Source organism: Paenarthrobacter aromaticivorans (assembly GCF_019038615.1).
In the GTDB taxonomy this organism is placed as follows: domain Bacteria; phylum Actinomycetota; class Actinomycetes; order Actinomycetales; family Micrococcaceae; genus Arthrobacter; species Arthrobacter aromaticivorans.
The window spans coordinates 1-196,774 of the sequence record NZ_JAHOPC010000010.1 but is presented as its reverse complement, the minus strand read 5'-3'; the positions used below and the strand labels follow the sequence as shown (position 1 = coordinate 196,774).

Below are 196,774 nucleotides of genomic sequence, written 5' to 3'. Positions count from 1 at the left end.
CGCTTCCTCGCTGGCAGAGGACAACATCACAGAATTCGAAACGGTGGTTCGCAAAGTTCTCTAGCCAATCAATACTCTGCATCTCGCCGTTGCCGGATGAACTACACCCCAACCTGACGTCAGGTTGGGGTGCGTAACCCTGTCAATCTAGGGTGGATGAACCCGTTTATTGGCAGGCCATGGTCGGACTCTTGGATTTCAATCTGACATCGTGAATCCTCTGTTAGAGGATCTCGTCCCGGTACTCGGTCTCGGATGGCACGGGCCTTCGGCACCGTACCTTGATAATCTCCGAAATTATTCGGACCTTCCACACGATTCCGATATCAGACTCGTCTCTACCCCTGGATATACGTCCCGAATAGACTCCAAGAAGATACGACCTGCCGGGGTAGGATCTCGTGCTGCCGTCTGTGAATGTCAAAGGTGGATGGTTCGCGGTGGTGTGGACAATGACTGGGGAGCCAGATTGCCCGTCTCGAGTCCGGGCATCTACCAAAAAGCGGCGGTAACCGCCGTAGCCGACCGATGGCTCGGAAGCTATAGAGCCGGTCGTCCAAATCGCAAGGGACTTGTATGATGTCTGGCCAAATGGGAAACCCACGATTTGCACAGTGTCGGACGGCCTAAGCTCTGGCATGGGTTCGCCAGGTTTCCGGCGTTCATAGGGGAAGAACGTCGCATTTTTGTGATGGCCAGCGTCAAATTCTGTGATGGGCAACGCAGCAACGTCAACCACGATCCCATCTTCGTGTTCGAACCAGAGGGGAAGCCCTGACGCGTCGTGAAGGGGTTGGGAAATCTCCACGAAGTCTCCAAGCTGCCACATCGGACCTTGCATATTGTGCGTGATGCGGATTTCAGTAGGAGTCGCCGCATATTTGGCGATGTGGCCGCCAGCAGCTGTCCTGCCGGAGAGAATGTGGCGATTAGTGATCAAGTAGTAGGGCGAGTCCGGACTTCCCTGTCCCCTGACCAAGAAACCAGTTCCCGTGTACAGCTCAAAGTCCTCTCCATTATCTTTTTTGGCAAACAGCCGCAATAGGAGGGACTGATACGAGGGGCGTGAGAATGCAACCATTCCATTAATTCAACCCCCTCCTTGCGAATTCGCGATCCCACCCTCAAATTCGCGCGTTTGGTCCGGGGAGGGATGCGCAGACTACAGCACGACATATGGGCGCTTATCGGCGTTGGGGCGGTCGCTCCCGCCTTATCAATAGCATGACGAAGACGCAACGAATCCACCTTGCGGCACACTCATGCCTCCCGGCTCATCCAAGACGGCGTATTTTCCAATGTGGCGCGGACGCCACCGAACGGTGCATCAAAGACTTCATCTCATAACTTTGGGTATTCCGTTTCAGTCATCGCCACTGGAGTCCGACACTGTTCCCTGCTCAAGAGCTGCAGTAATTGCCTCCGGGGACGGCAGTGCCGCCCGTTCCTCCGGAGGAAGGGAGTCGTAGGTATAGGAACTAACAGCGACGGGCTGGGACGACCCGTCCAATGCGTACCTTACTGTCGGCTCATGCTTGGAACCACACACGAGGATCCCGACCGTAGGGGCCATCCCCGGGAACTTCACCAGGTCGTTGACTGCCGCTACGTAAAAATTCAGCTGTCCAAGATGCTCAGGCCTGAACTTGCCGGACTTCAGCTCCACGACCACGAAACGATTGGTCGGCACGTGTACGAGGAGAAGGTCAATGTAGAAGTCCTCACCCTGGACATCGAGGTGGAACTGCCGGCCATAGAAGGCGAACCCTCGACCGAACTCAGCCAATGTCTGGGACATCCGCTGGGTCATGGCCTCCTCCATGGCCAATTCTTCGACTTCCTTGGTCAGGCCGAGGAAGTCGAAGACCAAAGGATCCTTGGCGACACTCCGGGCCAGTGCCGCCCCATCCTCGGACAGGCGTTCTTCGAGATTATTCGGAGCAGCCCCGACTCTACGGTGCAGCCCGGTCGTGATTTGGTGCTCAAGTACTTCCAGCCGCCATTTATGCTCGACGGCCCGTTCTGCGTACCAGTCACGGATCATCGGGTCCTTCAGCTTGAGCAGCTCGATGATGTGACCCCAGGGCAGCCCGTTAACGCGGTTCCGCACTGATGGATCCGACAAGTCCCAAACTGCCGCGAATGCCCTCATGTAAAACAGGTTTGAGCGGGAGAACCCGCGCATGTGCGGAAAGGCGGATTTCAGGTCGGCTGCAAGGCGCTGCAGAATCTTGGTCCCCCAAGGCTGGGCCGCCTGGCGCTGCAGGATCGTGGAGCCGATCTCCCAGTACATTTCAACCATGGCGTTGCTCGCGGCCTCCTGTGCGCGCAGCTGCGCCGAAGTGACCAACTCCTTGAGGGAGACGAGCATTCCGGCATAGCCGCTGGGCAGTTCAGGTTCGATCGTGGGCACGCACCTACCTTAGCCGCTGCCTCCGACAGCCCCCAGCCCAGCCGGTGCTCTCAAATTGTCCAAAGTGCTTTGGACAATTGAGAGCAGCCGATCCAGCCGGCCCCGGCACCAGCGGAATCAAATTGTCCAAAGCACTTTGGACAATTGGTCCAAGGCCGGAATCCAGGCAGACTTCCGCAAGATTGCGCAGCAACCTGCTGCGCAAAGTTCGACGGGGCCTTCCTGTGCGTTCCAAGGTCGTGTTCATTATCATGTTCAGGAGCACGTTGCGGGACCATCCGTATTCCACGGCCGCCGCAGTGTAGGCCTTCTTGGCTTGCGGCCCGAGTTTCTTATCGAGCAGGAACCATGATGTGCCCTGTCGGGCCACATCGCGGCGGAAGTTGTCCCGGCTGGATGTTTCGGGCGAGAGGCCCTTCATGTCAGGGAACTCTTGGCGGAGGTCCTCGGAGAGTCGTTTGATAACTCCGCTCCCCCCGCCCTCCTGTTCCTGCTGCCGCCGAACCCCTTGACCGATCGCCCAGTAAAGCTCGATGAGCTGGGTGTTAACTGTCCGGAGCGCCGTGGTCCAAGCCTTGACTGTTGCCTTCCAATCCTCGAGAAGATCTAGAAAAGCCGAGGGCAGGCCCAATTCACGCGAGTCCATCATGCACCCCCTCGCGGGAACCAAAGGACGCTCAAGATCAATTGTCCAGAGACTGTCTGGACAATTGAGATTCGCATGGCTTCGACGGGCGCGCCCTGACTCTTGACATCGATACGTCAGTGTTCGAAGCGATCGCTGGGATGGGCGGTCAATAGTGCAACAGCCTGTTGCACTATGAGCCGTTCGTATCATTTGCCTGGTTCGGGGCACTGATAGGAGCGAGGTTCCCGCCGCTGCGCCTGGATCCGAGGAGCGTTCAATGCAGGCAGCTGCAGTCCCGGCTCATGATCGAATAGCCCTTACATCGGGGAACCAGCCCTCGGGTGCTTTGCGGGGTTCGAGGTGTTCGGGGTCGCGGTGTTTTTGCATGTCGCATTTGTAGAACGGGCCTCGGGGGTCCATGAGGACGTTCATGTGGTGGTCGGCGTGGTCCCTGAACCAGACGCTGATGCCTGTGGCGCCGTCGAGCCTTAGGTGTTCCCAGGCCCGCCAGAGCGCCTCGATGCGGGAGACGGCTTCTGGGTGGAAGTACCATTCGGTGCACCATTTCGCGGCGCGGCCATCGACGTCCCTGACATAGGTGGGCAGGAGTTGTTCGTGGAGGAACTCTTCGGCTGAGCCGTAAACGAGCTCCGGTGGCTTCTGCCCTTCGCTGACCATCCCGGGCTGTTCTTCGGGGGTGGGTTCTGTGGTGTCGCTGAAGCGTCCGATGTTGATACTCATGAGTTGGGTTCTCTTACCCGGTCACCCAGGGATTAGCCGATGCCGCGGTAACCGGTGTTGGGGGTTGTTCCGGGCGTGGGCTGTATTTCGTGATGGAGGCTTCGACGGCGTCTTTGTGGGGGCCGGTGTACCAGGGCATGGTCCGGACGAGCGTGGCTGGCGCGCCGGAGGCGAGGATGACGGCGCGGCCGCGGTCCAGTTCGGCGAGGTTGGAGACGTCGAAGATGCGTTCCTTGCCCTCTTGCCTGGAACGGCTGGACCCGGTTTTCCCGGTGGATGCGGAGACGTTGATGTAGCTGTAGTCGCCGATGAGGTCTGAGAGTGCGCGGAGGAAGCCTTCTTCTGCCACGCCGCCGCCGTAGACTTTGACGTTCGCAGCTGACCAAATTTTGCGCATGTTGGCCTCTCCCCAGAGTTCGACGCCTTGGGACCAGGACTGCAGGATCCCCATGACGATCAGGCCTTTGGAGCCGTAGTGGCTGAACTGGTCCGGCAGCCCGGCCCAGCGGACGACGTTGGCCAGCTCATCGAGAGCGAACAGCGCGGGCGTGGGAAGGCGTCCGCCGCTGCGCTCGGCACGTTCCTCCATCGCCTCGGCAATGGCCACCGTCAGCGCGGTGGTCAGTGGCGCGGCTGAGCCGGCGCCTTCCTTGGAAAGGATGTAGATCGTCTCCTGCGAGGCGGCGAAGGCATGCGGGTTGAACTGGCGGCGGGCATCCGTGGCCACCGTGGCCCCGCCGGCCGGAGCGACCCACCGCAGCGTGTTCCGGCTCTTGAGGCACTGGATCATCTTCTCGGCCGTGCCGAAGATCCCGTCGCGCTGCTTATCGGCCAGCTTCAGCGTGGATTCAAGGCCCTTGTACTGCAGCTCGTACTCATGCTCCCGAAGGATCTCAATGGGTTCCTGGCTAACCTGTTCCGTCACCCAGACGTACACCTGGGTGATGGGCAGGTCTCCGAGCGCGGCGGCGAGGAAGTACGAGGACAGGATGTCCTCGGCCTTGGGATCAAAGTACGCATCGGGCTTGGACCCTGGTACACGGGAGCCGACCGCGAAGTGCTGGGTGAGTTTGTAGGCTTTCTCTTCGTCGGTGACGTAGGAGAGCGGGTTCCACCACCAGTCCGGTTCTTCCTGGGCGATCTTCTGCGGATCGAACACCCACACCGGGGCGGTGTTCTCGCGGACACCGCGTGTGCCGTCCACGACGTCGCGCTTGTTCGAGGTCGAGACCACAGCACCTGGCGCGTCAAGAATGGCCGGCATGACCCGTGAGGTGGACTTACCCGTCCGGGGTCCCCAGATATCCAGGCTCAGGTCTTCCCAGGACTGGATGAACTTCTGCCCCGTGGCAACGACCTTCCCCACAACGATGCCCGGAGTATCCGTAACACCCAGGCGCTCGGCCGTAGCCTTGGCCCCCTTCTCGGAGAAGGCAGCCAGCGACTTACCCCGGCCAAGGTAGCGGGCGGCCTTGTCAACGCGGGCGCGCTTTGACGCACCCTTCCTCCAAGCCACGAAAACCACGATGGCCAGCGCCAGCACCACACCGGCCATCAGGCAGACTGCGACCGTCGCCTCGGTGGGCCACGGCACCTTTCCTTTGACCAGCCCGGCGACCAGATCAATGGGGTGGGCTGGTGGGGCGTCGATGCCGGCCGTCCACGACCCGAGGTGCACCGCGGCGTAGGTGCCGCCACCGAAAACGACGATGAAGCCAATGGCCAACCAGACCAGCAGGGCATCGCCCACGCCGATTCCTTTACGGTTTGGTGCGCTCACAGTGCGCCTCCATCCAGTGGCAGGACCGGTGCTGCCGGTTCCAGCAGGGTCTCCGGAGCGGAATGCCACTTGCCATCGGTGTCATTGACGCCTTCCGGGCCTGTCTCCAAGGAAGTGAGTCCGACCTGGACGGGGATCCCGGGGCGGCCGCCGACCTTGATCAGGAACTTTCCCCGGCCCGGGGGTTCGACGTCGACACCGCGTGAGTCCCAGGCGGGCGGGTCCTGCCAGCCGATGAGTTTCTGCTGCTCCTGCCGCGACAGCGGAAAAGCGGAGGTCAACAGCGGCATCTCCGAAGCCGGCAGACCGCCGCAGATGACCATGCCGGAGCGTTCGACGAAGCCACGCGCTTTCATCCGGTCCTCTTCTGCCGGCAAGGCCAGCAGGTCGGACATAGTGTGGGAAATCATGATCTGCCCGACGCCCACGGAGCGGTTCAACCGGGTCAGGGCGTCCACCCGGTCCACCATGCCTTTACCGGCACGCAGCGCCCGCCACAACTCGTCAAGGACCACGAAGTAATTCCGCCGAGGTTCAAGACCGGCATCGGCGAGGACGTTGGCGACGTTAACGGTGCCGAAACCGTAAGACCAGCACGCGAGCAGAATAGCGGCCTGCAGGTCCGTTTCGGTCTCATCAATGCTAGAAACATCGAAGACCACGGCCCGGTCACGGACCATGGGCTCGCTGGTCTGGCGGGAGAAGATTTCTCCCAGCTTCCCACCCCCGGTCAGACCCAACAGCGTGGCTTCCAAAGCTCTTGTTTCCTGCAGGTAGATGTTCATGTCACCCCGGTCCAGCGCGACTTGCCGCAGCTCCTCGGGCGCGGACACGATTACCTCCAGAAGGTCCTTCAGCACCGGGACGCCATCGAAACGGTCATCAAGGACCCGCAACGCGCGGTCCAGGATCGTCTGTTCCTGATCGGTGGGCGGGTTATTCCGGCTGATCGTGATCAGCGAAACCACCATCGTCAGACGGCGCCCATGCGCGTCGGCCCGGACCCGTGCTGCGTCCTCGTGGTGACCGCTGTCCTCCAGCAGCTGGGCGGCTTCGACAGCCTGGCCCGGGTCAAGGATGTTCAAATACCCGACACCGCGGCCGAGACGGATGACCTGCCCGCCGAGTGCCCTGACGGCTTTGACGTGCTCGCCCTTGAGATCACCGAGGATCAGGGGGTGAACACCTTGTGCGGAGAGTCCGATGAACATCCGCCGCACGACCGTGGACTTCCCCAGTCCGGGCTTGCCCAGGATGAACGCCGAGGGGTTCGAAATCAGGCGGGCCCGCTGGAACCAGCTGATCGGATCGCAGCAGACCGTGGCCTGTGTTTCCTCATGCCGTCCGACCGGGACACCGATCATGGGCGAGGACGCACCGGAAGAGAACGGCCACAGCCCGCAGACCTGAACCGTCGTTCCCCGGTATTCCTTCACGGACGGGACGAGCCGGGCCATGCCACCGCCGCGACCGGGCCAGCCCCGGGCACCCGGCCCGGCCTCGCGAGGCTGCTTCTCAGCCTTCCTCGGGACGGACCTCGCCGGGCTGGTGGCGTGCTTGGAGAGACGGGCGAAGAGTGTGATCCGGGCCATTAGAGAGCGTCCTTAATCTCGGACGGGACCATGCTGTGCTTCGGCAGCACCAGACCCAGGGGCAGGGACGCCGCGAACGCGGTGTCCTGTGATCCGTACGCACGGCGCAGCAACACCCGGGCGGTGCCGGAAGTCTGCTCCACCGCAGCTACAGCGTCCGGGAGGCGTTCGACGTCGGTCACGGTGGCCGTGACCACCATGCCGAAGTTCACCAACCCGGCACCCTGGGCTTCTTCCTGCGCAGTCTGCGCCGCTGACCGGGCATCAACCAGGGCGCGGGCGGACGGGCGCGTGCCGGAGGTGATACGGACATTGGCGTTGTTCTGATCCCGCTCGACCACGGCAGCAGCACGGGCCGAATCCATCGGCCGGTACAACAGGGAAACCCGCTTGCGGTCAATGTCACCGTGCGGGGCCAGCAACCGGGACAAGACCGAGGAGTTCACCGAGCCACGCGGGGCGCCGGTCATGGTCCAGGAGACCGAGAACGCGCTGTCGTGCCGGTAGTCGTCCCAGCTGGCCTGCGTCGCGGTGGGGCCCACCTCGGCCCAGTTCAGGCACACCGGGGAACCGGCCGCGTGGGCCTCATCAATGATCAGCGCCGCCGGCGGATCGTAGGCGATCCGCACGACCTCGCACAGCTCCTGGGCGGACATGGGCCGGGCGATACCGGCCCCAGTGGACTGCAACCGTGCGGACAGGCCGGGGATACGGGAGGCCAGGTCGCGGGCAACATCTTCCGGGGACCGCTTCTTGGCCCCGGCCCGGATCGCGGAGTTGAACGTCAGGGACACCCAGGCCCGGACCGTGGCCGATCCTTCCGGGTAGGTCCCCACGACCTCGTTCAGCATCTTCCTCGCGAACGCGGGCGCGTCGGGATCGATATTCATCAGCACTTCATTCCGGAGCCGGTACCCCGAATCCGGGGCGGTCTCGACCGTAACGGCTGCGGCGTCCAGCCCGGCCTCATCGGCCAGCCCGGCGAGCCAACCGCCCCAATTCGCGACCCACGCATCGACCTGCTCCGGGTCCACCAACGATGCCCCGTCAGGTTCGGTGGAGAAGATCACCGTGAAGTGACTGGTGGTGGGAACGTGCAGCAGGGCGAACGGGCGCCTGTAGGAATCCGTGAACTCGTACAAGGCCGACTTCGCAGCCAACCCCGGGAGCTGGAACATTCCCCATTCGGTCACTCCGAGCGGGCCAGACCGGTAAAGGTTGGTCCCGGAGGACCTGGAGAGGTTGAAGGCCATCCGGGTACCGAAGCGGTCAACGATGGACTGGCCATGCTTGTCCTTGACTGTCAGCAACAGTGCGCTGACCCCGGCAAAGGCAAGGACGCCCAGGCCAACGAACAGGCCCCAAATAGCGAAACTCACAATGCCCAGCAACAGCCCAATAAAGACAATCGCGGTGCCGATCGCGCCGAGGTTAGCAAGCCCTGCCGAGCGCGGCACGCGCCAGTTGCCGTACGACGGTTCTTTATATTCGGTGCTAATTGCTGCCACTAGGGCCCTCCCCCGTTGAATCCTGCGCGGTCTTTTCGATTGCCTGCGACGTCCCGGACGCCAGCTTTGCCCCTGTAGCTACAGCCACACCGGCAGGGCCAGCTGCCGCAGCTCCCCCACCGGCTGCCGCGGCACCGCCGCCGGCACCAGTTGCCGCTCCTGCGGTTCCAGCGGTTGTTCCTGCACCTGCCGTGCCTGCCTTGGCTGCTGCTGCAGTGCCGGCGGCTCCGTCAGGGCCGGTGGTGCTTGGAGTGGGTTGGCCGCCTCCGCCACGGGGACCGGCTGGTCCCTCACTGCCCCTCGGAGAACCGCCAGGTTGCGTGCTTTGCGTGCTCGTTGAGGATGCAGGCGTCGGTGAGGCGTTGCCCCTGCCGCTGCCACCACGGCCAAGGGACACTGCACCTGTGGCAATGGCCCCGACAGCTGCGCCTGCCCCGGCACCCCCGCCGGAGGCAACCGCCCCGACCATCGGTGTCACAAACCGCATCAGCGCAGGCAGCGCAAACAGGGCCACAACCATCAACGTGAAACCTGTGATCGAACCGATCAAAGCGTTCTGACCTCCGCTGTTGCCCATGAGCAGGAACGCAACGGAGTACACGATGGCAGCGGCTGGTTTGTAGAGGATGAAAGCAATGGTCCAGCCCACAGCTTTCTGGAACCACTGCCTACCCATCTCCGTATTCGTGAACGCGGCCGTGGTAGGCAGGATGCCCGCCAGGATCACCAACATGCCACTTCGGACGACCATGAGCACGACTTGGACGAGGGAGGCAATCAGGCCGATCAAGCCCAGGACGATCAGGATGAAGACTCCGACGCCGGTCTGGTTTGTCATCACCAGGATCTTCAGGGATTCGGCGAATCCTTGCCCGTTGGTGGAACGCTCGATGATTTCGGCAGAAAAGGCATCGGCCGCGATCACCAGAATCGAGATGACGCCCAAGCCCAGCCCGGTGACCAAGGTCAGGGTGATGAGGGAACGTAGCAGGTCCTTAAGGGGAGCCCCGCGCTGCTCCCAAATCAAGCGAATGCCACCAAGAATGACGGCGAGGACTGCGAGGGCCAAGGTCCACGGCATCAATTCACTATTTACCGCAGAAACAATAGGACTAGCTGTTGAGCCGTCCGCGCTTGCGAGGTTCACAGCGGGCATCGACACCCAGAAGGTGGACAGAGTCGTCACCATCTGACTCATGCCCTCCATGATGGCCTTCGCTAGATTCCCGATGGCGTCGTCAGTCAGATCGGAGACGGCATTTCCGATGCCGCATCTGACGTCTCCAAAACTGCATTCAGCCATGTCAGACCCCGGACCAGAGGATAAACCCGCTCAAATCACGGATTTGGGTGGGGCCGCTGTAGGTCTTACCGTCGTCGACCGGCATCACTTTCCAGTCTCCGTCTTTCCAACGCATTGACAGAGTCAGGTGAGCCAAAGCCCCCGAATCGGTTTCAAATGCGAGGTCAACGTTTGATTCTGAAGACGTGTAGGACTTGATCAAGAAGCCGCGCACCTGGATTGAAGCTGCGTTAGGAGAAACAGGCGTTGCGGCGGCCTCACGCATGGCGTTGTCCCGCCCTGTCCCAGGTACCAGCAACTTTTCGGCTAACTTCGCAACAATCTCCGGAGAACCCGTAGACCCGAGGGCAGCAACGTTCATCGCAGCATAAAGAACCCCCGTAGGGGACTGCGCAAAGCAGGAGCGGAACCCACTGTCATCGGTTACACCTGGCCCGAAGGTTTTCGGATCGGTGGGCGTCGCCATGCGCCCTACCAGCTCCCACTTGGACTTGGGGGCGGTACCCAGCGCCGTGTCCTTACTGGCAGGAAGCCCGCAGACACTCTTGCCAGAACCCGCGGACGCACTGGGGCTAGCCCCGACCGAGCGGGTTGATTCTGCCGGTGCTGGTTGGGCGTTTTCCTGTCCTTTAGGGGCCAGGAAGATAACGACGGCTGCTGCGATCAGCGCGACCACCAGCCCGGCAGCAATGATGAAACCGGGTTTGGTGAACGGATTGCTTTCGGTGCTGCTCTCTGTTGACTGGCTCAAGATGAACCTCCCGTTATTGGTGCTGATTAGACGAAGGCGCGGACGATACCGCCAGCGCCGGCGATGATGATGCAGCCCAACATGACCCAACCGAGCTTGGCCAGGGACTGGCCGCCTTCGCCGCGATTGAGCTGAATGACCATGCCGATACCGACGATGATCACACCGAGAACACCCAGGACGAGGCCGATACCGGAAGCCCAATTCAGGCCTGTTAGCAGTCCGCCGGCCTGGTCTGGCACCACTGGGGTGGGGTCGGGAATGACACTGGTGGTGATCGCAGAGATCAGGTTCATGGTGGGAGACCTTTCAGTGGTTGGTGCTTGGGTTGGTTTCGGTAGCCAGGGAGGCTATGTCTGTGATGAAGCGTTCGTATTCGCGGGCCGTTGGTGGTGTGGTGGAGGCCCCGTGCCGCCATGCCTCGACCCAGGGAAGGGTCCAGAGACGGGGAGCTCCCCCGCCGACGATGGCCGTGAAGTCTCGGAGAGCTTTGGGTGTCTTTCCCGGTGCGTCCGCGAGGACGGCGAGGCCGATCAGCTCCACAGAAGGTGCGGCTCCTGATACCCATTGCGTCAAGGCGCTTTGAACGGTGGTGAGCCCGCGCATGTCTGCCCGGCAGACCAACAGGACACGCGGTGTGCTACCTCCCTGCAGGACAGGCCAGCAGTGCCCGGTAGGGCGTGCATCCTTGAGCATCTCAGCGGTGCGGCTCTCGCCGGCTCCACCGTGGCTGCCGACAACCCACAATGCCGCGGTGCCGGACATGGCGCGGGTGGCCAGACGGTCAGCGGTGTCGGGTTCGACCATGCCCTTCAGTGGTGCCCTGATCACGGCAGCCGGCGGAACGTAGACATCCAGTGATTGCTCTTCGATGCTTTCGGCGGGGCTGGTGACCCAGGGGTTTAGAGACAGTTGCATGGTTCCTCCTTTCTTCGGTCGGCCGGGTGGGGGTGGTTAGAAGCCCTTGGCGACGGCCGCGGCAGCGGCCAGCCACGCCCGCTGGGTGGCGGGCTGAAGGGCTTCGTAGCGGATGGGGCCGTTCACCAGGGCGGGGTCGTAGGGAATCCGGACGACAGTGCGGACGAACGGTTCAAAACCGTCTGCGATCCGCTGGGCCTCTGCCTTTGCCCGCTTGAGTGCGTCCCCGGTCATGCTGCGCTTGGCGTCGGTTGATTCCGAGACGATCACGACGGCGTTGCCTGCCAGCGCCCCGTCGTGGCCACCACGGGATTCGAGGGTTTGCAGGGTCAGCCGGGCGGCTTCGGCGCGGTCCTCGATCGCGGTGACGGGCACGACGAGCTGGTTGGTGTGATCGATCATCCTGCGCCAGTTCGCGGCCCGTGCGGTGTTACCGGAGTCCATGACCACCAGCCGGTAGTAGCGGGTCAGGACCTGATGGGCGATGTCGACTTCCTCGGCGGTGACTTCGTGGTCGCCTTCTTCGTTCCCATCCGAGCGCAGCACGTCGAACTTGTCGGCGGTCTGGTGGTGGACGAACTTGGCGATCTCGGCCGCGTTCGTTGAAGGTGACAGCAGTTCCGTAGAGGAATCAATCAGGTCCAGGACGCTGCGGTTATGGGCGCCCTTTTCCGTGCGCCATCCCAGGGTGCCTTGGGATTCGTTGTTGTCCCAGGCAACGGTCGCCGCCCCGCTGTACCGGGCAAGGATGGCTGCGAGCATCACGACCGTGGGGGTCTTGTTGGCCCCTCCCTTTCGGTTGACCACGGCAATGGTCCGGGGGCCGGGCCAGTGCTGGCTCACCGTGCGGATGTCCTCGCGTTCTGCCAGTTCCTCAGGGGAAGGATCCATCCGGAATCCAAGGCGGGTAAGACCTCCCCGCCAACCCTTCGTAGCCGGTTCCAGGACCGGAGCACCGACCAGGAAGGAGGTTTCCTTCAAGCTGCGACGAGTAAGCGGTGCCTCGGAGACGGCCGCGGCTGTCTCCGGTTCTTCGGTGGTCGACGGCGATTCGGTTTCTACAGGAGAGGGCGGCCATGGCTGGCGTTCCACTGCCGCTGCCGTCGCTTCGACGGCGGCGGGCCGCGCGTGAACGGGCATCGGCGCGGGCGCAGCCACGGGAACGGTTTCAATGACGACCGGGGCTACGGTCTGAGGCGTGGTTTCAGGGGCCTGCGCCCGACGTCGTGCTGGACGTGGTTCGTAACTGACCGATTCGATCTTGTTGTCCGGGTGGACGATCAGCTCGCCGTGACCTTCGGGATCCTCGATCTGAACGCGGACGGGGCGCTGCAGTGTCTGCGCTTCTGCGACTATGAGGGCGAGGGCTTTGTTCCGGAGGTCCTGAAGAGAGTCCCCGTCCGGGACGACTCGGGAGTTGCCGGCAACGACGACCTCAGCGGTTCCGTTATCGCGGACGATGGCTCTGATGCTTGGAAAGACCAGGACCTCGGTTGGTGTAGTACCCATGAACTTCTTCCTTACGTGTGAGAGGTGGGGAGGTGCGGCGCTCAGGACGTCGGTGGAGTGAATCGGCTGACCTTCCACGGTGCGTCCTTGTCCGAGCGGAGCAGCTGCAGCGTGTAGGTCCCGGCGTTGGTGGGGACAGCAGCTGTGACCCCGTAGCCGTTGGAATCATCGACGGTCAGTTGGGCCAGGCCAGTGACGCGGCTGGCTAGGATGTTGGCCGGGTCCACCCCTGAGTAATCGGCGGTGGCCTGCGGGGTGAGCCAGCGGCCCAAATCGTTGGCCCACTGCTGCTCCCCCACCGTGGAACGGGCGAAGTCGGCCATTGCCTTCTGCGCGACTTCCACGGCCTGATCCTTGCTGGCTTGATCCCAGGAGATGCCAATAGTGGGCGGGACGGTCCCACCCGGTGCCTGTGGGCCGCTGTCGACGCTCAGGGAGACCGGAGCAGAGGGAGTGGCCGTTGTCTCCATGGCGGCTGACGTGGTATTCGATGCCTGTGCGCATCCGGCGCACAGCAGGGCCACTGCGATGATAACCAGGGACTTTTTCACTTCTTCTCCTCTTGGTTGGGCAGGTACAGGAACGCGGACGGGGCACTGCTGCTGACGGTGCGGGTGTAGTAGTTGTGGTCATCAGGGGGCGGGTTTCCGTTGTAGCCCTCTTCGACGTAGGTCCCGTCGTCCTTGACTTCCTTGACGACCGCCACGTGGCCGAAGGTCGGGTCCGATCCCCCGATGCCCGGCGCGTACCAAACGACCGCTCCGATCCGGGGGGTTTTGCCGGTGGGCCAGCCCTTGGCGTCCCAGCCGGCCTTCCACGTCACCGCAGAACCAAGGCCCTGCCCATCCGGACGGAAGCTCCCGTTCAGGAACTTGAACGGAGCGCTGGTTGAGCCCATTTGCTGGTTGACCCGCCACAGGGCGAAGTCGACGCATTCGCGGTAAAACATGCCCAATGGTGAAGCGGCGGCCGCTGAACCCGCTCCGACTTGCTGCCAGGTCGGAGAGTCCTTCCACGGGTAGTCATCCCCGGCGCCGGACTTGCCCGGGATCGCGCAGTCGCTGCCTTCTAGGGAGAACTTCCCGTCCGAGAGCGCCTGGACGATCTTCACGGCCTCGGCCCAGTACTTCTGGTAGTGGTAGGGGTCGGCGTTGCGCTGTACCTTGTTCCCGGCAATGGTCGGTTCCAACTGTTCCCAGTCCGGTACGGCCTGCAGCGCCTTGATGAAGTACGTTGCACTGATGGTGGGGTCCATACGGTCCGCGTAGGAGCCCCACGCGCCGTTGTCGCGCTGCTGGAACAAACCCCGGGAATCAGGACCCGGGCCATCGCCATAGTCCAGCACGCGCAGCCCCGACTCCCCCAGGGCCACCATGATGGTGATGGTCTGGCCTTTTGCGGAGAGGTTCAGTGCCTTACCGGCGCCCATGACAGCGGCTGCGTTCTTCAGCTGCTCCTCGGCGTAGCCGTTCACTCTCGTGTTGCCGTCCACGACAACCGAGACTGGACCACAGTCGGCCTCAGCCGACTCCGCGGGACCCAACAGCAAGATCATTCCAAGAAGTGCCCCGAGCAACGTCGCAGGGAGCACGGCGATGATTAGAAGGCGTCGTGATCGACTCATGAAGTCGACATCGCTTTCAAGGGCCGAATCAGTATCGGAAAGGTAGTCACTCTATTGTTTAGTAGTAGAGTCTGACGGGCGGCTATGGGAAAAGTTGACTAAATGTTCCGGCAGGATAGAGGCATGCCACGACTGATACGACCCAATCTGCCCTCGACCGTGGAAACTGCAATAGGCTTCTTGGGCAGCCGGGCGCAGGCGGACGTTTTGCGTCAATTGGCCATACTGGGACCCTCTACGGTGGGCCAGCTGCAGGCCGTGTTGGAGATTGGTCGACCGAGCTTGAACCGGCACTTGGAGGCCTTGTCTCGTGCCGGGTTGATTGAGACAGACCCGCCCCGCGGCCTGCGTCAGGGGCGGGATGTCACGTACGAGGTACAGCCCAGGAGAATCCGCCACCTGCTGCGAGCATACGTTGACTATGTGGAGGGTCGCTGAATTTGGAGTGCTTACTGCAATGTCAATGCACATAGCATCACCCTAGCAGCTCTGAAACATGTTCCGAACATGTTTCAAAGCTCTGGAGTGTCGTTTTTCTCGAGCTCTTCTACTTCGTCCAAGAGAGCGTTGATGGCGTCCAACGTTTTGATGTCGATGTCGCCAAGAGTGCGGGCGGCTATGTTCTTCAACTTGTTTCGTCGCATTGTCCTTAGGAGTTGAAGCTCTTTCTCGATGCGCTCAGGAAGCTCGCCAGTCTCTTCGGTGAAGTAGACGGGGTCTATCTCAAAAAACTTGGCAAGTGCAACCAACGCTTCAACTGGGACAGCCTCAGGCGACTCGCCACTTCTGATGCGCCACCAGCGAGTTCTGGAGAGCTCGTAGCCGTGCTGACGCACGCCGGCCTGAATATCAGCGAATTCGTAAGGTCTGCCACCTTCCGCCACCACCACATCCAGCAACAGATTCACCTTGCGCGCGAGGGTCTCCGCCCGATCAAGCCGATTTCGGGCCGTATCACCGCCAGCCATTTCCAACCCCATCTAAAGTTCACCCGCCGTTGCTTCGGCTTTATCCCCAGCTCTCTCTGGCTGGAGGAATCCTCCGTACCAACGACGAACTGCCAGATCCCACCCTATAGGGTCCGAATTCCACTCTTGAGTGTGCCCTGAACAGTCGAATTCAACCAGTTCGACCCGCGGCCCTTGTCTTTGGGCAAATTCTCTTGAGATCTGGAAAGGAACTGACCAATCGTTCTTGTTGTGAAGAATTAGGACTGGCGTCCTAAGGGGCGTGCTCAGCCTAGCTGCGTCTGCTTTTCGAATTCTCAGGGGCTCGCTGAGCCCGGCTGCTCTGCTTATCCCCTTCAGTCCGAGTAGGGAGGTCACATAGGTCCCCAAAATCCGAGGCCAGCCTTGGTGGTTGGCATTCGCCCTCAATACTGCTTGCCAGCTCAACACCGGCGAGACCATGACTATACCCGTGACCAAGCTTGAGAGTCCGGAACGCTGAAGCACATTCAAGGCAATGGTCGCACCTAACGACCACCCAAAAATGATGCATCGGGTCGCGCCTCTCTCGGCAACGAAGTGTAGGGCACCTTCCAAATCATGCCATTCGGATTCTCCCAGGTGGGAAAGGCCGTCGGTCGATCTTGGCCCATCACCATCGTTGCGGTACGAAACGATTAGCGAGTTTAGACCGAGCGCCGTCGCACTAGTCACGCCGCGCAGCGTCTGACTCCGGTCGCTCCCCTGGCCGTGAACATGGATCGCCCAGCCGTTGCTGTCGTTTTCAACGAGCCACGCGGGGGCCGGCCCCAGGGAAGTCGATATCTTGACGTCTCTGAACGGAGAGTCAGGGGTGGAAGCCACGATGCCACTCCACCGGCATTTAGACTCCGTTGACAACCAAGCAGGCTTGCGGAGGAGACGGCGCCTGACGACGTGTTCTGTTTGGAAGATCACGGGACCAATGGTGGCCGGTTCATCTTCTCCGGACACATGAAGTCCAAAAATTCCCGGACTACTGGTTCTTTTCGTGGTCTGGAACTCAATCTCTTCGTCAGTAACCACCAACGGCGCGATCTCGTATCGGCGGTTATACCCAGGCATTAGAGAATGCCGGGCAGCCAAAACCACCGCAACCAGCGCTCCGCCGCTGCCAATTGCTGCGAGTGATGCTAGGACGGCACCTACCGTTAGCGCCATGCTTGCCCGTCCAAGTGGGCTCCGGCTTGCGCCAGCTTCTGCAGCCCTTCATCACCGATTCGTTCACGAGCACGGCAATCTCTTACAAGTGAATCTTGGATCTCAACGATCATTCGATGTAACTGACGGCGGGGTCTGTGATCACGATCTGCCACTACTCGCGTGTCGAGAGTTACACCCGAGTTTCCAACCACAGCTTTGCGCCACACGGGCATCAGTTCGGCCAGCACGGTCTTGGTTCTTGTAGCATCCAGGACCGTCAAGATTCTCCGTCTCGCTGGAGGCAACGCCAGCCCTGTGCACAGCAGGGCAAAGGTCGTCGAGTTTAGCCAGGCGTAGAGTCCGCTAAGAGACTTCATCGTTTCCTGCTCACCAAAGATATGCAGAGTGTCAAGCAGAAGAACATGAACGACCAGCAAAACGGCTGATGCGCATCCCAAGCCCACTAGAGCAAAGGCCGCCTTATAAACACCCGTGCTCCAAGACTTGCGGAATTTCAAACATGTCCAGCCTGCCGTGGCCATTACGGCCCCGATGTAGGCGTACTGGACGGCAGAATACAAAGCTGCCGCAGGCTGAGCCCCGTATTCTTGCATAAAAGCGGTGGATGTGGCCGGCCCGTCAATGAAAGCAAACAGGGCAGCTGCAACGGTCACCGTTACCACTACTGCAGCGCTCCCCAGCACCCTTGGCGACGCACCTGATTCCGAAGTCGGGCTCGCTGCCCTATGGATTGCCCGCGCAAGGAAGTAGACGCCAACTAACAGAAGAAGATTCGCAGTCAGGTCTGCGTAGTTACGCCCGCCGAGCAATCGATCGGCTGACACGTAGACGGGGTTCAAATTGAGAAGCAGAGAAATAGAGATCTGTATGGAGGCCCAGAGAATGCTGGTGTCTTTACCGTGTCTCCGCGTCGCCACGATGACCAGCGTCAACGCGACCATCAAGCCCGCAACAAAGATTTCCATCAGCCAAAGACCTCCTCAAACGCTCCTGGTTCACCTGGAGCTTCTCGAAGTGCTTCGGCCAAGAGATCGGCAAGGTACTCCGCTGTTGCCTCCTCGACTGTTCTGAACTCAGTTCTCATGAGGGCTCTGCGCACAAGTTCTGGAGATAGATTTTGCAGACCTTCGTTGAGAAGGGCTCCTGCTCCGGGGTGGGCATCATGGCCTAGAACCATGTGTGCCAGTTCGTGCAGCACAAACTGCTGTCGCTGCAATTCCCAAGGTGTGGGTGGGTGAAAAACCCATTCGTATCGTTTGCCTGGCAACCAAAGTCCACAGATAGAGGTCCCAACGAGCCTTTCGGTTGCACGGATGCGGATCCTTCGGCCACGAATCACTTCAACAGCACCAACGACCAATTCAAGGTTTAGCCGGGACGGCAACTCTAGCGTAGCGAAGGCGTCGACAGCATCCCGATACGCGCACTCAGATGTGGTGAGTGGAAGTGCGTGTAGCGCTTGTGCCACTGAAATCGACTCCTTACTCAATTTCGGTCGGTTAGGCTAAGCTGAAACATGTTTCAAACAAGTTTTAGCACCGAACAGGCCATGAATGCACTGTGGGGCAAATCGCGGCAACCATATCAAGAAGGCCCTGGGCCGCGCTTGTCATAGGAGGGAACGGGTGGCGCAAGGTGAATACCATTGCATGCAACCCCGGTCAGGCAGTTTCGGGGGCGTCGAGTGGCGACTCGACCCAGCCCTCCCCCCCAAGGTTTCGGAACGTGGAGGTATGTTGGGCCGCTGGCCTGGCCGGCGAGTCTCTTGAAAGATCGACTACAACAACTCACTGTGAGGCACGAGCGGCGACACGCGGATTCGTTTTCTGTAAACAAATCCCCGAGGGGGGCATTCGGTGGTGCTAGGTTCAAGTCAGTCGATAGCTGTAAACAAAACTCCGATCGACCGCATGTGGCACCAACGATGAACCAGCTACAACCCCTGGTTGTGCGAGATTCAAAGGACCTGACAATGAGCGCAGTAATCAATCGTGGAGGCGGCCGGCCCAGTAAGGGCCTCCGCAAATACATTGGCTTCCGCACGCCAGCCAAGACCGCGGAGGACGTACACATGATCGCCGCCGCAAAGGGCATGACTGTCACGGACTATGTTGCCTCTGCAGTCGACCGATCCCTGCGTGAAGACCTGGCCTTGCTTGATCAGTTCACCCAGCAGGATGAACTCCCGATCCGTATGGCCTCGTAGAAACAAGGAAGGCCCGCCATAAGCGGGCCTTCGAAGCTGAAGATTCACGATCCGGAAAGCTTGCCGGCAGACAGATCGTAAATCGTATGGAAGTCCTTGAACAGGCCTTCATTTGTGTTGCAAAACCGATCTGGCAGGATCGGCCCTTCCTCATTCCCTGAACAGGAACAAAATCATCGTACAACAGCATGCTCTCGTGCTGCCAGCAGCCAACGCTTCTGGCGTGTCTCCCGAGCCAACCCAGACTTCAAGCGCCGCCCAAGCGTGGGCCGCGCTTGCGCCTCTTCTCGCAGGTCAACCCCGTATCCGCCTGTCCCGAGACGGCGGTAAGACCTATCCCCAGAAGCACGAACGCGCTCTGACTGAGACGCTTCCCACTTTTCCTGCGGCAGTCCGAATCTTCGGAAAAGATGGCAGCTGCTCGGCCATTTTCCTTGACTTTGACTCGTCTATTGCGGGTATCGACTGGGTAGAAGCCGATGTGAAATCTCTTCAATCGTGGCTGCACAGCTGTGGCGCTCGGTGGATTGAAGATCATTCGCCTAATGGCGGCCGGCACGTTTATATACCACTCGAGAAAAGGGTTGCCTTTTCAGAGGCACGCGACGTTGTCGAGGCATTAGGCACTCGATACCGGACATTGGATAAATCGCCACATCAGAATCTTCTTCACGGTTGCATGCGCACACCAGGATCGCCCCACAAGCGCGGTGGCCACCAGGAACTCGCCATGAGCCTAAGCATGGCCTACGACGTTGCACGGCGCCCAAACAAGGTTCGGGTCTGGGAAGCAATACGTGAAGACTTGGGTCCCGAAATCGCTGGCGTACGAGCGCTAAGGCTCGAACGGCCACTTTCTGCAGAAAACGAGGGCTTGGAAGCACCGCAGGTCATCGGGCGAATGTCGCGGCCAATGCAGCAGATGGCGCTTTCGGGCCTGTATGACGCGAATCGGTACGCCTCGGATTCGGAAGCCCGTCAGGCTGTCCTTACGGCGGCCGCCGCTGCGGGAATGAGCTTGGTCGATGTGCAGCGACGAGTCCTCCAAGGTGTCTGGCCCGGGCTTGCGTCGTTCTATGCCCGCTACGCCTCGCGTCACAGGCTTCCCTCGTTGAAGCGGGACTGGAATAACGCGGTGAGCTACCTACGAAAAAACCAAGGTGCAAGATCGGGAAACAACAATGCACGTAAATCCCCCACAAGCCAGCCAAATACACAGCCCCCACTAGGAACTGCTTCCAGCCCAAGCTCGAGCAGCGAGCACCGCTACTTGCGGTCCTGGAGGAATGCACTGTCTCTGAGAGAGCCCACTTACGCCATTCAGCGGAATGGCCTGGCACGTCGGATGGTTCTAAGGGCTCTAGGAGCTGCGGCTCACATGACAGGATCCCGATTTGTTGAGTTTGGCGATCGATCAATCGCCGTGGCGACAGGGCTAGACCACACAACCGTGGGCTCTCACTTGCGCGCCCTGCGCTCTGAGAAAGACCCATTGGTGACGCTGGTAGAACGTGGCCGGGGAACCAAAGGAGACCTTTATATGTTGACGATACCCGAGGGACTTCGGGCAGTAGCTGAGGATCTAACCTGGAGAAAGGGCAAGATCCACGCGCTTAGACCCGTTTTTAGGGAGCTAGGTTTGCCCGCAGCGTTTGTTTACGAGGCGTTGGAGCGCACGCCCGGGCTTTCAACGACGGAATTAGTGAGTCAGACGAAGCTGTCCCGAACGGCTGTGAGCGAAAGTCTTGAGGTTCTGGCGGCTTGGAATATGGTCGTACGGAATGGCGGGCGATCTTGGATGATCGTCGCTACGACTTCACTACAGGAGCTTGCAGAATGCTTTGGTGTGCTGGAGTCTGTTGCCGGCCAACTCCAGAGGTACCGCGTTGAACGGATTGTGTGGCGGGAGTGGCTGTCAAGGAACGTGAACACGGTAGCGGAGCTCCTCTCTCCCACTGATGATTACCCATGGGAAGCCTTTGAAGGGCCACCTGATGAGTGGACCCTAGCTGATATGGCGTTCAGAAGGGGGCTTTGAAGCGGGTATCGGATCTTGGCTGCTGTTGGGAATACGAGACCTCAGCTGGCGCGTGCCGTCAAGGTTTCGTGCCATAAGTAGCGCCATAAGTTCTACTGGAATGCAAGCCATAATTCGACCCGGATACGATCCCAGGCCGGCCGGTGGAAATGTTAGCGTCTTCCCTTCCCGACCGGCCCGTGTAGCTAGTTGTTGAGATGGAGCCTGTAGACGGTGGAAACGAGAGCACTCCGTGACGGCGCATTGAACTCCGCCACCTTCTCATCGAGCCAAGCAGTTTGATGGCCGTCGAGTCGCACTTGAATCTGGATGCCGGCCTCCCCGCGCCGGCGCGGCACTCGACGGGGCATGCCTGAGAGCGAGGGAGCAGATTCAGCTCTGAATTCTTTAGCAATACTCTCCTGCGAGACAGAATCGAAGGCGTCCAAAAGAAGATCTGCGTACGTCGTCCGCTGTGAGTGCAGGGCCTCTTTTACAGTGGCTAGAAGATCCGGGGCCAAGTAAACGCCCACATTGCGTAGTGCGCCGAGTACGGTTTCAGAGGCCTTTGTACGTGAATCTGTGGAGACCCTCTTGCGCCGCCGAGTTTGAGCCGTGCTCACCTGGGCAGCCTTGGTTGTCGACTGTTTGGCCGCGTCCAGCACCTCAGCTGTAGTGAAAGGATCTGTAGGCGTCGGTTCCGCGTCGGGAGCGGTCGGTTGGGGCTCGTCCGCCAGTCCGGGAACGACGGATATGCGGGGCGGTTCCGAAGATCTATCGTCAATTTCTTGCGCTTCTGCTGTTTTGCGCCGCTTTGGGGCGAGCATTCCTTCGAGCTTCGCGCCACGGGGTGCAGAGGGTGCGAAAGCGTTTGCGAGGTTCGGGCGATTGCTGCTCATGCGAGTTCCTCGCTTTCGATCGCGTTCAAACGTGCCAGGATTTCACCGGTCAACTGCTCAAACTCTTCAGCCAGTCCCCCGGCATTGCGGGAAAAGAAGCCATCTGTCGGCTTCTCTCCTGCCCGGAGTGCCTTCAGGCGCTTCTTTTGCGCATCTGTAACTGCTCCCTCGAGTTCATGGAAGAGCAGGCCTTTACGCCGAGCATCTGCACTTGCACTCTCAAGACTGCGGATCCTAGTTTCAAACACGGGTGCTACTTCTCCAAGCATCTCCGTGAGGGTGTCTCGTACACTTCGCTCGAGTCTCATCGACCGTGGGCCGACCCCAAAGAGAACAATGCCGGCCAGCTGTAGCGAGGGGTTTTTGTCGCGCACAGCCATGAATCTGCGCGCGATCCGCTCAACCCCATCAATGCTGGCATCGTCTGACTTTGTTGGAATCACAACGGCGCTGGAGATGGCGAACGCGCCCTCGACCAGCACCCTCTCCCCCGGTGGCGTATCAATAAGGATAAGGTCGTAGTCGTCAGCCAATGGCGCCAGAACCGCGTAGAGCATGTCACCGAAGTCTGCGGCGTCCGAACGGCTTGAACGGGACACCATAAGACCCTGGATGTCTTCCAGTTCCTGACCGCCAGGGATGACGTCGAGGTTCTCTCGGACGTCGTGAAGGATTAGCGGAGTGGTGCCTGCGATCAAGGCTTGGAACAGCTCGCGTCCGCTCTGTCGCTCATATCCAAGGTCTCTGGCTAGATCGCCCTGGGGGTCTAAATCGACCATCAAGACTTTTGAGCCTGCAAGCGCCACGTAGCCACCGACGTTTGCAGCGGTGGTTGTCTTTCCCACTCCCCCCTTTCCGTTGGCGAAAGAGACCACACGTTCAATTGCACGTGCTTGAATTCGTGGCGGACTTGCCGGTGACTGCAGCGACGATCGGGCCATTAGTTCTAGTTCTCCTTCTAGTCTGACGCTCTGCTCTCTACTCTATGGGGGCGACCCTGCTGATTACTGCAGTGACACACGTGTCGGTCCCTGCTTGGCTTGTGGCGCTGTCTCACGCTGGACTCCAGGCACTATCTCTCGTGGCTAGATCTATTGCGCCTCTTGGGTTGAGCCAAGTTGGCTTGCAAATGGGTTGAATCGTTGGGGCAACAGCATTGTCTACAGTTGTGCGATTTATTGGAGGCACCGCCGCGCATCCAGTGGGTCTTGCCGTTGTGTTTCCTGCGTGTTGGGCAACCATAAAAACTGCCGCAATGCATGCTTGAAGTAAGGCGTCAGGCGACGCTGCATCTAAGGCTCGCAAGATGGCACCTATTCCCATAGAGGTTATGGCATGACTTATGGCGGTACGTAGCTCATCTGAGAGGGCTGGGCAACGGCCCACTAACATTTTTCCAAGCGGGCCCAACTTGATTCAGGATCACTGGTCCATCCGCTTCCACTTGGCGTGCGCGGACTGCCGAGTGATCCCCAGGGAAGAAGCAACCGTGGACCAAGGAAGTCCGATGGCGCGGCACTTGGCGACGGCGTTGTCTAATCGTGATTTGCTGGCGAGGAGGGCTTTCTGGGCTGCAAGTAACTCCTCGACAGCCGTGGACGTTTCAGCGTGACGCAGCCACTCAACTTTCATTGCATCCTCAGCCGAAAGCGGGGGAGTGGCAAATCCTAGAAAGGGAGCGAAAGCGGTGTAATTATCCAAGTTCTCTTCGGACTTGGTTGAAGCTCTCGTCCAGAACTTGCCCGCCCAGCCACACCGACATGAGGCACGCCATCCAATAACGTCGTCGTCGCTGACGACTTCGTGGTCTCTCTTCTCGGTGTCCCTTGGATACTGCCCGCTAATGCCCTGCACCAGAACGCCAAGACCTCCCAAATCGTAGGAGAGGCGTCCGTCGGGCACCACCGCACATGCCTTTCCTTCATGGCGGCCGCCGCCAATCTGCCATTGCATCTCGTTGTCCCTTGCTCTTGCTCCTCGTCAGCATATCCTGACGGCCCTCGACGGTTGGCCCTGAGGGCGGCTCCTCGAAGGGCGAGACCTTTTTGTGCCCCCGTATCGGTTGCGACTTCTAGGCGCTCTCACGGGGCTTGTTAGCTGGTGTCCGCCGTCTCAACTGGAGGTAACGGCCAGCGTTCTCGGCGAGGTGTCTCGAAACAGTAAAGGTTTCCAAGACACCCGAGGAGGGCGTCTTGGAAACCTGGGGGCGGAACGCGAAGCCTGGAATTCTGGGACTTTTCGTCACACCGGTTTGTCTCGATAAGTCATCTCACCATTAAGCGTCTTACTGGCTGGTTGTCTAGGGGTAAATGAGGCAGAATGGCTGAATGAGGATGCTCGGGTACACGAGAGTCAGCACGGCCGCTCAGGATGCCCAGCTGCAGCTGGTCTCGCTGCTGTCCGCGGGGGTGCAACGGCGGGACGTTTTCGCGGATGTTACCTCGGGCAGCAGGGCCGCCGTTGACCGGCCGGGGATGAAGAAGCTGCTCGACTACGCCGAGGCGGGGGACACCTTGGTGGTGTGGCGAGTGGACCGCCTGGGCAGATCCCTGATCGATGTGCTCAACACCGTGAACCTGTTGCAGGGCAGGGGAGTGGCGCTGCGTTCTCTCTCAGATGGGATTGACCCGGCTACCAGCACCGGCCGGCTCATGCTCAACATGCTGGCGACCCTGGCGGACTACGAACGCGAGCTCATCACCGAACGAGTGAACGCCGGCATCGCGGCCGCTAAAGCGAACGGGACCAGGTTCGGAAGGCCGGCGGTGGATCCCTCGGTGATCGCCGGCAAATTGGAGATCGTGCAGCAAGAGCGGGCCAAGGGGCGCACGGCCGAAGAGGCCGCGCAGCTCGTTGGGTGGAGCCGGGCGACGCTGTACCGGCATCAACAAGCAGCGACCGGCAAAGCCACCTTTCGAGGTGTTGGCCCGTCGCATCTCCGAGACCTTGGAGCGCAATGAGTGACGAAGTTTTTCCCGAACACAAAGCGGAAGCGGGCGTCTTTTGGATTCAGGACGGCAACGAGATTGTCGGGACAGTGGAATACACGGGAGAAGGCTACACTCTGAGGCTTTCTGGCTTCTGTTTCATACCGAAGCAGGTTGAGATCCTTGATGATGGTGCCATCAGGTACGGTGGCACTCCGGAACAAATCGCAGCAGACTTTTCGGCACGCGTGATTTTCGGTCGCCTCAGCGATGGATCGCTAGTTACCTTTCTGGACGCTCATATGCAGCCAGGCCCAGACTTCACCTTTCATAGTCTTCAGCTATTCGAAGGCCAACGACGCCTGCATGGGGCGCACATATCAGGTGAGGACGGAGAAGTTGAGGGGATTCGCTGGTCTTGGCCAGTTTCTGTTTCGGCGGTCAACTGGACGACAGAAACGCCGGTCGCTGGCCCCGTTCCGGGGCAGTTGGCACCGTGGGAACATGACCGGAATGCCGGCCTGACTTTCATGGCTGAAACCTCTTCGCCCTTGGAAGTGCTGATACAGGATGTCCAGTCGTCGGCTGCGCAGCTTCTTGGTCTATGGACCCAAAAGCTAGCGCCTATGCCACTGGTCACCGAGATCTTCCTTGCGGAGCATGGGTGGTGTTCGTACGTCCGCAAGGAGGAGGAACAAAAGTTCCTTCGGTCGAGCGCTTTACTGCCCCTACGAAAGCTGGGGCTGGAGGAAATGGCTTCATGGCTGCCGCTGGCGGCCAAACTTGAGCCGTTCCCCTACATTGCCAACCTCAAGCCAACTGTTGTGCAGGTCGAAGCGCAGGTATTACTGACGGCGCTAGAGGGTTTGCATCGCAGACTGCACAGCAACGAGAGGCCGTTCCACGAAGTGAGTGCGCGTGGGGTAGTGCGTGCCATGAAGGCCGCACGCGTAGCTGGCGTCCAGGCGCTGGCAAAAGAAGGCCTGACAGATCAGAGTGCCGCGGAGAAGGTTCTGCGTGACGCGCTGAGTTATGTGGACCAACCCAGCTATCACGAGAGAATCGTTCAGCTGGTATCTCCAGTGTTGGAGGTTGCCCCAGGTGTTTGTGGACCGGACCTGGAGACGTGGCTGGCGATCGTAAAGAAGATCCGCAACGATCAGAGCCACCAGCTGCTTGGGGCCTTCGGTGCTGCGGAACTCGGGCCCTACTTCGTTGCCACAACCTCATGCAAATGGATCCTGATCCTCCGCATCCTCCTTGAGATGGTTTCCCCTGAGGATCTCAGTGAAGCAGTGAGGAAATCCCAGAGCTTCATGTACGCCCTTGCCAACATGGACGAAGAGCACGTTTGGGGTGAGCCGGGTGCATTGGGAACATTTACGGCGGCTGGATCTGAGGGTGGCGACCATGAGAAAGGTGCCGACCAATAAGCGGTCGCGTGTTCTCGTGTCGTTAAACGAAAGAGGGAGAAGACATCCCTGCCTTCTCCCTCCGCCTGCCGTGTCGCCTTCACTGCCCCCTCCCCGCCCATTACGGGGCCGGCAGCGGACGCATACCAGAGTCGCTGATACATTTCTCCGGACTTGGCCAGCTGGGACACCGGTTTCCACATTGCCGCCGCCCACACCCATCAAGGGCTGCGACGGCTCCGCTTCCAGCAGCATCCGTTATATCTATTATCCCACATTCTCTTGACTATTGCAACTGAAAGGCGTATCATGCCCTCTACTACCTTTGCAAAGGACTAAGGCATACGTTCAAGAAATGTTGTGTAATACCTTCCTGAAGGACATCGGCTAACCTTTTTGAAGGACAGAAGTGAGGACATGTGATCGCTGTGACCCCAGTGGAGGAGAATTCGGCCCGGAGCGTGTCGCGGGGCGGTTTGAGGATGGGTGGGAGCTTCCCGTACATCACGCCGTCTGGGGTTTCTCTAACCTCACTTCAACGAGCCGACTCCATTCAGACCGGATCGGGGCGGCGGACGAGCGCCCCCGTCCGGAAATGGTTCGTCCGGTCCATCAACGGAGACGTTCCGATGCTTGCGTCGCTCTATTCCGGTCCCGGAAAAGGAGGGCGGTCCGGATACGTAAGCATCAAAGTTCTGCTCTGCCTGTTGTGGAAGACATCAAAGCCACCCTTCGAAACGGTCATGACCGCACCGTCCCTGGCTGAACTGTTGGATCTGCCTGACCCTGCCCGTAACGGGGCCAGAAGGGTACGAGATGCGCTCAAGACTTTAGCTGAAGCCGGATTGATCAGATTGGCACCGCGGCCGGGCACGTCCCCGCGGATCCAACTCATGAATGAAACTGGCAACAAGGAGGAATACACCCTTCCTTCGACCTCCTATGTGCTCTCCATGATGAAAAGACCAGCCCAGGAGTCTGTGACCGATCCCAACCTCTACTTCCAAATTCCAGAGGCTCTGTGGACTGAAGGCTTCTTTCAGAAGCTCAAAGGGCCAGGCCTGGTGATGCTGCTGATTCTGCTGGCCGAACAAGCAAACACGAAGCCGGTGTGGTTCTCCGGGGCGGAATTTTTCGACAGGTACCGCATCTCACCGTCCACACGGACAAAAGGAACCAAAGAGCTCGTCGATCTGGGCATGCTAATCACGACCAGCGTCCCGCTCCCTGCCACGTGGGGAGAGTCGCCGTTCGAGCAGAAGCGCCGCCGATTCGAGTACCGGCTCATTGGGGTTGTCGAAAACCCATCCAATGGAGAATCCGAACCTGTATCCGTCTTCTCGTCTGGTGCAGCCTCTGCGAAGAAGACTCCTGAAGCGCCCCCTTCGGCGGCCTCTGACAGCAAGAAGCGCAAGAAACGCAAGCGCCAGAAGAGGAAGCTCCTCTAGTACGCCTGACAGGCACGGAGGCTTTGGCACTCCGACAGGGAAGGGGGCCACCTGAGGGAAATGGGTGGCTTCAACCTGAAAGACGGGCCGCTAGCTGAGCCGCACTTGCGGTCCCGGACTACCGCGCCAAGCGCAAAGGACAACGGATCCTTCAAGCCGCCAATGAAGCCTTGGAACGGATTAAAGCACGCTGCGAGAACCCGCCTGCAGGGCTGAGTTGTCCAAGCACGATATGTTGAGCCGATGAACATCCACACGGTAGCAGCGGCCAGATGAGTGACTACCAACTTGAGCGCCTGGGCACACGAGAATTTGAGCATGTGACGAGAGCCCTGGCGCTTGCGGTCTTCGGGGCCGGCGTCCGCCCGTTCGGGGACGGGAAGGACGGCGGACGAGAAGCCACGTTCGAAGGCTCAACCTCCTACCCTCAACCAGCGCCACCTGAAGGTTGTTGGGACGGATACGGGGTCGTCCAGGCGAAATTCAGACAGCGTCCAAGTGATGTGGGGAACAATGCAACATGGTTCAAGTCACAAATAAAGGCTGAGCTTGATGACTGGAAAGACAAAACCAAGGGCCGCCGGACAAAAGGCAAGCTTCCCGAATATCTTCTCCTGTCGACTAACGTTTTCCTCTCGGCTGTTCCGAAGACGGGAGGCGTCGATACGATCAAAGACTATCTATCGGATGAGCTCGGTCCACTCGGTCTTAAAGGTTGGGACTTTTGGGATGGCGATAAGATCTGCAGTTTGCTGGATGACCACGCCAGTATCCGTTCTGCGTACAACGCCTTCATCACGCCGGGTGATGTCCTAGGAAAGATGGCGGAGCGTCTCGGCCTGACGCAGGACAGTGGCCTTGAAGGCGTCTATGAGACGTACACGATCAAGAGCATGAAGAGTGAACAGTGGGTCCGTCTCGGGGAATCGGGTGAGGATGCCACAACGAAACTGCCGCTTTCGCGTGTGGCGATTGATTTGCCGGTTCTCGACCCTGAACGACGCATTGATACGGAGACTCCGGCGGAACGACAGGCAAACGGTGCGCTGAGGCAGATTATCCTGCTGGGAGACAACATGCTGCAACCTAGCGAGCACAAACCAGCTATGTCCAATGTTGTGGTCATGGGAGGGCCAGGCCAGGGCAAATCGACTCTGAGTCAGCTTCTGAGCCAGGTTTATCGGCTTGCCCTGATTGAGGACTACCCCGAACATAAGCTGGACCCGAGGGAACAACACATTCGGGGGACCCTGACACATCATCTTTTTGAAGAACTCGGTGTTCCCCGGCCCATGAACAGGAGATGGCCCTTCACCATCAAGCTCAACGAACTGGGCGATGCCGTCTCTGGCGGTGAGGATGTCAGCATTCTGCGATTCATGGCAGACAAGATGGACAAGCACACTTCCGTGCCCGGCGACGTAACCCCCTTGAAGCTGAGGCAGTGGCTGGGAAGATGGCCTTGGCTGCTGATCCTCGATGGATTAGATGAGGTGCCATCGCAGACTGTGAGGGACAAGGTCTTCGAGACTATTGAAGACTTCCTCACTGACGCACGTCATATCGAAGCTGACCTCTTCGTTGTCGCGACGACGCGGCCACAGGGTTATGCCCAGGAGATGAGTCCGGAGGTCTACAAGCATATGCAGCTGGCCCCACTTTCTCGGGCAGAGGCTTTGAATTATGTAGAGCAATTGGCGGCCGTCCAATACGAAGATGACGACGATGAGCTGCGCGGCCGGGTCGTCGAACAAGCCCAGGAGGCTCTGTCCCGCGAAGCTACCTCTCGCTTGATGGTTACGCCGCTACAAGTGACGATCATGACCCTGCTGCTGGCTCGGCGAATCAGCCTGCCAGAAAGCAAACACGAGCTCTTCCACGCCTACTTTTCGACTATCTACGAACGCGAGATGAATAAGAGCCATTCCCATCTCTCCAAGCTTCTTCGCGAACAACGGAGGCATGTGGAGTTCGTCCATCAGAGGATCGGGCTCGCTCTTCAACAAAAAGCAGAGATAGTAGGCCACGCGGATGCCCTTCTGACCCAAGCTCAGTTTGAAGATGTCATTGAGCAGAGGTTGCGTGGCGATGAGGATTACCCAACGCAAGAGGCCGCACATATTCAGAAGAATCTTTCCGAAGCCGCACTGACTCGTCTTGTTCTGCTGGTGCCCCGGCACGCCGGGCATGTGGGCTTCGAACTTCGTAGCATCCAAGAGTTCTTGGCGGCGACTTTCTTCTTCAGCAAGGGCGAAAGGCATGCAATCGAGCCCTTTATTGCAACCGCGCACTCCACACATTGGCGTCACACATGGCTTCTGGGTGCGGGGCGACTGTTTGAGGAACACGAGACTCTTCGCGACAGCCTGATCGCATTGATAGACGATCTTGGAACACAGTCGCAAGTAGCTCGCGCCTGCCATTTAGGCCCGCTGCTGGCCCTGGACGTGTTGGACGACGACATCGCGGCCAACGCACCGAAATACCGACGCAGGCTGGCGCGCATCACCTTGGAGCTGCTTTCAGCGGCGCCGGGATCCCATACGGCCCAGCTCAACCGCATCCTTCGAGAAATAGCGCTGGCTGATGAGGAGTCCTGGCAACTGGTGACTGAGGCGATCCAACTCCACCTCCGGACTGGTGGAGTAGGTAAGGTCGCGAGCTTGGCCCTTCTGGCTAATTGGAAAATAAACAAGGACAAAGCCGGCGTATTCGGACGCATGCATCTGGACGGCGCCTTGCGGAACCTGGACATGGAGACCGGCGGGTCGCTTCTGTACTGCACGGTCGGACGTCCTGAACAGACTCAGCTGGAGGCATGGTCGAAACGCAGCCTTACAACTGGGAAGAAATCGGACCTGGCGACAGTTGTCGAGCCCCACCTTCCCACTAAAAGCTCCGTGAAAGCCTCCGTCAGGAAAAAGCTTCTTACGATCCTTAAGCGCATCCCCGTGGACCAGTTCAACATCGGAAATGCCATCATCCAAGTGGTCAACGTCGATGCTGGACACCACACTCTCGCTCTTGTAGATCATCTGATGACCGCCGACGGTGCTGCCACACTGATAGCCACTGCTCTCCAGGGCCTTGGTCCGGCTGATGCTGGAGTCAGCGATTTCCTGAGGACACACCTGCTTAGGTCTGTAGATCGGGTACGGCCCGACTGGCCCGAACTATGGATCGACCCGCTCTCAGAACAGTGAGCCATGGATCGAGCCGTCGGAAAAGACGCCAGGAAACGAAAAGGACTCATGAATGGGCGGAGTGCATGGCAGCCCGGACAGCCGGAGTGCAGCGGATGGGCCTCCTCAAGCGCACGACGCTGGGGAGTAAAGCCTGGCTGTACTGGCGGAACTTTTCGACGTGTCCCGGACAATGGTTTATCGAGATCTCCAACGAGGCAGTACCTAGTCGACCGCCGCGTAGGCGTCTTCTGGAATCTGCGTATGGTTTCTGGACGGGCCGGCAGCAGGATACCGAAAGTTGTCACCGTGAAGGCCGATTCGCGGATCGGTTTTGGAATAACAACCGGGACACTAGATGACGGGGAATGTTGCGGATCCGCTGGTGGGGGAGTGTCCCATCCCGGGTGTTCCACTTCCAAGGAAGTGGGACGGCTAAAGACAGAAGCGTTCAGGTCACGTCGACCGTAGCCTTGAACGGCGCGGATGCCGATGCGCGGTGGATGCCGCCGGTGGTGGACCGACTTGCGGACTCTTGACTAGTGCCTTACCGGTGGAAATGAAGCAGGTTTCGAAAAGTTTTTGGGGCGGTGTGTAATTACTCTTTCCTACCCGGAAACAACATGGGTGAGCAGGCTGATCTGCTCGGCTCGTCCAAGGGGGAAGGAAACCCAGTCATGAAGTCCCGCCGATCCGATTACGCGAAGTATGCCGTACTTACGTCGCTTGCACTCTCACTTGCACTCACTGCGTGCACGCCGGAGCCACCGGTGGCTGCCACATCACCCACAGCTGTAGCTTCTGAGGAAGTCCCGGCTTCGGCACTACCACCTGCTGCTTCTGTGGAGGAAGAAGGTCCTTCCTCTGGAGCCGGAGCTCAGACGCTGAACGATGAGCCAGTCGTCGCCATTGACCCGGCACCTGTGGCAGTTCCCACGATTAATGGGACTCCGTCAAAGCCGACACCGGTGCTGACGCCCGCAGCGCCGATCGTTCCTTACGAGTCCACTGTGGCCGCGCCTCGGGTGGCCACCCCAGCCGAGGCCGTCGTAGAAGCACCGGTTAGCCCCGTTGTCCCTTCAACTCCCCACGTATCGCCTGACTACGGGAGCGGCGCGTTTACCTTCCCGGACGGCCATATCTCTTTCGATGTTCCGGCTGGCTGGTCTGTACAGGTGGAGCAGGCGCCGTACAACGAAAATGCCAATCATCCCGGTGGGAAGGAGAACTCGCTGGCTGCAAATATCTTTGACGAAACCGGTGGCAAGGTTGCTCAAATCACCAGCGGAGGAACCGGCGGTCTGGTCGGAGGGCCGGTCAACCGCACCATCCTCGACTCCCAGGAACTCAGCGCATTCGACAGCCGTGATGGGGCATCGCACTTCGCCTTCGTAAGGGACGAGTATCCCTTCCCTGAATTTCCGGCCCGCTACTACATGGGGGTTGTCGCTGATTTCTTCATGACAGAAGGTCCAGACAGCACCTCCGTGAACAGCTTCATGATCATGCCGAACGGGCTGGCTACCGCGGTAGCCCAGATCGACGCGTCCATGACGCCTGCAACCGCTGAAGCGTGGATGAAAACTGACCAATACGTCAAGCTGCGGGCCTTGCTGACGAGTCTCCGCTACGCCGCCTAACCGAGAGCGCCAGATGCCCGGCAAGCCCACCAAGAGGCCTGCCGGGCATCTCATTTCCTAAATTTTCTCCGATTGTGTAAGAAACGCCGCTTCCGGGGACACTAAAGGGTTGACTCATCACATCGCACTAGCCCGGGGGAACAGAACAAGGATGTTGGCTACCAGAGAGCAGGAACTGATTGCTCTTCACGCTGAACACTTCAGCCGCATCTACCAGTACATCGCGTACCGGATCAATGACCGCGAACGGGCCGAGGAATTGGCCAATGACGTGTTCCGGATCGTGTGGGAAAACAACCACCGGAGCCGCCCGGTCTCGGATGGCTGATAGCTACAGCCAGGAATGTGCTTGGCAACGAGTACAAAGGCCGGTCCCGTCGCGACCAACTCATGCAGCGTCTGGCTGAAGAAGCCCGGGTCCAGGCCGTCACCACCGACGATGATGAGCAGCAGGCCAGCGTTGCGGAGATCCTCTCCAAGCTCAAGGACCGCGATCGGGAAATCCTGATGCTCTCGTACTGGGATGACCTGACCACCGCAGAACTGGCCGAAAGCCTTGGATGCACAGCCTCCGCTGCCGCGGTCAGGCTCCACCGGGCCCGTAAAGCCTTTGCGAAAGCCGCACCACAACACCTCATGACAGAACGGGAAGTCTAACCATGGACCGCATCGAACAACTCATGAAAAGCGCGAAACCCAACGTCCCCGAACCCGGCACCACGCCGGGTGTCCTGCCGGGCCGCTCGCACGTCTTCTCCGATGATCCCAACGTCGTTTCCCTTGCCGGACGCAAATCCCGCCGGACAGGCTGGGCGGCGACGGCGGGCATGGTCCTGGCCGCTGCCGCCGTCGTCGGCGCGGTCGTTGTAGCAGACAACCTGGTCCCGCAATCGGCACCGGCGCCCGCCACTACCGACACCCCCACTGTCACGGCCACCCCCGCGCCAACGCCCACCGCGTCGCCAACGGTTACCCCGTCCGCGTCGGCCAGCCCGACGCCGACAAGCACCCCAACGGATACCCCGGTGTGGAGTGCTGAACCAACCGCGACCACAGTTGTCACCCCGCCGCCCACGGCACCGCCAACCACCGCTCCCGCCGGCCCCGCCGCTGGCGCCTGCACCCCTGACAACATCGATATTCGGCGGGACGACACCGTCCGGGCCATCAAACCCATCCCGGCTGAGCAGCAGCAGTACTACACCGTTCTTGGTTGCGCCGAAGGCTGGCTGGCGTACGCCATCTCGGATGAGGGGATCCGGGCCATCGGCCTCGACGGAGGCAACGCCTGGTACAACTTCGCCAGGCTCCAGGGCAACGGCCGCTACCTGACCGACTTCACACAGTTGTGGACCAGTGTCCATACCTGGGAGTTCCTCGCTTTTGACGTCCAGAACGGGAAATACGCCACCGTGCAAGAGGGTATGGACGCCGAGTTTGCCAATTATGGCATTCCTGTCCGGCTCAGGACGCAGCTCGTCGGCCCCGGCCCTGCGGCTCCGACAGGAACCAGCACCCCTTGAATAGCCCTACTCACAGAACGAGAAGCGACCCATGGAGTCTATCGACGCCCACGCTTTAGTGATGCTTGCTGTACTGATCGTTCACCTTATCGGAGCCATAATCATCGCAGCGTCCGCCTTTGTCTTAACGCCTGCTTTACTCGCTGGCATCCTTGGCGTGCGGGCGCTCAGAAGGATAAGGCGGCGGCAACAGAGCGCATAGAGTCCATGACACGGTAGAGGATTTCTCAGCGGGCTATCCTATGCGCCAAATAGCGCTGTGAAAACACCGCCATTTCCCTCTGAAAGTCACAGTTTCGCGTGACCGCGCGGATTCGGATGGGTGGGGGAGGGTCCCATCGGCGGTGTCCCACTTCCAAGGAAGTGGGACACCGCCCATAGGATTAGCGCACGTGGGCATGGGCAATAAGGGGGATGTCGTGAAGTTCAGGATGATTGGTGGGGCTGCGGCCTGTATCGGATTGCTGCTGACTGGGTGCGGTACGCCAGCCCCTGGGCCGACAGCTTCGCCGACGCCAACCAAGACTGTGAAGCTCACGAAGGTCCCCGATGTAGCGGGCAAGCCCTTTGCCGAAGCCCGCGACCTTCTCGTCAAAGCCGTTATCAAATACGAGGCTGTAGGCAGTGACGGTGTGAAGTTCACCGAGAAGCCCGATGATCTCTCCCTGGTTGTTAGCTCCAACCCCTCCGCCGGCACAGAGGTGGAGGCAGGGGGAACAGTGGCCCTGAATCTGGAGGGCACCCGGGCGGAAGCCACCGCGGCGGCGGCCGTGAAGGAAGCCGCGAGGGTCCGGTCGCTGCGGTACAGCTTCAAATGCTCCGCGTCCGAGAGTGCCATCACGGCAAAGGACACAAAGTCATTTACCAAGCTCCAGGAGATCTGGGCATCCCCGGAGTTCGCTCGGTTCAAGTCGTGCGATCTCCGGGTCGGTGGCAAATGGTACATGGACCGGTATGAGTTGGAGCCCGACGAGGCTGCTGTAGTGAAGCAGATCGGCGCCGACGGCGGCGATGCGAGTGCACCTCACATGGCATACGGAAGTGTTTTGCTGCTCTGCGCCATCCCGCCCAAAGACGGGTGGGACAACAGATACGGTGAATACCCCACAGGCCCGAAAATCAAAGCGGAGGCCAAGGCAGCGGCCGCAATGTGCCCTGATGCTCCTTTCGCGGCAGAGCTGGTCAGGGTCGCCGGCGGTGTTCCGCCTGCACCCAAAACTGCGATGGGCGATGGCACATTCGTCGTCGGCAAAGACATCGCCGTGGGCGCCTACCAGGTGTCCGTGCCGGTGGGGGCCAACGGCGTTCACGACTGCTACTGGGAACGCACGACCCCCCAGGGCGCGACGATCGAGAATGACTTCATCTCGTTCGCACCCCAGGGGCCGGTAGTCACAGTCCTTGCAGGTCAAGGATTCGTCAGCCGAGGCTGTGGAAACTGGAGCATGATCGGCTGACCTCGCCTGTGGGAACGGCGTGTTGTAGGTCGGTTCTCCCCAGCCGGCTTCAAGGAGTCGACGAGCCGTACCACCGGGGCCCACATACGATTGGGCCCGTGGAAACTATCACCTGTGCTGGCGACCAGCTTCGCGACAGCGTCCCTAACATCCTGACCTGTTCTTTGCCCTCTAACGATCCGTCCTGGGCCGATGTGTTCTCTGCTTGGGGCACAGTAGGCGCAACCGCTGCCGCCGTTGTCTTTGGTCTGTTTTCTCTTGGATTTTCACTGCATGAACGCAAGCTCAGGAGGACCCAAGAGGCGGCGATAGCGGTGCAGGCAGCCGCCGACCGTCAAGCGGTCATCCGCAGTCAAGCGGAACGTGTGGCCTGTTGGCTTCAATGGGAGAAGGCTGAAGACCCCACATTTGTAGGCCTTCCAGGCAAAGCGTTTCAGTACCACGGGGCCAAATGGAAGATCGTGGTTCAAAACGCATCGGACCAACCGATTTGGGAAGTTGGTATCACTCACTGGTCGTTGGGCACTTCAGAGTTCAGCCAGATACCCGTAGTGGCTGCGGGAGCGATCAGAAGCTTCGAAGTGCAGCCAAAGCCCAAGGACCAGGGTTTGACAATGGAAGAGGCAGTGGACGTTCGTTTCCGGGACAACTCCGGCAGAAGCTGGTATCGGCCAGCGCACTTACCGGGAACCCTTCACCTTGAACAGGAAGACTCCTCCGCAGTTCTGCAAATGGCAGAGGGGTAGGGACCATCATGTGTGGTTTGTAGCGAAGGCATCAACATCTAACAGTCGCCCGGTCGTGTGAAAAGTGCGCTTCAGCCTCGAGCTGGTGCCCGCTAAACGAGGTCTGGCAAAATACGCCGCATAATGTTGACCAGCTGGATCACACTGTCGGCGGCGATGCCAGCATCTCTTCGGGAGCCGGTCCCGCGGTGCTTGACCGCCTGAGCAAACTCAATGGTGGCTCTAGCGAGTTTACGGAGCTCGGCGTTAGCCGCGCCCTCAAGCTCCACTTCGACGTATCGATCGAGTCGTTGCTTCGTGTTGCTGACCGGGGGCTCGACTCCACCCTCCTGGAGGTGCCGGCTTGGGTTGTAGACGGTCGCGCTCAAACATTCGAGCACAATGACGCAGTCATTACCGACGTTTCGGAAATCTTGCTCTGTTCGGGCCTGGCTAAAGTGTCGGCGCAGTTCCGCGAGTTCTTCATCAACTCGGGGCCACCCCGTTGTTCCTCGTGGAGAGATTGGACTGCTGAGCGTTGACTCGATGGTGGAGAGCTCCAGCTGGACCAGACTTTCGTGGATGTCATCAAACAAGCGGCTCAATATGTCTCGGCGCGCTTGATAGCTGTTTGAGGCACCATCCCTGATCCAAAACTGACGGAAGGTCCGGAAATCTCTGAACGGCGGATTGAACTCAATTCCGAGCCGCCTAAGAACCTGTCGGAGCGCGAGCAATGCCCTGGCGGAATCCTCGTCATCCATTCGGTCATCAGCGTAGGGATTGCCGCCAGTCCCGAACGTCTCGAACTCATCATGCACGAGACGAGCCAAGGCAACGGCTGCGTCAACATCCGGTATCCCGACAAGGGACCCTGTCAGGATTCCTTCGATCTTCTCTCGATTCAGGATTCGGTACCCCTCCAAGGGATTATCGATCCACAATTCATCAGCGCGCATTGAATCAGCCTATTTCGTCCGTAGACCTGCTCATGGCACGCAATTGTTCTTAGACCGCCAAACCGGGGAGCGCTCGGCAGGGTAAATTTTGGGGATGCCCCACCCTGGAATACCTGACCTCGCTGCGCGACTGGGAATCGATCTTGGTTCCGGCGTTGAGCCGACCAAAGAAAATCTCCTGAGCGCTATCAACGTCGAACTCAGAGACCTGCAAGTGCCCCAACCCACCGCAGCGCAACATGCACGACAAGTTGCGCTCATAGAGGCCCGGGGTGAACTTCTTGGGACTGGCCAAACAGGGGTGCCTCCATCTACAGATCTAGTACCCGTCACACTCGTGAGTCAGATCGTGGAGGCCATTCAAAAAAACGTGGCCAAAGAGCCAACAGGCGCTCCCTCCCGTCCAGATGCAACCCTGACCATGAGGACAAACGTCAAAGCCACAGCCACCCAGGCATCAGCAGATTTCACGAAAGCTCGCTCACTACCGTTCGCGGGTGCCGGAGCGCTCATACTCTCGGCCTACGGACTCAGAACCTACTTCAACGTTGGCGACGTGGAACTCCCATCGGAATGGTTCTATCCACTTTTTTGGACAGCAGTCCTCGTCATCGGGGTCGGCTATCTCGCATCCATGATTGCCCAGAGGCAAGCTAGCCGAATCCTGCGGGCACTCTACAATCCCGACGTACAGGAAGAAGCTCTCAGCCGGCTTGGAGATGAATCCTCAGACTATTTCGGCAGCCACAGCCAGAGAATGATTGAGATGGAAGGCGAACCCGGAAGACCACATCGGGCTATTGACAGCGGTGATGGGATCATCGTCAATCGAAGCCTGTATCGATATGGTCTACGCGATATCGCTTACGGGAGGGTGGGGCGCTTGGGGCCCATTGTGGACCTTCTGTCCACAGTGGACCTCGCGGCGGCGACTGACGACGCTACGGGGTTGGCATTGGACCGTCTCTGCGATCTGAAAATCATCGAGCCCGTCGTTTACCACCGCCGCCAAGCGTTCAGACTCATATGGGACCGCCCAGAGGTCGAGATTCACTAAGAGCGGTCCGCCCCGACGTCCGTAGTGCCTGTCCTTCTCAGGGGCGGACGAAGCTCTCCAGGGCATTCAGCAGCAGGGGAGTGGCGCTGTACATATCTACCGGGCGCCGTTCTTCCAGGTCCTGGCACGGGATGGCCATCCAGGCGCTGAAATGGATGCTTCTATGTCTTTTCAAGCGGTGGGAATCAGGCAGTTGCAGTTGACCCCCGCTCAGCGTTCATGCTTACCGTGCAGGGTAAACGTGCCTTCCACATATTGATCAGGATGGGTTGCCGCGGTTCGAATGTACGGAACGGTGAAGGACCGGCTTACGGGCGCGACGATCCGCGGCAACGGCGGAAACGCGAAGTGGGCGGGGCCTTGCTCCGTCCTGCCAGTGCCTCCCGGGCCTGGTCAGACTGGGCGTAGCCCTCCGCTACGATCCAAATCTTAGTTAGTGGTTCCGGAGCCTACTCGTTGCTCTGCGAAAGTAATCATGTCCCGGACACCGGATATCAGTTCAGCTAGTTCATCCGGCTTCAGGGACGACGAGCCTTCCGCATACCGGGCCACGGTACGTTCCTGTGCAGTCTCTTCAAGATTCCTGGATGGTGGGACGGCACGTTCTGGAGCTTGGCCGAGTTGTTGTGCCAATCCGCGCGGACCCAGTGTTTCTTAGTGGTGGGGTTGGGTTCAATAAGCATTAGTGCGTGGACCGAAAGCTCGGCGGCTGAGTAAAGATTGTCCATGGCAGGCCGGGGTAGTTCTGCCAAGCCTGCTTGAGCGGCAGTGAGGTATTCGCGCGCCAGGGCGAGCGAGCGTCCAGCCTCTTCCTTGTTATAGCGGTAGTCAAACTGGATGATCACTTCGCCATTGGGAAGGACGTACGCAGCAATCCATCCGCTATTCGGATCCACACCGACGGGCTCAATTCCCTCGATCTCATCGACGCTGCTTACGGCTACCTCCTCACCTGGTTGGAGGTCCCTGTTTAGGCGGACGTTTGCCTTAAGCTTGACTTCCTCATTAATCGAGATGACCGGGGACTGCTCCGGGGACGAACTGAAGGTAACTAAGACCTTGTTGATCGTTGAGCGATCGACAGGCAACCCCCGGCGTTCTAATTCAAGATCAACCCACAGGGTGAAGATCTGTTCAGCAAGGTTCTCGCCGAACCCGTTTCCTAGTTCTGATTCATGTTCACTCATTTTGGAAGTCCTCAGCTAGTCATTCGGCCGTCAAACGGGTGTTTCTCAATGGTCTACGCAGTCGGCGACTTAAGCTACGGCGGCAGAGTGAGATCATCCAACGCATTCCAGGGAAGCCAGAGTTCCTATGGGGCTTCGAAAAAACCCTATCTAGTCCGACAGTCGCGACAGAAAGCCTGCCGGGTCGCGCTGCCATTTCTGGTTGCTCGCGTCCCGGAAGTGCAAAGACACCGTGAAGGACGGGCCATCATGGTCTTCTGGCAAGCTGTAGTAACGATCTCCATGGCTATCGGCATGCTCAATCCAACCCCAACCACGGGTGAGTATTGAGGGCGGCACGCTCAGGCAAGCTTCTTCTCCAGGCATGAGCGATGGCATGCGCAAGTTGTCACTGTTTCCCGTGTGCTGCTCCTCTATTGCAACAACGATGTCGTAAATAGGGACATGCGAGCCGTTGGAAACCCTCACGGAAGGTTCGTTGAGGTGAGCGGCATTCAAATTGTGGCTAACAGGTGAACTATAGACTCGTGCGGCTTGTGCAGCACGGTTTTGATCTCTTTGCTCGTTGAGACCTGCCCATGCCGCCTTGGCCGCGCTCCTCGCTTGCAAAGCTGCCCACATCGCCAACAAAACGAGAAACATTGTGAAGAAGGCCAAAAGCATCGTCCCGATAGCAGTCCAATTCGCTGACCAATTTTCCATAGTCCAAATCCAAGCATAAAGATCGCGACTCGACCGATGTTCGTACTTCTGGATTCATGCGGGCTTGCTAGCTGGTGCGCAGGACAATGGCCTTGGAGTCTTCCGGGATCAATGCTTCGGCGGCTGCTTTGGCTTCTTCATACGTCTCGCCTTCGGCCTCGACGTAGCTGACTTGGCCGTAGCCGGCCTCCGCGGTCAGGGTTACTTTCACTCCCATGTCTTAGGCCGCCACGTCCACGCGGAGCCGGTCCAGCGCCGCCCGCAACAGTGACGGGTCCCGGCTCTCTCGCAGGTCCACCGGGCGCCGCCCGTCCAGGGCGGGGGAGGGGACCATCATCCACAGTGCGAAGTAGTTGTGGGGGATCCGCAGCTCCAAGGCCCGTTCGAACACCCCGACCACCACAGGGTTGAGGGGCAGGTCAGGGCGGAACTGGAACCCAGGACAGAAGGTGCCTTCTTCAACGCGGACGAGCTGCCGCATCACCGGTTCGGGATCCTCGTGCACGGCTGCGAAGCGTTCCCGGAGCTGTTCCAGGGTGGGTAGCTTGAACTCGTCACGGATGCGGTCCCACAGTTGCTCCGGGACAGGGGAGCGGTAAAGGTTGGCGGGCACTAGCTGATGGATTCCAGCTGCCACCCGGTGGCCAGGGGTTCCCGGCGCAACGTGAACGTGCGCAGCTCAGCGTTGGTTGTCGCGAGTTTGGCCTGGACCTGCCAGTGTTCAACACTGACGATGTCCCCGCTGCCGACGGCGGCGCGGTTCCGGGTTTCCCACCACGCGTCTCGGGTGAACCAGTGCGCGGTATGGACGTCCGGGTCGACCATCCAGATCCGGCCATCGTGACGGATCGCCAACGGCGCACCGTCGGGGCTGAACCGGACAGCAACTTCACAGCCGGTCGTGGGTGATTCGGGGGCAAGAGTCATTTGAGGGTTCCTTTCTTGCCTGGCGCCGGTCAGGCGGCTTTGACGAGGGGGAGTTCGTCCCAGTGGGTGGTGTACCTGGGGGAGAGCATGTCGCGTTTCATGGACCAGTCCGGGCCGCCTTTGATCCCGGCATGACCCAGGCCGATCGAGCCCCGGCCGTACCGTTTGGCCACGTCCTCCAGAAGGATTCCGATGCTGCGTTCTTCGTGCGGGTTTTCGAAGATCTCCAGGGGTTTCTGGTTCCCGGAGGGGCGCAGGTCGGTGACCATGATCCCGGCCCGGACGTACTTGGTCCCTTCGTGGACCTGCGGGAGCAGGGCGTGGGCGGCCTTGGTCAGCAGCACCGGGTCGGCGGTCGGCATCGGCAGGGCGACGCACACCGAGGGGAAAGACTTTTCGTTGGGGTTGAAGTGCGACGTCGCTGCGAACGCCGTCAAGACCTTCGCCTGGAGGTCGTGTTTGGCCAGACGTGCGGAGGCCATTTGGGCGTAGACGCTCATGACCTGCCGCAACCCCGCGGCTGTGGTGATGGGTGTGGAGAAGGAGCGGGAGAAGATCAACTGGTCACGGCCGATGCGTTCTTCCTCCATCGGAATGCAGGGTGTGCCCTGCAGTTCTAGGACGGTGCGCATCATGACGATGGAGAACTTGTCCCTGATCGCCACCGGGTTGGCCCGGGTGAGGTCCAGGATGGAAAAGATCCCCATCGCATTCAGCCGCTTGGTCAGCCTTGTGGCCACGCCCCAGATCTCGATCACGGACAGCCTGGCCATGAGCGCTTCGCGCTGCTCGACCGGCACTGACTCCCAGCGGCAGACGCCATTGAACGCGGGGTTGTTCTTCGCCCACTTATTGCAGAGCTTGGCCAAGGTCTTTGTTGGCGCGATCCCCACACAGACGGGAACGCCAACGTGGCGCCGGCACGCGGCCTTCATGGCACGGCCCAATACCAGCAGCTCGTCCGGTTCGCCTTTGACGCCCAGGAAGGCTTCATCGATGGAGTACACCTCCAGCCAGGCTGAGTACCTGCCCAGCAGCTCCATGACCCTGGCGGAAATGTCCCCGTACAGTTCGTAGTTGCTCGACAGGGCCACCAGGCCCCATTCCTTCGCCCGTGGGCGGAGCTTGAACCACGGATCCCCGAGCCCGATGCCGAGGCGTTTGGCTTCGGGGGAACGGGTCACCGCGCACCCGTCGTTGTTGGAGAGCACAATGACCGGCCTGCCCTCCAGGGCGGGGTTGAAGACGCGCTCAGCGGAGGCGTAAAAGCAGTTCACGTCCACGTGCGCGATTTCCTGCATCCGACGCATCACCGCGGGCCTAGACATGATGCAAGCACCTGGTAGCAACGCCCCAGATCGTCAGCTCCGACAGCGCAGCAACCTCGATGTCGGGAAAGCTTGGATTGTCAGCCTGCAGGACCACGCCCGAGGACGTGATCCGGAGCCGTTTGATCGTCAACTCGCCATCCAGGACGGCAACGACCACGGACCCGTCTTTCGGTTCCAGTGCCCGGTTCACGATCAGCTCGTCACCGTCGCTGATACCGGCCTGCTCCATGGACTGCCCGGTCACCCGGACGATAAAGGTGCTGGTCACGTCTTTGATCAGGTGTTCGTTGAGGTCGATCCGGCCATCGAAGTAGTCCTGGGCGGGCGACGGGTAGCCGGCTGCCACCGCGACCGGTGCCAGCAACGCCCTCACGAGAGAGATTCCCGCATCTACCACACGGGGGCCAACTATCACGCCCACAACACACCTTTATTCGAATATATGTTCGATAATGAGTGTACAACGAAGCTCCGACAAAGAACGGTCTCCACCATGTTGCATCCGATGCAGGATTGCTCTTACCCCGCCCCTGCAGGAGCTCTTGAGCAGAAAAATATTGATCCAGGCCTGCGCCTGGCAGCATGCCTGGTCATTATCTACGGCTTCAGAAGCCACGAGATCAGGGGACTATCCCTGGCAGACATCACCTTCGAGGACGAGCGCGTCTGGATACGCTTCGGGCACGATCCGCTCCAACTGCCCGACGAGGTTAGCGAATACGCCCGTCAGGCTGCCGGAAGAAGACAAGTGCGACGATTCGGCGGAAGGGTCGAAGACGTGCAATGGCTCTTCCCCGGCCCGCTCCACGGACAACCCATCGGCGCACCAACGCTCCGCAAGCAGCTCCGGGACATCGGAATCAATCCCCGAGCGACCCGGTCCACAGCCCTCGGACAACTCGCCCAAGAACTCCCGCGACCCATAATGGCGCGGCTCACCGGGCTTGCCCCATCAACGACAGTACGCTGGAACGCGGCCGTCTCCGCCAGCTACGCAGGAAATCTTCCAAATCGAGACGCAGCGGACAAAGAGTAACTTCTACCGCCGAAGGGTGACCTCGTTTTTCGTACGGCGCCCAATCGCGAACCATGCCAACGACCCGATGACCGGCAGCGCAAGCACGATCAACGCCCAAGCGATCTGGCTTCCCGTGGTGTGATTCCGGGCCCTCGCGATACTGATGAGCGCGCCGACGAACAGCAGGACGTTCGCCATCAAAAGGAAACCCAAGATCCCAAAAGAGGGCACCAGAGGTTCTGCCATTTCCACCGCGGTTCCTGTCATCATCGTCCCCCCAAAGACCGAGCTGCGTTCCAGATACGGCAACGCTACCGCTGGCGGCCCCTTACCGGGCGCCGCACTCGGTCACCAGAAGTATTCTGGGGGCTGAAGCTACGGTTTCACCGTTCTTGCTGTTCAGGCTCAAGGAGATGCCGAGATGGTTGAAGGCCAGATGCTGACTGTTCCCGATCTTGTTGGGCAGCCTGTGCATATTGCACAGGAGATGGCGGCGAACGTTGGGTTCGGTCTCGCAGCCGGGGACCCCGATGGGCCGGGGCTCCGTTCGAGGACCTGGCCGGGGCTGTTCTGGGTGACCTCCCAGGATCCGTCCGCCGGGTCGCTCCTTGAGCAGGGGAGCCAAATTAGAATCACTTTCGTTCAGGACGGTCAAGCCCGAAGCGGCATGCCGAAGCAGGCGGACGGACCGACCCCCTCATTGCTGAGTCATGCGGAGGCTGAGGAGGACGAGTGAGAGATGTCCGGTCAGGTATCCCCTACGGAGTGCCCCGTCAACAATAGTGCTGTGACAACGCCGCCATTTATCGGTGCAAGTCATCAACCACTGACCTCATGCAAAAATGTCCGGTAGTGAGTTATCTGGGCCGTTGACCCGAGGGCTTCTTGGCCGCCGGCAGAGTCGTCGGGAGGGGCCGAACTTGGTGGATTGCTACTTGGAGGTCCACCAATAGCTTGCACCCAACGTGGACCGCTTTGAGATCATCCTCCGGTCTCCACCGGCCCACAGTGGGCACAACCCAGGACCATGTTCGCTGATCACGGCTGAGGGGCATTCCTTGAGGTGCGGTGTGCCCGGCCCGCCGCCGGCGGATCGGGCACACCGCCGCCTGCCAAGGCGGGGTGTGTTTACGCCTTGGCGGACGTTTCACGCAGAGCCGGTGGGTTTCAGCCCGGACAAACTGAGCCGGCAGTGCGCCGTGGCTGGGCTGCCGCACGGAAGGCGCGGGCTGTCGCGCATAACTGATCGATCCCGCGCCCCACGGTCGCCGCCACACCTATGTCGTGTGCGGAGGGAGGATCACGTGACGCCGTTTTAGGAATCGTCTCCGGCAGCGAGGTCATCGACCTCGCCCGAGGCGATGCGCTCAGCGGTTTTGCGGTATGCCTCGCCTATGTACGCCTGGACGTCTTCGATGCCGATCCGCCAGATATTGCGTCCACCGATTTGGAGGCCCCGCAGCTCACCGGACTTCAGGAGTGCCCTGATGAGGGGTTGGCCGACGTTCAGGTACTCGGCCGCTTGCTCCACTGTGAGGAAGCGTGTGGGTGGAATATTCTCTTCGGGCATATGCAACATGCTAAGACAGGGGGCCCGGCCCGGAATCATCCGGTGATGCGCCCCTCGCTAACGGTGCGCTTCAAAGTAGGCCGGCAGTTGCACGTCGCCCGGGTCCAGCTCGGGACGGGCACTGACGTAGCTGATCGGGCGCCGGTAGGCGTTGCCGGACCAGGCTACGTCGGTGGCAACTTCGACCACGATGGGGTCGACGAGATGCTACTGACCTGGATCAAGCTGAATTGCACCAGAGGGATACCCTACCCACTCACCCCGCCCGTTAGGAAAGATGCTCGTGGCCCGGTCGATGCAGTCGTATGCATCCCGTCGCGCACTTGGAGTCGGACCGAGCAGTTCAGTCATCAGCTCAAGCGTCGTGAACCGACGATCGTCCCCGAGCAGCTCATAGGTCGACTTGCGTCCTAGAGAGAAGAGTCCGGACCGCTTCTGCTCGACCACTCTGAACCATTTCTCTCGATACGCCATGCTGGCGACAATAGCGGTTGCCGCGGCCAACAGCGCGCTGCACTAAGAAAGACAGGTCGAATACGACCGATTTTGGACGCGGTCGGACAAGTCTCCCCGACGGAACTCCCGCCCGTCGTATCCCGGTGCGGTAACCGAGCGCAGCGTCGTGCGCTGCAAGAAGGTCCTCGCTTCGCTCGGGCTGTAGAAGCTTTTTCTTGTTTTGGCTGCTGTCCTGACGGATTGTACGTGCCCGCTCCGGCCCGTCTAGCCCCTCCGTAAACTCCGGGGCCTGCGGTGCAGGAAATGCCCTGCGGCGCTCCTTCGTCGCTGATTTCCTCCGGGAATTTCCTGTCCCTTGCCCAAAGGGTAGACGGGCCTGCGCCGTGCACAGCTCCGCAAGCTTCGCCAGCAGCCAAAACAACGGGGGAGAGGGGAAGCTGGCCACTCACCACGAGCGCCCCACCCACCGAATCCTCAGCAAAGGACACAAAACATGAACGACCGTATTGCACGCGCAGCCCTGACCCGCCTGTTCGACCCGCAGGACTCCACAGGCCGCGCCCTCGTCGGCACCTTGGGCGCCTACGCTGCGCTGCGCATCGTCACCGGGGACCAGCCTGTCCACTCGTTCCGGCATATCACCGACACCGACTTGGCTGAGGCGCTGCGGCGTTGGGCGCCCCGCCTTCCCGACGTCGACCCCGAAAGGGACCTGGCGACGATCGAACGCCTCGGCGGCGGGTTCCTCATCCCCGGGGACGAGCACTGGCCGACAGGGCTGGATGATCTGCCGGACGCCCCGTACGGGCTCTGGTACCGCGGCAACATCGACCGGGGCATCCCAGCCCCGGATCGGTGTGCTGCCTTGACCGGTTCCCGGGATTCCACCAGCTACGGCGCCGCCGTCACCCGGGACATCGCCCACCAACTGGCCCAACGCGGAATCTGCGTCGTCTCCGGGCTGGCGTACGGGATCGACGCCCATGCCCACCGGGCCGCCCTCGCAGGCTCCACCGGAGACGGGCCGGCGACGATCGCCGTCGCCGCTGGCGGCCTTGACCGCGACTACCCCTCCGGCAACGCCGACCTCGCCGCCGCGATCCGCGCGAACGGGTTGATCGTTTCCGAACAACCACCAACTACCGCCCCAACGCGCCAGCGTTTCCTGGCCAGGGGCAGGATTATTGCCGGACTGGCCGGGGTGACCTGTGTCGTGGAGGCACGGTGGCGCTCCGGTGCCCTGAACACCGCGCACCACGCCGAGACCATCGCCCGGCACGTCGCCGCCGTACCCGGCAGCGTCCACAGCGCCAACTCCGCGGGCTGCCACCGCCTCATCAAGGAGGGCGCCGCGGCACTGGTGAGCGACGGTCACGAACTGGCCGAACTGCTCGCCAGCTAATTCCACCCGGTGGCCGGGACCGACAGGTCCCGGCCACCCCCCAACCCTGTGAAGGAGACACGGGGTGGCGACCTTTTGGGACGACGACGGCGCTTCCGACTACGAGCCCACGTCGAGGGCATCCAGCGAGGGAAGGCCGCTGCCACCGCCGAATGGATCGGCTATTCCGGCATGACGGACGCCTTCTACCGTTTCGGCCTGTACGACGTATGGGACAGGACGTTCACACCGGAACTGTTGGCTGCCATGGACCGCTGGCAGGTCCTGCACGAAAACGATCGAAGCAAGCGCGGACGAACTGGACGCGAAGAACCTGCAGCGACAACACGAAACACTCGAACGCAGCATTCACGCGATGATCGGCGACGAAACCAGGGGTGGGCCGTTCGCCCTGGTGGGTGGGCGGTCCGCCGCAGGTGGTCCCGTGTCGTGGTGGGTTGCCGGCGGTGGACCGCTGTTCCCGCCACGGGATCGATGTGTTCCCGGCGTGGGTGGCGCGTCCCACCGGATCCGGAGCGAACCTTGTGCGCCGGTGGGGTGCTGGGGGGCGGCCCGCCGGGGCGACCCGGGAAACGGGCGTCCACTGCGCTTCGCTTCGTGGCCGGCTGTTGGGTGCTGCCGGTCCGTCGCAGGGCTCCTGCCCGTCATCACCTGGTGTGCCTAACGGCGTTTTGGCTGCTGTCCTGACGGATTGTACGTGCCCGCTCCGGCCCGTCTAGCCCCTCCGTAAACTCCGGGGCCTGCGGTGCAGGAAATGCCCTGCGGCGCTCCTGCGTCGCTGATTTCCTCCGGGAATTTCCTGTCCCTTGCCCAAAGGGTAGACGGGACTGCGCCGTGCACAGCTCCGCAAGCTTCGCCAGCAGCCAAAACAACGGGGGAGAAGGGGAAGCTGGCCACTCACCACAAGCGCCCCACCCACCGAATCCTCAGCAAAGGACAAAGGAAACGTGACCAACGAACTGCGCATCACCGGCCCCGCCGACATTCTCAGCTTCATCCCGCACACCCTCGGTTTCGTGCCCCGGGAGTCTTTCGTGTTCATCACCATGCGCGGCAACACGCTCGGCGCGACCTTGCGCGTTGACGCTCCCGCGAATGCCGACCCAAAAGGTTTCGCCCGCGCCATGGCTGACTACCTTGCTTTGGACCGCCCGGCGAACGCGGTCCTGCTGGCCGTCTACAGCGACCAACACCCCGTAGCCGGGGCGCCGCGGCCGTTCTACGACCACGTCGAGGCCATCGTCGAGACGCTCGACGCCGCCGGTGTCCCGCTCAAAGACGCATGGCTGGTCACCTCCGGACACTGGAAGAACCTGCTGTGCGATGACGTGCAGTGCTGCCCCGTCCAGTCACTGGACGCCATCAAGGATGGGCACTTGAACGCCGAAATGATCTACCGCGGCAGCAGCTACAGGAACGCCGCGGGAGTGGACTACGCCCAATTCAACGGCCCGGCGGACACCGCCGACCAGATCGACCACGCCGGGCACGTGCTGCAGTACAGCGAGGAGATCAACGCCCGTGAACTCTGGGCACACGCCATCGAACGCAAGGGCCGGATCAGCGCGGAAGCGGCCGTGCAGTTGCTGGCCTGCTTCCAGCTCCCCAGCCTGCGGGACACGTTGCTGTGCAACGTGATCGAACCCGATCGCCTTGACGCGCAGGGCAGTGGGGACCTCCTGATCGGGCACGGTATCGCCCCGGACTGGGCCCGGGTCGACCGGGCCGAGGAAGCCGCACGAGCCCTGATCGCCGCCGCACCGGAAGGCTACCGCGCCCCGCTGTTGACCCTGATCGGCTGGCTCGGCTACCTCAAAGGCCAGTCCACAGTCGCAGCCGTGCACTTCGCCGCCGCGTTGGAGGACGTCCCCGGGTACCGGCTGGCTGAACTGATGGACGAGCTCATCATCCACGGCAAGATCGCCCCCGTCGCCGCCGACGAATCCACAGGGTACAAGAAGCACTAAACCCACAGGGGCCGGACCGGCAACGGTCCGGCCCCACCGGCGCGTCGGCGGCCTCCCCCGCTGGCGCTCCTCCGGCCGCCGACCACAACGCTGACGCGGGCGAAGCCCCACACCAGGCACCTGCTCCATCGTCGGGCTACAGTGGAACAACCACCGGTTCCACCGACGCCAGGGAGCAGCACCATGAGCCACGACTTCGTCCTCACCGAAGACGACGCACCCTCCGGCAACACCCATACCGAAGACATCCTCGAACTGAGCATGCTCACCATGGACCCTGGATCCGCCATCGTGGACATCTCCTGGGAGAAAACCCCTCAAGACTTCTAAACCCGGCAGCGAAGACGCTGCCCCCACGAGTTTCCTTTTGCTGAGGGAAAACAGGAAGAGCCGGCACCCAACGGGTGCCGGCTCTTCCGCCCTATAGACGAGCCGTTCACCCCGGGTGGGTGGGGCGGTCCGCCGCAGGTGGTCGGCTGTCATGGTGGGTTGCCGGCGGCGGACCGCCGTTCCCGCCAAGGGATGCTGCGTTCCAGCCCTGGGTGGGGCGACCCGCCGGATCCGGAGCGAACCTTGTGCGCCGGTGGGGTGCTAGGGGCGGCTCGCCGGGGCGACCCGGGAAACGGGCGTCCACTGCGCTTCGCTTCGTGGCCGGCTGTTGGGTGCTGCCGGTCCGTCGCAGGGCTCCTGCCCGTCATCACCTGGTGTGCCTAACGGCGTTTTGGCTGCTGTCCTGACGGATTGTACGTGCCCGCTCCGGCCCGTCTAGCCCCTCCGTAAACTCCGGGGCCTGCGGTGCAGGAAATGCCCTGCGGCGCTCCTGCGTCGCTGATTTCCTCCGGGAATTTCCTGTCCCTTGCCCAAAGGGTAGACGGGACTGCGTCGGGCACAGCTCCGCAAGTTTCGCCAGCAGCCAAAACAACGGGGGAGAAGGGGAAGCTGGCCACTCACCACAAGCGCCCCACCCACCAACTTTCTCGGCAAAAGAAGGAGCAACACCATGAACGCAGCGCCCACGCTGGAAATGCTCGACCCCACCACCCTGACCGTTGACATCAACGTCCGCAAAGACGCCGCCCTGACCACTGACTTCATCACCAGCATCAAAGAACACGGCGTCATGGAGCCTGTCATCGCCCACCGCAAGGACGACGGCACAGTGCATGTGCTGATGGGACAACGCCGCACCTTGGGAGCCATCGAAGCCAAGCGCCCCGAAATCCCGGTGATGATCATCAACAGCCCCGAAGAAGCCGAACGCATCGTCACGCAGGTTGTGGAGAACATCCAGCGCGCCGAACTGACCGAAGCGGACGAAGCCGACGCCTACCACCAGCTGTCCCTGATCGGAGTGTCCGCCGCCGCGATCGCGAAGAAGACCGGCCGAACCAAGGCCACCGTTGAAGGCGCGTTGAAGGCCAAAGCATCCGAAGCCGGGACCGCCGCCCTAGGCAAGGGCCTCACGATCGAGGAGGCCCTGCTCATGGCCGAGTTTGAAGGGGACGAGCAAGCCACAGCCGAGCTGGAATCGGTCATCCAGGACGAACCCGACCAGCTGTTCCACGTCGCCCAGCAACTCCGCGACGACCGCGCAGCAGCCGCCGCCGTTGCCGCCCTGATCGCCACACTGGAAGCCCAAGGGAAGGCCATTGTTGAGTACGCCGGAAGCTATGCCGACGAAGAGAACCTTTTTGTCTCAGCAGCCAACCGGGCCGACGGGGAACCGGCCACGGATGAGGACGCGAACGCCGCCTTTGTTTCGACCAACTATCGGGGCGAGCACACTGCCAAGCCTGTCATTACCGGATGGAAGGAACTGGGATTCACGCCGAAGTATGAGCGGTATGACGGCGGCAGCAACGTCCAGAAAGGGCCGATGACCGAGGACCAGAAGGCCGAGCGGAGAACCCTGATCGCCAACAACAAGGCCATGGAATCGGCCACCACCGTACGGCGGGAGTTCGTCAAAACCCTGTTGGCGAAGAAGCAGGCACCCAAGGGCTGGCAGTACTTCACCGTTCACGCCATTACCCACCACACCGAAACCGCCCGGAGTTACGACGGCGAAGTAGCCGCCGAGATGGTCAGCGCGAAGATCGACGGACAGAAGTCATGGGCATGGAACCCGCTGAAGGATCACGTGGCGAAGTCCACGACCCGGCCCGAGTTCTCCCTGATCGCGCTCGTTTGCGCCGGATATGAGAGCACCATCGCCAAGGACTCATGGCGGTCCCCGTCCCAAACCCACCGGGACTACCTGAACCAGATCGTCACGTGGGGCTACACCGCCAGCGAGGTTGAGCAGATCATCATCGACAGCGGCAAACCAGCCGAAGAAGAAGCGGCATAAGAGACCTTGCCGGGCGGAACCCCCACCGCCAGGCAAGGCCCGGCCACTCATCACGGCAGGGCCGGGAACCTCCCGAATGTCGGGCGGTCCGCCGCCCAAGGGCGAACCACAGCAGCCACTCACCAGCGACGGACCGCCATTCAACGCCACCAGGCATAAGCCCGCGAAAAGCCGCGCCTCGCCGGCTACCCGGCTACTCCATCGACTCACCACCGAGAAATTTGTCAGAGACCACAGCTAGGCTCATCCCATGACACCACGAACAGGAGTCACCATGACCACGCAGACATTCGAGGGCTTCTCCCTCTCTGAAATCTTCCCTGGCCTGAATGACATCCTGGAGCGCTGGATGATCGGGGCAGCAATTTTCGGGATCGTCGCCACCATCTACCTCTTTATCCAATGGATAATCGCCCACTCCAGGATGGAGGACATCGATTCCGACACCCTTCCGTTCGACTTGGGCTTCGTCACCGCCATCTCCCTGCCCCTCATCCTGCTGAACAGCATGCGCAGCATTACCGGACTGATCCTCGGCGCAGTGATCGGAGCCATCCTCGCCCTGACCACCTACCTTCTCCTGCGCCGACGCCGCGCAACCCACACACGAACCACGCGCTGACGCGCACGTCTTCAGTCTTGTAGACCGACCCACAGTCTTCCTTTTTGCCGAGGAACAAAGCAGGACCGGCCCGCGCCGGCCCTGCTTTGTTTAACCCTCAAAAACCGGACACCTTTCCCATGGGTCAAGACAACCGCCGCCGACCATCCACCCGCTGAAGAACTGTTCTTTTCAGCCGGGACCACACACAGGGAACTGCTAAAGCACCCCACGCAGGCACAGGAACCCACCGCCCAGAGCCGCTCCTAACGAAGCCGGGGGAGGGCCGCCGGCCTACTACGCGCAACACCAAATCCACCATTCGAATGGGGGCGCAAATGCTGCACAAAATGAGGTTAAATATCCCTAGAAATAGCGCCAGTATCCTTTTTATTCGATTGGATAAACGGTAGGATAGAGGTAGCAAGTCAGCCAGACGAACCTCACCAAAACTGATACGAAACGCAGGACTGAAAATGACTTCCTCAACCACCGCATACATGATCTACACCAAGCCCGGTTGCCCGAACTGCGACCGCACCATGGAGTACTTCGACTCCAAAGGCATCAGCTACACGCCCGTGGACATCACCGAAGTGCCGGCAGCGCTGGAGTACATCACCGCCGAGCTCGGCTACACCCAGGCGCCCGTTGTCGTGAACAACTCCGATGACCAGGACCACTGGTCAGGGCTGCGCCGCGACAAACTCGTCCAGGCAGCCATGAACCACAAGGCAGCGTGACCACCATGAAGAGCGCGTGGGAAGAAGAGGAACGGTTCCGGCTCAGCGGCCGTCGACAAGACGACCTGGAAGAGTTTGGCCGGATCGCCAACCCCTCCGCCACCATCAACGTCCCGGCCCCGGACCCCCACGAGTTCGCTGCCATGAACTACCCGAACATCACCCCCGACCTGCCGCCATGGCCCATCGGGACCATCTGGGACCCCTACGCAGAAGACCCCGGCACCGCGAACCACTACCAAACCGACGCAACCGACGACATAACGCCTCAGAACGAAACCAGAACCCACACCGAGAACACCAGCAGCACACGAGGAAAAGGAACCATCATGGCCGGGGAAACCACCATTACCGTCATCGGAAACCTCACCAACGACCCCGAACTCCGGTTCACCCCATCAGGGTCCGCGGTCGCGAACTTCACGATCGCGTCAACGCCGAGGACCTTCGACCGGCAAGCCAACGAATTCAGGGACGGGGAGACGCTTTTCCTGCGCGCCAGTGCCTGGCGGGAGATGGCCGAGAACGTGGCCGGGTCTCTGACCAAAGGCACCCGCGTCATCGTCTCCGGTCGGCTGAAGTCCCGCTCCTACGAAACCAAAGAAGGCGAGAAGCGCACCGTGATCGAACTCGAGGTAGACGAGATCGGTCCCTCGCTCCGGTACGCGAACGCAAAGGTCAACCGCACCCAACGGGGCAACAACAAGGGCGCCGGGAACGCCGGCAGTTTCGGGAACCAGTCCGGCGCTGGGCAGCCTGTCCAGCAGGAGGAGGACCCGTGGGGGCTCCCTGCAACCAGCAACGCCGGCCCCTGGGGCAACGGCCCCGACGCTGAGCCTCCGTTCTAAGCCGCCCGTGGTGTCGGGACGGACCACTACGCTGCCCCCGGCACCAGCCCACCCCTCAAACAAAGGATACGAACGTGAAAAATCCAAGGGAGTTGTTCAACGCAGCGGGCGAGGCGTTGCACCGGCGCTTGCTCAATCACGATCAGCCGCCGTCCGGGCAAGGACGCAAACCACGGGAGAACCGAGGACTATTGTCCGGATGGGTTCGGCAGGTCCCCTGGAAACTGCTGCAGCAGAGGAGGCCGGGCTGCAGGGACCGCTCACCTGCAGCTGCACCCTTTCATGGACAGCAGAGCTCCGTGTTGACCGAAGACCTGCCACGCTGGCTCGCCCAGGCCCTTTCGGAGGCGACGGTTCAAGAGCTGCACTGTGGCGTCATCAACGCCCCGGTGAACTGGCAGGAGCTCGCCCGCAAGCAACCGGCCGAGGTCCAGTACTTTGTCGGCGAGGTGGCCGGCCAGTTTGATGAGCTGTGGGCATGGGCCAACAATGAGGAGCTGCAACCCAGTTTGGCCGTGAACCTGGTTCCCGAACCGGGTGGGCTCATTGGGGTGTGGAGGTTCGAGTTCGCGACCACCGCGTCTGCCGGACAGATCAAGGAAGCCACCGCCATCATGGCCAGGCGCACTCGCGAGCCGGGAGACCACGAGCCCTTCATCGAAGGAACCAGCAACAATTACGAGGACGATAAACGGGCCCGATGGACGTTCTATCTTTAGGCGGAACGAGCCCGACCAGGAGCGCCGATGTCCCAGCGCGCAGAAACCGGTCCGACGGCATGGTCGGGATCGCCGCGGGTGTGATCATCGTGGGCGTAGCGGTGGGTTTCTTCCTGAGGACCCGCTAGCGAGACGAACCCGGGAATGGCCCCGGACGCCGAGCCCTGTTCCTCACGGTGTGTCTACAGGAAGGCCTTGAACCCACCACACGTCTTAAGGGCAAGGAGCGCCGAAGGGAATATGAAGAAGTCGAGCGAGAAGAAGAGTCCCTACTTCACTGAAGAGGACCTGCAACAAATCAGGGCCGCGGTTCAAGCCGTGGGACCGCTGGAGGGTTACGCCTCGATCACAGACTTTGTTGAAGCAGCAGCACGGCGGGAGCTGCGTCGGCTGCAGCGCAAGTACAACGGCGGCCGGAAATGGCCGGGAGTTGAAGCCGGCGAACTACGCCCGGGCCGACGGACCCGGGAAGAGACCGCCCGCTACGAGGACCGCTGACATCGGGCGGGCAAGATCCCTCAGGGGCACCAGGGGGACCGGATTGCGAACGTCCGTTTCTAACCCGGTGCCTGACGGGGCAACAGCAGTAGCCCTTTCCCCGTCAGAGCATTATGTGGTGGACGCTTCTTGAGGAACAATCACCGGAGGCGTCACCAGTGCGCGGTTCAGATCACTGGCCATCAAAGGAGGCGAAGCACAATGAACCCAGACAATGAAATGATTGCGGTCGTGGTCGATATTGATGAGCAATACCCGGTGTTCAAGATCGTCGAAGACCCGGGGCCTTGCCCTGGGTCGGTTGCGCACCCTTCATCGGTGACGATCGAAGCCGATGAAACCACGGTTGAACATTGGAAGTCAGTCATTGATGCCTACGAGGACGTCCGTGCTCAAATCGCGGCGAAAGTAACGGCCGTTACGGGCGAGACCTACTCCGATTTCGGGTAATGCTCGAAGCAGGTAAGGACTGAGGATGACGCACGCTGCTGACCTACGCGCCTGGGCCCTGGGCGTCTTCACGCGCGAAGCAGGAACTGAGTTGCTGCTTCGGGCGTTCGATGGCCGGCTCGCCACCCCGGACCTCCCTTGGATCAGTACCCACGACACAGTCCACGGGGCGTGGATCGACTTCGACGGTATCCCCGCCTACGCAGACGCCTATCCCGGGGAGGAACAAGCGATCTTGCGCGTTGCAGCCTCCCTGGGAGGCAGTGCATCTGTCGTCCTGGGGGATTGGCTGGCGGGTCTGCACTGCAAGCATGTACAGCTCGTCCTCGCGGCTGTGTCCCACGCGGCGGGAATCCACGAGCATTGGAGCGGTATGTCGTTCAACCCGGACGGTACTCCCGACACCATGATCACCAACACCGCCCTGTACCCGTGGCCGGAGAACGATGCCCAAAGAGACTAAGAGGAAGGGATCCTTCTCCACCGAGGAGGACCTGAAACAGATCCGTGCAGCCGTCCAGGCTGTCGGTCTTCATGAGGGTTACGCCTCCATTTTGGACTTCGTTGAAGCAGCAGCACGCAGGGAACTCCGGCGCTTGCAGCGCAAGTACAACGGCGTCCGGAAATGGCCCGGCGTTGAAGTCGGTGAGCTTCGCCCGGGCCGCCGCACCCGCGAAGAAACGGCCCGCCACGAAGACCACTGACAGCAACCACCCGTCCCGCGTGCCGCGCCCGGCCTGCCCCCTTAAACGCTGGGATCACCCGGCTGGTTCTTTGCCGACCAGCCTCATTGGACGTCTGCCGGTGGGGCGTTGTTGTCGGTGGCTGTGATGAGGGCATGAGGATTCCGGTACGGACCGTGTCACCGGGCGGTGCGGTACCGCCGGGCCGGCTGGGCTATGACCTGAACGCTCCGGTGTTGTTGCTGCACACCATTCACAGCGCGGACGCCTTCGAGGAACTGCAGGTCACGGGACGGATTCTCCCCGATCCGGCCCGGGCGGAACCGGTTTTCGCGGAGGCCTATGCATGGATGCTGCGCCGGATGGGCGAGCGTCTTCCGACCAGGGGGAGTGGGGCGTTGTGGTTGTGGGCGAAGCTGCCCAGGGCGGAGTTGGTGGACTCCTGCAAGCGGCCGCGGAACGAGGTCTTGTTAACCTGCCGCATCCCGCGGGAGCGGGTGTTGCTCTCGGACTTCATCGCCTGGCACCAGGTGCTGAACCGGCAACCTTATGTGCTGCCGCTGCCGGGGGAATCCAGTGGGGATTTCTCTCCACGGATCGACGCGGTCCTGGATGATTTCTGGCACCGTGCCCAGGCTGCAGGGATTCGGGACGAACCGGTCAGTTCCTGGTCACCGGAGCTGCGCGCCGAGATCGAAGCGTCGTGGGAGCCCATCCTTGACCTGGCCAGCTACAAACGTGGATCCGTCTGGCAGGGAACCGTCCATGAACTGCGCGCCTCCGACGTCATCGACGCCGCCCGCATCACCCGCTGACCCACACCTCCCATGGCCAAACCCCTGGAAGCGGTCACCGTCAAAAACCAGCCGACCAAGGACCCCCGTCGTCCCGGCCGAAAAACCCCAACCCCATCCAGCAGGGAAGCCGGGCGCCCACGCCTTGGATGCTTCTATATTCGTCAAGTAGTGGAACTCGTGACGCATAGCCGCTGAGGTGGGCTTCTTGGTGGTAGGTTCGCCTCATGATTTCCGAGGACGCCGCGCTTCCGGCCGGTTGGCGCATGTCTGAGCAGCCTAGAAGCTCATTGCCGGCGGGTTGGTCCTTCAAGGGGTTTGAGGAGGAGTCTTCGTGGCTCGGGGATGACGTCCTCAATGCTGCGGAGACTGCTGTTCTTCCACCTGGTTGCGATGACAGTGTGTGGATTCTGCACAATCAGTATGTATGTCCTCCTGATGTTGATCCCGGCCCGCTCGGTGACGACGATAATGGCCCCGTCTACCCCGTGGCTCCGCCTCCTGAATTTGTGAGGTTTACGTGGAGGGAGGTAGCCAATATCAAGGGCGTTCCGCTGCGGGGAGACTTTCGGGGGCTTGAGGTTCCGCCGTGTTTTCGCTGGGGAGCAATGCTTGGGTGGGATGAGGCGGGGCTGGTTGTGCCCGGAGCCGAATTTGTCTATCAGCCTTTGGACGCAACCATCGGCCAGGTGGAGCTTGAAGCACTTCTACCTCTGTTGAGAACAGCGACCCAAACTAATGGGGTCGAAGGAATGTTCTCCTATATCGATCGAAACGCGGATGACATTTCGGGCCGGGTGGTCGGTCCCGATGGAACTATGCGTCGGCGTGTTTTCTCCTTCGAATTGGATGCTCTACTGCCGGCGCTTCTGCAACCAGGTCTTCCTAATCGGACTCCTGAATTTTGGTGGCCAGAGGACCGGGCATGGGTCGTTTGGACCGACTGGGACTTGCTGGGATCTAAGGTTTTCGGGAGCAAGAAACTGATCGAGACGCTTCGGAGTCACCCCGACCTTGAAACTTTGGACTGGTTCCCAGTCCAAGCACATCCTCAAACCACAGGGACCTCTTAGCGGATTATCGATTGCATAACCCCCGACGTACCTTGCCGCGTGCATAGAGCGGGCGTTCGAAAGGATTCGCAGTGCCATATGGTTCTGGCCGGACCGTGGTTCCCGCAAGCGGTCCATCGGAATGCTGAGGGTAGCTCGTGCTGCGCGGGTGGCGTCCATGGAATCGGATTTGCCTTGGTATCTGCCCAATCGCTGGTTCGGGACGGGAGCTTCAATGACTTGGAAGCCAGCGGCGGTCGCCTGTTGCCGGAGTTTCGCGCCATACGATCCTGTTCCTTCCATGGAGAGCAGAACTTGCTCAGGAGAGGCTTCGGTGCGACGCAGGATCCAAGACAGTGCGCGGGTGCCTCCCGTTGGAGTAGCGGGGAATGTTTCGTTCGCTCGCTCTCCGCCCGTGGCGGTGTTGATGATGGCTAGGGTGTGAGTCTTGGCGTGGGTGTCAATGCCGACGACGTAGCCGAAGTGTTCTGCCACAATCATCTTTTTCCTCCTAGGTGCCGGGAATCGAAGCGCGTCGGTGGGGTTACGGCGTGGCAGGTCTGTAATGGGCCACACCCGTAATCGAGTGGGCATGCTTCTAATCAGGCCAGCGCTGTAGACAGAACCGATGCCGGGCCAGGCCAGGGCGGACATATCCAAGAAAGCGCACTCCGGAAAGCTCAGTTCGGAGGCAAACCCATGGGTGAGTCACGCCCTGGCTCGGCCACAGCACCAGACTGCCAGCCGCTCACGGAGCAGCCGGGTAAAGACTTACAGACCATGGGAAACGGCCCCGTCTGACGTATGTCCTGATGACTGGGTCGGTGGCCGTCTGTGGTTGCGGTTACCAGAGCTTTCGGAAGACAGGGCGGATGAGTCCTGGTGAATTTGTTTGGAGATGTGCTTCGAGCGTGGTCTTCAATTCGGTAACTTGTTGTGCGGTCGCACGTGAGTCTTCCCTTGCTGCGACGGCGGCTAGATCCTGTCTTGCTGACGCGCGCCGTGCGAACTTCGTCAACATCCAGGCGCGGCGGGGCATTTTGTAGCGCTTTGGCTCGCAGTACCGCCGTGGACGAGTCGTCGAAGGAGGGCCTGAGGTGACGTTCGAGCTGTCCATGATTGGGGTCAATTCGGGTTATCCACCGCTGGATCCTTTTGGGAGCCTTTACGGTAGCTCCCTCGGCAGCCGCAGCGGTGGATAACCCATAAGAATTGTCCCCGGTGGTGGACAGCGGCAACGACGCTGCCACGGTTACGAAACGGAACCCGCACCTGACATATCGGACAGCTATGGGCGCGTCATGTGTGCGGGAAAAGCAGCGCAGCGGTTGGGCTTTTGCCGTGCCTATGTGAGCGGTGGGCTTAGTTGCTTTGGGTGTCCTCGTGCCCGGGTGCCGTCGCACCGGTGGGGTTGTTGTCTGTGGTGGTTTGGGTTTTGGCCTGGTTTTTGCGGCGGCGTGCGATGGCGGCTGGTTCGAGTCCGAGTTTTTTGAGTTCATCGGGGCTCCATCCGTCGCGGGTGGCTTTGACGTAGGCGCGTTTGTCGTCGCGTTCGGCGGTGGCGAGTTGTTCCTTGAGGTCGGTGACTTTTTGGCGTGCTTTGACGAGTTCTTCGACTGATGTGATGCGGGAGTCGAGGATGGCGCGTGCCTGGTTCTTGGTGCGTTCGATGTCGATGGGCATGGTGGTTATTCCTTTTCCGTGGTGGGAGCTTTAGCGGCTGTAGCTGGCGTCGGTGTGTGCGCTGGAGGTGTTTGTTGCCGGGGTGGCTGTGGCACCGCTGGGGGCAGTGCTCGGTGTCGTGGCCGGGGTCTGCGGGAACGACAGCTGGTAGGGCTTCAGGGCGGCCGGCAGAACCGGTACGACCGGTTCGGGGTCGTAGCGTTCCTGGTAGCTGTTGATGACGTCCTTGAGTGTGGGCTGGCGGTAGGCGTCGATGACCTCTTCGCGGCTGGGGATTTCTTTGGCCACCATGGTGGCCAGGGTGCTGGCGTGCTGGCGTTGATCGGCAGGCAGCACGGAGTCGATGGCGCGTTCAAGGGCTGGAACGGCTGCCGCCTGCGCGGGAGTCAGTGCTGTCGGGGTTTCCCGGGCTGTGCTGTGCCTGGAGGGCACGGTTGGGTCTTTGGAGCCGTCCGGAAGCTGGGCTTGGATGGCGATGGTGTAGCCGTCTTCGTGGATACGGGCGGAGGTGCCGGTCGAGGACCGGAGGCGGTCGGTGGCGAGTGATTCGATGATGCCGGCGACCTGGTCGGTTCCGCCGTGGAGCAGGGTGGCTGCTTTGTCGACCAGGTAATGGTCCGGGTCTGGTTGCCGGTCGATGGCGAACTCAACGGAGATCCGTTCTGGTCCGGTTCCGGACGCGTCCAGGTAGTGGGCGTCGGTGAGGCGCGGAGCGCCGGTGATGTCTTCGTTCAGCATGGTCCCCCCAAAGGATTGTGGCTGGTCTCGGCACGGCCACCCTACCGTGTCCTTGCTCCCTTATCGGGCACGTTGGTGCGGCGGTGAGTATGTCAACTGTTTTTGGCCCCGGTAGGGCGGTTATATCTGGCCCCGTTTGGGGTGGGCTGTTGTCCTGATTCTGATTAAGCGGAGGATGATTCCTGCAGCAAACATGAGGATTCCGAGCCCGACGGATAGCGGTGGAAGGGTTGCGACGAGGGCCACGCATGCGGCCGCGCCGAGGATCTGAAGGGCTTTGGGATAGCGGCGGTCCATGTCCGGTTGGGTGTAGGCGGCGATGTTGGCGATCAGGTAGTAGATAAGGACGCCGAAGGACGAGAATCCGATGGCCCCGCGTAGGTCGGCAACGGTGATGATCGCGCAGATCACCACGGCAAGGGTGACTTCTGCGCGGTGGGGAACTTTGTATCGGGGGTGGACGGCGGAGAGCCAGTGCGGCAGGTCGTGTTCACGGGCCATGGCCAGGCTCGTGCGCCCGAGTCCAGCGATAAGGGCGAGCAGGGCACCGAGGGCCGCGATTGCCGCGCCAACCCTGACAACGGGACCAGCCCAGGGCATGGTTCCTGACTCGACGGCAGCGGCCAGTGGTGTTGCGTTCGCAGCGACCCGCTCCGGGCCAATGCTTGCCAGCAAAGTCACGGCAATAACCGCGTAGACGATGATCGTGATGCCAAGGGCGATACTGATGGCGCGTGGGATCGTTCGTTTGGGATCGCGGACCTCCTCACCCATGGTCGCAATCCTCGCGTAGCCGGCAAACGCGAAGAACAACAGCCCCGCGGACTGCAGGATCCCATACCAACCGTGAGCGAGCAGGCCGTCCCCAAGGATCCTGGCTGGATCCGGGGCGGACCCGCCCCAGCAGGCGGCAACAGCTGTCGCGAGGGCCGCCAGCACCAGCACGACGAGGACGCGGGTTAGTCCGGCCGTGCGCGTCACGCCGTGGTAGTTCACTGCCGCGAGCACGATCACGGCCGTGATGGCCACCGGGCGTTCCCACCCTGGCGGGGCGGCATACGCAGCGAACGTCATCGCCATTGCTGCGGCGCTGGCGGTTTTGCCGATTACGAACCCCCACCCGGCCAGAAACCCGGACCAAGGTCCGAGCCGTTCACGTCCATAGACGTACGTGCCTCCGGAAGTCGGGTAGGTGGCGGCAAGCTGCGCGGAGGATGTCGCGTTGCAGAAAGCCACTACCGCGGCGACGACAAGCCCGACCAGCAGCCCTGAACCGGCTGCGGCCGCGGCAGGAGTGAAAGCCGCGAACACGCCGGCGCCGATCATCGAGCCAAGCCCGATCACAGACGCGTCAAAGGTGCCCAAACGGCGGGCCAGTGACTGGGGATTAGTCATGCAGTTGCTCCTTCGAGGATGCGGGGAGGACTTCGGCTGCAAGCTCCGCAATGGAACGACGCCCCTCGGCCAGCGCGTCCAGGCCGGCGTCCGTGGCCCGATAGACGCGCCGGGGCCGGCCGTCAACGGTCTCCTGACGGGAGACCAGCAAACCGTCCTGTTCCATCCGGTGCAGTGTCGGATACAAGGTGCCGGGCGAGACGGAGTAGCCGTGGTTGGACAGCTCTTCAGACATCCACGCGCCGTGGATGTCTTCCTCCGCTGCATGGTGGAGGATATGCAGCCGCACCGCCGCACGCATCAGTTCACGCATCTCACCCTCACGTATCGTAAACAAATATCGGATTCCGATATTTGTTTACGATACCTCAGCTGGGTAGTCAGGCGAACGTCCGGCCGCGCCCTATTAGTTCTGTGCGTTGGCGAGGCTGTGGGCGAGCCGGTAGGAGTCGGTACCCGTTTCGATGATGGTGCCGTTGAAGGTGAGGCGGTCCACAATCGCGGCGCAGAGCCGCGGGTCGGTGAAGGTCTTGGTCCATCCAGAGAACGATTCATTGCTCGCGATCGCGATGGAGTTCTTTTCCTCGCGTTCGGTGAGGACCTGAAAGAGGAGTTCGGCGCCGCGGCGGTCCAGTTCCATGTATCCGAGTTCGTCGATGCAGAGCAGGTCGACCCGGCCGTAGCGGGCGATGGTCTTGGCGAGCATCTTTTCGTCGGCCGCTTCGACGAGTTCGTTGACGAGCCGTGTCGCGAGGGTGTACTTGACCCGGTAGCCCTTCTCAGCGGCCGCGGTGCCCAAGCCGATGAGCAGGTGGGACTTGCCGGTGCCGGAGTCCCCGATCAGGCACAGTGGTGCGCCTTTGCGAATCCAATCTCCGGTTGCAAGGGTGTTGATCGTGGCGGGGTTGATGTTTGGGTTCGCGTCGAAATCAAAGTCCCCAAGCCATTTATCCCGTGGAAAGTTCGCCGCTTTCACGCGCCGGATCGATGATCGCCGATCCCGGTCATCGCACTCGGCAAGCAACAGCTCGGCCAGGAACCCCTGATACGAGAGCTGCTCTTTGCCCGCGACGATCAGGGCTTCGTCCAGGACTGCCCTGACTGTGGGCAAGCGAAGGCGTCGGCAGGCCTGGTCAACGGCCGCGACCGCTGCTTGTTCGGTCAGGCCGCGGCGCCGGCGCAAGGTCGGAGTGATGGTCATCGCGGGCGTGGTGGGACTCATGAGATGTTCTCCTTCGACACAGAAACGGCATTCGTGGTTGCACGTTTGGCGAGCAGCTCGTCATAGCCGGCAATTGATGGCAGAGGCCGTGTGTCCGGTGGAAGGCCTGCGATCACCGCGGCAGGATCCGTGAGCCGACGTTGGGTGAGACTGACAACCCGATGCACTGTCACCCCATCATGAGCACCGGAATGACGATCCGCGCTGGCCCCACCCACGAGAGGGATGGTGTTGGCGGCGTGACGACGCGCCTCGACTGCGACGACATCAGCACTTACCGCTCCGACCTTGAGAGCTGCGGTCATGCCGGCCACGACGTCGTCGGCGTCCATGGAACGGTGAAGCAGGAGCACATCGATCAGTTCCCGGGTCCCTTCGGCGTCGCCGTTGACCTTGCGGGTCTCGGCCCAGAACGCCTCATGCACTGCGGTGAACGTGCCGGCCTCACGCGCCCTGGCCAACGCCGTGGACCCGGGCAGCGCCCCTGGCTTGGTCTTGAGGACCTCCAGGTAATGATCCAGTTGAACCGACTGCCCGGCTTTCGCGGCGATCCGCTGATGCCTGGCAACCACGGTCCGGCCGTCAAAGACCAGCAGTTCTGAAGCCCGGAGGGAGACCCTGAGCCGACGGCCGATAAACCGGGCCGGAACGGAATACTTGATCATCCGCACCGTGATCATCGAGGACCGGTCCACCCGTGGCGTCAGCACCAGACCTGGATCGAATACCTCTGCCGGCAACGGTGCCAGAAGTGGCTGCTCGGCCTCGAAGTCCTGGCCGATGGTGCGGATCCGGTCATTGATCCGGCGCCGCGCATCGACCTCTTCCCAGGCCTTGATCTTCGTGTTCAGCTCGTCCAAAGACTTCACGACCGGCATTGGGGAGAGCCTGTTACGGCGGAACCAGCCAACCTCACCCTCGACACCGCCCTTTTCATGGGCCCCGCTGATCCCCGGCTGACAGTAGAAGGCATCAAAGCCGTAATGGGATTTGAACAGCACCCAGCGGTCATTCTCTTTACGTTGCCGGCCCTGGCCGAAAACAACGGCCGTCACCGCACTGGTGAGGTTGTCATAGCGGATGTGCTTAGTCGGGACGCCACCAAGGACGCTGAATGCCTCGATGTGGCCTTCCAGGAACGCTTCCTGGGCCTGCGTCGGATAAATCCGGTGGATAGCTTTGCCCGAGTGGGAGAGCCGGAGGATGAACATGTGGCACTTCGTTTTCACCCCGTCCAGAACCACCCAGACCTCGCCGAAGTCCACCTCGGCTTCAGCACCCGGGGCATGATCCTGCGGAATGAAAACCTCATGCCGGCGGCCCGCCTCAACATCGATCTCGGCCCGGCGCACACGAACATAGTCCCGGACCGTCGAATACGACAACACATGGGCATCGTGTTCCTCAAGGAGCCGTGCCAAGATCCGTCGCGCGGTATGGCGCTGTTTGCGCGGCGCCGTCGTGTCCTCGATCAGCATCTGATCGATCGCGGCCTTGAACGGCTCCAATCGATGGGACACGCCCCGGCGCGGTTTGCGCTCCGGCGGTTCAGCGGATTCAAGGGCTTGCCGAACGGTTCGCCGATGGACACCATGGCGACGTGCGAGTTCACGGATCGATAAGCCCTCGATCCTGGAATCCCTGCGGATCCTCGCGAACAACTCCACCCGTGCACCCATCCGGACCTCCAACAAGGCTCGTTCCAGCAATTGGAAACAAGCCTCAAGTGGGGCCACTTATAACCGTCACAACCACACCGGCGAGTCAGAAAGTGGGGCCAGAAATAACCGTCCTACCGGGGCCAAATAAACCTGTCACAGTCACGGCGGGTCGCCAATCCGCCCGCGCGGAGCAAGCTATACATTTACACGGGTGTAAATGGCGTGTCGCTCACGGACCCTAGCGGGTTCGTGAGCCACACTGGCTTGTGTGGTCCCCGGTTTGGGGTCGCTGCGCTGGGCGTTTTGGAGGGAGGTTTTGGAATGCCGGAGGAGGAGAGTGCTGGCCGTCCCGAGGTCTCCCGTCGTCGCCGGGCGAATGCCCCGGCGGGGTCCAAGAAGCGGCGTGACGTGTGGGTCACGGTGGAGGAGGAAGCGGCACTGATCGCTAGGGCCGAGCGGGAGAAGGTGACGGTCCCGAACCTGTTGGTGTCGGCTGCGTTGTCGGAGGGCACGGATTCGCCGACGGAGCGCCGGGGGATCATGGCCGAGTTGATGCAGCTGCACAATCTGTTGGCTCGTTCGTCGAACAACATCAACCAGCTCGCCCGGCACGCGAACGCCACGGGTGAGGTCCCGGTTGAGGCGGGGGAGGCGTTGAAGCATCTGCGCTCGGTGGCGAGGCGGATAGATGCGGCCATTGAGGGGTTGATGTAAGGATGATTCCGAACATCACCCGCGGTTCGCGGATGGCCGGCCTAATGGTTTATCTGGTCTCGACCGATGCGGACAAGACGAAGAACTCGCACACGGAACCGCGCCTGGTGGCCGGGGACGCGGCGATCATGGCGTGGTACGACGACGGCGTCCTGGACCATGAGGATGCGGTTGCGATCGCGAAGCACCTGGACCAGCCACGCAAGGCCTACGGGGTCGAGGTGAAGATCAAGGACTTCGCCTGGGACGCAACGAATAAGGAACGCGTGCACGTCGGATACAAGGACGCCAGCGTGTGGCACTGCTCGCTGAGTCTGCGGGCCGAGGAGGGCGCCCTGACCGATCAGCAGTGGGGCGACATCGCGAACGATTTCGTGGACGCCATGGGCTTCACCGCAACGAGTGGGAAAGCCCAGTGCCGATGGGCTGCGATCAATCACGGCACGTCCGAGAACGGCAACCACCACATCCACATCGCCGTCTCTTTGGTCCGGGAAGACGGGACCAAAGCCTCCACCCACGCGGACTACAAAAAGGCGCAGCAGACCTGCCGCCAGCTGGAGGTCAAGTATGGCCTTGAGCAGCTGTCGGCCGTGTACGCCACGCGCGGTTACGACCGGGCGGAGAAGGCCACCGCGGTCCGGGATGAACGCGAAATGCACCGGGTTTCGTTGGCCCGGAAAGTCCGCGCCAGCGCCAGCGCCTCCGCAACGGAGGCCGAGTTCGTCCGCCGCGCCCGCGACACCGGAATGCTGGTCCGGCCCAGGTATGCGAAGAACACCACGGACGTCATTGTTGGCTACTCCGTCGCCGAACGACCCAGACCGGGGGAGCGGCCCATCTGGTTCGGTGGCGGCACCCTTGCCACGGACCTCAGACTCGGTGCCCTGCGCGAAAACTGGATGGACACACCACAGCACGCGAGCCAGGCTGCGGCCGAATGGAACGCAGCCGCACGCAACAAACGCACCGTCTCCAGGACCGGCCGGGAGAAGGCCACACCGCCACCGGAGATGTGGGTAGAGTACACCCGCAACGCCACCGCCCTCGCCGAACAGCTCCGGGCTATTTCGCGCGATGATCACGCGACCTGGGCCAAAGCAGCCCGTGACGTTTCCGGAGCCTTCGCTGCCTGGTCTTACCGCCTCGAAGCAACCCCCGGACCCCTCGCAGCGACCGCTGCTGAACTGTCCCGCACGGCGCAATTGCGCGAGCCTCGCGAGCACAGCAAACCCATTTCGCTGCCCTCCATTGCAGGCACCGCGATGTTGTTCATGGCAGCCTCGTCCAGGAATCAAACCGCCGCCCAGACCGCGCTCATGGTCCAGCTGATCAACACCGCGTTCGCGGTGTACGAAATGCACGCCCAAGCCGGACGCGCACGTGAAGCCGGGCGCATCCGCTCCGTCGTCGAACACCAGCTGGCACCGTTCACCGCCAGCATGCCCAAGGCTGTGTCAGCGGGTGCTGAGCAACAGCCGGCCTCGGAGGCGGCAGTACCGCCACGAGCGATTGATATCGCACGGCGCGGCATCGCCCCGATCCGTCCCGGATCAGCCGTGCCCACCACGCCGACGGCCTCAACAGTAAAGACCTATCAGCCCAGCCGAAACGATTCCGGCCCGGGCCTCGACCGATAAGAATCACACCACTAGTGCAAGGGGAACACGATGAGTGAATCAGACGGAATGGACGACGTTCTGGACGCCGGGTTGCGCCAGTCATTGATGATCGCCTCACGCATTGCCGAGACTCTGGCCCGCCGCCGGCAGGAACACCAGCGGCAGCAACAACACTTGGACTCACAGGCAGCGCACGAAGCCCAAGCACGACTCTCCGCCGAGCGCGCCACCGCCCACGCAGCCCTCGCCCCAGTCGAAAACCAGTGGTGGGACAAAGCCCAACCCGCCGACATCGCCACCGCGTACGCGGTCGCCGAAGCCTGGAAAGACCACGACCCCACCGCCCTTGAAGCATCCGGAAAAATCCGTCAGGAAGTCCTGACCCGGTACGGCATCGACACCCGCGACATCGGCGCTGACGCCGCCTACCTCGAATCCATCGTCCACGCCATGAACGACGGAAAAACCCAAGCCGAGGCCTTGGCCGCAAGCGGCGAACAAGCACGCAAAGCCGCCGCCGAACACGATAAAGCCATGCAACTCCTCGCAGCCGCCCGCGCCGAAGAGCTCCGCGCCCAAGCGGCGAAACTCGCACCCGAAATGGAACGCCACCACGTACCCGTCGAGTACCTGGCCAACCCCGAACTAACCCAGGCCCTCCAACGTGCACACAACGCCAAAACCCCCAAAGCCCTCGACATCGCCGACGCAGACATCAAAGAACGCCTGTTTCTCATCGGCAAAGACGGCATCAACGGACCCGACCTGGATCAACTCCGCACAGAAACCGCAGCGAACATCAATGGCACCACCGAAGCCCACTTCAAAGACCCGGCGTTCGTGACCGCAGCGAAGAACCTGCACGAAGCGAAACTCCTCGCAGAAAGCGGCTTCACCGGGGACCAATGGTCAACCCAGGAACAACGCTACGAACGGGCCGAAAAGGAACTCTTTGCCCGCATCGAAGACCTCGGCCGGGACATCGAGAGCCGCGTCACCGGAAAGGACGACAGCAGCCGGATCAAAGACCAGGCACTCAAAGCGGAGACAGTGTCAGCGGATGGGTACGGCTCAGCCGAACACCACCAGAAATTCGCCGAATCCCTCACCACTACGGGCGCCACAGAACCTCAAATCCGTGGCCGGCTCGCAGCGGCCCGCAGCGAGGGAACACACCCCAACGCCGCCGTCACCTTGGCAAAGGCAGCGAAAGCACGTAGGAGCAGCCGCGGAACGGCAGCAGGTGCAGAACGAAGCAAGAACGGCCCCAGCCGCTGACACGAAATCCCGCAACCAAGGCGAACTGAAAGTTAGGGTGGATTATGGGTGATCAGGACACGCGGACGTTGCCGGCTGCGGCGAGATCTGGTGGGAAAATAAGGCCGAAGCGAAAGAGTTTCGCCCGCCGGCAGGAAGATGCCCGGAAGTGGCTTGAGCGGCTCGTGCCGCCGGAGAAGATCACCGAGGAGCGCATCAAGGAACTGGCCGCCTACGTCGACCGGTACAGGCCAGGCTCCCGGTACCAGCAAATCGCCGACGCCATGGTTAGAAACAACGAGCAACCGAGCTACGCGAAGGTCGCAGCCCGGTACCAAGCCCGTAAGGAAGCGTGGCAACGACGCAACACCACAGGCAAACCGGTAGAGCTAACGGAGGACGTCCTGGTCAGGCTTACATCCTCCATTGCCCAGTCATGGGCCGCCCACAATCGAGGGCCTTCCTGGACGGAGGTCGGTGAGATCATGGGCTGGGACCGACCTCAAACCCGGGACGCCCTTAACCGACTTTATACAGAGGGGGTTGTCTCCTTCAGTGCTGAAAGCGGTTCCCTCGCCCTGTCCGGAAGACCCTCACGCCGCGCCTACAGGGTAAGTACCTAGCCTCGCGCACCGTTCGCCCTTCCAGGTCGCTGAAGATGCCGTACCGAAGCGGCGCTGTGGGTCAGTCTCGGCTCGGCCACGAACTGACGGACTGGAAGTATTCGGTTGCATCAGCGTCTTCTGTGAACTCAAGCAGGTTGCCGATCTTCTGCTCCAGCACATATGAGCGGCTGTACAGGCTCAACTTAGCGAAGGGCGGAAAAACTTGAGTAGTCTTAGCTCAATTCCGGGTCGACCCTAAACAGGCACGCTTGCCGATATGCTCCTCAAGATCGCGAAGATAGTCGGGGAGGTGCCTGACGGATACTAGCGTCTTGGGTAACCCTGAGTGCTCGGGACTCCACATCGTGGCGGGCGGTGATTCGCTTTGGATGCTGAGTGCAGCTTTCACTAGCTCAAGTGCATCGGAGTGCCGTTGCAATAGATGCAGTGCAAAGGCCTGATTCGCCAAGCGAATCTGATCGTCACCAATGCTGAACATCGCAGCCTTTGAGAGGGATGCAAGGGCCGCTGACGGGTTGAACGCCAGCTGACAGAAACCCAAATTGTTCCACACGGTGGCATCTGCTGGCCTCAACTGGCTGACGCCGACGAATATGTCTGCGGCCTTGGTTGCGTCGCCCTGGCGCAGATGATCGAGAGCTTCCGACACGAACTCGTCGGCATCGAATCCGGCCGTGTGAGTAAACGACCGTGACTCATTTAGCGCGTCGAGGCATGCTGAGGTTAAGCGGTCCTGATGGACCGTACGGAGAGATAGGACGTTGCGGGGAATGCCGTGGTCCTCTTCACGGGCCACCCATTGCCATTCGGACAGGAGACTGGAAAGACTCCATGCGTCAAGTCTGGTCGCCGTGAGCCGGGTCCATAACCATAGCCCTGCTTCGTCTACGTAGTCGTGGGCAGGGAGGCTCATGAAGACGTGTTCGTCCGGTACTTGATTTTCGATCCTGCTGAGATGGCCTTCCTGAAGCACTCGGCCGAACCACTGGCTGAGACGCGGAACAAAGGTTGGGCCAAAGATGAACGACAGCAACGGGTCTTTCATGAAACTGTCAATTACGTTGACGCTGTCATCCAGATCCCGTAGCCAACTGGGCAGATTTATTCTGGTGCCCCGGATGCGCTCGGCCCGCGTTCCCAGTGTGCCGACACTCCCTCGCCGGCTCACGCCGTCGTGCTGGGACGCCACTCGCCTCGCAAAGCTTTCCCATTCGTCTTCGACAGGTGTCGAACGTGACCTGGTTGGAGCCAGGAGACCGAGGTCACGAAGCCTTCCCGATGCGGACCTTGATGCCGCAGCCAAGGCCAGGGTCAAGTTTAGGCCTCCAGAAGCAGCCCGGGCGACAGGAAACCCTCGACTGTAGAGTTCATGCCAGATCGCAGAAGCGTCGCCTTCGCCTGGTACCTGGGAACCTTCAAGCACGGCATTAGTGCAGGCTGTACGCAGACGCAGGAGAAGCGTGCTTGCCGTCTGCGTGCTCGTAGGTCTGTGTCTGTCTGAGAGGAAATGCCGTCGTACATCGAAATCTTCAACCCCAGCAACCACTTCGCGAGGAAGGGCACGGCCAGTCATGCGCAGTCCGCCAATGTTCTCGGTGACGACCGGTCGCTGGGTAAGACCCAATTCTTCGGCAACCTGGCGACATTGCTCCCCGCACGTCGGGCCTTCCTCGGTCACCGTGTAAAACGGACAACCGGGTGTTAGGCCGGGGCGAGTGCACGAGTCGCCATAGGCAACTAATGCATTAAGCAGCAATCGTTCGCGCGAATCTGAGTCGACCATTGCCCCCCGCTCTACATGTTTGGCTCACTCAGCCTACGCGAAACTGCGGGGGACTTCGGCTTTATGGGTGGGGCGTGATTGCAAGAACAGTGATAACGCTATCGTCGGGGCCGTAGTGCCAGAAGATCCTCCACGCCGATGGAGTGTTGTTCTCTACGTACGAGTCCCAAACGGCCTCGCCATTCACGCCAGACAAGGATGTGTATTTGTGTGAATTCAGGCCAGGGTGCTTCGGATCCTGCTGGAGTCGCCCCAAAGTGCGCCGGACTTTCTTGAGCTTCTTCTCTTGGTGACCGTCGCCCTCAAGGGCCTCCAATGCACTTATGGCCTCAGGAGTAAACATGAGGCTGAACGCCATTAGTCCTCGTCCTCTTCCTCGTCAACGAACTGGGTGAAGTCGCCGAGGGACTTGGCCTGGCCGGCAGCCGATTCGAGCAAACCGCGGCTGAGGGCCTCCCGAATTTGGACGTCCTCCCAGACTAAGAGTTCGCGTTTCGGGATTGAAACTAGGGGGGTCAGCAGTATGGCGCCTTCGTCATTTACTGCGATCGCGTAGCGGTCGTCGCGTCGCACGCCAGCCTTTCCTACGGAGATGCGCGCTCGTTCATCGGCGCTGACTTCTCCAACGGGCGTGAACTTTGTGCTGTCCATTGAGTTCTCCTTGGTAACTTTCGTACAGAGTATAACGTCGGAGGGGTATCGCCCATATTCCCCGCCGGGGTAATCAATGTAACTCGCCGCCCTTCAACTGTCGAGCACTCTCGCAAAAGAGCTCCCCAGGCACGAAGCGTCGGAAGAGCCGCATCGAAAAGTGAGGTGGCGCCCTAACTGTTGTGATGACGACCGTCTTGGCAGCGACCGCCACCGCTTGCGTTGCCTCAGTCGTCTGCGCCATTGGCGTTGGCATCGCTATCAGAGCCGCCAGCGCGGCCATCGGATACACTCCGGGGGCGCCGCCGGCGCCTCGGCGGGGCGCTGGCGCTGCATCAGCGAACCCTGCAAAGCAGTCCTTGCAGACAGCGCAACAGCAAACCAAAACTCTAGGAAACCAGGCAACAGCCCGGGCTGCGGCCGCCCCCACATCAAATGCAGGTGCAGGCGCGAGCACGGCTGCAAAGGCGTGCTCGTTTGTTGGCTCTACCGCAGTTCTTATGGCCGACGGAACGAAGAAAGCCATTGAGGAGATCCAAATTGGTGACCGCGTTGTCGCCACCGACTCAGAGACGGGGGGAACAAGAAGGCAAAGCCGTCGAGCAGGTCTTCGTCCACGACGACACCGTCGAAGATCTTGTGGTTGGCACGGAAACCATCAGGACCTCTGAGGACCATCCCTCCTGGTCGGCAACCGATCACCCCTTCGAACGCGCCGACAAACTTGCTTCCGGCGAGCAGGTCCTAGATGCTGCGGGGTGCCTGGTTTTCTCTCGGAGTCCATTTCGTTGCCGGGCCGGCTGGGATGCAGGTCGGAATGGGAAGGCGTAACCTGACGCAGTATGGGGCATTGTCGTGCTTCTGGATACGGGACAAGAGTTCCCTAACTGCCATGGGCTTTGGGTGTTTTGGCTTTTCTGAGGTTGGGGCGGCTTGCCAGGTGCTGTCGAATCCGATCCGCGACGGGTATGGGGACGGGCCGGGTCCCTGGCCAACGACCCGGACTACGCCGACACATCAGCCGCCGAGAAAGACCGCGCGGACCGGGACCTCGTCCAGCAATGGAAGGTCCCGGGGATCCGGACAAGGCACGCGAAGCCGGCGTCGTCCTCACGGATGCGAAAAAAGCGCGAGGCGGCGGGGGAGTAAGCCGCCATGGCCGCGGGCGCGGCGTACGAGAAGGCCAGCCGTCTGGAAGCCGAGGCGGCACGGATGCGCGCCGCAGGAGCACCTGAACGAGGCATCGCCGCCAAACAATTCGGAGAATCCCAACAGAAATACCCGGCTGCCCAGGCAGCCGCCGGAGCCGGCAGAACCACCGGGAAGGTCAAAGCCAAGCCCCCAAGCGGGTCAGACATAGGCACAGCACCTCGGCCGCTAAGGTGCCTACACACACGGCGGTATTGAACGCCTCTTCGTTATGCGGACTTCTGGCCCGGAAGACAGCACGCATCAGCCCCAGCGTTGGTCCGCTGGGGCTGATTTTCGTAGGGTGGTTTTGCTATAGGGATCGTGTTGACTCCAAGCCGTTCATTGCGCAGTCAAACGCTGCAGCCACCATCCCGGCGTCGCCGCAGATATTGATGATCTCCGCCTTAACCTTCTTTACGGGGCTGTAGATCATCGGCGACCAAACACTTTCGCCGTCCTTGATGGGTTTGTTAGTCAGGTCGATTGACTGCGTGTAACCGGTGTCCTGGACTGCGCGCAGGCCAACGATTCCGCAGTTCATGCACCAGCCTGTCGGGTAGGCGGTCCAGCGCGCCCAGTTTGTCCCGCACTTGGGGGAGTAACGGAGTTCAACGATGCCTCCGCCGAGTCCCTGAACATGTGAGTCGAGGGTTTTAGCCCCCTCTGCGCATCCCGACGCCACCGGGTCCATCCCGCTGCAGTAGTCTCCGTAACAGGTTGGGCTGGCTTCTGCGCGCACTGATGTCGCTGCCTTCGAGGGTGTTGTAACGCTGGGCCCGCTGGCATGGCTAGGGGCTGCAAACATCGCCGAAAGTGCGAGCATCAATGTCATCGCAACAACAGAGATTGTTTTACGGACGAAGGTGTCCATGATGACTCCTGTCTGTGACGATCCGAAATGGAGCCCGTCATTGGTTATGCTCCTGAATTCACTCTGTCGGTCCTTCTGGCCGCAGTACATCCTTGAGGCATTTGGACGTCCAAAAACGTTCCCGCCTGTTATATATAGCCAGGATGCATCACACGCTGGATGATAGAGGGCTATGACGACTACAGGTAGCCAGCGGTTACGGATTTCACGTGGGATGCCGTGTGTGGTTTGCGGCGCGCCGAGTGAGGTCCCGCAGACGCGTCCGCATCTCCAGGAGTCGATCGTTCGGAGAATGCGTGTTTGCAGCAACGGCCACATGTTCCGCACCGTCGAGGTGCCCACACAACCGGCCTTGGACTACTTCGCTGTTCGCAGATCGAGCGACCATAAGCTCGCGCCGGACCCGTTCAGTCGGGCGACACTCCGCAAAGACGTGTTCGACATACTGTTTAAGCGAAAAGGACCCCTTGACGACAGCCAGATCGACGCCGTCGTGGACAACGCGATTCGGCGCATCGAACGTCGTCTTCCCAAAACCAGAACACACTTGACGGAAGAGGAATACCGGAAGCACAAGCTCCTCCTCGGCGCACTTCCCGACACCGTGATTTCCGATGCAGTGGAAGCAGAGTTGGGCGACGGCGATGGCGGCAGCTTCCGCATGGCCGAGCTTCTCTACGCCATGGCAATTCACGGACGAAACGACAACCGGCCCGGCTGGTCGGACGCCTCAGCGGTCCTTGCCTGGGTGCATGAACGGTACCCGGACATCCACGCAGAGAATCAACGCGGGCATGTGAGGGCACACCAGTGGCCAAGGCTTGCGGCCCCTAGAAGACTGGACTGGCGACCCGAAACCGTCCTAAAGCGTGATGGCCGCCGGCCTGTCTTTGCCATCAAACAGCTCCGTAAAGGAGTTCACGCCGCGCTTTGGGGAAGAGAGGACGCTGACGCAAAGGCGCTGATCGTCGCGCACCTGGTGCTCAGCGATCTTCGAGGCCAGCGCATCGTCCAGTCCACCCAGATCTCACATTCGGTGCTCATGCACCTGCGACGGGTTGACGACATCGGGTACTTGCGATGGGCAACGATTGTAAAGAACATCAGCGGTGTCGGCGAATTCGCCAACGAAGCCACTGACCTGATCTACGCACCTTCGCCGCGCCTACAGGTCACGAAGGACTGGCGGCACTGGGCCCGAGCGAAATGATGATCGGGATGAAGCGCACCACAAGGAAGTCTGAACGGTACCGCTGGGACGGCAACGGGCTCTGTCCCCACCGTAGTCTCGGCACGAACCTGCGAGCATCCCTGGCGTCTCAGTAGATCCATTCACATTTCAAAGGGGTCATCACCGGGAAGCCGCTCGAGTCTTCCTATCTGTTCGTACAGCCTGCCAATAGTAGAAAGTGATGTGAATACTCCGCGCATAAAGTCCACTCGCCCCAGAAAATGGAACGCTGCTTGTTCGAATTCATCTCCCCGGCTGGGTAGATTTTTAAGCGGTTCTTTTAGCTGCAAAATTCGATCATGCAAGATTGTGAGCGTTTCTCGGAAGCCTTCCATGGCGCCCCATTCTGAGTCCGTCTTGCGCCAGATGTCCAGCTCTGCGATTTCCCATGCGTATTGATTTGCTCGCTCGAGAAATTGTAAAGCAGCTTTGCTGAAAATCTCTGGATTCGATTCGCCAGCATCGAGGTCAACTAACGCATAACCCAGTTCTATTGAGTAGTGATGAGTGAGGTTTGCCGCACTGTAGATCTTGCTCCTCCGCGCTGTCCTGGCGAAGTATCCCCAATGGGAAGTGGGATCAAATTCCTTGTCAGATACCTTGATCTGGTTTCGAACAGGGATGTAAAGAGTCACCATCCTTTGGTCGCGCCACGCAGGGTTGCAGGGTGTCAGAATCTTTGAGATATAGTCATTGAGGCAGATATAAAAAACCTGCAAGTTGGCCCGATCAACCACAAAGAGGATAACTGGGACGCTGGCACCCATAGCCTCAACTAGTCGAAGCTCAGTTGTTTCAATGAGGAACTTTAGAACTTCAGTTTCTTTATCAGATCCCTTGTACTTGCCGAAACTAACGTTATCGGTTGTCTTCACTTGAAGATAAGAATGTTCGCCCCATGTTTGGTACTTCTGTCGCCTATCGCTCGAAGGTATGGCATGAAATACCTCGACTTCTAGATCCAGCCCGTAGTCATATTGAATAGGTCGAACCACCCATTCAGGCGGAAACGCAAAGGCTGCAAGGAGTTCACCGAAGCGGCCCTTAAGCTGATTCTCATCTTGAAATTTAGTCAATCTTCTCTACTTTGATTATTGGCAGATGCTATTGCTGCTGCTAGTTCCTGCCATCTGGGCGGATCCCACGAATGGGCTTGGGCTCGCGACATCCTCTTGACTGAGTGTCCGGGCAGGAGATTCAGTCGGTGCTATCTGTGGCCTGCTTGTCCCAGCGTTTGCGTGCTCCTTGACGGGTAATCCCGAAGGCTCTCCCGATCTTGTCCCAAGATAGGCCGTCCGCGCGGGCTGCGGCCACGGCGTCGTCGAGCTGGGTCTCGATTTTCTTGAGTTGATCGCCCAAGGTGCTGATGGTGTGAAGGTGGAGGTCGGGGGCGATATGAAGGTGCCATTGGTCGATGAATAGGGGTTCCAGGTCTTCGCGGTCGCTGACGTAGGTGGCGTCATCGCTGGAAGTGCCGCCGGCGTAGATGCGACGGCGGGTGAGGTCTTCCTCGGCTGGATCCCATACACGGGTCCACAGCTCGTCCAAGATGACGTGCTTCCGATGTGGTTCGCAACTGCACGCGACTTTCCAGCCGACCACCTGCGACGGCGGCCGCCAGGCCGCGCTGTCCGGTTCATTGTCGTTTTCCCAGATCGTGTTGCCATCGGGTGTCATCAGGCTGATCTGCATGTGCTTTCCGCCGGCCCCGTACATGCCGTCGGCGAAGACGCAGACAACGTAGCCCTCGTGGTCGCTGCCCTCGGTGAACCAGCTCATTGCGCTTCCCTTCATCGGCCCCGAATTGGTAGTGTGAACAGTATGCCCGAGCGCAACTATAGTTGACAAAACTAGACTGGTAGGCAACCGCAGTTTACATAGCGTCGGCTATCAGCCCAGCGAATCCGCGCGCTATTAACCTCTGGGCGGAACTTGAGAGCGGGGGATCACTTTCGGTTGCATGCAGGATAAAGCCTTGCGCGGGATGCGTCCCTGCGAAAGACTCGGCCAACGCATGCTGAATTTGATGGAAATTTGGATGGCGGGAAACCGCGGAAACGAAGGCAACGTTGCCTCTTCTCCGGTGGCGGCAAGGACGCAGCCTCAGGGATCCATCAGACCGAAAGGACCGCAATGGCAGGAATGTTCGAACTCTTTATGGACTCGCAGGCAGCATTCAGGTTCCGGCTCACGGCACCCGACGGGACCGTTATGGCAGTTTCCAAGCCCTTCGACACCAAGACCGACGCCATTGCCGGCATCGCCGCTGTCCGCGAGTACGCCGGCATGGGGCTGATTACCGACTGCTGCACAACATCGACAAATGCCGCAGTGCCGTCAGCCTGGAGCGATACGGGTGGCAAAGCTGAGGATTCTCCGCGTATGCCAAAGATCGACTTCCACGGACGCGCCAGGGCGGTCCGCCGGGCCGTCTCCGGGCCCCGCTGGGCCGGGGCAATCCACAACCTTTCCTGAGTCCGGGGAGGGGTCTCTGTGCCCCCTCCTAGCGCCCGCATACATAAGGCCAGCTAGCGGACGCCGAGCTCCTCGCCATGGCTTGAGATGTCGGTTTAGGGTCTGAGACGTTACTTGCGGAACGTCATGAATTTGGCTTTTGGATCCTAACCTGACGCGTACCATGATTCCCTCTGACGTCAGGTTGGGGTGTGCCACAACTGGTCGAGGCTCACTCTTGGTGCGTGTTGACCTACATGCGTTGTGCATTGAGCGCCCAGAGCTTGGAAGCTCTGGGCGCTCAGCAAGAGATCAGCGTCATCCTGCAGTGTCGGCCGGACACTCGGCTCCTGTTTCCGGAAGCCCGGGCGGTAGGTTTGGCGACGCTGCGATGCAATCAGTCCAATTGCTCACTTCGCCACTATCCACCCGACTGTTAAATGGCTTGTGTGGCGTCTCATAGCGACCGGTCGCGGACCACCACACCCGCTTACTGGTTCTAATTGTGCGGTTGCTGAGTACAGGGAATGAGTCAGTTGTGCTTTGTACTGCTTCTTACGGGAGGGTGGGTGGTGCCGTTTTTTCAACGAAGTTCCGCAGAGCGTTGCGGACGGCGAAGTACGCCGGCTTGGGATTGTAAGTTTTCGTTGAAGATGCAGGGCTTTGCTCCCGGGAGCCACGTGTAGAGGTGCTTGTCCGTGAAGCCCCAGACACTGATTTCGGCTTTGGCATCCATTCGTGCGTCGGCCAGCATATTGCCCGTTTCGAGGGAGCAACCATTCTGGGTGCCCTGGTAAAGAGGATCACCTCCATTGAAATCATGGGGCCGACGAAGGGGCCGACGAAAAGGCACCTTAACGACACGCTGCGGGCGTGGGAATCTCTACCCATCCGGGTCAAGCTCGCTTAGTAATGCGCCCAAGTGTGATGTATGCCTGGTGCACTGTAAAGTCGGCTTTCCCTGACTGGCTGTTTGAACGTGCTTCCCCGGGTCACTGACCTACTCCTCGGCAGCTGACTTGCGCTCCGCGGTCTCAACGACGTTAACCAGGAGCATTGCCCGCGTCATAGGCCCCACACCTCCGGGGTTGGGTGAAATCCAACTAGCTACAGTCGCCGCTTCAGGGGCGACGTCCCCCCTAAGAGTAGCCTTGCCGGTTACTTCGTCAACGGTGCGTGAGACTCCTACGTCTAAGACGATGGCCTGTGGTTTCAGCTGGCTCGCCTGAACTATCCCTGGCACACCAACAGCGGCCACTACAACGTCAGCCCTTCCTATCAGCTTTGGAAGGTCGGTTGAACCGGTGTGGGCCAGGGTAACGGTTGCATTGATGGCCCGTCGCGTAAGGAGGAGGCCCAGCGGACGACCAACAGTTACGCCGCGTCCTATAACAAGGACTTCAAGGCCGTCGAGGTCGATACCGTGCCGAGTCAGAAGTTCCACAATGCCGTTGGGCGTACAAGGCAGGGGAGAGGTGAGAGCGCCCCCTACGTTCAAGACCAAGCGCCCCAGGTTTGTCGGATGGAGCCCGTCTGCGTCCTTGTCGGGAGAAATTTTTTCGAGAATGGCGTTCTGGTCTATGTGGGCGGGCAGCGGAAGCTGGACTATGTAGCCTGTTGTTTTCGGGTCCCCATTGAGCTCTTCCAATACAGCCTCTAATTCGGCCTGTGTAACCGTTGATGGAAGATCCCGGCGGATTGACTCAATTCCAACCTCCGCGCAGTCCCTGTGTTTTCCGGCAACATAGGAATGGCTTGCAGGGTCCTCGCCAACGAGGACAGTCCCCAACCCGACAGTTTTTCCTTTGGCCTTAAGGGCGGCAACGCGACGGGCCAGTTCTTCTTTGATGGCCCCGGCGGTGGCTTTTCCATCAAGGATCCGGTTGGGGCCAATGGGAGGGGTCGTTGTCTCAAGTATGTTTTCTGTCACGGGAAAGCCTTTCAATCTGGTGGTCAGGCGACCGCTCAAGCAGGACAGGTTTCCCGCCTGAGCGACCATTCAAATCGAACCCTCGGTCCGGACGAGGCTGTTAATCACGGAGTTCCTCGCCCTTCGGGTTGGTGAGATTGGCCTCGGTCTAAGTGGCGATAAAACGGGGGATGGGGGAGCGGTCGTAACTGCTATTGTCATCCGCCCCTACGGCTCCACCTTGCGATAGAGGTTTCATCGGGGGACGAATTAGCTGCTTCGGGTTTGTCCGATGCGATCTAGACAGTTCGTGTTCCAGCTCGGCGGGGGTCGCCCCCCATAAAACCCAGTAAGCCGAGCTACACAAGGTCAGGAGACGTCGCCGTCGTCCAGCTCACATGGATTCCGCAGATCGCGGGAATCATTTCGCATTTTCGATAATACGAGGCTCAGTGCCGGGTAATACTGGACGCCACTAAGGCGTCTCCGGGCAATAGTGCCCAGTCTTTGGGGTATCCCACTCAGTTACTGCGCGTCTTGCGAGAACATCTAGCCGCTTCATTTCTCCTCCATTAATTACTTGCTGTGAATATCCTGTGTGAGGCACATCAGCTTGTCGATGACGCTGGGGAGGGTGCCCAGTTTGAGTGCTGCTTTAGGGGGTGCCCAGTACCGTGTCTTCGTCACTCCAATGCTTTTTTGGAGCTTTTTCAAGATGCCGGCCGAACCACTCCGCAGCGGCCTTACTGGTCTCTTCAAAATGCTCGGTGTACACCGAGTAGTGTCCCCCTGGGACCAGGAGAAGGCGTTTCGGGTGGTAGGCGCGCTGATACGCGTTCTGCTGCAAGCCTGTGGGCGTTGTAGTGTCCGCATCGGCAATGATCATGAGCAGGGGAGTGGGAGCAATCCGCTCAATATACGCTCCGGGCTCATATGTCCTCGCAAGCTCGAGAGAACGGACTGAAACTTCGTTTCGCCAGTTCGGGCAGATCTTGCCCTGGGCTGACATGTAATCGTATGACTCCTCGCCAGGGTAAGCGACCTTTTCAGACGGATCGGCACTGATCATGGTGATTGTCTGCCCTTTGGCCCCAGCGAAACGGGCCTCCCTGTCCCGGGTGAACCATTCTCGCTGCGCTGCAAGATCTCCGACGGACACTCTCTGCTGTGCGGCCTGCCAGCCACTGATGGTTGGAACCTGGGCCACAACACATCGGACTCGTCGGTCAATGGCAGCAGTGACCAGAGCATGCCCTCCGCTGTAGCTGCTGCCCCAAACACCTATGCGTTCACCTTCAACTTCCGGGCGTGTCCGTACGTAGCTGATAGCCGCCCTGTAGTCCTCAATCTGGCGGTAAGGGTCGATATCCTGCCTTGGCTCGCCCTCGCTGGCCCCCAAATGCCTGAAATCGAAGGTGAGCGCGGCCAAGCCTGCCCCCACTATGGCTCCGGCATAGTCCTCAAGGTCACCCCCCGAGACCATCCCCCACCCGTGTGCCATTACCACCACCGGGAAGGGATCACTGCCAGTGGGGGGAGTATAAAACGTTCCCCGCACCAGGGATCCGTCGACATTAAATTCGACTTGTTCACTGTTGACCGCCATCAGCTGCCTCTCTTATTGAATAAACGATTGTTTATACAATACAGCGTTGGCCCATTGGTGACTAGGGGTTTCAGGGTCGGATGATGCTCGATACGAGTCGCATGTATTGATCCAGGACGGCCTTGCGGTCCATGCCCTCAGTCTCGGGTCGAGGCTCGGCGCTCAATGAATCGCACACAACAAGAACGGCCCTTGTCTTAACCTTTAGCCGCAGTCCGCCTGGGCCGGCGTCCAGACGAATAACTTCCTGATAGATACGATCAAAGTAGGCGGCCTTGGCGCGTCGGATAACCTGCACCGTCGCCGGGTCGGCAGCTTGCAGGACCATCTCGTTCAGCAGCAGCATGTCGCTGGCAGACGCGATCTCTGAATTTTCCATCTGGAACAGCATGTGCCTACGGCAAAGACCATCAAACCGCACCCCAGCACCTTCCCCGTCTTGGGGAATCACAACATCGATAAGGAATTTCCGGTAGGTTCTGGCCAACGCCGCCGAGAGGATTGCCTCTTTGGAATCGAAGTGGGCATAGACGGCACCGGGGGTAATTCCAACCGCGGAGGCAAGACTTCTAATGGTTGTTGCACGAAAGCCCTCGGTAGCAAAAGCGGGCATCGCGGCCGCGAGGAGACGCTCCCTGGTGTCCCCTCGTTCACCGCTTGAGCCGGCGCTGGCGCGGTCCAGTGCCGCTATTATCTCGCTGAGCTCTGGGTCATTAGAGGCCTCTTGTTGTGACGTGAGGGGGAGGGTCAACGGTCCGTCCTTTGGTTGAAAGATCTGAGTGAGCGTTTCTAGGCATCGTATCTGAGATGCGTACTGCCTCGGTTGGCGCTGTGACTTGGACCCCTGCTTGGGTGTGCATCACACCAATTGACGAGATAACTAAACTAATGTTCAATTAGCTAGAGATGGCAGCCCGCGTGCATCGGGCAGGCAGAACAACCTGAGCCGCTTGCCTCCCTTCCATCCTCAGAGCACGTCTTGGTGCCGCCTGAGCGTTCATTTTCGTTGACATCACTTACCAGGAGAACCCTATGACTACGGCCCTGTTGGAGGATCGCTACACCCTTACCGGCTCTGCCTTGGCTTTCGAGCGGGCTCAAAGAGTCATACCGGCCGGCCTCGTGTCGCTCATACGCCGACGGGACAACCAAGTGGTGTTCTCGCGTGGAAACGGCGCCTACCTGTGGGACGTGGACGGCAACAGGTACATAGACTGCGTCATGGCGCATGGTCCGGTGCTGCTGGGGCACGCCCATTCCGCGGTTAACGCTGCTGCAGCAGCGTCCCTGGACAATGGTGTTCAGTTTGGTGGTTCATACCATCGAGAAACTGTTCTCGCCGAAGAAGTACTCCGCCAGCTGCCGTACGCGGACAAGGTGACCTTCATGAGCACTGGAACGGAGGCTGTCCAACTCGCCGTTCGAGTTGCACGGACGACGACAGGACGAAACCTTGTTGTCAAGTTCGAAGGCCACTACCACGGATGGATTGATCCGCTCTATGTCAATATTCCCGGTTACGATCCTCAGCCGCCGGCATCTGGAGCGGACACCGATGGTGAGAGCACCGCTGTAAGACCAGCAGTCGAAGGGGCCGCAGTGCCGGACGGTGTCGTCATTACGCGCTGGAACGACCTTGAAACGTTCACTCGGCTTATGGACCGCATCGGCGACCAGGTAGCTTGCGTCATTATGGAGCCTTTGCTGACAGGCTTTGGCACCTTCGCCCCTGGTGAAGGCTACCTGCAGGGTCTCAAAGAGGTATGCCACCGCCACGGCGCCTTGGTGATCTTTGATGAGATCGTTAGTGGTTTTCGTGTCTCCCCGTCCGGGGCCAGCGGTTTGCTGGGCGTAACCCCGGACTTAGGAACGTATGCCAAAGCCATGGCTAATGGTTTCCCGATCAGTATGGTGGCGGGCACAAGCGAAGCCATGCGCAGTATTGAAGACGGGAGGGTTCCTGCGGCCGGGACATACAGCGGCACTCCTTCATCCTTGGAGGCGTCCATTGCCTCTCTGAAGGTCATCGGCAGTGAGGGCGCCGACTTCTACAAGTACCTAGACCGTCTTGGCTCTCAGCTCAAGGCCGGTCTTGAGCGAGAGGGCGAGAATCTCTCGGTACCCATTTTGGTCAACCAAGTTGGGTCACTCGTGCAGATTTTCTGCGGGAAGGACTTGGACACACAATCGGTGGACGGTGCCTACTCCTCAGACAGGAACTTTGTGACGCAGGTTTGCGAAGCGATGATTCCGCGGGGTGTCTACATGACTCGTAAGGGCCTCATATTCCTGAGCCGGGCTCACACTGCTGATGACGTTGACAGAATCGTCGAGGTATTCGCGGCAGCCTTGGCCGATGTCTTATCCAACCAAGGCTCTCGCGTCTGACCCCTTTCCGTGAAGCGGCCTTCGGTGTTGGCGGTTCCAGGTTCGCTACAAGACATGGTGGCTAGGTAGGTAGTGGTAAACACGTAAGCGCTCGGCTGGGATTTCCAGCCGAGCATTTGCGTGGGCGACCGTGGTTCAGGGTTAGGCGTGCGAGGTTTTCGGCCCGTAACCGGGGACGCCCAATGCCGCCATGACAGTTACCCGCCCGCTTTCGAATGCGGAGACAATCGCCCTTGCGATGTAAGGTTGCTAGCAGCCGCCGCCGGCCCGAGGTCTCCGGCAGCCTCTCCCTCGGCGCCTTCCGCGAGGTGCGGCTCAAACCGGACGAACATCGCCTTGAATCCGGGGGTATTGGACACGCGGGCCACATTCTCCTTGTGGACCAGGGCGTTGGCCTCGGGGAAGTACGCGGCGGCGCAGCCCTTCGCGGTGGGGTAGGCCACCAGCCGAAACTTGTCCGCGCGGCGGTCAACACCTTGGAACGTGCTCACCACGTCCACGAGCTCCCGGTCCTGGAAACCGGATTCAGCCAAGTCCTCCGGGTGGATCAGGATGACGCGGCGGCCGTCGGAGATGCCTCGGTACCGGTCGTCCAGTCCGTAGAACGTGGTGTTGTACTGGTCGTGGCTGCGGATGGTCTGCAGCACCAGGTGGCCAGGCGGCGGCGTCAGGTACTCCAGCGGGCTGACAGTGAAGCGGCCGCGGCCGATGTCCGTAGCGAAGGACCGGGTGTCGCGCGGTGGGTTGGGCAGCACGAAGCCGTTCCTGGTCCGAACCCTGTCGTTGAAGTCCTCGAAGCCGGGCAGGACGCGCGCAATGTGGTCGCGGATCACGTCGTAGTCCTCCGCCATTCTCCGCCAGTCCACAGGGTGGTCCGGGCCGAATGTCGCCTCCGCCATCCGGGCCACGATGACGGGCTCAGCGAGGAGGTGCTCGGAGACCGGTGTGAGGCGTCCCTGGGTGGAGTGGACCACCGACATGGAATCTTCCACGGATAGGAACTGCGCGCCCTTGGGGTGCTTGTCGTCCTTGTCCGTGCGGCCCAGCGTGGGCAGGATCAGCGACGTGCGGCCGTGCACGATGTGCGAGCGGTTGGGCTTGGTGGAGATGTGCACGGTCAGCCCGATCCGCTGCATGCCGGCTTCCAGCGCTTCGGTGTCCGAGCAGGCGAGCGAGAAGTTTCCGCCCATCGAAACGAACACGTCCACCTCGCCGCGGTCGAAGGCTTCCATGGATTCGACCGCGTCGAAACCATGGTGCCGCGGTGATGTGATGCCGAATTCACTATCCAGCGCTGTCAGGAGCCATTCCTTGGGCTTTTCCCAGATCCCCATGGTCCGGTCGCCCTGGACGTTGGAGTGCCCGCGGACTGGGCAGGCCCCGGCGCCGGATTTGCCAAAGTTTCCCTGCAGCAGTAGGACGTTGACCATTTCCTTGATGGTGTCCACGGAGTGCGGCTGCTGGGTTACGCCCAGGGCCCAGCAGAAGATGGACGCCTTGGAGGCCACGAGCATCGCGGCCACCTTTTCGATCTGGGCCCGAGTCAAGCCGGTGCCCTTCTCGGTCTCGTCCCAGTTCAGCGAAGCACGCGCCTCCCGGTAGGCATCGAAGCCGTCCGTCTGCGCGGCAATGAAGGAATGGTCGACGACGGTCCCCGGGTTCTGCTTCTCGGCCTCCAGCAGCAGGTGGCCGAGGGCCTGGAAAAGGGCCAGGTCACCGCCCACCTTGATCTGGAGGTACTCGTCGGCCAAGGGGGTGCCGCCGCCCACGACGCCGGATAGCGTTTGCGGGTCCCGAAAGTTGAACAGCCCGGCCTCGGGCAGCGGGTTCACCGCCACCACCTTGCCGCCCTTGTCCTTACACTCCTTGAGCGCGGACAGCATGCGGGGGTGGTTGGTGCCCGGGTTCTGGCCGACGACGAAGATGAGTTCGGCGTCGTGGATGTCGTCCAAGGACACTGTGCCCTTGCCGATGCCGATGGTCGGATTCAGTGCCGAGCCGGAGGACTCGTGGCACATGTTGGAGCAGTCAGGAAGGTTGTTGGTCCCCAGGGCCCGGGCGAACAGCTGGTACATGAAAGCCGTTTCGTTGGCGGTTCGGCCCGAGGTGTAGAAGACGCAGCGGTCCGGGGTGCTCGCACGGATGTGCTCACCGATCAGCTCAAACGCACCATTCCAGGAGATAGGCGAATAGTGCGCCTCGCCTTCCCGGATCACCACGGGTTCGCTGAGCCGGCCCTGGTTCCCCAGCCAGTACTCGGTCTTCCCGGACAGCTCAGCGATGGAGTGCTTAGCCCAGAATTCTGCCCCCACGGTCCGGAGGGTGTTTTCCTCGGCCACGGCTTTGGCGCCGTTCTCGCAGAACTCGGCAGCTTTGCGCTTCTTGTCCGATTCCGGCCAGGCACAGCCCGGGCAGTCGAAGCCGCCGCGCTGGTTCAGCCGCAGCAGGGACTGCGCAGTCCGGGTCACACCGGCCTGGGCGACGGCACGCTCCAATGCCACCATGACGGCCTTGACGCCGGCCGCCTCGGTCTTGGGCTTGTGGACCTCGAGCTGGTCCTCATTGATGTCCGCCACCGGAGCGGGCTGCTTGCCGAACTTCATCGTTCCAACTTCCTTACTGGCCTGAGTGTTTCGGTCTGCAGTAAAGGGCGCGCCAGAGGTTCTTGGCGCGCCCTTAACTCAGACGCTGATGGGTGGGGCCGGCTACTGCGGGACCTTAGCCAACGTTTCCTGTTCGGCCCCGATGGTGGTGTTGTCCCCATGCCCGGTGCGCACCACCGTGTGGGCAGGCAGGGTCAGCAGCCGTTCCCGGATGGATGCCAGGATGGTGGGGTAATCGCTGTAGGACCGCCCGGTTGCTCCCGGACCACCGTTAAACAGGGTGTCTCCGGTGAAGACAGTGTCCTGTTCCTCCAGCAGGAAGCACGTGGACCCCGGCGAGTGGCCCGGTGTGTGGATGGCCCGCAATTCAGCTCCCGCCACGGTGAAAACGTCGCCGTCGCTGAGGTATTTGTCCGGCGTGGTGTCCGGATAGACCTGCTCCCACAACACCAGGTCCTCGGGATGCAGGTAGATGGGCGCTTGAACCGCGTCAGCAACCTCCCGCACGGCCCCAATATGGTCGTTGTGGGCGTGAGTCAGCAGGATGGCCAGGACTTTGCGGCCCTGCACCTGCTCGATGATGGCCTGGGCATCGTGCGGGGCATCGATGATGACGCATTCCTGCTCATCCCCAACAATCCAGACGTTGTTGTCCACGTCCCAGGTGCCGCCGTCGAGCGAAAACGTTCCGGAGGTAACCCGGTTCTCTACGGTGACGGCCATCAGAGCGCCACCGCCGGTTCGATTTCCACTACGGAGCGAAGGACTTTGCCCTCCTGCATCCGGGCGAAGGCTTCCTCCACCTGGTCGATCGTGATGCGTTCCGTCACGAAGGCGTCCAGGTTCAGGTTGCCTTGCTTGTAGTGCTCCACCAGCATCGGGAAGTCGCGCGAAGGCAGGCAATCGCCGTACCAGGAGGACTTCAACGAACCGCCGCGGCCGAAGACATCCAGCAGCGGCAACTCCAGCGTGGCGGTGGGCGAAGGAACACCAACCAGGACAACGCGGCCTGCGAGGTCGCGGGCATAGAAAGCCTGCTTGTACGTCTCGGGACGTCCGACGGCGTCAATCACCACGTCTGCGCCGTTGCCTCCCGTCAGGGCCCGGATAGCTTCTACCGGATCCTCGATGCTGGAGTTCACTCCGTGGGTGGCTCCCAGGGACTTGGCCATGTCCACCTTGTTGGCATCGATATCCACGGCAATGATCGTGGTCGCACCGGCCAACTTGGCACCGGCGATCGCGGCAATGCCTACGCCACCGCACCCGATGACGGCCACGGACTCGCCACGCTTGACCTCACCGGTATTGATGGCCGCACCGATGCCGGCCATCACACCGCATCCCAGCAGACCCACTGCGGCAGGATCAACCGAATCATCTACCTTGGTGCATTGACCCGCAGCCACGAGGGTCTTCTCGGCGAAGGCGCCAATTCCCAGTGCAGGCGAAAGCTCAGTGCCATCCTCCAGCGTCATCTTCTGCGTGGCGTTATGGGTGTTGAAGCAGTACTGCGGCTGGCCCTTGGCACAGGCACGACATTGACCGCACACCGCACGCCAGTTCAGGATGACCCTGTCGCCGGGGGCAACGTCCGTGACATCCGGGCCCACCGCGCTGACCACGCCTGTGGCCTCGTGGCCGAGAAGGAACGGGAAATCGTCCGAGATGCCGCCCTGCTGATAGTGCAGATCCGTGTGGCACACACCGCAGGTGAGGATATCCACCAACGCCTCACCCGGCCCTGGATCCGGCACAAGGATGGTCTCCAACGACACCGGAGCGTTCTTTTCCTTAACCACGACTGCTTGAACTTTATGAACCATGATTTCGACTGTTTCCTAAGTGGGGTGGCCTCTGCCAGAGCTTGATGGGGATGTCAGGTTGCCGATGGAATTTAGTGTTCCGCCCGAGCTTGTTTATCTGGCGCGGCAGGAATCGCTGGGGCTGAACGAGGCCACAAGACGCTCATGACGAATCGGCAGACTGGACACGTTGTCCTAGTTCAGGATGCATGATTTTCGCCGTAATCGACAAACTCCAATGGGGTAGCTTCAGCTACCCGTTGGGGTAGGCGTTGGCATGACTGCGCCTTGTCTCGGAATCCCACCATCTGCTGCTGTAACTACTGGTGCCTAATATTTTTCTGAAAGGGCGGGGGCGAGCCGGAGCAGCAAACGTCCGAGCTTAGCGCGGCGCTCGGAGGAGAAACGGGCTTCGATACCCGTGATGCTTAGGGCCCACGCGGGCTGCCCCGCGGCGTCGAAAACCGCTGCTCCCATGCCGCAGCTTCCTTGGACGAGGAGCCCGGGATTGGTCGCATGTCCTGCAGCCCGTGTTTCTTCAATCCGCTTTCTGACCTCCCCCAACGAGTGGGAGTAGCCGCAACCTCCAGATCGGCATGGGAAAGATAGCGCTCCATAACTGGCTGCGGCATGAAGGACAAGATGGCAAGACCGGCCGATGCCACCCCTAGGGGCAGGCGCTTGCCCTCGTCGAGGACGAAGGACCTGATGGGGAAACTGCCGTCTTGGCGCAGTACCAAGACTGTCTCGTCGCTGCGGCGTGCGGAAAGGAAGGAGCTCTCTTCTGTCTCAACACAAAAACTTTGAATGTGTTCGCGAGGCAGCTCGGTGATGTCGTAGCGGTCAGCGGGCTCGACATAAAACAGAAGCCTGCTCGGACCGGCCTTCAATTGAAGCCTGCCTGAAGATGTAGAGGCCATTCTCATTACTGGTATCTAAAGAACAACCCTTGACCTTCACGCTTAATAAACGTTAAATAAACACGTGGAGAGCACATCCAATGCTCCGGACACTACGCGGACGGAGCATTGTGGCACACCAACTGCCGGGGCATGGAAAGTCCGACCCCCACCGTCCGGCCTGCCCAGGCGCCCGTCCTGCCGCCGCTGCGCGAAGGGCTACCGAGGAAAACCCCGGAGGCCTTGGACGTGCTTGCATTCACCTGATATCCATCTCCGTTTTACAAAGGCAGGTCGAGAATTATGAACGAATCTGAAGAAGTTAGTCTTCGACCAGATCTCCAGCTCAAACTAAGTACCGTCGACGACCCCCGTGTCGTCGAACGGCAACTTCATGAGGAATACACCAACCACTTCGTACCGACGAGCGCGCGCCTTGGGAAGTGGGGCGTCTTCAGCGGTTGGTCTTCCATTGCCAGCGCTATGGCATTTCTCTATTACGGGGCACTATCCGCCAGTCTGGTAGGCGTTCAACAGGCCATCATCGGTATCGTGCTGGTTGTCATTGCGTATTCGATACTGGGATCCAAGAGCGCACGGGAAGCCATCAGATGGGGCCTTAACTCCACGCTACTCGCACGGGAGCTTTTTGGGTACAGGGCAGCAGCATTGGCACCTCTGTTGGTGGCTTCAGCGGGCGTCTATTATGCGGTTTTTGAAAGTAGCGTGCTCGCCGTGGCGTTGCAGTCCTTCTTCCGGGTCTGGGATGTCCGCGTCTGGTATGCGATAGTCATTGCCGGCATGCTTCCATTGATGCTCGGCGGCATGCAGACATGGCTCAACAAGCTCAACGGAATCTCATTGCCCGTATACTTCTTCGGCATCCTCGCCGCGGTTATTACGGCTGGCTTCCGGTTCGGTTGGGAAGGTAACTGGTCAGGCTTCGAACCGACGCCGCTTTCCGGGATCCCCGGCTGGCTCACGGTCTTCATCCTCTACATGGGAGTGTGGATCCTGTTCCCTGATACGCAGGATGCCGCGCGCTTTGGTCAACCGGTGGATGCAAAATTCCATGAAAAGGTCAGCTTCGGCTGGATCTTTTATCTCGTTGCATACTTGTTCAATGGCCTCGCCGGCATCTTCATCGTCGCATTGGCCGCGCCGCAGGACAGTGTTACCGAATCCGGGGTAGTCCGCGGGGTAATCGCCGCCCTTGGCGTAATTGGTCTCATAGTCATAATCGTGAGCCAGGTCCGGATCAATTCGGCCAACTTCTACTTCGCCAGCGTAAACATGGAACGGTTCGTCGCCCACTTCAGCCGACGTAACCTTTCCCGCCGCACATGGGTGATTGTACTTCTAGGCCTCGTATTCGTCCTGATGTTCACCAATGTCTTTAGCTACATCGCTCTAGCACTGGCCTGGCAAGCCGTACTTGTCGTGTCCTGGGTAGGGATCATGATCGTGCACTGGCTGCTGGACAGAAACAAGGAACCGGAATTCCGGCCCGCTCGGCTTAAGGCAGTTGCTCCGGGATTCGGCGTCTGGGTAGTTTCGTCGGTCCTGGGCATCATGCTGCTACAGTTCCCTATGCAACTGCCTACACTTTCTGCGCTGGCACCGCTGATTTCCCTTGCATTCTCGATGCTTCTGTACTTGGCCATCCGTAAAGCAGGACTCACCGCGAGGAGATCCGGCGCGGCGGACGCGGTACGCACACAAGTTTCGGACCTCTGGGGTACGCGCGTTGGATGCGACGGATGCGGTCTGAACTATGTGGCCTTCGAGATGGATACGACACGCTCGGGCGACCGCGCCCTGTGCCTCGATTGCCAGGGTCACACCCGTTCCTGAACCTTGAAAAGAAATCCGCCGGCGGCCTGTTGGACCAGGCTGCCGGCTGACTTTTCCTTGGCTGGCCCAGCTGGTTTCTCCGGCGGCCGGGCCACTACAGGTCTTGTGTCCGTCGGGCACGTACACATGGAAGTGCTTTCTGCTTCAGAAGACCAGACCTTCATCATTTATGCGACAGTTCGAGGCGGATCCTCTTGGGGCGTCTCTCTGTCCGGAGGTGCAGTTCGGCAGCTATAGCGAGCCTGTTCCCGAGAACCCTTCAAAGGCAATTCCCTCCTCCACCCCGACCGACCGGAGTGCAAGTCGCACCATCTGCCCCTTAGCCTGCTCTGCCGTCAGCAGGCCACCAGGGTTGAACCACACGTGCACGTACTCACACATGGTCACGATCGCATACGCGGCGACTCCTTCATCGGGGTACTGCAGTAGTCCGCTCCTCTTTCCTTCAGCTAGCGTCGCCTTCAACTCCCGCATATATTCCCTCTGGATTGATGAGAGCTTGGACTGATGTTCTTTTCCAAGCCCCGCTAAGAGAGGCTTCATCCCTACAGAGGCCGCGTATGCCGAAGCGATGTCCGCTTGCTCGAGCTGCCACGTCACGTGGGCCGCGACTGTTTGTGCAAGGCGGGAAACCGGGTCTTTCGCATCTACCGAACTCCGTACGTAGCCCACGAAGCTAATCAGTACCTGCTCCAAGGCAGCGTAGAACAGCTCCTCCTTGGACTTGAAATGCCAGTAAATCGCCGGCGTTGTTATCCCTATTTCGGCAGCAATGGAGCCAAGCGTGGTACCTGAGTACCCACTGCGGATAAATCGGTTCGAAGCAGCCTCAAGAATTCTTTCCCGGCTCACACTCTGCGGTTTTGATGCGTTCGGCATACCTGGCTCCCAACGACAGGAATAAGAAATTGGTCAGCGGACTGCTGGCTCCCGTCCTCTTGCGATGAAGATGGTCTTCAAGCTCCGAGGCCTGACAACCGAACGGTCGCTCGACGTGTCACACTCGCGCTGTCAGCGACTGTTCCCGGCCGCCATTGCTTGCGGCCACCCCGAAGGAGGCACGGCACCTTCACGAAAAAGCCAAGACTGCTGACCTCTTGACGACGCTCCTTAATGAATGTTAAATCAATGCTACAGGAAGACCCTTGCATGGAACAGAGTCCATTGCCGAGGGCCCCTTAGGCCAAATGCCCTAACAACCCTTAATGACGAGGAGAGTCATGACCAACATCGATTGGGAACGCGTAGCCAAAGGCGTCGCCCGCGAAAACAAGAAGATGATCTGGCGACCGTATGGCATCCCCACGGTCATGGATCTGGAGCACTCTTGCTACCACGATGCCCCCATTTCTGAGCCGTGGACCGACATCCCGGAACAGATGATCATTTCCGTGGCCATCACGGGCGCATTCTTCCGCCAGGATCAGAACCCCCACCAGCCCATTACCCCTGATGAGATTCGCGAGTCAGCGCGAGAAGTCGCTCTAGCCGGAGCCAGCGCAATCCACATTCACGTCCGGGACGAAGACGGCTATAACGTCCTGTCTCCGGAGCGGTTTGAAGCGGTGATCCAGCCCCTCCATGACGAGTTCCCCGATGTCCCCGTGGATGCCTGCCTTGTGCCTGCCCTGGACGGGGAATGGGACAAGATGAACGACGTCCTGGAGTCGGGGTTGCTTGACGCGGCGCCGATCAACACCACTGCGACATACATTGGTGATTCCTTGTTCGTGAAGCCCACCCCCATCCTTCTGGAGAAAACCCGAAGGATCCTCGAGGCCGGCTCTGTCCCCGAGATCGCGGTCTACACCGACGCCGACGTCTCCAACGCTGACCGCTACCTGTTCAAGTCAGGATTGCTGAAGTCAGGTGCCGTATGGCTGGTGCTGCCTGCCTTGCCCGGCTGCAGCCCGATGGAAAACCCCCGGCAGATGGTGGCAAGCCTGACCCGCACCGTTGAGGCGATCCGCGACGTCGATCCTGAAGCAGTCATCATGGTCTGCGCCGCCGGACGCGCGTCCACCTACCTGGCAACGCTCGCCGCCGTCATGGGCCTGCACATCCGCGTTGGCATGGAGGACACCTACTTCAAGTGGCCCCACCGGGAAGACAAGCTGACCAGCAATCTTGAGGCATTCCAGCTGGCCAAGCAGTTGGCAGAGGTCGTGGGCCGCCGCGTTGCCACTCCCTCAGAGACCCGCGCCATCATGGGTCTCAAGCCACGCGTGGAAGCCACAGCAACGCACTGATCGGAAAACTCACCCAGGCCCTGCTGCCCTGCCAGTCCAGAACGAGTACGACGGGCTGGCCTGGCAGCAGGGCCATCAGCTTTCGAGCGTATGCCGTGCCAAAACGGGGCAATTCAGGGCGCACCCGGACTGCTGCGCCTGGTCAAGGGAACGCCCCGGAAGGTCAGCGACCGGGCACCGGAGCGGTCAGCCAGGCTCACCAACAGCACAGTACGGCCCCCTTGCTAGCAGCGTAGACCTCAAGATGAAGATATCGGCGTTTGCGGGGCTCGAGAATACTTTGTCGCGCTACTGAGAGCCGCACGATTCGCACGGGCCGCGTGGAGGCGGTCACCGCGACTGCGGACGCCCTATGGATTTCAGCGCAGGGACTCGACTCCCGCGCCCTATATGAAAAGGCAGAGGGCTATACGGTTCTGCCACTGCAGACCATGCAAGGATGACAGTAAAAGCGGGCCGGTGAACCTTGGACCGTCGACTTAGCGGTCTGCGCAAGAGGGTTGCCCTCCTCACCCGTTCCCACGTACTGGATCCATTCGATGACTGCAGTTGGCGCCTCCGAATCCGCCTCTCCCAAGGCACGACGTCACAGTTGTTGGCGGCTGACACTCAAACAGTGCCCCCTCACTCAGCGGCACCCTCTGCGCTGATTAATCGGTGGCTCGATTCCATGACTACCCTTGTGCCTCGCGTCAGTCCAAACGCATCAGCGTAGCTTTGCGCTGCAGGAGAGCCAAGGCGCAAGGAGCCAATGCCCGCGACTTTGACACCTTGAAGCTCGTAGCCACCCACGCCCCAGGCCCCTGCCCTAAGCCGGGAGGAGGCGGTTCGTTCGTCCGCATTGAATACCCGTTCAGCAGAAGCAAGCTGGACGTGACGTATTTCATGAAATGCCTTGACCGAGGCCCTTTATTAACGTTCAATAAGGACTAGCAATAGGCTCATCTACTAGGAGGCTCACATGCCTAAGATTACTTATCACCACGCCAGTGGCGACGTGGACACTGTGGAGGTACCGGAAGGCACCTCAATCATGCGGGCGGCCCTGACCAATAGCATCAACGGGATTGTCGGTGAATGCGGCGGCCAGACCATGTGCGCCACATGCCATGTATATGTGCGCGGCGACGTCGAACTCCCGGAAATTTCCGATGATGAGGACGAGATGCTTGATTGCACCGCGGACGACAGGCTCGGCAATTCACGGTTGGGTTGCCAAGTGGTCGCTGGCCGCGACTTCGGGGATATCGAGGTATCCCTCCCTGCGAATCAAAGCTGATCGGAGATAGCCATGACCGTTGTTATTGTCGGCGCGGGCCACTCAGGAGTTCAGGCGGCCGAATCGCTGCGTTTGGAGGGCTATGAGGACGCGATTGTTCTGCTTGACAAGGCTGACGACTTGCCTTATCAGCGTCCCCCGCTGTCCAAGGACTACATGAAAGCCGGCGGCGACCCCAATCCCATGCCGCTGCGTGGAGCCGCGTTTTATTCTGAGCATCGCATTGACCTGCGCGGGGGAAGCGAGGTCGTAAGCATTGACAGCGACGCCAAGGTGGTCGTCGTAAAGGATCGGGAGCCCATCCCCTACACCGAACTCATCATCGCCGCAGGCGCCGAGGCTCGACGTGCCCAGTGCGAGGGTACCGAACTGGGCGGGATCCACTACCTACGCACAGTCGAAGATGCGGAAGCACTGCGGTCCCAGCTCGAGCTTGGGAGCGGTCGGGTGTTGGTGGTAGGTGCTGGGTTCATCGGCCTGGAATTTGCCGCAGTCGCTGCGCAGCGGGGACTGGATGTCACCGTCATCGACTTTGCCCAGCGGCCCATGCAGCGAGTTCTCTCGCCATCCATGTCGGATTTCTTCACCGAGATGCACACTGACCTCGGAGTGAAGCTGCATTTCGACGAGGGGCTTGACCACTTCATCGGTGAAGGTGGCCGCGTAACGGCGGTCGCGGGCACATCCGGCGCGATTTACCCATGTGACTTCGCCGTCGTTGGACTCGGGGTTGTCACAGACGATGACCTTGCTGCAGGCGCCGGCATCAAGTGTGATCGTGGGATTCTCGTCGACGAGTACCTGCGCACGAACGTTCCGCACGTCTACGCAATAGGCGATCTGGCGGTGTTCCCATCACGTCACTTCGGGGGAAATCTGCGGCTCGAATCGGTGCAAAATGCGGTCGACATGGCCAAGATCGTGGCTAAGACGGTGACGGGGAGCCCCTCGACGTACGACATCGCGCCATGGTTCTGGTCGAACCAGGGATCAGCGAAGCTGCAGATCGCTGGCTTGGCCGATCCTGCTGACGTGGTGATTGAGCGTGGTGACCGCGCACAAGGCAAATTCAGCCAGTTCCTCTTCCGTAACGGAGACCTCGTGGCCGTTGAGTCCGTCAATGCTCCCGCGGATCACGTCGCAGCGCGCAAGCTTCTCGAACACGACAGCGGTATCACGATGGAGCAGGCACGCAGCCATGCCTTCGACCTGAAGAGCTACGCGCGAACCCTTCCGGTCCGGTAACAACCGTCGCAGGGACCAGACCAAGGACGCGCCTTGGCAATAGGCCCGGACATAAAGTTGTCCGCTTTCCCTTTCCTAGATCATCTGACACCGCCGGTATCTCAGCGGCGGTGCCACACCACAACAAACAGAGGTAGTCATCTATGCCGATTCCAGTAGGGCTCGAACCCAACCCGACCACCGAACGCTTCTCGAATCTCGTCTCAGAGTGGGCAGACTCGTTCGGCAGACCATTTGCAGTCCACTACGGCGATCCGGTCAAAGAGTACAAGGCTCTCCGCGAAGCCGTCGTGGCACTCGAATACTCTACGATCCGCAAGTGGTACGTGGAAGGCCCGGATGCCGTCGCTGCCGTGGACCAGGTATTTTCCCGCAACGTCAAAGCGCTACGGGTTGGCGGCATCGCCTACGGCGTGTTCACCGACACCAACGGCTTCATGATCGAAGATACGACGCTCGTCAAACTCTCCCCGGAGTCTGTGCTTGTGCTCGGCGGGGAGCACGAGACCCAGCAGCAACTGGAACTGGCAGCGCCAGCGGGTACAACAGTCATCGATCGTCGCGCTGAGTTTGCTGCCGTATCGCTCCAAGGCCCTTCGAGCCGCACGCTCTTGCAGCGGCTCACGGACGCCGATATTTCCAATGCCGCACTGCCATACTATGGGTCGCTTCTCGATGTCCAGGTGGCCGACGTCCCCGCGACCATCCTTAGGCTCGGATTCACCGCAGAATTGGGCTTCGAAATCATCGTGCCAGTCGAACACACCGACACACTCTGGGATGCAATCTTGGCCCAGCGCGATCTGGGAATTGAGCTAATGGGACTCGAAGCTATCCTCGTAGCCCGCACAGAGGCCGGCATGGTGATGAATGAATATGAATATGATCGGTCAACCACACCGTATGAGTGCGGCCTGGGCTGGACCCTGGACTTCGACAAGGGGCCCTTCCAAGGACGAGACGCCCTGCTGGCGAAGAAAAACAACGTTCGCACCCGCCTGGTAAGCGTGGAAACCACAGCACCAGCCCCCGGACTCGATGGTCGGCCCCTGCTCCTGGATGGACGACCCATCGGTCGCATAACCATGGCCGTTGCCTCACCCGCGCTTGGCGGCAAAACTTTGGCCCTCGCGCGCATCGAGACAGCACATGCACGTATCGGCTCGGAGGTCGACGTTGACACCGACCAGGGACCTGTACCTGGATTGGTTCGGCGGACGCCCGCATACGATCCCGAGCGCACGCGAGTTAAGAGCTGACCATGGAACGTTACGTGCTTCGCGCCCGGGCTGTTGACCAGCCTGGCATCATCCACAAGCTCACCGGCGGGATCGCGTCCACTGGAGGAAACATCCTGGATAGCGCACAACACTGCGACGAAGACAGTGGGCAGCTAAGTGTAAGGGTGGAGTTTGAATCCGGGGCGGATTCAGAAGACATCCGAACCGAACTTGTTGACCGGCTTGCCCAATTCGATCCGATCATCGAGCTCAGAAAAGTCAAAGACAAACGACGCGCCCTGATCATGGTCTCGAAGCTCGACCACTGCCTAGACGACCTCCTGTACCGGTATCGCAGAGGCGAATTGCCCATTGAGATTGCACTGGTCGTTTCAAACCACGAGGATTTGCGCAACGTAGTCGAAGCAGCCGGGTTGCCTTTCCATCACATCCCCGTCACTGCGGAGACCAAGCCAGCTGCCGAGCAGAAGTTGGCAACGCTAGTCAACGAAAGCCGTACGGATTTCATTGTGCTGGCCCGCTACATGCAGATCCTTTCCGATGACTTCAGTGCAAAGTTCGCCGGGCGCATCATCAACATCCACCACTCATTCTTGCCAAGCTTCAAGGGCGCGAAACCGTACCACCAGGCGCGTCAACGGGGCGTAAAACTCATCGGCGCCACCGCCCACTACGTCACCGCGGACCTGGATGAAGGACCGATCATCGAGCAGGATGTCGTCCGGGTCAACCACCGGAGCAGCGCGGATAATCTCGTGGTGATCGGCCGTGACGTCGAACGTAAGGTACTCTCCGAGGCCGTGCGGCTTCACGCCGACGATCGGGTCTTCCTTTCAGGAAACCACACAGTCATTCTCGGCTGACCGGGTCCTGAGTCGGCCGACCTACTTCTAGGTACGTCGCTTCAGGGACCTTAAATAGGGCGAGCCGACACAGGAACCCAACCGATCTCACCGGAGAGCACCTCGTGAGGGCTTTCCACCAGTCTTCACGACACAAGGAAGAACGAAAGGATGTGCAGAACTATGGGAAGCACTGCACCGCTGACCGACACCACGGGTAATGACCGATCCTTCTATCGCTTTGGAGGAGTTGCCCTGAACAGCTGCAGCGCTCTCCCACCCGGGAATGGGCAACTTCCAGCCTACGAATATTACCCTTGGGACGATCCGGAATTTGAGCGTGACCCCCACCCCTGGTACACACGCGCACAGGCAGAAGTACCCGTTATGCTCGACGACACAGGGGCCTACGTTGTGTCACGCTACGACGACGTCATGGAATTCGGACTCATGCCCTGCATGTCCGTCGAACCGGGGTGGGATGCGGCCGGGCCATGGTCCATTGCCAGTTCGACGATCATCGGTCGTGACGCACCTGATCACACCCGTTTGCGCCGTCAGACGAACAAGTGGTTCGCGCCAAAAGCCGTTCGCGAATGGGTGAGCACGACAAAGGAAGTGACGAGCCAGATCCTGGATGCGACAGAAGGGGGCAGGCTCGACGGCTGGCGTGACCTGTCAGTTCTTCCTACGCACCGAACGATGTGCCGGGTGCTTCAGGTTGACGACAATGACGCAATGGAAGTAATGGCTGAAATGGCCGACACGATGCCCATGCTGTCCGCCCGCCCCCGGCCAGGGACATGGGAAAAAGCAGCGGAGGGATTTGACAAGCTGGCACAGCGCATTGATGCCATGCTGGATGGCCGCAGCGCTTCTTCGGCTGACGGGCTGACCGACGCTCTCCTCGATGCGGAGCGGGAGGGGACCATCTCGAGTGAGGAGATGCGGGCTACTGCCCTCCTGCTGTACAGTCTCGGTCACATGGATGTCGGGTATCTCATTGCCGCCGGCCTTCGCGTCTTCGCCGAACTCCCCGAGGTCTACGCGGCGTTCCGAAAGAACGAGGAATTCCGCGACGCCATCATTAACGAAATTGTGCGTATGGATCCGCCGGAGCTTTCCTTCTACAGGACCACTCTGGAAGATGTCATCATCCGCGGAGTGAACATTCCTGCGGGCTCACGCATCCGGTTCATGATCAGTGCCGCGAACCGGGATCCGGAGTTTTTTGATCAACCACATCACTTCGACTACCACCGCCCCCAAACCCACAGCAAGAACCTGTCGTTCGGTCTTGGTCCGCACACCTGTGCTGGGCAGGGGTATGCCCGCGCTCAAGCCCGCACAATTTTTGAAGAGGTCGCTGCACGGTTCAAGTCGATAGAACTCGAGGTCCCCTTCGAAATGGATAACACGGACTTCTCCCGTCACTACACGACATTGCCGCTCCGTTTAAGCAACTGAAGCTGGCGAGCAACGCTGCAGCACATGCAAAGGGCATCTGGAAGATTATCCGGGTGCCCTTTGATCGTTGAACTTCTCCGCACGATATGAGCGCAGGGCGGCCCAACGAAGGTCTAGGCGCCGACTAGGGAAGGCCTCGACGCAGACGCCCGGAGGGAGAAGTCCGTACCTGGTCTGGTGGGCAAACGCCGACCCAGAAGCACATGGGGCGCGTACGGTGCCCTGATGGTATCTTGACCCCCAACCTGCCCACCGCAGCAGTTAAGCAGCCGTCGATACTGACGATCAGTGAGATGGACGACCCGGCATGCCACAGGCGAGCGGCGGAGAGATTCGCGCCACACGCCTGCCCTTTTCTAACACTCCATTTGCCACCGTATTCGACGATATACAGGAGTGGCGGAATGCCTGGTTGTACTAACCCGGTTGGTTGGGGACGCGGCTGGCAAGTGGAGGCGCCTTTGAGCACAGTGTGTGGCTTGGTGCTCGATGAAGCTGGGAACAGGCTTGACGTTCGGTTTCCGAGGTGTAGGGGCTAGTGCGTTGGTGGCGAATGCCTCCTTCGGTCCAGACCTGGGCGAAGATGCGGGAGCGGTAGCAGCCTCCGTTGTCGGCTAGGACTCGCTGGGTTCTTACCCCGTGGGCGGTGATCGCGTTTCGCATGAACGCCGCGGCGTTTCCTTGGTCTCCGAGAGAATCTCGGAGTATACGTAGGGGAGCGGTCATCGACGGCATGGTGGACAAAGGCGTCGCCGTGTTGCTGGCCCCGGTTCTTGTTGGATCCGTCGGCGAGGTTCCGGGCCCGGGAGTTCGGTTCCCCGGTCATGCGGCCGGCTCTGCGGTGTCCACCGCAGCACCACACAACGCCCGGGGCTCCTCTTATTGCGTCAAATCCATAGCGTGTCACCAACCTCCCGGGTCAGTACACTAGTCGTCGATCTCCCAGTACTCCAGGTTCTGGGAGGCGGCCCCCTCCGGGTTTGGCCCGTAAAACCCTAGCATCCGGGCATACTTGGGAGCCCAGTAATAGCCCGTTTGCCCTGCCGGAACCCGGATCGTGTCACCTGGCCGACCCACTACTTCCGTGTCACCAACCCGAATGTGGAGCTCTCCTTCCAAAACGACACTCACTTCGTCATGGGGGTGGTGATCTGCGAATCCTGCTCGATCCAGTTCCCATTCGGACATCGCATAGGTGGCCCAGCCGTCAGGCCTAGTGTTGAAAATCCAGCGAGCCTTCATTCGGGGGGTCTTGGTGGAAACCTGCGTGAGAGGCGCGGAAACGACAAGTTCGGGCTCAGCGGCTTGGAGGCCGCTTACAATGGTGCTCATGGCATGTTCCTCTGTTTTAAGTAAAGGGGTCAGAAAAGACGCCGGTTGATCAAACTATTCGCTTGAGAACGCCAAGAGGCGCCCGTGGCCAAGAACGAGCGCCTCTTGAGCCCCGCTCAAGCACTTTGAATTACGAAAGCCGGACGGTAAGTCCTTCGCAGTTTCTGTGGCGGTCAGAAAAAACCCATTCGGGTTCACCGATGACCTCGATATTCTCCATCCGCTCGGCCAGCACATCGAGTACTGCCCTCATTTCGACGCGTGCCACGCCCTGGCCACAGCAACTGTGTGTTCCTGCACCAAAAGCTATCGCCATACTCGCTGCCGGTGGCCGCGTCCAGTCGAACCCGTCGGGGTCTCGGAAAACTTCCGGGTCACGCACAGCAGCACCAAGAATGAAACGCACTTGAGTATTGGCCGGGATCTGGACGCCACGGATTTCATAGGACTCTGTTGTGTAGCGGTCCACGAGCACTTCAGGAAGGGCCCTACGGAAAGCCTCGTTGATGATGGCTGTGCGGGCATCCGTATTCTCGCGGTATTCCTTCCACGCCTCGGGGTAGGCTGCCAGATCGGCCAATGCGGAGGCCATGCAGTACCCGGGGTTATGTGCAGCAGAGCCCCAGAGAATCTGAATCGATTCCTTGAGTTCCCGGTCGGTTAGCCCGCCCTCATCGGTGATGTCAATCATCGCGTCCAGGAGGCCGTCTCCGGGATTTTTCCGCTTCTCCTTGATGAGACGATCCGCGTTGAACATCATGAACCCAAACCCCTCCCAGGCCCTGGTTTTTTCGTCTTCCGTCGGCTCCCAACCCAACGAGTCCATAGTCTGGTTGGTCGCCAGAATGTATGGCAATCCATCTTCCCGGGGGATGCCCAAAGCCATCGCCATTGCGTCCTGGGCAGGCTGCACCCCAAGATCACGGTGGGCATTGATGATTCCGTCGGGCCCGATCCTGTCAAGGGCAGCACGGGCAGACTCAGCCGCCACTTCACCCATGCCTTTCGTGGCTTTGGGAGTCAACCACTTTCTGAACGACTTGTGGATCCGTGTATGGGTCTCCCCTTCAGTGAGCAAGACTGAGTTGAGGTTCGACGCCCACGGGCTGTCGCCGATGCCTTCGGGCGGCACTGCCACAAGTGAGGGATTCTTTAGGTGTTCCGTCACGTCGTCGTACCGGGAGACAATAATCGTCCCGTTTTCAAGTTTGAGGATGGGATATTCTTCACGAACCCGCGCGAACCACGGCCAGGGTGCCTTGACGAACTCCGGGTCCCTCCAGGGGAGGAGGTCCACACCTGGAGGTGCGGTTATCGATTGCTGTGTAGTTGTCACAGTATCTCCTTCATCCTGTTCCGGACATTGAACAGGAGCTTTCTTTGGCTGATGGTGCTGTTAGATGGGGTTTCTTGCGGCCGTCAACCAGCCACCGTCAATGACCATCGCGGCGCCGTGAATAAATGCCGCGTCCTCACTGGCCAAATAGACAGCCATCCGGGCTATTTCCCGTGGTTCACACCACCGGCCGGCCGGCGTGCGCGCGATCTCGGTTTCACTGTCTGGCAAAGTTTCCGAACCCCCTTCAGGCATGGTCAGGCCGGTAGCCGTTGCCCCTGGGCAGATTGCATTCACCCGAATTCCCTGGCGTCCGTAGTCAAACGTGAGCTGACGGGTCAGACCCAGCACTCCATGCTTGGAGGCCGTGTAAGCAGTGCCGCCGCCAGCCGCGCTAAATGCTGAAATTGAGGCAGTGTTGATGATCGCGCCCCCGGATTGCTCAAGCATCTGGGGAATAACGGCGCGCGACATCAGGAACGGCCCCGTCAGATTTACGGCGAGCGTGCGATGCCACTCAGCAAGTGAGATCTCATGTGCTGGTCGGAAACTGTCAATAATGCCCGCATTATTGCAAAGCACATCCACACGCCCTGCCCATTCACGCACCTGCCGTATGGACGCTTCCACCGATTCAACGTCAGAAACATCGACCTCAACTGCCAATGCACTTTCAGGATTGTCGAGGCCCTCGACCGTCCGCTTGGCACTTACAAAATTGATATCAAGTGCAGCCACCCGCGCGCCTTCAGCCACGAACTCCTGAACCATGGCTTGGCCCATGCCGGACCCCGCGCCCGTGACGACCACGACCTGGTCTTCAAACTTTGTCAAAAGACACCGACTTCCCGCCGCTTCAACCTTGAGCGGCACTACGATTCTTGGTTCCATTGCTGACCAACGCCGACCGGGGCAGCGCTTCTGTCTTCAGCAGCCGGACCCTGCCACGCCCGGGCTCAAAGTGCGAATACCATGAACGTTTGCGTGATCCAAGTTACTATTGTCGATGTCAGCTTAATGATCGTTAAGCACCGCGTCAAGGGTTAGTTACTAGCGCAGGGCGACGGCAGAGTGTCGCAAGGATGATGTGCTGCCTTTAGATAGGCCCTGCCAAGGTACGAGTCCGTACTCAACCCCTGAAACATGGGATCTACTTCACACGAGAGCCTTGACAAGTTGAACTTACTTAACATTCAATAAACACAATCTTTGGTGCCGCTTCTGAGCTCTATAGCTCCTTTCGGGTCGGACCATCCATTTCAGCAGGGAGAATCTCATGGGCTATCAGGTCTCCGCGGACACCGGTGGAACATTCATCGACGTTGTCGTGCAAGATCCAACAGCAAAGCAGGTGATCGGCAAGTCACTGACCACATATGACAGGGTCTTTCGCGGCATGTCGAAGGCGATTGACATCGCCGCTAACGAAATCGGGATGTCGGCTAAGGAGCTTTTGGCCGAGACCGACCTGTTTATATACGGCACGACCCATGCGACCAATGCCATCGTGACTCGCAAGGATCTCGCCAAGACCGCTCTGCTCACCACCGCGGGCTTTGAGGATGTACTCGTTCTCAAAGAGGGCGGCAAGCAGGACGGATACGACTTCAGCAAGCGGTACCCCGATCCTTATATTCCGCGGCGTCACACGTTCGGCGTCCGCGAACGAATCAACTCGGAGGGCGAGGTCGTCGCCGAACTCGACGAGAAGGATCTTCGCGAAACGCTGAAGACCCTGGAGGAGGACGGCTTCGAAGCTGTTGCCGTCTCGCTGCTTTGGTCCGTAATCAACCCTGCCCACGAGTTGCGCGTCGCTGAGCTCCTGGCCGAGCTGGCCCCAAACCTGCCGGTGACGCTGTCGCACAAGATCGCACCCATCATCCGGGAGTACCGCCGGACTTCAGCTGCAGCAATCGATGCCTCCCTGAAGCCCCTGATGCAGCAACACTTCAAGCAATTGGAGAAGGACCTTCGCGACTTCGGCTACAAGGGCGCCATTCTGGTCTCCACGAGCATGGGCGGGGTGATGAACATTGAGGAGGTCATTGAGTCTCCGATTCACACAGCCCGCAGTGGTCCGTCAATGGCCCCCCTCGCCGGCCTCAATTACTCGCTTCAGGAAGGGCTTGGCGGTGACATGATCGTCGCCGACACCGGCGGCACCACCTTTGACGTCGGGCTGTCCCGTGACGGTACGGTCGTGCACTCACGTGACACGTGGATCGGGCCCGAGTGGGAGGGCGACCTCCTCGGAATCTCCTCCGTGGACATCCGCTCCATCGGAGCCGGTGGCGGTTCGATCGCATGGGTGGACGAAGGAGGCCTGCTTCGTGTTGGTCCCCAGTCGGCCGGATCCGAACCCGGGCCCGCCTGTTACGGCAACGGCGGCACTGAACCGACGCTTTCTGACGCTGCCTGCGTCCTGGGCTACTTTGACCCCGACTACTTCTTGGGCGGTCGAATGCAGCTGGATGTCGACGCGGCAGAAGCAGCCATTGGAAACGTCGCCGCCCAGCTCGGGGTAAGCATACTCGAAGCTGCCTGGGGAATCCTGTCCCTGGCAAGCGAAGCGATGGTCAAGGCCGTGCACGAAATTACCACCGTCCAGGGGCTCAATCCCCAAGACAGCACGTTGGTGGCCGGCGGCGGCGCTGCGGGCATCAACATCATGCAGATTGCGAGCGAACTAGGATCACGCCGGGTCATCCTGCCAAAGGTAGCCTCCGCTCTGTCAGCTTCGGGTATGCATTTCGCTGACATCGTAAAAGAGGAGTCAGCTGCCCTCATCACTTCCTCTGAAGACTTCGCGGCGGCCAGCGTAGAGAAAGTCCTGCTGGGCCTCGAAGCACAGCTGGACAAGTTCGCTGGCAGGTTCAGCGAGAACTACCCTGACTACGCCTTGGAGTTCGGCGTCGAGGCCCGCTACAAGGGCCAGATCTGGGCGATTGATGTACCCCTCCAGTCGGCGCAACTGAGCTCGGAAAGCGACCAACAGCGCTTGTTCAGCACATTCCACGACCTGCACGAGCGCGTGATGGCTGTCCGTGACCCCGGTTCAGCCATAGAGTTTCTCAACTGGCGAGCCCGGGTCACGGTCAACATTCCCCGGGCACAACAGAAATTCGCGGGTACCGAAGAACGCGTTGGCAACTCCTCCTCCAAGCGGACGTGCTACTTCAGTGGCACAGGAAAAATTGAGACGCCCGTGTTCAAGCCAGCTGACCTCGTTCCCGGCACGAGGGTGAGTGGCCCGGCAGTGATTGAGGAACCCACGACAACCCTTGTTATCTACCCCGGGATGGCTGCCCAGGTAGCGGCCACCGGAAATTACTTGCTTCACATTGAGGAGGACGAGGCATGAGCAAGAACTTTGATGCTATCCGTACTGCAGTCATAGCCAACAAGATCGACGGCATCGTGCGGGAGATGACCAACACGCTTTTGCGCTCGGCCCGCTCTGCCGTCATCAACAGCGCACGGGACTTTTCCTGTGTGATCCTCACGGCTGAGGATGAGCTGCTGGCAGCAGCGGAGGGGATTCCCGTTCACGTTTTCGGAGCCCAACTCCAGGCCCAGGCTCTGCGGGCCGCTCACCCCCAGCTGCGCGAGGGGGACGCCTACCTCGACAACAACCCGTATGTCGGCAACTCCCACGCCGCTGACCACACCATCCTTGTTCCGGTTTTCGTCGATGGTGAGCACTTGTTTACGGCCGTGACGAAAGCCCACCAGGCCGATATCGGCAACTCGATCCCGACTACCTACCACGCTGCAGCCAAGGATGTTTATGAAGAAGGCGCACTGATCTTCCCCACGGTGAAGGTACAGTCCGACTACGAGAATGTCGATGATGTCATCCGTATGTGCCAAAACCGCATCAGGGTCCCCTCGCAATGGTACGGAGATTATCTAGCATCTGTGGGTGCTGCACGTATTGCCGAGCGCCGTCTGAAGGAACTCGTCGCCAAGTACGGCATCGAGACGGTCAAAAAGTTCATGCGCGACTGGCTGGACTACAGCGAAAAAATGATGACCAAAGCGATCGAAAACCTGCCGGCCGCCAAGCTGCACAACACCGGCCGGCACGACGCCTTCCTGCCGTATCTTCCCGACGGACTGGAAATCGATGCCAGGATTGAGATCAAACCCGGGGAAGGGCTGATCCACGTTGACCTGACCCACAACGGCCCTAACGTCGACTGTGGTCTCAACCTAACGGAGGCAACCACCCGCGCCGCAGTCTTCAGCGGAATCTTCAATGCGATCCCGCTACGGATCCCAAAGAACTCCGGTGCGTTCAGGCGGGTAGTTATCGACATGAACGAAGGCTCCGCTGTAGGAAAACCTCTTTTCCCGCACAGCTGCTCGGTCGCGACCACGAACGTCACCGACCGGCTGATCAACTGCGTTGGAGCCGCCTTCGCACAGTTGGGCGAGCCATACGGGGTCGCCGAAGGCGCCGTTGGCGTGGGCGTAGGTTACGCAGTGCTGTCAGGGACGGACAGGCGCAGCGGTGAAACCTTCGTGAACCAGGTCTGTGTCACCGCCAACGGCGGTCCGGGCAGCGCACACGCCGATGGGTGGGTCACCTACGGGGTTCCCTGTGTCAGCGGACTGATGTACCGGGACTCGGTGGAGGTCGACGAAGTCAAGATGCCCATCCTCTACAAGCATCTCCGACTCGTGGCCGACACCGGGGGAGCCGGCAAGTTCCGCGGAGGCCCCTCTTTCGAGCTCGCCTACACCCCCAAGGCCGACCCAATCACTGTCATCTATCCCTGCGACGGCCAGGACAACCCCTCCAAGGGCGTGGCCGGCGGCTTGCATGGCAGGACTGCCGAAGCTTGGCTGGAGAAGGCCGATGGCTCCCGTGAGAAGCTCGCAAACACCGCAACCGTCGTCCTGAACCCGGGCGAGACAATCCACGGATTTGATGCATCTGGCGGTGGATATGGCTCACCGCTGGAGCGGGACCCAAGCCTGGTCCTGACAGACGTCCTTGAGCTCTGGGAGACCGCAGAACACGCCAAGACCGTCTACGGCGTCGAGATCGTGACCACTGACAACGGTCTTGCTGTCGATGAAGCCGCCACGTCTCGTCGCCGCGCCGAAATGGCAGCTGCCAACTGATCGAAAACAGCGATCCGGTTGCCGGCCGGCGGCGCATCGCCCCCGAACCGGCAGCCGGACAGTGTCGTCCGAAACGACACGGCCGCCAGCACATATACGCGGGCAACCGACACGATAGGCACTCCGCTGCACAGACAGCACAGCAAAAACAGGACTATTCAACGAAGAATGAAAGAGGTACGGACAATGAGCAAGCCAACAGTGGTGGTGCTTGGGGCCGGTGGCGCGCAGGCGTCAGGATTGATCCGTGGTTTAGGCCGGTCCTCGACGGAACTACGGCTGATTTGCTGTGACCGCAAGTTCCGTGCGGAAGCGGTCATCGACGCTGGAAACCAAGAAGTGCATCAATTGGAGTTTGACCTGTTGGCAGACTCCGCCAAATTGCACGAGGTTCTGTCTGACGCTGACCTCGTTGTCAACTGCACAGGCCCCTACTACACCTTGGGCCCTGTGATCCTTGACGCAGCGATTGCAGCAGGAACCAACTACGTGGACATCTGCGATGATGCCGACGCTACCGAACTGCTGCTGCAGCGGGACGTGGCAGCCAAAGACGCAGGAGTGACTGCACTCATAGGAATGGGTTCGGCCCCCGGGACGACCAACGTTCTCGTCCGTCTCGCGCTTGACTCGCTGCCACCCGGTGAGGCCAGCGCATCCATCACGTGGTGCGTCGACGCAAGCGACATGGTCGGCGCAGTAGTACCCCACTTCGCTCACTCCTTCAGTACCGCCATCGCCGAGGCCGGAGGTACCCCCGCTTGGGAGGACCTCCACCCGTCCCGAGTGAAATTCCCTGAACCTATCGGGGAGCAGCTCGTGGTGACGCTGAGCCATCCTGAAGTCATCACCCTTCCCAGATTCACGCGTGTTACTGAGGCCACGAATCAGGGGGGGCTGATTCCCGAAGACTTCACTCACCTTGGCTGGGTCATTTCGCGGCTACCCGGGAACGAAAACAGGACGGCGGCCATGCACGCCATTTTCGAGACGGCCCGCGTCCAGCACGCGGACCGCGAACCGGTCGGAGCCGGACTGATCGTTGATGTGCGAGTTGGTTCCGAAGGCATCGCTTTCCTATCGGGCGGCAAAATGAGCCAGGAAGACGCGACCGGCACACCCGCAGCGGCCGGAGCGCTTGTAGCCCTCCAGGGGCGCGTGCCCGGGCCCGGGGTGGTGTCCCCAGAAGTTCTCCATCCAGCCGACTTTTTTGCGTCGCTCCGCCAAGTTTCAGCAGGAGGTGGCGGCATGACGGCCTATCGAACGCGCAACGGCGAGGTTCTTGAACACGTCCGGATACGTGACCTTCTGACCGCCCTTACTGCAGTCAGGTAAAGCCAGACAGCGCAGCCTAAGACCGCCCCATGGAGGTTCTGCGGTATGACGGCTCAACCGCTTGACTCCCGCAGATTCTAGCGTGAACGCAAGGATGACCTGTCGAAGCGGGAGGTGCCCAACCAAGCATCTGACGCTTCGTCGCGAACGCCTCCAGCGTCAGATGCAGCGCAAGTCTTGCTGCGAGCACCCTTGACGAAAGACTCGTGGGCAATCCCATAATTGAATGCATGTTAATTAAGTACCTTGGGTCGGAAGGCCTGATGACCAAAGGCGCGGCAATTCCTGCTCGCCGCCATTGGTGGTGTACTCATCGATCCCGCCAAACGCGGCGCTAGCTACAAAGGAGTACGCGCTCTATGAAACAGCACCCTGACGATAGGCCATTGCCTTTCCCAACGCTTTCGGCAGCGCTTGCCCATTGGGCTGCAAGCACCCCACACGCCCTTGCCCTGACTGCCGCGTCGGACGAGCTTACCTATGCCGACCTGTCGAGAAGAGTTTCTCGCTGTGCTGGATGGCTGGCAGAACAGGGCGTCGGGCCCGGTGATCGTGTCGTGATTGTTGGGCACAATACACTTGCCTGGGTTGTTCATTATCTGGCCGTTCTTTCGATGGGAGCGGTCATCGCTCCGGCGAACAACAGGTTGAACCCTGCGCAGTTCGCAGATCAGGTAGATCTGCTGGGAGCTGTACTGGTGTTGGCGGACGAGGAACATCGGGATATTGTGGCCCGCTTGCCTGCGCAAAGGGTCAGAGCTTTGAGCGAGAACAACGAGAGCACAGTCCATGCGACGGTCCCTTCTCTTGACGCAAAATCACCAGCACTTGTCAGTTTTACGTCCGGAACAACGGGGAAGCCAAAGGGAGCAACCCTAACCCAGAGGGCATTAGCTGAGGCCTCCTGGGCCTTCGTTCGCGTCCTGGACACTGATAACTCGGACTCGACTCTTGTCGTCGTGCCGATGTTCCATAACACCGGTTTTGTCGATCAGCTGGGACACATGCTGCTGCTGGGTGCCCGCACCGACCTGCTGCACAAGTTCAGCAGGGTAGCGGCGGTTGAGGCCCTATTGGCCCGGCCCGTGACCTACTTGGCGGCGGTACCGAGCGTCATCCGGCTCATTATGCTTGCTGATGGAGCTGATACCGCCTTGGCGCCCCTTCGCACCCTGCTATATGGGGGATCGCCGATGCCGGCGCCATGGATTCAGGAATTATTGGAGCGCTGGCCCCGGATTCGGCCCTTTCACGGCTATGGAATGACCGAGTACGGATCCGCCGTTTCCTTCCTCACCCCGGAATATGCCCGGGACTTCGGGGAGTCTGTGGGCTTCGCTGTGCCAGGGACGACCATTCGTATCGTCGGTGATGACAACGCTGATGTCGCACCAGGAGATGTGGGGGAGTTGTGGGTTAAGGGCCCCACAATCATGCAGGGTTACTGGCGTCAGCCCGAACTCACCGCTTCCAAAATTCACGATGGCTGGCTCCGTACCGGCGACCTTGCAAGACTGGATGACGGTTTGTATTACATTGAAGGCCGCGTCGATGACGTGATCAACCGCGGCGGCGAAAAGGTGCTTCCCGCCCATGTGGAAGGTCTCCTGGCAAGCATTCAAGCAGTAGGCCAGAGTTGCGTATTCGGTGTTCCTGATCCAATAATGCAAAATCGGGTTTGGGCGGCAGTCGAGGAGCGGCCCGGTGAGACTTTTGATCCAATCGCAGCCCGTGAAGCTCTACGGCCGTTTCTTCCGGACTACGCGGTCCCGGAACGGATTGAAATCCTCAACCCCATGCCGAGGACGGCCAGCGGCAAGATCGACCGGCGTGCCGTCGCTGCCCATTTCAAGGGCCTGGCGATGCGGACCCTCGCGCCCCGCGCGTGATCCTTCGGCCATAAACTAGGGGCGGCCGGGCTTCTGACGCTCGCGTTTGCTTGCGGGCGAGCGTCAGAAGCCCGGCCGCACGAGGTCTTGGTGGCCTCATCCGTCTGAGGTCTTAGAGCGCCCAAGCGCAGTAAGCTCCCCATAGGGACAAGGGTCCCTGGCCCCTGGCCCCTGGCCCCTGGCACGAGCTTCCCCTCCTGGGAATGGGACATCGTGCCGGCTGGAGTGAAGCTAAACAACTTCTAACGAGTTAGCATATGCAGAGGCCCCGACCATGTTCCTTACGAGACTTTCGTAGCGGTTGGCAACCGCCGCAACAGACATTTCTCCCTGGGGATCGAACCACGTAAAAACATAGTCGCACAGTGTGATGATGGCGAAGGAGGCTGTTCTGACATCATCCACCCGCATGACACCCCGGTCCTTTCCGCGCTGAAGGACCTCAGCCACTTCTTGCACATAAGCTCGTTGCATCTTGAAGACCGGTTCAAGGCGTTCGCTTGGAAGATCATGGGACTCGCCCTTGTACGTCATCGTTAGGTCAAAAGCGCGGGCAGCACCTAACTGCTGAAGCTGCCAGGTGACGTGAGCACGAACGATCTGACCCAGTTTCGTCACCGGTTCCTCGTCAGTAATCGAGTCGTGCACATGTGCAAGAAAATCCTTCATTGAAGCGTCCAGCACTGAGACGTAAAGATCGTCCTTTGAAGGGAAGTACCAGTAAATCGCGGGGGCAGAGACACCCAGCTCCTGGGCCAGGGCTTTCATGCTTGTTCCGGCGTACCCATGCTGCAAAAACTTGTGCAGCGCCACTTTCATGACCCGCTCACGGCTGATTGAGTCGCTGTTGACTGCGGGAGCCTTGCCTTTGCGGCCAGTCCTGGGTGCTGTTCGACTCGTAACCATGTAAGTTCTCTTCTTCTCGCGGCTGAAACACTAATTGGCAGCTCTAGAGCTGCTTTCCAACCAGCTTAACGTTAAATAAGGAGATCCGGGAACGTTCCTCCTGAATAGCAGGTGTGGGGCAACCGGGTGAGGCGCTGACTTGCCTTGTCCTCGTCGGCGGCGTGGGGTGCGGCCTCCGGTAGCTTCCCCTTCCAGAATGCTTGTTCTGGTTGCGGGAAAGCTTCACTCGGTCAATAGCGCGGAACATGCAAACTCGACAGCATCTGTGCCACTGCCTCTCCGCACTGGACAAGGAGGCCGGCCCCCGTTTGAAACAGAAGCTGCGGGCCCTGCATTGGGCGCTGCGTCCCCCATTTCTCTTCCTCGGTATGAACTTCGAGGTCGCGGTGGGCACGATGAACAGACTTACACCCGCAATATCAAGCAGGCCCATAAAGATGGCTGGCGTCCGATGCACCAGACGCTAAGGCGCGAACGCGCTTCGTGACGAATCGATAGGCGCCTGTTCACCCCGAGCCGAGAAACGAGGTCGCGGGCGGAAAATTGGCACCTGCGAGCCTCCTGCAAGCGGATAGTGCCAGAAACCGTCCGGTCGGCACCGCTGCATGGATGTCACCGCTGAAAATCGAAACGATGCAGACTGCTCACCCACATGGCGATGCGAGGCACCGTCGCTCGCAGACCAGTCGAGACGACAGTGACACATGGTGCCCCGTCCTGACCGGCACGCGCTAAGGTACGCCTGCATTGGTCTGATCTCGGCGGCATTCGAAGCTCGTCCAGGATGGGCGAGCGAGCCTGCTGCCGACGGAGGTAGCGGTGCCAACGCGCTGTGGATGCAGCCAGGTATGGCCGACCAGCCGCGCGCTAGAGTCATTCGTCGTCCCCGTCGTGACTTGACGTATTCGCGCGGGAATTTGAGTCGTATAGGCAGCAGCGGGTAGGGGCGTTCACTTTCCGTCTGAAAGTGACCGACCGCCAGTCCCGGCCTTCGAGACCAGGTCGGACATGCCCGCAAGCACCTGCGCATGGGCAACGTGAGCGCATGCGATCCGGGCGACGGCCTGCAAGTGGGCTCTCCTGTAGAAGGGCGGGCTTGCAGAATCTGAGCCCGCCGGCAACGGGCCCTGACGCTGCCCCGCTGGCCCAAAGGTGAGAGCGCTGCGGGCGGGACCTAGTCGAGGTTGCCGAAGAAGCTTTCAACTTCGTGCTGGTTCATGTCGCTGAACCAGCATTCGATAATCTGTCCACCCTCGAACTTGTACAGGCCAAGTCGGTCCGTGGCAACACTTTCGTCGCCCTTTGTCCAGACTTCGTGAACCATCAGCAGTACGCCATCATCACCGGCCAGCAGGACCTCGTTCTGCCCCCCGACATCCCAGGTGTCTGTGTAGGCGGCAACGCGGCCTATCCAATCGCGGGCGAAGGCTTCACGGCCGTGATAGTCACCGGACAGCGGGCCGTTTCCGCCCATGTGAACTACTACATTTTCGGCAAAAAAAGCGATTCCAGCTTCTTGGTCGCCGCGTTCCCAGGCTGCGTGATACTCGTGCAGGAGGTGGAGGGAAGATTCTGTGGACATGCTTTCTCCTTGTTAGGGGCTGCTCAGTAGCACCTTACGAAACGTTAATTAGGTGAGGCGCCGAGCGGTCACCGGGCTGTGTGGTTGATTATCGCCCCTACCCCTTCCGCATGGCAATATCGGGCGTAAAGCTACAGAAATGTCTTGACGGTTCTCCTTAATGGTGATTCAGTTCATACCAATACAAGTTGGTTGTTACCTGTGAGCTGTTCGGTCCAGCCCGGCCGCCTGAAGACGTCCACCCCCGCCCTCGGCCGTACAGCTAATCCCGGCTACACCACCGGGCAAGGATTAAGGAGACACGAAATGAAACAGCTCAATTACCGACGACTGGAAGGCCAGCACGCCATCGTAACCGGTGCCGGTCGAGGCATTGGCCAGTCGATCGCACAGAAGCTCGCGGCAGAGGGAGCTGAGGTACTTGTCGTTGGCCGCGCGCTTGGACCACTCAGTGAAACTGTCGAATTAATTGAGGAAGCCGGCGGACGTGCATGGGCCCTTTCCGCAGACATTTCGTCAGAGCAAGACGTTCAACGACTGACTACTGAAGCACTGGACCGGTGGAGCCGCATCGACATCCTGGTGAACAACGCAGCAGTGTTTGACGAACCGCCATTTTTGGAGGTGGACGCAGCCACCGTCCGCCGGAATTTTGACATCAACGTTGTGGGAACGTTCCTCATGTCACAGGCCGTCGCAAGGAGCATGGTATCTAATCGAAGTGGTTCGATAATTCACATTTCTTCAATCGACGCCCTTGGTGCTGATGGCCCTGTAACTGCTTATTCAGCCACCAAAGCTGCGGTAGTGAGCATGGCGCGAACGATGACGATCGAGCTTGCGCAATTCGGTGTCAGGGTTAACTGCGTGGCACCTGGGTTCGTCAACACCGACATGGTGCATAAAACGTCAACACCGAACGTGCTGGATCACATGCTTAACGATTTCACCCGGGTGCCTATCCGCCGGCTTATCGAACCCGAAGAGATAGCTGCAGCAGTAACATTCCTTGCCTCGGATGAAGCGTCGGCAATCACTGGACAGAACCTGGTTGTAGACGGGGGACTCACTTCAAATCTGTTTGTCATGGAGACACTCCCGGAGTCGATGATTCCTCTCGGTCAGTGATTAGATCCGCCGGCCCTAGCAACGGTGGAATGGGAGATGTTCCTCGGAGTTCTCGCTGCACAAGATGCTCCTCGGACCTCAGCCATGCCGTAAACCGTTGAGCGGCAGCCCCACCGGGCTGCCGCTCAATCCTGTGTGCTGTAGGCCGGCCTCCTAGCCATCGCGACAACAACAAACGGAAGACTCTGCCAGAAAGTGATTCCACGAAGCATGCACCAGATACCAGAAAAGCAATCGGCGGATCCTGTGTCAGCCACAACTGATAGCACCGGCCTGCGTACCCAGCCCGCCAAACTACTCGGAGAACGGAGCCGCCTAGCGGGCATGCCGGTTCTGGTGTCAGGTGGTGCACGTGGCATGGGTGCAGCGATCGCCCGTGAGGTGATCGAACAAGGCGGGCAGGTGGTTCTCGCGGATGTACTGGAAAAAGAAGGGCAAGACCTTGCCGATTCACTCGGCAGCGCTGCTTCGTTCATCCATCTTGATGTGACTCAAGAAACCAGTTGGGAACGGGCGGTCTCTCACGCGCAAGATCGTTTTGGTCAACTTGGCGGACTCGTTAACAACGCTGGTATCCTGCTCGAAGGGCGGGTTGAAACAACGACCCCTGAACAGTGGCAACGGACAATTGCCGTAAATCAACTAGGCGTTTTCCTCGGGATGAAGGCTGCCGTGAAGGCGATGCGTTCAGCAGGAGGCGGTTCAATCGTGAATATCTCCTCCACTGCTGGGATGACAGGCTTCACGGATTGTTTCGCCTACGTCGCCTCTAAATGGGCGGTGAGGGGGATGACCAAAGCCGCAGCCTTGGAACTGGCACAATATGGCATCAGGGTGAACTCGGTGCATCCTGGCGACACGATGACAGACATGATAGCGGGAGCGGTAGCTTCCAGCGGCGCTGTGACCACCCACGATCAGATACCGTTGGGCCGGTATGCGCTCCCGTCTGACATCTCAAAGCTGGTTCTGTTCTTGCTTTCGGCCGAGTCCAGTTATATCAGCGGCGCCGAGCATGTCATTGACGGCGCCGTGACCGCCGGAACACCAGCGCACTAAAACCGTCGGCCGGTCCACATTTTGGACCGGCCGAAAGCGCAGACTGCAGCGAGAGACCCTTGCCCGCACAGCAGTGGGCGCGCAACTTCAGAACTGCAGGGTCCTGCCCCCTAGCCCGACCCCACATCCCTACGAATACACGACGTAAAACTTTTTTAGCTCTTCTTGAACGTCCCACTCACCTTTCCACCCCACTGGAAACACAGCAACGTCTCCCGGGCCCAGCCGGACCGACTCACCACCTTCCTGAGTGACGACCAGGCGCCCGGCAAGGACGTAGATGACTTCGTTATAATCCTCAAAGGTCCAATGGGATCGTCCGACTTCGGCTTTCCAAAAACCGACTGAGGATCCTCGGTTTGCCTGGGCGAACAATTCATATGTCCACGTCTCAATTTTTCCACTGAGAGGTGTTGCAGCAGGCGGTTCCAACAGGCCCGATGAGGGAATGCTGTCAAAGGCAATATGCGCATTTTGATAAATAGTCAAATGTCTCATCTCTTCTTCTTACTTACCAACCATTAGCGAGTAATCACTTTATCCGAACTGCGGGCCTTGAGCCAAGAACTTACAAGAGCAAGCACAAGAAAGTACTCACCTTTTCCATTAGCTGAATTTTGCCGAAGAACTTGCTACCGGAACGGCTTTTGTGGATTTCTAGTACCGCCGATAGACGGTCACCACCAAGATTAATGGTCGGTAAGGTAGTAGTCAAGACAACTAAGACTTGCAGCGATGCAAAGAGGTTGAATGTTGATGAACCCCACCGTGTGCTCAGCACCATCGGTAGGAAGCCTCGCACTCGGCTCGATCAGGTTCGGGATGCAGCAAAGTTGTGGTCACTTTACGTCCGTTAAACTTCGGCGATTAAAATGAGAGGCATCTGCGCGGAGAGTGACCGAACCTCTTTTTGACCGGATGGCAGCAGCTTCCACCGCATAATGCTCTTCGAATTTTGCACCCAAAAGAGGTAAAAGCTCACTTGAGCGCAATGAGGGCGCGCTCTCCAATGTTGGACCTGCCGCAATTTTTGGCATTACACACTTTCATTCGGACGGAGCGGGGCACCATAGGAAGAGTGAATCTCTACTCATGGCAGTGGAAGCATGCTTTATAGCGAAGGAAACCGGCTCTTCACGGTTCGTGGGTAAATGGATTTCTCGGATGAGCGTCATGCCGCTGTCCGGACGGCACTTCTCAAGAGTGATAACCGATTTGTAGTTGGCGGCGATGCGGTACCCACTGGCGGTGCGTTTGATGTTTTTGATCGCGGTGTTGTTGGCCTCGATCTTGCCGGTAGTTGCGGCGGTGACGATGAGCACCTCGATCTCTTTCCACCATCTGCAGGCAGTGCGGTAGAGCCTGTTCGTCTCAGGTCGTGCCACTGCCTTAACGAGTTCTTCGAGAATGTCTTTGGCTGCGGCGGCATCCTCCAGGGAGCTGGTGCGAGAAGGTGCCTGAGCTGTTCCCTGACCTTCCAGACGGCCTGGAGGGTGCCTGTCGGATCGTCGACGGCGAAGACTTCCTCGAGTCGGAGCGCGGCCCGGCAGCAGAGCGTATCGCCGCCGCACAACAGGAGCATCCGGCGCGCCCAGGCCTGGTCGATTGCCCTGCCGCGGCGGCCCTTGACCTGCTGGTAGAGTTTCTGCCGGGTCTCGGTCATGGCCTGGTTGGCCAGTGAGATCAGGTGGAAGTGGTCAACGGCGGGCGCCGTGCGGGGAAGCCACATCCGCCACTCCAGGGGCCGGGCAAATGGCCAGTCCCCGATGCCCTTGTGGTCACGCCCGTCCACCATGCCGCCAAGGACCTGTCCGGTGTCCAAATACACGATCGTTGTCATCCATGGCTCGAAGCGTGTCCAGGTCTTCGTTCCCGGCTCTTGGAAGTAGCGAACTGACCGGAAACGGTGCTCATCAATGCCCAGCATCCGCGGGCTGAGCGCGTCCACGTCAGGCAGCTTCAGCAGGTACGCCTCGGCGGCGGCGGCACGGACCATCCACAGGACACAGCGAAGCAAAGGGGCTCTTCACGGTTCGTGGGGAAATGGGTCCCTGGAATGAGCGTCATGCCGCCGTCCGGACGGCACTTCTCAAGAGGATAACGGATCTGTAGTTTGCTGCATTGCGGTACCCGCGTGCGGTTCGCTTGATGTTCTTGATGGCGGTGTTGTTGGCCTCGACTTTGCCTGTCGTGGCGCCGGTGACGATGAGCACCTCGATCTCTTTCCACCATCGGCAGACCGTGCGGTAGAGCCTGTTTGTCTCAGGTCGCGCCGCTGTCTTGACGAGTTCTTCGAGGACCTCCCTGGCTGCGGCGGCATCCTCCAGGGAGCTGGTCCGCAGCAGAGCGCGGAGTTGTTCCTTGACCTTCCAGACTGCCTGGAGGGTGCCGGTCGGATCATCGGCGGCGAAGACTTCCTCGAGCCGAAGGACGGCCCGGCAGCGGAGATTGTTGCCACCGCGCAGCAGGAGCATCCGGTGCGCCCAAGCCTTATCGATGGCCCTGCCGCGACGGCCCTTGACCTGCTGGGAGAGGTTCTGCCGGGTCTCGGTCATCGCCTGGTTGGCCAGCGAGATCAGGTGGAAGTGATCGACCGCGACAGCGGTGCGGGACAGCCACATCCGCAGCGCCTTCCGGAACGCCGCGGAGGGATCGATCGCGACGACCTGCACTGCCAGTTGCCACTCCAACGGTCGGGCGAACAGCCAGTTCCCGACGCCCTTATGGTCCCGCCCGTCGACCACGCCAAGGACCTGCCCGGTGTCCAGATCCACGATCGTAGTCATCCACGGCTCGAAGCGCGTCCAGGACTTGGTTGACGGGGTCCTGGAAATAGCGCACGGACCGGAAGCGGTGCTCGTCAATGCCGAGGATCCGTGGGCTGAGGTTGTCCACGTCGGGCAGTTTCAGCAGGTACGCCTCGGTGACGGCTGCGCGGGACCATCCACCAGCTCACCGCGAACCCGGCAGCTGTCTCCAACACGGCCCTGCCGGAGCGGATGACCGCGTCCACGAGCTGGTCCCGCAGCCGGCTCGTCGAGCGGGCACGGCGCGGTACCTGTGGGGTGGATTCAAAGAACGAGAGCCGGTCGCAGGCCCGTTCGTCGCAGTACCAGCGGTACTTGGACCAGAGCACCTCCACCGGGCCGGCAACAGGAATATCGCGGAGCCGTTGGAAGCGCCGTTCCTTCCGCCGGGAAGCGATGACGCCGCAGCCCGGGCAGCCCGGCAGCTCGTCAGTTTCGACGATGACCTGCCGCCGGCCGGCGGTGACGGTGGGGGAGATGACGCGGTAGTCGGGCAGATTCTAAAGAGGATGGTGGCAGCGTCGGCTGCGACCCCGGTAGGCTCGATCAAGGCCCGTGTTCCTTCCAGGTTGAATGCTAGACACACTCATCCCAGCAGGGCCACGGGCCCCCTTGTCTTCAACGACACGAACTCAATTCCCCACCAACCACGAAGAGCCAGCAAAGGGATGTCTCAGAGACTGCCCTGCCGGAGGTGATGACGGCGTCCACAAGCTGGTCCCGAAGCCGGCTCGTGGACCGGACAGGGCGCGGGACCTGTGGGGTGGATTCGAAGAACGACAGCCGGTCGCACGCCGGTTCTTCGCAGTACCAGCGGTACTTGGACCAGAGCACGTCCACCGGCCCGGCGACGGGACCATCGCGGAGCCGTTGGAAGCGGCGCTCTTTCCGCCGGGAGGCGATGACACCGCAGCCCGGCAATTCATCGGTTTCGACGATGACCTGCCGCCGGCCGGCGGTGACGGTGGGGGAGATGACACGGTAGTCGGGCAGATTCTAAAGAGGATGGTGGCAGCGTCGGCCGCGACCCCGGTAGGCTCGATCAAGGCTCGTGGTCCTGTTCCGGGTTGAATGCCCAGCGAGCCAGCGGCCGCGCCGCTCCGTGAGGACCGAAAATGTCCCCGGGTGCTGCATACTTTGCTGGCCCCGCAAGCGAACCGCGCGCATGATGGGATTGTCCGTTGTGGTTGATGCTGATGTGTCAATGGTGCCGAATTTCGGCCCGCTGCTTAGCGTGGCGCGGAGGACCCACAGGAACCCTGGACTTTTGCTGCGAGCACGAGTATTAGATTCCAAATCTGTCATCCTGTCCTCCCCATACCGGGCACCGCTATCACGTCAAGATAGTGCGGGAGGAACAACATCATCCACGACCGGGCCGTCGGAATCGACATCTCAAAGCGGGACGCCAAAGTCTGCGTGCGCCTGCCGTCCGCCAATGAGGGCCAATTCAGCTCTACGGTCAGCACATGGGCTTCAACTGCGGACGAATACTGGACCTGCGTAACTTTCTAGAGCGGCAAAACGTCACGACTGTGGCCGTGCAAGCAACGGGTGACTACTGGAAGCCGTTCTACTACGTGCTCGAGAACACGCTGCCGGTTCTGTTGGTCAAATGCCAAAAACGCCCGCAACATCCCGGACGAAAAGCAGACGTCTCGGACGCCGCATGGTTGGCTCAACTCGCCCCTTCATGGGCTCCTGCGACCCTCGTTCGTACCCCCACCGCCTATCCGCGACCTTCGTGACCTAACTCGGGCACGAGCCATCACCGTCCGAGACCGCACACGCGAAATTCAGCGGCTGGAAAAGTTCTTGGAGAGTTCGGCAATCAAGCTTTCCGCCGTCGTCTCAAGCCTGACGGGAGTTTCCTCCAGGGAAATACTCGAGGACCTGGTTGGCGGCCAACGCGATCCTCACATCCTGGCAGCCCATGCAGGGCAAGCTCAGGCAGTGGATCCCTGAACTGGCGGCAGCCCTGAACGGCAGGTTCGGCGACCACCACGTATTGATGACCAGACTTTATCTGGAACAGATCGATGCACGCTCCCGCCGGGTCAAAACCCTGACGGAGGCCATTGAACGGCTGATGCAACCGTTCCGGCAGGCCCGCGACGCCCTCTGCGCCATCCCTGGGGTCTCTGCTCTGGTCGCCGACGTTCTCATCGAGGAAACCGGCGCGGACATGAGCGTCTTCTCAACGGCAGGCAAACTCGCGGCCCCAAAGAATCCGCGGGACGCGTCAAGTCATCCCACACACGACCAGGCAACAAATACCTCAAAGCCGCCCTAGGCATCGCAGCGCTTGCAGTCTCCCGCACCAAAGGCACCTACCTCGCTGCCAGATACCGCAGTGTCTCCTCCCGGCCGGGCACGATGAAGGCTCTTGTCGCCGTGGAACACTCCATACAGACCGCGGCGTGGAACCAGGAAACCATTCCGGCACAAATGCAAATCGATGCGTGGCACCAGTACATCTGGAAAAACAACTTTGGCCTCCTCTCCGTTTCTTCAAAGGACACGCCCAAGTGGGGCGAACCCTTGGACGTCCCTACCTTGTGCGCGGACGTGGTAGGCGTTCCTGGGCCGACACGGATTGAACAGGTGAACGGCCGGGGAACGTTCTCGACCGCCGCAAGAAGGCACCACGGTTCTCGCTCGTAGCGAGGTTCAACACAGCCTTTGCCAGTTCTGCCAAGGCCCCCGATCGAGCTGAGGGAAGCAGTCGCCCGTCGAGGTCCTACCTAACAGCCGTTAAGTTCTGCCGCCCTTCAGAGGACCAAGGCTCTAACGTTCGTTCAATCGACGTCCACAGCAAGGCCACCCTCCACAGTGCGCAACGTCAGCAAATCCCCGCAAAACAGGCGATCCCACCATCAAGACATCCAGAAATATGCGGCCAAACTCTTGCCAAGGCCCACGTGACCGTAGTTACATTTATTGAGGCGCCTAGTTTTACAACCGTTAAATCCCTCTCCACTCGCTCGCTTGTGAGCAAAGGACATACTCCTATGAGCGCATTACCCCAACCGCAGGGCCATGAAGAAGCATTCAACGGGCCCAACGCAGCATCCAGCGGGTCCCTAGGACTAGCAAAGGAAGCAGGCAACACTCCCAGACTGACGGGAAAGATGAGCGCTTCGTCTCTGACGTTGACCGTCCTGGCCTTCTCCGCACCAATGGCTGTCGTCACCGGATTCATCCCGTTCACGATCCTCTTCGGCGGCGAAGGCGCTACTTTTGCCTTCGTTCTTGTGACCATCCTTCTGCTGGTCTTTTCCGTCGGCTATATCGCCATGACCAAGCACCTGCCTAAACCTGGGGCTTTCTACTCTTTCATCACCGCGGGGCTCGGCAAGGGGGCCGGACTCGGCTCCGCCTACTTGGCCATCGTCTCCTACATAGCTGTTCTCGTTGGGAGTTACGCCTTTCTGGGACTTTGCGTGTCAGGGCTGGTCACCACCCTCAACGGCCCGGATATTCCTTGGTGGGCTTGGGCCATCGCTGGCTGGGCCATTGTGAGCACGTTAGGTTACTTCCACATCGAGGTTTCTGCAAAGATTCTCTCCATCGCCATGGTCGGCGAAGTCATCCTTGTAATGATCTTCAATGTGTTCGTGCTTGCGAAGGGAGGCGCGGAGGGGCTCTCCGCCACACCTTTCACGCCCGGAGCCCTCATGGGCGGCGACGTTCCGGTCACGATGCTTTTTTGTATCTTGGTGTTCATGGGCTTTGAGGCCACCGCGCTCTTCAGAGACGAAGTGCGCACACCCAATAAGACAATCCCGCGAGCAACGTACGGAGCTGTCCTGTTCGTGGGCGTTCTCTACATCATTTCGGCCTACGCCTTGACGTCGGCATACGGATCGAAGGCGCAAGAAGTGGCAACCAATGCTCCCGCAGCAATGTTTCCTGACGCTATCGGCGCGTTCGTCGCCCCCGTCTTCACAGAGCTCGCATTTATCTTCGTCATTACTTCACTCGTTGCGGCGCTGATCTCCATCCACAACGTCGTGGCCCGTTATGTCTACAACCTGGCGTACGACAGGGCCTTACCGGTTTACTTGTCGAAAATCCACGTGCGCCACCACTCGCCCCACCGGGCCTCAACTGCGGTGGGGGTCGCCGCCGGCCTCGTAATTCTGTTTCTAATCCTGGCCGGGACCGACAGCGCTAAGGTATATGGGCAACTTTCTGGGTTGGGTTCGGTTGGGATCATTTTCCTGATGGGCGCTGTCAGCCTGTCCGTGATTGTTTGGTTCCGCACCAAGGCAAAGCTCTCGGGAGAAAACGCCTTCAAGGTCATCATCGCTCCCCTGGTTTCGTTGCTGGCTTTCGCCTTCACAGTGGTTTTCGCGCTCCTCCACTTCGAACTCATCGTGGGAGGAGCTCCGGGGGAGAACATCGGCCTGGCACTGATTTTGGCCACGACCTTCCTTGCCGGCATCGCCCTTACCCTCTATTTTCGGTTTGTCAAGCCGCACCTGTACGCCGGCCTCGGTCACTCTGATCACAGCCCCGCTGGTAAAGCCGCCACGCAGAACGCTGACCAGTTAGAACCAACGCACGCACTCGATGGCAGCAGCCTGCCCAACCAGTAGCTGCCTACGGCAACATTGCAGAAGCCACCGGTGGGACCAGTGCGTGAACACAGCTACTGGTTCCACCGAGGTTCAATCGCCTTGCCGAAAAGTAACCCCTCCGTGAAGAAAGCGATCAATGGGCCAGTTACGTCAGAGCTCTTTGAAGCGCATCGCTGGTACCTGCGAAGAGGAAGACGATGGCCCATCGGCAAGCCTGTATCCTGGGCGTGCCATGCCTCAGAGTTCTTGGGCCCGGAGGCGCAGCTGTCGGATCGAAGATGGTCGACGAGGTTCTATGCCCTACGCGTCGCGCCCTTAACCTTGACGCAGAGGGTAGTCCGACTCTGCTCTGAACTTGGCCGGCCCCTCCATGAAATAAGCGACTAAGTGGGCCGGCGAGCCCGACCCACTTGCGGCGTCGGCGTCCCCGAAGACACATCTTCCTCCACCTCTCAGCGGTGCACGCTTACTGAGGCAATAGAAGCGTGAGCCGTTCATGAAGGTTCCGGAAATAGGTCAGCGTTCGCTCAGCTGCCAGGTAGTCACCCTGCTGCCACGTCTACTTGGACACGCGGGCAGCGCGCAACATCAGCAAGGGGCAATGAGGCTTGCTTCATACAAACCCTTGGCCGGCAACGACGGAGCTTTGACGACCCCTCGTGATATCAGAACCTTCGGGGGCACGCCGTCCGTCCCGCGGCCCCACATGGCCGCGACCAACAATAATCCCATAAGGGGGAGAGGCAAGGCGGACATGGAAATGAGTCAATTTGATGTCGCTGGGTTAGGACCGGGTAACTATCCTGACTTCCGGGCGGCTGCCTCACCAATGTTGACGGCCTCATCTGAGATGCGTCTATACCTTGAAAAGTTCAACTGGTCGTGTTTATCGGACGAGGGATGCCAGCTACTGGAGACATTTGTGTCCGAGGCGTGCACTAAGAGTTACAGGAGCCTCTCCGTGCGGAGCCTCGCTCATCAACTTGGCGTAAGGCCAAGCATCCTTCTGAGGCGATTTCCTGGGGGAGTTGACGAGATCGCCACCGAAGCCTTTCGTTGGCATTTTTACAAATTCGCTTCAGCCGTGCTCCAGGCGATAGAACACGCAGCAGACGCCGAAACCTACTGGAGAAGCCTAGTACGTGTACACCTTGAGCGTCAGTTGGCGGCACCGGAACACGACTTGTGGGACGTCCTGATAGCGGCTGACCGCGTTGCTGGTTTCCTGCCACCCCAAATGCTCGTGGAGTACTTCGAGGGGTACGGATTGTACGAACGAATGTACGCAGCAGCTGCTTTCGAGCTCGGCTACCGCTTCGATGACGTGGGGAAGTTTGTGAAGGTGGTCGTCAAAGTCTTAAGCGCCGCTGGTGAGTGGTGTACGTGGAATGGGAAGCAGGATGCGATGAATTCCTGCGTCACTCAGGGTGTCGCAATCACGCGCGCACTAATGAGCGTAGATCTAGGTTTGAACTCACGATGACTATAGCGTTTTCTGTCGTCGGAGCTGTGACCTGCCCTTTGATAGACACCCTGATTTTCTCGTCTACCGGGGCCTTCACTCGTGGCTCACGGGAGATCCCGAGAAGGGTTGGTTAGGCGAGGTCGCCAATTTCGTCCACCTTCAGGAAATTGGTGGAGACACCCCCTTCCCAAAATGAACCGAGGGCAAGGCCCACCACTGCGTCCTGGGCTACCGCTCGCAGCCAATCTGTGAGTGAAGTGCGGTCGCGACAAAGTCAACAGACAATTGGTGAAGGCGTTCCATCGGCCCGCCGTGATATTGAAGTCCCACAGAACCCCTGTCCAGGTGCTGGGGGCGCATGCAAAGGATGCGGGCCAGAGCCATAACGGCATGGAGGCGACCGTGCGTCGGATTGCCTCCGAGGGGTTGCAGGGCCACAGCCTGTTAAGGTTGGTCGTGACCGCAAAGTAGAGCACTGCCAGTGTTCCAGGCTCTGACCGCCAGCCGGAACCGCGTGGGCCGGACGAAGATCGTCGGCCCTTCATAAGGTTCGGAAGATGGCATCGGGGATTCGGATGTGGGCGTGCTGAATTCCTGGTTTTCCACCCAGCCGTCCTACGAACATCAGTTCCTGCCTGTCTTCACGGCCCAGGGTGAGCGGCGGGTTCTGCGATGCCGGCCAAGACTTCTCGCGCCAACCATCAAGGCAAAACCGCAGGTAAGAGACGGTCCTCACGCCGTTATCCGCGTCCAGACATCGCCCCACGTCGCAGCGGATCTCCGCGGGGCTGACAGCTTCCCCAAACACCGCAGGACTCCGCGGCGATTCCGCCGATCACGACCGGAGCAGGGGATAGGGCGGAAATGACTCATCCGATGAGATATAAGGTTTTACCTTATATCTCATCGGCGTTCGATCTAGGGCGTCAGTTGATGAAAGAATTCCCTGCTTGGGAGCCACGCCGAAGCGAAAACAACCTTCGAAGAACTCGTATACCTGACTGAGGTCGTCAAACTCAGTAACGAGGACGCCCACTGGCTCTATCCCGGGAAAACACTAGTGTCGTGTGTCGTTAATAGTTAGACACTTGGGCGTTTGGGAAGATTGGTTATGGACAGCCGTCTTGCTGCTGCCCTGGGTCTTCGTGAAGGTGATTTTGAGGAGCTTCTGCGCTTGTCCCGGTCTACCTCCGGTCGGGCAGGCCCGCGCAGCGGGCGCGGATCGCGATACTGGCCGCGGAAGGTCTGTCGAACACCGTGACTGCCGAAAGGATCGGGACTACCCGCACCACGGCCATCGGGTGGCGTAACCGTTACGAGTCCGCGGTGAGTGAGGGTCTGCATGACCACGACCGTCCCGGGCGCGCGCAGGACGAACCACGGGACGTTGTGGCCGCCACACTGCTGACGCCCCCGAAGAAGTACGGGGTGACGCACTGGTCCCCGCGGCTGCCGGCGCGCATCTGGGTCTTGGGAACGCCAACGCCACGGTGGCCCGGGCCTGGCGGGAATACGAGGTGCAACCCTGGCGGGCCGGGGCGTTCAAATTCTCCACTGATCCGGACCTCGTCGCGAAGGTCACTGATGTCGTCGCTCTGTGCCTGGCTCCCCTAGCGCACCACCGCCTTTTGCGGCGGCTTCAAATAGAGACCGACGACGTCGATGAGCTGCTCTTCAAGACGTGGGTCGTTGGAGAGCTTGAATGAGTCCACCAGATGTGGCTTCAGGCACCGCGCGGCCCAGATACGCTAGACTTGGGCCGGCGACACTCCGACCTTCGCCGCTATGGCCGCACCGACCAGCGCGTCTGCCCCTCAGGCCAGGAATTTCGCGTCAGCTCAACGATCTCGTCAAACCTTGACTGCAGGATGACGGACTTGCCTCCCGCCACGGACAGACCTCACCCAGATGGGCGAGACCCGGCGAAGCGCGCCCGCCACGAACGCACAGTCGCCGGACTCACACCAACCACCCTCGCGATCCACTCGCTGGCCAAGCCTTCGGCGGCCATCAGCAAAACCTGGGCCCTCCGGACCTCCCGATGAGACGCCGTCCCGGACTTGGAAAGCGTCTCCCACAAAGCCTGTTGGGCCTCCGTTCACCGCCAATGCAAGAGCCTGGTTCGACATGCCCACGCGCTCCAAGGGATGTGTGTCAGGCGCCGAAGGCATAGTGCTGGACAGCAGCGTACTCGGGGCGTAGGTCCTTGCGTCCCCGTAGAAAGATACATCCGGCAGCATCGCTCGCTTATGTGAAGTCGTCATCGGCAACGACTCGGTCACAGACAGATTCCGCCTGCACCGCATCCACCCCGCCCCACATTGGCATGGTTCGATGTATTCAATCCGTTTTTGGAGGATAGGCCTCGTCATTGGCCGTGACGCGTGCAGCCCGGACTGGTTTATCCAACCGTTTGGCTGCCCGGGGTCAGAGTTTGAGGGCCTCGCGTAGCGCGCGCAGCCGCGTTGTCCAGATTTTCTGGGACAACGCAGCTTCTGGAGCGAAAAGCTCTGCAGCATGGTAGGCGCCGGGGTACACGTGGAGCTCTGTAGGTACGCCGGCCGCTATAAGCCGCTGAACCAGCGCGATGTCTTCATCTCGAAACAAGTCGTGCGTTCCTACGTCAATGAAAGTAGGGGGCAATCCCGTGAGGCTGACGGCGTGGAGTGGTGCGGCGTATCCGTCTGGTTCCTGGTGACCGAGGAACCAGCTCCAGGCCTCGATGTTTGTTCTGCGGTCCCACACACCTATCTCAGTAACTTCGAATGTCGACGGCAGAGCATTTCTATGATCAACCATAGGATAAGGAGCCATCGTGTACGCGATCTGAGGGTACTTCATGTCCCGCGCCTTGAGGGATGTCGACAAGGCCAAATTTCCTCCAGCGCTGCCCCCGTATACGGCCAGTCTCCTGGGATCGAATCCTAGGGTCGTTGCATTGGACGCCATCCATGAGAGCGAGGAATAGCAGTCCTCCAGCTGAGCAGGATGGGGATGCTCGGGGGCTTTGCGATAGCCCGTGGACACGACGAGGATGCCGAGCTCCTCGCAGAGTTTGACGGCTAAGCCGTGCTCGTAGTCCAAGTTGCCCAACGTCATGCCGCCACCATGTATGAAAAAGATGGCCGCGGAGCCCTTGACGTAATTCTCTGGACGATAGATTCTCACTGGGACGAGGCCGCCGTCCGAAGACCTTTCCACCATCAGATCTTCGGTCGAGCAGGTTTGTGCAGCTACGATCTCTTGGGTCATCTCCGCGACCATCTTCGCATCGACGCGCCGGCGTTCTGCGAGATCGGTGATGGCATTGATTCCGCCGGGGAGTGATTGCAGAAGGAGTTCGAGGGGAGCCCTGACCTCCTGGTCTAGTCCGTCTCGCTGGCTGTTCATGAGCGTTCCTAACTTGCACTTGGGAAAGGGGCGCGGTCACCGCCAGTGACGTAGCCACCTTCTCGGGATCAATGGCGTGGAGCGTTGAATGACTATAAAGCTAGTGAAATATATCCACCTTGATTGAGGCACTGCAAGAGCCAATGGCCCCTCAGCCCAGTTCGGTAACCGCACCTGACGAGAGTGAAAGACTTTCTGCAAGTGCGCACTTCCCGGATGAACCGCCAAGGGGGAGCATCCTCTCAGACCTAAAAGATTACCGTAGCACCGGGTGATGACATAGCTTAATGAACGTTAAATATGGATGTAGGGGTGACTTGACCAACCCTGCTACTCGCATGGGCAGGAGCCTTCGCTCTTGGGGCAGCTTACAAAGAGTCCTTCATATAGGAGGCAGAGATGATCTGCAGCTGGCGACTCGATGACCCACGTGCCATTGAGCGACAGGTTCAGTAGGCGCGATCGCCTGTTTGGATCGTTGCGCCGGGTCCCCGTAGCCACCCGCCCGGGGTGAGAATGCAGATAAGGTCGCCCTGGGTGATTGTGACGTTTTCGCCCTTGCTGACCATGGGAAGAGTGATCTTCTTTCCCGCAGCCGGAACCAGGGGGCGGATGCCGCACCGGGTTGGCCGCCCATGCGGCCGACGGGTGCTGTCTTGGATTGGCCGCAGAGCAGGCTGGCGCGGCCGTGCTTGCCGAGGTATTCAAACTCGAAGTCGACGCCGAGTCCGCCCCGGAATGTGCTAGCACCGGCGGATTCGTCCCTGAGGGAGTATTGGCGTACGAGGATGGGGTAGCGCTGTTCCAGCGTTTCAACCGACTGGATCAGGCCGATGCTCATCAGGGAGCAGCCGTTGGACAAACCATCGCCCGATTGGTATCCGCCATATCCGCCACCAAGGAAGGTGTACATGACGAACTGCTCGCCGTCCTCGTCGACGCCTCCGATGGAGAGATTGTTGGAGGTGGCGGAGGACCCGGCCGGGACGCGGTCCGGCAATGCACCAGCGAGGGCCCCCATAACGGCTGTGATGATGCGTTGGCTGGTTTCAGCTGCGCAGCCTGCGACGGGGCGCGGTGGCTTGGCGTTCGCGGTGGCTTGGCGTTGAGGAAGACGGACTCTGGGATGATGAAGGACAGGGGCTCGAAAATCCCCGAGTTGATGGGGATGTCGGGGAAGACGTGCTTTATGGCCACGATGGCGCTGAAGACGGTGGCCGCGTAGACGGAGTTCATGGTCCTTCGCACGGTGGGGAGGACTCGCTGAAATTGATGGTCATTTCGTCGCCGCTGATGGTGAGGCGGACCGCTACGTCCAGGAGGGCGTCGTTGATGCCGTCGTTGTCCATCCGCTCGGTGAAGCTGTACGAGCCATCCGGAGTGTTACGGATATAGCTGCGCATTGGAGGGCAGAGCATTCCCGGAGGAGGTCAGTGACATTGGAGACGAGTTCTGGTCCGTATTCGTCGAGCAGCTCCGTGAGGCGTTCATCGCCGACCCGCAGTGCAGTGGCTTGGACATCGTCCATGATGTCGTCGGGCAGCCGGGAATTGGTTTGCAGTATCGCTTGTAGAAGTAGGGCCTGACGAGCTTGGTGTCCATGATGTGGGTTCCGCCGGCAAAGGGGTCGTTGACGAGGCAGGTATCCCATGGCCTTGGTTCCTTCGCGATGTTCAGGACGCTGGCGAGCATATACTGCATGGTGCCCACGAAGATGGGCAGACCCCGGATGCCTTGGACGATCATGGATCCGTCCGTAGCGGAGTAGATTCGGTCGGCGCGATCCCATGCGTCCGAAAGGACGGGGGAGAATGCCATTCGTTCGAAGACTGTGTTCATCTCATCGGCGATCTGTTCGAGACGTTCGCGGATCACGGCCAAGGAGAGCGGATCAACGTCGGTGCGGCTGATCGTGCCACCTCCACGATGATCGAACCGATGTCATGGACGGTGGACCGGGTTACCGGGGGCAGGATGATGGTGGTATCGATTTGTTCGATCACGAGGGGTCCTTCAAGTGATTGACCGGGTACCAGGGAGTCCCGTGACAGGACATCGACCATTTGTGCTTCGCCGGTGAAGTTGATGCCCCGTTTGCTTTGCTGATGCGTGTTTTTGGTCTGGGTTGGTGCCAGTGACGGAAGGGATCGTCGTCCGGTAGTGACGGTTCGCAGGTTGATCAACTTAATGTTTCGTGCCGGGTGCCTGCCGTCGTAGGATTTGGCGTGTTCGCGCAGGAAGGCATCGGCGAGCCCGTTGGAGGTCCAGCCGTGCTGCCGGTCCCCGAGCGGGATGCGCAGCGTGTAGCGCTGTTTACTGAAACTCATGTCGGCGAAGTGTTCCACGGCGATGGTTTCGGACGTGAATCCGTCGGAGGTGAGCAGTCTTGTGCCCTCGGAAGCGTGCTGGCTCAGGATGTCTTGGACCTTCTGGCTTAGCTCGGCGCCTTCAACGTTGATGTTGAGGCTGCTGACCTAGTCGTACTTGGCATCGGCGATGAGGCATCCGTAGGCGCTCAGGGCCCCTGGGTAGGGTGGGATGAGGAGAGTGGTCGTCCGACCGTTCTTGCCAGTTCGGCGATGTGCACTGGTCCGGCATCATCGTAGCCAACCAGGGCAAATTTTCGGGGTCGTGGCCGTTGTCCACGCTGACGCTGCGGATGGCGCAGCAGCCGCGAGCGGAATCGCATTAATTAACTCCGTAGGTAACATTGCCGGCTTTGTAAGCCCTTACAGTAACGGCCTTTTCCGGGACGCCACCGGCAGCGACAGTGTGTCGCCTGCAATGCTCGGCGCCGCGGTCAGCGCAGCGGCTGTGATACTCATTATCTGGAGGAATAGAACCCGTGACCGAGCTTCTTAGAACAGCCGCCGAGCATCACGTCTTGAAGGTGTGATGGGCAAGAATCGTGAGGTCAAAGATTGTCATCACAAGCTTGGTAGCCCCATTTGTCTGGAGCTAGTGGCGCAAGGGCTCAATGGCCCACGCGATGCGATGAAGGCGGGTAGCAACCCGTCCCCGCAACGCCAGCCATCGCCGTCGTAATTGCTGCTTCCCGTCAGGAAGGGTAGGTGCCGTGGGGAGGGCGCTGTGTGCAAGGTGCTTGCTCAAGGTGGCTTGTTCCTGCCGCGCAAGCAAGAGGGCAAGTGGATAGTAGCTGTTCATCAGTTCTCCCAAGTTCGCCAAGGCAGCAGTCAACGTTGCTCACTGGCCGGGCGGGTCCGGTCTACTTTCAGTGCTGTTGTAGTAGGAAGAGTATGGGGAGGGACTCTTGCCGCGCTGTGCCACTCTGGGCCACGTTGGAAGAGGGGCGGGCCGGCTCGGCGAGACGCCGGCCCATGCTCGAGGGTGATTGACCACCGTCGCCTATTGTGTTCCTGAGCCGAAGTCGACGGCCAAAATCGCCCGGGACAGGGTGACGGCGCGGTCCGCCAACTCTTCAAGCTCGGCGTCGGTGCAGTCGCGGGGGGCCCAGCGCGAGGCACCCTCGAGGAGGGTGACAACCACCTTCACGTGTTCCGCGGGATCGGCACACCCCATTTCACGGGCCGCCGCCTCATACATCTGCTCGTGGAGTGCAACCCATTCGTCCACTTGTGCGCGGAGGTCCTTGGGCAGGACTTCCGCCATCCTGTCGGTGGCCACGAGCAAATCCCAGAGGTTGCTCTCGGGGAGCCGTATCTGCCGCGTGAAGTGAAGCCTGACCATGGCGTCCCAGAACTCTTCCGCATTGCCGGCCGGAGCCACCGCTTCGAGCAGCGCAACGCCAAAACGGTGGAAATGCCAGCGGAGCGATTCGGCAACGATCTCGTCCCTGCCGTCAGGGAAGTGCGAGTAGAGGCTGGGCGGCTTGATGTTGACGGCGTTTGCGATGGTCCGCATCGAGACGGAGTTGAAACCGTTGGCGATGGCGAGCTGCAGGAAGGCCTCAAGGATGTTCTGGCGGGCCGCCTTCTGGCCCGTCCAGTTCCATTCCTTCAGTTGCGATTCGAAGGCGCGGGAGGCGGCTTCGTACAACGTCACGCTCATAATCCGCCATCCTAACAGTCGTTAGGTAAATTTCGCCTGGCACTTCCCTAACGTCTGTTAGTTAGGTACTCTGAAAGTGGCGCGGAGCACATGCACCCACCAACCCGGATGGTCCGAGGGAAGAGCAAACAATGGTCACCGAAAACATGAGCCTGGGGGCTGCTCGGAACAACAACGTCATTCTCGGAAGCGGACTTTCCGGAATGGTTGCCGCGTACATCGGCGCACGGGCGCTGGAGGACAACGCGTCACTGAATGAGAACTGGAGCGCACGGCAGGCATTCCGTCCCAAGCTGCCGCGGCGGCGCCCACGAAAGATCAGACCAGGCGGCGGCACCGGCCCGGCACTGGCATCCTGACCCGCACATACCAGGGAGAACCTGCCCCAATGTCTGCAGAACTATTGTCACCGTGGCCGAATGAAACCCCACGTGAAACCAACCGCGTCCGCGAGCTTTTCCTGATGCAACCCCATGCCGACCTTAGTGGGATCCGTCCCATGGTCGCCCGCTCGTGGTACCGGAGCCGTGCTGCGGGCGTTGATGCCTTCGCCGACCGCGGGTTCTACGACGAAGGCCGGGTAGACGAGTACACGATCGCAGCGGCCGGCCCGCACCTGCAGAAACTGGACGACGTGGCCGCCGACCTGGGGGGCTACGTCAACATCACCGCCCCCAACGGTGTCCTGGTCAAGGCCAACTTTTTGCGAGATGACGGGTTCCCTGCCGGGTACTCCCTGCTGGAGGAGAGCTGTGGCAGCAATGGCGAAGGCTTGGCACTGGAAGAAGGGCGTGGAGTCTGGCTGGCACCGGAGGAACACTTCCGGGAGGACATGCGCGGCAACTGGTGCTTTGCCTCCTTGGTCCGCGACCCATTCCATAACCGTGTACGGGCTGTCATTGGGCTGACTCTCCCGGCAAACCGGGTCAGCACGCTGGAACCGTCATCCACCCTGCTCATGTTGGAGGGAGTTGCTTCCCGCATTGAGAGGGACATCGAGGTCCGGACCTCATCCAAGGAGCGGGCACTTCTCAGCGAATACCTCAGAATCTCGCGCCGCAGGGGCAACCGGGCCGTCATCGCCGTCGACGGTAAAAACTCGCTCCAGAACGCTTCGGCGACGGCGACGCTGGTGGACAGCGATTTCTCGATCGTCTTCGGCTACGCCAAAGCGGTCATGGCTTCCGGCCGCGACATGAACTGCGAAGTCATGCTGCAGGGGCCGGGGCGTTCCACGCTGGAAATATCACCGGTAACGCTTTCGGCGGCCAACGTCGGAGCAATTGTGGTGGTCCGGCCGCATGCGCCCGCCAAGGAGCGGGCGAACGCTTCCGCAAACGCGGCAATAACCCTGGAATTGGCACCGCAAGGGACCGCTGAACGGTTGCTGAACTACGTGGATGGCACCAGCACAGAGTTCAAACGCACACTCAACCTGGCGCGGAAAGCCGTGGACCAGGACAGGTCCGTGGTGATGATCGGTGAACTCGGCAGCGGAAAACTGCGGCTTGCCGGTGCCATAGCATCCCTGCGTGGTGGGCAGATGGTTGTGGATGCCCGCAACGGAGACCTCAGGAATGCCAACTTCAGGGATGTCGTGCACCGGGTGGCCACCGAGCTTCCCGCGACGCTGATCGTTGAACACGCCGATGAACTATCCCAGAACGAAGCCAGTGAGATTGCCCGCAACCTCCGCAACAACGCCACCACCAAGCTGATCTTCACCGTCACCCGCCCCACGGATGCCACCCTCCTGCTTTCGGAGGCCTTCGATGTCCTTGAGGTCTCCGTGGCGCCCCTGCGCAACAGGCGCGAAGACATCCCCCAACTGGCCAACGCCATCGCAGGGGAGCGGGGGGAGCGGCGCTTGTCCCGCAGGCTCATCACCACCCTCACCCATGCCGACTGGCCACGGAACATCGACCAGCTGCGGGCCGTGGTTTCCAACGCCGTCGAACGTGCGGAGGGTGCCGAGGTGACAGTTGACGACCTGCCCCAGGGATTCCACCGTGTCCTGACGAAGGGCAGGCTATCCCGCCTCGAGGATGCAGAACTCAGCGAGTTGCGCACGGCCCTGCAGGAGGCCAAGGGCAACCGCAGCCTGGCCGCTGAAACGCTGCAGATCGGGCGCTCCACGCTGTACCGGCGCATGGACTACTTCCGCAGCCGCGGCTTCGACCTCTGACGCCACGCAGGAGCAGCAGCCGACCTCCAAAGGGGGCCCGGCTGCTCCGCGCTGCCCGGCGGCGAAAGGCCCGACGGCGAGTGGCCGCTTGTGCTGCCCGGCGGCGAACGCACAGCCGGCACAACAGCGTGCGACAGTGTCCCCCCGGTGTCTCGATATGGCACGGATGGCCGCCCCGATATCGCGTTGTACTGGAAATCACCCGACACCGGCACCCGTCCCAAGGAGTGTCTGGCAGCGACCGAGGGTACGAACACGAACAGGACAACTGACTATGACCCGCGATGCCCAGGGAACCATTCTTGTGGCCCCCCACCATTTCCCGGACCTGGACCGTGAGCACGCGCTCGCGGAGGAGTTCGGATACACGCTCAACCCCGCGGCAGACACCGACGCCTTCCGTGAAGGGCTTCCCGAAGCCGACATTGTGATGATCACGCCCTACGCCAAGCTCACTGCCGCCGACTTCCCGCTGATGGGCAAGTGCCGGGCAGTGATCAGGTACGGAATCGGCTACGACAACATCGACGTCGCCGCGGCCACCGAAGCGGGCATCCCGGTCTCGATCGTTCCCGGCACGGCGTCGGAGGAAGTCGCCTCCCATGCCTTCGCGATGGGCCTGGCACTGGCCCGCCGCCTGCCCGCCGGAAACGCCGCGATCGACAACCTCGGCTGGGCCGGAACCATCGGCTACGACACCCCTGTCCTCTCCGAGCTCGAAGTCGGCGTCCTGGGTATGGGCCGCATCGGCCAGCACGTGGCCCGCATGTACTCGGCAGTAGGAGCCCGGGTCCGCGCCTACGATCCCTTCGTCACGGAGAGCTTCGTTGAGATGACCGGGCTGCAAGACATCCTCGAGAATTCCGATGTCGTCTCCCTCCATCTGCCGCTGAACGACGAGACCGCAAACCTCATCTCCACCGACGTCCTCGCGAAAATGCGCAAAGGCACAGTGATCGTCAACGTGTCCCGCGGCGGCCTCATCGATGAAGCCGCGCTCGCCTCGGCGCTGACCTCGGGTCACATCGCAGGCGCCGGAATCGACACCTTCGCCCAGGAGCCGCTCGGCGCTGATCACCCCCTGCGCACGGCACCCAACGCCGTCCTCACGCCGCACATCGCCTGGCGTTCCAACCGGTCAACGGGTGCCCTGCAGGACGGTGCCGTAGAGCGGGTACGCCTCGCGCTGACCGGCCAGCCGCTCATCGATGTCGTGAACTGAAAAGACTTCTGAACTGAAAAGACTGGAGAAACCCGACTTGGCTACCACCAACCATTTGGAAGACCTGGCTGCATTGCAGAACCCTGCCGAGGATCCGCACCTGCGCCGTGGGCCGCGCGGCTTCCCGCTGCTGCCTGGCGGCTACGGCCGGTCAACCTACTACACCGGCGCTCCGAGCCCCTACGCCATCAAGGGCGAGGGCTACAAGGTGTGGGACGACCGCGGCCGTGAACTGATCGACGCGAACAACAACTTCACCTCCCTGATCCACGGCAACGCCCACCCGGAAATCACCGAAGCCGCAACCAAGGCCCTCACCACCGGCGCCAGCTGGGGTATCCCGAACCTCTACGAATGGGAACTCGCCGAACTCCTGCTCGGCCGCCTTCCCGAGCTGGACCAGGTCCGGTTCGCGAACTCCGGCACCGAAGCCGTCATGTCCGCGATCCGCATCGCCCGCGCCAGCACCGGCCGTGAGCGCGTCATCGTCACCAAAGGCGGTTACCACGGAACGTCGGAGGTTGCCCTGGTTCCCGGCGGACCGTCCTACCAGCGCGGCGTCACCCGTGGCGTGATCGACGACGTCACAGCGGTGCCGCTGAACGACATCGAATTCCTGCGCCAGGCGGTTGAAGCCGCCCCAGACGCATACGCCGCCATCATCCTGGACCTGCTGCCCAACCGTGCCGGCCTCCTCACCATCACCAAGGAATTCGTCCGGACCGCCAGGGAACTCGCCACCCGTTACGGCATTGTGCTGATCATCGACGAGGTCATCAGCCTCCGCCTCGGCTACAACGGCTTCAGCGGCGAATACGGGGTTTCTCCGGACCTGCTGACCACGGGCAAGCTCATTGGCGGCGGATTCCCCGTCGGAGCAGTATGCGGCAAAGCCGAGCTCATGGCGGAGGTGGACCCCACCCGCCCGGGCAGCCTGCCCCACGGCGGCACGTTCTCCGGCAACCCGGTCAGCATGGCCGCCGGTTCCGTGGCCCTTCGCCTCTACACCGACGATGAGGTCAAGCGCCTGAACCAGTTGGGCGACAACGCCCGCGAAACTGTGAACTCCAGGGTGGTCGACGCCGGCTGGGAGATCCGTGGCAGCGGCTCGCTCCTCCGCGCGGTTCCGGCCGGAGCGGAGAAGGTGGACGAGCACACCCAGCACAAGCTGTGGTGGGCCTCCTACGAGCGCGGACTGCTGGGTTCTCCGGCCAACCTGCTGTCCCTGTCCACGCCTATGGACGAAAAGGTGGTCGACGACATCGCTGATCGCCTGGCCGACGCCGTACTGGCGGTCGCCTTGGACGCTCCCACCACGGAAGGCGCAAACTAACCATGAAGATCGTTTCCTACGAACACGTATCCGGTATCCGCGGCGGCGTCCTGATCGATGACACCGTCTATGACCTGGAACTGCTGCTGCAGGGTTCCAGCCAGGCAGTGCACGGAGCCACCACCTCCGTCCGGGAATTCCTGGAACTCTACGGCGACCGGCTTGAGGCCATCTCGGCCGAGGTCAGCGCACTGGCCGGGCAGGACCCGGAAGCCCATGTGGGTGCCCGGGCCGATATCCGGCTGACAACACCTGTTCCCAATCCCTCCAAGGTGCTCTGCATCGGCCTGAACTACAAGGACCACGTTGCCGAGACCGGCCGCGCGTTACCGGAGTACCCGGACGTCTTCGCCAAGTTCTCCTCCACCATGGTTGGTCCCGAGGACGAGATCGGCGGTGCGAAGGTCAGCGAGAACCTCGACTTTGAAGGTGAACTCGCTGTGGTGATCGGGCGCAAGGCCAGCGAGGTCACCGAAGAAGAAGCATTGAACTACGTTGCCGCGCTTGCACCGCTGAACGATGTCACCGCCCGGGACCTGCAGTACCGCGGTACGCAGTGGCTGGCAGGCAAGGCCGTCGACGGGTCAACCCCGTGGGGCCCTGCCCTGGTCACCTTGGACGAAGTGGGCGATCCCCAGAACCTGGACCTCGCCACCCGCGTGAACGGCATCGAAGTGCAGCGCTCCAACACCAGCTACCAGATCTTCCCCATCGCCCGGATCGCTTCCTACCTCTCAAGCTTCCTCACCCTGGAACCCGGCGACGTCATTGCCACGGGAACCCCGCAGGGCATCGGTGCCAAGCGGAACCCGCCTGTCTGGCTGGAACCGGGAGACACGGTGGAAGTCGAGATCGACAAGGTTGGACTCCTCCGTAACACCGTTGGCAAACCCCAGCTCTAATCCCTTGCAAGCCCTACGAAAGTAATGAAGACCCATGAGTGAAGTACAGACACAACCAGGTGAGGCCCGGTACCGCATTGCCGTCGACACCGGCGGTACCTTTACCGACGTCGTGGTCGGTTCCAACAGCGGCGACATGGCGGTCGGCAAGGCGCTGACCACCTACGACCGCGTGTTCACCGGATTCGAAGCGTCGGTCCGCCGTGCTGCCGAGTCCGTTGGCTGGAGCGGCGACGACGTGCTGCGCAACGCAGACGTTATTGTCTACGGCACTACCCACGCCACCAACGCAGTGCTCACCGGCAAGGTTGCCAAGACGGCGTTGCTGACCACGGACGGTTTCGCCGACACCCTTTTGCTCCGCGAAGGTGGCCGTCGTGATGCTTTCGATTCGAAAGCCGCGTACCCGCCGCCCTACATTCCCCGCCACCTGACCTTCCAGATCACTGAACGCATCTCCTCCGAGGGCGACATCCTGGTGGCGCTGGACGAAGAGCAGGTACGGGAAGTCCTGGGTTCCTTCAAGGAACAGGGCATTGAAGCTGTGGCCGTCTCTTTCCTGTGGTCGATCATCAACGACGCCCACGAGAAGCGCGTTGCCGAGCTGATCCAGGAGATCCTGCCCGGCGTTCCGTACACGCTCTCCAACGCGGCAAACCCCACCATCCGTGAATACCGCCGCTCCTCGGCAGCCTCGATCGATGCTTCCCTGAAGCCATTGATGGCCGACCACCTGGGCAAGCTCCGCTCCGACCTCCAGAAGTACGGCTTCGCCGGCGACCTGCTGGTGGTTACCTCCGAGGGTGCCGTCCTCGACGTCGCCGATGTCCTGGACCGCCCGGTACTGCTGCTGAACTCCGGCCCGTCCATGGCTCCGCTGGTTGGCGCGGCGGCGGCTCCGGACCACGACACAGTGGTTGTCTGCGACATGGGCGGCACCACCTTCGATGTGTCCCTGGTCGAGAACGGCGTGGTCCGCCACACCCGTGAAGCCTGGCTGGGCGAGCCGTTCGTCGGGCACCTCACTGGCCTGTCCTCCGTGGCAGTCTCGAGCATCGGCGCCGGTGGCGGCAGCATTGCCTGGATCGACGGCGGTGGCCTCCTTCGCGTAGGCCCGCAGAGTGCGCGCAGCACCCCCGGCCCGGCAGCCTACGGCCGCGGCGGCGAAGAGCCGACTGTCACCGACGCCTGCGTGGCCCTTGGCTATCTCGACACAGAGGGCTTTGAAGGTGGTTTCACCTTGAACCGTGAGGCCGCCATCAAGGCCATCGACACCCGCATTGCCGGTCCCTTGAAGATGGACACCCTGCAGGCCGCCCAAGCCATCCTGGATGTCTCCGCCAACCACATGGCTACCGCCATCCGCCAGTCTGCTCTCGAACAGGGCGTTGACCCCCGGGGTGCGCTCATTGTTGCTGGAGGTGGCGCAGGCGCCATGGTCGCAGCGATCATCGGCAGGCTCCTGGAAGCCGAAACCGTCTTGATCCCGGCGACCGCCGGCGTCCTGGCCGCCTACGGCGCCCATCGCGCACCGATCGCTACCGAGTTCCTCTCGCCGCTGCACAATGACACCCGCAGTTTTGACGCCGGTTCGGCCTCCCGCGCAGTGGAGGACCTGACAGGCAAGGCTGAAGTCTTCATCAAGCGTTTCGACGGCGTGGGCGAAGCACCCAAGGTCACTTACTTCGTGGACGCCCGTTACCCCGGGCAGGCCTGGGACCTCCGCGTTTACCTCGACGCCGCCCCGGACACCTCCGGCGATGCGGCAGGCATCATCGAGCGCGCCTTCCACGAGGAGCACGACCGCCGCAACGGCACCCACGATCCGGACAGTCGCGTTGAGATCATCACCTGGGGTGTCCGCGTGGAAATCCCCCGGTCGGAGCACACCAAGTCCGAAAGCGAACTCAGCCGCACCGCGGAAATCCACCGCACGGACAGCATTGTTTTTGGCGGCGAACCCTTCAGCACCCAGCGCTACCGCGGCGTGACGCTCGCCCCACGCGACAAGGTCGTGGGACCGGCCGTCATCGACCAGCCCACCACCACCATCGTCGTGCCGCCGGAGTGGGACGCCACGCTCGATGAACGATCCAACATCTACCTCACCCGTAAGGAGGCGTAACCGTGACCCGCGAATTCGATCCCGTAAAGCTCTCGGTCCTTGCCAACGCATTCGACGGCATTGTCCGCGAGATGACCAGCGGCCTACTCCGCTCCGCCCGCTCATCCGTCATCAACACGGCCCGCGACTTCTCCTGTGCCGTGCTGACCGCGGACAACCAGTTGCTCGCTGCCGCCGAAGGTGTGCCCGTGCACGTCTTCGGTGCCGGCCCGCTGGGCGAGGACATGGTGGAACTGCACAAAGACATCCGCGAAGGCGACGCGTTTCTCCATAACGACCCCTACATGGGAAACTCGCACGCCGCAGACCATGTGATCCTGGTTCCGATATTCGTCCACGGACGGCACCTGTTCACGGCCGTCACCAAAGCCCACCAGGCAGATTGCGGCAACTCGCTTCCCACCACGTTCTTCGCTACCGCGCGGGACGTCTACGAGGAAGGCGCGCTCATCTTCCCCTGCGTGCGGATCCAGCGCGACTACACGGACATCGACGACATCATCCGCATGTGCCGCTCCCGCATCCGCGTTCCCGACCAGTGGTACGGCGACTACCTCGCTTCCGTCGGAGCCTCGCGCATCGCCGAGCGCCGCATCCACGAGCTCGCAGAAAAGTTCGGCGTGGATGACCTGGTGGACTTCGTGGACGCCTGGTTCGACTACTCCGAACGCCTGACCGCCAGCGCGATCGAGAAGCTGCCCGAGTACGTCCTCCACGGCACCTCAGCCCACGATCCCTTCCCCGGCACCGGCCCCGATGGCGTGCAACTGCAGGCAACCCTCGAGGTCAAGCCTAAACAGGGCAAGATCGTCATTGACCTGCGCGACAATCCGGACAACCTCCCGAACGGCCTGAACCTGACTAAGGCAACGGCCACCGGCGCCGCACTGGCCGGCATCCTTTCCGGCATCCCGGAGAATCTGCCGAGCAACGCCGGAACCTTCCGCCGCGTGGAGGTGCTGCTGCGTGATGGCTGCGCCGTGGGTGTTCCCAAGCACCCCTACTCCTGCTCGTCGGGCACCACCAACCTCGCGGACCGCGTGGTCAACATCGTCCAGGCCGCTTTCTCCCAGATCGACGACGGTTACGGCACCGCCGAGGGCGCGGCCGGCCAAGCACCGGCCAAGTCGGTCATCTCCGGCACGGACGAACGCAACGGCAACCCCTACGTCAACCAGATCCTCGTAGGCGGCGTCGGTGGTCCGGCCACCCCGTACGTTGACGGGTGGCCCACCTACCAGCGACCCGTGTGCGGGGCCCTCCTGTACCACGACAGCGTGGAAGTGGACGAGCAGCGCTACCCGATCCTTGTCCACGAACGCACCCTGGTAGCCGACACCGGCGGAGCCGGCCGCCAGCGCGGCGGACTCGCAACACGCGTCACCATGGAGCCCCGCGGCGAGAGTGTCACCCTCACCTACGGCATCGAAGGCAAGATCAACCCTCCCAAGGGTGTCCGCGGCGGCCACGACGGCGCCGAACCCTCTGCCTGGGTGGAAGACCTCAAGACCGGCCAACGCCGCGAAATCCCCGTGGTAGGCCGCTACGACCTGCAATCGGGAGAGAAAGTCGTCTCCATCACCCCCGGCGGTGGCGGCTACGGCGACCCGCTGGAACGCGACGTCCTGGCAGTCCTCGACGACTACCGCGAGTCCCGCGTCACCCTCGAGGCAGCAGCCGCCAACTACGGCGTGGTCATCACTGACGGCGCAGTGGACGAGGCAGCCACGGCCAAGGCCCGCCAGGAACGCCAGGCCAGCTAGCCACCGGCTATCGCAACCCATCCCGGGGCGAGGTATATTCCTCGCCCCGGGATGTTCCAACCACCAATAAACGGAGATTCACATGGAACCCATTCGAGTCGGCATCATCGGCGTCGGAAACGTCCTCAACCAATACCTGGACAAGATCGGCGTCCACCCCGACGTCAACATCGTGGCGCTCGCGGATGTGAACCCCGAGGCTGTCAGGAAGCGTGCTGCCGAGTACGACGTTCCCAAAGCCCTCACACCCGACGAACTGCTGGCAGATCAGGACGTGGAGTTGGTCCTCAACCTCACGCCGCCCAAGCTCCATGCACCGGTCACCCTCCAGGCGATCGCGGCCGGCAAGCACGTCCTCTCCGAGAAACCCTTCGCAACTTCCCTTGAAGAGGCGAAGCAGATCCTGGACGCAGCAAGGGAAGCCGGCGTCAAAGTAGGTTCCGCGCCCACCACGTTCCTCGGTTCCGGCATGCAGACCAGCCGCAAGCTCATCGACGACGGCTGGATCGGCGAGCCGGTGGCAGCCTTCGCTTCCTTCGCGTGCAGGGGCTATGAGCACTGGCACCCGAACGTGGACCCTTTCTACAGCCCCGGCGCGGGCCCCATGCTGGACATCGGACCATACCTGATCACCAACCTGGTGAACTTCTTCGGCCCGGTGAAGCGGGTATCCGCGACCACGCCGCGTTCGTCCGAGACCCGTCCCCACCCGGGCAAAGAGGGTGAAGTCATCCGGATCCAGACACCCACACACGTCACGGGCACCCTCGACTTCGAGTCCGGCGCTGCTGCCACCGTGATCGTCAGCTGGGACATCTGGAACCACAATCTGCCGCACCTGGAGATCTACGGCACCGGCGGCTCCCTGGCCGCGCCCAACCCGGATCACTTCTCCGGCGCTCCCGTGCTGCGCCGCGGCGAGCCGGGTGACCTCGCGCTGGACATGACGCCTCCCGGCGGCGGCGATTGGCGGGAAACGCCCATCACTCACCGTGACGACGCCTACCGCGGCATCGGCCTGGCCGAGTTCGGTTACGCCATCCGGAACGGTCTGGAACCCCGGACGGGCGGCGACTTCGCCTACCACGTGCTGGAGGTCCTCCTCGCCTTCGAGGCATCCTCGGAGCAGGGCAAGCACATCGAAATCGAAAGCACCTGTGAGCGTCCCCGGCCGCTGCCCTCCGTGGGCCCGCAGGAGCCATACCGCTTCGACTAAGACAACCACCAAACAGCAGCCGACGGCGGTACTTGCGTGCCGCCGTCGGCTGCTGTTGTTTGCGTGTCCGGCACATGGGTCGCGTCCCAAACTGGGACACAACTTTGCTTCCCAATGGTGAAAACCTGATGTTCGGGCGAATCGGTTTGCAAATGCCGACGCACCTACGAATTTAGGAGAACGCATGACTAGCACAGCCGCTGCTGATATCGGCACCGAGGTCAATATCGCAGCCGATAAAAAGGCCGTCCGCCGCCGCACTGTCGCACAAGCGATCGTTGAGTATTTGCAGGTCCAGTACAGCGAACTCGATGGTGAAAAACGGCGTCTGATCGCCGGCATGTACGGCATCTTCGGGCATGGCAACTCCGTTGGCCTGGCTCAAGGCATCGACGAATACGGCGTGGACTTCCCGCACTACCAGGGTAAGAACGAGCAATCCATGGTCCACGCGGCCATTGGTTTCGCGAAGGCTTCCAACCGTGCCGCCACGCTGGCCTGCACCGCATCAGCAGGTCCGGGATCCACCAATATGGTCTCCGGTGCCGCCACGGCCACCACCAACCGCCTCCCCGTGTTGCTGTTCCCCGCGGACATCATCAACAACCGGTTCGGCGACCCCGTGTTGCAGCAGATCGAGCACCCCGTTGAGCGCGATGTCTCCGCCAACGACTGCTTCCGTCCCGTCAGCCGCTACTTCGACCGAATCACCCACCCCGCCCAGTTGCTGTCCACGCTCCCGGAGGCCATGCGCGTCCTCACCGACCCGGTGGAAACCGGTGCCGTGGTGGTTTGCCTTCCGCAGGACATCCAAGGCGCCGAATTCGACTTCCCGGAGTCCTTCTTCACCCCGCGCGTCTGGCACATCCGCCGTCGCCCGGCGGTTGAGGACGAGCTCCGCGACGCCACCGAAATTATCCGCAACGCCAAGCGTCCCCTGCTGATCTCCGGTGGCGGCGTCCGCTACTCCAAGGCACAGGACGAACTGGCACGCTTCAGCGCGGAGTTCGGCATCCCGGTGTCAGAGACCTACGCAGGCAAGGGCAGCGGACCCATCACCGACCTCAACCTTGGTGCGCTGGGTGTGACCGGAACCGTGGGTGCCAATGAGATCGCAGATGGCGCCGATGTGGTGGTGACCGTGGGTTCACGCCTGCAGGACTTCATCACCGCTTCCCACTCGCTCTTCCAGAACCCGGACGTGAAGTTCGTGAACCTCAACGTGGGTTCGTTCGACGCCCACAAGATGGGCTCGTTCCCCGTGATCGGCGACGCCAAGCTGAACCTGTCCGCCCTGCGCGAGCGCCTTGCCGCCGTCGGATACTCGACGTCGGACGAGTTCCGCAGCGACATCGCGGATGCCCGCAAGGCCACGCTGGAGGTGCGCAAGCACGACCTCCAGGATTTCGCCGGCGAACTGATGAGCCAGGCCCAGGTGATCGACGTACTCAACAAGCGCACCACCAGTGACGACGCCCTGATTTTGGGCTCCGGCGGCGTGGTTGAAGGCATCCACAAGGCGTGGGATCCCTCCAACGGCACCGAAATTCACTTTGAATACGCCAACTCCTGCATGGGCCATGAGATCCCGGCTGGCCTCGGCTACCGTTTGGCCCGTCCCGAAGCGCCGGGCGAGGTATATGTCCTGATCGGTGACGGCACCTACTTCATGCAGCCCACCGAACTGGTCACTGCTGTCCAGGAACGCAAGAAGATCATCACGATCGTGATCGACAACCGCGGACACCAGTGCATCTGGCCCCTCCAGGTTGCCAAGGGTGGTCCGGGCCGCGAATTCGGCACCCAATACCGAGAACGCAGCAAAGAGTCCGGCCGACTGGACGGAGCGATCCTCGACTTCGACATCGCCGCCAACGCGGCCAGCATGGGCTGTGCTGCATGGTCCACGACGACGATCGAAGAGTTCTCAGCCGCCCTCACCGAAGCGAAGGAAACTGAAGGTCCTGCCGTGATCGTGGCCCGCGTTGAGCCGTGGCGCTACCTTTCCGGCAATGGCGCCTTCTGGGACGTTGGAGCTCCGATGACTTCGGAGCGACCCGCCACCCAGGAGGGTATCGCCAAGCACCTCAAGGGCCGTGAGCGTCAGCGCTTCTACGCTGCCACCACCGCACCTGAAACGCGCTAAGCGCACTGGGCGGGACCGCTATGCAGCGGTCCCGCCCGTCGTCTTACGGGCTTACCCGTTCTTTCTGATTTTCGTAACAAAGGAGCATTCATCATGAGCGCATTTGCCGTTACTGATCCGGCTACCGGAACCATCCACGCCGAGTACCCGGCCGCCACCGACGCAGAAGTCGAGGCCGGGCTCGGCGCAGCCCAGAAAACCTACCAGGAGTGGTCCCGCACCACCACGGTGGCCGAACGCGCGGCCTTGGCCAAGCGCCTCGCGGACCTTTTCGTTGAGCGCAAGGACAAACTGGCCGCCATCATCAACCGTGAGATGGGCAAGCCGCTGCAGCAGGCCATAGGCGAAGCTGAGTTCTCTGGCTCCATCGCAGCTGCTTTCGCTGAGCACGCCGAAGAATGGCTTGCCGATGAGCAACTCGAGGTAGCCGACGGGCTCCGGAGCTTCTTCCGCTACCAGGGCCTCGGCGTGATCCTGGGAATCATGCCGTGGAACTACCCGTACTACCAGGTGGCACGGTTCGCGATCCCCAACATCATCCTGGGCAACACGGTGATCGTCCGCCACGCCAGCCAGTGCCCGGAATCGGCGCTCGCCCTGGAGGAACTCTTCCGCGATGCGGGCTTCCCGGAGGGTGCCTACGTCAACCTGTTCGCCACCCATCAGCAGATCTCGGACATCATTGCCGATGACCGTGTGCAGGGTGTCTCGCTGACCGGCTCCGAGCAGGTGGGAGCGATCGTGGCTGAGCAGGCCGGGCGTGCGCTGAAGAAGTGCGTGCTGGAGCTTGGTGGAGCCGACGTGTTCCTGGTGCTTGATACCAACGACGTGGACCTCGCGGTGAAGAAGGCCGTGATGGGCCGCATGGGCAACACGGGCCAGTCGTGCAACGGTTCCAAGAGGATCGTGGTGCTGGACAAGTACTTCGACGAGTTCTCGGAGAAGTTCAAGGCGGCCATCGCCGGCCAGTCCTACGAGAACGGCGATTTTGGCCCGATGTCCTCCGATTCAGCCACTAAGTTCCTGGCTTCCCAGGTGCAGGGTGCGCTGGACCAGGGCGCCGAAATCCTGGTGGGCAACAATGAGCCAAAGGGCAACGTGTTCACCCCGACGGTGATCACCAGCATCACCCCGTCCATGGACGTCTACAGCGAGGAACTGTTCGGTCCTGTTGCGCAGCTCTACAAGGTCAGCAGCGACGAGGAAGCGATTAAGCTCGCGAACTCCTCACCATATGGCCTTGGATCCGTGGTGATTTGCGACGACGTCGACCGCGCCGAGCGCGTCGGCAACCAGCTCGACGTCGGTATGGTCTTCGTGGGTGCCTACGACCTCAGCGGTGCGGACGTCCCGTTCGGTGGCGTCAAGAAGTCCGGTTACGGCCGCGAACTTGGCAAGGTGGGCATGTTGGAGTTCGCCAACAAGAAGCTGTTCCGCTTCGCCAAGTAGATTTCAGCACAACAGAAGGAGGCCGGATCATGGGTGATCCGGCCTCCTTCTGTGTCCCAGGGGCTTAGGCTCCGTAGGTCGTGTTTCCGGAGACTTCCGGAATCTCCACCCAGTCACCGGAACCGGCGCTCTTCAGCGAGGCATCCACCAGTTCGGATGCCGACCACCCGTCAGCCACCGAGGGGCCGAGCTGCTTGCCTTCGGCCACGGACCGCAGGAAGAGCGCGGCCTCGATGGTCTTGAGGTCGTTGAAGCCAATGCCCGGACCGGGACCCGGCTGGAAGCGCCCGAATTCGCCGTAGGACGGCGGGGTCATGATGGTCCGGTATCCACTGCGGTCCGTGGCGAGTTCCAACTGGTTCATCCGTTCGAAGTTCCAGCGCAGCGAGCCCTCCGTGCCATACACCTCGATGATGTATTCGGCGTGCGGGCCAATGGCTACACGGGTGGATTCGAACATGCCGATCGCGCCGCCTTCAAAACGGGCCAGCATGGCGGTATAGTCCTCGTTCTCCACTTCGCGGGTCACGTCCGAGGCCTTGCCCATGTCGAAGGAGTTGGAGGAGTTGCCGGCGGGCAGCGGGCGGTCCTTGATGAAGGTTTCCGTGACGGCATTCAGCGAGGTAATCCGGCCAACCAGGAACTGCGCCAGGTCGAAGCCGTGGCTCAGGACATCGCCCAGGACTCCCGAACCGGCCCGAGCCTGCTCGTAACGCCACGTGAACACCTGCGTGGGGTCCGAGGCGTAACCGGTGAGCAGGCGGATCTGCACGTTGGTCACCTTGCCCAGCGCGCCGGAGCGGATAAGCCGCCGGGCTTCCGCCACCGCAGGCGCATGCCGGTAATTGAAGCCCACCGAGGTGATCAGCCCAGCCGCTTCTGCGCCCTGGGCAATTTCGCGGGATTCCTGGGCACTGCGACCCATGGGCTTCTCGATCCAGAAATGCTTGCCGGCCTCGATGGTAGCCAACGCAATTTCGTGGTGCAGGAAGTTCGGGGAACAGATCGAGACGACGTCCACGTCCGGGTTCTCGAGCACCTTGCGGTAGTCGGTAGCCGTTTCCTTGTAGCCGAGCGCGTCCTCGGCGTGGTGACGGCCGGCGTCATCGGGGTCTGCTGCGATCACAAGCTCGGGGTGGCGCGGCAGTTCAGGGAAGAACTGCTTGGTGGCGAGGTAGGCGCGGGAATGCAGGCGCCCCATCCAACCCACCGAGATGAGGCCAACGCCAATGCGGTTCTGGTCTTCCAAAGTGGACTCCTTAATTGTTGCCGCTCTCCGGCGGTGCTGTGCCGCACAGAGAGGCGGCATCTGCGCATCAGCCTATGAAGGCAGGGTGTGTGCGTTGTGTCTCAATCTGAGACATCCCCCGAAGGCCTACGGCTGTTTGAGTAGAACGTACTAGGCCAGCAACGCCAACAAAGAGGAGCCCGTCGACGATGATGGACCGCAACAAACGAATTCGGACGGAAACCCTGCGGGTGCTCGTCACGGGCGCAACGTCCGGCGTCGGAGAAGCGACCGCAAAACTCTTCGCAGCGCGGGGTGCGCGGATGGCCCTCATGGGGCGCCGCGCCGGAGAGCTGCAACGGGTCGCGGATGAGATCGACGGCGTTGCGCACCAGGTGGTTGCCGACGTCGCCGACGCCGAATCAGTCCGGAACGGCGTCCGGGGAGCGATCCATTCCCTCGGTGGCCTCGACGTGGCGGTCAACGCTGCCGGGGTTGCCGGTTATGCGCCCCTGGAGGACCTGGACGAGCACCGCTGGCGCGAGGTGCTGGATACCAACCTCTCCGGCACGTTCTACGTTGCCCGTGAAGCGGGCCTGCATATGCGCAGAGCCGGGGGAGGGGCAATCGTCAACGTTGCCTCGGACCTCGCGGCCATGGGCGTTCCGGGGTTGGCCCACTATTGCGCAGCGAAGGCCGGCGTTGTTGGCCTCACCAGGGCGCTTGCCCTGGAGTTGGCGCCGGACGTCCGCGTCAACGCCGTCTGCCCTGGCCCGATTGATACGCCAATGCTGCGCTCGGGGCTGGAAGCCGAACCGGACCCGGTCCTGGCCCTGCACCAGAAGGAAAGCACCGTGCCGCTTAGCCGGCTCGCGGACCCGGAGGAAGTGGCAGCGGCTATCTACTTCCTGGCGGTTGACGGCACCTTCGCCACCGGCACCAGCATGGCGTTCGACGGCGGCACTTCCGCCGCGTAGCTGCAACACCCAAGACCTCAAAAAGACAACGAGCCAAGGAGCCTTAAAGATATGTCCGAGTCGAATTACAACGACCTCCGCAGCGCACGATGGTTCGGCCCACACGACCTCACGGGATTCGTACACCGCACTGCCATCCAGGCTGAAGGCTTCTCACGCTTCGCCCTCAAAGACAAGCCAGTTATCGGCATCGCAAACTCCTGGTCCGAACTGGTCAACTGCAACATCCACTTCAAACTTCTGGCCGACGCCGTGAAGCGCGGAGTTCTCATGGCCGGCGGGCTGCCGCTGGAATTCCCTACGATCTCCTTGGGCGAGAGCCTGATGAAGCCCTCTGCCATGCAGTTCCGGAACCTGATGGCCATGGACGTTGAAGAGTCCATCCGCGCCTACCCGCTGGATGCAATCGTGCTTCTGGGCGGCTGTGACAAAACCGTCCCGGCGCAGCTTATGGGTGCCGCCAGTGCGGATGTTCCCACCATCATGCTTACGGGCGGACCCCAGGAACCCGCCCATTTCCGGGGGAAACAGCTCGGCGTTGGCACTGACACCTGGAAGTACGCAGATGAGTTGCGTGCAGGAAAGATCACCGAGGCGGACTTCGACGAGCTTGAATCCGCCGCGAAACCTTCTGCCGGACACTGCAGCGAGATGGGCACCGCCTCCACCATGACATCCCTCGTCGAAGCCCTCGGAATGTGCCTGCCGGGTACTGCCTCAATCCCTGCAGTGGACGCGCGCCGCGCCCAAGCAGCCGAAGCCACAGGACGCAGAGCAGTGGAAATGGCCCTGACGCAGGGGCCAAAACCCAGCGAAATACTGACCAAAGAGGCCTTTGACAACGCCATCACGCTCTTGATGGCTGTAGGTGGTTCCACCAATGCCGTCGTGCATCTCCTGGCGCTGGCGAGGCGCGTCGGTTACGAGCTGCCGTTGGACCGGTTCCACGAAATCTCGCAGCGCACGCCTCGCATCGTCAATGTCCGCCCATCGGGTGAGTACTTGGTGCAGCAGCTGTTCCAGGTAGGTGGCATCTCCACGGTACTTAAGGAGCTAGCACCACTCCTGAACAAGGACGCCATCACCGTCACGGGTGAGTCCCTTGAACATGGCTACATCAACGCCCCGGAGCCGGACGGCGTTGTAGTCAGCACGCTCGAAGCACCCTTCGACGCATCAGGTGGCATCGCCGTCGTCCGTGGATCCTTGGCACCCAATGGTGCCGTGATCAAGAGAAGCGCAGCGTCCAAGGACCTGCTGCAGCACAAGGGTTCGGCGGTGGTGTTCGAGGACATTTACGACCTCGGCCGCAGGATTGATGATCCAGATCTGGATATCACGGAAGACTCCGTACTGGTCTTGCGCAACAGCGGGCCCGTAGGAGCCCCCGGTATGCCCGAGTGGGGCATGCTTCCCATTCCGGAAAGGCTGCTGCGCCGGGGCATCCGGGACATTGTCCGGATCTCCGATGCGCGAATGAGTGGCACGGCCTTCGGTACCACAGTCCTGCATGTTTCGCCGGAGGCTGCGGTGGGCGGCCCGCTGGCCATTGTCCGCGACGGCGATCCGATAGTGCTCGACGTCGAAAATCAGCGGCTCGACCTGGACGTCCCTGCCGAAGAGATCGAGGCCCGACTGGCCGACCTCAAGCTCCCCGAGCCGAAATACCGACGCGGCTACGGACGCTTGTTCATCGACCACGTCAACCAGGCACATGAGGGCTGCGACTTCGACTTCCTCAAGGGCCTGCCGGATGAAGAGCCGCAGCGTCTGCCGTACGGACTGATGAGCGGTTGGCAGGGCGGCTGGTAGGCCGCCGCCGATACCAAGCACGTGTTTTAGGGGCGCTCCTGCGGGAGCGCCCCTTGAAAGGAGAAAATGTGTCACGACCCAAGGTAATTGCAATAGTCCAGGAGGGCCGCCCGGTACCTCCCGTGGAACGTCTGGATGCCGAAGCGGAGGTGGTGGTGGTCCGGACGGCAGACGAGTTCCGGGCGGCGCTCCCGGGAACGGAGATCCTGTTCCTCAACGATTTCCGGACCAAGCTCCTGCGCGAAGTGGGCCCCGGCGGCCTCCGCTGGATCCACACTTCCAGCATCGGCGTCGACAGCCTCATGACCGAGGAGATCATCAACAGCGACATCGTGGTCAGCAACTCCCGTGGGGTATGCGAGCGTCCCATCGCTGAGTGGGTCCTGGGCGTGCTGCTGATGTTTACTAAGGACCTCCGCCGAACGATCGAGCTGCAGCAGGCGCGGACATGGCAGCACCGTGAGACCGAGCCGTTGCTGGGCCGCAAGGTGCTGGTGGTCGGCCCGGGCCCCGTGGGGCGCGAAACCGTGCTGCTGCTGCGCGCAGCGGGCATGGACGTCTCAGTGGTGGGCCGGACTGCCCGCGAGGATAAGGAGTTGGGCGCCATCGCCTCCTTCGACGAGCTGGATACGCTCCTTGGAGAGGCCCAGGACGTGGTGCTGACTGTCCCCCTCACGGAGGAGACCCGCGGCCTGTTCAACGCCACCCGCTTCGACAAGATGCGTGCCGGTGCCCGCTTGGTCAACGTAGGCCGCGGGGCCGTGGTGGTGGAGCAGGACCTCCTCGATGCGATCGACGCAGGTCACTTGGGTGCGGCAGCCTTGGACGTTTTCGAGAACGAACCTTTGGCGGCCGAAAATCCGCTGTGGAGCCGCAGCAACATCCTGGTTTCGCCCCATGCCTCCGGTGACCTGATCGGGTGGCGCGGACGTGTGGTGGACTGCTTTGCAAAGAACCTGCAGCAGTGGAAGACAGGACAGCCGCTGGGCGACGTCGTGGACCTGAAAAAGCTCGGCGGAACTGCTCCAAAAGGGCTGTCTCAAGCTGGTACAGTACTCCCACAATCCGCGTCGGTAGTGTGATTCAGCACTCTAAATTTCGTGACGAGGATTACATGTCTAGCTCAATAAAAGGCAAGCCGATAACGCCTACCCAGACCCAGGAAAACAAGCTCAGCGGAAATATGGGGGTGGGCGAGCTCGTGATGAACGTGCTCGCCTTTTCCTCCCCGCTGACCACAGTCGCGGGCACCCTGCCCGTGATGCTCCTCTTCAGCGGCCACACCGCTCCGGGGATCTACCTCCTAGTGACGCTGATGCTCCTGATCTTCTCGGTGGGATTCGTCAAGATGAGCAGGAGTGTCGAAGCTCCCGGCGGCTTCTACTCCTTCGTCACGGCCGGTCTCGGCAAGCCTGCGGGCTTGGGTGGTGCCCTCCTGGCGCTCGTGGGATACATCTTCATCGGCTTCTTTGCGCCGTCACTGTTCGCCCTGACGCTGCAGAGCTTCGTGGTCAATACCCTCGGTGGCCCGGATATCCCGTGGTACTGGTACGGACTGGGCATCATTGCCATCACAACACTCCTGGCCTACAACCGGATCGACCTTTCCGCGAAGGTGCTGACGGTGGTCATGCTGCTCGAGTCCACCGTGGTCATCATCTTCGATGTTGCGGCGTTTGCCTCAGGTGATGTGTCCCAAGGCGTCGGCTTCTCCATGCCTTGGATAACCGACGCCGGATTGGGCCTTGCGCTGCTGTTTGCAGTTGGCAACTTCTTCGGTTTCGAAGCAACGGTCATCTACCGCGACGAGGTTAAGAATCCGGACCGGACGATTCCCCGGGCAACCTACCTGGCAGTGGTCGGCATCGGCTTATTCTACGCGGTGGCTGCCTGGGCCTATACAGCGTTCCTTGGTGCTGACAACGTCCAGGAAGAGGCCAAAGCCAACACGGTAAACCTGTTCAACGACGGCGCAACCGTGTTGGTTGGCAAGATCTTCGCGGACGTCGGGGTTGTCCTGCTCATCACGTCCATCCTGGCTTCCATGCTGTCCATCCAGAACATCGCTGCGCGGTACAGCTTCTCGCTTGCCGCTGATGGGGCGCTTCCGAAGGCCCTGGGCCGGGTGCACCCTCGCCACAAGTCCCCCTATGTTTCAGCAATGGGAGTGGGGCTCCTCTGGGCGGTGGCCACCGTGGTGTTCACCTTGCTGGGCGTTGCTCCCGAGGCCCTCTATCCGATCGCGAGCGGAAGCGGTACTTTCTCGGTCCTGCTGTTGATGTTCATCACGAGCTTTGCTGTGCTGGTCTACTTTGTACGCCGCCGCAGTTTCGCCCCGGAATCGGTGTGGAAGACGATCGTGGCACCGATCGTCAGCGTGATCTTCCTCGGCTTGATCACCTACTTGGCTATTGCGAATTATCCGGAACTGATCGGCGGTTCCGCCCTTATGACGGCTATTTTCATGACCTTCACTTTCGCCCTGTTCATTGGCGGAATTGTCTACGCATACGTCCTGCGTTCAAAGCGTCCGGAAGTTTATGCACGCTTGGGCCGGCAAAAAATCGAGCAATAGACATTTCAACATCTGGAGAACTGCAATGACGCAACAGATAAGGGTTGGCCTGTTCGGGACCGGCAGGATCGGTCAAGTGCATGCCATGAGCTTGGCGACACTGGAAGAAGCAACGTTGGCCTGGGTGTGCGATCCCTTCATTGAGGGTGCCAAGCGAACAGCCGCCGAGTTCGGAGGCCGCGTGAGTGACGATCCCGGGGAAGTGTTTGCTTCCGGGGAAGTCGATGCCGTAATTGTGGCTTCGCCAACGGCCACCCATGTGGACCTGATCGGACAGTCGATCGACGCTGGCATCCCAGTGCTGTGCGAGAAGCCCATCGACCTGGAGATTGGGCGGGTCGATGCGCTCCGGGCCAAGGCGGCTGCTGCGGATGTCCCGATTGCTTTGGGCTTCAACAAGCGCTTCGACAGGCACTTCGTGGAACTCAGGCGGCGTGTGGGGGCCGGCGAGATCGGTGCCTTGGAACAGTTGGTCATCACCAGTCGGGACCCGGGGGAGCCTCCCGCAGCGTACCTGCCGCAGTCCGGTGGGATCTTCCGGGACATGACTATCCACGACTTGGACACGGCCCGCTACTTCATCCCGGACATCGTGGAGGTATCGGCCAGGGGCGCGAACGTCTTCAGCGACGCGATCCGCGAGGCCGATGACTTCGATTCGATTGTGGTCACGCTTCGGGGGTCCAAGGATGAACTCGTGACCATCCTCAACTCGCGGCATTCCGTGTATGGCTATGACCAGCGCATCGAGGCCTTCGGATCCGCGGGCTTGCTTCAGGTGGCCAACAAGAACGACAGCCTGGTCCGGCACTGGGGTGCCAGGACGGTGGAGGGGATGGGGCCGTACCAGAGCTTCTTTCTGGAGCGCTATGCGGAGGCGTACCGGCTTGAGGTGGCAGAGTTCCTGCGCGCTGTCCGCGGGCTTCCCTCGCGGAGTCCTGGCTTCGAGGACGGCCGTGCGGCTCTGATCCTCGCTGATGCTGCGGCGAAGTCCGCCCGGACCGGTGCCGCGATAGCCGTAGACCTCGCGGCCTGACCCCTGAACTGCCCGGTTTGGGCACGGATTCTTTCGCAACAATCCGTGCCCAAACCGGGCTTTGCCCTTTAAGGAAAGTGAATTGTTTCCCGCGGCAACAATTCAAGGCAACGCGGTGTTTCAAATTGGCACATCTGCCGCATTCTCCGATCCGCCAAAGTTCAAGTAAGTGAAACAGTGTGGCAAAGGTCACGCAGCTGCGGGGCTTCCTTGGAAATACCCCAAGTCTGCAAAGTCAAACAACGTAGTTTGATGGGCCAACTGTCAAAGGTGTTTCACCGGTTCATTTGCATGGCCCTATCAAACGAGGATGAGATGACCGACGCACCACCGGCGACAGCTCCACTTGTCGCCCTCAAGGACATACACAAGACATTCGGGGCGGTGTCCGCTTTGCGCGGAGTCAGCATCGATGTCATGCCCGGCGAAACCTTCGCACTTCTTGGAGACAACGCCGCCGGCAAGTCAACGCTCATGAAAGTGCTAACGGGCGTTTACCAGCCTGACCGCGGCTCGATTGAGTTGGACGGGAAGCGGACCGAGTTTCCCACGCCATCTGCATCCCGGGACCAGGGTGTCGAGATGGTCTACCAGGACTTCGCCCTGGCCGACAATCTCGATGTCCGGACCAATATCTTCCTGGGCCGCGAGCCCCAGAAGAACATCCTGGGTCCCCTGCTGAGGATCATCGACAGGAAGAAGATGGAAGCGGAAACCAAGCGCGTGCTGGAACGCCTGGACATCCCCATCAACCCGCGGCTGAAGGTCAAGCGACTCTCGGGCGGCCAGCGGCAGGCCGTGGCGATCGGCCGGGCATTGGCCTTCGATGCCCGCTTGATCATCATGGACGAGCCCACCGCAAACCTGTCGGTGGCCAAGGTGGACAAGCTCATCGAGGTAACCCAGCGGCTCAAGGACCTGGGCATCGCGGTCATCATCATCACCCACCGCCTCGACGAAGCCTTCGCCGTCGCGGACCGCTTCGCCGTCATGCGCCAGGGGCAGGTAGTGGGACGTTTCCGCGTGGGAGATGTCTCCGAAGCCCAAGTGGCCCACCTGATTTCGCACGGCACCTTGGACGACTACGTCGACACCGGCAGTGGCATCCCGGAGGAGCGCCGCAAAATCGGAAGCACATCAGCAATGGAAACCGTGGATGCACTGGCCGCGCGCGGTACTACCACCGGGAGCGACTCATGAGCATCACCATGGACAACATCAAGACCAAGCTGGGGCCAGCCGACCTCAAGGAAGGCCTGACCGCCACCAAGGTCAAGCGATTCATTGGCGATTACGGAATCATCATCCTGTTCGTGGTGATCCTCGTCTTCCTCGCCGCGGCGGCACCGAACTTCCTCACCCTGAACAACATCGTGAACGTCGTCAGGCAATCATCCATCATTGGACTGATCGCGCTGGGAATGACCTTCATCATGATCACGGCAGGCATCGACCTGTCTGTGGGCTCCGTTGTTGGTCTGGCCGGCATGACGTTCGCCCTGCTTGCCCCTGCCAGTGGAGGCGCCTTCTGGCTTCCGCTGATCGTCGGCTTGGGCGTCGGCCTCCTGGTTGGCTTCCTCAGCGCGGCAATGGTGGTTTGGGGAGCCATCCTTCCCTTCCTGGCCACGTTGGCCACCATGGCCATAGCCCGTACGGCGGCACTGGTGATCACTGACGGGCAGGTTGTCTCGGGCCTCAGCGGACCGGCCGAGTGGCTGGGATCCGGTTTCTTTGGCCCCATCCCGGTTCCCGTGATCATCTTTCTGGTGGCAGCCATCATCTGCGAATTCGTGCTGAGCCGCACCAAGTTCGGTTCCCACGTCTACGCCGTAGGGGGCAACGAGGAATCAGCCAAGAAGGTCGGCATCTCCACCAGCCGCGTCCTCTTCACCGTCTACCTCATCGGTGGCGTCACCGCCGCCCTGGGCGGTCTCGTCCTCACAGCCAGGCTCGACGGCGCGGCCCCAGTGGCCGGTACCGGCTACGAACTTCAGGTGATTGCCGCCGTCGTGATTGGCGGAACGAGCCTCTTTGGCGGCGTCGGCACCATCCGCGGGACCGTCATCGGCGTGCTCCTGCTGGGCGTGGTGATGAACGGCATGAACCTGATGGGCGTTTCCTCCTACTTCCAGCAAGGCGTCCAGGGAATCATCCTGGTCCTCGCCGTTCTCCTGAACCGCTGGAAGTCCGACTAACCAATAAGACCAACAGCATCACAAACAAATCTCCCAACGCACAGACAAAACCACCGAAAGGAACAACCATGGGTATGCGACGTAAAATCGCCACGGCGGTCGCCATGATGGCTGCAGGAGCACTCACCCTCACCGGCTGCGCAGGAAGCAGCAATGCAACCAGCAGCGGCGGAGCAGCCAAGACCTACAACATCGGCGTTGTGGTCCTTGACCTGCAAGACCCGGACCTGGCCCACATGACCGACGCCATGAAGAAGACGGCGGAGGAAAAGGGCGTCAAGCTCAACATCACCGACTCCAAGAAAGATGTTGGCAGCGAACTGAACCAGGTTGAGGACCTCCTCACCCGTCAGGTGGACGCCGTCATCATGCAGCCTCTGGACGGCGATGCCAGCCAGAACGCGGCAAAGAGGGTCATTGCGGCCAACATCCCGCTGTTCATCCTGTCCACCGAGTTCGCCGACGGATCGGACGTCGGCTACAAGAGCTACATCGGCGTGGACGACACCGTGGCCGGCCAGATGCAGGCCGAATACCTCAACAAATTGATGCCCAACGGCGGCAACCTCGTATTTGCCGCAGGCATCTACGGTGCATCGTGGACCGACCGCCGCAAGTCCGGCTTCGACAAGACCATCAATAAGAACTTCAAGATCGTGGCCGAATTCCAGGCCAAGGGCAGCCGGGATGACGCCAAGCGCAACATGGAGGACACCCTTCAGCGCTTCCCGTCCGGCCAGATTGACGCGGTTGTGGCCAACAACGACGAAATGGCCATCGGTGCGGCTTCCGCCATTGCCGATGCGGGACGCACCGCGGAGTTCAAGGCAGTGGTTGGCGTCGACGGTACCGATCCCGCGTTCCAGGACATCAAGGCGGGCACCATGTCCGCAACGGTCCGCCAGGACTCCGCGGGTCAAGGCGTCAAAGCCGTTGAGGTAGTGACCGACTTCCTGAACGGCGCAAACGTGGACAACCGCTACACGCTGCCGTTCACGCTCATCACCAAGGACAACCTGTCCGAGTTCCTGAAGTAACTCTCCTCCGGACACGGACTCAGTAACGGGCACAGTGGATCCCTCCACTGTGCCCGTTCTGTTTTGGCACACTCCGGCAGGGTAACCACCTGCCTAAACTTCCAGCGGACCACTACGAATTGGAGAAGGCGAACATGCCCCATGGTGACGACGGAGACACGAAAGTTGAGCAGCTGCTGGCCGCGTTGCGCGGGCAAGGCATCGAGGTGGATAACTCTCCGCGACGGCTCTCCGAGTACTCCTACGATGCGTCCAACTACCGTGTCCGACCTGCCGCCGTCGTCTTTCCGGCCACCGTCGACGACCTCAGGAAAGTGGTGCGCGAATGTTCGGCTTCCGGCGTTCCCATCACCCCGCGGGGCGGCGGAACGTCCATGGCAGGCAACGCGATCGGTCAATCGTTGGTGATCGACCTCTCGCGAGGCCTGACCACCGTAGGAGAGGTCGACGGCGGCAATGCCTCGGTCTGGGTGGACGCCGGCGTGATCCTTGGAGAGCTGCGCTCCTACGTCGAGAAGGCCACCGGCGATGAGCTGACTTTTGCTCCGGACCCTTCGTCCATGACGCGGGCCACAATCGGCGGCTCCATTGGCAACGACGCGTGCGGCAACCACTCGGTGGCCTACGGACGAATGACGCAGCATGTGCAGGAACTGGAACTCGTCACGGCCGATGGTGCCCACCTGCATGCAGGACGGGACTTCCTGCGGGCCGCTGACGCAGGTGAGCAGCACTCCGTCGCCCGGGCCAGCGAACTGCTGGCGGGCTTGAAGGAACTTGCCCAAGCCAACCTCGCCCCGCTGCGGGTAGAACTGGGAAACATTCCCCGACAGGTTTCCGGCTACCACCTGGGACACCTCCTACCCGAAAACGGCCTGGATATCGCCGGAGCCCTGGCAGGCAGCGAAGGCACGTGCGCCCTGGTGGTGCGGGCAAAAGTGGGACTGGTCCCGAAGCCCCGGACCACGGCCCTCCTCTGCCTTGGCTATGCAAATACCATCGACTCGGCCCGTGATGTTATGACCATTCTCGCTGCCAAGCCGAGTGCCATCGAGGGGCTGGATGCGTCGATCGTGGACATCATGCGCCACCGACGGGGTGCCGCCAGCGTCGACTCCCTCCCGCAGGGCAAGGCCTTCGTGATGGTTGAGTTCCCCGGGGACACTATGGAACAGGCGGCCTCCGATTGCGGACAGCTGCTGGCGAAACTCAGAGCCGACGGCCGGGTTGTGGACCACACACTTGTTACGGAGCCCCGGGAGCGCGCCAAACTCTGGCGGGTCCGGGAAGACGGCGCGGGTCTTTCCTCGCGCAGGATCGACGGAGTCCAGACCTGGCCCGGATGGGAGGATTCCGCCGTCGCTCCCGAGCGTTTAGCCGACTACCTCTCGGAACTGCTCCCTCTCGTGGAGAAGTATGGCTATACGGCCTTTATGTACGGGCATTTCGGCGCGGGTTGCGTGCACATGCGCCTGGACTACGACCTCCGAAGCGACCCAGGCCGGGAGGCTTTCGAGAACTTCACCCGCGAAGCAGCGGCACTCGTGGTGGCCCACGACGGCTCGCTTTCGGGGGAACATGGCGACGGCCGGGCCCGCAGCGAACTGCTGGACGTGATGTATTCGCCCTCGATGCTGGACATCTTTAGAGCGTTCAAAAACCTCTGGGATCCTGCCGGAGTCCTCAACCCTGGAATCATCGTGGACCCCGAGCCCTTCGCTGCTTCGCTGGCTCTTGACGGCGCGCCCCAGCCAGGTCCTGCGCACGGTGAGCCCGCCGCTATGCCGGGTGCCGACGTCGTGCCTTCTTCAGCTGGCCGCAGTCTGCTTCCGGTGGTGAGCCCGTTCGTCGGCAATACCCACGCGTGCATCGGGGTTGGGCGCTGCCGGGCAACCGCGGGCGGCTTCATGTGTCCCAGCTACCGTGCCACCAAGGACGAGAAGGACTCCACGCGTGGCCGGGCAAGGGTCCTGCAGGAACTCACCCGCACCAAGGGCACCAGCCACGACGGCTGGTCGAGTCCGGAGGTCCGGGAAGCCTTGGATCTTTGCCTGTCCTGCAAAGCCTGCTCGGCCGATTGCCCTACGGGCGTGGACATCGCAGAGGCCAAGTCACAGCTGGTGGATGAGCACTACCGCGGCAAAATCCGGCCCTTCACGCACTACTCCATTGGTTGGTTGCCGCGGTGGCTGCCGCTTTTGACTCGCATAGCCCCCTTAGCCAACGTGGGGACCAGTTTCGGTCCATTCCGTTGGGTGGGCGAGAAGCTGGGCGTCAGCGCCCGACGCCGACTCCCGGCCTTTGCACGGTCTGGCCGCATAGAGCGGCGGGTGAGGGAGGCGCAGTTCGCGGACAATGCCGATGTCCTGCTGTTCATCGACAGCTTCACGCGCGCCTTCCGGCCCGAAGTAGTCCCGGCCGCGGCCCGCGTGCTCCGCGATTCGGGCGTCTCCGTGGGCTGCACGCCCGACGCCTGTTGCGGGCTGACATGGATCTCCACGGGACAGCGCGATGGAGCACGACGGCGGCTGGCCAAGTTGATCAGCCGGCTCGACGACGGCTCGGACCGCGATATCGTGGTGCTGGAACCGAGCTGTGCTGTGGCTATCCGGGACGAAGGTCCCAAGATGGTGGGCGGTGCGGCAGCCGCGCGCGTGGCTGCCCGGGTCCGCTCGTTCTCCGTGGCTGTCGATGAGGCTATCAAGCGTGGCTGGAAGCCGTCCGCCGTTCCGCCCAACACCGCTGTCCTGCAAACCCATTGCCACGAGCATGCAGTCTTCGGTTCGGGTGCCCAGAAACGCGTCCTGGAGGCGTGGGGAGTGCCGAACCTCGTCGAATCGTCGTCGTGCTGTGGAGTAGCCGGAAACTTTGGTTTTGAGGCCGAGCACTTCGACACGTCCATGAAGGTGGCGGAACACTCCATTGTCCCGGCGCTCGATAGTGGTGCGGGTCTCGTCCTCACCGACGGGTTCAGTTGCGCCATGCAGGTCTCGCAGATCGATCCGGAACGCTCCAGTAAGCACCTGGCCATTGCCTTGGATCCGCACAGTGCCCGATGGACGGAGAACTAGGTGGCGTACCTCGGGATTTTCCTCATCCTGGTCGCGGCCGGATTGCGCTTGGCGGGCTGGCATATTTCCGGACCGTCCCGTCAAGTGAGGGCAACGGCGAGCTTCCGCGGGGTCCATGCGGTTCCCTTGGGGGCCGCCGTTTTTCTGGTCGCTGCGAGTGGCGTCTTCATCTTCGCCGTGGGAATCAGTATAGAGGGTTAACCCGTGTCTCAAACTGACACGGTTACAGCGGTTGCCCGGGACGGATGCTTGAAGGGACCCAATAGCCCTATTACTTTTGAGAGTTGATCTCGATGATGAACAGGAAGCTCGCACAAGGACGGCACGTCGAATGGTTGCGGGCATCGGCACACTTCAACGAAACCAATCTTGGCGAACGGACCGACCTTCAGCTGAAGCGCTCGGGGAAACTCGTTCACCGACTCCTCCAGGACATGGCAGATGGCCGCGACATCCGCGATGCCTCGCCGTGGCCAACACCGGGCGCCTAGCCCCCAAGCCGCGGTCCGTAGCGTTTGTTCCTGGCACTGGTCCAAGCGCTACGGCCCGCTTCCTTTCACGGCAGGAGGCAGAGTTGGCCAGTCTTGGATTGGCGGGCATGGGGGCTTCGTCCCAAACCGCGCACGGGACGTGGGAGGACTCCCCATCCAGCTACGTGTTGCCCGTGGCATTTGGCGGTGCTGCAGGTCCGGACCTGGCGACAGCCTGCCTGCTGCTCGATATGCCGGCGCGAACGTTGATCAGGAGGCTTTGCCGGACCAAACACACCGTCAGGTCCTTCGCAGCGCCTGCGGCCTCTGCCCTGATCGAGGTTCCCTGGGGGAGGGACTGGCACCAAATGGCCTACGCCGGGCGGCGGATCAAAGCCGTGCCCCACGGTTCCCTCACACTCTCCGCGCTTGGCGTCACTCTCACCAGCTGCGATGGGTACACGGACGATCTCGTGGTGGGCCGGGTCAAGGAGTCTTTTGCTGACTGTCTTATCGGGAGAGGCGACTCTGTGTGGCTGAGGTCTTTTCAACCTAACGACTGTTAGTTAGACTCGTTCCGTTACGACCCTTCTTGAGGATGAAATGAGTCCATCTCCGCGTGAGCAGGCGAACGCTGCTGTACGGGAATTCCTGTCCAAACGCGACTGGTCGGCACAGACGCCCGCCAGAAAGCGGATCCTCGTAGCTTTCCTCCGGTTGGCCGCCACCAACGGTTACAACTCAGTGAGCATGCGTACGCTGGGCCGCGAACTTGGGCTGAAGGCGCCAAGCCTCTATTCGACTTTTCCGCAGGGCAGGGAGCAGATCGTGGCCGAATCGCTCCTCTGGTTCACCCACGGATTCGCCCGCGACCTTCTCAAAGCGGTGCAGGAAACCCCGTGCGCGGGTGACTACTGGGCAGCCCTTGTCCGTTTCCACGTCACCCAGCAATTAAGCCAGCCCGAGGCGGACCTCTGGAACCTACTGGTTGCCTCGGACAGGGTGGCGGGGTTCCTTGGTCAAGGACTGCGTGAAGAGCTGGCCTTTTGGCAGAGCCTGCACCAAGAGATGTACGCCGCTGCGGCCGAAGAAATGGGACTCGCCGTCACGCGGCAAACCATCCAGGCTATTTTTACGCTGCTGGACGGTGCCGCGCGTTGGTCTGCATGGGATGGCAGCCAGGCGCAGCTTGAAAGCGTGGTGGACCACGGGGTGGCCCTGTCCCGTTCCTTGCTTGAAGTCGGCGCCGGAACCCGCGCCGACGCGTAGCCGGCGCTGTTCCAACATAGCACACCACCTGTCTGCGCCCCGTCGATAGTGTGATTAAGAACTCAATATTCGGTGATGAGGATTACATGAATAACACCACCCTTGACGCACCATAGGCGGCGCGTCAGACAAGTCAAAACCGGCTGAGCGGCAACATGGGAGTCGGAGAACTCGTCATGAACGTGCTGGCCTTCTCGTCACCCTTGGCCACGGTGGCCGGGACCCTTCCGGTCCTGCTGATGTTCAGCGGGCAGACAGCGCCTGCCATCTATCTGCTGGTAACGCTCATGCTGCTGATCTTCTCCGTGGGATTCGTCAAGATGAGCCGCAGTGTCCAAGGTCCTGGCGGTTTCTACTCCTTTGTCACGGCGGGCCTGGGCAAGCCGGTAGGTCTTGGTGGCGCCTTCCTCGCGCTGTTTGGCTATATCTTTATCGGCTTTTTCGCGCCATCATTCTTCGGGGTGACGCTTCAGGGGTTTGTGGTTAATACCCTCGGCGGGCCGGACATCCCGTGGTGCTGGTATGCGCTGGCCATTACGGCCGTAACCACCGTGCTGGCGTACAACCGCATCGACTTGTCGGCCAAGCTCCTCACTATCGTCATGATGCTTGAAGTGGCAATCATCGTCGTGTTCGATGTCGTTTCGTTCTCGGCCAACGGACTCGAGGCAGTCCAGAGCGCCGGATTCGCCCTGCGCTCCATCACTGACGCAACCCTGGGCCTGGCACTGCTTTTCGCCGTCGGTAACTTCTTCGGATTCGAAGCAACAGTCATTTACCGGGATGAGGTCAAGAACCCGGACAAGACCATCTCACGGGCCACCTACCTTGCAGTCGTGGGCATCGGTATTTTCTATGCGGTGGCAGCGTGGGCCTTCATTGCGTTCTTTGGGCCGGACAAGATCCAGGCCGAGGCGGAGAACAACACGGTGAATCTCTTCAATGACGCGCTCGTCGGCCTTGTGGGCAGGATCTTTGCCGATATCGCCGTCATCCTGCTCATCACATTGGTGCTCGCGTGCATGCTGTCCATCCAGAACATCGCAGTCAGGTACAGCTTCGCCCTCGCTTCAGACCACGCGCTGCCCAGGTTGCTGGGCAGGGTCCATCCGAAGCACAAGTCGCCGTACGTCTCGGCGTTGGCCGTGGGCCTCATTTGGGCTGTGGCCACCGTGCTCTTCACGGTTTTAGGTGTTGCACCGGAAGCCTTGTATCCCATAGCCAGTGGCAGCGGCACCTTCGCTGTTCTGTTCCTGATGTTCATCACCAGCTTCGCCGTCCTGGTGTACTTCATCCGCCGCCGTGGCTTCGCTCCGGAATCAATCTGGAAGACGGTCATCGCACCCATCATCAGCGTGCTATTCCTTGGTGCCATCACCTACCTGGCAATCGCCAACTACCCGGAGCTCATTGGGGGTTCAACGGTTATGACGGCCATTTTCATGAGCTTCACTTTCGCACTGTTCATCGGCGGCATCGTCTACGCCTTCTTCCTGCGGACAAAGCGGCCCGACATCTATGCGCGGCTTGACCGGCAGAAGATCGACTGATTCGAAGTCGCCTATAAGCCCCGGTCCGGGCCGCCTTCCATGAGATCGCCTACCCATGGCAGGTATCCGCGGTGGAAGACCATTCCCTCCGGCAGCCCGTCTACGGAAACCGTGGAGCCGGAAATGTTGATATTGATCCTGCCCTCACCGATCGGCGCGTTGGCGATGTGCAAATCGCCGTAACTTTCTGGAAGGACAGGGTCCATCCAGATGCCGCCCTGGGATACATCGGGATCGTAGCGCATGAGAGTGGACACCAGCATGATGGGTGCAGTGGCGGCCCACGCCTGTGGCGAGCAGGCAGTGGGGTAGGGCACGGGAGCTGAGAACGCCTCCCGACTGAAGCCACAGAACAATTCAGGCAGCCGGCCATCGGAGAACTCTGCGGCCTCCAGCAATGCCGTCGAGATACGCTGTGCTTCCTCCACGAAGCCATACCGCATAAGGCCTACCTGGATAATGGCGTTGTCATGCGGCCAGACAGATCCGTTGTGGTAGCTGACGGGGTTATAGGCGTCCATGTCGTCAGCCAAGGTACGCACTCCCCAGCCGCTGAACATTCGATCGGACATCAGGTGCTCTACTACGCTGGGTGCCTTGTCGTCGTCGATAATGCCGGTGGCCAGACAGTGTCCCATGTTGGAGGCGCAGGCATCGACCGGACGCTTGTAGCGATCCAGGGCGATTGCGAAATAGCCTTTGTCCGGCAGCCAAAACCGTTCATTGAACTGCTGCTTCAGGCGTACAGCACGGTCACGGAGTTGGACCGCTTTAGCCTCGGCGCCTGCCTCATGCGCCATCCAAGCCGACGCTAAACATGCGCTGTAAACATAGCCCTGCACTTCGCTCAGCGCTATTGGGGCTTCGGCCAGGGTTCCGTCGGCGAAGTTGATACCGTCCCATGAGTCTTTCCATCCTTGGTTGATGAGGCCCCTATCGTTGAGGCGGGCGTATTCGATAAAGCCGTCTCCATCCCTGTCGCCGTAATTCCAGATCCAGTCCATGGCGCGGTCCGCGTGGGGCTGCAGGGCAGCGATGGTCTCTTTAGCGAAACCCCATCGACTGACTTCGCCCAATACCATCAGGAATAGCGGCGTAGCATCGACGCTCCCGTAGTATGCCGACTTTCCGCCAAGGGCAAGGCCACTGGATACGTCCAGGCGTACCTCGTGGAGGATCTTTCCGGGTTCTTCCTCGCTCAGGGGATCTACGACACTGCCTTGCAGGTCCGCTAGCGTTTGCAAAGTACCCAGTGCCAAGGAGGGATCAACCGGAAGCGCCATTGTCGAGGCCCAGAGAGAGTCCCGCCCGAAGAGTGCCATGAACCACGGCGCCCCTGCAGCAACTACCACGCGCTCGGGATGCTTTGGGTCCTCGATCCGCAATGCCCCCAAATCTTCGTAGCTGCGCCGCAGCGTTCGTTCGATGGACCGATTGCCCATGTGTACCAAGGGGATTTTGGCCACCCACTCCTGCCGCCGGCGGTCGCTTGGCGAAAGGGCGTCCTTGCCGGAGTGTGCACGGGGCTGGGTGTCTTCCACGCCCCAGGGCGCCACCCTAAGCTGCGCGTTCCAGTGACCGTGGGGTGGAACGGTCGTCCTGTACGTCACGGCGTCGGGCGTCACCAGTGCGGCGGGGCCGCCGTCGATATTGACGCCCTTGGTAATGTCCTGCCATGTTGCCCGGATGATCAGCGAGTGGGCCTCCACTTGCCGGGTTTCCTGCCAGGTGCGCTGCACGCGCGCCTCCTTGACTTCGAAGAGGTCCGCAAAATCCGACTCAACCTCCAGCGCGATGACACAGTCCGCGGGCAGCCCAGAATAATTCCGGACGGTGATCTGCTCGGTGATGCCAGTGTCCACTTCCCGTAGTCGTTCCACGACCAGCGGGCTGTCTGCCCTCCCGTCCCGGCGTGGTACTCGACCCACAATGAGAACCCGGTGAGGCTGTTTGACGTCCGAGGCAAGTGCCTCCACGGGCTGTCCGTTCACCGAGAGCTTCCAACAAGACAGGATGCGTGTGTCTTCGTAGAAAACCCCATGCGGAAGGCCGGGAACTATGTCCCCATTGGGTAGCGAGATGCAGAAGTTGGATCCTTCCACCAGTGTGACGGCCGCGCCCAATGCTCCGGCCGCCGTGTCAGCATTCCACCCAGCCATTGCGGCTCCTTTGAGGATCGACATCAGAGTGGACATTCACGGATTCCCTCGGTCACCGTGGATCGGATGCCTCGTCGTCAGTATTTCTGAGGCTACGCTCGTCGTCGCACGGGCACCAGCCTGCGCGTTGACTCATGGAAAAGGTCCGCGGGGGTGGATACGTTGCCTCATTGGAAAAGGTCCGGTTGGGGCGGGTGCGGACATCCTTGAGGGATGGGTTTGACGATGAGCCAGCGTAAGGCGGTCACTCTGATCAAAGCGCGTGCCTATGCTCGGGGGACGCGTGCGGAGAAGGTTCGGATCCTCGATGAGTTGGTCGAGTTGACGGGGTGGAACCGGGATTATGCCCGTCGTGCGTTGCGGAGGGCTTTGGAGCTGCGACCCGTGCGGGCCAGGCCGGCTCCGGTGCCGGTGTATGGTCCGCGGATCGTGGAGGCGTTGGTGGTGTGCTGGGCCGTTCTGCGGGCACCGGCCGGCAAACGCCTGGCACCGATGCTGCCGGTTCTGGTTCCGATGCTTCGGCGCGATGGTGAGCTGTCCTTGGATGATGAGGAAGCCGAACTGTTGATGCGGATGAGCGCCTCGACCATCGACCGGAAACTGGCGCCGGAACGGGCGAAGTTGGTGCTGCGGGGCCGGTCCCATACCAAGCCGGGCTCGCTGTTGAAGTCACAGATCCCGATCCGGACCTGGGCCGAGTGGGACGACGCGGTCCCGGGTTTCGTGGAGATCGATCTGGTCGGCCATGAAGGCGGTGTGGCGTCCGGACAGTTCTGCTACACGCTGACGGTCACCGATATCGCCACAGGCTGGACCGTGAACCGGACTGTGCCGAACAAGGCCCAGAAGTGGGTGTTCGAGGCCCTGCAGCACGCGATGGGACGCTTTCCGTTTCCTATCGTGGGGATTGATTCGGACAACGGCACCGAATTCATCAACGACTACTTGCTCGAGTACTGCCACGCCCAGCAGATCACGTTCACCCGCTCCAGACCCGGGAACAAGAATGACGGCGCGCACGTGGAGCAAAAGAACTGGGCCCGGGTCCGTGAGCTCGTTGGGTACTACCGGTACGACACCCCGGCGGAACTTGCCAAGCTCAACGAGATCTGGGACCTCGATGCGCTCTTCACGAACTACCTGCTGCCCCAACAGAAGCTCCTTTCGAAAACCCGTCATGGCGCGAAAGTCGTGAAGAAGCACGACCACGCCCTCACCCCACACCAACGCGCCGCAGCGCACCCCGGAGTCCGGAAAAGAGCCGTTATCGGCATGAACGCCCAGTTCAAACGAATCAAACCCGCCGCTTTATCCCGGCAGATCCTCGCCCTCACCGGCGAACTCGAAACCCTCGCCAAAGCAAAAGCACCGGCCAGGGACTACAAAACCAACACCTGGTTCAACAAGCCCCTGAACCGGACCTTTTCACATGAGGCAACGAAGCAGACTTCCCGGACCTATTGACGTGAGGCAACAGGGCCTGTGCGATGACTCGTAAATAACCTCCGCGAAGGGGGATTGTTGCCTCATTAATAATCCTCCGGCTGGGTCTGCGGTTGCCGGGATGGGCCGAACTTGTCCGCGATGCCGTCCTGTGTCTGCCGCGGGGAGAAACCGTACAGGTACGTGGGTGCGCCCCAGTCAAGGATTTCCACTGCCGCCCAAACGGAGAGAGTTCCGCCGTACTTTGCGTGGTGGTGTATGACGAAGTCTTCCTTCGAATCAGCGAGACCCTTTTATACCGCTGTATCCAGGTGGCATAAGAGGTGTCTTGGTCGGCCCGCGGTCCCAGCAGCGCTGGCTTGAGATGGGCACATTCGTCGATCGTCCCAAGTGCATGTCCGAGCAGGCCCCTCAATGCCAGCTCGAGCGGCGTTAAAGAGGCGAATGTTGCTGTTCTGAGACTCGCATCAAAGCTATACAGCCTCACGACGTCGGTGAAGGTAGTACGGCGTAATAGCTGTCTTCACGGCCTGAAGATCCCTGTTGCCTGAATGAATACCAGTACCAGCTGAGACGGTGATAATTGATGTACTGCAGCTGGTTGATCGCAGCGTCCCTGACCCCGATGCCCATGCCCCGGGAGGCCAGGAGGTCGACCTGCTCGTCGTAGGTCTTGTCCGCTTTGACGGATGCGGGCAACTGAGCCTCCTGCTCAGAGAAAGTTGAGACCGGCCCTAGACCTACCGAAGTAGGCGGAACCGGTCATAGTGCCTCAACTACATCGGATTTCCCAATGCAGCTCCCTTCGGGGGAGCCTGAAGTCCCCTGAAGGTACGGCTCATACAAGTCGGGGCAGCGCCCTGGTGTCCGAGTAAGTCCAGAAAGCCTTACTGACAGTGCCTCATGTTGTTCTTAGAACCCACCATGACAGGTTGCAGTGAAAATGGACCCGGTTGCATAGCTCGGAAATAGTCGAGCAAATCCCTGGAATCTGGAGTTGGTCAAGCTCCCCGGAACTTATGACGGTAGGTTCAGCATTGATCTACCAGGCCGGCAGTACATGGCCACCCGCCTTCGTGCCATAACCGAAGAACCGGCCAGCGGCAACCTTGATCCCCAAGCCTAGACGGGTGGGCGAGGCACTGTTGTAGTGCCTCGCCCACTGGTGTTCCCAGACCAATCGGCGAACGGATCTACATATTCAGGACTTCCTACCTGATGGTCCATTTCTGGTTGGTCTGGCCGTTGCAAGTCCAGATCACCACCGGGGATCCGTTCGTTGTGCTTCCTTCTTTGACGTCGAGGCATTTGCCGGACTGCTGCCCGATGAGCTGCCGGGTCAAAGGACTGTAGCTCCATTTCTGGTTCGTTCCGCCGGTGCAGGACCACTGCTGAACGACGGCCCCATCGGTAACAGAATGCCCGTTGACGTCGAGGCATTTCCCGGACGCGGCGTTGACGAGTTGGCCTGAGGCGTCGAGAGTCCACTTCTGGTTCGTACCGCCGTTGCAAGTGTAGATGTCGACGATTGCGCCATCCTGGGGGGCGAAGGACTTTAGATCCAGGCATTTCCCGGATTGCGCGCCGATGATTGTCTTGGCCTGTGGTTGCTGCTCGGCAATGAGCTGCCAGTCCTGAGAACCATCGGTCGCAGGGTTCTGGAGTGTCAGCGGTGCGCCGGCAGTGGAGCCGGTCAGGTAGACGTTCGTGTTCTTAATTGCCTGGAAACGGTAGTAGCCGTTGCCGTTGTCGATGAGGTTCCAGCTCCCAGAGGCCTTGTTATCCACCCATTGTCCGATGCGCTGCCCGGCTGTCGCGCTTCCCGTCCAGATGGATGCTTCGCGGCCGCCCGATTTATTCAGCAGCGTCTCGTTGCCGTCAGTCTTGGTCACCACATGCCAGTACTGTGTATCCGGATTCTGCGCCGTTCCGGTCGGTTCAAGGACGACGTCGGGAACATCCGCGTTACCTATATTGGCATCGTTGGTGTTGTTACCTGTGCCCATCACCTGGTCGGTTTTGCGGTTTACGATCCGGTAGTAAGTGCCGACGGAATTTCCGAGGTCCACCTCACCGTAGCGGATGGCGGCTTGGCTGCCAGGGCCGCCCCAGCTTGCCTGCAGGATGACGAGCCGTCCGGTGCCGTTGACGTACTGAAGGTTCCGGGTATATCCGGCTCCGACCGGTGTCTGGTACTCCGTCCAGGCGCCGTCGCTGCGCCCGCTGTTATTTACCCACACATTTCCGCTGCTCGCAGCGTTGTAAACGATGCGCCCGTCGGGAAGGGTGATGAGCACCGGACTGCCGCCTTGTGCCAGAGCGTGGGAACCGGTATCCAGGGGCAGGCCGGTGATTTCTTCCCCGTCGAAATCACTGGCAGAGCGGAAGTTCAACGGATCATCGGCGATTTTGAACTTGACGTTGGTTCCGCCGCCCCAGTATTCGTAGGTCAGTAACCATTTGCCGTCGGTGGTCTGGGCGATCGTGGTCATGCCCGGGCGGCCGCCGCCGATTTCGGTCTTGCCGTTACCCATGTTCTGTGTGGACCCCGAGACGTCGACCACCGGAGAGCTCCAGGAAGCGCTGGTGCCGTCCCAGGTTTTGTGGACCAGGATCTGGCCCTCCGAGTCCGGGGCCGTCGCGTTGTTTGGATCTGGAGTGGGCACACCGGTGACCGGGTCAAAACCGAGGTAGTCATTCTCGTCCGAGTAGTAGGCGACGAGCTTCCCACCATGCACCATCAGGAACGGCTCCCAAATGGGGTCGACCTGCCGGGTCGTGTTCTCAGTGGCTATGTTCGTTCCGGTGGCACCAGCGCTGCCGCCCTGCCATCCAGCCGTCGCGATGACGTTCAGGACGTTCCAAGTTAGCCCGCCATCGGTGCTTGAGTAGAGAGCGAGGGCCATGTCTTTTCGGTCGCCGTCATTTGTCGGCACCCAGTTAGAGTCGGCAGCCTTGTGCTCTTTGTAGTAGGCGTCCTCCCCGGTCACTGTGCTGGCGAGGAGCAATGTGCCTGCTTGGAGGTTTCCAACGTCCTGCGGCAGCGTGTAAAGGTAGGGGCTTGCCCAGTTGCTGGTGTACTTCGCGAACTGCGGGTCGCTGGAAAGGTAAGCCGGTGCTTTCACCTCTGAGAGAGGCTGCCATGATGTTCCCTGGTCATCGCTCTTATAAAGTGGGAGGGTCTGTCCCGTAGCTCCCTGCGATGCCGTCACGACGGTCGATTTCTCGAAAGTTGCTACGAGTCGCCCGCCCGGCAACTGGGCCGACTTCACGTAAATTGCGCAGTTTCCGCGACCCTTGAGGCAGGGCTGATCCGCCGGCACCTGGTACATGACGCCACCCTCGGGCGCATAGGCCTGAGCACTGATCGCGGGCAGCGATAAAAGTGATGCCGCGGCCACGAAGACTCCTAGAGCCTTCACCAGTCTTCTTTCCTTCATAGCCCCTCCTTTGGGGTTGGTGGCAAGTGTTTAGCCCCGACCTGGGTATTCACTGATTTCAGGAATTCCGGGCGCCGTTGTACACGGCAACGATCGGCAGTTCAATCGAGTCGGGAAGGCCGGAATGCATTCATGGAGACCTGTGTTTCGTTGTCACCATGAAGGACTGTGAGGAACGTTACAAGACGGTGTTACCGGAAACAAGAGTCTGGAGACTTTTGTGTCATTGGAGGCGTGGCGTCCCATTCGGCGTGATGTTTCCGGTAAACTGGTTACGGTACGCTGGATCCGAGGTTTCGGCTCGTAGGCCCGGAAGGGTCAGATCTTTCTGGGGGTTACGCATGGAGTTGGATTTGCCCAAAGACCTGGATGAACCCGGCCTCGATCCGGCCAGGCCGGCAACAATCTACGATGTGGCCCGCTTTGCCGGCGTGTCACATCAGACGGTGAGCCGTTTCCTCAGGGGCTACGAAGGAATACGTCCAGAAACCCGTGACAGGGTCATCAAGGCACTCCAAGAACTGGACTACAGGCCGAACCTTGCTGCCCGCTCATTGACGACCGGCCGATCCCACCGTATTGGTGCTTTGACGCATGAAATTGACCAAGTCGGCCCCAGCAAAATTGCGCAGGGGGCCAGTCTTGCCGCCCGTCAGGCAGGGTATTTGCTGGACATCGTGACACTCGACATGAGCAACCGTGAAGCGATTAACGAAGCTCTGGAGTTGATTATGCAGCACGATCTAGCCGGTGTGCTGGCGCTTTCATCCACTGACGAGATGACTCAGGCCTTCGAAGCTGCCGACTTCCGAGTACCGGCATACGTAGCTGCCGAGACCGATGACGCGCGCGGAGGGCACCCCTCTGAACTCTCTTCTGTGGGGCTGCCCGCATTGGTGGGGCACCTCGCAGGCCTGGGTCACGAGCGAGTGCTGCATATCGCCGGACCCACGACTTATTCCGCGGCACGCAATCGCGTTCGGGCTTACGAGCGGGCAGCTGCGGACTGTGGGATGAGCTCCCAAGGTGTCCTCAATGGGGATTGGTCGGCCAAGTCCGGTTACGACGCCATCATGGGATTGTCGGGTCCAATCACGGTTACCGCTATTGTGGCTGGAAACGACCAAATGGCGTTAGGTGTAATCCTTGCGCTGACTGAACGCGGCTACCGAATTCCCGACGACGTCAGCGTTACCGGCATTGATGACATCCCTGAAGCAGCCTACTTCGCGCCGCCGTTGACCACGCTCAGGGTTGACTTCGCGACCCAAGGCCGCATCGCGGTCGAACAGCTCCTGGCCCGGATAGAGCACCGTGTGCTGCCGCACAGCACAAGCCTCCCGTCAAGTCTGATCGTTCGGAAATCGACAGGCCCGGCAAAACGCTAACGCGCAGCCACTATCCTCCGGTGGCGACCGCACATTGCTGATGCCCCGACATATGGACTGCCCAGCGGGCTGGGCCGATCCAGTGTCGCACGGGTCCACCGGCAGGACCGGTTATTCAGCTTGATTGGCGGAGAACCATGTGATATTTCAGGGTTCGTTTGGCTTCCATGGCACCGGGTGGGACTTTTCCGTCAAGGAGGTCCTCGACAAGTTGAACTGTTGTTGCGCCAATCTCGTTGAAATCGATGGATACTGTGGTGAGTTCCGGCGTCAACAACTCACCTATAGCTATGCCGTCCATTCCGATGACAGAGCACTCTCGTGGAACCGATCTACCGGCCGCCGCGAGGGCTTTTATTGCACCAATGGCCGTGACGTCGTTGAAAGCGATGAGGGCATCCGGAAGAAGATTCGTTTCCGTGAGGGAGGACACCGCCGTTCGTGCGCCTTTCGCTGAGCCTTCGGCACTGAGGAACGTTAGAGGAAGACCAAGTTCTCCTGCTTGCCGGGCGAACGCTTGTGCACGGACAGACAAGCCCTGCGGGGGAGAGGAATCGAGGTAGGAAATTCTCGTTCGCCCCTGGCTGATGAGGTGATTCAGCGTGAGCTGAGCCGCGTGGACATAGTCAAAGGACACTTCTCCGGCGGCGCCGGGGTACTCCGGGTCCAAGAGGACCAGCGGGCGCCTTCCCAGAACCCTTTGGCAGGCCGCGAGTCCGCTGCCAGACCATCCGATAACGGCGTCAACCTGTGCTGCGATTTGCTCGATTGCCAGCATCATATTGTCTGCATCGGAAGGATACTCGTTGAGCGTGATTTGCCAGCCTCGCTGGGTTGCGTGGTGGACAACGCTGGAAACCACGGCGTGGAAATAGGGGTTTGTTAGTTCGGGCACCACCATGCCGACGCAACTCCCGGCTCCTTGGACAAGCCCTTTGGCAAAGCGGCTCGGTGTGTAGCCAAGTTCTTCGGCGAGCTTGCGGATCCGATCTTTGGTGCGAATGTTAATGCCCGGCATGTCGTTTATCGCCCGGGTAACAGTCTGTGTTGACACACCACCTTTTCGGGCAACGTCCTTAATGGTGACGCGGCGGTTCTTGGAATCGGGGGAGAGCGCGATCATTTGACGGCTTGGGTTGGAGCTGGTTCTTCAGCTGGGGCTGTGGCACCTAGTTTCGACACCGATGCACGCCAAGGAAGCTGTTCGGCCTTCACAAAGCGACATGAGTGGCCAGCCGCCGTCTTCATTGTGGCGCCAGCGGCTGGCGGTACCGAGTCCGGTAAGGGATTCACGAAACTCAAGTTCGGGTTTCAGAGGATTTGTTGTTGTGTGGTTCCGTATGGGACTTGATCAGACAGTTGCGCGGTGTATCTCCCTGGAGCGTGGCGGGTGACGAGGATTCCGTTCGTGCGGGTGTGCTGAGCCAGAGCCTGGAGCGATTGGTGGGCACTCTCAAGTTGTTCGTCCAACGCACTGGGGTCGGTGACGTGTATATCGATGGTGGTGTGAACAGTCATCATGGGTGTTCCTTTCTATTCTTTGACGCCACCTGTGGTGAGGCCGGCTTGCCAGTAGCGCTGGAGGACCAGGAAGGCGATGATCAGGGGCACGATGCTGACCAGTGAGCCGGTGATGACTGTGGAGAAGAGTGCTTGTGCTCCGCCTCCGGCTGCGCTGGCAGCCTGTTGCTGGGCGAGTCCGACGGTGAGTGGGTACAGGGATGAGCTGTTGAGCATGATGAGGGGGAGGAAGTAGTTGTTCCAGGTAGCGACGAGCGCGAAGAGGAAGACTGTGACGACACCGGGTCCCAGTAGCCTGAAGCCAACCTGCCAGAAGATCCGGAATTCACCAGCCCCGTCCACCCGGGCTGCTTCGATCAATGAGTCCGAGATTGCGTCGGCGGCGTAGACGCGCATGAGGTAGACACCAAAGGGGCTGACGAGTGAGGGCAGGATGACGGACCAGGGGGTGTTCGTGAGTCCCGCCGTGTTGAAGAGCAGGTAGGTGGGCAGCGCCAGGGCGGTTAGTGGGATCATGATTGCACCGAGAATGATGCTGAAGAGAAGTTTATCGCCGGGGAATTGATATTTCGCGAAAGCGTATCCGGCTGCTGTTGCCAGGATGGAGGCGATGACGGCGCTGACACTTGCGTAGAGCACTGTGTTGATGACCCATTGCAGGAACAGCCCGTCCCGTACCGTGAAGACGGAGACGAGGTTGTTCCAGAGTTCAAAGCTCTTGCCGAACCAAAGCCCGAAGGTGGAGAACAAATCCGTGTTGGACTTGGTGCTGGCAACGATCAACCAGAACAGGGGCAGGATAAAGTACAGGGCGCACAGCCACAGCAGCACCGTGAGGAGCGTACTGCGCTGGCTTTCCCGGGGACGGAGCCTTTTGCGGGGTGCCAGTGTCGCCGGGGGCGCGGGTTCGTTGGTGGTGCCTGATGTGATGTGCATGGTGGTCATTTGCTGGCCTTTCGCTGCCGACGTTCGCCTCGCTGGGTCTGCACCTGAACGACGTACGAGACAATGGCGATGACGATGCCAAGAAGGAATGCGATCGCGGCAGCATAGTTGACGTCTTGGTTGACGAACGCCAGGTTGTAGGCGTAGAAGTTCGGGGTGAAGCCGTTCGTGACGGCGTTGGGTGCTATGGCGTCCAGCAGGCTGGGTTCGTTGAACAGCTGGAACGTGCCAATGATGGAGAAAATTACGGTCAAGATGATGGCCGGTCGGATGGCGGGGATCTTGATGTTCCAGGCAATTCGGAATTGACTGGCCCCGTCGATTTCTGCGGCTTCGTAGAGTTCTCCGGGGATTCCTCGCAGCGCAGCGTACATGATGATCATGTTGTAGCCGACGAATTCCCAGGTGACGATGTTCATCATCGAACCGAGGATGGATTGCTGGCCCAGGAAGTTGGGCGCGTCGAGGCCGAAGGTATGGAACAGTTGCGCGAAGGGGCCGAAATCCGGGCCGTACAGGTAACCCCACATGAGCGTGGCCACAACACCCGGAACGGCGTACGGCACAAAGTAGAGCAGACGCAGGGCCTTCGAGCCCCGGGCCCTCCCGCTGTCCAGGGCGAGGGCGAGGAAAAGCGCGATACCCAGCATGATGGGAACCTGCACGAGTAGGAAGATGCCCATCCGGCCGATCCCGGCAAGGAATTCGGGATCGGTGATGGCCTGGACGTAGTTGGAGAGTCCGGCGAAGGAAAGCCCGCCGATGAGTTGGCTCTTGAACAGGCTCAGGTACCCGGCGTAGCCGAGGGGGATGACGAGCATCGCGATGAACACAATGAAGAACGGGAGAACGAACAGGTAGGCCGCTGTGACCTGGGTGCGGCGGCCGGATGTGGACCGCCGGACTGTGGAGCCTGCGTTCCGGGTGGCCGGGATGATGGTGTCGCTTGCCACTGGAATCCTCTGGTTTGGGGCTGATTTGGGAGACCGGGAAGCGTGACAGGGTCCCGCTTCCCGGCCGGGTGTTACTTGACGGTGAAGCCTTGGTCCTTGGCGTAGGAGACGAGCGTTTCCTGCCATTTGTCCAGGGCGGCGTTCAGGTCGCCCTTGGCCCCGATGGACGTGCCGACAATTTCATTGAACTGCGAGTAGGCGTATTCGGTAAAGGGAAGCCACTGGAAGTCGGTGTCGACGGTGTTTGAGATCTGCCCGAACAGCTTGTTGACCTGCTGGCCGCCGAAGAATGCGACCTTCTGGTCAGTGTAGGAGGGGTCCTCCAGCACGCTCTTCGCGGCGGGGAACAGGAACTGCTTGGTCGCGAACATCTTAGTGGATTCTTCATCGTGGTTGATGAACTTGGCCAGTTCGGCTGCGGCGATCGGGTTCTTCGTGGTCTTCAGCACGGCGTCAGAGGAGCCTCCCCAGTTTCCGGAGACCTGCTCCCCGGCGCTCCACTGCGGCAGCGGGGCTGCGGCCCATTTTCCGGCGGTGTTTTCAACTGTGCCCTGCAGGAAGATCGGCGCCCAGGCTGCGGTCAGCCAGCCGGCGTACTTGTCGCTGGCCAAACCTTGGTAGTACTGGTCGTTGAAGTCTGCGTCTACTGAGACAAGATCCTTCTGGATCAGGTCCTGCCAGTAGGCGAGCACCTTTTTGGCCTCGTCGCTGTTGACGTTGATGCCTACGGTTTTATCTCCGTCATAGCTGAACGGCTTGACGCCCGCCTGCCACAAGAGCCCGATCACCTGAGCGGGGTCGTTGGTCGGGAGGTTCGAGATGTAGGAGCCGGTCTTTTCTTTCACGGCCTTCGCGTCGGCGGCGTACTCCTGATAGGTTGCCGGTGCTTTGGTGATGCCCGCCTTTTCCAGGATGTCGGTCCGGTAAAGGTTGCCCATCGGTCCGACGTCCTGCGGAACGGCCCACACGCCCTTGTCGTTCGAGACTTGCTTCCAAGCCCAATCCACGTAATCGCCGGCGATGCTGTCAGCCCCGTAAGGACGGAGGTTCAGCAGGGAGTTCGTGAGGTTGAATGAGGGAATGTACTGGTATTCAAGCTGGATCACGTCAGGGGCACCGTCGCCGGACTGCAGGGCAGTGCGAACCTTTTGGTAGTGCTCCCCGCCCTGTCCGACGTTCTCGACCGTGACGTCGATTTGGGGGTACTTTTTCTCAAACAGGGCTACTTCGTTCTGGACGTCCGGAAGCCAGGTCCAGAACGTGAGTTTGGTCGGGGTGCTCATGGCCTTGTCGAAGTCTGCCTGTGACATGGCCGTGGCTGACTGTGCCGGGGATGTGCCAGCTGGGGAGCAGCCGGTGATCATGAATCCGGTAATACCGGCCAGCACGGCCATGGCCGCCGCTGTTTTTGACGCCTTCTTCATCGTGGCTCTTTCTTTGGTTGGTGGTGGATCAATGATCCGGATACTCACCGGCTGACGAATGTGCTGGTGCCCCACGCGTCAAGTGAGAGAATTGTGCCCGCCTCGTGGCTGATGCCCGAGACAGGATCGAGGACGGGCAGGGCCAAGGTGATCTCCTGCTTGTCCCATCCCCAGTTGAAAACGAACCATGCACGGCCCCCTTCGGCCACCGTGCCCGAGGACACATACAGGGGCAGCTTGACCTCCCCGGCAAGTTCCGTAGCGACGGGAGTCGGTGCCGCCCAGGCGATGATTCCCCGGGCGAGTCCCGGAGAAGGAACGCAGCCGACCATGGTTACCCGGCCAATGCCCTGGGACATCGTGGTGATGGCGGGGAAATCGCCGAACCTCGGATGGTCGTACTGGGCGAGGACGCTTGCGCCTTCGGATCTCAGTCCGTCAATCCAGGCCTCTCCCGAAGCCGTTTCGTCCAGGGCCAGCCCGTTGGGGCCGGCGATGACACGTACGGGCCCATCCAGGTTCGAGTACTCCTCGTACCAAGCCCCCGCGAGGTCGTGGAGTCGATCCGGGGCGACTGCTACCCTGGCGCGGGCCTCTTCGTCGGCGTAGGCGGTGCGTGGCCCGATGATGAGGTGCCCACCTTCTTTGACATAGTCGCATAGGAGGTTCAGGTCATCATCTGTCGTGATGTAGACGCCAGCCGCAACAAGAATCGGGAATTTGCGGGCCAGCTCGGCTGCGCCAAGCCCGTGGGATTGGCTGAGATGGAGGATTCTGGCTTGGCGTCCGCCGTCAATGACACCCCTGTGAAAGGCATCGACGATGCGCTCGTATGATTCCTCATCCGGGACACCCTCATGGTGAAGAGGTGGCATGTACTGCATCGCGTAGCGGCTCGGATTCGACCACAGGATCGCTACGTCGGCATCCGGTTCGTAGCCATCGATTGCTTGGCCGATGTGCTTGAGCTCGGCGCCGATTTCGGACACTTCGGCATATACCCTGCCCGGTTTCAGGCTGTGGGGCAAAACCCCTCCCCAGTACGTCTCGGTGCCGTAAGGGAGTGTGTGCCAGTGCCAGTACTCGATCATGGCAGCTCCGCGGGAAATCAGTACGAAGGCAGACTGTTTCAGTTGCCCCGGGTAGGACGGAAAGTTCTGGTCGGCTGTGCCGATGGACTGGGCGTTGGTTTCCGTGACGAGGTAGCGTGCCTGCTTGGAGGAAAACATCCGGTCCGCTTGGCGGAACAGCCCTGCTACGCCCGTGGTGGTCCAGTAATTCGGCTGTTGCAGATCCCTGGACGCGTCCAGATGATCCTGCATGCCGTAGTACGGGTTGCCGGCGCCGATGTTGAGGTTCGAGAACAACTGCTGGTCATCCAGAGCACGGCGCGGGTACTGAAGACAAGTGGTGACGAACTGCCCGGGAAGGGCGGATTCGCTGACCAGTCCTGCCTGCCAGGAAATGAAGTTGGTGGTCAGCTCCGCCTGGAACCGCCGCCACGCCAAATCGTACTGAGGGAAGGTGTTTCCATCCGGCCGCCACAACTCGGACCAGTCGTTGATGCGGTGGGACCAGTACGTCAGACCCCATTCCCGGTTGAGGGTCTCGACGTCTTGGTACCTGGCCTTGAGCCAGCGCACGAAGCGCACGAAAACACCATGGTTGTGGAATATCTCAAGACCGGGTTCGTTGTCGACCTGGAATCCTATGACAGCAGGGTGGCTGGCATAGCGGCCAATTACAGCGCGGATGACCCGCTCGGCGTGGAAGAGGAAGCCCGGATGGGTGTAATCGACTTCCTGCCGCGCACCCCACGGAATAGGTTGGCCGGAGCGCCGCTGCCCCGCGACTTCCGGGTACGAGGCCTGGAGCCACGGCGGCACAGCGTAGGTGGGGGTTCCGAGGATGACCCTGATGCTGCGGTCGTGGGCTGCATCAAGGACCGGGGCCAGCCACTCCAGATCAAACTCGCCGTCACGGGGTTCCCATGTTGACCAGACAGATTCGCCGACGCGGATGACATTAATGCCCGCGTCACGCATCAAATCAAGGTCCAGGTGCAACCGGTCAGAGAGGTGGTATTCGGGGTAGTACGCGACGCCGAACAGCAGTCCGGTCGGTTCGTATAGTTCAGGGCGAAGGTTCATTGAGACGTGTACTCCGTTGTCGTGCTCGAAGGATCTGTGAGGTACGTTACGCGAAGATGTTACCGGAAACAAGGAATTCACGAGATTTTTGTTAGCGGAAACAATGTCTTTTCCCACTTGTAGTGTTTCCGGTAAAGTCGAGCCCGGTACCAACTCGACGCACAGTCCGGTACATCACCCTGGGCCCGAACACCTGGCTCAGCCAAGTGGACCGCCCGCCCGGATTCTACGAACTGACCACCGGCGGGGTGCTGCTTTCCATCTTTCCCTTCAGCATCGCCATGATTGTCCTGCAGCGCTTCTGGCGCGGTGGACTGACAGAAGGAGCCGTCAAGTAAATGACCATCTACCCAACTGCCGGCTACATCACAGATCCAGGGCCGGGCACGGGGAACCGCCTCCCCGCGAGGAGTTGGTTGCACAGCGATGCGCCCGCTCTTTCATTGAACGGCAAGTGGCGGTTCCGCCTGCTGCCCGGTGCCCCCGGGACCCCCGGCGGACGCGGCGTCCTGCCTGCGGGCGAAGCAGTTGAGGGAGTTGCCGAAGAGAACCTGGACGATTCCGGCTGGGACCGGATTCCGGTTCCCGCGCACTGGGTCTTAGAGGCCGACGGCGCCTACGGGCGGCCCATCTACACCAACGTCCAGTTTCCGTTCCCCACCGAGCCACCGCATGTTCCGGACGAAAACCCTACAGGCGACTATCGCCGGACGTTCGAACTCCCGGCGGATTGGAACAAGGCAGACAGGACAGTACTCCGTTTCGACGGCGTCGAGTCCCGCTACAAGGTGTGGCTCAACGGAACCGAGATCGGTGTGGGTACGGGTAGCCGCCTGGCCCAGGAATTCGACGTCACCGGCACCGTCCGCGAGGGCCTGAATGTCGTAGCCGTCCGTGTCCACCAGTGGTCGGCATCCAGTTACGTCGAGGACCAGGACCAGTGGTGGATGCCCGGCATCTTCCGCGATGTGACGCTGCAGGCCCGGCCCCGGAAGGGTCTCGACGACGTCTGGTTGCGGACGTCCTTCACCGCCGGCGCCGGGTCTATTGATCCGGAAATCACGGCAAGCGAGGCCGCCTACCCGGTTCGTCTGTCCGTCCCCGAACTGGACGTCGACGTCGTCTGGAACTCCGCTGCCGACGTCGCCCCGGTGGCGATTCCCGCCGTCGTGCCTTGGTCCGCGGAGGTTCCGCGCCTTTACTCCGCGACGGTGGCCAGCGAAGGCGAGACTGTTTCGTTGCGGCTGGGCTTCCGCACCGTGGAGATCCGCGGTGACCGGTTCCTGGTGAACGGCCGGCGCGTGGTGTTCCACGGCGTGAACAGGCATGAGACGCATCCGGACCGGGGCCGGGTGTTCGACGAGGACTTCGCCCGCGCGGACCTGGCCATGATGAAGCAGTTCAACATCAACGCGATCCGCACCAGCCACTACCCGCCGCACCCCCGATTGCTGGACATCGCGGACGAGCTGGGCTTCTGGGTGATCCTGGAGTGCGACCTTGAGACCCACGGTTTCGAGCGGCACAGCTGGGTGGGCAACCCCAGCGACGACCCCGTCTGGCGTGAGGCGTACGTGGACCGCATGGAGCGCACGGTGGAGCGGGACAAGAACCATCCCTCTATCGTCATGTGGTCGCTGGGCAACGAGTCCGGTACTGGCTCCAATCTCGCTGCGATGTCTGCGTGGACCCATGCCCGCGATGCCGGCCGTCCGGTCCACTACGAAGGTGACTACACGGGCGCCTATACCGACGTGTACTCGCGGATGTACTCGTCGGTGCCGGAAACAGCGGCGATCGGCAGGGATGACGCAGGCTCCCTCCTGCTTGGCTGCTCCGCTGCGGAGTCGGCACGGCAACGCACCAAGCCGTTCATCCTGTGCGAGTACGTGCACGCTATGGGCAACGGCCCGGGCGCCATCGACCAATACGAAGCCTTGGTGGACCGTTATCCGCGGCTGCACGGCGGCTTCGTCTGGGAGTGGCGGGATCACGGCATCCGGACCACCACCGCCGATGGCACAGAGTTCTTCGCCTACGGCGGGGATTTCGGTGAGGTGGTGCACGACGGCAACTTCGTGATGGATGGGATGGTCCTCTCGGACTCGACTCCCAGCCCGGGCCTCTTCGAGTACAAGCAGATCGTCGCCCCGCTCCGCTTGGGCTTCTCCACCGAGATGCACGACGGCGAGACGCGCCGCTTCGTCTCGGTCGCCAACTTCCGGCACACCGCCGACGCGTCCGACGTGGTGCTTCACTGGCGAACCGAGGTGGATGGCGTGCTTGGCATGTCCGGAGAGCTCGATGTTGTTGATTCCACAGGCGCTCCGCTCAGGGCTGGTGACACTGCCCGGGTGGAACTGCCTGCCTTGCAGGTGACGGGAAGCGGTGAAGCCTGGCTGACCGTGGAGGCGCTCCTCCGCAAGGACACTGCCTGGGCTGAGGCCGGCCACGTGGTCTCGGCGGCACAGCTGGAACTGGCAGGCGCACGTCCCCACACGGCAGCCCCTCGACCCCTGGCATCTACCGGACGTGGCACTGACAGAGTGGGGCCCACCGTATCGCTGGGCCCTGCCCGGTTCGCAGAGGGACGGCTGGTTTCCTTGGCGGGGTTGCCAGTGTCCGGCCCCCGCCTGGAGTTGTGGCGAGCCCCCACGGACAACGACTCCGGCGCCGGACGCGGCAGCTACGACCTCGCTGATCCGTGGCTCAACAACGGCGACGGCGTTCCGGCCCCGTCCATGGAAACCATCTGGCGTGCCGCTGGCCTGGACCGGCTCACGGCCCGGGTGGAAAAGGTGGCTGCCGACGATTCAGGGGTCGTCATCCATACCCGCTACGCCGCAGCCGACACCGCCCATTGGGTCTCCGTGGAGGAGAACTGGCAACTGTCTGGGGGTGAGCTGTGGCTTCGCGTGGACATGGTACCGAGCACCGGCTGGGACATCATCTGGCCACGGGTCGGCGTCCGCTTGGATCTTCCTGGCTCCGTCGATGGCGCGTCGTGGTTCGGCACGGGTCCCCGCGAGTCCTACCCCGACAGCATGGATGCGGCGCTGGTTGGCCGGTATTCGGCAGGCGTCGACGAGCTCGCAGTTCCGTACGCCAAACCGCAGGAGTCGGGCCACCGCACTGCCGTAAGGTCACTGGAGCTGCAGAACTCCGGCAGTCCTTGGTTGCAGCTCGACGCTTTCCCGGACTCCCGTGGCCGGTTGCCGGGCTTCACGCTTTCCAGGCACACAGCCCAGGAAATCTCCGCGGCCGCACACCCACACGAGTTGCCGGCAAGCCAAGGCAGCTTCCTGTACCTGGATGCGGCACAGCACGGCCTCGGGTCCAGGGCGTGCGGACCGGACGTCTGGCCTGACCATGCCCTTCGCCCGGAAGCCCGGACTTTGACGTTCCGGATCAGGGAAGCGGTCTCGTTGTACTAACCGGTAGCTTGTTGACGCGGCTGGCTGGTGAGGCGCCTTTGAGCGCGGTGTGGCCTGATGTGATTGTAGTGCTTGATGAAATCGGAGTGACAGGCCTGCCGTTCGGCTTCTGCGGTGTAGGGCCGGGTGTAAGCATGCGGTTGAAGCGTTCGACTTTGCCGTTGGTTTTTGGTCGGTAGGGTTTGGTGGTTTGTGTCGGATACCGGCGTCTGTCAGGACCTGGGCAAAAGTCTCCGACCGGTAGCAGGAGCCGTTATCGGTGTGCACCCGTTGGATCTTGACGCCGCGGGCGGCGAATACGGCGATGGCGTTGGTTTCCTTGGTCTCGTCGGAGCGGATCTCGGAGTAGACGTAGCGGGAGTGTTCATCCCTGGTGTGGTGGATGAACGTGTACCCACGAAGCAATCCCCGGTTCTCGCGGGTACCTTCAGCTAGATTCCGGGCACGGGCATTGGCCTGCCCGGCCACCCGCCCCAAGCTGCGGTGGCCTCCACCGTCCGGGATCCTGCCGAGCTTCTTCACATCGACGTGGATCATTTCACCCGGTCAATGCCGGCGCCTGCGCCCCTATTGACTTGGGCTTGCCCGGCACGGCGATCCCGTTGTCATACCCTCCAAAGATGTCGAGGGTTCGAATGCGAGTCGTTATGTCCTCACGTAGTTTTTTGCGGCCACATGGAGTCCAGCACGGCGCATCTGCCTGGCCCGTTGGAGGCGGCGACAAATTTTGCGGCAAAAGTCACTGAGTTAGAGGCCTCAAGAATGGTAGTTCCGTTGAAGCTGGACAGGTACTCACCAGCAGCCTGGTGAAGGCCTTCCCATGAAAGCCACGTCGAACCGCATTTGATTGCTACTTCGTCGGGCCGCTTGGATGCCCAGTGCCGGACCCGATCTAGAAACACTATGGCTCAACGTTCAGGTGACGCGTGAAAAGGTGGTGGTGGTGGCCCAGCCTCCGGTATCCTGCGGATCGAGGCGTCTGATAGGAGTAATCGATGAACTTCCGAATCAGTGAGCCGTTGCGGTTGCTACGTAAGGTGTCTTTGGACGAAGTATTGGAATTGGTGGCGAGGGTCACCGGTTCGGTTAGTCAGATCGCCACACCCCGGGATGTGATGCCCGAAGGCGCGATAAAATGGCAAGATCAGGGTCGGCTACGCTGATAGGACTTCTTCCCCTGCCACTGAGGGCATCACGGAGAGTAGCTTTCGCACTGAAAGCCATGCAAAGGCCCAAGGTCGCCCACATGGTGCCATCGTGCATTACGGATGTCCGAAGCAAACCAGTGGCCTCGGTGACAAACTGACCCGTAAGGTGCTGGATCAGGTCAATGGCGTGGCAGGCGATCTCGCTCAGGGCACCGGATCCTGCTGCTTCTTTGCCGAGCCACCCGGCCGTGGATACGGATTCGTCAGTTAGCCAGTCATTCACCAAGGCGACCCGGACGTGCCGGATGGCGCCGATTAGGCCTTTACATATGAGGACTTTTGCGCGGCCAAGGGCCGGGACCCGGCGATAGGCGAACCCGATCATCAACTGCACTCTTGGGACCGGGGCCGCGGGTGCCGTTTCGGTCGCGACTTCGGCTTTGACCACGGCGTTTCCTGAGGCCTTTTTACTCACGACTTTCTCCCCCGCACAGCGGTGCAGCTAGATCAATCTCCGCGTACATCCGGGCAGGCGTACACATTCCTGCGATGAAAAGGGTGTCATCGTCGAAGCTCCACTCCACAGGAGAGTGCCCACCGCGAGTTTCGAGCTTGGAATCGGGCATAGGTGCGAATTTCCTGACAACAACGGCAATGTTGTTGTCCGTTATGGATTTCCACGAATTGGATTGTCATGCGTTCAGCAGATTGGTTCGAAGAGTGAAGGTCAGGGTCCGCTGCTCGGCGTTGATAACTTCAGCTTTATCCGCGGCTGCCTCGGCCGGCCTTAATTCCACTCCTGCGGGCGCGGTCACCGTGACTAGTCGTATCTCGTCATCAAGCCGCGTCCAGTGGACCGTGATGGGACCCTGGGGGGTGGGAACGGTACCCTTGGCCCACTCGAGCTCGCTCGGTGCAGGATCGATCGTGGCGGCGGCGAAGCCTGGCGCTGCGGGGCTGATCCCCAGGATGTAGCGGGGGAAATGTTGCAGGGGCACGCTTCCCCAAGCATGGCAGTCACTGCGAAGGCTAACTGTGTCCTCTGCCCAGGTAGTGAGATTCGCAGCCAACATGTCCTCCCACGGTTTCCAGTTGATGCAGTCATCGACGCCGGCTTGGCGGAGAGCGTCGAAAAGGTCAACGGCGGCTGCGTAAGAGCAGGGTGCCAGCTCTTCGTCTGCTGTGGCCCGGCGTAGAAGGTCCGATGCTTGAGCACCGCTGACGACACCGGAGATCACCGCCCATACTTGGGCGTGCACGCTCTGCGGACGCCCCCTGTCGGTGTCGCGGAAGTACCGCTTGGTTTCGTCCCACGCGGTGCTGGTGCCTATGCAATCCGCGATGGCTTGGGCCCGGGAGAGGTATTCGCGGGCAATTGCACTATTGCCGCAGAACTGGACGATGGAAGCTGCGGCGCGAAGCGCATTGATGTACATGAAGGTGGTGATGGTGTTGGCTCGGCGCGGTCCGAGGTCGGGGACGCCCATGGTCGATCGCCATGCATCGGTCCAGTCGACAAAATTCCAGACAGGTCCATCGTCGGCAGGGGAGATCACGAAGCCGTCGGCGGATACCCAGTCATCGAATTGGCGAAGAACGGCATCGATTCTGCCCATGAATCGTTCGGTGAAGGACCGGTCGCCGACGTGGGCGACATGGTCGGCGACCATCTGGATCCAGTAGAGCGAGAAGCCGGGAATGAATTGCGGTTCAACACTGGGCGCCCGGCTTTCCGTCAGCCCCATGGGGTCGCCTGAGGCCGCAAAGTCTTCGATGGCCCGTCTAATTAGCCGGTCATCGGTGGACAGGTAGAGCGAAAAGAGAGCCTGGGAACGGGTGTCCATGGCGTACTGCAACTGCTCGTAGTATGGGCAGTCTTCGAATGTTTCATGCATGCAGTTGAGCAGGGTTCTGAGGCTGACGTCCCACAGGATCCGGTCAAGAGCCGATGATGACGCGAAGGTTCCGCTGATTTCTAAGGGGTAATGCGTTTGTGTCAGCGTCAATGGGTGGATCCGTACGGGCGTTTCCGCGGTGATGATGCGAAGCCGGATGAAACGGAATGTCCTGAACCAGTACGGGGAATACCGTTCGGGCTGTTCCTTTGTTCCGTCGCCGGAGACAGTGTAGCTGTCCGCGTCACCATAGAGATCGCCGATTATGTGATCCGTCCGGTCATTTTTGCGCCGCAGCCAGGGGCTTTGAATTGGGGTTTCTTCGTAGCATTCCGCAGCGGTGATTTCGATACGGGTTCCGGGGCCTCCTTCAAAGGCTGCCGACAGGAATGCGGTCATCAGGACGCCGGCATCCAGGTCGACGCTGACGTCGGTTCCGGCCGGTATCTGAAGAGACTCCCCGCGCAGGAGCTGTCCCCACTCAAACGCGTCGTTGGAGGTTGTGCTGATGGCGGCTACTGGTGTCGGGTCGAGCGTAAGTTGAGGAATTGGCCGATGGGCGAGAGTTGGCCGCGGGACGAAAGCCAGTGGCCATTGTTCGTTCAGGACTGGTTGTTGCCATTGCGAGTCGTTGAATCCGGGCTGGAGCCAGGCATCCCCGCTACTCTCGCCATCCACGGTTTCCTGGATGCCCAGGAAGAGGGTGTAGTGGCCCTGATGGAATTGGCGTCCTGCAACCGGCTGGCACTTCCATACTGCGGGTTTGGAACAATCGGTTTCCCCGATGGAGCCTCTGACCAATAGTCCGGGCCTGCCCATGCGCGGGACGGACGAGTTCCCGAGGGCGGACGTAGTGTAGGACACCACATCGATCCCGATGGTGTTGATGCCCGGGCGAAGATGGGGGCCGACGTCAACAGCGTCAGCGAACCAAGTTGATCCCGAGGCTTTCGCGGGACCGACGGCAACAAGTTCCTGGTTGACGCTTAACCGGTAGCGGGAATCCGCGCAGACGTACAGCACTGCGGGGGCATCGCTGCATGAGTCCATCTGGAGTTGGGTACGAAAGCGCATGGATGTAGCAACGCTGTCCGGTTCTATCGCAGATTCCACGGGGAGCCCGAACCATGGACCCTCCAGATCGGGCAGCTGAACTCCGGGCTCTGCCTGAACCACATCGAAACTCCTCATTAGCTTGGCCACTCATTACTGTATTCGGGGTGGAGCGGATGCAGGGAAGCTGCGTCCTCTCCACAGGGTGATGCAGGTCCCGAATCGCGGTCAGGATGACCGTCGGGCTTTTGAACTTCAAACCTTCGGGCTTTTCGCCCGTTTCGGATGAGCCGATCAGGAGGGGAACTCCCGGAAGAAAGATTCCGGCACGCATTCCCTTTGTCTCTTGGGTGCCGATCGGACAGTTGCTGTTGCCTTCGTCCTGCACGGTGCCGGACCGTGCAGGACGAATGATGGATGCCGCCCCGGAGGTGGCAATAGCGCCGTCTTTATCGCTGGGTTCCAGTCCGCCCGGCGTTACCCGAGGCTTCGGACGTCTTGTCGCAGTGTTGGTTGTGCGGGGTCCCACGCTTCGGGCAGCGGTTTCGGCTTGTCCACCGAGGATGCCACACTAATCGATTCACCCTGTTCGGCGGCATCTGCAATGGCGAGAAGCGTGTCCAGGACGTGCGCGGCCAGCTCACCGCTTGCTGTCTCTGTGGGCCCACCCCGAAGGGCCCGGGCCAGGTCAAGCACACCTGAGCCGCGGCCGTAGTGATTTCCTGTCGCCGGCAGTGTTGTGGGGCTTTCCTCGCCGAAGCGCCACAATGTGCTCGCGCCTTCGAAGGTGTTCGGGTCGGGAAGCACCAGAGTGCCTTCGGTGCCGCTGATCTCCACCATGCCGTTGCGCGCGAGTGCGTTCTGGAAGCTGAAGGTTGTCTGCGCGGACTGCCCCGATTCGAAACTGATCAGTGCCGCGTGGTGGGTTGGCACCTCCACGGGGAATCGCTCACCCATTCGGGGGCCGCTGCCGATGGTGCGTTCACCATGTGATCGGGACGACACCGCGGTCACGCGCTCGACCGGGCCGAGGGCGTGGACGAGTGTGGTGACGTAGTAGGGCCCCATGTCGAGCAGTGGACCGGCTCCTTTCGCGAACAGGAAGTCCGGGTTGGGATGCCACAATTCCGGGCCTGGGACATGGAACATTGTTGTGGCGGTGAGGGGCTCTCCGATGTCGCCGCGGGCGATGGCGCGCATGGCGGACTGGATGCCCGCCCCGAGGACTGTGTCGGGGGCGCAAGCCACTCTGACCCCGGCTGCCCGGGCGTCTTCCAGAAGCTGCCTGGCCGCAGTTCTGTCCAGGGCCAGGGGTTTCTCGCTCCACACGCTCTTGCCGGAAGCGATAATCTGCTGGTCGATTTCGACATGCACCGCCGGGATCGTGAGGTTCACGACGATCTCGATTTCATCGATCCCGAGCAGATCCTCCACAGTGCCATGCCCGGGAACCCCATAGGCCTCCGCCTGCGCACGGGCCCTGTCCGTATCGAGGTCGGCGACGAACAGCACCCGCAAGTCCGGGAAACTGGTCATGTTTTCAAGGTACGTGTTGGAAATGACGCCGGCGCCGATGACGCCGACCCCTACGGGTCCTGAAGTGCTCACTTGTCGTTCTCCTTCAGCCATGCCAGGGACGCTGCGACACCGTCGAAGATGTCCAAGGCGTAGTCGTCAAATTCCACGACGCGTGTTGCGTGCGGTGCCGCGGCAAGGATCTCAAGGACGCCCACGTCGCCCTGGCCTGCGGGAGTCTGACGCTTGAAGGCGGCCGCGAGAGCGTCCGGCACATCGAGAGCGCTCTCGCTGCTGGGCAGCGAAGTGGCGATGTCGCCGCCGACAGTTCCGTCCTTGACGTGGAGGAACTGCACCCGTGAGCCCAGGGAGCGAAGCAGCGCGGGGGTGTCCATGCCGCCAACTGTGGACCAGAACGTGTCCAGTTCGAGGACGACGTCGCTTTCGAGCCGGTCGACGAAGAACGAGTAGACGGGTCGGCCGTCTACTTTGTTGGCGAACTCCCACTGGTGGTTGTGGTAACCGAACTGGAGGTTCCGCTCAGCTGCCAGGGCCTGGAGTTCGTTCACGCGCTCGGCGATCCGGTAGGCGTCATCGGCGGTCTGCCACCGCTCGCTCGGCACGAACGGGTCGATGACCGTTCCGATCCCCAACTGGGCAGCAGCGTCGAAAACGCGATTCGGGTCGGCTGCATCGATGACGGAAGCGTGGCCGGACGGGGCAGTGACTCCGGCGTCGGCCATCGCCTTTGCGAGCTCGTTGGTGCGGTCTGCGAAAGCGTACGGCTCTACCTTGGTGCAGCCGATCTTGGCAAGCCGGGCAAGGGCGCCGGACAGGTCTTCAGAGACCGCGTCCCTCACGGTGTAGAGCTGAACGGACGGTGCTGAGGTCATGGGTGGTTTCTCCTTAGAGGACGGATGTACAGAAATGAAAGGTGAGTATGCTCGGTAGATCTCGACTGGGAGCTGCTTCTTGGCCGTGTTGGGCGCGGAGTGCGTCAGCCCTTGATTCCCGAGCCCACAGAGGACCTCACGAAGTAGCGCTGCGAGAAGAAGAAAATCAGCAGGACGGGCACGATATACAGGACCGCTGCAGCTGCTTGGACAGTCGGAATGACGTTGCCGGCTGGGTCCTGATACCAGGCCGTGATTGCCACGGCGAGTGTTGTGTGGTCGAGGTCCAGGAGCAGGGCAGGGCCGATGTAGTCTCCCCAGCTGCCGGTGAAGGACAGCAGGAATGATGTGATCAACACTGGTCGGGACAGGGGAAGGAAAATGGTGAAGAAGATTCTTCCCCACCCGGCGCCGTCAATAATCGCCGCGTCCTCAAGCTCGCGTGGAAGGGTCGCGAAAAACTGACGGAACAGGAACACGAAATAGGGCGACGAAGCCAGTCCCCACAGAACCCACGGCCAGTAGGTATTGACGAGTCCGATTTGGGAGAACAACACGTACGTCGGCAGCAGGGTCAGGATCTGCGGGATCATCATCGTGGACAGGAGAATCAGGAAAAGTACGCCCTTTCCTGGTGCCTTCAGCCGGGCGAATCCGAACCCCACCAGGGCGCTGGACAACGTGATAAGGACCGAGAATATGGTCGCCAGGAACAATGAGTTTCTGGCGTATCCGAGGAAGTCCATCTGGGTGAGGGCGTCAACGAAATTAGACCATTGAGCTTGATCGGGCAGGAGCCGGATGGGCAGGGAGCCCCACTCCGCAGGAGTCTTGAGCGCCGCCAGAACCAGCCACAGGAACGGGCCGACGAAGAATACTCCGAGGATGAGAAGGAGGACGTAGGTGATGACTTGCCGGCGTTTGCTTGTTCCCGTGGCGCTCCTGCGCTGGGGGGTGGTTTTCGCAGGGGCGAACGGGGCGGGCTTGGTGACGGTCATCGGGTGGCTCCTTCGCGTTCGGACTCGGCGTCAACTTCGGAATGAACCCACGTTCGGCTTGATCGCATCAGGACCACGGTGAGAGCAAGGATGACGATGAAGAAGACCCACAGCATGGCTGAGCCGTAGCCGAAACGATTGCCGAGGAAGAACTCCTGGTAGACCTGCACCATGTAGAGGCGGTTGCTTGTGGGCACGTTGCCGGCGCCGGCGAGCCCGCTTGCGGGCGTCAGCAGCAGGGGCTGAACGAGTATCTGCAGGGATGCAATGACTCCGGTAACGACTTGGAAGAACAGGACCGGGGAGACCATGGGCACGGTCACGTGCCGGAAAATGTTCCAGCGTCCGGCGCCGTCGACGATGGCCGCTTCCTCCAGCTCTGCCGGTACACCCTGCAGCGCGGCAAGCATAATGACCATGCCGCCGCCGACTCCCCACAACATCAAGATAATCAGCGCGTAAAAGGCCATCGGGTCAACCAGCCAGGAGATTGGTTCAATTCCTGCGACGCCTAAAACCGCGTTGAGAATTCCGGAGTCCCGATTGAAGACGAGCTTCCACATGATGGCCATCGCGACAACCGGTACGACCGAAGGCAGGAAGAAGACTGTGCGCCACAGCCCTACTGCTTTCAGCCGTCCGTTGATCAAGACAGCCAAGCCCAGCGAGGCGGCGACGCTGATCGGCACGACAATGGCGGTAAACGCCAGTGTCCTTAAGAGTGCCGACCACGCGTCACCGTCACTGAACAGTTCGATGTAGTTACGCAGGCCCACCCACTTCCACCGGGGCGAGCTTCCATCGAAGTTCGTCAGGCTCACGAGGAACCCGTAAACCATGGGTGCTGCGGTCAGCAGCAAGAAACCTATTGCCCAGGGCCCGACGAACGCATAAAACGTTCGCTTCGGGTATCGGGTCCACTTACGTGCCATGATTGCTGTTAGCCAATCTGCTCTTTGCCCTGCTCAAGGACTTTATTGATCTCATCGGTGATCGAGGCGCAGGCCTTCTCGACGGTCAGTTCCCCCTTGATCGCTTGCTGCAGATACTTATCGATCGTGGTGTTGACCAGATCGGTAGTGATGTAGGGCGAATCCGGCAGCACTACGGAGTGCTTAAGTTCGTTCTGCGCGACCTTGTAAGCGTTCTGCTGGTACGGAAGATCCTGCGGCAGCTTCTCGGACAGGGACTTCAGCGCGGGCAAGCCCCAACCGCTCTTGGCCCGCGTCTCGGCGGGCGGGCCGGCCATGAAGTACTCCATCAACTTCCATGCTGCGTCCTTGTTCTTCGCCTGCTCAGGCATCCACCAGCCCTGACCGGAGTAAGAAGGGACAACTGGGGTGTCGCCCATGACAGGAGCGGGTGCCATCTTGATGGTCTTAATCGCATCGGGAGCGGCGAAGTTTCCGCCGAACCAGTACCCGTCCTGCGAGATCGCCATTCGTCCGGCCGCGAATGTGGAGAAGTCCGCCAGATCGGGCAGAGGATTCAGGGAAGTCGGGCCGACCCCGGCCTTGCCGAAATCGACGTACCACTGGATAGCACGCTTCGCTTCAGCGGAGTTGAAATCGATCTTGGTCAGGTCATCGTTGTACAACTTCCCGCCCTGCTGCATGATCATGGCCGAAATAGGGCCGTACAAGCTCCAACCCCACTCCACACCGAGCCCATGGACCGCGGTCGTGCCGCCGTCCTTGACCGTCAATTGCTTAGCGATCGTCAGGAGTTGGTCATAGGTCACTGGTTCGGTCTCACTCAGGTGTGCAACGCCGGCTTTATCAAACAGGGCCGTGTTGTACCAGAGCGTATTGTCTCCACTCCAGTCCTTGACGATGCCATAGAGCGGACCCTTGCCGCTCTGCTTGCCATCCCACCGGAAACTGTCGTTGACAGGCTGGAGATCGTCTTCCTTCAACACCGTGCTCTTCTCCAAGAACGGTGTCAGGTCAGTAGCCAGCCCGCGTGCATTAATGTTGGCGCTGCCCACTGCACCACCTGTAGCGATGTCGGGCGGATTACCAGCCGCGAGCATCGTGTTGAGGCGGGCAGGGTCAGTCAGGATGTGGTTGACCTTGATGTTCGGGTTCTTCGACTCGAAGTCCGCGATCAGCTCAGGAGTAAGGTCCTGAGCGCCCGCCATCACGGTGATTGTTGTGGGTCCGGATGCGGTATTTCCGCCGCCGGCGGTGCAACCCGCTACGAGCGGGATAACTGCGGCAATCGCCGCGGCAGCGAGGACTCCCCGCCTGCTGATTAGTGCTGTTTTATTCATGCCGACCTCCTTGTTGAACATGACGGGCTCGCCTGAGAGTCACCGTTTGCTAGTGAGACAGTACACTGAAATTGGTACACCTGCTACATTTTCCTTAGAGGAATTATCAGCAGGGTAAAAAGACAGAGACGAAGAGGTCCACTATGGTCACCGGTATGACAGATCCCAAGCCTTCCCGCGTTCGCGGCCCCTACGCCAAATCCGCGCAGCGCGCCAGTGACATCCTCGATGCCGCCACGACTGTGTTCGCCACCCATGGGTACACCGGGGGTTCGCTGCGCGACATTGCACGACAGCTGGATCTAAGCTTGACCAGCATCGTGCACCACTTCGGCACCAAGTACGAACTCCTCGAAGCAGTTCTCGAACGGGCCGATCAAACGACAAACGGCAACCAGGAGTTTGATTTCGATGCCGCCTGCACTGAACGAGGCGTCGTCGCCGCGACCCTGGAGCGGGTTCAATCAAGCCTCGAGCGGCCCGAACTGCTGCGCCTCTTTGCCATCCTTGCGGCAGAATCCTCAGCTCCTACACACGCCGCCCACGACTGGTTCGTCACCCGATACCGGCGCAAAATTGAAGACCTCACTCAAGCATTCGCCTTCGACCAGCAACAGGGGCGCATACATGAGGATCGTGACCCCCAGATGCTTAGCAGATTGCTCATCGCGACATGGGATGGAATACAACTGCAATGGCTCATAGATCCATCCCACGACATGAACACCGCAATGCAAGCCTTTTTCAACTGGAAAATGCCGGAAGCTGTTGAAAACTAACTGAGCTCCAACGAAGCCGCAACAACACGAACCAGCACAGGTAGCGGAAGCACGCAGGAACGCGTCGTAACCGCCCCCGCACGCCGGTCCTAACGGCGGCCCGCCCGCTTGGCGTGGCAGCCATCGGCTACGCAGTCATGGGCAAGGCCCATTCCAGCGCTTGGCGGAATCCAGCCAGCGTCTTCGATGTGCAGGCTTTCGAGCAAAAAGGTCCTTGTGGCCCGCTCCTTCATTTGAAGAAGGCCTCCAGGTCCAACGGGTCCTGGCCGCCATCGAAGAATCTGCCAGCAGTAGGAGAACGGTCGCAGTTCCACGAGCACAGGGGCTTCCGAGATGCTGTTCAGTGACAGCGGGCGGGCCCAAGGAGAACCCCACATGCCCCGGCGCTGTTCACCGGCGGCCCTCACTCCGGTGCCGTAGAAGTCGGGCACAACAGCGAACTGCACCGGGCGCCCGGAGCGAAAGGTTCCGGGCACCCGATCCAGGGTGCCAGATCAGAGCCGCTGAACGGGCCAGACCGATCGAACGTCTGAATAGTTCCAAGCGGCTATAGCCCTAGTCCGATGTTACGAAGTGCCGTTTGGATTGGCCCTTACTCGGCACGGCGACAGGCTGCGTCGCCGGAGTTTTGGCAACGAAATTCCGCAAAGCATCTCGGACTGCGAAGTACGCCGGCTTAGGGTTGTAGTTCTCGTCGAACATCAGAGGCTTGGCACCTGGGAGCCAGGTGTAAAGGTGCTTGTCCGTGAAACCCCAGACACTGATCTCCTTAATTCCCGCGTTAAGCGCCTCCGTGACAACGTCGCCATAAATCTGAGCCTGAGTCACGGAATCAAGCGTGTGTACGTCCAGCTCCGCGATGGACACCTCAAGACCCTTGGAATGGAAGAAGTTTGTCATCTCCGTTATGACCCCAGGCGGCGGTCCTTGGATTGTCTCGTGCATCTGCAATGCGACACCATTAATGGGCACCCCTGCCGCAACCAGGCCCGATACGAGGTCGTATAGTTCCTGCCGCTTCCCGGGGAGAGACTCCACCAAGTTTTCGTTGAGGAACAGCTTTGCCTTCGGGTCTGCGTTATGCGCGATCTTGAAAGCTTCGGCGATGTAGTCCGGACCGAGGGCTTTGTAGAAGTCGTTGTGTTGAAGGCCCCCACCCATGGTCTCTAGCGCCTCGGTCACGACGTCCCATCGGTCCATCTTGCCTTTGTACCGCTTCATGATTTTGTTGAAGTGCTTGACCATAGCAGCGCGGAACAACCCCGGATTGTTGATCTTGGCTGTGAGGTAGTCGGGATTGCAGCAGCCCGAGATGAGTCCATGGCCTTTGACCTGCATGTGGTGGGCTTCACCGAAGGCGGCCAGCCGGTCAAGGCCCTCGAAATCGAAGACGCCTTCTGCAGGCTCAACGAACTGCCATTTCATGTCATTCTCTGGGGACAGACTGTTGAACTGCGCCGCGAGAACCTGAGCGAACTGTGGTTCCGCGAGATAGTTCGGTGGCCGTCCGTCGTCTGTCGTCATACCTTTAATGGCACCGGATCCTATGATGAGGCCAGCCTTGGCTGCCTCTTCGCGGAGAGAGCCAATGCCAGCGCCCCCTCCGGCGGGGAGCTCGGCCGAGATCGGGCTTGGCATCGTGGATGCGGTTGCGGTCTGGGTGGTAAACGCTGACATCGTCAATCCAAGACTGATCGTCGCGAGCACAGCTAAAGATCTTTTCGACTTCAATGGCGATTTCCTTCGAGTAGTTGGCTACCAAAGCCGCTCTTGAACACTCGTGATGACGACCCCTAAGTAGGGGCCACCCATTCATACGCTTGACAGGTGCTGAGCCGGGTTGGGGCAGCGCTGCCGTTCCAGCCCTGGCAAAGTAGCCCACAAGCCGAGATGTGCTTCGGTCTTCAAAAGGGTAAAGCCAAATTGTGACGCATGCAACAATTTTAATACGTCCGGTTTCGCTGCCGCAGAATCACAACCAGCAGGGGCGCAGTCGCACCGCACTAGTGAGCTGTAGCCGACTCGGCTCCGCAGCGCGCGCAGCTTGGCGCGGGCTGCAGGCTCAATTGCCTCGGCCCGTTCCACCTTGAGTCACAAAATGTAGCAACCGTTTTACTTTCGTCGTAGAGTAAGCCGTGTCACAGCTGCGCGACGGCGAGGAGCGCACGCTCCGCATCCTCCAGTAAAGGGTTCCCATGGCCGACTTGGTCCTTTCAACTTCACCTGACGGCACGGGGTACCGCGCCGTCAGTCCCCTCACGGGACCCCCGTCACCATTTCACCCGGCCCATGCCATGCGCCGAGAATGCGGCGTCGAATTTTCGGCGGGTCCATTCTCTCAAGTGGCCCAAACGGTTGGGGCTGTCCACGATCGATGAGCCAGAAACGACCCATCTCTTCGCCGAGATAGCGCGGACCGAGTACACAGCCGTCGGCATTCGCTGCGCTTCATCCGCAAATTGACCTAGGCAAGGAGCCGCGGTGGCAGGAAGCCGCCCTTACGAGAATGAGATCATGACAAACCTTCGCAGCATCCTCTCCCGAATGGACCTTGATCAGAAGATTGGTCAGATCCAGGGGATAGTACCAATGGATATGTTGGCCGCCGGATCTGCCGGTACGCACCCCACCGGGGACGTCGTTTACGACGTCCAGCGTGTTACTGAGGTGCGACCTCATGGTGTGGGTCACCTGTCGCTGGGTGGGCAGCTCACTCCCGACATCAATAAACTGCGTAGCGAAGTGGGCCGGTTTCAGGAAGCCGCGCGTGGGGTGTCTCCGTTTGGGATCGGGGCACTCGTTCACGCAGAGGGCATCGGCGGTCTGGTCCACCCGCAGGGGCATCAATTCACGACGGCGTGGGGACAGGCGGCGAGCTGGAACCCGAACGTTCCCCGGACCGTGGGCGGGTTGCGGCCCGCCAGAGCCGCGAAGTAGGCATCCATCTCCTATTCTCGCCGCTTCTTGATTTGGCAAGGGACATCCGGTGGGGCAGGATTCACGAGACCTACGGAGAAGACGCCGAGCTTGTCGCCCAGATGGGCATCGGCTTCATCCGCGGAATTCAAGGCGGTGACGCTCGGAGCGGGGTGCTTGCAACTGCGAAGCATTTCCTCGCCTACGGGGTTTCACTGGCCGCCCTGAACCAGGCAACCACACAGCTAGGCAGGCGCGAGCTCGTCGATGTCCATGCTGAGCCTTTCCGGAGGTCCATTGCCGAGGCAGGCCTATCCATAGTCATGAACTCATACAACGACGTCGACGGCATCCCCGCGGCCAGCAATACATGGCTGTTCCGGGAACTGCTGCGCGGGCAGCTGGGCTTCGACGGGCTTGTAGTCAGCGACGGTGCCATTTCCATGTTGCTCACCACTTACCTCACGGCGGCCACGGCAGGGCATGCGGCGGGTCAGGCACTCACGGCCGGTATCGACGTCGAGCTGCCAAGCGCATCGATGACTGCCGGCCTCCGGCCGCTCATTGAGGACGGAACGTTCTCTGAAGAAGTCCTGGACCTCGCCGTCCTCAATGTTCTCAGGGTCAAGCACCGGCTCGGCCTCATTCCCGCCATGTCTCCGCCGAGCGTCCCACACGACCTGCAGCCAGTCAGCGATAGCGAAGCCGCACGCCTTGCCCGGGAGGTAGCGGCCCAGTCCGTTACCTTGCTGGCAAATGACGGCGTCCTGCCTCTTAGTCCAGGCAGCCACCGGATTGCCGTCGTCGGGCCTGCAGCGACGGAACTTCGCATCCACTTCGGGGCATACACATCCGTATCTGATGGTGAAATGCCTGTTGCCGTGGCAGAAATTATCGCCGGAAATGTACCTGGAATCGATGCCTCCCCCGACGTGTTGCCTGACATGTTCCAGACCCGGCTGCCAGGGGTCGAACCTCGTTTCGAGGAGGGAGCGCGCCGTCTTCACCCCGAGGCGAAGACGGTGCTTGAGGCACTACGCACGCTCGACGGTCACGTTGAGTTTCATGACTTCGGAAGCATTACAACGGACGGTGGCTTCATTGCCGAGGACGTGGCCGCGGCAGTTAAGGATGCAGATGTCGTGATAGCGGTCGTTGGGGAACGGACTGGTTGGTTCGGTAACCACACTGCGGGGGAGGGGAGAACCGTCGCACGGCCCGAGCTGCCCGGCGACCAAGCAGAGTTGGTCGCCGCACTGAGCATGGCAGGCAAACCAGTCATTACGGTAGTTATCTCGGGACGCCCCCTGATCCTGGAACGGGTGCACGAAGCATCGGCCGCCGTCGTCCTGGCACCTCTCCTCGGACCCATGGCGGGTGAGACGATCGCCAACGTGCTCTTCGGCCGGATCCATCCCAGCGGACGCACGCCGTCTACGTTCCCGCGTTCGGCGGGGCAAATCCCCATGTACCACGGCCACCCGATCGGCAGCGGCTACGACCACCCCACTTTGCCCCGCTACGGATATACCGACTTACCTGACAGCACCCCCCTTTATCCATTTGGACACGGCCTCAGCTTCACCACGTTCGAGATGTCCCTGCAGCACGCCAGCCTCACCGGAGACCACCTGGCTGTTGAGGCCGTCATCCAGAACACCGGCACGCGCGCCGGAACCGCGATACCGCAACTCTATGCACGAGACGAAGCCGCATCAGTCGTCCGCCCGGTCCGGCAGCTGCTCGATTTCACGCGGATCGAGCTTGAACCCGGAGCCACCGCGACGGTCCGGCTCTCCGCGCCCCTTTGCAGGCTCGCCTATACCTGGGAGGACGGACGCCGCGGCGTGGAGGCAGGACTTGTGACTCTCATGCTCGGCTCCTCCAGTGCCACGATCGAAGCTGCATCGACAGTTGAGGTGCCCGAAGTCGTCATCGACGCGCCCTGAGGGCAGACGAGGCCGCATCAACCATGGGCGCTCTCCGAAACGGACCCCGCAGCCGCTTACGGGTCCCAGAGGCAGGCCGACGACTTGCGCACCGCTTCGGAGCGACTCATTTGCCCCGACTTCGCACCATAAAAAACACCACCTCCGACAGCTCCTGCCGTCCTTCTCACCGACACCCGAAAATTCACGGACTGGAGTTTCGTTCAATCCGGCGAGCTTGAAATCAGCCACCAGTCGATCGATCTTCTCGACATCAACTACTGGGGTGGGTACTCACGGTCTATAAAATGTAGCAACCGTTCTACTTTCATCGTAGAGTAAGCCATGTCACAGTTGCACGGCGGCGAGGAGCGCAAGCACCTCATCTTCCAGAGAAGGGTCGTATGGCCGACTTGAATCTTTCAACATCACCGGACGGAACTCGGTACCGCGACCTAAATGGAAACGGAAGTATGGAGCCCTTCGAAGACCCGCGTCTGACGCCTGAAGAGCGCACCGAAGACCTCCTAGCTCGACTCTCCCTGGACGAAAAAATTGGTCTAATGTTCCAGACGGTCATCGAATCAGGGCCGGACGGGGATTTGCTCGAGGAAGCAGGGCATATCAGCAAGCACACCCGAAGCTGACGTGGGAAAACGCTGCGTGACAGGTTTGGACGAGTTATCTCATCTACTTCTACTCGTCCTACTTTAACGCCGATAATGGACGTTATGTCGTGTAGTAATGACTCTAAGTGCTGTTCCTGCACATCGTGAGGATGTGGGAAACGCCTGCTGCACCTCCCCTAAGGCGGTGTTGACCTCGGATTTTGCCT

General features: G+C 60.7%; 171 protein-coding genes and 12 pseudogenes. 90 read left to right on the top strand and 93 right to left on the bottom strand.

Annotation, left to right across the window (positions count from 1 at the left end; all coding sequences use genetic code 11):
- Positions 1 to 223: 223 nt before the first annotated feature.
- The 14 genes from KSW38_RS16500 to KSW38_RS16435 all read right to left on the bottom strand — a co-directional run bounded on the left by KSW38_RS16500 (position 224) and on the right by KSW38_RS16435 (position 14,767).
- A complete protein-coding gene (locus tag KSW38_RS16500) occupies positions 224 to 1,081 on the bottom strand; it encodes a S1 family peptidase (RefSeq protein ID WP_216926004.1) in 858 nt (285 codons plus the stop codon).
- Positions 1,082 to 1,363: 282 nt separating this feature from the next.
- Positions 1,364 to 2,413 (bottom strand): PDDEXK nuclease domain-containing protein, encoded by a 1,050-nt coding sequence (locus KSW38_RS16495; RefSeq protein ID WP_308169406.1) that lies wholly within the window; start codon positions 2,411 to 2,413, stop codon positions 1,364 to 1,366.
- A 4-nt stretch (positions 2,414 to 2,417) separates the two neighbouring features.
- Positions 2,418 to 3,062, bottom strand: coding sequence for a DUF1016 N-terminal domain-containing protein (locus tag KSW38_RS16490; RefSeq protein WP_216926003.1), 645 nt, complete (start codon positions 3,060 to 3,062; stop codon positions 2,418 to 2,420).
- Positions 3,063 to 3,341: 279 nt separating this feature from the next.
- A complete protein-coding gene (locus tag KSW38_RS16485) occupies positions 3,342 to 3,782 on the bottom strand; it encodes a DUF4913 domain-containing protein (RefSeq protein ID WP_216926002.1) in 441 nt (146 codons plus the stop codon).
- Positions 3,783 to 3,795: 13 nt separating this feature from the next.
- Positions 3,796 to 5,562, bottom strand: a complete 1,767-nt coding sequence (locus tag KSW38_RS16480; protein WP_216926001.1) for a type IV secretory system conjugative DNA transfer family protein — start codon at positions 5,560 to 5,562, stop codon at positions 3,796 to 3,798.
- Positions 5,559 to 7,154 (bottom strand): ATP/GTP-binding protein, encoded by a 1,596-nt coding sequence (locus KSW38_RS16475; protein WP_216926000.1) that lies wholly within the window; start codon positions 7,152 to 7,154, stop codon positions 5,559 to 5,561. The genes KSW38_RS16480 and KSW38_RS16475 overlap by 4 nt, the downstream gene beginning before the upstream one ends.
- A complete protein-coding gene (locus KSW38_RS16470) occupies positions 7,154 to 8,662 on the bottom strand; it encodes an SCO6880 family protein (protein ID WP_216925999.1) in 1,509 nt (502 codons plus the stop codon). Before KSW38_RS16470 ends, KSW38_RS16475 begins: the two co-directional genes overlap by 1 nt.
- Entirely contained in the window at positions 8,649 to 9,965 is a 1,317-nt protein-coding gene (locus tag KSW38_RS16465) for a type IV secretion system protein (RefSeq protein WP_216925998.1), read from the bottom strand. Before KSW38_RS16465 ends, KSW38_RS16470 begins: the two co-directional genes overlap by 14 nt.
- A 1-nt stretch (position 9,966) precedes the next feature.
- Positions 9,967 to 10,716, bottom strand: coding sequence for a DUF8175 domain-containg protein (locus KSW38_RS16460; RefSeq protein WP_216925997.1), 750 nt, complete (start codon positions 10,714 to 10,716; stop codon positions 9,967 to 9,969).
- A 26-nt stretch (positions 10,717 to 10,742) separates the two neighbouring features.
- Positions 10,743 to 11,012 (bottom strand): hypothetical protein, encoded by a 270-nt coding sequence (locus KSW38_RS16455; protein WP_216925996.1) that lies wholly within the window; start codon positions 11,010 to 11,012, stop codon positions 10,743 to 10,745.
- 13 nt (positions 11,013 to 11,025) lie between these two features.
- Positions 11,026 to 11,634 carry a DUF6668 family protein gene (locus tag KSW38_RS16450; RefSeq protein WP_216925995.1) on the bottom strand — a complete coding sequence of 203 codons (609 nt, stop codon included), beginning with the start codon at positions 11,632 to 11,634 and terminating at the stop codon, positions 11,026 to 11,028.
- A gap of 36 nt (positions 11,635 to 11,670) precedes the next feature.
- Positions 11,671 to 13,143 (bottom strand): P-loop NTPase family protein, encoded by a 1,473-nt coding sequence (locus KSW38_RS16445; RefSeq protein WP_216925994.1) that lies wholly within the window; start codon positions 13,141 to 13,143, stop codon positions 11,671 to 11,673.
- Positions 13,144 to 13,184: 41 nt separating this feature from the next.
- A complete protein-coding gene (locus tag KSW38_RS16440) occupies positions 13,185 to 13,694 on the bottom strand; it encodes a hypothetical protein (RefSeq protein ID WP_216925993.1) in 510 nt (169 codons plus the stop codon).
- Complete coding sequence (locus tag KSW38_RS16435; RefSeq protein WP_216925992.1) at positions 13,691 to 14,767, bottom strand: CHAP domain-containing protein; 1,077 nt, start codon at positions 14,765 to 14,767, stop codon at positions 13,691 to 13,693. The genes KSW38_RS16440 and KSW38_RS16435 overlap by 4 nt, the downstream gene beginning before the upstream one ends.
- 102 nt (positions 14,768 to 14,869) lie before the next feature.
- Between KSW38_RS16435 and KSW38_RS23880 the strand changes: the two genes are divergently transcribed.
- Entirely contained in the window at positions 14,870 to 15,205 is a 336-nt protein-coding gene (locus KSW38_RS23880; protein WP_428982399.1) for an ArsR/SmtB family transcription factor, read from the top strand.
- A gap of 74 nt (positions 15,206 to 15,279) precedes the next feature.
- Here KSW38_RS23880 and KSW38_RS23510 read toward each other — a convergent pair whose 3' ends face one another.
- The 3 genes from KSW38_RS23510 to KSW38_RS16415 form a co-directional block, all read right to left on the bottom strand.
- Positions 15,280 to 15,735 carry a hypothetical protein gene (locus tag KSW38_RS23510; RefSeq protein ID WP_254186601.1) on the bottom strand — a complete coding sequence of 152 codons (456 nt, stop codon included), beginning with the start codon at positions 15,733 to 15,735 and terminating at the stop codon, positions 15,280 to 15,282.
- A 12-nt stretch (positions 15,736 to 15,747) separates the two neighbouring features.
- The gene (locus KSW38_RS23875) at positions 15,748 to 16,818 is read right to left on the bottom strand and encodes an alpha/beta hydrolase family protein (protein ID WP_428982398.1); all 1,071 of its coding nucleotides are present in this window, start codon (positions 16,816 to 16,818) and stop codon (positions 15,748 to 15,750) included.
- A gap of 86 nt (positions 16,819 to 16,904) precedes the next feature.
- Positions 16,905 to 17,882, bottom strand: coding sequence for a hypothetical protein (locus tag KSW38_RS16415; protein WP_216925989.1), 978 nt, complete (start codon positions 17,880 to 17,882; stop codon positions 16,905 to 16,907).
- A gap of 1,007 nt (positions 17,883 to 18,889) precedes the next feature.
- On the opposite strand from KSW38_RS16415, the gene KSW38_RS16410 reads away from it, so the two are divergent.
- The gene (locus KSW38_RS16410) at positions 18,890 to 19,123 is read left to right on the top strand and encodes a hypothetical protein (protein ID WP_017197895.1); all 234 of its coding nucleotides are present in this window, start codon (positions 18,890 to 18,892) and stop codon (positions 19,121 to 19,123) included.
- A 112-nt stretch (positions 19,124 to 19,235) separates the two neighbouring features.
- The gene (locus KSW38_RS16405; protein WP_216925988.1) at positions 19,236 to 21,161 is read left to right on the top strand and encodes a MarR family transcriptional regulator; all 1,926 of its coding nucleotides are present in this window, start codon (positions 19,236 to 19,238) and stop codon (positions 21,159 to 21,161) included.
- A gap of 185 nt (positions 21,162 to 21,346) precedes the next feature.
- Here the strand turns inward: KSW38_RS16405 and KSW38_RS16400 are convergent, their stop codons facing one another.
- The 3 genes from KSW38_RS16400 to KSW38_RS16390 form a co-directional block, all read right to left on the bottom strand.
- Positions 21,347 to 22,039 (bottom strand): hypothetical protein, encoded by a 693-nt coding sequence (locus KSW38_RS16400; protein ID WP_216925987.1) that lies wholly within the window; start codon positions 22,037 to 22,039, stop codon positions 21,347 to 21,349.
- Positions 22,036 to 22,980, bottom strand: coding sequence for a ParA family protein (locus KSW38_RS16395; RefSeq protein WP_216925986.1), 945 nt, complete (start codon positions 22,978 to 22,980; stop codon positions 22,036 to 22,038). The genes KSW38_RS16400 and KSW38_RS16395 overlap by 4 nt, the downstream gene beginning before the upstream one ends.
- 481 nt (positions 22,981 to 23,461) lie before the next feature.
- Complete coding sequence (locus KSW38_RS16390) at positions 23,462 to 23,992, bottom strand: hypothetical protein (protein WP_216925985.1); 531 nt, start codon at positions 23,990 to 23,992, stop codon at positions 23,462 to 23,464.
- A 374-nt stretch (positions 23,993 to 24,366) separates the two neighbouring features.
- On the opposite strand from KSW38_RS16390, the gene KSW38_RS16385 reads away from it, so the two are divergent.
- From KSW38_RS16385 to KSW38_RS16350, 9 genes are all read left to right on the top strand, one after another.
- A complete protein-coding gene (locus tag KSW38_RS16385; protein ID WP_216925984.1) occupies positions 24,367 to 24,999 on the top strand; it encodes a recombinase family protein in 633 nt (210 codons plus the stop codon).
- A gap of 497 nt (positions 25,000 to 25,496) precedes the next feature.
- The gene (locus KSW38_RS16380; protein ID WP_216925983.1) at positions 25,497 to 26,399 is read left to right on the top strand and encodes a HEPN domain-containing protein; all 903 of its coding nucleotides are present in this window, start codon (positions 25,497 to 25,499) and stop codon (positions 26,397 to 26,399) included.
- Between the two features lie 872 nt (positions 26,400 to 27,271).
- Positions 27,272 to 27,826, top strand: coding sequence for a hypothetical protein (locus tag KSW38_RS16375; protein WP_216925982.1), 555 nt, complete (start codon positions 27,272 to 27,274; stop codon positions 27,824 to 27,826).
- A gap of 272 nt (positions 27,827 to 28,098) precedes the next feature.
- Entirely contained in the window at positions 28,099 to 31,029 is a 2,931-nt protein-coding gene (locus tag KSW38_RS16370) for an NACHT domain-containing protein (protein WP_216925981.1), read from the top strand.
- A 656-nt stretch (positions 31,030 to 31,685) separates the two neighbouring features.
- Positions 31,686 to 32,648 (top strand): hypothetical protein, encoded by a 963-nt coding sequence (locus KSW38_RS16365; RefSeq protein WP_216925980.1) that lies wholly within the window; start codon positions 31,686 to 31,688, stop codon positions 32,646 to 32,648.
- Between the two features lie 151 nt (positions 32,649 to 32,799).
- Positions 32,800 to 32,976 (top strand): RNA polymerase sigma factor, encoded by a 177-nt coding sequence (locus KSW38_RS23505; RefSeq protein ID WP_254186600.1) that lies wholly within the window; start codon positions 32,800 to 32,802, stop codon positions 32,974 to 32,976.
- Positions 32,977 to 32,993: 17 nt separating this feature from the next.
- Positions 32,994 to 33,305, top strand: coding sequence for a sigma-70 family RNA polymerase sigma factor (locus tag KSW38_RS16360; protein WP_308169404.1), 312 nt, complete (start codon positions 32,994 to 32,996; stop codon positions 33,303 to 33,305).
- A gap of 2 nt (positions 33,306 to 33,307) precedes the next feature.
- A complete protein-coding gene (locus tag KSW38_RS16355; protein WP_216925979.1) occupies positions 33,308 to 34,171 on the top strand; it encodes a hypothetical protein in 864 nt (287 codons plus the stop codon).
- Positions 34,172 to 34,590: 419 nt separating this feature from the next.
- Positions 34,591 to 35,628, top strand: a complete 1,038-nt coding sequence (locus tag KSW38_RS16350; protein ID WP_216925978.1) for a PASTA domain-containing protein — start codon at positions 34,591 to 34,593, stop codon at positions 35,626 to 35,628.
- A gap of 838 nt (positions 35,629 to 36,466) precedes the next feature.
- Here the strand turns inward: KSW38_RS16350 and KSW38_RS16345 are convergent.
- Entirely contained in the window at positions 36,467 to 37,312 is an 846-nt protein-coding gene (locus tag KSW38_RS16345) for a hypothetical protein (RefSeq protein ID WP_216925977.1), read from the bottom strand.
- Positions 37,313 to 37,406: 94 nt separating this feature from the next.
- Between KSW38_RS16345 and KSW38_RS16340 the strand changes: the two genes are divergently transcribed.
- Entirely contained in the window at positions 37,407 to 38,369 is a 963-nt protein-coding gene (locus KSW38_RS16340) for a hypothetical protein (RefSeq protein WP_216925976.1), read from the top strand.
- Positions 38,370 to 38,887: 518 nt separating this feature from the next.
- Here the strand turns inward: KSW38_RS16340 and KSW38_RS16335 are convergent.
- From KSW38_RS16335 to KSW38_RS16305, 7 genes are all read right to left on the bottom strand, one after another.
- Complete coding sequence (locus KSW38_RS16335; protein WP_216925975.1) at positions 38,888 to 39,556, bottom strand: hypothetical protein; 669 nt, start codon at positions 39,554 to 39,556, stop codon at positions 38,888 to 38,890.
- Between the two features lie 150 nt (positions 39,557 to 39,706).
- Positions 39,707 to 40,258, bottom strand: coding sequence for a hypothetical protein (locus tag KSW38_RS16330; protein ID WP_216925974.1), 552 nt, complete (start codon positions 40,256 to 40,258; stop codon positions 39,707 to 39,709).
- A 67-nt stretch (positions 40,259 to 40,325) separates the two neighbouring features.
- Positions 40,326 to 40,469, bottom strand: a complete 144-nt coding sequence (locus KSW38_RS16325; protein ID WP_216925973.1) for a hypothetical protein — start codon at positions 40,467 to 40,469, stop codon at positions 40,326 to 40,328.
- Positions 40,470 to 40,478: 9 nt separating this feature from the next.
- On the bottom strand, positions 40,479 to 40,871 hold the full coding sequence (locus tag KSW38_RS16320) for an MbcA/ParS/Xre antitoxin family protein (protein WP_216925972.1): 393 nt from the start codon (positions 40,869 to 40,871) through the stop codon (positions 40,479 to 40,481).
- A complete protein-coding gene (locus tag KSW38_RS16315; protein WP_216925971.1) occupies positions 40,871 to 41,185 on the bottom strand; it encodes a hypothetical protein in 315 nt (104 codons plus the stop codon). Before KSW38_RS16315 ends, KSW38_RS16320 begins: the two co-directional genes overlap by 1 nt.
- Positions 41,186 to 41,214: 29 nt before the next feature.
- Entirely contained in the window at positions 41,215 to 42,513 is a 1,299-nt protein-coding gene (locus tag KSW38_RS16310) for a Y-family DNA polymerase (RefSeq protein WP_216925970.1), read from the bottom strand.
- Positions 42,506 to 42,937, bottom strand: coding sequence for a LexA family protein (locus tag KSW38_RS16305; RefSeq protein ID WP_216925969.1), 432 nt, complete (start codon positions 42,935 to 42,937; stop codon positions 42,506 to 42,508). Before KSW38_RS16305 ends, KSW38_RS16310 begins: the two co-directional genes overlap by 8 nt.
- Positions 42,938 to 43,009: 72 nt before the next feature.
- Between KSW38_RS16305 and KSW38_RS16300 the strand changes: the two genes are divergently transcribed.
- Positions 43,010 to 43,552 (top strand): site-specific integrase, encoded by a 543-nt coding sequence (locus KSW38_RS16300; protein WP_216925968.1) that lies wholly within the window; start codon positions 43,010 to 43,012, stop codon positions 43,550 to 43,552.
- Between the two features lie 3 nt (positions 43,553 to 43,555).
- Here the strand turns inward: KSW38_RS16300 and KSW38_RS16295 are convergent, their stop codons facing one another.
- Positions 43,556 to 43,780: a PLDc N-terminal domain-containing protein gene (locus KSW38_RS16295; protein ID WP_216925967.1), complete on the bottom strand. Its 225-nt coding sequence runs from the start codon at positions 43,778 to 43,780 to the stop codon at positions 43,556 to 43,558.
- A 175-nt stretch (positions 43,781 to 43,955) separates the two neighbouring features.
- On the opposite strand from KSW38_RS16295, the gene KSW38_RS16290 reads away from it, so the two are divergent.
- Complete coding sequence (locus tag KSW38_RS16290) at positions 43,956 to 44,270, top strand: PASTA domain-containing protein (protein WP_216925966.1); 315 nt, start codon at positions 43,956 to 43,958, stop codon at positions 44,268 to 44,270.
- 579 nt (positions 44,271 to 44,849) lie between these two features.
- Here the strand turns inward: KSW38_RS16290 and KSW38_RS16285 are convergent.
- Positions 44,850 to 45,104 carry an excisionase family DNA-binding protein gene (locus tag KSW38_RS16285; protein ID WP_216925965.1) on the bottom strand — a complete coding sequence of 85 codons (255 nt, stop codon included), beginning with the start codon at positions 45,102 to 45,104 and terminating at the stop codon, positions 44,850 to 44,852.
- 57 nt (positions 45,105 to 45,161) lie between these two features.
- A complete protein-coding gene (locus KSW38_RS23650) occupies positions 45,162 to 45,293 on the bottom strand; it encodes a hypothetical protein (RefSeq protein WP_256449738.1) in 132 nt (43 codons plus the stop codon).
- Between the two features lie 760 nt (positions 45,294 to 46,053).
- Between KSW38_RS23650 and dprA the strand changes: the two genes are divergently transcribed.
- Positions 46,054 to 46,962 carry a DNA-processing protein DprA gene (gene dprA, locus KSW38_RS16280; RefSeq protein WP_216925964.1) on the top strand — a complete coding sequence of 303 codons (909 nt, stop codon included), beginning with the start codon at positions 46,054 to 46,056 and terminating at the stop codon, positions 46,960 to 46,962.
- Between the two features lie 99 nt (positions 46,963 to 47,061).
- Here the strand turns inward: dprA and KSW38_RS16275 are convergent, their stop codons facing one another.
- Positions 47,062 to 47,232 carry a hypothetical protein gene (locus KSW38_RS16275; protein WP_216925963.1) on the bottom strand — a complete coding sequence of 57 codons (171 nt, stop codon included), beginning with the start codon at positions 47,230 to 47,232 and terminating at the stop codon, positions 47,062 to 47,064.
- A 677-nt stretch (positions 47,233 to 47,909) separates the two neighbouring features.
- On the opposite strand from KSW38_RS16275, the gene KSW38_RS16270 reads away from it, so the two are divergent.
- The 13 genes from KSW38_RS16270 (at position 47,910) to KSW38_RS23495 (ending at position 57,688) form a co-directional block, all read left to right on the top strand.
- Positions 47,910 to 48,929, top strand: coding sequence for a DUF4192 domain-containing protein (locus KSW38_RS16270; protein ID WP_216925962.1), 1,020 nt, complete (start codon positions 47,910 to 47,912; stop codon positions 48,927 to 48,929).
- A gap of 183 nt (positions 48,930 to 49,112) precedes the next feature.
- Positions 49,113 to 49,259 (top strand): hypothetical protein, encoded by a 147-nt coding sequence (locus KSW38_RS16265; protein WP_216925961.1) that lies wholly within the window; start codon positions 49,113 to 49,115, stop codon positions 49,257 to 49,259.
- Positions 49,260 to 49,929: 670 nt separating this feature from the next.
- Positions 49,930 to 51,279, top strand: coding sequence for a ParB/RepB/Spo0J family partition protein (locus KSW38_RS16260; protein WP_216925960.1), 1,350 nt, complete (start codon positions 49,930 to 49,932; stop codon positions 51,277 to 51,279).
- A gap of 250 nt (positions 51,280 to 51,529) precedes the next feature.
- Positions 51,530 to 51,901, top strand: coding sequence for a hypothetical protein (locus KSW38_RS16255; protein ID WP_216925959.1), 372 nt, complete (start codon positions 51,530 to 51,532; stop codon positions 51,899 to 51,901).
- 455 nt (positions 51,902 to 52,356) lie between these two features.
- Positions 52,357 to 52,623 (top strand): glutaredoxin family protein, encoded by a 267-nt coding sequence (locus KSW38_RS16250; RefSeq protein WP_216925958.1) that lies wholly within the window; start codon positions 52,357 to 52,359, stop codon positions 52,621 to 52,623.
- A 5-nt stretch (positions 52,624 to 52,628) separates the two neighbouring features.
- Positions 52,629 to 53,471 carry a single-stranded DNA-binding protein gene (locus KSW38_RS23500; RefSeq protein WP_254186614.1) on the top strand — a complete coding sequence of 281 codons (843 nt, stop codon included), beginning with the start codon at positions 52,629 to 52,631 and terminating at the stop codon, positions 53,469 to 53,471.
- A gap of 74 nt (positions 53,472 to 53,545) precedes the next feature.
- Positions 53,546 to 54,190: a hypothetical protein gene (locus KSW38_RS16240; RefSeq protein ID WP_216925957.1), complete on the top strand. Its 645-nt coding sequence runs from the start codon at positions 53,546 to 53,548 to the stop codon at positions 54,188 to 54,190.
- Positions 54,191 to 54,430: 240 nt separating this feature from the next.
- A complete protein-coding gene (locus tag KSW38_RS16235) occupies positions 54,431 to 54,688 on the top strand; it encodes a ParB family protein (protein WP_216925956.1) in 258 nt (85 codons plus the stop codon).
- A gap of 201 nt (positions 54,689 to 54,889) precedes the next feature.
- The gene (locus KSW38_RS16230; RefSeq protein ID WP_216925955.1) at positions 54,890 to 55,138 is read left to right on the top strand and encodes a hypothetical protein; all 249 of its coding nucleotides are present in this window, start codon (positions 54,890 to 54,892) and stop codon (positions 55,136 to 55,138) included.
- Positions 55,139 to 55,163: 25 nt separating this feature from the next.
- Positions 55,164 to 55,601, top strand: coding sequence for a hypothetical protein (locus KSW38_RS16225; protein WP_216925954.1), 438 nt, complete (start codon positions 55,164 to 55,166; stop codon positions 55,599 to 55,601).
- Positions 55,585 to 55,842 carry a ParB family protein gene (locus tag KSW38_RS16220; protein WP_216925953.1) on the top strand — a complete coding sequence of 86 codons (258 nt, stop codon included), beginning with the start codon at positions 55,585 to 55,587 and terminating at the stop codon, positions 55,840 to 55,842. Before KSW38_RS16225 ends, KSW38_RS16220 begins: the two co-directional genes overlap by 17 nt.
- A 134-nt stretch (positions 55,843 to 55,976) precedes the next feature.
- Positions 55,977 to 56,636 carry a DUF3841 domain-containing protein gene (locus tag KSW38_RS16215; protein ID WP_216925952.1) on the top strand — a complete coding sequence of 220 codons (660 nt, stop codon included), beginning with the start codon at positions 55,977 to 55,979 and terminating at the stop codon, positions 56,634 to 56,636.
- Between the two features lie 206 nt (positions 56,637 to 56,842).
- The gene (locus KSW38_RS23495) at positions 56,843 to 57,688 is read left to right on the top strand and encodes a hypothetical protein (protein WP_254186621.1); all 846 of its coding nucleotides are present in this window, start codon (positions 56,843 to 56,845) and stop codon (positions 57,686 to 57,688) included.
- 57 nt (positions 57,689 to 57,745) lie between these two features.
- On the opposite strand, the pseudogene KSW38_RS23490 reads toward KSW38_RS23495, so the two are convergent.
- The 7 genes and pseudogenes from KSW38_RS23490 to istA form a co-directional block, all read right to left on the bottom strand.
- Positions 57,746 to 58,168, bottom strand: a pseudogene (locus KSW38_RS23490) (IS110 family transposase); the annotation flags it as partial.
- Positions 58,169 to 59,029: 861 nt separating this feature from the next.
- Positions 59,030 to 59,350 (bottom strand): hypothetical protein, encoded by a 321-nt coding sequence (locus KSW38_RS16205; RefSeq protein WP_216925950.1) that lies wholly within the window; start codon positions 59,348 to 59,350, stop codon positions 59,030 to 59,032.
- Between the two features lie 30 nt (positions 59,351 to 59,380).
- Positions 59,381 to 60,088, bottom strand: a complete 708-nt coding sequence (locus tag KSW38_RS16200) for a hypothetical protein (RefSeq protein ID WP_216925949.1) — start codon at positions 60,086 to 60,088, stop codon at positions 59,381 to 59,383.
- Positions 60,089 to 60,208: 120 nt separating this feature from the next.
- Positions 60,209 to 61,483, bottom strand: a complete 1,275-nt coding sequence (locus KSW38_RS16195) for an APC family permease (protein ID WP_216925948.1) — start codon at positions 61,481 to 61,483, stop codon at positions 60,209 to 60,211.
- The gene (locus KSW38_RS16190; protein WP_216925947.1) at positions 61,476 to 61,796 is read right to left on the bottom strand and encodes an Rv3488 family transcriptional regulator; all 321 of its coding nucleotides are present in this window, start codon (positions 61,794 to 61,796) and stop codon (positions 61,476 to 61,478) included. Before KSW38_RS16190 ends, KSW38_RS16195 begins: the two co-directional genes overlap by 8 nt.
- 93 nt (positions 61,797 to 61,889) lie before the next feature.
- A complete protein-coding gene (gene istB / locus KSW38_RS16185; protein WP_216925946.1) occupies positions 61,890 to 62,705 on the bottom strand; it encodes an IS21-like element helper ATPase IstB in 816 nt (271 codons plus the stop codon).
- The gene (gene istA, locus KSW38_RS16180) at positions 62,702 to 64,384 is read right to left on the bottom strand and encodes an IS21 family transposase (protein WP_216925945.1); all 1,683 of its coding nucleotides are present in this window, start codon (positions 64,382 to 64,384) and stop codon (positions 62,702 to 62,704) included. The genes istB and istA overlap by 4 nt, the downstream gene beginning before the upstream one ends.
- Before the next feature lie 231 nt (positions 64,385 to 64,615).
- Between istA and KSW38_RS16175 the strand changes: the two genes are divergently transcribed.
- From KSW38_RS16175 to KSW38_RS16160, 4 genes are read left to right on the top strand one after another with little or no spacing between them, the layout of a single operon-like run.
- Positions 64,616 to 65,080, top strand: coding sequence for a MobC family plasmid mobilization relaxosome protein (locus KSW38_RS16175; protein ID WP_308169402.1), 465 nt, complete (start codon positions 64,616 to 64,618; stop codon positions 65,078 to 65,080).
- 2 nt (positions 65,081 to 65,082) lie between these two features.
- On the top strand, positions 65,083 to 66,720 hold the full coding sequence (locus KSW38_RS16170) for a relaxase/mobilization nuclease domain-containing protein (RefSeq protein WP_216925944.1): 1,638 nt from the start codon (positions 65,083 to 65,085) through the stop codon (positions 66,718 to 66,720).
- 30 nt (positions 66,721 to 66,750) lie between these two features.
- Positions 66,751 to 67,980 (top strand): hypothetical protein, encoded by a 1,230-nt coding sequence (locus tag KSW38_RS16165; RefSeq protein WP_216925943.1) that lies wholly within the window; start codon positions 66,751 to 66,753, stop codon positions 67,978 to 67,980.
- 44 nt (positions 67,981 to 68,024) lie between these two features.
- Positions 68,025 to 68,582 (top strand): hypothetical protein, encoded by a 558-nt coding sequence (locus KSW38_RS16160; protein WP_216925942.1) that lies wholly within the window; start codon positions 68,025 to 68,027, stop codon positions 68,580 to 68,582.
- 220 nt (positions 68,583 to 68,802) lie between these two features.
- Here the strand turns inward: KSW38_RS16160 and KSW38_RS16155 are convergent, their stop codons facing one another.
- The 4 genes from KSW38_RS16155 to KSW38_RS16140 form a co-directional block, all read right to left on the bottom strand.
- Positions 68,803 to 69,774, bottom strand: coding sequence for a hypothetical protein (locus tag KSW38_RS16155; protein WP_216925941.1), 972 nt, complete (start codon positions 69,772 to 69,774; stop codon positions 68,803 to 68,805).
- 655 nt (positions 69,775 to 70,429) lie between these two features.
- A complete protein-coding gene (locus KSW38_RS16150) occupies positions 70,430 to 70,726 on the bottom strand; it encodes a hypothetical protein (protein WP_216925940.1) in 297 nt (98 codons plus the stop codon).
- Positions 70,726 to 71,019: a hypothetical protein gene (locus KSW38_RS16145; protein WP_216925939.1), complete on the bottom strand. Its 294-nt coding sequence runs from the start codon at positions 71,017 to 71,019 to the stop codon at positions 70,726 to 70,728. The genes KSW38_RS16150 and KSW38_RS16145 overlap by 1 nt, the downstream gene beginning before the upstream one ends.
- 1,501 nt (positions 71,020 to 72,520) lie before the next feature.
- Positions 72,521 to 73,081, bottom strand: a complete 561-nt coding sequence (locus KSW38_RS16140; RefSeq protein ID WP_216925938.1) for a DUF2690 domain-containing protein — start codon at positions 73,079 to 73,081, stop codon at positions 72,521 to 72,523.
- Between the two features lie 316 nt (positions 73,082 to 73,397).
- Here KSW38_RS16140 and KSW38_RS16135 point away from each other — a divergent pair, with 316 nt between their 5' ends.
- Positions 73,398 to 74,291, top strand: a complete 894-nt coding sequence (locus KSW38_RS16135; protein WP_216925937.1) for an ATP cone domain-containing protein — start codon at positions 73,398 to 73,400, stop codon at positions 74,289 to 74,291.
- A gap of 122 nt (positions 74,292 to 74,413) precedes the next feature.
- Here KSW38_RS16135 and KSW38_RS16130 read toward each other — a convergent pair whose 3' ends face one another.
- Together KSW38_RS16130 and KSW38_RS16125 are read right to left on the bottom strand one after the other, a co-directional pair.
- Positions 74,414 to 75,388 carry a DUF4365 domain-containing protein gene (locus KSW38_RS16130; RefSeq protein ID WP_216925936.1) on the bottom strand — a complete coding sequence of 325 codons (975 nt, stop codon included), beginning with the start codon at positions 75,386 to 75,388 and terminating at the stop codon, positions 74,414 to 74,416.
- A gap of 121 nt (positions 75,389 to 75,509) precedes the next feature.
- Positions 75,510 to 76,091: a hypothetical protein gene (locus KSW38_RS16125; RefSeq protein ID WP_216925935.1), complete on the bottom strand. Its 582-nt coding sequence runs from the start codon at positions 76,089 to 76,091 to the stop codon at positions 75,510 to 75,512.
- A gap of 354 nt (positions 76,092 to 76,445) precedes the next feature.
- Here KSW38_RS16125 and KSW38_RS16120 point away from each other — a divergent pair, with 354 nt between their 5' ends.
- The gene (locus KSW38_RS16120; protein ID WP_216925934.1) at positions 76,446 to 76,787 is read left to right on the top strand and encodes a YegP family protein; all 342 of its coding nucleotides are present in this window, start codon (positions 76,446 to 76,448) and stop codon (positions 76,785 to 76,787) included.
- A gap of 979 nt (positions 76,788 to 77,766) precedes the next feature.
- On the opposite strand, the gene KSW38_RS16115 is transcribed toward KSW38_RS16120, so the two are convergent.
- The 3 genes from KSW38_RS16115 to KSW38_RS16105 all read right to left on the bottom strand — a co-directional run bounded on the left by KSW38_RS16115 (position 77,767) and on the right by KSW38_RS16105 (position 81,032).
- Positions 77,767 to 78,660 (bottom strand): bifunctional methylenetetrahydrofolate dehydrogenase/methenyltetrahydrofolate cyclohydrolase, encoded by an 894-nt coding sequence (locus KSW38_RS16115; RefSeq protein WP_428982403.1) that lies wholly within the window; start codon positions 78,658 to 78,660, stop codon positions 77,767 to 77,769.
- Positions 78,661 to 79,330: 670 nt separating this feature from the next.
- The gene (locus KSW38_RS16110) at positions 79,331 to 80,281 is read right to left on the bottom strand and encodes an alpha/beta hydrolase (RefSeq protein WP_254186599.1); all 951 of its coding nucleotides are present in this window, start codon (positions 80,279 to 80,281) and stop codon (positions 79,331 to 79,333) included.
- A 70-nt stretch (positions 80,282 to 80,351) separates the two neighbouring features.
- Entirely contained in the window at positions 80,352 to 81,032 is a 681-nt protein-coding gene (locus KSW38_RS16105; protein ID WP_216925931.1) for a TetR/AcrR family transcriptional regulator, read from the bottom strand.
- Between the two features lie 281 nt (positions 81,033 to 81,313).
- Between KSW38_RS16105 and KSW38_RS16100 the strand changes: the two genes are divergently transcribed.
- Positions 81,314 to 82,669, top strand: a complete 1,356-nt coding sequence (locus KSW38_RS16100) for an aspartate aminotransferase family protein (RefSeq protein ID WP_216925930.1) — start codon at positions 81,314 to 81,316, stop codon at positions 82,667 to 82,669.
- 197 nt (positions 82,670 to 82,866) lie between these two features.
- Here the strand turns inward: KSW38_RS16100 and KSW38_RS16095 are convergent, their stop codons facing one another.
- From KSW38_RS16095 to KSW38_RS23870, 5 genes and pseudogenes are all read right to left on the bottom strand, one after another.
- A complete protein-coding gene (locus KSW38_RS16095) occupies positions 82,867 to 85,272 on the bottom strand; it encodes an FdhF/YdeP family oxidoreductase (RefSeq protein WP_216925929.1) in 2,406 nt (801 codons plus the stop codon).
- A gap of 102 nt (positions 85,273 to 85,374) precedes the next feature.
- Complete coding sequence (locus KSW38_RS16090) at positions 85,375 to 85,995, bottom strand: MBL fold metallo-hydrolase (RefSeq protein ID WP_216925928.1); 621 nt, start codon at positions 85,993 to 85,995, stop codon at positions 85,375 to 85,377.
- Positions 85,995 to 87,098 carry an S-(hydroxymethyl)mycothiol dehydrogenase gene (locus tag KSW38_RS16085; protein WP_216925927.1) on the bottom strand — a complete coding sequence of 368 codons (1,104 nt, stop codon included), beginning with the start codon at positions 87,096 to 87,098 and terminating at the stop codon, positions 85,995 to 85,997. Before KSW38_RS16085 ends, KSW38_RS16090 begins: the two co-directional genes overlap by 1 nt.
- Positions 87,099 to 87,407: 309 nt before the next feature.
- On the bottom strand, positions 87,408 to 87,641 hold the full coding sequence (locus KSW38_RS23485) for an IclR family transcriptional regulator domain-containing protein (protein ID WP_254186598.1): 234 nt from the start codon (positions 87,639 to 87,641) through the stop codon (positions 87,408 to 87,410).
- Between the two features lie 71 nt (positions 87,642 to 87,712).
- Positions 87,713 to 87,997: pseudogene (locus KSW38_RS23870) on the bottom strand (hypothetical protein); the annotation flags it as partial.
- 282 nt (positions 87,998 to 88,279) lie between these two features.
- On the opposite strand from KSW38_RS23870, the gene KSW38_RS16075 reads away from it, so the two are divergent.
- On the top strand, positions 88,280 to 89,830 hold the full coding sequence (locus tag KSW38_RS16075) for a purine-cytosine permease family protein (protein WP_216925926.1): 1,551 nt from the start codon (positions 88,280 to 88,282) through the stop codon (positions 89,828 to 89,830).
- Positions 89,831 to 90,061: 231 nt separating this feature from the next.
- On the opposite strand, the gene KSW38_RS16070 is transcribed toward KSW38_RS16075, so the two are convergent.
- A complete protein-coding gene (locus KSW38_RS16070; protein WP_216925925.1) occupies positions 90,062 to 90,709 on the bottom strand; it encodes a TetR/AcrR family transcriptional regulator in 648 nt (215 codons plus the stop codon).
- Positions 90,710 to 91,050: 341 nt separating this feature from the next.
- Here KSW38_RS16070 and KSW38_RS16065 point away from each other — a divergent pair, with 341 nt between their 5' ends.
- The 6 genes from KSW38_RS16065 to KSW38_RS16040 all read left to right on the top strand — a co-directional run bounded on the left by KSW38_RS16065 (position 91,051) and on the right by KSW38_RS16040 (position 98,153).
- Positions 91,051 to 92,079 carry a beta-keto acid cleavage family enzyme gene (locus tag KSW38_RS16065; RefSeq protein WP_216925924.1) on the top strand — a complete coding sequence of 343 codons (1,029 nt, stop codon included), beginning with the start codon at positions 91,051 to 91,053 and terminating at the stop codon, positions 92,077 to 92,079.
- A 961-nt stretch (positions 92,080 to 93,040) separates the two neighbouring features.
- Positions 93,041 to 93,358 (top strand): 2Fe-2S iron-sulfur cluster-binding protein, encoded by a 318-nt coding sequence (locus KSW38_RS16060; RefSeq protein ID WP_216925923.1) that lies wholly within the window; start codon positions 93,041 to 93,043, stop codon positions 93,356 to 93,358.
- Between the two features lie 12 nt (positions 93,359 to 93,370).
- The gene (locus KSW38_RS16055; RefSeq protein ID WP_216925922.1) at positions 93,371 to 94,603 is read left to right on the top strand and encodes an NAD(P)/FAD-dependent oxidoreductase; all 1,233 of its coding nucleotides are present in this window, start codon (positions 93,371 to 93,373) and stop codon (positions 94,601 to 94,603) included.
- Positions 94,604 to 94,746: 143 nt separating this feature from the next.
- Positions 94,747 to 95,862: an aminomethyl transferase family protein gene (locus tag KSW38_RS16050; protein WP_216925921.1), complete on the top strand. Its 1,116-nt coding sequence runs from the start codon at positions 94,747 to 94,749 to the stop codon at positions 95,860 to 95,862.
- A gap of 2 nt (positions 95,863 to 95,864) precedes the next feature.
- On the top strand, positions 95,865 to 96,707 hold the full coding sequence (gene purU, locus KSW38_RS16045) for a formyltetrahydrofolate deformylase (RefSeq protein WP_216925920.1): 843 nt from the start codon (positions 95,865 to 95,867) through the stop codon (positions 96,705 to 96,707).
- Between the two features lie 162 nt (positions 96,708 to 96,869).
- Positions 96,870 to 98,153: a cytochrome P450 gene (locus KSW38_RS16040; RefSeq protein ID WP_216925919.1), complete on the top strand. Its 1,284-nt coding sequence runs from the start codon at positions 96,870 to 96,872 to the stop codon at positions 98,151 to 98,153.
- Between the two features lie 927 nt (positions 98,154 to 99,080).
- Here KSW38_RS16040 and KSW38_RS16035 read toward each other — a convergent pair.
- The 3 genes from KSW38_RS16035 to KSW38_RS16025 all read right to left on the bottom strand — a co-directional run bounded on the left by KSW38_RS16035 (position 99,081) and on the right by KSW38_RS16025 (position 101,694).
- On the bottom strand, positions 99,081 to 99,485 hold the full coding sequence (locus KSW38_RS16035) for a cupin domain-containing protein (protein ID WP_254186597.1): 405 nt from the start codon (positions 99,483 to 99,485) through the stop codon (positions 99,081 to 99,083).
- Between the two features lie 130 nt (positions 99,486 to 99,615).
- Positions 99,616 to 100,821 (bottom strand): cytochrome P450, encoded by a 1,206-nt coding sequence (locus KSW38_RS23745; RefSeq protein WP_216925918.1) that lies wholly within the window; start codon positions 100,819 to 100,821, stop codon positions 99,616 to 99,618.
- A gap of 60 nt (positions 100,822 to 100,881) precedes the next feature.
- Positions 100,882 to 101,694, bottom strand: a complete 813-nt coding sequence (locus KSW38_RS16025) for an SDR family NAD(P)-dependent oxidoreductase (RefSeq protein WP_216925917.1) — start codon at positions 101,692 to 101,694, stop codon at positions 100,882 to 100,884.
- Positions 101,695 to 102,097: 403 nt separating this feature from the next.
- On the opposite strand from KSW38_RS16025, the gene KSW38_RS16020 reads away from it, so the two are divergent.
- The 4 genes from KSW38_RS16020 (at position 102,098) to KSW38_RS16005 (ending at position 109,175) form a co-directional block, all read left to right on the top strand.
- A complete protein-coding gene (locus KSW38_RS16020) occupies positions 102,098 to 104,182 on the top strand; it encodes a hydantoinase/oxoprolinase family protein (protein ID WP_216925916.1) in 2,085 nt (694 codons plus the stop codon).
- Positions 104,179 to 105,951, top strand: a complete 1,773-nt coding sequence (locus KSW38_RS16015) for a hydantoinase B/oxoprolinase family protein (RefSeq protein ID WP_216925915.1) — start codon at positions 104,179 to 104,181, stop codon at positions 105,949 to 105,951. Before KSW38_RS16020 ends, KSW38_RS16015 begins: the two co-directional genes overlap by 4 nt.
- A 186-nt stretch (positions 105,952 to 106,137) precedes the next feature.
- Positions 106,138 to 107,286, top strand: a complete 1,149-nt coding sequence (locus KSW38_RS16010) for a saccharopine dehydrogenase family protein (protein WP_216925914.1) — start codon at positions 106,138 to 106,140, stop codon at positions 107,284 to 107,286.
- Between the two features lie 359 nt (positions 107,287 to 107,645).
- A complete protein-coding gene (locus tag KSW38_RS16005; protein WP_216925913.1) occupies positions 107,646 to 109,175 on the top strand; it encodes a class I adenylate-forming enzyme family protein in 1,530 nt (509 codons plus the stop codon).
- 231 nt (positions 109,176 to 109,406) lie between these two features.
- Here the strand turns inward: KSW38_RS16005 and KSW38_RS16000 are convergent, their stop codons facing one another.
- Positions 109,407 to 110,081, bottom strand: coding sequence for a TetR/AcrR family transcriptional regulator (locus tag KSW38_RS16000; RefSeq protein ID WP_216925912.1), 675 nt, complete (start codon positions 110,079 to 110,081; stop codon positions 109,407 to 109,409).
- A gap of 1,174 nt (positions 110,082 to 111,255) precedes the next feature.
- Positions 111,256 to 111,663, bottom strand: a complete 408-nt coding sequence (locus KSW38_RS15995; RefSeq protein WP_216925911.1) for a nuclear transport factor 2 family protein — start codon at positions 111,661 to 111,663, stop codon at positions 111,256 to 111,258.
- Between the two features lie 306 nt (positions 111,664 to 111,969).
- On the opposite strand from KSW38_RS15995, the gene KSW38_RS15990 reads away from it, so the two are divergent.
- Both KSW38_RS15990 and KSW38_RS15985 read left to right on the top strand, forming a co-directional pair.
- Complete coding sequence (locus KSW38_RS15990) at positions 111,970 to 112,791, top strand: SDR family NAD(P)-dependent oxidoreductase (protein WP_216925910.1); 822 nt, start codon at positions 111,970 to 111,972, stop codon at positions 112,789 to 112,791.
- Positions 112,792 to 113,115: 324 nt separating this feature from the next.
- A complete protein-coding gene (locus tag KSW38_RS15985; RefSeq protein ID WP_216925909.1) occupies positions 113,116 to 113,850 on the top strand; it encodes an SDR family oxidoreductase in 735 nt (244 codons plus the stop codon).
- A gap of 129 nt (positions 113,851 to 113,979) precedes the next feature.
- Here the strand turns inward: KSW38_RS15985 and KSW38_RS15980 are convergent, their stop codons facing one another.
- The 3 genes and pseudogenes from KSW38_RS15980 to KSW38_RS23475 form a co-directional block, all read right to left on the bottom strand.
- Positions 113,980 to 114,348 carry a cupin domain-containing protein gene (locus KSW38_RS15980; RefSeq protein ID WP_216925908.1) on the bottom strand — a complete coding sequence of 123 codons (369 nt, stop codon included), beginning with the start codon at positions 114,346 to 114,348 and terminating at the stop codon, positions 113,980 to 113,982.
- A gap of 548 nt (positions 114,349 to 114,896) precedes the next feature.
- Positions 114,897 to 115,579, bottom strand: a pseudogene (locus KSW38_RS15975) (ISL3 family transposase).
- Between the two features lie 334 nt (positions 115,580 to 115,913).
- Positions 115,914 to 116,624, bottom strand: coding sequence for a transposase (locus KSW38_RS23475; protein ID WP_308169401.1), 711 nt, complete (start codon positions 116,622 to 116,624; stop codon positions 115,914 to 115,916).
- Here KSW38_RS23475 and KSW38_RS23740 point away from each other — a divergent pair.
- The gene (locus tag KSW38_RS23740; protein WP_308169400.1) at positions 116,611 to 116,853 is read left to right on the top strand and encodes a hypothetical protein; all 243 of its coding nucleotides are present in this window, start codon (positions 116,611 to 116,613) and stop codon (positions 116,851 to 116,853) included. The genes KSW38_RS23475 and KSW38_RS23740 overlap by 14 nt on opposite strands.
- Before the next feature lie 148 nt (positions 116,854 to 117,001).
- Here KSW38_RS23740 and KSW38_RS23735 read toward each other — a convergent pair.
- Positions 117,002 to 117,055 (bottom strand): annotated as a pseudogene (locus tag KSW38_RS23735) (hypothetical protein); the annotation flags it as partial.
- A 214-nt stretch (positions 117,056 to 117,269) separates the two neighbouring features.
- Here KSW38_RS23735 and KSW38_RS15965 point away from each other — a divergent pair.
- The 7 genes and pseudogenes from KSW38_RS15965 (at position 117,270) to KSW38_RS23865 (ending at position 124,319) form a co-directional block, all read left to right on the top strand.
- Entirely contained in the window at positions 117,270 to 117,728 is a 459-nt protein-coding gene (locus tag KSW38_RS15965) for a hypothetical protein (protein ID WP_216925906.1), read from the top strand.
- 398 nt (positions 117,729 to 118,126) lie between these two features.
- Entirely contained in the window at positions 118,127 to 118,405 is a 279-nt protein-coding gene (locus KSW38_RS15960; protein WP_216925905.1) for an IS110 family transposase, read from the top strand.
- A gap of 149 nt (positions 118,406 to 118,554) precedes the next feature.
- Entirely contained in the window at positions 118,555 to 118,950 is a 396-nt protein-coding gene (locus KSW38_RS15955) for a hypothetical protein (RefSeq protein ID WP_216925904.1), read from the top strand.
- Positions 118,951 to 119,788: 838 nt separating this feature from the next.
- Complete coding sequence (locus KSW38_RS15950) at positions 119,789 to 121,258, top strand: APC family permease (protein WP_216925903.1); 1,470 nt, start codon at positions 119,789 to 119,791, stop codon at positions 121,256 to 121,258.
- Positions 121,259 to 121,841: 583 nt separating this feature from the next.
- The gene (locus KSW38_RS15945) at positions 121,842 to 122,723 is read left to right on the top strand and encodes a hypothetical protein (RefSeq protein WP_216925902.1); all 882 of its coding nucleotides are present in this window, start codon (positions 121,842 to 121,844) and stop codon (positions 122,721 to 122,723) included.
- A gap of 925 nt (positions 122,724 to 123,648) precedes the next feature.
- A pseudogene (locus tag KSW38_RS23465) lies at positions 123,649 to 123,765 on the top strand (carbohydrate kinase); the annotation flags it as partial.
- Positions 123,766 to 123,962: 197 nt separating this feature from the next.
- On the top strand, positions 123,963 to 124,319 hold the full coding sequence (locus KSW38_RS23865; protein WP_428982394.1) for a hypothetical protein: 357 nt from the start codon (positions 123,963 to 123,965) through the stop codon (positions 124,317 to 124,319).
- A gap of 286 nt (positions 124,320 to 124,605) precedes the next feature.
- Here the strand turns inward: KSW38_RS23865 and KSW38_RS23860 are convergent, their stop codons facing one another.
- From KSW38_RS23860 to KSW38_RS15900, 8 genes and pseudogenes are all read right to left on the bottom strand, one after another.
- Positions 124,606 to 124,785, bottom strand: coding sequence for a helix-turn-helix domain-containing protein (locus tag KSW38_RS23860; RefSeq protein ID WP_216925901.1), 180 nt, complete (start codon positions 124,783 to 124,785; stop codon positions 124,606 to 124,608).
- A 347-nt stretch (positions 124,786 to 125,132) separates the two neighbouring features.
- Entirely contained in the window at positions 125,133 to 126,095 is a 963-nt protein-coding gene (locus tag KSW38_RS15930) for an alpha/beta hydrolase (RefSeq protein WP_216925900.1), read from the bottom strand.
- Positions 126,096 to 126,477: 382 nt separating this feature from the next.
- A pseudogene (locus tag KSW38_RS23855) lies at positions 126,478 to 127,158 on the bottom strand (hydantoinase B/oxoprolinase family protein); the annotation flags it as partial.
- Positions 127,159 to 127,292: 134 nt separating this feature from the next.
- Positions 127,293 to 127,444 (bottom strand): annotated as a pseudogene (locus KSW38_RS15920) (hypothetical protein); the annotation flags it as partial.
- 34 nt (positions 127,445 to 127,478) lie between these two features.
- Positions 127,479 to 127,970, bottom strand: a complete 492-nt coding sequence (locus KSW38_RS15915) for a hydantoinase B/oxoprolinase family protein (protein WP_216925897.1) — start codon at positions 127,968 to 127,970, stop codon at positions 127,479 to 127,481.
- Positions 127,967 to 128,554 carry a hydantoinase/oxoprolinase family protein gene (locus tag KSW38_RS15910; protein WP_308169407.1) on the bottom strand — a complete coding sequence of 196 codons (588 nt, stop codon included), beginning with the start codon at positions 128,552 to 128,554 and terminating at the stop codon, positions 127,967 to 127,969. The genes KSW38_RS15915 and KSW38_RS15910 overlap by 4 nt, the downstream gene beginning before the upstream one ends.
- Positions 128,555 to 129,053: 499 nt before the next feature.
- Positions 129,054 to 129,260 carry a hypothetical protein gene (locus KSW38_RS15905; RefSeq protein ID WP_216925895.1) on the bottom strand — a complete coding sequence of 69 codons (207 nt, stop codon included), beginning with the start codon at positions 129,258 to 129,260 and terminating at the stop codon, positions 129,054 to 129,056.
- A gap of 201 nt (positions 129,261 to 129,461) precedes the next feature.
- Entirely contained in the window at positions 129,462 to 130,124 is a 663-nt protein-coding gene (locus KSW38_RS15900; RefSeq protein ID WP_216925894.1) for a TetR/AcrR family transcriptional regulator, read from the bottom strand.
- Positions 130,125 to 130,255: 131 nt separating this feature from the next.
- Between KSW38_RS15900 and KSW38_RS15895 the strand changes: the two genes are divergently transcribed.
- The 10 genes from KSW38_RS15895 (at position 130,256) to KSW38_RS15850 (ending at position 144,465) form a co-directional block, all read left to right on the top strand.
- Positions 130,256 to 130,483 (top strand): hypothetical protein, encoded by a 228-nt coding sequence (locus KSW38_RS15895; protein ID WP_216925893.1) that lies wholly within the window; start codon positions 130,256 to 130,258, stop codon positions 130,481 to 130,483.
- A gap of 29 nt (positions 130,484 to 130,512) precedes the next feature.
- Positions 130,513 to 132,309, top strand: a complete 1,797-nt coding sequence (locus KSW38_RS15890; RefSeq protein ID WP_216925892.1) for a sigma-54-dependent Fis family transcriptional regulator — start codon at positions 130,513 to 130,515, stop codon at positions 132,307 to 132,309.
- A gap of 274 nt (positions 132,310 to 132,583) precedes the next feature.
- Positions 132,584 to 133,531: a C-terminal binding protein gene (locus KSW38_RS15885; RefSeq protein ID WP_216925891.1), complete on the top strand. Its 948-nt coding sequence runs from the start codon at positions 132,584 to 132,586 to the stop codon at positions 133,529 to 133,531.
- A gap of 37 nt (positions 133,532 to 133,568) precedes the next feature.
- A complete protein-coding gene (locus KSW38_RS15880) occupies positions 133,569 to 134,864 on the top strand; it encodes an aspartate aminotransferase family protein (RefSeq protein WP_216925890.1) in 1,296 nt (431 codons plus the stop codon).
- Positions 134,865 to 134,866: 2 nt separating this feature from the next.
- Positions 134,867 to 135,766: a fumarylacetoacetate hydrolase family protein gene (locus KSW38_RS15875; protein ID WP_216925889.1), complete on the top strand. Its 900-nt coding sequence runs from the start codon at positions 134,867 to 134,869 to the stop codon at positions 135,764 to 135,766.
- A 34-nt stretch (positions 135,767 to 135,800) separates the two neighbouring features.
- Positions 135,801 to 137,891, top strand: coding sequence for a hydantoinase/oxoprolinase family protein (locus KSW38_RS15870; RefSeq protein ID WP_216925888.1), 2,091 nt, complete (start codon positions 135,801 to 135,803; stop codon positions 137,889 to 137,891).
- A gap of 2 nt (positions 137,892 to 137,893) precedes the next feature.
- Entirely contained in the window at positions 137,894 to 139,654 is a 1,761-nt protein-coding gene (locus tag KSW38_RS15865) for a hydantoinase B/oxoprolinase family protein (protein ID WP_216925887.1), read from the top strand.
- 82 nt (positions 139,655 to 139,736) lie between these two features.
- The gene (locus tag KSW38_RS15860; protein ID WP_216925886.1) at positions 139,737 to 140,870 is read left to right on the top strand and encodes a Gfo/Idh/MocA family protein; all 1,134 of its coding nucleotides are present in this window, start codon (positions 139,737 to 139,739) and stop codon (positions 140,868 to 140,870) included.
- A gap of 184 nt (positions 140,871 to 141,054) precedes the next feature.
- Positions 141,055 to 143,016: a 3D-(3,5/4)-trihydroxycyclohexane-1,2-dione acylhydrolase (decyclizing) gene (gene iolD, locus KSW38_RS15855; RefSeq protein WP_216925885.1), complete on the top strand. Its 1,962-nt coding sequence runs from the start codon at positions 141,055 to 141,057 to the stop codon at positions 143,014 to 143,016.
- Between the two features lie 93 nt (positions 143,017 to 143,109).
- The gene (locus KSW38_RS15850; RefSeq protein ID WP_216925884.1) at positions 143,110 to 144,465 is read left to right on the top strand and encodes an aldehyde dehydrogenase family protein; all 1,356 of its coding nucleotides are present in this window, start codon (positions 143,110 to 143,112) and stop codon (positions 144,463 to 144,465) included.
- A gap of 64 nt (positions 144,466 to 144,529) precedes the next feature.
- Here the strand turns inward: KSW38_RS15850 and KSW38_RS15845 are convergent, their stop codons facing one another.
- On the bottom strand, positions 144,530 to 145,714 hold the full coding sequence (locus tag KSW38_RS15845; RefSeq protein WP_216925883.1) for a Gfo/Idh/MocA family protein: 1,185 nt from the start codon (positions 145,712 to 145,714) through the stop codon (positions 144,530 to 144,532).
- A 188-nt stretch (positions 145,715 to 145,902) separates the two neighbouring features.
- Between KSW38_RS15845 and KSW38_RS15840 the strand changes: the two genes are divergently transcribed.
- The 14 genes from KSW38_RS15840 to KSW38_RS15775 all read left to right on the top strand — a co-directional run bounded on the left by KSW38_RS15840 (position 145,903) and on the right by KSW38_RS15775 (position 161,685).
- Positions 145,903 to 146,670, top strand: a complete 768-nt coding sequence (locus KSW38_RS15840; protein ID WP_216925882.1) for an SDR family NAD(P)-dependent oxidoreductase — start codon at positions 145,903 to 145,905, stop codon at positions 146,668 to 146,670.
- Between the two features lie 51 nt (positions 146,671 to 146,721).
- Positions 146,722 to 148,482, top strand: a complete 1,761-nt coding sequence (locus KSW38_RS15835) for an IlvD/Edd family dehydratase (RefSeq protein ID WP_216925881.1) — start codon at positions 146,722 to 146,724, stop codon at positions 148,480 to 148,482.
- A 68-nt stretch (positions 148,483 to 148,550) separates the two neighbouring features.
- On the top strand, positions 148,551 to 149,564 hold the full coding sequence (locus KSW38_RS15830) for a D-2-hydroxyacid dehydrogenase (RefSeq protein ID WP_216925880.1): 1,014 nt from the start codon (positions 148,551 to 148,553) through the stop codon (positions 149,562 to 149,564).
- Positions 149,565 to 149,596: 32 nt separating this feature from the next.
- Positions 149,597 to 151,057, top strand: a complete 1,461-nt coding sequence (locus KSW38_RS15825) for an APC family permease (RefSeq protein WP_216925879.1) — start codon at positions 149,597 to 149,599, stop codon at positions 151,055 to 151,057.
- A 25-nt stretch (positions 151,058 to 151,082) separates the two neighbouring features.
- Positions 151,083 to 152,093, top strand: coding sequence for a Gfo/Idh/MocA family oxidoreductase (locus tag KSW38_RS15820; RefSeq protein WP_216925878.1), 1,011 nt, complete (start codon positions 151,083 to 151,085; stop codon positions 152,091 to 152,093).
- Positions 152,094 to 152,408: 315 nt separating this feature from the next.
- Complete coding sequence (locus KSW38_RS15815) at positions 152,409 to 153,293, top strand: ATP-binding cassette domain-containing protein (RefSeq protein WP_216925877.1); 885 nt, start codon at positions 152,409 to 152,411, stop codon at positions 153,291 to 153,293.
- A complete protein-coding gene (locus KSW38_RS15810; protein WP_254186594.1) occupies positions 153,290 to 154,288 on the top strand; it encodes an ABC transporter permease in 999 nt (332 codons plus the stop codon). Before KSW38_RS15815 ends, KSW38_RS15810 begins: the two co-directional genes overlap by 4 nt.
- Positions 154,289 to 154,356: 68 nt before the next feature.
- Complete coding sequence (locus tag KSW38_RS15805) at positions 154,357 to 155,325, top strand: sugar ABC transporter substrate-binding protein (RefSeq protein ID WP_216925876.1); 969 nt, start codon at positions 154,357 to 154,359, stop codon at positions 155,323 to 155,325.
- 134 nt (positions 155,326 to 155,459) lie between these two features.
- Positions 155,460 to 158,396: an FAD-binding and (Fe-S)-binding domain-containing protein gene (locus tag KSW38_RS15800; RefSeq protein WP_216925875.1), complete on the top strand. Its 2,937-nt coding sequence runs from the start codon at positions 155,460 to 155,462 to the stop codon at positions 158,394 to 158,396.
- Positions 158,397 to 158,597, top strand: coding sequence for a hypothetical protein (locus KSW38_RS15795; protein ID WP_216925874.1), 201 nt, complete (start codon positions 158,397 to 158,399; stop codon positions 158,595 to 158,597). It abuts the gene before it with no gap.
- Between the two features lie 92 nt (positions 158,598 to 158,689).
- Positions 158,690 to 158,887 (top strand): hypothetical protein, encoded by a 198-nt coding sequence (locus KSW38_RS15790; protein WP_216925873.1) that lies wholly within the window; start codon positions 158,690 to 158,692, stop codon positions 158,885 to 158,887.
- A gap of 83 nt (positions 158,888 to 158,970) precedes the next feature.
- On the top strand, positions 158,971 to 159,432 hold the full coding sequence (locus KSW38_RS15785) for a carboxyltransferase domain-containing protein (RefSeq protein WP_216925872.1): 462 nt from the start codon (positions 158,971 to 158,973) through the stop codon (positions 159,430 to 159,432).
- Positions 159,433 to 159,469: 37 nt separating this feature from the next.
- A complete protein-coding gene (locus KSW38_RS15780) occupies positions 159,470 to 160,135 on the top strand; it encodes a TetR/AcrR family transcriptional regulator (RefSeq protein WP_216925871.1) in 666 nt (221 codons plus the stop codon).
- 155 nt (positions 160,136 to 160,290) lie between these two features.
- A complete protein-coding gene (locus tag KSW38_RS15775; protein WP_254186593.1) occupies positions 160,291 to 161,685 on the top strand; it encodes an APC family permease in 1,395 nt (464 codons plus the stop codon).
- 11 nt (positions 161,686 to 161,696) lie between these two features.
- Here KSW38_RS15775 and KSW38_RS15770 read toward each other — a convergent pair whose 3' ends face one another.
- Positions 161,697 to 163,844: an amylo-alpha-1,6-glucosidase gene (locus KSW38_RS15770; protein WP_216925870.1), complete on the bottom strand. Its 2,148-nt coding sequence runs from the start codon at positions 163,842 to 163,844 to the stop codon at positions 161,697 to 161,699.
- Positions 163,845 to 164,069: 225 nt separating this feature from the next.
- Here KSW38_RS15770 and KSW38_RS15765 point away from each other — a divergent pair, with 225 nt between their 5' ends.
- Positions 164,070 to 165,308, top strand: coding sequence for an integrase catalytic domain-containing protein (locus KSW38_RS15765; RefSeq protein WP_216925869.1), 1,239 nt, complete (start codon positions 164,070 to 164,072; stop codon positions 165,306 to 165,308).
- A gap of 65 nt (positions 165,309 to 165,373) precedes the next feature.
- Here KSW38_RS15765 and KSW38_RS23850 read toward each other — a convergent pair.
- The 3 genes and pseudogenes from KSW38_RS23850 to KSW38_RS15755 all read right to left on the bottom strand — a co-directional run.
- A pseudogene (locus KSW38_RS23850) lies at positions 165,374 to 165,556 on the bottom strand (Abi family protein); the annotation flags it as partial.
- Between the two features lie 77 nt (positions 165,557 to 165,633).
- A pseudogene (locus tag KSW38_RS23845) lies at positions 165,634 to 165,774 on the bottom strand (Abi family protein); the annotation flags it as partial.
- A complete protein-coding gene (locus tag KSW38_RS15755) occupies positions 165,771 to 165,986 on the bottom strand; it encodes a hypothetical protein (protein WP_216925867.1) in 216 nt (71 codons plus the stop codon). The gene KSW38_RS15755 and the pseudogene KSW38_RS23845, both read right to left, overlap by 4 nt.
- 292 nt (positions 165,987 to 166,278) lie before the next feature.
- Here KSW38_RS15755 and KSW38_RS23840 point away from each other — a divergent pair, with 292 nt between their 5' ends.
- Positions 166,279 to 166,413: a DUF5605 domain-containing protein gene (locus KSW38_RS23840; RefSeq protein ID WP_428982402.1), complete on the top strand. Its 135-nt coding sequence runs from the start codon at positions 166,279 to 166,281 to the stop codon at positions 166,411 to 166,413.
- Positions 166,414 to 166,498: 85 nt separating this feature from the next.
- Here KSW38_RS23840 and KSW38_RS15745 read toward each other — a convergent pair whose 3' ends face one another.
- On the bottom strand, positions 166,499 to 168,727 hold the full coding sequence (locus KSW38_RS15745) for an RICIN domain-containing protein (RefSeq protein WP_216925865.1): 2,229 nt from the start codon (positions 168,725 to 168,727) through the stop codon (positions 166,499 to 166,501).
- 341 nt (positions 168,728 to 169,068) lie between these two features.
- On the opposite strand from KSW38_RS15745, the gene KSW38_RS15740 reads away from it, so the two are divergent.
- A complete protein-coding gene (locus KSW38_RS15740) occupies positions 169,069 to 170,115 on the top strand; it encodes a LacI family DNA-binding transcriptional regulator (protein ID WP_216925864.1) in 1,047 nt (348 codons plus the stop codon).
- Positions 170,116 to 170,230: 115 nt separating this feature from the next.
- Here KSW38_RS15740 and KSW38_RS15735 read toward each other — a convergent pair whose 3' ends face one another.
- The 6 genes from KSW38_RS15735 to KSW38_RS15710 all read right to left on the bottom strand — a co-directional run bounded on the left by KSW38_RS15735 (position 170,231) and on the right by KSW38_RS15710 (position 177,108).
- On the bottom strand, positions 170,231 to 171,238 hold the full coding sequence (locus KSW38_RS15735; protein WP_254186592.1) for a LacI family DNA-binding transcriptional regulator: 1,008 nt from the start codon (positions 171,236 to 171,238) through the stop codon (positions 170,231 to 170,233).
- A 188-nt stretch (positions 171,239 to 171,426) separates the two neighbouring features.
- Positions 171,427 to 171,636, bottom strand: coding sequence for a hypothetical protein (locus KSW38_RS15730; RefSeq protein WP_216925863.1), 210 nt, complete (start codon positions 171,634 to 171,636; stop codon positions 171,427 to 171,429).
- Between the two features lie 12 nt (positions 171,637 to 171,648).
- A complete protein-coding gene (locus tag KSW38_RS15725) occupies positions 171,649 to 172,581 on the bottom strand; it encodes a carbohydrate ABC transporter permease (RefSeq protein WP_254186591.1) in 933 nt (310 codons plus the stop codon).
- Entirely contained in the window at positions 172,578 to 173,534 is a 957-nt protein-coding gene (locus tag KSW38_RS15720) for a carbohydrate ABC transporter permease (protein ID WP_308169399.1), read from the bottom strand. The genes KSW38_RS15725 and KSW38_RS15720 overlap by 4 nt, the downstream gene beginning before the upstream one ends.
- 71 nt (positions 173,535 to 173,605) lie before the next feature.
- On the bottom strand, positions 173,606 to 174,958 hold the full coding sequence (locus KSW38_RS15715; RefSeq protein WP_254186590.1) for an ABC transporter substrate-binding protein: 1,353 nt from the start codon (positions 174,956 to 174,958) through the stop codon (positions 173,606 to 173,608).
- A 44-nt stretch (positions 174,959 to 175,002) separates the two neighbouring features.
- On the bottom strand, positions 175,003 to 177,108 hold the full coding sequence (locus tag KSW38_RS15710; protein ID WP_216925861.1) for a beta-galactosidase: 2,106 nt from the start codon (positions 177,106 to 177,108) through the stop codon (positions 175,003 to 175,005).
- Positions 177,109 to 177,281: 173 nt separating this feature from the next.
- Between KSW38_RS15710 and KSW38_RS15705 the strand changes: the two are divergent.
- Both KSW38_RS15705 and KSW38_RS15700 read left to right on the top strand, forming a co-directional pair.
- Positions 177,282 to 177,446: pseudogene (locus KSW38_RS15705) on the top strand (carbohydrate ABC transporter permease); the annotation flags it as partial.
- The gene (locus KSW38_RS15700; RefSeq protein WP_216925860.1) at positions 177,447 to 180,542 is read left to right on the top strand and encodes a glycoside hydrolase family 2 TIM barrel-domain containing protein; all 3,096 of its coding nucleotides are present in this window, start codon (positions 177,447 to 177,449) and stop codon (positions 180,540 to 180,542) included.
- A 246-nt stretch (positions 180,543 to 180,788) separates the two neighbouring features.
- Here the strand turns inward: KSW38_RS15700 and KSW38_RS23835 are convergent.
- From KSW38_RS23835 to KSW38_RS15660, 8 genes and pseudogenes are all read right to left on the bottom strand, one after another.
- Positions 180,789 to 181,079, bottom strand: a pseudogene (locus tag KSW38_RS23835) (IS481 family transposase); the annotation flags it as partial.
- A gap of 549 nt (positions 181,080 to 181,628) precedes the next feature.
- Positions 181,629 to 182,165 (bottom strand): Gfo/Idh/MocA family protein, encoded by a 537-nt coding sequence (locus KSW38_RS15690; protein ID WP_216925859.1) that lies wholly within the window; start codon positions 182,163 to 182,165, stop codon positions 181,629 to 181,631.
- A 217-nt stretch (positions 182,166 to 182,382) separates the two neighbouring features.
- A complete protein-coding gene (locus tag KSW38_RS15685) occupies positions 182,383 to 184,776 on the bottom strand; it encodes an alpha-L-rhamnosidase-related protein (RefSeq protein WP_216925858.1) in 2,394 nt (797 codons plus the stop codon).
- A gap of 339 nt (positions 184,777 to 185,115) precedes the next feature.
- Positions 185,116 to 186,246 carry a Gfo/Idh/MocA family protein gene (locus KSW38_RS15680; RefSeq protein ID WP_428982392.1) on the bottom strand — a complete coding sequence of 377 codons (1,131 nt, stop codon included), beginning with the start codon at positions 186,244 to 186,246 and terminating at the stop codon, positions 185,116 to 185,118.
- Positions 186,243 to 187,046 (bottom strand): sugar phosphate isomerase/epimerase family protein, encoded by an 804-nt coding sequence (locus tag KSW38_RS15675; RefSeq protein WP_216925856.1) that lies wholly within the window; start codon positions 187,044 to 187,046, stop codon positions 186,243 to 186,245. Before KSW38_RS15675 ends, KSW38_RS15680 begins: the two co-directional genes overlap by 4 nt.
- A 104-nt stretch (positions 187,047 to 187,150) precedes the next feature.
- The gene (locus KSW38_RS15670) at positions 187,151 to 188,044 is read right to left on the bottom strand and encodes a carbohydrate ABC transporter permease (RefSeq protein WP_216925855.1); all 894 of its coding nucleotides are present in this window, start codon (positions 188,042 to 188,044) and stop codon (positions 187,151 to 187,153) included.
- Positions 188,041 to 188,976, bottom strand: coding sequence for a carbohydrate ABC transporter permease (locus KSW38_RS15665; RefSeq protein WP_216925854.1), 936 nt, complete (start codon positions 188,974 to 188,976; stop codon positions 188,041 to 188,043). The genes KSW38_RS15670 and KSW38_RS15665 overlap by 4 nt, the downstream gene beginning before the upstream one ends.
- 8 nt (positions 188,977 to 188,984) lie before the next feature.
- Positions 188,985 to 190,316, bottom strand: a complete 1,332-nt coding sequence (locus tag KSW38_RS15660) for an ABC transporter substrate-binding protein (RefSeq protein ID WP_216925853.1) — start codon at positions 190,314 to 190,316, stop codon at positions 188,985 to 188,987.
- A 155-nt stretch (positions 190,317 to 190,471) separates the two neighbouring features.
- Between KSW38_RS15660 and KSW38_RS15655 the strand changes: the two genes are divergently transcribed.
- Positions 190,472 to 191,095: a TetR/AcrR family transcriptional regulator gene (locus KSW38_RS15655; protein WP_216925852.1), complete on the top strand. Its 624-nt coding sequence runs from the start codon at positions 190,472 to 190,474 to the stop codon at positions 191,093 to 191,095.
- An 89-nt stretch (positions 191,096 to 191,184) separates the two neighbouring features.
- Here KSW38_RS15655 and KSW38_RS15650 read toward each other — a convergent pair whose 3' ends face one another.
- Positions 191,185 to 191,571 carry a hypothetical protein gene (locus KSW38_RS15650; protein WP_216925851.1) on the bottom strand — a complete coding sequence of 129 codons (387 nt, stop codon included), beginning with the start codon at positions 191,569 to 191,571 and terminating at the stop codon, positions 191,185 to 191,187.
- Positions 191,572 to 191,650: 79 nt separating this feature from the next.
- A complete protein-coding gene (locus tag KSW38_RS15645) occupies positions 191,651 to 192,772 on the bottom strand; it encodes an endo-1,4-beta-xylanase (protein ID WP_254186589.1) in 1,122 nt (373 codons plus the stop codon).
- Between the two features lie 804 nt (positions 192,773 to 193,576).
- Here KSW38_RS15645 and KSW38_RS15640 point away from each other — a divergent pair.
- From KSW38_RS15640 to KSW38_RS15630, 3 genes and pseudogenes are all read left to right on the top strand, one after another.
- On the top strand, positions 193,577 to 194,032 hold the full coding sequence (locus KSW38_RS15640; RefSeq protein WP_216925849.1) for a glycoside hydrolase family 3 protein: 456 nt from the start codon (positions 193,577 to 193,579) through the stop codon (positions 194,030 to 194,032).
- The gene (locus KSW38_RS15635; protein WP_308169398.1) at positions 193,954 to 195,960 is read left to right on the top strand and encodes a glycoside hydrolase family 3 N-terminal domain-containing protein; all 2,007 of its coding nucleotides are present in this window, start codon (positions 193,954 to 193,956) and stop codon (positions 195,958 to 195,960) included. Before KSW38_RS15640 ends, KSW38_RS15635 begins: the two co-directional genes overlap by 79 nt.
- Before the next feature lie 383 nt (positions 195,961 to 196,343).
- Positions 196,344 to 196,571: pseudogene (locus KSW38_RS15630) on the top strand (glycoside hydrolase family 3 protein); the annotation flags it as partial.
- Between the last annotated feature and the right edge of the window lie 203 nt (positions 196,572 to 196,774).

What these genes read in the sequence shown, in the direction of transcription:
- KSW38_RS16500 (WP_216926004.1), bottom strand. Translation starts at nt 1,081, where the DNA reads ATGGTTGCATTCTCACGCCCCTCGTATCAGTCCCTCCTATTGCGGCTG.
- KSW38_RS16490 (WP_216926003.1), bottom strand. Translation starts at nt 3,062, where the DNA reads ATGATGGACTCGCGTGAATTGGGCCTGCCCTCGGCTTTTCTAGATCTT.
- KSW38_RS16485 (WP_216926002.1), bottom strand. Translation starts at nt 3,782, where the DNA reads ATGAGTATCAACATCGGACGCTTCAGCGACACCACAGAACCCACCCCC.
- KSW38_RS16475 (WP_216926000.1), bottom strand. Translation starts at nt 7,154, where the DNA reads ATGGCCCGGATCACACTCTTCGCCCGTCTCTCCAAGCACGCCACCAGC.
- KSW38_RS16465 (WP_216925998.1), bottom strand. Translation starts at nt 9,965, where the DNA reads ATGGCTGAATGCAGTTTTGGAGACGTCAGATGCGGCATCGGAAATGCC.
- KSW38_RS16455 (WP_216925996.1), bottom strand. Translation starts at nt 11,012, where the DNA reads ATGAACCTGATCTCTGCGATCACCACCAGTGTCATTCCCGACCCCACC.
- KSW38_RS16450 (WP_216925995.1), bottom strand. Translation starts at nt 11,634, where the DNA reads ATGCAACTGTCTCTAAACCCCTGGGTCACCAGCCCCGCCGAAAGCATC.
- KSW38_RS16445 (WP_216925994.1), bottom strand. Translation starts at nt 13,143, where the DNA reads ATGGGTACTACACCAACCGAGGTCCTGGTCTTTCCAAGCATCAGAGCC.
- KSW38_RS16435 (WP_216925992.1), bottom strand. Translation starts at nt 14,767, where the DNA reads ATGAGTCGATCACGACGCCTTCTAATCATCGCCGTGCTCCCTGCGACG.
- KSW38_RS23880 (WP_428982399.1), top strand. Translation starts at nt 14,870, where the DNA reads ATGTTCCGGCAGGATAGAGGCATGCCACGACTGATACGACCCAATCTG.
- KSW38_RS23510 (WP_254186601.1), bottom strand. Translation starts at nt 15,735, where the DNA reads ATGGCTGGCGGTGATACGGCCCGAAATCGGCTTGATCGGGCGGAGACC.
- KSW38_RS23875 (WP_428982398.1), bottom strand. Translation starts at nt 16,818, where the DNA reads ATGCCTGGGTATAACCGCCGATACGAGATCGCGCCGTTGGTGGTTACT.
- KSW38_RS16415 (WP_216925989.1), bottom strand. Translation starts at nt 17,882, where the DNA reads ATGGAAATCTTTGTTGCGGGCTTGATGGTCGCGTTGACGCTGGTCATC.
- KSW38_RS16410 (WP_017197895.1), top strand. Translation starts at nt 18,890, where the DNA reads ATGAGCGCAGTAATCAATCGTGGAGGCGGCCGGCCCAGTAAGGGCCTC.
- KSW38_RS16400 (WP_216925987.1), bottom strand. Translation starts at nt 22,039, where the DNA reads ATGAGCAGCAATCGCCCGAACCTCGCAAACGCTTTCGCACCCTCTGCA.
- KSW38_RS16395 (WP_216925986.1), bottom strand. Translation starts at nt 22,980, where the DNA reads ATGGCCCGATCGTCGCTGCAGTCACCGGCAAGTCCGCCACGAATTCAA.
- KSW38_RS16390 (WP_216925985.1), bottom strand. Translation starts at nt 23,992, where the DNA reads ATGCAATGGCAGATTGGCGGCGGCCGCCATGAAGGAAAGGCATGTGCG.
- KSW38_RS16385 (WP_216925984.1), top strand. Translation starts at nt 24,367, where the DNA reads ATGAGGATGCTCGGGTACACGAGAGTCAGCACGGCCGCTCAGGATGCC.
- KSW38_RS16380 (WP_216925983.1), top strand. Translation starts at nt 25,497, where the DNA reads ATGGCTGAAACCTCTTCGCCCTTGGAAGTGCTGATACAGGATGTCCAG.
- KSW38_RS16375 (WP_216925982.1), top strand. Translation starts at nt 27,272, where the DNA reads ATGAATGAAACTGGCAACAAGGAGGAATACACCCTTCCTTCGACCTCC.
- KSW38_RS16370 (WP_216925981.1), top strand. Translation starts at nt 28,099, where the DNA reads ATGAGTGACTACCAACTTGAGCGCCTGGGCACACGAGAATTTGAGCAT.
- KSW38_RS16365 (WP_216925980.1), top strand. Translation starts at nt 31,686, where the DNA reads ATGAAGTCCCGCCGATCCGATTACGCGAAGTATGCCGTACTTACGTCG.
- KSW38_RS23505 (WP_254186600.1), top strand. Translation starts at nt 32,800, where the DNA reads ATGTTGGCTACCAGAGAGCAGGAACTGATTGCTCTTCACGCTGAACAC.
- KSW38_RS16355 (WP_216925979.1), top strand. Translation starts at nt 33,308, where the DNA reads ATGGACCGCATCGAACAACTCATGAAAAGCGCGAAACCCAACGTCCCC.
- KSW38_RS16345 (WP_216925977.1), bottom strand. Translation starts at nt 37,312, where the DNA reads ATGCGCGCTGATGAATTGTGGATCGATAATCCCTTGGAGGGGTACCGA.
- KSW38_RS16340 (WP_216925976.1), top strand. Translation starts at nt 37,407, where the DNA reads ATGCCCCACCCTGGAATACCTGACCTCGCTGCGCGACTGGGAATCGAT.
- KSW38_RS16335 (WP_216925975.1), bottom strand. Translation starts at nt 39,556, where the DNA reads ATGAGTGAACATGAATCAGAACTAGGAAACGGGTTCGGCGAGAACCTT.
- KSW38_RS16330 (WP_216925974.1), bottom strand. Translation starts at nt 40,258, where the DNA reads ATGGAAAATTGGTCAGCGAATTGGACTGCTATCGGGACGATGCTTTTG.
- KSW38_RS16315 (WP_216925971.1), bottom strand. Translation starts at nt 41,185, where the DNA reads ATGACTCTTGCCCCCGAATCACCCACGACCGGCTGTGAAGTTGCTGTC.
- KSW38_RS16310 (WP_216925970.1), bottom strand. Translation starts at nt 42,513, where the DNA reads ATGTCTAGGCCCGCGGTGATGCGTCGGATGCAGGAAATCGCGCACGTG.
- KSW38_RS16300 (WP_216925968.1), top strand. Translation starts at nt 43,010, where the DNA reads ATGTTGCATCCGATGCAGGATTGCTCTTACCCCGCCCCTGCAGGAGCT.
- KSW38_RS16295 (WP_216925967.1), bottom strand. Translation starts at nt 43,780, where the DNA reads ATGGCAGAACCTCTGGTGCCCTCTTTTGGGATCTTGGGTTTCCTTTTG.
- KSW38_RS16290 (WP_216925966.1), top strand. Translation starts at nt 43,956, where the DNA reads ATGGTTGAAGGCCAGATGCTGACTGTTCCCGATCTTGTTGGGCAGCCT.
- KSW38_RS16285 (WP_216925965.1), bottom strand. Translation starts at nt 45,104, where the DNA reads ATGCCCGAAGAGAATATTCCACCCACACGCTTCCTCACAGTGGAGCAA.
- dprA (WP_216925964.1), top strand. Translation starts at nt 46,054, where the DNA reads ATGAACGACCGTATTGCACGCGCAGCCCTGACCCGCCTGTTCGACCCG.
- KSW38_RS16265 (WP_216925961.1), top strand. Translation starts at nt 49,113, where the DNA reads ATGAGCCACGACTTCGTCCTCACCGAAGACGACGCACCCTCCGGCAAC.
- KSW38_RS16260 (WP_216925960.1), top strand. Translation starts at nt 49,930, where the DNA reads ATGAACGCAGCGCCCACGCTGGAAATGCTCGACCCCACCACCCTGACC.
- KSW38_RS16255 (WP_216925959.1), top strand. Translation starts at nt 51,530, where the DNA reads ATGACACCACGAACAGGAGTCACCATGACCACGCAGACATTCGAGGGC.
- KSW38_RS16250 (WP_216925958.1), top strand. Translation starts at nt 52,357, where the DNA reads ATGACTTCCTCAACCACCGCATACATGATCTACACCAAGCCCGGTTGC.
- KSW38_RS23500 (WP_254186614.1), top strand. Translation starts at nt 52,629, where the DNA reads ATGAAGAGCGCGTGGGAAGAAGAGGAACGGTTCCGGCTCAGCGGCCGT.
- KSW38_RS16235 (WP_216925956.1), top strand. Translation starts at nt 54,431, where the DNA reads ATGAAGAAGTCGAGCGAGAAGAAGAGTCCCTACTTCACTGAAGAGGAC.
- KSW38_RS16230 (WP_216925955.1), top strand. Translation starts at nt 54,890, where the DNA reads ATGAACCCAGACAATGAAATGATTGCGGTCGTGGTCGATATTGATGAG.
- KSW38_RS16225 (WP_216925954.1), top strand. Translation starts at nt 55,164, where the DNA reads ATGACGCACGCTGCTGACCTACGCGCCTGGGCCCTGGGCGTCTTCACG.
- KSW38_RS16220 (WP_216925953.1), top strand. Translation starts at nt 55,585, where the DNA reads ATGCCCAAAGAGACTAAGAGGAAGGGATCCTTCTCCACCGAGGAGGAC.
- KSW38_RS16215 (WP_216925952.1), top strand. Translation starts at nt 55,977, where the DNA reads ATGAGGATTCCGGTACGGACCGTGTCACCGGGCGGTGCGGTACCGCCG.
- KSW38_RS23495 (WP_254186621.1), top strand. Translation starts at nt 56,843, where the DNA reads ATGATTTCCGAGGACGCCGCGCTTCCGGCCGGTTGGCGCATGTCTGAG.
- KSW38_RS16205 (WP_216925950.1), bottom strand. Translation starts at nt 59,350, where the DNA reads ATGCCCATCGACATCGAACGCACCAAGAACCAGGCACGCGCCATCCTC.
- KSW38_RS16200 (WP_216925949.1), bottom strand. Translation starts at nt 60,088, where the DNA reads ATGCTGAACGAAGACATCACCGGCGCTCCGCGCCTCACCGACGCCCAC.
- KSW38_RS16195 (WP_216925948.1), bottom strand. Translation starts at nt 61,483, where the DNA reads ATGACTAATCCCCAGTCACTGGCCCGCCGTTTGGGCACCTTTGACGCG.
- KSW38_RS16190 (WP_216925947.1), bottom strand. Translation starts at nt 61,796, where the DNA reads ATGCGTGAACTGATGCGTGCGGCGGTGCGGCTGCATATCCTCCACCAT.
- istB (WP_216925946.1), bottom strand. Translation starts at nt 62,705, where the DNA reads ATGAGTCCCACCACGCCCGCGATGACCATCACTCCGACCTTGCGCCGG.
- istA (WP_216925945.1), bottom strand. Translation starts at nt 64,384, where the DNA reads ATGGGTGCACGGGTGGAGTTGTTCGCGAGGATCCGCAGGGATTCCAGG.
- KSW38_RS16170 (WP_216925944.1), top strand. Translation starts at nt 65,083, where the DNA reads ATGATTCCGAACATCACCCGCGGTTCGCGGATGGCCGGCCTAATGGTT.
- KSW38_RS16165 (WP_216925943.1), top strand. Translation starts at nt 66,751, where the DNA reads ATGAGTGAATCAGACGGAATGGACGACGTTCTGGACGCCGGGTTGCGC.
- KSW38_RS16160 (WP_216925942.1), top strand. Translation starts at nt 68,025, where the DNA reads ATGGGTGATCAGGACACGCGGACGTTGCCGGCTGCGGCGAGATCTGGT.
- KSW38_RS16150 (WP_216925940.1), bottom strand. Translation starts at nt 70,726, where the DNA reads ATGGCGTTCAGCCTCATGTTTACTCCTGAGGCCATAAGTGCATTGGAG.
- KSW38_RS16145 (WP_216925939.1), bottom strand. Translation starts at nt 71,019, where the DNA reads ATGGACAGCACAAAGTTCACGCCCGTTGGAGAAGTCAGCGCCGATGAA.
- KSW38_RS16140 (WP_216925938.1), bottom strand. Translation starts at nt 73,081, where the DNA reads ATGGACACCTTCGTCCGTAAAACAATCTCTGTTGTTGCGATGACATTG.
- KSW38_RS16135 (WP_216925937.1), top strand. Translation starts at nt 73,398, where the DNA reads ATGTTCCGCACCGTCGAGGTGCCCACACAACCGGCCTTGGACTACTTC.
- KSW38_RS16125 (WP_216925935.1), bottom strand. Translation starts at nt 76,091, where the DNA reads ATGAGCTGGTTCACCGAGGGCAGCGACCACGAGGGCTACGTTGTCTGC.
- KSW38_RS16120 (WP_216925934.1), top strand. Translation starts at nt 76,446, where the DNA reads ATGGCAGGAATGTTCGAACTCTTTATGGACTCGCAGGCAGCATTCAGG.
- KSW38_RS16110 (WP_254186599.1), bottom strand. Translation starts at nt 80,281, where the DNA reads ATGGCGGTCAACAGTGAACAAGTCGAATTTAATGTCGACGGATCCCTG.
- KSW38_RS16100 (WP_216925930.1), top strand. Translation starts at nt 81,314, where the DNA reads ATGACTACGGCCCTGTTGGAGGATCGCTACACCCTTACCGGCTCTGCC.
- KSW38_RS16095 (WP_216925929.1), bottom strand. Translation starts at nt 85,272, where the DNA reads ATGAAGTTCGGCAAGCAGCCCGCTCCGGTGGCGGACATCAATGAGGAC.
- KSW38_RS16090 (WP_216925928.1), bottom strand. Translation starts at nt 85,995, where the DNA reads ATGGCCGTCACCGTAGAGAACCGGGTTACCTCCGGAACGTTTTCGCTC.
- KSW38_RS16085 (WP_216925927.1), bottom strand. Translation starts at nt 87,098, where the DNA reads ATGGTTCATAAAGTTCAAGCAGTCGTGGTTAAGGAAAAGAACGCTCCG.
- KSW38_RS16075 (WP_216925926.1), top strand. Translation starts at nt 88,280, where the DNA reads ATGAACGAATCTGAAGAAGTTAGTCTTCGACCAGATCTCCAGCTCAAA.
- KSW38_RS16070 (WP_216925925.1), bottom strand. Translation starts at nt 90,709, where the DNA reads ATGCCGAACGCATCAAAACCGCAGAGTGTGAGCCGGGAAAGAATTCTT.
- KSW38_RS16065 (WP_216925924.1), top strand. Translation starts at nt 91,051, where the DNA reads ATGACCAACATCGATTGGGAACGCGTAGCCAAAGGCGTCGCCCGCGAA.
- KSW38_RS16060 (WP_216925923.1), top strand. Translation starts at nt 93,041, where the DNA reads ATGCCTAAGATTACTTATCACCACGCCAGTGGCGACGTGGACACTGTG.
- KSW38_RS16055 (WP_216925922.1), top strand. Translation starts at nt 93,371, where the DNA reads ATGACCGTTGTTATTGTCGGCGCGGGCCACTCAGGAGTTCAGGCGGCC.
- KSW38_RS16050 (WP_216925921.1), top strand. Translation starts at nt 94,747, where the DNA reads ATGCCGATTCCAGTAGGGCTCGAACCCAACCCGACCACCGAACGCTTC.
- purU (WP_216925920.1), top strand. Translation starts at nt 95,865, where the DNA reads ATGGAACGTTACGTGCTTCGCGCCCGGGCTGTTGACCAGCCTGGCATC.
- KSW38_RS16040 (WP_216925919.1), top strand. Translation starts at nt 96,870, where the DNA reads ATGGGAAGCACTGCACCGCTGACCGACACCACGGGTAATGACCGATCC.
- KSW38_RS16035 (WP_254186597.1), bottom strand. Translation starts at nt 99,485, where the DNA reads ATGAGCACCATTGTAAGCGGCCTCCAAGCCGCTGAGCCCGAACTTGTC.
- KSW38_RS16020 (WP_216925916.1), top strand. Translation starts at nt 102,098, where the DNA reads ATGGGCTATCAGGTCTCCGCGGACACCGGTGGAACATTCATCGACGTT.
- KSW38_RS16015 (WP_216925915.1), top strand. Translation starts at nt 104,179, where the DNA reads ATGAGCAAGAACTTTGATGCTATCCGTACTGCAGTCATAGCCAACAAG.
- KSW38_RS16010 (WP_216925914.1), top strand. Translation starts at nt 106,138, where the DNA reads ATGAGCAAGCCAACAGTGGTGGTGCTTGGGGCCGGTGGCGCGCAGGCG.
- KSW38_RS16005 (WP_216925913.1), top strand. Translation starts at nt 107,646, where the DNA reads ATGAAACAGCACCCTGACGATAGGCCATTGCCTTTCCCAACGCTTTCG.
- KSW38_RS16000 (WP_216925912.1), bottom strand. Translation starts at nt 110,081, where the DNA reads ATGGTTACGAGTCGAACAGCACCCAGGACTGGCCGCAAAGGCAAGGCT.
- KSW38_RS15995 (WP_216925911.1), bottom strand. Translation starts at nt 111,663, where the DNA reads ATGTCCACAGAATCTTCCCTCCACCTCCTGCACGAGTATCACGCAGCC.
- KSW38_RS15990 (WP_216925910.1), top strand. Translation starts at nt 111,970, where the DNA reads ATGAAACAGCTCAATTACCGACGACTGGAAGGCCAGCACGCCATCGTA.
- KSW38_RS15985 (WP_216925909.1), top strand. Translation starts at nt 113,116, where the DNA reads ATGCCGGTTCTGGTGTCAGGTGGTGCACGTGGCATGGGTGCAGCGATC.
- KSW38_RS15980 (WP_216925908.1), bottom strand. Translation starts at nt 114,348, where the DNA reads ATGAGACATTTGACTATTTATCAAAATGCGCATATTGCCTTTGACAGC.
- KSW38_RS15960 (WP_216925905.1), top strand. Translation starts at nt 118,127, where the DNA reads ATGGGCTTCAACTGCGGACGAATACTGGACCTGCGTAACTTTCTAGAG.
- KSW38_RS15950 (WP_216925903.1), top strand. Translation starts at nt 119,789, where the DNA reads ATGAGCGCTTCGTCTCTGACGTTGACCGTCCTGGCCTTCTCCGCACCA.
- KSW38_RS15945 (WP_216925902.1), top strand. Translation starts at nt 121,842, where the DNA reads ATGAGGCTTGCTTCATACAAACCCTTGGCCGGCAACGACGGAGCTTTG.
- KSW38_RS15930 (WP_216925900.1), bottom strand. Translation starts at nt 126,095, where the DNA reads ATGAACAGCCAGCGAGACGGACTAGACCAGGAGGTCAGGGCTCCCCTC.
- KSW38_RS15905 (WP_216925895.1), bottom strand. Translation starts at nt 129,260, where the DNA reads ATGAACAGCTACTATCCACTTGCCCTCTTGCTTGCGCGGCAGGAACAA.
- KSW38_RS15900 (WP_216925894.1), bottom strand. Translation starts at nt 130,124, where the DNA reads ATGAGCGTGACGTTGTACGAAGCCGCCTCCCGCGCCTTCGAATCGCAA.
- KSW38_RS15895 (WP_216925893.1), top strand. Translation starts at nt 130,256, where the DNA reads ATGGTCACCGAAAACATGAGCCTGGGGGCTGCTCGGAACAACAACGTC.
- KSW38_RS15890 (WP_216925892.1), top strand. Translation starts at nt 130,513, where the DNA reads ATGTCTGCAGAACTATTGTCACCGTGGCCGAATGAAACCCCACGTGAA.
- KSW38_RS15885 (WP_216925891.1), top strand. Translation starts at nt 132,584, where the DNA reads ATGACCCGCGATGCCCAGGGAACCATTCTTGTGGCCCCCCACCATTTC.
- KSW38_RS15875 (WP_216925889.1), top strand. Translation starts at nt 134,867, where the DNA reads ATGAAGATCGTTTCCTACGAACACGTATCCGGTATCCGCGGCGGCGTC.
- KSW38_RS15870 (WP_216925888.1), top strand. Translation starts at nt 135,801, where the DNA reads ATGAGTGAAGTACAGACACAACCAGGTGAGGCCCGGTACCGCATTGCC.
- KSW38_RS15860 (WP_216925886.1), top strand. Translation starts at nt 139,737, where the DNA reads ATGGAACCCATTCGAGTCGGCATCATCGGCGTCGGAAACGTCCTCAAC.
- iolD (WP_216925885.1), top strand. Translation starts at nt 141,055, where the DNA reads ATGACTAGCACAGCCGCTGCTGATATCGGCACCGAGGTCAATATCGCA.
- KSW38_RS15850 (WP_216925884.1), top strand. Translation starts at nt 143,110, where the DNA reads ATGAGCGCATTTGCCGTTACTGATCCGGCTACCGGAACCATCCACGCC.
- KSW38_RS15840 (WP_216925882.1), top strand. Translation starts at nt 145,903, where the DNA reads ATGATGGACCGCAACAAACGAATTCGGACGGAAACCCTGCGGGTGCTC.
- KSW38_RS15835 (WP_216925881.1), top strand. Translation starts at nt 146,722, where the DNA reads ATGTCCGAGTCGAATTACAACGACCTCCGCAGCGCACGATGGTTCGGC.
- KSW38_RS15825 (WP_216925879.1), top strand. Translation starts at nt 149,597, where the DNA reads ATGTCTAGCTCAATAAAAGGCAAGCCGATAACGCCTACCCAGACCCAG.
- KSW38_RS15820 (WP_216925878.1), top strand. Translation starts at nt 151,083, where the DNA reads ATGACGCAACAGATAAGGGTTGGCCTGTTCGGGACCGGCAGGATCGGT.
- KSW38_RS15815 (WP_216925877.1), top strand. Translation starts at nt 152,409, where the DNA reads ATGACCGACGCACCACCGGCGACAGCTCCACTTGTCGCCCTCAAGGAC.
- KSW38_RS15810 (WP_254186594.1), top strand. Translation starts at nt 153,290, where the DNA reads ATGAGCATCACCATGGACAACATCAAGACCAAGCTGGGGCCAGCCGAC.
- KSW38_RS15805 (WP_216925876.1), top strand. Translation starts at nt 154,357, where the DNA reads ATGGGTATGCGACGTAAAATCGCCACGGCGGTCGCCATGATGGCTGCA.
- KSW38_RS15800 (WP_216925875.1), top strand. Translation starts at nt 155,460, where the DNA reads ATGCCCCATGGTGACGACGGAGACACGAAAGTTGAGCAGCTGCTGGCC.
- KSW38_RS15790 (WP_216925873.1), top strand. Translation starts at nt 158,690, where the DNA reads ATGATGAACAGGAAGCTCGCACAAGGACGGCACGTCGAATGGTTGCGG.
- KSW38_RS15780 (WP_216925871.1), top strand. Translation starts at nt 159,470, where the DNA reads ATGAGTCCATCTCCGCGTGAGCAGGCGAACGCTGCTGTACGGGAATTC.
- KSW38_RS15775 (WP_254186593.1), top strand. Translation starts at nt 160,291, where the DNA reads ATGGGAGTCGGAGAACTCGTCATGAACGTGCTGGCCTTCTCGTCACCC.
- KSW38_RS15770 (WP_216925870.1), bottom strand. Translation starts at nt 163,844, where the DNA reads ATGGCTGGGTGGAATGCTGACACGGCGGCCGGAGCATTGGGCGCGGCC.
- KSW38_RS15765 (WP_216925869.1), top strand. Translation starts at nt 164,070, where the DNA reads ATGAGCCAGCGTAAGGCGGTCACTCTGATCAAAGCGCGTGCCTATGCT.
- KSW38_RS15745 (WP_216925865.1), bottom strand. Translation starts at nt 168,727, where the DNA reads ATGAAGGAAAGAAGACTGGTGAAGGCTCTAGGAGTCTTCGTGGCCGCG.
- KSW38_RS15740 (WP_216925864.1), top strand. Translation starts at nt 169,069, where the DNA reads ATGGAGTTGGATTTGCCCAAAGACCTGGATGAACCCGGCCTCGATCCG.
- KSW38_RS15735 (WP_254186592.1), bottom strand. Translation starts at nt 171,238, where the DNA reads ATGATCGCGCTCTCCCCCGATTCCAAGAACCGCCGCGTCACCATTAAG.
- KSW38_RS15730 (WP_216925863.1), bottom strand. Translation starts at nt 171,636, where the DNA reads ATGATGACTGTTCACACCACCATCGATATACACGTCACCGACCCCAGT.
- KSW38_RS15725 (WP_254186591.1), bottom strand. Translation starts at nt 172,581, where the DNA reads ATGACCACCATGCACATCACATCAGGCACCACCAACGAACCCGCGCCC.
- KSW38_RS15715 (WP_254186590.1), bottom strand. Translation starts at nt 174,958, where the DNA reads ATGAAGAAGGCGTCAAAAACAGCGGCGGCCATGGCCGTGCTGGCCGGT.
- KSW38_RS15710 (WP_216925861.1), bottom strand. Translation starts at nt 177,108, where the DNA reads ATGAACCTTCGCCCTGAACTATACGAACCGACCGGACTGCTGTTCGGC.
- KSW38_RS15700 (WP_216925860.1), top strand. Translation starts at nt 177,447, where the DNA reads ATGACCATCTACCCAACTGCCGGCTACATCACAGATCCAGGGCCGGGC.
- KSW38_RS15685 (WP_216925858.1), bottom strand. Translation starts at nt 184,776, where the DNA reads ATGAGGAGTTTCGATGTGGTTCAGGCAGAGCCCGGAGTTCAGCTGCCC.
- KSW38_RS15675 (WP_216925856.1), bottom strand. Translation starts at nt 187,046, where the DNA reads ATGACCTCAGCACCGTCCGTTCAGCTCTACACCGTGAGGGACGCGGTC.
- KSW38_RS15670 (WP_216925855.1), bottom strand. Translation starts at nt 188,044, where the DNA reads ATGACCGTCACCAAGCCCGCCCCGTTCGCCCCTGCGAAAACCACCCCC.
- KSW38_RS15665 (WP_216925854.1), bottom strand. Translation starts at nt 188,976, where the DNA reads ATGGCACGTAAGTGGACCCGATACCCGAAGCGAACGTTTTATGCGTTC.
- KSW38_RS15660 (WP_216925853.1), bottom strand. Translation starts at nt 190,316, where the DNA reads ATGAATAAAACAGCACTAATCAGCAGGCGGGGAGTCCTCGCTGCCGCG.
- KSW38_RS15655 (WP_216925852.1), top strand. Translation starts at nt 190,472, where the DNA reads ATGACAGATCCCAAGCCTTCCCGCGTTCGCGGCCCCTACGCCAAATCC.
- KSW38_RS15645 (WP_254186589.1), bottom strand. Translation starts at nt 192,772, where the DNA reads ATGTCAGCGTTTACCACCCAGACCGCAACCGCATCCACGATGCCAAGC.